Origin of the sequence: Saccharopolyspora mangrovi (genome assembly GCF_035320975.1) — a bacterium.
Taxonomy (GTDB): Bacteria; Actinomycetota; Actinomycetes; order Mycobacteriales; family Pseudonocardiaceae; genus Saccharopolyspora; species Saccharopolyspora mangrovi.
In genome coordinates this window covers 57,224-279,410 of the sequence record NZ_JAWLNX010000002.1, presented here as the reverse complement: position 1 = coordinate 279,410, position 222,187 = coordinate 57,224, and the positions used below count along the sequence as shown (strand labels likewise).

General features: G+C 68.8%; 205 protein-coding genes, 3 pseudogenes and 1 riboswitch (1 of these 209 only partly in view). Of the genes and pseudogenes, 106 read left to right on the top strand and 102 right to left on the bottom strand.

From position 1 onward, the window contains the following. Positions 1–128: 128 nt before the first annotated feature. The 6 genes from R4I43_RS03895 to R4I43_RS03870 form a co-directional block, all read right to left on the bottom strand. Positions 129–1,283 (bottom strand): alkaline phosphatase PhoX, encoded by a 1,155-nt coding sequence (locus R4I43_RS03895; protein WP_324264111.1) that lies wholly within the window; start codon positions 1,281–1,283, stop codon positions 129–131. Between the two features lie 422 nt (positions 1,284–1,705). Next, a complete protein-coding gene (locus R4I43_RS03890; RefSeq protein WP_324264110.1) occupies positions 1,706–2,290 on the bottom strand; it encodes an MFS transporter in 585 nt (194 codons plus the stop codon). Continuing rightward, on the bottom strand, positions 2,257–3,018 hold the full coding sequence (locus R4I43_RS03885; RefSeq protein ID WP_324264109.1) for an MFS transporter: 762 nt from the start codon (positions 3,016–3,018) through the stop codon (positions 2,257–2,259). Before R4I43_RS03885 ends, R4I43_RS03890 begins: the two co-directional genes overlap by 34 nt. 5 nt (positions 3,019–3,023) lie before the next feature. Continuing rightward, positions 3,024–4,172 (bottom strand): galactonate dehydratase, encoded by a 1,149-nt coding sequence (gene dgoD, locus R4I43_RS03880; protein WP_324264108.1) that lies wholly within the window; start codon positions 4,170–4,172, stop codon positions 3,024–3,026. A 42-nt stretch (positions 4,173–4,214) separates the two neighbouring features. Beyond that, a complete protein-coding gene (locus tag R4I43_RS03875) occupies positions 4,215–4,817 on the bottom strand; it encodes a 2-dehydro-3-deoxy-6-phosphogalactonate aldolase (protein ID WP_324264107.1) in 603 nt (200 codons plus the stop codon). Beyond that, positions 4,814–5,776, bottom strand: coding sequence for a 2-dehydro-3-deoxygalactonokinase (locus R4I43_RS03870; RefSeq protein WP_324264106.1), 963 nt, complete (start codon positions 5,774–5,776; stop codon positions 4,814–4,816). The genes R4I43_RS03875 and R4I43_RS03870 overlap by 4 nt, the downstream gene beginning before the upstream one ends. Positions 5,777–5,842: 66 nt before the next feature. On the opposite strand from R4I43_RS03870, the gene R4I43_RS03865 reads away from it, so the two are divergent. Together R4I43_RS03865 and R4I43_RS03860 are read left to right on the top strand one after the other, a co-directional pair. Beyond that, positions 5,843–6,613 carry an IclR family transcriptional regulator gene (locus tag R4I43_RS03865; RefSeq protein WP_324264105.1) on the top strand — a complete coding sequence of 257 codons (771 nt, stop codon included), beginning with the start codon at positions 5,843–5,845 and terminating at the stop codon, positions 6,611–6,613. Positions 6,614–6,849: 236 nt separating this feature from the next. Beyond that, positions 6,850–7,263, top strand: a complete 414-nt coding sequence (locus R4I43_RS03860; protein ID WP_324264104.1) for a pyridoxamine 5'-phosphate oxidase family protein — start codon at positions 6,850–6,852, stop codon at positions 7,261–7,263. Positions 7,264–7,592: 329 nt separating this feature from the next. Here the strand turns inward: R4I43_RS03860 and R4I43_RS03855 are convergent, their stop codons facing one another. Next, positions 7,593–8,000, bottom strand: a complete 408-nt coding sequence (locus tag R4I43_RS03855) for a hypothetical protein (protein WP_324264103.1) — start codon at positions 7,998–8,000, stop codon at positions 7,593–7,595. A 419-nt stretch (positions 8,001–8,419) separates the two neighbouring features. Between R4I43_RS03855 and R4I43_RS03850 the strand changes: the two genes are divergently transcribed. After that, positions 8,420–8,716, top strand: a complete 297-nt coding sequence (locus tag R4I43_RS03850) for a hypothetical protein (protein WP_324264102.1) — start codon at positions 8,420–8,422, stop codon at positions 8,714–8,716. A gap of 128 nt (positions 8,717–8,844) precedes the next feature. Here the strand turns inward: R4I43_RS03850 and R4I43_RS03845 are convergent, their stop codons facing one another. The 6 genes from R4I43_RS03845 to R4I43_RS03820 form a co-directional block, all read right to left on the bottom strand. After that, the gene (locus R4I43_RS03845) at positions 8,845–9,699 is read right to left on the bottom strand and encodes an SAM-dependent methyltransferase (protein ID WP_324264101.1); all 855 of its coding nucleotides are present in this window, start codon (positions 9,697–9,699) and stop codon (positions 8,845–8,847) included. 141 nt (positions 9,700–9,840) lie between these two features. Next, positions 9,841–10,812 carry a lipoyl synthase gene (lipA, locus tag R4I43_RS03840; protein WP_324264100.1) on the bottom strand — a complete coding sequence of 324 codons (972 nt, stop codon included), beginning with the start codon at positions 10,810–10,812 and terminating at the stop codon, positions 9,841–9,843. Positions 10,813–10,876: 64 nt separating this feature from the next. Beyond that, positions 10,877–12,247: a dihydrolipoyl dehydrogenase gene (lpdA, locus tag R4I43_RS03835; protein ID WP_324264099.1), complete on the bottom strand. Its 1,371-nt coding sequence runs from the start codon at positions 12,245–12,247 to the stop codon at positions 10,877–10,879. A 9-nt stretch (positions 12,248–12,256) separates the two neighbouring features. After that, a complete protein-coding gene (locus R4I43_RS03830; RefSeq protein WP_324264098.1) occupies positions 12,257–13,774 on the bottom strand; it encodes a 2-oxo acid dehydrogenase subunit E2 in 1,518 nt (505 codons plus the stop codon). A gap of 2 nt (positions 13,775–13,776) precedes the next feature. Beyond that, on the bottom strand, positions 13,777–14,808 hold the full coding sequence (locus R4I43_RS03825; protein WP_324264097.1) for an alpha-ketoacid dehydrogenase subunit beta: 1,032 nt from the start codon (positions 14,806–14,808) through the stop codon (positions 13,777–13,779). A 13-nt stretch (positions 14,809–14,821) separates the two neighbouring features. Then, complete coding sequence (locus R4I43_RS03820; RefSeq protein WP_324264096.1) at positions 14,822–15,787, bottom strand: thiamine pyrophosphate-dependent dehydrogenase E1 component subunit alpha; 966 nt, start codon at positions 15,785–15,787, stop codon at positions 14,822–14,824. A 343-nt stretch (positions 15,788–16,130) separates the two neighbouring features. Between R4I43_RS03820 and R4I43_RS03815 the strand changes: the two genes are divergently transcribed. The 3 genes from R4I43_RS03815 to R4I43_RS03805 all read left to right on the top strand — a co-directional run bounded on the left by R4I43_RS03815 (position 16,131) and on the right by R4I43_RS03805 (position 18,875). After that, entirely contained in the window at positions 16,131–17,339 is a 1,209-nt protein-coding gene (locus tag R4I43_RS03815) for a helix-turn-helix domain-containing protein (protein WP_324264095.1), read from the top strand. Between the two features lie 58 nt (positions 17,340–17,397). Then, the gene (locus R4I43_RS03810) at positions 17,398–18,459 is read left to right on the top strand and encodes a 2,3-butanediol dehydrogenase (protein ID WP_324264094.1); all 1,062 of its coding nucleotides are present in this window, start codon (positions 17,398–17,400) and stop codon (positions 18,457–18,459) included. Positions 18,460–18,599: 140 nt separating this feature from the next. Then, the gene (locus R4I43_RS03805) at positions 18,600–18,875 is read left to right on the top strand and encodes a YggT family protein (protein ID WP_324264093.1); all 276 of its coding nucleotides are present in this window, start codon (positions 18,600–18,602) and stop codon (positions 18,873–18,875) included. 45 nt (positions 18,876–18,920) lie between these two features. Here R4I43_RS03805 and R4I43_RS03800 read toward each other — a convergent pair whose 3' ends face one another. After that, complete coding sequence (locus R4I43_RS03800; protein ID WP_324264092.1) at positions 18,921–19,709, bottom strand: Fpg/Nei family DNA glycosylase; 789 nt, start codon at positions 19,707–19,709, stop codon at positions 18,921–18,923. Positions 19,710–19,717: 8 nt separating this feature from the next. Further along, on the bottom strand, positions 19,718–20,176 hold the full coding sequence (locus R4I43_RS03795) for a hypothetical protein (protein WP_324264091.1): 459 nt from the start codon (positions 20,174–20,176) through the stop codon (positions 19,718–19,720). A gap of 199 nt (positions 20,177–20,375) precedes the next feature. Between R4I43_RS03795 and R4I43_RS03790 the strand changes: the two genes are divergently transcribed. Then, entirely contained in the window at positions 20,376–21,158 is a 783-nt protein-coding gene (locus R4I43_RS03790; RefSeq protein WP_324264090.1) for an MBL fold metallo-hydrolase, read from the top strand. A gap of 70 nt (positions 21,159–21,228) precedes the next feature. Here R4I43_RS03790 and R4I43_RS03785 read toward each other — a convergent pair whose 3' ends face one another. Together R4I43_RS03785 and R4I43_RS03780 are read right to left on the bottom strand one after the other, a co-directional pair. After that, positions 21,229–22,545, bottom strand: a complete 1,317-nt coding sequence (locus R4I43_RS03785; RefSeq protein ID WP_324264089.1) for an MFS transporter — start codon at positions 22,543–22,545, stop codon at positions 21,229–21,231. A gap of 166 nt (positions 22,546–22,711) precedes the next feature. Then, the gene (locus R4I43_RS03780) at positions 22,712–23,911 is read right to left on the bottom strand and encodes a PucR family transcriptional regulator (protein ID WP_324264088.1); all 1,200 of its coding nucleotides are present in this window, start codon (positions 23,909–23,911) and stop codon (positions 22,712–22,714) included. 271 nt (positions 23,912–24,182) lie between these two features. On the opposite strand from R4I43_RS03780, the gene R4I43_RS03775 reads away from it, so the two are divergent. Further along, the gene (locus R4I43_RS03775) at positions 24,183–24,977 is read left to right on the top strand and encodes an SDR family NAD(P)-dependent oxidoreductase (RefSeq protein ID WP_324264087.1); all 795 of its coding nucleotides are present in this window, start codon (positions 24,183–24,185) and stop codon (positions 24,975–24,977) included. Between the two features lie 93 nt (positions 24,978–25,070). After that, the gene (locus tag R4I43_RS03770; RefSeq protein ID WP_324264086.1) at positions 25,071–26,402 is read left to right on the top strand and encodes an NAD(P)H-dependent oxidoreductase; all 1,332 of its coding nucleotides are present in this window, start codon (positions 25,071–25,073) and stop codon (positions 26,400–26,402) included. Positions 26,403–26,427: 25 nt separating this feature from the next. Here R4I43_RS03770 and R4I43_RS03765 read toward each other — a convergent pair whose 3' ends face one another. Continuing rightward, a complete protein-coding gene (locus R4I43_RS03765; protein ID WP_324264085.1) occupies positions 26,428–26,652 on the bottom strand; it encodes a hypothetical protein in 225 nt (74 codons plus the stop codon). Positions 26,653–26,842: 190 nt separating this feature from the next. Beyond that, a complete protein-coding gene (locus R4I43_RS03760; RefSeq protein ID WP_324264084.1) occupies positions 26,843–27,148 on the bottom strand; it encodes a hypothetical protein in 306 nt (101 codons plus the stop codon). Positions 27,149–28,247: 1,099 nt separating this feature from the next. Here R4I43_RS03760 and R4I43_RS03755 point away from each other — a divergent pair. After that, a complete protein-coding gene (locus tag R4I43_RS03755; protein WP_324264083.1) occupies positions 28,248–28,421 on the top strand; it encodes a DUF2188 domain-containing protein in 174 nt (57 codons plus the stop codon). Between the two features lie 123 nt (positions 28,422–28,544). Here the strand turns inward: R4I43_RS03755 and R4I43_RS03750 are convergent, their stop codons facing one another. The 6 genes from R4I43_RS03750 to R4I43_RS03725 are packed head-to-tail and all read right to left on the bottom strand — an operon-like array spanning position 28,545 to position 34,547. Continuing rightward, on the bottom strand, positions 28,545–30,026 hold the full coding sequence (locus R4I43_RS03750; RefSeq protein WP_324264300.1) for a sugar porter family MFS transporter: 1,482 nt from the start codon (positions 30,024–30,026) through the stop codon (positions 28,545–28,547). A gap of 16 nt (positions 30,027–30,042) precedes the next feature. Beyond that, positions 30,043–30,819, bottom strand: coding sequence for a TIM barrel protein (locus R4I43_RS03745; RefSeq protein ID WP_324264082.1), 777 nt, complete (start codon positions 30,817–30,819; stop codon positions 30,043–30,045). Then, positions 30,816–31,880 (bottom strand): Gfo/Idh/MocA family oxidoreductase, encoded by a 1,065-nt coding sequence (locus R4I43_RS03740; protein WP_324264081.1) that lies wholly within the window; start codon positions 31,878–31,880, stop codon positions 30,816–30,818. The genes R4I43_RS03745 and R4I43_RS03740 overlap by 4 nt, the downstream gene beginning before the upstream one ends. Before the next feature lie 46 nt (positions 31,881–31,926). Continuing rightward, positions 31,927–32,289, bottom strand: a complete 363-nt coding sequence (locus R4I43_RS03735; protein WP_324264080.1) for a VOC family protein — start codon at positions 32,287–32,289, stop codon at positions 31,927–31,929. A 50-nt stretch (positions 32,290–32,339) separates the two neighbouring features. Beyond that, a complete protein-coding gene (locus R4I43_RS03730) occupies positions 32,340–33,338 on the bottom strand; it encodes a sugar phosphate isomerase/epimerase family protein (RefSeq protein ID WP_324264079.1) in 999 nt (332 codons plus the stop codon). 30 nt (positions 33,339–33,368) lie between these two features. Beyond that, positions 33,369–34,547, bottom strand: a complete 1,179-nt coding sequence (locus R4I43_RS03725; RefSeq protein ID WP_324264078.1) for a Gfo/Idh/MocA family protein — start codon at positions 34,545–34,547, stop codon at positions 33,369–33,371. Positions 34,548–34,787: 240 nt separating this feature from the next. Between R4I43_RS03725 and R4I43_RS03720 the strand changes: the two genes are divergently transcribed. Then, positions 34,788–35,807 (top strand): LacI family DNA-binding transcriptional regulator, encoded by a 1,020-nt coding sequence (locus R4I43_RS03720; RefSeq protein ID WP_324264077.1) that lies wholly within the window; start codon positions 34,788–34,790, stop codon positions 35,805–35,807. Positions 35,808–35,893: 86 nt separating this feature from the next. Here the strand turns inward: R4I43_RS03720 and R4I43_RS03715 are convergent, their stop codons facing one another. Continuing rightward, a complete protein-coding gene (locus tag R4I43_RS03715) occupies positions 35,894–36,430 on the bottom strand; it encodes a manganese efflux pump MntP (RefSeq protein ID WP_324264076.1) in 537 nt (178 codons plus the stop codon). Between the two features lie 165 nt (positions 36,431–36,595). Next, a complete protein-coding gene (locus tag R4I43_RS03710; RefSeq protein ID WP_324264075.1) occupies positions 36,596–37,663 on the bottom strand; it encodes an HAD-IIA family hydrolase in 1,068 nt (355 codons plus the stop codon). 549 nt (positions 37,664–38,212) lie between these two features. Here R4I43_RS03710 and R4I43_RS03705 point away from each other — a divergent pair. The 7 genes from R4I43_RS03705 (at position 38,213) to R4I43_RS03675 (ending at position 44,926) form a co-directional block, all read left to right on the top strand. After that, the gene (locus R4I43_RS03705; protein ID WP_324264074.1) at positions 38,213–39,601 is read left to right on the top strand and encodes a DNA-binding protein; all 1,389 of its coding nucleotides are present in this window, start codon (positions 38,213–38,215) and stop codon (positions 39,599–39,601) included. 269 nt (positions 39,602–39,870) lie between these two features. Beyond that, on the top strand, positions 39,871–40,956 hold the full coding sequence (locus R4I43_RS03700) for an S-(hydroxymethyl)mycothiol dehydrogenase (RefSeq protein WP_324264073.1): 1,086 nt from the start codon (positions 39,871–39,873) through the stop codon (positions 40,954–40,956). After that, entirely contained in the window at positions 40,956–41,585 is a 630-nt protein-coding gene (locus tag R4I43_RS03695; RefSeq protein ID WP_324264072.1) for an MBL fold metallo-hydrolase, read from the top strand. The genes R4I43_RS03700 and R4I43_RS03695 overlap by 1 nt, the downstream gene beginning before the upstream one ends. A 280-nt stretch (positions 41,586–41,865) precedes the next feature. Next, entirely contained in the window at positions 41,866–42,168 is a 303-nt protein-coding gene (locus tag R4I43_RS03690; RefSeq protein WP_324264071.1) for a hypothetical protein, read from the top strand. 107 nt (positions 42,169–42,275) lie between these two features. Further along, the gene (locus tag R4I43_RS03685) at positions 42,276–43,082 is read left to right on the top strand and encodes an ABC transporter ATP-binding protein (RefSeq protein ID WP_324264070.1); all 807 of its coding nucleotides are present in this window, start codon (positions 42,276–42,278) and stop codon (positions 43,080–43,082) included. Then, positions 43,075–43,863, top strand: coding sequence for an ABC transporter permease (locus R4I43_RS03680; RefSeq protein WP_324264069.1), 789 nt, complete (start codon positions 43,075–43,077; stop codon positions 43,861–43,863). Before R4I43_RS03685 ends, R4I43_RS03680 begins: the two co-directional genes overlap by 8 nt. A 355-nt stretch (positions 43,864–44,218) precedes the next feature. After that, the gene (locus R4I43_RS03675) at positions 44,219–44,926 is read left to right on the top strand and encodes a GPR1/FUN34/YaaH family transporter (protein ID WP_324264068.1); all 708 of its coding nucleotides are present in this window, start codon (positions 44,219–44,221) and stop codon (positions 44,924–44,926) included. Between the two features lie 6 nt (positions 44,927–44,932). Here R4I43_RS03675 and R4I43_RS03670 read toward each other — a convergent pair whose 3' ends face one another. From R4I43_RS03670 to hxlA, 5 genes are all read right to left on the bottom strand, one after another. Next, positions 44,933–45,403 (bottom strand): ribose-5-phosphate isomerase, encoded by a 471-nt coding sequence (locus tag R4I43_RS03670; RefSeq protein WP_324264067.1) that lies wholly within the window; start codon positions 45,401–45,403, stop codon positions 44,933–44,935. Positions 45,404–45,451: 48 nt separating this feature from the next. Then, positions 45,452–47,575 carry a transketolase gene (tkt, locus tag R4I43_RS03665; protein WP_324264066.1) on the bottom strand — a complete coding sequence of 708 codons (2,124 nt, stop codon included), beginning with the start codon at positions 47,573–47,575 and terminating at the stop codon, positions 45,452–45,454. Between the two features lie 72 nt (positions 47,576–47,647). Beyond that, positions 47,648–47,920, bottom strand: coding sequence for a hypothetical protein (locus tag R4I43_RS03660; protein ID WP_324264065.1), 273 nt, complete (start codon positions 47,918–47,920; stop codon positions 47,648–47,650). Between the two features lie 63 nt (positions 47,921–47,983). Beyond that, positions 47,984–48,727, bottom strand: coding sequence for a ribulose-phosphate 3-epimerase (gene rpe, locus R4I43_RS03655; RefSeq protein WP_324264064.1), 744 nt, complete (start codon positions 48,725–48,727; stop codon positions 47,984–47,986). A 251-nt stretch (positions 48,728–48,978) separates the two neighbouring features. Next, a complete protein-coding gene (gene hxlA / locus R4I43_RS03650) occupies positions 48,979–49,605 on the bottom strand; it encodes a 3-hexulose-6-phosphate synthase (RefSeq protein ID WP_324264063.1) in 627 nt (208 codons plus the stop codon). A gap of 675 nt (positions 49,606–50,280) precedes the next feature. Between hxlA and pqqA the strand changes: the two genes are divergently transcribed. The 13 genes from pqqA (at position 50,281) to R4I43_RS03585 (ending at position 65,358) form a co-directional block, all read left to right on the top strand. Further along, positions 50,281–50,376, top strand: coding sequence for a pyrroloquinoline quinone precursor peptide PqqA (pqqA, locus tag R4I43_RS03645; RefSeq protein WP_324264062.1), 96 nt, complete (start codon positions 50,281–50,283; stop codon positions 50,374–50,376). Between the two features lie 119 nt (positions 50,377–50,495). Further along, positions 50,496–51,407, top strand: a complete 912-nt coding sequence (gene pqqB / locus R4I43_RS03640) for a pyrroloquinoline quinone biosynthesis protein PqqB (protein WP_324264061.1) — start codon at positions 50,496–50,498, stop codon at positions 51,405–51,407. Then, positions 51,391–52,098: a pyrroloquinoline-quinone synthase PqqC gene (gene pqqC, locus R4I43_RS03635; protein ID WP_324264060.1), complete on the top strand. Its 708-nt coding sequence runs from the start codon at positions 51,391–51,393 to the stop codon at positions 52,096–52,098. The genes pqqB and pqqC overlap by 17 nt, the downstream gene beginning before the upstream one ends. Next, positions 52,070–52,378, top strand: coding sequence for a pyrroloquinoline quinone biosynthesis peptide chaperone PqqD (gene pqqD / locus R4I43_RS03630; protein ID WP_324264059.1), 309 nt, complete (start codon positions 52,070–52,072; stop codon positions 52,376–52,378). Before pqqC ends, pqqD begins: the two co-directional genes overlap by 29 nt. A gap of 13 nt (positions 52,379–52,391) precedes the next feature. Then, positions 52,392–53,480 (top strand): pyrroloquinoline quinone biosynthesis protein PqqE, encoded by a 1,089-nt coding sequence (gene pqqE / locus R4I43_RS03625; RefSeq protein ID WP_324264299.1) that lies wholly within the window; start codon positions 52,392–52,394, stop codon positions 53,478–53,480. Positions 53,481–53,941: 461 nt separating this feature from the next. Then, positions 53,942–54,547 (top strand): 6-phospho-3-hexuloisomerase, encoded by a 606-nt coding sequence (gene hxlB, locus R4I43_RS03620; protein ID WP_324264058.1) that lies wholly within the window; start codon positions 53,942–53,944, stop codon positions 54,545–54,547. A gap of 149 nt (positions 54,548–54,696) precedes the next feature. Further along, positions 54,697–55,695 carry a class II fructose-bisphosphatase gene (gene glpX / locus R4I43_RS03615; protein WP_324264057.1) on the top strand — a complete coding sequence of 333 codons (999 nt, stop codon included), beginning with the start codon at positions 54,697–54,699 and terminating at the stop codon, positions 55,693–55,695. A 123-nt stretch (positions 55,696–55,818) separates the two neighbouring features. Continuing rightward, positions 55,819–57,216, top strand: coding sequence for an ATP-dependent 6-phosphofructokinase (locus R4I43_RS03610; RefSeq protein ID WP_324264056.1), 1,398 nt, complete (start codon positions 55,819–55,821; stop codon positions 57,214–57,216). A gap of 821 nt (positions 57,217–58,037) precedes the next feature. After that, complete coding sequence (locus R4I43_RS03605) at positions 58,038–59,438, top strand: DNA-binding protein (protein WP_324264055.1); 1,401 nt, start codon at positions 58,038–58,040, stop codon at positions 59,436–59,438. A 23-nt stretch (positions 59,439–59,461) separates the two neighbouring features. After that, complete coding sequence (gene katG, locus R4I43_RS03600) at positions 59,462–61,696, top strand: catalase/peroxidase HPI (protein ID WP_324264054.1); 2,235 nt, start codon at positions 59,462–59,464, stop codon at positions 61,694–61,696. An 810-nt stretch (positions 61,697–62,506) separates the two neighbouring features. Beyond that, positions 62,507–62,968 carry an MSMEG_3727 family PQQ-associated protein gene (locus R4I43_RS03595; protein ID WP_324264053.1) on the top strand — a complete coding sequence of 154 codons (462 nt, stop codon included), beginning with the start codon at positions 62,507–62,509 and terminating at the stop codon, positions 62,966–62,968. 15 nt (positions 62,969–62,983) lie between these two features. After that, on the top strand, positions 62,984–64,669 hold the full coding sequence (locus R4I43_RS03590) for a PQQ-dependent dehydrogenase, methanol/ethanol family (protein ID WP_324264052.1): 1,686 nt from the start codon (positions 62,984–62,986) through the stop codon (positions 64,667–64,669). Positions 64,670–65,067: 398 nt separating this feature from the next. Further along, positions 65,068–65,358 carry a LytTR family DNA-binding domain-containing protein gene (locus tag R4I43_RS03585; protein WP_324264051.1) on the top strand — a complete coding sequence of 97 codons (291 nt, stop codon included), beginning with the start codon at positions 65,068–65,070 and terminating at the stop codon, positions 65,356–65,358. 137 nt (positions 65,359–65,495) lie between these two features. On the opposite strand, the gene R4I43_RS03580 is transcribed toward R4I43_RS03585, so the two are convergent. Beyond that, a complete protein-coding gene (locus R4I43_RS03580; protein ID WP_324264050.1) occupies positions 65,496–66,080 on the bottom strand; it encodes a TetR/AcrR family transcriptional regulator in 585 nt (194 codons plus the stop codon). A gap of 528 nt (positions 66,081–66,608) precedes the next feature. Here R4I43_RS03580 and R4I43_RS03575 point away from each other — a divergent pair. Beyond that, positions 66,609–67,586, top strand: a complete 978-nt coding sequence (locus R4I43_RS03575) for a class I fructose-bisphosphate aldolase (RefSeq protein WP_324264049.1) — start codon at positions 66,609–66,611, stop codon at positions 67,584–67,586. 201 nt (positions 67,587–67,787) lie between these two features. Here R4I43_RS03575 and R4I43_RS03570 read toward each other — a convergent pair whose 3' ends face one another. Next, positions 67,788–68,564: an IclR family transcriptional regulator gene (locus tag R4I43_RS03570; RefSeq protein WP_324264048.1), complete on the bottom strand. Its 777-nt coding sequence runs from the start codon at positions 68,562–68,564 to the stop codon at positions 67,788–67,790. Positions 68,565–68,710: 146 nt separating this feature from the next. Between R4I43_RS03570 and R4I43_RS03565 the strand changes: the two genes are divergently transcribed. Next, on the top strand, positions 68,711–69,424 hold the full coding sequence (locus R4I43_RS03565; RefSeq protein WP_324264047.1) for a CoA transferase subunit A: 714 nt from the start codon (positions 68,711–68,713) through the stop codon (positions 69,422–69,424). A gap of 9 nt (positions 69,425–69,433) precedes the next feature. Then, entirely contained in the window at positions 69,434–70,081 is a 648-nt protein-coding gene (locus tag R4I43_RS03560) for a CoA transferase subunit B (RefSeq protein WP_324264046.1), read from the top strand. Between the two features lie 1,058 nt (positions 70,082–71,139). Here the strand turns inward: R4I43_RS03560 and R4I43_RS03555 are convergent. Together R4I43_RS03555 and wecB are read right to left on the bottom strand one after the other, a co-directional pair. Further along, positions 71,140–72,243, bottom strand: a complete 1,104-nt coding sequence (locus R4I43_RS03555; RefSeq protein WP_324264045.1) for an LCP family protein — start codon at positions 72,241–72,243, stop codon at positions 71,140–71,142. Positions 72,244–72,829: 586 nt separating this feature from the next. Next, positions 72,830–73,939 (bottom strand): non-hydrolyzing UDP-N-acetylglucosamine 2-epimerase, encoded by a 1,110-nt coding sequence (gene wecB, locus R4I43_RS03550; protein ID WP_324264298.1) that lies wholly within the window; start codon positions 73,937–73,939, stop codon positions 72,830–72,832. 334 nt (positions 73,940–74,273) lie between these two features. Between wecB and R4I43_RS03545 the strand changes: the two genes are divergently transcribed. Further along, entirely contained in the window at positions 74,274–75,515 is a 1,242-nt protein-coding gene (locus R4I43_RS03545) for a glycosyltransferase family 4 protein (RefSeq protein WP_324264044.1), read from the top strand. Between the two features lie 200 nt (positions 75,516–75,715). On the opposite strand, the gene R4I43_RS34255 is transcribed toward R4I43_RS03545, so the two are convergent. Then, positions 75,716–76,321 carry an arsenate reductase/protein-tyrosine-phosphatase family protein gene (locus R4I43_RS34255; RefSeq protein ID WP_407691194.1) on the bottom strand — a complete coding sequence of 202 codons (606 nt, stop codon included), beginning with the start codon at positions 76,319–76,321 and terminating at the stop codon, positions 75,716–75,718. A gap of 119 nt (positions 76,322–76,440) precedes the next feature. Then, entirely contained in the window at positions 76,441–77,919 is a 1,479-nt protein-coding gene (locus R4I43_RS03540) for a polysaccharide biosynthesis tyrosine autokinase (protein WP_324264043.1), read from the bottom strand. Positions 77,920–78,169: 250 nt separating this feature from the next. Here R4I43_RS03540 and R4I43_RS03535 point away from each other — a divergent pair, with 250 nt between their 5' ends. From R4I43_RS03535 to R4I43_RS03485, 11 genes are all read left to right on the top strand, one after another. After that, positions 78,170–79,348: a polysaccharide biosynthesis protein gene (locus R4I43_RS03535; protein ID WP_324264042.1), complete on the top strand. Its 1,179-nt coding sequence runs from the start codon at positions 78,170–78,172 to the stop codon at positions 79,346–79,348. A 13-nt stretch (positions 79,349–79,361) separates the two neighbouring features. Further along, entirely contained in the window at positions 79,362–80,597 is a 1,236-nt protein-coding gene (locus tag R4I43_RS03530) for a DegT/DnrJ/EryC1/StrS family aminotransferase (RefSeq protein ID WP_324264041.1), read from the top strand. An 8-nt stretch (positions 80,598–80,605) separates the two neighbouring features. Beyond that, the gene (locus tag R4I43_RS03525) at positions 80,606–81,346 is read left to right on the top strand and encodes a sugar transferase (RefSeq protein ID WP_324264040.1); all 741 of its coding nucleotides are present in this window, start codon (positions 80,606–80,608) and stop codon (positions 81,344–81,346) included. Positions 81,347–81,507: 161 nt separating this feature from the next. Then, positions 81,508–81,966 (top strand): acyltransferase, encoded by a 459-nt coding sequence (locus tag R4I43_RS03520; RefSeq protein ID WP_324264039.1) that lies wholly within the window; start codon positions 81,508–81,510, stop codon positions 81,964–81,966. Beyond that, positions 81,963–83,078: a DegT/DnrJ/EryC1/StrS family aminotransferase gene (locus tag R4I43_RS03515; protein WP_324264038.1), complete on the top strand. Its 1,116-nt coding sequence runs from the start codon at positions 81,963–81,965 to the stop codon at positions 83,076–83,078. Before R4I43_RS03520 ends, R4I43_RS03515 begins: the two co-directional genes overlap by 4 nt. Positions 83,079–83,080: 2 nt before the next feature. After that, on the top strand, positions 83,081–84,070 hold the full coding sequence (locus R4I43_RS03510; protein WP_324264297.1) for a Gfo/Idh/MocA family protein: 990 nt from the start codon (positions 83,081–83,083) through the stop codon (positions 84,068–84,070). Next, on the top strand, positions 84,067–85,395 hold the full coding sequence (locus R4I43_RS03505; protein WP_324264037.1) for a nucleotide sugar dehydrogenase: 1,329 nt from the start codon (positions 84,067–84,069) through the stop codon (positions 85,393–85,395). Before R4I43_RS03510 ends, R4I43_RS03505 begins: the two co-directional genes overlap by 4 nt. A 135-nt stretch (positions 85,396–85,530) precedes the next feature. Continuing rightward, positions 85,531–86,835, top strand: a complete 1,305-nt coding sequence (locus R4I43_RS03500) for a lipopolysaccharide biosynthesis protein (protein WP_324264036.1) — start codon at positions 85,531–85,533, stop codon at positions 86,833–86,835. 58 nt (positions 86,836–86,893) lie between these two features. Beyond that, positions 86,894–87,529, top strand: a complete 636-nt coding sequence (locus R4I43_RS03495) for a NeuD/PglB/VioB family sugar acetyltransferase (protein WP_324264035.1) — start codon at positions 86,894–86,896, stop codon at positions 87,527–87,529. A 279-nt stretch (positions 87,530–87,808) separates the two neighbouring features. Continuing rightward, positions 87,809–89,059, top strand: coding sequence for an O-antigen ligase family protein (locus R4I43_RS03490; protein WP_324264034.1), 1,251 nt, complete (start codon positions 87,809–87,811; stop codon positions 89,057–89,059). A 798-nt stretch (positions 89,060–89,857) separates the two neighbouring features. Continuing rightward, positions 89,858–90,184, top strand: coding sequence for a hypothetical protein (locus R4I43_RS03485; RefSeq protein WP_324264033.1), 327 nt, complete (start codon positions 89,858–89,860; stop codon positions 90,182–90,184). 164 nt (positions 90,185–90,348) lie between these two features. Here R4I43_RS03485 and phoU read toward each other — a convergent pair whose 3' ends face one another. The 3 genes from phoU to R4I43_RS03470 form a co-directional block, all read right to left on the bottom strand. Further along, entirely contained in the window at positions 90,349–90,993 is a 645-nt protein-coding gene (gene phoU / locus R4I43_RS03480; protein ID WP_324264032.1) for a phosphate signaling complex protein PhoU, read from the bottom strand. Between the two features lie 755 nt (positions 90,994–91,748). After that, positions 91,749–92,540 carry an acetoin reductase gene (locus R4I43_RS03475; RefSeq protein WP_324264031.1) on the bottom strand — a complete coding sequence of 264 codons (792 nt, stop codon included), beginning with the start codon at positions 92,538–92,540 and terminating at the stop codon, positions 91,749–91,751. 247 nt (positions 92,541–92,787) lie between these two features. Continuing rightward, complete coding sequence (locus tag R4I43_RS03470; RefSeq protein ID WP_324264030.1) at positions 92,788–94,062, bottom strand: PAS domain S-box protein; 1,275 nt, start codon at positions 94,060–94,062, stop codon at positions 92,788–92,790. 336 nt (positions 94,063–94,398) lie between these two features. Between R4I43_RS03470 and R4I43_RS03465 the strand changes: the two genes are divergently transcribed. Together R4I43_RS03465 and R4I43_RS03460 are read left to right on the top strand one after the other, a co-directional pair. Then, a complete protein-coding gene (locus R4I43_RS03465) occupies positions 94,399–94,743 on the top strand; it encodes an EthD family reductase (protein ID WP_324264029.1) in 345 nt (114 codons plus the stop codon). A gap of 19 nt (positions 94,744–94,762) precedes the next feature. After that, entirely contained in the window at positions 94,763–95,515 is a 753-nt protein-coding gene (locus R4I43_RS03460) for an SDR family NAD(P)-dependent oxidoreductase (RefSeq protein WP_324264028.1), read from the top strand. Between the two features lie 129 nt (positions 95,516–95,644). Here the strand turns inward: R4I43_RS03460 and R4I43_RS03455 are convergent, their stop codons facing one another. Next, positions 95,645–96,814 carry an NAD(P)/FAD-dependent oxidoreductase gene (locus R4I43_RS03455; RefSeq protein ID WP_324264027.1) on the bottom strand — a complete coding sequence of 390 codons (1,170 nt, stop codon included), beginning with the start codon at positions 96,812–96,814 and terminating at the stop codon, positions 95,645–95,647. Between the two features lie 226 nt (positions 96,815–97,040). Here R4I43_RS03455 and R4I43_RS03450 point away from each other — a divergent pair, with 226 nt between their 5' ends. Both R4I43_RS03450 and R4I43_RS03445 read left to right on the top strand, forming a co-directional pair. Then, complete coding sequence (locus tag R4I43_RS03450) at positions 97,041–97,232, top strand: ferredoxin (RefSeq protein ID WP_132682015.1); 192 nt, start codon at positions 97,041–97,043, stop codon at positions 97,230–97,232. Positions 97,233–97,496: 264 nt separating this feature from the next. Continuing rightward, positions 97,497–98,264, top strand: a complete 768-nt coding sequence (locus R4I43_RS03445; RefSeq protein ID WP_324264026.1) for an enoyl-CoA hydratase/isomerase family protein — start codon at positions 97,497–97,499, stop codon at positions 98,262–98,264. Positions 98,265–98,366: 102 nt separating this feature from the next. Here R4I43_RS03445 and R4I43_RS03440 read toward each other — a convergent pair whose 3' ends face one another. Genes R4I43_RS03440 through R4I43_RS03430 form a run of 3 tightly spaced genes read right to left on the bottom strand, consistent with a single transcriptional unit; the run spans position 98,367 to position 101,146 of the window. After that, positions 98,367–99,164 (bottom strand): crotonase/enoyl-CoA hydratase family protein, encoded by a 798-nt coding sequence (locus R4I43_RS03440; RefSeq protein WP_324264025.1) that lies wholly within the window; start codon positions 99,162–99,164, stop codon positions 98,367–98,369. A gap of 10 nt (positions 99,165–99,174) precedes the next feature. Continuing rightward, positions 99,175–99,933, bottom strand: coding sequence for an SDR family NAD(P)-dependent oxidoreductase (locus R4I43_RS03435; protein WP_324264024.1), 759 nt, complete (start codon positions 99,931–99,933; stop codon positions 99,175–99,177). A gap of 40 nt (positions 99,934–99,973) precedes the next feature. Then, the gene (locus R4I43_RS03430) at positions 99,974–101,146 is read right to left on the bottom strand and encodes a thiolase family protein (RefSeq protein WP_324264023.1); all 1,173 of its coding nucleotides are present in this window, start codon (positions 101,144–101,146) and stop codon (positions 99,974–99,976) included. Positions 101,147–101,281: 135 nt separating this feature from the next. Here R4I43_RS03430 and R4I43_RS03425 point away from each other — a divergent pair, with 135 nt between their 5' ends. From R4I43_RS03425 to R4I43_RS03390, 8 genes are read left to right on the top strand one after another with little or no spacing between them, the layout of a single operon-like run. After that, positions 101,282–102,445, top strand: coding sequence for an acyl-CoA dehydrogenase family protein (locus R4I43_RS03425; protein WP_324264022.1), 1,164 nt, complete (start codon positions 101,282–101,284; stop codon positions 102,443–102,445). Positions 102,446–102,472: 27 nt separating this feature from the next. Beyond that, the gene (locus R4I43_RS03420) at positions 102,473–103,246 is read left to right on the top strand and encodes an SDR family NAD(P)-dependent oxidoreductase (RefSeq protein WP_324264021.1); all 774 of its coding nucleotides are present in this window, start codon (positions 102,473–102,475) and stop codon (positions 103,244–103,246) included. A 22-nt stretch (positions 103,247–103,268) separates the two neighbouring features. Next, positions 103,269–104,921 carry an AMP-binding protein gene (locus tag R4I43_RS03415; RefSeq protein WP_324264020.1) on the top strand — a complete coding sequence of 551 codons (1,653 nt, stop codon included), beginning with the start codon at positions 103,269–103,271 and terminating at the stop codon, positions 104,919–104,921. Beyond that, complete coding sequence (locus R4I43_RS03410) at positions 104,905–106,071, top strand: acyl-CoA dehydrogenase family protein (RefSeq protein ID WP_324264019.1); 1,167 nt, start codon at positions 104,905–104,907, stop codon at positions 106,069–106,071. Before R4I43_RS03415 ends, R4I43_RS03410 begins: the two co-directional genes overlap by 17 nt. Next, complete coding sequence (locus R4I43_RS03405) at positions 106,071–106,958, top strand: HpcH/HpaI aldolase/citrate lyase family protein (protein WP_324264018.1); 888 nt, start codon at positions 106,071–106,073, stop codon at positions 106,956–106,958. The genes R4I43_RS03410 and R4I43_RS03405 overlap by 1 nt, the downstream gene beginning before the upstream one ends. A gap of 1 nt (position 106,959) precedes the next feature. Beyond that, entirely contained in the window at positions 106,960–107,427 is a 468-nt protein-coding gene (locus tag R4I43_RS03400) for a MaoC family dehydratase (RefSeq protein WP_324264017.1), read from the top strand. Beyond that, a complete protein-coding gene (locus tag R4I43_RS03395) occupies positions 107,424–108,893 on the top strand; it encodes an aldehyde dehydrogenase family protein (protein WP_324264016.1) in 1,470 nt (489 codons plus the stop codon). The genes R4I43_RS03400 and R4I43_RS03395 overlap by 4 nt, the downstream gene beginning before the upstream one ends. 27 nt (positions 108,894–108,920) lie before the next feature. Further along, the gene (locus R4I43_RS03390) at positions 108,921–110,147 is read left to right on the top strand and encodes a CaiB/BaiF CoA transferase family protein (protein WP_324264015.1); all 1,227 of its coding nucleotides are present in this window, start codon (positions 108,921–108,923) and stop codon (positions 110,145–110,147) included. A gap of 52 nt (positions 110,148–110,199) precedes the next feature. Here the strand turns inward: R4I43_RS03390 and R4I43_RS03385 are convergent, their stop codons facing one another. Continuing rightward, entirely contained in the window at positions 110,200–110,964 is a 765-nt protein-coding gene (locus R4I43_RS03385) for an SDR family NAD(P)-dependent oxidoreductase (protein ID WP_324264014.1), read from the bottom strand. A gap of 81 nt (positions 110,965–111,045) precedes the next feature. Between R4I43_RS03385 and R4I43_RS03380 the strand changes: the two genes are divergently transcribed. The 4 genes from R4I43_RS03380 (at position 111,046) to R4I43_RS03365 (ending at position 115,888) form a co-directional block, all read left to right on the top strand. After that, a complete protein-coding gene (locus R4I43_RS03380; protein WP_324264013.1) occupies positions 111,046–112,200 on the top strand; it encodes an acyl-CoA dehydrogenase family protein in 1,155 nt (384 codons plus the stop codon). Further along, complete coding sequence (locus R4I43_RS03375; RefSeq protein WP_324264012.1) at positions 112,197–114,083, top strand: 2-oxoacid:acceptor oxidoreductase subunit alpha; 1,887 nt, start codon at positions 112,197–112,199, stop codon at positions 114,081–114,083. Before R4I43_RS03380 ends, R4I43_RS03375 begins: the two co-directional genes overlap by 4 nt. Positions 114,084–114,088: 5 nt before the next feature. Continuing rightward, positions 114,089–115,111 carry a 2-oxoacid:ferredoxin oxidoreductase subunit beta gene (locus R4I43_RS03370; protein ID WP_407691193.1) on the top strand — a complete coding sequence of 341 codons (1,023 nt, stop codon included), beginning with the start codon at positions 114,089–114,091 and terminating at the stop codon, positions 115,109–115,111. Between the two features lie 81 nt (positions 115,112–115,192). Then, positions 115,193–115,888, top strand: a complete 696-nt coding sequence (locus R4I43_RS03365; RefSeq protein ID WP_324264010.1) for a FadR/GntR family transcriptional regulator — start codon at positions 115,193–115,195, stop codon at positions 115,886–115,888. Positions 115,889–115,944: 56 nt separating this feature from the next. Here the strand turns inward: R4I43_RS03365 and R4I43_RS03360 are convergent, their stop codons facing one another. Together R4I43_RS03360 and R4I43_RS03355 are read right to left on the bottom strand one after the other, a co-directional pair. Next, the gene (locus R4I43_RS03360; protein ID WP_324264009.1) at positions 115,945–116,736 is read right to left on the bottom strand and encodes an amidohydrolase family protein; all 792 of its coding nucleotides are present in this window, start codon (positions 116,734–116,736) and stop codon (positions 115,945–115,947) included. Between the two features lie 12 nt (positions 116,737–116,748). Continuing rightward, positions 116,749–117,507, bottom strand: coding sequence for an SDR family NAD(P)-dependent oxidoreductase (locus tag R4I43_RS03355; RefSeq protein ID WP_324264008.1), 759 nt, complete (start codon positions 117,505–117,507; stop codon positions 116,749–116,751). A gap of 310 nt (positions 117,508–117,817) precedes the next feature. Here R4I43_RS03355 and R4I43_RS03350 point away from each other — a divergent pair, with 310 nt between their 5' ends. The 23 genes from R4I43_RS03350 (at position 117,818) to R4I43_RS03240 (ending at position 141,700) form a co-directional block, all read left to right on the top strand. Further along, positions 117,818–118,072: a hypothetical protein gene (locus R4I43_RS03350; RefSeq protein WP_324264007.1), complete on the top strand. Its 255-nt coding sequence runs from the start codon at positions 117,818–117,820 to the stop codon at positions 118,070–118,072. Positions 118,073–118,095: 23 nt separating this feature from the next. Further along, entirely contained in the window at positions 118,096–119,556 is a 1,461-nt protein-coding gene (locus R4I43_RS03345) for an aldehyde dehydrogenase (protein ID WP_324264006.1), read from the top strand. 68 nt (positions 119,557–119,624) lie between these two features. After that, positions 119,625–120,554 carry an alpha/beta hydrolase gene (locus R4I43_RS03340; protein ID WP_324264005.1) on the top strand — a complete coding sequence of 310 codons (930 nt, stop codon included), beginning with the start codon at positions 119,625–119,627 and terminating at the stop codon, positions 120,552–120,554. Positions 120,555–120,681: 127 nt separating this feature from the next. Then, complete coding sequence (locus R4I43_RS03335) at positions 120,682–122,328, top strand: flavin-containing monooxygenase (RefSeq protein ID WP_324264004.1); 1,647 nt, start codon at positions 120,682–120,684, stop codon at positions 122,326–122,328. 70 nt (positions 122,329–122,398) lie between these two features. Further along, positions 122,399–123,517, top strand: a complete 1,119-nt coding sequence (locus R4I43_RS03330; protein ID WP_324264003.1) for an NDMA-dependent alcohol dehydrogenase — start codon at positions 122,399–122,401, stop codon at positions 123,515–123,517. A gap of 27 nt (positions 123,518–123,544) precedes the next feature. Further along, a complete protein-coding gene (locus R4I43_RS03325; protein WP_324264002.1) occupies positions 123,545–123,988 on the top strand; it encodes a nuclear transport factor 2 family protein in 444 nt (147 codons plus the stop codon). Next, positions 123,985–124,845, top strand: a complete 861-nt coding sequence (locus tag R4I43_RS03320) for a nuclear transport factor 2 family protein (protein ID WP_324264001.1) — start codon at positions 123,985–123,987, stop codon at positions 124,843–124,845. Before R4I43_RS03325 ends, R4I43_RS03320 begins: the two co-directional genes overlap by 4 nt. A 31-nt stretch (positions 124,846–124,876) precedes the next feature. Then, positions 124,877–126,430, top strand: coding sequence for an AMP-binding protein (locus tag R4I43_RS03315; protein ID WP_324264000.1), 1,554 nt, complete (start codon positions 124,877–124,879; stop codon positions 126,428–126,430). Next, positions 126,423–126,878 (top strand): hypothetical protein, encoded by a 456-nt coding sequence (locus R4I43_RS03310; protein WP_324263999.1) that lies wholly within the window; start codon positions 126,423–126,425, stop codon positions 126,876–126,878. Before R4I43_RS03315 ends, R4I43_RS03310 begins: the two co-directional genes overlap by 8 nt. Next, positions 126,878–127,306: a MaoC family dehydratase gene (locus R4I43_RS03305; protein ID WP_324263998.1), complete on the top strand. Its 429-nt coding sequence runs from the start codon at positions 126,878–126,880 to the stop codon at positions 127,304–127,306. The genes R4I43_RS03310 and R4I43_RS03305 overlap by 1 nt, the downstream gene beginning before the upstream one ends. Next, complete coding sequence (locus tag R4I43_RS03300; RefSeq protein ID WP_324263997.1) at positions 127,303–127,737, top strand: acyl-CoA thioesterase; 435 nt, start codon at positions 127,303–127,305, stop codon at positions 127,735–127,737. The genes R4I43_RS03305 and R4I43_RS03300 overlap by 4 nt, the downstream gene beginning before the upstream one ends. A 1-nt stretch (position 127,738) precedes the next feature. Then, complete coding sequence (locus R4I43_RS03295; protein WP_324263996.1) at positions 127,739–128,350, top strand: nuclear transport factor 2 family protein; 612 nt, start codon at positions 127,739–127,741, stop codon at positions 128,348–128,350. A gap of 69 nt (positions 128,351–128,419) precedes the next feature. Then, positions 128,420–129,262 (top strand): mycofactocin-coupled SDR family oxidoreductase, encoded by an 843-nt coding sequence (locus R4I43_RS03290; protein WP_324263995.1) that lies wholly within the window; start codon positions 128,420–128,422, stop codon positions 129,260–129,262. 53 nt (positions 129,263–129,315) lie between these two features. Beyond that, entirely contained in the window at positions 129,316–131,007 is a 1,692-nt protein-coding gene (locus R4I43_RS03285) for an FAD-dependent oxidoreductase (RefSeq protein WP_324263994.1), read from the top strand. Next, complete coding sequence (locus tag R4I43_RS03280; protein ID WP_324263993.1) at positions 130,977–131,813, top strand: mycofactocin-coupled SDR family oxidoreductase; 837 nt, start codon at positions 130,977–130,979, stop codon at positions 131,811–131,813. The genes R4I43_RS03285 and R4I43_RS03280 overlap by 31 nt, the downstream gene beginning before the upstream one ends. 89 nt (positions 131,814–131,902) lie before the next feature. Continuing rightward, complete coding sequence (locus R4I43_RS03275) at positions 131,903–133,600, top strand: FAD-dependent oxidoreductase (RefSeq protein ID WP_324263992.1); 1,698 nt, start codon at positions 131,903–131,905, stop codon at positions 133,598–133,600. A gap of 45 nt (positions 133,601–133,645) precedes the next feature. Then, a complete protein-coding gene (locus R4I43_RS03270; RefSeq protein ID WP_324263991.1) occupies positions 133,646–135,256 on the top strand; it encodes an AMP-binding protein in 1,611 nt (536 codons plus the stop codon). Beyond that, entirely contained in the window at positions 135,246–136,028 is a 783-nt protein-coding gene (locus R4I43_RS03265; protein WP_324263990.1) for an enoyl-CoA hydratase/isomerase family protein, read from the top strand. The genes R4I43_RS03270 and R4I43_RS03265 overlap by 11 nt, the downstream gene beginning before the upstream one ends. A gap of 177 nt (positions 136,029–136,205) precedes the next feature. Continuing rightward, a complete protein-coding gene (locus tag R4I43_RS03260; protein WP_324263989.1) occupies positions 136,206–137,249 on the top strand; it encodes an LLM class flavin-dependent oxidoreductase in 1,044 nt (347 codons plus the stop codon). Positions 137,250–137,649: 400 nt separating this feature from the next. Further along, positions 137,650–138,873, top strand: coding sequence for a cytochrome P450 (locus tag R4I43_RS03255; RefSeq protein ID WP_324263988.1), 1,224 nt, complete (start codon positions 137,650–137,652; stop codon positions 138,871–138,873). 455 nt (positions 138,874–139,328) lie between these two features. Beyond that, positions 139,329–139,865, top strand: coding sequence for a nuclear transport factor 2 family protein (locus R4I43_RS03250; RefSeq protein WP_324263987.1), 537 nt, complete (start codon positions 139,329–139,331; stop codon positions 139,863–139,865). 24 nt (positions 139,866–139,889) lie between these two features. Then, positions 139,890–141,203 carry an MFS transporter gene (locus tag R4I43_RS03245; protein WP_324263986.1) on the top strand — a complete coding sequence of 438 codons (1,314 nt, stop codon included), beginning with the start codon at positions 139,890–139,892 and terminating at the stop codon, positions 141,201–141,203. A gap of 5 nt (positions 141,204–141,208) precedes the next feature. Then, positions 141,209–141,700 (top strand): pyridoxamine 5'-phosphate oxidase family protein, encoded by a 492-nt coding sequence (locus tag R4I43_RS03240; RefSeq protein ID WP_324263985.1) that lies wholly within the window; start codon positions 141,209–141,211, stop codon positions 141,698–141,700. Positions 141,701–141,764: 64 nt separating this feature from the next. On the opposite strand, the gene R4I43_RS03235 is transcribed toward R4I43_RS03240, so the two are convergent. From R4I43_RS03235 to R4I43_RS03225, 3 genes are all read right to left on the bottom strand, one after another. Then, positions 141,765–143,852: a phosphocholine-specific phospholipase C gene (locus tag R4I43_RS03235; RefSeq protein WP_324263984.1), complete on the bottom strand. Its 2,088-nt coding sequence runs from the start codon at positions 143,850–143,852 to the stop codon at positions 141,765–141,767. A gap of 176 nt (positions 143,853–144,028) precedes the next feature. After that, the gene (locus tag R4I43_RS03230; protein ID WP_324263983.1) at positions 144,029–145,447 is read right to left on the bottom strand and encodes an alkaline phosphatase PhoX; all 1,419 of its coding nucleotides are present in this window, start codon (positions 145,445–145,447) and stop codon (positions 144,029–144,031) included. Positions 145,448–145,673: 226 nt separating this feature from the next. Next, the gene (locus R4I43_RS03225) at positions 145,674–147,020 is read right to left on the bottom strand and encodes a phytase (protein ID WP_324263982.1); all 1,347 of its coding nucleotides are present in this window, start codon (positions 147,018–147,020) and stop codon (positions 145,674–145,676) included. Positions 147,021–147,559: 539 nt separating this feature from the next. Between R4I43_RS03225 and R4I43_RS03220 the strand changes: the two genes are divergently transcribed. From R4I43_RS03220 to R4I43_RS03205, 4 genes are all read left to right on the top strand, one after another. Then, on the top strand, positions 147,560–149,791 hold the full coding sequence (locus R4I43_RS03220) for a solute carrier family 23 protein (protein ID WP_407691186.1): 2,232 nt from the start codon (positions 147,560–147,562) through the stop codon (positions 149,789–149,791). A 175-nt stretch (positions 149,792–149,966) separates the two neighbouring features. Beyond that, complete coding sequence (locus R4I43_RS03215) at positions 149,967–150,356, top strand: hypothetical protein (RefSeq protein ID WP_324263980.1); 390 nt, start codon at positions 149,967–149,969, stop codon at positions 150,354–150,356. After that, on the top strand, positions 150,349–151,953 hold the full coding sequence (locus tag R4I43_RS03210; RefSeq protein ID WP_324263979.1) for a sensor histidine kinase: 1,605 nt from the start codon (positions 150,349–150,351) through the stop codon (positions 151,951–151,953). Before R4I43_RS03215 ends, R4I43_RS03210 begins: the two co-directional genes overlap by 8 nt. Before the next feature lie 455 nt (positions 151,954–152,408). Further along, on the top strand, positions 152,409–153,092 hold the full coding sequence (locus R4I43_RS03205) for a response regulator transcription factor (RefSeq protein ID WP_324263978.1): 684 nt from the start codon (positions 152,409–152,411) through the stop codon (positions 153,090–153,092). A gap of 140 nt (positions 153,093–153,232) precedes the next feature. Here R4I43_RS03205 and R4I43_RS03200 read toward each other — a convergent pair. After that, positions 153,233–153,735: pseudogene (locus tag R4I43_RS03200) on the bottom strand (MmyB family transcriptional regulator). Positions 153,736–154,023: 288 nt separating this feature from the next. Between R4I43_RS03200 and R4I43_RS03195 the strand changes: the two are divergent. From R4I43_RS03195 to R4I43_RS03185, 4 genes and pseudogenes are all read left to right on the top strand, one after another. Continuing rightward, positions 154,024–155,145 carry a helix-turn-helix domain-containing protein gene (locus tag R4I43_RS03195; RefSeq protein WP_324263977.1) on the top strand — a complete coding sequence of 374 codons (1,122 nt, stop codon included), beginning with the start codon at positions 154,024–154,026 and terminating at the stop codon, positions 155,143–155,145. Positions 155,146–155,332: 187 nt separating this feature from the next. Then, positions 155,333–155,542 (top strand): annotated as a pseudogene (locus R4I43_RS34250) (hypothetical protein); the annotation flags it as partial. Between the two features lie 33 nt (positions 155,543–155,575). Continuing rightward, on the top strand, positions 155,576–156,067 hold the full coding sequence (locus tag R4I43_RS03190; RefSeq protein WP_324263976.1) for a methyltransferase domain-containing protein: 492 nt from the start codon (positions 155,576–155,578) through the stop codon (positions 156,065–156,067). Between the two features lie 438 nt (positions 156,068–156,505). Further along, on the top strand, positions 156,506–157,219 hold the full coding sequence (locus R4I43_RS03185) for a GntR family transcriptional regulator (protein WP_324263975.1): 714 nt from the start codon (positions 156,506–156,508) through the stop codon (positions 157,217–157,219). A 57-nt stretch (positions 157,220–157,276) separates the two neighbouring features. Here the strand turns inward: R4I43_RS03185 and R4I43_RS03180 are convergent, their stop codons facing one another. From R4I43_RS03180 to R4I43_RS03165, 4 genes are all read right to left on the bottom strand, one after another. Next, on the bottom strand, positions 157,277–157,510 hold the full coding sequence (locus tag R4I43_RS03180) for a hypothetical protein (RefSeq protein ID WP_324263974.1): 234 nt from the start codon (positions 157,508–157,510) through the stop codon (positions 157,277–157,279). A gap of 11 nt (positions 157,511–157,521) precedes the next feature. Further along, positions 157,522–158,865, bottom strand: coding sequence for a TRAP transporter large permease subunit (locus R4I43_RS03175; protein ID WP_324263973.1), 1,344 nt, complete (start codon positions 158,863–158,865; stop codon positions 157,522–157,524). Between the two features lie 96 nt (positions 158,866–158,961). Next, complete coding sequence (locus R4I43_RS03170; protein WP_324263972.1) at positions 158,962–161,874, bottom strand: FAD-binding and (Fe-S)-binding domain-containing protein; 2,913 nt, start codon at positions 161,872–161,874, stop codon at positions 158,962–158,964. 663 nt (positions 161,875–162,537) lie between these two features. Next, on the bottom strand, positions 162,538–163,347 hold the full coding sequence (locus tag R4I43_RS03165; RefSeq protein WP_324263971.1) for an IclR family transcriptional regulator: 810 nt from the start codon (positions 163,345–163,347) through the stop codon (positions 162,538–162,540). Between the two features lie 154 nt (positions 163,348–163,501). Between R4I43_RS03165 and R4I43_RS03160 the strand changes: the two genes are divergently transcribed. The 5 genes from R4I43_RS03160 to chrA all read left to right on the top strand — a co-directional run bounded on the left by R4I43_RS03160 (position 163,502) and on the right by chrA (position 168,228). Further along, positions 163,502–164,350 carry an ABC transporter permease gene (locus tag R4I43_RS03160; RefSeq protein WP_324263970.1) on the top strand — a complete coding sequence of 283 codons (849 nt, stop codon included), beginning with the start codon at positions 163,502–163,504 and terminating at the stop codon, positions 164,348–164,350. Between the two features lie 60 nt (positions 164,351–164,410). Then, positions 164,411–165,439: a taurine ABC transporter substrate-binding protein gene (locus R4I43_RS03155; protein ID WP_324263969.1), complete on the top strand. Its 1,029-nt coding sequence runs from the start codon at positions 164,411–164,413 to the stop codon at positions 165,437–165,439. Beyond that, a complete protein-coding gene (locus R4I43_RS03150; protein ID WP_324263968.1) occupies positions 165,429–166,214 on the top strand; it encodes an ABC transporter ATP-binding protein in 786 nt (261 codons plus the stop codon). Before R4I43_RS03155 ends, R4I43_RS03150 begins: the two co-directional genes overlap by 11 nt. Before the next feature lie 127 nt (positions 166,215–166,341). Next, a complete protein-coding gene (locus R4I43_RS03145; protein ID WP_324263967.1) occupies positions 166,342–166,773 on the top strand; it encodes a chromate resistance protein ChrB domain-containing protein in 432 nt (143 codons plus the stop codon). A gap of 36 nt (positions 166,774–166,809) precedes the next feature. Next, the gene (gene chrA / locus R4I43_RS03140; RefSeq protein ID WP_324263966.1) at positions 166,810–168,228 is read left to right on the top strand and encodes a chromate efflux transporter; all 1,419 of its coding nucleotides are present in this window, start codon (positions 166,810–166,812) and stop codon (positions 168,226–168,228) included. 11 nt (positions 168,229–168,239) lie between these two features. On the opposite strand, the gene R4I43_RS03135 is transcribed toward chrA, so the two are convergent. Beyond that, complete coding sequence (locus tag R4I43_RS03135) at positions 168,240–168,926, bottom strand: hypothetical protein (protein ID WP_324263965.1); 687 nt, start codon at positions 168,924–168,926, stop codon at positions 168,240–168,242. Between the two features lie 89 nt (positions 168,927–169,015). Further along, positions 169,016–169,188: riboswitch (cobalamin riboswitch) on the top strand. 27 nt (positions 169,189–169,215) lie between these two features. On the opposite strand from R4I43_RS03135, the gene R4I43_RS03130 reads away from it, so the two are divergent. From R4I43_RS03130 to R4I43_RS03120, 3 genes are all read left to right on the top strand, one after another. Continuing rightward, positions 169,216–169,410 (top strand): CbtB domain-containing protein, encoded by a 195-nt coding sequence (locus R4I43_RS03130; RefSeq protein ID WP_324263964.1) that lies wholly within the window; start codon positions 169,216–169,218, stop codon positions 169,408–169,410. Between the two features lie 11 nt (positions 169,411–169,421). Beyond that, entirely contained in the window at positions 169,422–170,165 is a 744-nt protein-coding gene (locus R4I43_RS03125) for a CbtA family protein (RefSeq protein ID WP_324263963.1), read from the top strand. A 107-nt stretch (positions 170,166–170,272) separates the two neighbouring features. Next, entirely contained in the window at positions 170,273–170,872 is a 600-nt protein-coding gene (locus R4I43_RS03120) for a cadmium resistance transporter (RefSeq protein WP_324263962.1), read from the top strand. Positions 170,873–171,046: 174 nt separating this feature from the next. Here R4I43_RS03120 and R4I43_RS03115 read toward each other — a convergent pair whose 3' ends face one another. From R4I43_RS03115 to R4I43_RS03085, 7 genes are all read right to left on the bottom strand, one after another. After that, positions 171,047–171,433, bottom strand: coding sequence for a hypothetical protein (locus R4I43_RS03115; RefSeq protein WP_324263961.1), 387 nt, complete (start codon positions 171,431–171,433; stop codon positions 171,047–171,049). 134 nt (positions 171,434–171,567) lie between these two features. Continuing rightward, entirely contained in the window at positions 171,568–171,993 is a 426-nt protein-coding gene (locus R4I43_RS03110; RefSeq protein ID WP_324263960.1) for an OsmC family protein, read from the bottom strand. An 89-nt stretch (positions 171,994–172,082) separates the two neighbouring features. Next, positions 172,083–172,487, bottom strand: coding sequence for an MmcQ/YjbR family DNA-binding protein (locus tag R4I43_RS03105; RefSeq protein WP_324263959.1), 405 nt, complete (start codon positions 172,485–172,487; stop codon positions 172,083–172,085). A 149-nt stretch (positions 172,488–172,636) separates the two neighbouring features. After that, positions 172,637–173,461 carry an alpha/beta fold hydrolase gene (locus tag R4I43_RS03100; RefSeq protein WP_324263958.1) on the bottom strand — a complete coding sequence of 275 codons (825 nt, stop codon included), beginning with the start codon at positions 173,459–173,461 and terminating at the stop codon, positions 172,637–172,639. 156 nt (positions 173,462–173,617) lie between these two features. Further along, positions 173,618–174,952 (bottom strand): MFS transporter, encoded by a 1,335-nt coding sequence (locus R4I43_RS03095; protein ID WP_324263957.1) that lies wholly within the window; start codon positions 174,950–174,952, stop codon positions 173,618–173,620. 37 nt (positions 174,953–174,989) lie between these two features. Beyond that, positions 174,990–175,991, bottom strand: a complete 1,002-nt coding sequence (locus R4I43_RS03090; RefSeq protein WP_324263956.1) for a PDR/VanB family oxidoreductase — start codon at positions 175,989–175,991, stop codon at positions 174,990–174,992. Continuing rightward, positions 175,991–177,124 (bottom strand): aromatic ring-hydroxylating dioxygenase subunit alpha, encoded by a 1,134-nt coding sequence (locus R4I43_RS03085; RefSeq protein WP_324263955.1) that lies wholly within the window; start codon positions 177,122–177,124, stop codon positions 175,991–175,993. Before R4I43_RS03085 ends, R4I43_RS03090 begins: the two co-directional genes overlap by 1 nt. Positions 177,125–177,234: 110 nt before the next feature. Between R4I43_RS03085 and R4I43_RS03080 the strand changes: the two genes are divergently transcribed. Continuing rightward, on the top strand, positions 177,235–177,819 hold the full coding sequence (locus R4I43_RS03080) for a PadR family transcriptional regulator (RefSeq protein WP_324263954.1): 585 nt from the start codon (positions 177,235–177,237) through the stop codon (positions 177,817–177,819). A 41-nt stretch (positions 177,820–177,860) separates the two neighbouring features. On the opposite strand, the gene R4I43_RS03075 is transcribed toward R4I43_RS03080, so the two are convergent. Then, positions 177,861–178,025: a hypothetical protein gene (locus R4I43_RS03075; protein ID WP_324263953.1), complete on the bottom strand. Its 165-nt coding sequence runs from the start codon at positions 178,023–178,025 to the stop codon at positions 177,861–177,863. A 30-nt stretch (positions 178,026–178,055) separates the two neighbouring features. Here R4I43_RS03075 and R4I43_RS03070 point away from each other — a divergent pair, with 30 nt between their 5' ends. Beyond that, complete coding sequence (locus R4I43_RS03070; protein WP_324263952.1) at positions 178,056–178,649, top strand: alpha/beta hydrolase; 594 nt, start codon at positions 178,056–178,058, stop codon at positions 178,647–178,649. Between the two features lie 116 nt (positions 178,650–178,765). On the opposite strand, the gene R4I43_RS03065 is transcribed toward R4I43_RS03070, so the two are convergent. From R4I43_RS03065 to R4I43_RS02945, 25 genes and pseudogenes are all read right to left on the bottom strand, one after another. Then, positions 178,766–180,142 (bottom strand): nucleotide pyrophosphatase/phosphodiesterase family protein, encoded by a 1,377-nt coding sequence (locus R4I43_RS03065; protein ID WP_324263951.1) that lies wholly within the window; start codon positions 180,140–180,142, stop codon positions 178,766–178,768. Beyond that, positions 180,139–181,305, bottom strand: a complete 1,167-nt coding sequence (gene eboE / locus R4I43_RS03060; protein ID WP_324263950.1) for a metabolite traffic protein EboE — start codon at positions 181,303–181,305, stop codon at positions 180,139–180,141. The genes R4I43_RS03065 and eboE overlap by 4 nt, the downstream gene beginning before the upstream one ends. Positions 181,306–181,329: 24 nt before the next feature. Next, positions 181,330–182,190 (bottom strand): TatD family hydrolase, encoded by an 861-nt coding sequence (locus R4I43_RS03055; protein WP_324263949.1) that lies wholly within the window; start codon positions 182,188–182,190, stop codon positions 181,330–181,332. Beyond that, positions 182,190–182,846, bottom strand: a complete 657-nt coding sequence (locus tag R4I43_RS03050; RefSeq protein ID WP_324263948.1) for an EboA domain-containing protein — start codon at positions 182,844–182,846, stop codon at positions 182,190–182,192. Before R4I43_RS03050 ends, R4I43_RS03055 begins: the two co-directional genes overlap by 1 nt. Next, the gene (locus R4I43_RS03045; protein WP_324263947.1) at positions 182,843–183,712 is read right to left on the bottom strand and encodes a sugar phosphate isomerase/epimerase family protein; all 870 of its coding nucleotides are present in this window, start codon (positions 183,710–183,712) and stop codon (positions 182,843–182,845) included. The genes R4I43_RS03050 and R4I43_RS03045 overlap by 4 nt, the downstream gene beginning before the upstream one ends. Beyond that, a complete protein-coding gene (locus R4I43_RS03040) occupies positions 183,709–184,596 on the bottom strand; it encodes an SCO3242 family prenyltransferase (RefSeq protein ID WP_407691191.1) in 888 nt (295 codons plus the stop codon). The genes R4I43_RS03045 and R4I43_RS03040 overlap by 4 nt, the downstream gene beginning before the upstream one ends. 44 nt (positions 184,597–184,640) lie before the next feature. After that, positions 184,641–185,720, bottom strand: a pseudogene (locus tag R4I43_RS03035) (inositol-3-phosphate synthase); the annotation flags it as partial. Positions 185,721–185,799: 79 nt separating this feature from the next. Beyond that, a complete protein-coding gene (locus tag R4I43_RS03030) occupies positions 185,800–187,866 on the bottom strand; it encodes a PQQ-dependent sugar dehydrogenase (RefSeq protein ID WP_324263945.1) in 2,067 nt (688 codons plus the stop codon). 149 nt (positions 187,867–188,015) lie between these two features. Further along, complete coding sequence (locus tag R4I43_RS03025; RefSeq protein ID WP_324263944.1) at positions 188,016–188,963, bottom strand: sugar phosphate isomerase/epimerase family protein; 948 nt, start codon at positions 188,961–188,963, stop codon at positions 188,016–188,018. A 19-nt stretch (positions 188,964–188,982) separates the two neighbouring features. Beyond that, the gene (locus R4I43_RS03020; RefSeq protein WP_324263943.1) at positions 188,983–189,993 is read right to left on the bottom strand and encodes a sugar phosphate isomerase/epimerase family protein; all 1,011 of its coding nucleotides are present in this window, start codon (positions 189,991–189,993) and stop codon (positions 188,983–188,985) included. Positions 189,994–190,023: 30 nt separating this feature from the next. Continuing rightward, positions 190,024–190,782, bottom strand: a complete 759-nt coding sequence (locus tag R4I43_RS03015) for a ThuA domain-containing protein (RefSeq protein ID WP_324263942.1) — start codon at positions 190,780–190,782, stop codon at positions 190,024–190,026. Positions 190,783–190,799: 17 nt separating this feature from the next. Beyond that, positions 190,800–191,852 (bottom strand): substrate-binding domain-containing protein, encoded by a 1,053-nt coding sequence (locus tag R4I43_RS03010; protein ID WP_324263941.1) that lies wholly within the window; start codon positions 191,850–191,852, stop codon positions 190,800–190,802. Between the two features lie 32 nt (positions 191,853–191,884). Then, positions 191,885–192,889 carry an ABC transporter permease gene (locus tag R4I43_RS03005; protein WP_407691185.1) on the bottom strand — a complete coding sequence of 335 codons (1,005 nt, stop codon included), beginning with the start codon at positions 192,887–192,889 and terminating at the stop codon, positions 191,885–191,887. Then, the gene (locus R4I43_RS03000) at positions 192,886–194,388 is read right to left on the bottom strand and encodes a sugar ABC transporter ATP-binding protein (RefSeq protein WP_324263940.1); all 1,503 of its coding nucleotides are present in this window, start codon (positions 194,386–194,388) and stop codon (positions 192,886–192,888) included. The genes R4I43_RS03005 and R4I43_RS03000 overlap by 4 nt, the downstream gene beginning before the upstream one ends. Further along, a complete protein-coding gene (locus R4I43_RS02995) occupies positions 194,385–195,536 on the bottom strand; it encodes a Gfo/Idh/MocA family protein (RefSeq protein WP_324263939.1) in 1,152 nt (383 codons plus the stop codon). Before R4I43_RS02995 ends, R4I43_RS03000 begins: the two co-directional genes overlap by 4 nt. Positions 195,537–195,597: 61 nt before the next feature. Next, a complete protein-coding gene (locus R4I43_RS02990) occupies positions 195,598–196,779 on the bottom strand; it encodes an ROK family transcriptional regulator (RefSeq protein WP_324263938.1) in 1,182 nt (393 codons plus the stop codon). A 512-nt stretch (positions 196,780–197,291) separates the two neighbouring features. Next, positions 197,292–198,965 (bottom strand): dihydroxy-acid dehydratase, encoded by a 1,674-nt coding sequence (gene ilvD, locus R4I43_RS02985; protein WP_324263937.1) that lies wholly within the window; start codon positions 198,963–198,965, stop codon positions 197,292–197,294. A gap of 81 nt (positions 198,966–199,046) precedes the next feature. Continuing rightward, positions 199,047–200,405 (bottom strand): cryptochrome/photolyase family protein, encoded by a 1,359-nt coding sequence (locus R4I43_RS02980; RefSeq protein WP_324263936.1) that lies wholly within the window; start codon positions 200,403–200,405, stop codon positions 199,047–199,049. Between the two features lie 116 nt (positions 200,406–200,521). After that, positions 200,522–201,532, bottom strand: coding sequence for a DUF5914 domain-containing protein (locus R4I43_RS02975; RefSeq protein WP_324263935.1), 1,011 nt, complete (start codon positions 201,530–201,532; stop codon positions 200,522–200,524). After that, entirely contained in the window at positions 201,529–203,097 is a 1,569-nt protein-coding gene (locus R4I43_RS02970) for an FAD-dependent oxidoreductase (protein WP_324263934.1), read from the bottom strand. The genes R4I43_RS02975 and R4I43_RS02970 overlap by 4 nt, the downstream gene beginning before the upstream one ends. Continuing rightward, the gene (locus tag R4I43_RS02965; protein WP_324263933.1) at positions 203,087–203,839 is read right to left on the bottom strand and encodes a class I SAM-dependent methyltransferase; all 753 of its coding nucleotides are present in this window, start codon (positions 203,837–203,839) and stop codon (positions 203,087–203,089) included. The genes R4I43_RS02970 and R4I43_RS02965 overlap by 11 nt, the downstream gene beginning before the upstream one ends. After that, complete coding sequence (locus tag R4I43_RS02960; RefSeq protein ID WP_324263932.1) at positions 203,836–204,177, bottom strand: lycopene cyclase domain-containing protein; 342 nt, start codon at positions 204,175–204,177, stop codon at positions 203,836–203,838. Before R4I43_RS02960 ends, R4I43_RS02965 begins: the two co-directional genes overlap by 4 nt. Further along, on the bottom strand, positions 204,174–204,515 hold the full coding sequence (locus tag R4I43_RS02955) for a lycopene cyclase domain-containing protein (RefSeq protein WP_324263931.1): 342 nt from the start codon (positions 204,513–204,515) through the stop codon (positions 204,174–204,176). Before R4I43_RS02955 ends, R4I43_RS02960 begins: the two co-directional genes overlap by 4 nt. Before the next feature lie 40 nt (positions 204,516–204,555). After that, on the bottom strand, positions 204,556–205,527 hold the full coding sequence (locus tag R4I43_RS02950) for a phytoene/squalene synthase family protein (protein ID WP_324263930.1): 972 nt from the start codon (positions 205,525–205,527) through the stop codon (positions 204,556–204,558). A gap of 264 nt (positions 205,528–205,791) precedes the next feature. Next, a complete protein-coding gene (locus tag R4I43_RS02945; protein ID WP_324263929.1) occupies positions 205,792–206,229 on the bottom strand; it encodes a hypothetical protein in 438 nt (145 codons plus the stop codon). A gap of 440 nt (positions 206,230–206,669) precedes the next feature. Between R4I43_RS02945 and R4I43_RS02940 the strand changes: the two genes are divergently transcribed. Continuing rightward, complete coding sequence (locus tag R4I43_RS02940; protein ID WP_324263928.1) at positions 206,670–208,271, top strand: purine-cytosine permease family protein; 1,602 nt, start codon at positions 206,670–206,672, stop codon at positions 208,269–208,271. 245 nt (positions 208,272–208,516) lie between these two features. Continuing rightward, on the top strand, positions 208,517–208,837 hold the full coding sequence (locus R4I43_RS02935; RefSeq protein ID WP_324263927.1) for a chorismate mutase: 321 nt from the start codon (positions 208,517–208,519) through the stop codon (positions 208,835–208,837). 548 nt (positions 208,838–209,385) lie between these two features. On the opposite strand, the gene R4I43_RS02930 is transcribed toward R4I43_RS02935, so the two are convergent. From R4I43_RS02930 to R4I43_RS02885, 10 genes are all read right to left on the bottom strand, one after another. Continuing rightward, positions 209,386–210,699: an MFS transporter gene (locus R4I43_RS02930; protein ID WP_324263926.1), complete on the bottom strand. Its 1,314-nt coding sequence runs from the start codon at positions 210,697–210,699 to the stop codon at positions 209,386–209,388. Between the two features lie 53 nt (positions 210,700–210,752). After that, entirely contained in the window at positions 210,753–212,225 is a 1,473-nt protein-coding gene (locus R4I43_RS02925; RefSeq protein ID WP_324263925.1) for a mannitol dehydrogenase family protein, read from the bottom strand. Positions 212,226–212,249: 24 nt separating this feature from the next. After that, positions 212,250–213,230, bottom strand: coding sequence for a LacI family DNA-binding transcriptional regulator (locus tag R4I43_RS02920; RefSeq protein ID WP_324263924.1), 981 nt, complete (start codon positions 213,228–213,230; stop codon positions 212,250–212,252). A gap of 330 nt (positions 213,231–213,560) precedes the next feature. After that, on the bottom strand, positions 213,561–214,856 hold the full coding sequence (locus R4I43_RS02915; RefSeq protein ID WP_324263923.1) for a hypothetical protein: 1,296 nt from the start codon (positions 214,854–214,856) through the stop codon (positions 213,561–213,563). 77 nt (positions 214,857–214,933) lie between these two features. Beyond that, positions 214,934–215,422: a winged helix-turn-helix domain-containing protein gene (locus R4I43_RS02910; protein ID WP_324263922.1), complete on the bottom strand. Its 489-nt coding sequence runs from the start codon at positions 215,420–215,422 to the stop codon at positions 214,934–214,936. 197 nt (positions 215,423–215,619) lie between these two features. Then, entirely contained in the window at positions 215,620–216,105 is a 486-nt protein-coding gene (locus R4I43_RS02905) for a DnaJ family domain-containing protein (RefSeq protein WP_324263921.1), read from the bottom strand. 39 nt (positions 216,106–216,144) lie between these two features. Next, entirely contained in the window at positions 216,145–216,654 is a 510-nt protein-coding gene (locus R4I43_RS02900; protein WP_324263920.1) for a mycothiol transferase, read from the bottom strand. Positions 216,655–216,752: 98 nt separating this feature from the next. Beyond that, positions 216,753–217,667: a ribonuclease Z gene (locus R4I43_RS02895; RefSeq protein WP_324263919.1), complete on the bottom strand. Its 915-nt coding sequence runs from the start codon at positions 217,665–217,667 to the stop codon at positions 216,753–216,755. A 43-nt stretch (positions 217,668–217,710) separates the two neighbouring features. Continuing rightward, positions 217,711–219,348 (bottom strand): cytochrome bc1 complex cytochrome b subunit, encoded by a 1,638-nt coding sequence (gene qcrB, locus R4I43_RS02890; RefSeq protein WP_324263918.1) that lies wholly within the window; start codon positions 219,346–219,348, stop codon positions 217,711–217,713. Between the two features lie 83 nt (positions 219,349–219,431). Further along, the gene (locus tag R4I43_RS02885) at positions 219,432–219,617 is read right to left on the bottom strand and encodes a hypothetical protein (protein WP_324263917.1); all 186 of its coding nucleotides are present in this window, start codon (positions 219,615–219,617) and stop codon (positions 219,432–219,434) included. A 189-nt stretch (positions 219,618–219,806) separates the two neighbouring features. Here R4I43_RS02885 and R4I43_RS02880 point away from each other — a divergent pair, with 189 nt between their 5' ends. Continuing rightward, positions 219,807–220,910, top strand: a complete 1,104-nt coding sequence (locus tag R4I43_RS02880) for a VIT1/CCC1 transporter family protein (protein ID WP_324263916.1) — start codon at positions 219,807–219,809, stop codon at positions 220,908–220,910. A 53-nt stretch (positions 220,911–220,963) separates the two neighbouring features. Here R4I43_RS02880 and R4I43_RS02875 read toward each other — a convergent pair whose 3' ends face one another. Together R4I43_RS02875 and R4I43_RS02870 are read right to left on the bottom strand one after the other, a co-directional pair. Beyond that, positions 220,964–221,947 (bottom strand): aldo/keto reductase, encoded by a 984-nt coding sequence (locus R4I43_RS02875; protein WP_324263915.1) that lies wholly within the window; start codon positions 221,945–221,947, stop codon positions 220,964–220,966. Between the two features lie 84 nt (positions 221,948–222,031). Continuing rightward, positions 222,032–222,187, bottom strand: partial view of a GNAT family N-acetyltransferase gene (locus tag R4I43_RS02870; protein WP_324263914.1) — the 3' end only. The gene runs 156 nt beyond the window's last position; 156 of the gene's 312 nt are visible here — the last part of the coding sequence; its start codon lies off the right edge, out of view; it ends in the stop codon at positions 222,032–222,034.

The window sequence follows — 222,187 nt, the reverse complement described above, 5'->3', positions numbered from 1 at the left end:
TCTTGGGCGCCCGGGGGGTGTCCCCCTGGGGGGGCCGCGGGGCGCCGCCCGCCGGCCCCCCGCCCCGTGGACCAAAATTGGGTGCTACCAGGCTCTTGCGGTCCGCGGTCGTTGCTGAGCGGGTGTTGTCAGAGCGCGGTGCGGAAGGGGCCGGTGACTTCGTAGGTGATGCCGCCGCTGCTGGAGCCGCTGGTGCCGCGTTGCGAGGAGAAGTACATGCGGTTGCCTGCGGGGTTGAACGCCACGCCGCACAGCTCTGAGGAGGATTGTCCGGTGACGCGCAGGAACGGGGCGATGATGTCGTCCGGGGTGATGATGCAGATTTCCATGTTGCCGCCGTCTTCGGCGACGTAGAGGTCGCCGACGGTGGCGCCGGTGATGTTGTCGACGCCGGTCAGCGGCGGGTTGCTGGTGAGGTTGTCGTCGTAGGCGATGTGCAGTTGGTTGTTGGCGGCGTCGTAGGCCCAGACGCGGTTGTCGCCCTTGGTGGTGAAGTAGCAGGTGCCGTTGCGGTAGAAGGCTCCTTCGCCGCCGTTGAAGATCTTGGCGCCTGCGACCTGGTCGCGGGTGGGGGTGGGGCTTCCGTCGGGGTCGGGAACGGTCACCCAGGACAGGGTGGTGCCGTTCTCGACGAGGACCTGCAGGGTGCCGCCTGCGGACAGGTCTCCCCAGGTGGTGGGGATGAACCGGTAGAAGCAGCCGTCGCTGGTGTCCTCGGTCTGGTAGATCACCTTGCGGTCGGGGTCGCAGGCGGCGGCCTCGTGCTTGAAGCGGCCCATGGCGTTGTGGCGGACCGCGGCCTTGGTGCCCCAGGGGTCGGTTTCCCAGGTGTACCCGAAGTCGGTCTCCTCGCAGGACAGCCAGGTGTTCCACGGGGTCGGTCCACCGGCGCAGTTGCGGGTGGTGCCGCCCAGGATGCGGTAGGCGCTGGTGGGGTTGCCGTTGGCGTCGAAGCGGATGGCACTGACGCCGCCTCCGCCGCTGCTCATCTCGGAGTTGGAGACGTAGATCCAGCCGGTGCCGTCGGCGAAGCAGGCGCCGCCATCGGGGGCGCTGTGCCAGGTGTAGCCGGTGTTGGTCACGGCTTGGGTGGAGCGGGCGATCACGCGGCTGGTGAAGCCCGCGGGCAGCTGGATGCCGTTGGCGTCAGCCGCCTGCAGGGCTCCGTAGGGGCTGAGGCCGGTCTTGGCGGGGTAGGCGATGGATTCGCGGGTGACGCTGAATCCCAGCGTCACCACGGTGCCACCGACCACGGCGGCGCGGAGGAAATCCCGACGGTCCACGGTGTTCTCCTGTTAGGAACCGGAACAGGTTGAGCCGCAGTCGTAAAGCGACAGGGGCTCGGAAAACCTATGGCGTGACCGGTGTCGGACGAGTGCCTGCACCGTGAATTCTTCACGACTGGTGAATGATCGCGGAGAATTCCCGCAAAACCGGATCATTTCATTCCGATGGCGACGATTTCGGTGTGTGGACCAATTTCCCAGCAGCCCTGCGCTGGAGCTCTCGGCCGTGACGGTTCCAAGCATTGCCGGGGTAGCAGTCCTGTTCCTTTCGCTGAAGGGCACCTGGTTTCAATGGGACGTGTCGGTGGTTCACAGCGTCACGATGCGCCGCAAGATCGCGCTGGGCTCGTGGTTCGGGTGCCTGATACGACGATGTCCTGCCGGTGCAGGACCGGCAGGACATCGTCCGCAGCGGAAGATCAGACCGGCTGCCGTTCGGGCACCCGCTCGACCCTGCCGACCAGGAACACGTAAGCGAGGATCCCGGCGACGGTGATCGCAGTCATGTAGGCGAAGGCCGGGGTGAAGCTCTCCTCGGTGACCAGGAAACCGATCACGATCGGAGTGGCGATCGACGACAGGTTGCCGATGAAGTTGAACATCCCGCCGGTCAGCCCGAGCAGCCGCTCCGGTGCCAGCGCGGACACCAGCGTCCAGGTGATCGAGGCGAGCCCGTTGCCGAAGAACGCGATCGACAGGAACGCGACCACCAGTGCCGTAGAGTCGGTGAACGCGGCCCCGGCCATCAGGGTGCTCAGCAGCAGGCCGGCGATGATCGGCGCCTTGCGGGCCATGCCCAGCGAAGCTCCCCGGCGCAGCAGGAAGTCCGAGACCACGCCGGAGGCCAGCACCCCTACCAGTGCCGCGGCGAACGGCAGCGACGCCAGCAGTCCGGACTTGATGTAGTCCATCCCGCGGTAGTCGACCAGGTAGGTGGGGAACCAGGTGAGGAAGAACCACAGCGTCGAGGTCAGGCAGAACTGTCCGATGTAGATTCCCCACAACTTGGTCCGCCCAGCACGGTCGCGACGTCACCGCGGCTGATGCGGGCGCGTTGCGGCCGGTCCTCGGCGAGGTCGACCAGGCCGCCGCCGGAGCGGATCAGGTCGATCTCGGCCTGGTTGGCCCGCGACTCGCGGGGCTCGCGGTAGCCGTAGTACCAGATCGCGCCCCAGATGATCCCGACCAGTCCGGTGAGGATGAAGACCCAGTGCCAGGACAGCGTCGCCTGCAGCCACGACAGCACCGGGGTCAGCAGCGCCAAGCCGATGAACTGGCCGGAGGTGTAGAAGCCGATGGCGGTCGCTCGTTCCCGCTCCGGGAACCACACCGTGGCGACCCGGCTGTTGATCGGGTAGGCCGGGGCCTCGCAGGCGCCGACCAGCAGCCGCAGGAGGACCAGCGCGACGAACCCGCCGACCATGCCCATGAACAGCGTCGCCAGCGACCACAGGACCAGGCACAGCGGGTAGAGCACCCGCGGGGCGACCCGGTCGACCAGCCAACCGCCCGGCAGTTGCATCGCCGCGTAGGTCCAGCCGAACGCCGAGAGCAGGATCCCTTGCTGCGCCTTGGAGAGGTCGAGTTCCCCGGCGATGGCCGGCATCGCGATCGACAGGTTGGAGCGGTCCAGGTAATTGATCACCACGGTGACGAAGAGCAGCACCGCGATGACCACGCGGGCGCGTGAGGCCTGGCGCACCGCGGTCGGCGCGTTTTCGGTACGGGTCATCGCTCTTACCACTCCGCCACGGAACCGTCGCTGTGCCGCCAGACGGGGTTGCGCCAGCGGTGTCCCTCGGCGGCCCGCTCGGCGACGTACTGCTCGTTGATCTCGATGCCCAGCCCCGGCCCGGTCGGGATCGCCACCTGCCCGTCGTCGTAGGTGAACACGGCGGGGTCGGTGAGGTAGTCGAGCAGGTCGTTGGAGGTGTTGTAGTGGATGCCCAGGCTCTGCTCCTGGATCGTGGCGTTGTAGCAGCCGGCGTCGATCTGCAGGCAGGCGGCCAGCGCGATAGGCCCGAGCGGGCAGTGCAGCGCCAGGGCGACGTCGTACGCCTCGGCCATGTGGGCGATCTTGCGGGCCTCGGTGATCCCACCGCAGTGCGATGGGTCGGGCTGGACGATGTCCACGGCGCCTGAGGCCAGCACGGACTTGAAGTCCCACCGCGAGTACAGCCGCTCGCCCAGTGCGATCGGGATCGGCGACTGCCGAAGCACGTCGACGAAACCGTCCACGTTCTCCGACAGCACGGGCTCCTCGACGAACATCAGCCGGTAGGGCTCCAACTCGCGCAGCAGCACCTTGGCCATCGGCTTGTGCACGCGCCCGTGGAAGTCGACGCCGATGCCGATGTTGGGTCCGACGGCATCGCGAACGGCTGCCACGTTGGCCACGCACTGGTCGACCTTGGCCCAGGTGTCGAGGTACTGCAGTTCCTCGGTGCCGTTCATCTTGACCGCGGTGAAGCCGCGGTCCACCACCTCGCGGGCGGCTTGCGCCGTCTCGGCGGGGCGGTCTCCGCCGATCCACGAGTAGACCTTGATCCGATCGCGCACTCGGCCGCCGAGCAGGTCGTGCGCGGGGACGCCGAGCGCCTTGCCCTTGATGTCCCACAGGGCCTGGTCGATGCCGGCGAGGGCGCTCATGTGGATCCCGCCGCCGCGGTAGAAGCCACCGCGGTAGAGCACGGTCCACAGGTCCTCGATCCGGGTGGGGTCCTGGCCGATGAGGTAGTCGGAGAGCTCCTCGACGGTGGCGGCCACGGCCTCGGCGCGCCCCTCCAGGACCGGCTCGCCCCATCCGGTGATGCCCTCGTCGGTCTCGATCTTCAGGAACAGCCAGCGCGGCGGCACCCGATATGTCGTCATTGACACGATTTTCATCTGATTGCTTCCTTCTCGGTGAAACTCGCTGGTGTCTGCGGCTCAGCCGCCTGCCCAGGCCCGTCGCATCGCGCGGGCACGGGCGCCGACCTCCGCGGGGGAGTCCCCGGGCCGGTACAGGGCCGAGCCCAGGCCGGCTCCGCCCGCCCCCGCGGCTGCCCACGCGGCGAGGTTGGTCTCGTCGATCCCGCCGACCGGCAGCAGTTCGACGTCTGGTGGCAAGACCGCTTGCCACGCCTTCATCCCGGCGATGCCGATCGCGTCGGCCGGGAACAGCTTGAGGTGCCGCGACCGGGCCTTGACGGCGGCGAAGGCCTCGGTCGGCGTGGCCACCCCGGGGTAGGGCCGCAGGCCCGCGTCGACGGTCGCGGCGATGACCTCGGTGTCGCAGTTGGGTGCCACGACGATCTGCCCACCGGCGTCGCGTGTGCGTGCGACGTCGGTGGCCGTGAGCACGGTCCCGGCACCGATCACGCAACGGTCGCCCAGGGAGGCGGCCAGCCGCTCGACGGAGGTGAACGGATCGGGCGAGTTCAGCGGTACCTCGATCGCGTCGACACCCGCGTCGACGAGCGCTTCCCCGACGGCGACCACCTCGTCCGGCGTGACGCCGCGCAGGATCGCGATCAGTCCGGTGTTGCTCATGACGCCTCCTGAAGTCCGGTAGCGAACGCGATCTGCCACAGCCCGCGGGCCGTGACGTCCTCGGCCAGCACGGTCGGTTCGACGCCGTGCGCGGCAAACGCCTGGGCGTACCTGCGGGACAGGTCCGCACCGCCGCACAGCACGACCGGTCCCGTCCCGCGCACCAGGTGGGCGACCTCGTCGGCGATCAGCACGCCGGAGACGTAGTCGGCGACCGACGCGGGGTCGAGGAGTCCGTCGAGCACCAGGGGTCGAGCCCCGAACAGTTCGGTCAACAGGCCGTGCCTGGACCGGCCCGCCGCCAGACCCCGTGCGAACGCCTCGTCGTCGCGCGCCGGCTCGGCAGCGGTGCGGGCGAGGATGCCGTCGGCGGTCAGCAGGCCGAACAGCTCGCCCGACATCGCGGTGGCGAAGGACGTCACGGTGCCGTCCTCGATCCGGACCCATTTGCTGTGCGTGCCGGGAAGGATCAGCGTGAGCTGCCCGGCGGGATCACCGAGGGCTTCGAGCGCGCCGACGATCTGGGTTTCCTCACCGCGGAGGACGTTTCCGGGAATGCCGTCCGCACTGGGAATCCGCAGGCCGGGCACGAGGTGCACGACGCCGGCGCGGTGGGCCACCGGCACCAGCGAGCCGGGCCGGTACTTCGGTTGCGCCGGGACGGTCAGGTAGCCGGCGTCCGACCAGCCCTGCGCGCTGCCGACCATGCCGCACGCGATCACCGGTAGGTCCGGGTTCGCGGTCAACCAGTCGCCGCAGGCGGCCCAGAACGCCGACTCGTAGGCGTGGGCGCGTGCTCGGGCGTCGTGCGGGTCGATGTCGGCCGTCATGGCGAGCAGGCCCTGGTCCGGGCGTCGTGCGGCGATGATCTGGCCGACGTGGTCGAGCAGCCAGGCGCGCTGTGCGGTGGTCCCCCAGTCGAGCGCGATCAGGCTCGGGGTTGAACGGGCGTCGGTCACGGGTGGAACTCTGCGAAATCCATCCCTATATTGCCAACACGGTCCCTATATGTAGGATTCACTGTCGTGAGCACCGAGGATCAGCCGCTTCCGCCGGGTACCCAGACACTCGCTCGCGGTCTGGCGGTGGTCCGCGCCGTGGCCGACGGTGCCACCGATCTGCGCACCCTCGTCGAGCGCACCGAGTTGGGCCGCAGCACCGCGCACCGGCTGGTCCAGCTGCTCGTGCGCGAGGGCTACCTGCGGACGGGGCGGGACGGCTACACGCTCGGGCCGACCCTGATCGAGCTGGGGTTCCAGGCGTTGCACGGCAACCCGCTGCCGGTGGTGTCGCGCCCGGTGCTGGAGGAGCTGTCCGAGCAGCTGAAGGACACCGTCCACCTCGCGGTGCGGGACGGCTCCTCGGTGCTCTACCTCGACAAGCTGCCCGGATCGCGGGGAGCCGAGATGCGTTCCCGCATCGGCCACCGGATGCCGCTGACCCGCACCGGAGTCGGGATGGCGCTGCTGCTCGACTCACCGCACGAGTGGGAGTCGCTCTACGAGGCCGAGGCTGCGGTGGATCCCGAGCTAGCGCGGTCCGATGACGTCGACGCCTTCACCGCGCGGATGCGCGAGTACGTCAGCTCCCAGGTGGCGATGGACCTCGAGGACAACGAGCCGGGAATCCGCTGCGTGGCGGCGCCGGTGCGCGACGCGTCCGGGGCCCTCGTCGGAGCGATCAGCGTGTCAGCGACCCGGCCGTACATGCCCGCGGCGCGGATGCGCGGTCTCGCCCAGGTGCTGAGCCGCAGCGCGGGGCGCATTTCCGCCGCGCTCGGCCACAAAGCGCTTTGACGCTGTCCCACCGGTCCAGCTCGAGGCGCGGCGGCGCGGCACCGTCAGTTTCCGGATGGCGTCAGTGGTGTGCCGCATTCGTCGGTGTGACGAGGCCGGCGGCTGGCTGAGGTGCGAAAACCCCGGTGACCGGAGCTGCAGGAATGGGGGAGAATTGTCGCGCTACCGGCTCCACGAGGTGGCGTCCTCTCGCTGGAATGCGATGAACGCGACCACTGCACCATGAAGCGGAACACATGACGATCGATCCAGCTGCGCCTGAGGCGAAGGACGACCACTTCTGGCAGGAACGCCGCATCTGCTTCCTCGCCACCCAGCGTCCCGACGGCAGTCCGCACCTCGTCCCCGTCGGCGCCACCTTCGATCCTGAAACCGGCATCGCGCGCGTCATCTGCAGCGGCGACACCAAGAAGGTGCGCAACGTTCGAACGGCCGGCCCGGACGTGAAGGTCGCGGTCAGCCAGGTCGAAGGGCGACGGTGGAGCACCCTCGAAGGCACTGCGCTGATCAAGGATGATCCGGAATCCGTCGCTGAAGCCGAACGGCGCTACGCCCAGCGCTACCGACCACCTCGCCCCAACCCCGAACGCGTGGTCATCGAGATCACCGTGACCCGCGTGATGGGCAACGTGCGCCCGCCTGGCTGGTGACTGACCCATCGGTGACGCACGTCAGGCAAGGCCGGTGGAAACCGCAGACTGCCGGCAACGCGACTAGGCCCACTCGCGAGCAGAAGGGCAGGTTTGTGGGGCTGCGCTGGACTGGCCAGCTCTACGAGCATTCCGCCGACCCCAAGCCCGCCTACGTCGCTGATCGAAGGCTCGGGGAGGTGCTCTCGGTCCTGGGCGCAGCCTAAGCCAAGCGCATCACCGCACGTCTGACCGGTCTGAGCCCTCCAGCCGGAGTGCCGACCACCGCAAGCGACCACTGCCGACACGTCCTCAATGGACGTTCTGGTGACCCGCGCCGGCTCGGTCGGTCAGTTCGTGGAAGCCCGTCGCCGGTCGGTCAGGGCCTGCAACAGCCGCTTCGGCAGACCTGTCACTGAGGTCGGTGCGGTTTCCAGCCAACGGGCGATGGCGGCGAGGTCGTTCGGGGTGCGGATCGGGCCGACGGTGATGACCGGCCCGATCGGCTGGCGGTCGGTGTCGCAGGGTTGGAGCAGGAGCATCGGGCCGTTGGTGCGCTGTGAGTTCTTCCTGGTGTGGCACCACAGGGGCCCGAGCTGGCACGGGGACCTGACGAGGATGCCGTGCGGGCTTCGGCGGACGCTGTTGCCGAGTGCGTCGAGGATCGGGAGACCGTCGTCGTGGGCGCAGTCGTCGCACAGCACGGCGGTGAATCCGGTTTGAGCCTGTTGCTCGGTATCGCGGCTGTCGTTGTCCATCGGAGCCTCCACCGGGTGTTCAGGGCAGGGTGGCGCCACGCCACAGCCACCAACGCGCCGTCCTTGGGCCAGCATCAAGGTTAACGCAAACGACAATCATTATCGATAGCCCGATGTTGTGTGGTCGCATGGCGCTTTGCGCATGCGGCGTTGTCCTGCACTCCGGTGTTCAGTGAATAGCTAGCAGCGATTGCTAGCTTCCTGTTATCTGTTCACAGGATTCGGCGCGCCTCGCTGACGGCAGCGGCGGTCTGCTTTGACCAGCGGAAGCGGGCGCAACGATTCTCGTGCTGCGGACCTACGACGCGGAGGGCCGTCTGGTCTCTGTCGTTGGCGACCAGAGCGCAACGGCCGATGTCGCGTGCAGCAGCAGTCTCGAGTACCCGCACTTCACGCCGTAGCGCAGAGAGGCTGCGATCATGGAGGTCAACCCCGTCGACGAGCGGGACGTGACGATCGAGGACGACCACCCCGCTTTCCGGGTGCACTTGTGGTCGCAGCCCTACCCCAACGTCCACGTTCCTCCGGAACGAGTTGGTTGGTGGAACCACGCCTACGAACTCACAGGGTGCGACGTCCACGACGCGATTGCGTGGGCGCAAAACAACCTTGCCGAAGGCGGTCAGTACACGTTGTCCGTGTGCTATCGGCGTGACGAGGGCCGCCTGACAGCTGTCCGGATCGCAGGCACGGAGCCGACACGAAGCGATTCGTAGTGCCCTGCCTGAGGACGTGGACCCGCGATGAGGGATGGCCCCGGCCGCAAAGTGGTCGAGGTCAACCGTGTCTCCCCGCACGTGGTGGGGCGGCCCGGTGATGCTGACACGACTTCGGTCCAGGGGCTTCAGGTCTTGATGCCGACGGCTGCCCAGATCTTGGTTCGGTGCGGTTCGGCGAGGGTCTCTTCGGGCTCGGCGCGCCACTCCGAGCAGTAGACGGCTCCCGGTTCGACGATGTCGAATCCGGTGAACAGCTCGGAGGCGCGGGAGCGTGGCCGGTAGGTGACCGGGGTGCTCGTTTCGTCGAAGATCGCTTCGACCTTGCGCATCTGCTCCGGGAGGTCCTCGTCGGTGAGGTGGCTGATCGCGACGGCGCTGCCCGGAACGAGTTCGCGGCGGTAGCGGGCGAGCAGTTCGGTGACGTCATCGCCGACCCAGTGCAGCACCGCGGCCATCATCAGCCCGACCGGCTGCGAGAAGTCGAGCAGCCGCGCCGTCTCCGGGGCGTTGAGCACGGCCTCGGGATCGCGCATGTCCTCTTGGATGATGGCGGTGTTGGGCTGGTCCTGCAGCAGGCGCCGGGTGTGCGCGGCGGCGACCGGTTCGTTGTCCACGTAGACCACGCGGGCGTCGGGGTTCATCTCGTGGGCGGCGTCGTGGACGTTGCCCACGGTCGGAACACCCGACCCGAGGTCGAGGAACTGGGTGATGCCCTGGTCCAGGCAGAAGCGGACGGCGCGGCGGAGGAAGGCGCGGTTGGAGCGGACGACGGTTCGCGCGTCCGGATCGACCTCGAGCAGCTTGTGGAAGGCCTCCCGGTCGGAGGCGAAGTTGTGGTCGCCACCCAGGCCGTAGTCGTAGATGCGTGCCGGGTTCGGCAGCGAGATGTTGACGTCGTTCTTCGAAAACCCGATGGGATCCCGGGATCCGTTCGAATCCGAGGACGTATCGAGGTGCTCGCCGAACTGGCGCTCCGGCATCGTTCCCCCTTCATCGATCATGATCGCGGGCGATGCTACTCAACCACTCGCCCCACCAGGAGTGCTCCATACGGGTGATAGTCGGCTGCCGCGGGCGGAGGCGTCTCCGGTTTGCAGTGCGTCGCGCACGTGCCGGAGCGCTCAGCTGTTCGCGCGTGGCCGGAGTCGGGACGGTGCCAGTTCGGCGGTCGGCTCGGCGGTGGACAGGGCCTGCGAGTAGAGCCGCCCGGCACGGTAGGAGGACCGCACCAGCGGTCCCGCCAGTACCCCTGCGAAGCCGGTGTCGGTGGCGAAGCGGGAGTGCTCGGCGAACTCCTCAGGTGTGACCCAGCGCTCGACGGGGTGGTGCCTGGCGGATGGCCGCAGGTACTGGGTGATCGTGAGGAGGTCGCAGCCCGCCTCGTGCAGGTCGGTGATGGTGGCCTGCACTTCCTCCGGGGTTTCGCCCATGCCGAGGATGAGGTTGGACTTGGTGACCAGGCCGTGCTCCCGCGCGGCGCTGAGCACGTCCAAGGACCGCTGGTAGCGGAACGCGGGGCGAATTCGTCGGAAGATCCGCGGCACGGTCTCGACGTTGTGCGCGAGCACTTCTGGTTGGGAGTCGAAGACCTGCTGCAGGAGTCCGGGATCGCCGTCGAAGTCGGGGATGAGGTTCTCGACGCCGGTGCCGGGGTTGAGCGCGTGGATCTGGCGGACCGTTTCGGCGTAGAGCCAGGCGCCGCCGTCATCGAGGTCGTCGCGGGCGACACCGGTGATGGTGGCGTAGCGCAGGCGCATGGTCCGCACGCTCTCGGCGACCCGGTGCGGTTCGTCGCGGTCCAGTCGGGCAGGTTTGCCGGTGTCGATCTGGCAGAAGTCGCAGCGGCGGGTGCACTGGTCTCCGCCGATGAGGAAGGTGGCCTCGCGGTCCTCCCAGCACTCGAAGATGTTCGGGCAGCCTGCTTCTTCGCAGACGGTGTGCAGTCCTTCGCATCGGACGAGGTCTTTGAGCTCGGTGTACTGCGGGCCGGTCCGGGCGCGGGTGCGGATCCAGTCCGGCTTCGGTTCGATCGGTGTTCGCGCGTTGCGGGCCTCGATGCGCAGCAGCCGGCGTCCCTCGGGGGCGACCGTCATGTTCTACTTCCTCGCTGGAATCCGGGTCCGCGGGGCGGGTCAGGCCCCGCGGACCCGGAGGTCGTCAGGTGTTGAGCGGGCGGCCGAGCGCGGCGAGCACCGACTCGTGCATGGCCTCCGACAGGGTCGGGTGGGCGAAGACGACCTCGGCGAGGTCATCGGCTGTGGCCTCCAGGGAGCGGGCGATGCCGAAGCCCTGGATCTGTTCGGTGACCTCGGCGCCGACCATGTGCGCTCCCAGCAGTTCGCCGCTGGTGGCGTCGAAGATCGTCTTGACGAAGCCCTCGGGTTCGCCGAGGGCCAGCGCCTTGCCCGATGCGGTCAGGTCGAAGCGCCCGACGCGCAGCTCCCGGCCGGTGGCCGCGGCCTGCGCTTCGGTCAGTCCGAGGCTGGCGACCTGTGGGCGGGCGTAGGTGCAGCCGGGCACGTAGTGGTGGTCGAGCGGTGCGACGTGCCCGACACCGGCGAGCTTTTCCACGCACAGCACCCCTTCGTGGCTGGCCTTGTGCGCCAGGCACGGGGCACCTGCGACGTCTCCGATCGCGTACAGACCGAAGACGTTGGTGCGGCACCACTGGTCGGTCCGCACGAAACCGCCGTCCAGCTCGACGCCGAGTTCCTCCAGGCCGAGCCCTTCGACGTTGCCCTGCACACCGGCCGCCACCAGCACCCGGTCGACGGTGATCGCATCGCCGTCCAGAGTCGCGGTCACCGCGTCCGGGCCGACGTCGATGTCGGAGACCGAGGTCGAGGTGCGCACGCGCATCCCGCGCTTCTCGAACCGCGTGCGCACGTGGTCGGCGACCTCGACGTCCTCGGCGGGCATGATCTGCGGCGCCAGCTCGACGAGGGTGACCTCGCTTCCCAGATCGGCGTAGAGGCTCGCGAACTCGACACCGATCGCCCCGGAGCCGACGACCAGCAGGGACTTCGGCAGTTCCGCGGGCACCAGCGCTTCGAAGTAGGTCCACACCCGGTCGCCGTCGGGAATCACGCCCGGCACCGGCCGCGGGCGCGCACCGGTGGCCAGGATGACGTGATCGGCGCGGTACTCCGCACCGTCGACGTCGACGACGCCCTTGCCCGTCAACCGGGCGGAACCCGTGATGACATCGACGCCGTTCTTGCGCATCAGGTAGCCGACACCGCCGGAGAGCCGCTCGGACACCGAGCGGCTGAACTCCACCAGTGCCGCCACGTCGAAATCCACCCCGGTCGCGGTGAAACCCAGCGGCTTGAGGTTGGCCAGGGTGTGGGCGACGTCGGCGCCGTGCAGCAGCGCCTTGGTGGGGATGCAGCCCCAGTTCAGGCAGATCCCGCCGAGCCGGTCGCGCTCGACGACCGCGGTGCGCAGGCCGAGCTGCGCGGCGCGGATCGCTGCCACGTAACCTCCGGGCCCGGCACCGATGACGAGCACGTCGTACTTCTCGCTCATGGGCTCTCCTCAGACCAGCATCAGGGCCGGTGACTCGACGAAACGCTTCAACTCGGCCAGGAAACTGGCTCCCAGCGCGCCGTCGATCACCCGGTGGTCGCAGGACAGCGTGACTGTCAGGATCGTGCGCGGGATGACCTCGCCGTTCACGACGACCGGTCGCTGGGCTCCCGCACCGACCGCGAGGATCGCCGCCTGCGGCGGGTTGATGATCGCGTCGAACTCGCGGACGCCGTACATGCCGAGGTTGGACACCGTGAACGTGCCGCCCTGGAACTCCTCGGGTGCGAGGGTGCCGCTCTTGGCCTTGGTGACCAGCGAGTGCACCTCCTCGGAAACCGAGGCCAGGGAACGGGTGTCGGTGTTGCGGACGATCGGCGTGATCAGGCCCGAGGGCAGGGCGACCGCCACGGAGACGTCGGCGTATGTGTAGCGGCGCACCGACTGGGTCTGCTCGTCGAACTGCACGTTGACCTCCGGCACCCGGAGCAACGCCGCGCCGCACGCCTTGACGATGAAGTCGTTCACCGACAGCTTCACCGACGGCACCATGGCGTTGATCTGCTTGCGCAACGCGAGCAGAGCGTCGATCTCGAGATCAGCGGTGAGCCGGAAGTGCGGAGCATCGCGCTTCGACGCCTGCAGTCGTTTCCCGATCGCCTTGCGCATCGAGTCGAACGCCACGGTTTCGAACTCCACCGGGGACTCGGCGTCGCTCGCGGGCTCGGGGCTCGTCGTGACCAAGCCGAACTTCCGCTCTGCCTCGCGGACGTCGGCCTCGCAGACCCGCCCGCGCGAACCCGTCGCCCGGCAGTCGTGCAGGTTGATGCCGAGGTTGCCGGCCAGCCTGCGGGCGACCGGGGTCGCATCGACCTCGCTGTCGTCCTTCAGCGTGCGGCCAGGCAGAACGGAACGGGCCGGGGGAGGGGGCGTGGCGACTGATCCCCCAGCTGCGCGGATGGCGTTGTGCACGTCCTGCATCGACACCCGACCGGCACGGCCGCTGCCGGTGACCTTGTCCAGGTCGAGGCTGAGCTTCGCCGCCAGTTTGAGCGCGTGTGGGGTCGCGAAGACCTCACCACTGGTCTGGCCCTGCAGGGACTCCGGCACGAGGGTGGAGCCCGACGACGCCGCCGGCTTCGGGACGGCAGGCGCCGTCGGGGTAGGGGCCGCCGTCGGAGCGGGAGCCGCTGCCGGGGCCGTCTCCTGGGTGGGGGCTGCGGCCGGTGCTGGGTGCGCCCCGCGGGACGACAGGAACTCCTCGATCTCGGCTTCGGACACGGTTTCGGACGCCGACACCGCAAGAACCCCGCCCACCGGCAGCGTTTCGCCGGGCTGGGCGACGATTCGCCGCAGCAGCCCGTCGAACGGCGCCTCCAGTTCGTTGGTGATCTTGCTGGTCTCGACCTCGCAGAGCAGGTCGCCCTTGCGGAAGCTGGTCCCCTCCGACACGCGCCACACGGTGACGGTGCCCTCCTCCATCGACAGTCCCCACTTGGGGACCTCGATCGCGTTGATCTCGCTCATGATCAGGCCGTCACCACCCTGCGCACCGCGTCCTCGATCCGCGCGGCGTCGGGCAACCAGGCGTTCTCGAGCTTCGGCGAGAACGGAACCGGTGTGTGCGGCGGCGTGACCAGTTCGATCGGAGCGCGCAGCGAGCCGAACGCCTTGGTGGCGATCAGCGCAGCGACGTCGTGACCGAACCCGCACCGCGCGGCCGACTCGTCGACGATCACGACCCGGCCGGTGGCGGCCACCGACTCCAGCACGCCCTCCTCGTCCAGCGGCGAGACCGTGCGCGGGTCGACCACCTCCACGGAGATCCCCTCGGCGGCGAGCTTGTCGGCCGCGTCATTGGCGGCGTTGACCATCGCCGACAACGCGATCACCGTGACGTCCGTGCCCTGGCGGGTGTAGCGGGCGACGCCGAACGGGATCGTGAACGGCTCGTCGGGAACCTCGCCCTTGGTGTCGTAGAGCGTCTTGTGCTCGCAGAACACCACCGGGTCGTCGTCGCGGACCGCCTGGATCAGCAACCCCTTGGCATCGTGCGGGTTCGAAGGCGCGACGACCTTGAGGCCGGGCACCGCGGCGAAGACGTTGTAGGGGGACTGCGAGTGCTGGGCTGCGGCGTTGAACCCGGCGCCGATCATCCCGCGCACCACCAGGGGCGTGCGCGCCTTGCCTCCGAACATGTACCGGAACTTGGCCGCCTGGTTGTACAGGGCGTCGTAGCAGACGCCGAAGAAGTCCATGAACATCAGCTCGGCGACCGGCCGCAGACCGGTCAGCGCCGCGCCGGCCGCCATCCCGATGATCGCCGACTCGGTGATCGGGGTGTCGATGACCCGCTTCGAACCGAACTCGCCCCACAGGCCCTTGGTGACGCCGAGAACGCCACCGAAGGCCTCGATCTTCTTCGTTTCCAGCTCCGGATTGGTTCCGGCGTGGCCCCCACGCAGATCTTCCCCGATCTGCACCACGGTGGCGTCGCGCTGCATCTCCTGGGCCAGCGCGTCCTTGACCGCTTCGCGGTAGGTCTTCTTCGACGAAGTCATGATTTCCGTTCCCTCAGTACGACACGTAGACGTCGGTCAGCAGGCTTTCGGCCTCCGGGTATGCGGCCGCGCGGGCCTTGGCCACGGCGTCGTCCACCCGGAGCCGGGCTTGCTCTTCGATCGAGTCGAGTTCCTTCGCACTGGCCTTCCTGGAATCGACCTTGGCGCGGAAGTTCAACAGCGGGTCCTGGGTGCGGCGCAGTTCCGCGACCTGCTCGGGCGTGCGGTAGAGCTGCGCGTCGCCCTCGAAGTGGCCGAACCAACGGTGCGCCCTGGCCTCGATGGCGGTCGGGCCGCCGCCGTCGCGGGCGCGGTCGACCGCCTGCCGGGCCGCCTCGTGGACCTCGAAGAAGTCGGTTCCGTCGACCGACACGCCGGGCATGCCGAAGGAGGCGGCGCGGGCGGCGATGTCGGGGGCGCCGACCGCGTAGTCGGTACCGGTGGCCTCGCCGAACCCGTTGTTCTCGATGACGAACACGATCGGCAGTTGCAGCACGACCGCCATGTTCATCGCCTCGAAGACGGTGCCCTGGTTCGAGCCGCCGTCACCGGTGAACGACGCCGCCACACCGCCGGTGCCCAGCGTCTTCGAACTCAGAGCAGCACCGATGGCCAACGACGGTGCGCCACCGACGATCGCGTTGGCGCCCAGCATGCCCACCGACAGGTCGGCGATGTGCATCGACCCGCCCTTGCCGCGGCAGAGCCCGTCCTCCTTGCCGAAGATCTCGGCCATCATCCCGTGGATGTCACAGCCCTTGGCGATGCAGTGCCCGTGCCCGCGGTGGGTGGAACCGATGTGGTCGGTGTCGCGGAGGTTCTCGCACACCCCGACCGCGATCGCTTCCTGGCCCGAATAGAGGTGGATGAACCCGGGAATGTCGCCGGTCGCGTTCTCCTCGTGAAGGCGGTCCTCGAACGCTCGGATCTCGGCCATCTTTCGGTACGCACCGAGCAGTGCCTGCTTGTTCAGCGCCATGTTGCTCCTCTTCGCCGCCGTTGGGACGCCAAAGGTATGGAGCGTTCGCGAGCGCTCACCAGCGTTGCAGCAGGTTGCATGGACGCCGCAACCGTCGCTTCGAATGGGGGAGGCGAGCTGACATGCAACCCGTTGCAACCCTTGCCGAGGAGCCGGCGCGAAAAGTCTGCTGTGGGGTGTGGCCTCCCCGGCACGTCGCGGCGACCTGCTCGGGAATTCCGCCGAGGGATGCGGGGAGGCCGGCGCCAGCAGTGCTGATCGGCGTGAGGACATCGCGGTCCTCCGACTGCCGGGTTCGGTGGGTCCGCGAGCGACGGGCGAGACCGACCGACAGGAGTCGCCGATGAAGACCGACCGTCTCGAAACCGCCGTGCCCGCCGGGGTGGACCTGCACCAGTACACCCGCTCGTTGGTCCGGGTGCACGAGGCGGTGCTGTCCGGGCAGCAGCCGCCCGTGCCACCGCGGCCGCTGATCCGCCAGTCGTGGGGACGAGCCCGCACCCAAGGCGTCGACCCGGACCGAGGCGGCGACTGCCGGCAGGCTTCCGCAGGCGAGGTCGAGCGGCGTCGCGCTGCCTGCGGTCTCACGGACGAGGCGCTGCTCGCGCTGCGCACCGGGCTGGTGCCTGCGGCTCAGAGCGCGGGTCATATCGTGGTCATCGTCGACGCCGACGGCCGCGTTCTGTGGCGCGATGGCCACGCCGGGGTGTTCCGGCTCGCCGACCGGCTGGGCTTCGTCGAGGGAGCGAGCTGGGCGGAACACGCGGTCGGCACCAATGCGATCGGCACCGCACTGGTCGAGGACCGGCCCGTGCAGATCCACTCGGCTGAGCACTTCGTCCGCGCCCACCACACCTGGACCTGCTCCGCAGCACCCATCCACGACGCCGCTGACGGACGGTTGCTCGGCGCTGTCGACATCAGCGGACCCGCCGAGACGGTGCACCCCAGCACGCTCGCGCTGGTGCACGCCGTTGCCGGGCTCGCCGAAGCCCGCCTCCGCGAGGCTCACCGCACCCGCCTCGACCGGCTGCGCGCGATCGCGGCGCCGCTCCTGGCCAAGGTCGACGGGCAGGCGTTGGTGACCGACCGACACGGTTGGGTCGCCGTCTCCACCGGACTGCCGCCGATCGACCGCGTCGCGCTGCCGGAACGCGCTGACGCCGAGCAGGTGTGGCTGCCCGCGTTCGGGACCTGCTCGCTCGAGCCGCTCCCCGAGGGAGTGCTGCTGCGTCCACGAGGGGAGCGGTCGGTGGCCGGAACCCGGCTGGTGCTCGACGTCGGCTCCGCTCGGCCCACGCTGACCGTGCACCGGGAGAGCGGAACCTGGACCTATCCGCTCAGCGGCAGGCACGCCGACATCCTGGTCCACCTGGCCGCGAACCGGTCGGGCCACAGCGCCGCCGAGCTCGCTGAGCACCTGTTCGCCGACCGCACCAGGACCATCACCGTGCGCGCGGAGATGTCCCGCCTGCGCAAGCGGTTCTCCGACCTGCTCGACCACCGACCGTACCGGTTCTTGCGCGATCTGGACATCACCGTCGCTGCGTGAGCTACCAGGCCGGCTGGGGCGATCGCTGGAACCGCTGACGACACGAGAGGAATTCGACATGACGGACACCATGCAGGCAGCGGTCTACCGAGGACGGCGCGGTCTGAGCGTCGAGGAGGTGCCGGTTCCGGCTCCCCGGTACGGCGAGGTCCTCGTGGAAGTCGGGTTCAACGGGATCTGCGGGACGGACCTGCACGAGTTCTTCGCGGGACCGATCTTCGTGCCCGACGGCGCCCCGCACCCCTTGACCGACAAGGCGTTGCCACTGGTCATGGGGCATGAGTTCTCCGGAACGATCCGCGAAGTCGGCGCCGGTGTGACGGGCTGGTCAGCAGGGGGCCGGGTGGCCGTCGAGCCGGTCTACCGGTGCGGTGAGTGCGCTGCGTGCGGGGCGGGCCACTACAACATCTGCCAGAAGATCGGCTTTCACGGGCTGATGTCCGACGGGGGCATGGCCCGGTACACGACGGTGCCGGACTACATGCTGCACCGGTTGCCCGACTCGGTGTCGCTGGAGCTGGGCGCGCTGGTCGAGCCGATGTCGGTCGCCTACCACGCGACGACGCTGGCCGAGCTGAACCCCGGGGACACCGCATTGGTGTTCGGTGCCGGCCCGATCGGCATCGGTGTCTTCCAAGCCCTGCGGGGGCAGGGAATCGAGAACACGCTGGTGGTCGAGCCTTCGGCGACGCGGCGCGCGGCGATCGAGCGGCTCGGTGCCCGCACCGCCGATCCCGCGGAGGTGGACGTGGCCGCGCTGGTCGCCGATGAGACGCGAGGGGCGATGGCGGACGCGGCTTTCGATGCGGCCGGGGTCGCGGCTGCGGTGGGCTCCGCGCTCGGGGCGATCGGCGCCCGACGTCCCCTGGTGGCTGTCGCCATCTACGAAAGGCCGCTCGAAACCTCGCTGCTGGAGCTGGTCATGCACGAATCCCGCATCCAGGGGTCGCTGTGCTACACGGGCTCGGATTTCGAAGCGGTCATCGCCTTGATGGCCGAGGGCAAGTACGACACCACGGGTTGGGTGGAGTCCATCGCGATCGGCGACGTCGTCGCGGAAGGCTTCGAAGCGCTCCACCGGGGCGAGAAGATGAAGGTGCTCGTCGACCCGTCCCGGTGACCGTCTGGGTCGCGACGCGGTTGGTGCGGGAGGTTGTGGGTCAGATGAACGTGCCGCCGGTCGGGGCGTCGGCACTTCCTGCGCGGGTGATTCGTTGATACTGCAGCAAGCCGGATCGACGAGCATCGGAGGAGTTCGCCATGAGCCTCATCGGCACCGTGCTGGGGTACGTCCTGACGGCGTACCTGCTGCTGCTCATCGCTCGGATGGTGCTGGATTGGGCTCGGGCAGCGACCGAGGGGCCGCCCTGGGTGAGGCGTGCTCGCGCGCTGACCCACGCCGGGACCGAGCCGGTGATCGCGCCGGTGCGGCGGGTGTTGCGGCCGGTGCGCGTCGGCGAGATCTCGATCGACCTGGCCTTCACCGCCGTGTTCGTGGTCGTGCTGATCCTGCGTTCGGTCGCCTTCAGCCTGTAGCGGTTGCTCGCTCGTCCTGACTCCCGGTTCCGAGAGTTCAGCGCGTCAGGACGGCTGGCAACGGGGGCACCAGACGGTGCTGCGCCCTCCGATCTTGCTCCGGGTCAGAGGTGTCGAACACCGCGGGCACCGGGCGTCGTGCTCGTCGCGGTGTCCGGTCAGCCAGGACGGGCGGTCGGGAACGTGCCCGACGCGCGACGAGCTGCGCAGCACCGAGCCCAGTCGAGCGTGCAGTCTCGCCCAGTGCGCCGCGTCGAGGTCAGTGGTGCTCAGCGTCGGAGCCAGCCGCGAGCGCCACAGGATCTCGTCCACGCACAGGTTGCCCAGGCCTGCCACGACCGTCTGGTCCATCAGCGCGGGTTTGATCCGGCGTGCCGTGCGCGTGAGCCTCGCGCGCAGGTCGCGGCGGCTCACACCGGCGGCGTCGGGGCCCAGGTCCCCGAGCAGTTCCTCGACCTCGGAGGGCTCGGTCGCCAACCGAAGTCCGGTGAGCTTGCGCATGTCCCGGTAGCGCAACGCACCGTCGCGGAACTCGAAGACGACGCGGTCGTGCCGGTGATCGGCTTGCTCGCCCGGGGTCCACACGAAGGCGCCGGTCATGCCGAAATGGGCCAGCAGCTGCGGGTAACCGGACCGGTTGCGGGTCGGAACGCGAAGCCACTTGCCGCACCTGCTCGGCTCGGCGATCACCCGGCCCTGCAGGTTACGTGCGAACTCCTCCGGCGAGGTGCGCACGACGCCCGCGTCGAGCACGCGCACCGAGGCAACTTTCGAGCCCACGACGTGGTCGGCGACCACGCGGCGAAACCCCTCGACGTCGGGCAGTTCCGGCATGGCCTCACCTACGGGTGGTCGTCGCCTGGGTTGTGCGGATCGCTTCCCTGCCCGAAGGTCGCCAAGCGCTCGACGAGGGCGGCGTCATCGGGATCCAGGGGCATCGGCTGCTCGACGTGGCCGGTGCGGTCTCCGGTGGCGAGCACGCCCAACCACCCCGCGGCCTCGTCCGGATCGGGGAGCAGCGAAGCGGCGTCGGCTTCCTGCCCGACGCGGTAGTAGTGGCGGCCTCCCTCGGTGAAGCTCCAACCGAGGTACGGCGTCCACTCCACCCTCATCTCCGGAGCGCCGCTGACCACGATCTCGACGGTCATCCGCCGCCGGTCCAGGCGGGCTGTGTCCAGTTCGATCTCCATCGCCCGCGCGGCCGTGCGCACGTCGTCGAGGTAGCCGGCCATCGCGTCCACCGTGCCGAGCCGCCCCGCGGTGCGGTCGCGCACGTGCCTGTCCAACGGGTCACCGTTCATCGCCGCGTTCCACCAACCTTCACAGGCGGGGGTCAGCACCCACCGACTCATTTGGGTGTTCCCGCCACCCGCTGGTCACGAAACCCGATCTGGTCGCGGCCTCCGCTAGGTGTCTCATGGTACGAGTTGCCTCAATCCGTGAGAATGGGCTAGCGTGGTGTCACGGATAAACCAACCAGGAAACGTGAGGTGCCGGTCCGTGTCTGCTGCCCCCAGGTCCACCGATCAGATCCCCGTGCGCGCTGTCGGGGGCCCGACCGCCCTGTTCGAGTACGGCGGTCTGCGGTGGTTGACCGACCCGACCTTCGACGGTCCCGGCGACTACCCCCGTCCCGACGGCAGGTTCCTGACCAAGACCACTCCCTCCGCCGGCGCCCCCGCCGACCTCGGTCCCATCGACGTGGTGCTGCTCTCCCACGACGAGCACGACGACAACCTCGACCACTCCGGCCGCGCTCTGCTCGACGACGTGCCCCTCACCCTGACCACGCCCGGCGGCGGCGAGCGCCTGGGGGACAAGGCCCGGGGACTGGCCGATTGGGAGTCCGTCGAGCTGGAGCGGCCCGGCGGGGGCACGATCACGGTGACCGGCGTGCCCGCCATCCACGGCCCCGGCAACCGCGAAGACGTCGAGCCGATCACCGGCCAAGTCGTTGGTTTCGTGCTGACCGGAGACGGCCTTCCCACGGTCTACGTCAGCGGCGACAACGCCTCGCTCGACGCGGTCGAGCGGATCGCCGCGCAATTCGCCCCGATCGACACCGCGGTCCTGTTCGCAGGCGCTCCCCGCTTCTCCGCCCTCTTCGACGGCCAGCCGATCGTCCTGGACAGCGCCCAGACCGCCGAGGCGGCCGCGATTCTCCGCGCTCGCCGGGTGGTTCCGGTCCACTTCGAGGGCTGGGCCCACTTCACCGAGGGTCGCGACCACCTGGTGGCCGCCTTCGCCGCTGCGGGACTGTCCGACCGCCTGCAGTGGGCCTGACCGGGCCGCTGGCCTGCCGCCCGCGGCGGGTGCCCGGCGGCGGCCCGCCTTCGGTGCGACCGGCGGGTCGTTACGCCCGGCTGTCGGCGGGGTCGCTGGTCAGGTCGGCGGTGTGGGTTTCGCGCATGAACCACACGCACACGGCGCAGATCAGGGCGATCAGCACGAGGTAGGCCGAGATCGGGACGGACGAACCGGTCGAGGCGATCATCTGGGTGGCCAGGATGGGGCTCAGGCCGCCGCCGACGATGCTGCTGGCGTTGTAGGCGACCGAGGACCCGGTGTACCGGTACCGCGTGGCGAACAGTTCCGGCAGGAAGGCGCCCATCGGTGCGAACAGCGCGGCGAACGCGATCATGCCGACCGACATGCCGAGGGCGATGAGCAGCGGGTTGCCGGTGTTGATCAGTGCGAACAGCGGGAACGCCCACGCGATGGCGAGAACTGCCGCGCCCAGGCACACCCGGCGGCGGCCCGTCCGGTCGGACAGGGCGGCGAAGAGCGGGGTGGCGACGCCCATCACCGCTGCGGCGATCATGGCGCAGACGATCAGCATGTTCTTGTCGAGGTCGAGCACCTCGGTGCCGTAGGAGAGCGAGAACGTGGTGATCGTGTAGAACAGCGTGTGCGCGAGGATGAACGAGCAGGTGGCCAGCATCAGGGTGCGCGGCTGGCGCCGGATCACCTCGACGATCGGGGCCTTGGACTTGTCGTGCTCGCGCATGGCCTTCTCGAACACCGGCGTCTCGGCGATCTTCATCCGGACGTAGTAGCCGACGACGAGCAGCAGCGCGCTGGCCAGGAACGGCACCCGCCAGCCCCAGGATTCGAACGCCGCATCCGAGAGCGTGCCGCCCAGCAGCAGGAATGCCGTTCCTGCGACGACGAACCCGACCGCCGGCCCGACCTGCGGGAAGCTGGACCACAGCCCGCGGCGGTTCTCCGGGGCGTACTCGGTGGCCAGCAGGACCGCACCACCCCATTCGCCGCCGAGACCGAAACCCTGCAAGAACCGGCACAGCACCAGCAGCACCGGGGCGGCGATCCCGATCGTTTCGTAGGTGGGCAGCAAGCCGATCGCGACGGTGCCGGTGCCCATCGTCAGCAGGGAGACGATCAGCATCGTCTTGCGCCCGATCCGGTCGCCGAAGTGGCCGAACACCACCGCACCCACGGGTCGAGCCACGAACCCGACGCCGAACGTGGCGAACGCGGCCAACGTCCCGGCCAGCGCCGAGAACGTGGGGAAGAACAGCTTCCCGAGAACGAGCGCGGCAGCGGTGCCGTAGATGTAGAAGTCGTAGAACTCGATGGCGGTGCCGATGAAGGTAGCGGCCGCGATTCGCGATCTCGGCACCGAGGCCGACGGGGCGGCGGTGGTGGACATGGCTACTCCTTCGTGGCCGGTCGAACCGCGGCTGGGCAGAGCGTGCTCCGCCCTCGGCCCAGGTGTGCAGGGAGTATGTTCCGGCGTCGTGCGCGTCACGACCTCCTGGTGTCGAAGTCTCGCCCGATGCCTTCCTCCCGTTGTAGGAAATCGCAGGTCGCAGCACTCAGCTCGGGTCGTCGAGCAAGGCCATCATCCGCACGCCGAGATGCAGGGCCAGGCGGTTGCCACCGTCGCTGAGGCTGAGCCCGGTGATCTGCTCGATCTGGTTCAGCCGGTAGTACAGCGAGGTCCGGTGGATGTGCAGTGCCGCGGCCGCATCCGGCCCGGAACCGGCGTTGTCCAGGTAGACCGCGAGGGTGTTGACCAGCCGTCCGTGCGGATCGTTCGCGATGAGCCGGGTGAGCGCTGCCGGGAGCAGCAGGGGAGTGAGCCGTTCCTCCGGGATCTCCAGCAGCGTCGCGTACACCCCGAGCTCCTCCCAGAGCACGACGTCGGCTGAACCGGGCAACGTTCGCGCGCTGCGCGAGGCCGTGGAGGCTTGTTCCCGCGAGATCCACGCGTCGGCCAGGCCGTCAGCAGTGGTCCCGATCCCGACGACGCACCGTGCCGACTCGCCGAGGATCTCGCGGACCTGCTTGGCGACCACCGCGCCTTGCTCCCGCAGGTGTTCCTTCGGCGCCGGTGCGCTCTGCAGCAGGAAACCGTGGTTTCCCTCGACGGCGAAGACGATTTCGTCGAATCGGTTGCGCGCGACGGCCTCGAGCGCGACCCGAAGGGCCACCTCGATCTGCGCGTTGTCCTTCTCCGGCGCGACGACGTCCGCGACGGTGACGGTCGCGTGGTGTCCGCTGCGGAGCCGTTCCTGCCTGCTCAGCGCCTGCTGTGCGGCCGTTCGTTGCTCCGCCGTGCCGCAGAGCAGTTCCAGCACAGCTGTTTCCGCCGCGACGCGCTGGGCGTCTTCGGTGACGAAGTCCCGGTACAGCAGCGCCCCGATCGCAGCGGCGGAATCCTCGATGGTTCGGAGGTCGGCTTCGGTGAGCGTGTCCGGGTCGATCACCATCAGCAGGCCGAGAAGCTCGCTGCGGCACCGGATCGGCTTGCACAGGCGAGCGCGCATGTGCAGGTCTGGCCGGGCCGGGATGACGCCGGGCCTGGTCCACCCGGTGATGCCTTGCGCGAGCAGGTGCCCGATGACCGCGCTGCCGCCGTCGCGCTGCAGCACCGCGTGGACGCGCACCCCGTCCTCGTCGCCGTAGTGCCTGCTCGCGCACATCAGGTGAACCGAAGGATCGTTGATCGCGACCGACCGGCCGATCTTCTCGGCCAAGGCGTCGACCATCCGTTGCAGATCACTACCGCTCATGTCCCGTGCGTGCGGGCTCGTGGTCCGCACTGCTCCTCTCCGATGTGGTGATCGCCGTCGTTCGGGGCGGTCGCGCTCCGGCATCCGTGTTATGGCGTTGATGAGGGATTTTCTACAGCGGGAGGAAGATTCGCGGCAAGGTCTCGACGAGGCGTGGTGTCGGCGACGCGGTGGGGGTGCGAATACTCGGTTCCGCGGCGCTGGACGCTGGCGAACCTGATGACCGTCACCTCCGGACCGTTGAGCGCGGAAGAGCACGAGGATGTGGATCATGGGCAACCGGTTGGCCGGGAAGGTCGCGCTCGTCTTCGGTGCTGGTTCCAGCGGCGCGGGGATGAGCAACGGAAAAGCCGCAGCGCTGACCTTCGCACGTGAAGGAGCCGGTGTTGCCGCGATCGACGTCAACCCGGAGGAAGCCGAGCGCACCGCCAGCGCGATCCGCGACGAAGGCGGTGTCGCTGTCGCGATCGAGGCCGACATCACCTCCGAAGACCAGGTCGTCGCAGCGGTCGCCGACGCCGAACGACAACTCGGCACGCCCTCGGTGCTGCACAACAACGTGGGCCTCGCGCGCACCGGCGACCTCGCCGAGCTCGACGTGCGGACCTGGCAGGAAGTCTTCTCGGTCAACGTGACCGGTGCGTTCCTGACCTGCAAGCACGTCCTGCCCCGCATGGTCGAGGCAGGCCGGGGTGCGGTCGTCAACATCTCGTCGATCGCGGCCATCCGCGACACGGGATACCCCTACCCGAGCTACAGCGCGGCCAAAGCCGCGGTCAACCAGCTCACCGTCGCACTGGCCCTGCGGCACGCAGCCGACGGGATCCGCGTCAACGCGGTGGTCCCGGGTCTGATCGACACGCCTCTGGTCGCCCAGCAGGTGATTTCCGGAAGCGCCGATGCGCGAGCCGCGCTCGACGACCGGAATGCCGCCAGCCCGACCGGCCGGATGGGGACGCCGTGGGACGTCGCCTCGGCTGCACTGTTCCTCGCGTCCGACGAATCCGCCTACATCAACGGGGTTTGCTTGCCCGTCGACGGAGGGCTTTCGATGAGATGCACCTGAGAAGGCCCCACCCGACGGCCGGTCCAACGCGTTGGGTTTCGCGCTGTCACGTCGCTAGATTCGCTTGATCGCCGTATTCGCAGGGGAGCGCAGGTGAACCTCCACCGTCTGCTGGTCGAGCGGCACCGGGAGTCGGGGCCGATCAGAGTTGGCGTCATCGGGGCCGGGAAGTTCTCCTCGATGTTCCTCACCCAGGCACTGCACGTCCCGGGTCTGCACGTGGTGGGCGTCGCGGATCTCAGCCCTGACCGCGCCCGCGCTGCGCTCGCGCGGACCGGCTGGCCGCCTGAGCGGTACGCCGCGTCGTCCTTCGGCGAGGCGCTGCGCACCGGCGGCACGCACGTGTCCGACAGCGCGGACGAGCTCATCGACGTCCCCGGTCTCGAGGTGGTCCTCGAGATCACCGGCGATCCGATCGTCGGCAGCTACCACGCCGTCCGCGCCATCGACGCCGGGCGGCACGTCGTCATGGTCAACGTCGAGGCGGACTGCCTGGTCGGGCCGTTGCTGGCCGAACGCGCCCGCCGGGCCGGAGTCGTCTACACGATGGCCTACGGCGACCAGCCCGCGTTGATCTGCGAGCTCGTCGACTGGTGCCGCACGGTCGGATTCGACGTGGTCGCGGCCGGCAAGGGCACCAAGCACCTGCCGGAGTACAGCAGCTCGACCCCGGACACGGTCTGGGACCACTACGGCTTCACCGCCGAGCAGCTGGCCAGCGGCGACTACAACCCCAAGATGTTCAACTCGTTCCTCGACGGAACCAAGTCGGCCATCGAGATGGCCGCCGTGGCCAACGGCACGGGCCTCCAGCCGCAGGACGAGGGCCTGCTCTTCCCGCCGGTCGATGTCGAGGATCTGGCCACCGCGCTGCGGCCGAGGGAGCTGGGCGGTTCGCTGACCCAGCGCGGCACGGTCGAAGTGATCTCCAGCCTGAACCGCGATGGGACGGAGGTCGACCGCGACCTGCGGTGGGGCGTCTACGTCACCTTCGAGGCGCGCACCGACTACGCCGTCCAGTGCTTCGCCGAGTACGGGGTGCGCACCGATCCCACCGGCCGCTACGGGGCGCTGTACCGCCCGTACCACATGATCGGTCTCGAACTGGGTGTCTCCATCGCCTCCGCGGTGCTGCGCGGTGAACCCACCGGTGCGCCCGAGGCTTTCCGCGGTGACGTCGTGGCCGTGGCCAAGCGCGACTTGCGGGCCGGTGAGGTGCTCGACGGCGAGGGCGGCTTCATGGTCTACGGCAAGCTCGCTCCTGCCCGCGCTTCGCTGGCCGCTGAAGCCCTGCCGATCGGCCTGGCGCACGGCTGCAGGTTGGTGAACGACGTGCCCGCGGGCGCGGTCCTGGGCTGGGCGGACGCCGCTCTCGACGACTCCGTGCTCGCGGTGAAGCTGCGCCGCGAACTCCAGGAGAGCTGACCGGACTCGCGCGCTCGCAGCTCGGTCAGCGACTCCAGCGGACAACGGTGCCGAGCTCGAAGGCAAGGTCGCCTTCATCACCGGAGCCGGGCGAGGGCACCGAGATGTCGTCCGGGTTGAGTGGGAAGAGTTCCATCTGTCCGGCCGTCGCGGCCTTGTTGGTTTCGCCGAGGCCGCGACGGTGCTCGTTGGTGATCCACGGATCCACCAGTCGTTGCCACTCTGCGGGCTCGGCCTCGTCGGATTCCAAGTCTGCGACCGTGCGCGGGGTTAGTTGCGAAGGACCAGGTCCCGCGGGTTGAGGTTGCCGCCGGGTCTCCGACAGCGTGTTGACGGGTCGCGACAGTTGATATCACCGCGGCTGGAGATCGGCCGTTTCCTGCTCCTGGTGCCCTCTTGATGAGGGCTTGGCGCGCGGCCGGGACCCGGTCTTGGCGGCGTCACTGGAAGTTCTTCAACGCCTCTTGGGCTCGTTGGACTCCGGTCTGCATGTCGTTGAAGTCCATGGCCGGCGCGAGTTCGATGTGGGCTCCGACGGTTTCGAAGAATGGTTCGGCGATCGCGGGGAGTCGGGAGGCGTCCTGCATGTCGAAGACGAAGTGTGCGGTGCGTTTGCCGTTTGACGGGCTGAAGAACGCAGCTTCCGGTTTCAACTCGTCTCGGGCCCACTGCATGAGTTTCTGCAGCGTGCCGTCGCGGAATGCCTGGTTGCCCTTCTCCGTGTCGATCGAGACCGTCAAGAGCATTCGCATGCTTGCCTCCATCGCCGTACCGGTCCGATGCGCGGCGCACCGATTCCGTACCGGGCGGCGCTGCCTCCACGGTGTCGAACGGGGTGCTTGCTGGCCAGTCGATCAGGGCATCGCCTGCGGCGGCGCGACCGCGACCGGCCTCTGCTGTTGGTGACGAAGCCACTCGGGTGATCAGCGCGATCTGTTCAGCAAGCCTCTGGCATCACGATGGTGGGTAACGCAACTGTGTGTCTTTTGCCCACCAGGTCTAAATTCCTCCGTGCGAGGATTCCCAGTGACGTTCCATCCTCGTATGGCAGGGCCTGGTGGGGGTGGGCCCTGTGGTTGTTCCGATCCGTGCCCGCGCGTGGGTCGGGGGCGGTAGAACAACGCAGCGAGGCGCTCCGCGTCGCCGTGCCTGGTCGAGCGGAGCGCCTCGCCGCGAAAAAGACCCGCGCGCTGAGAGACGGGACATCATGAATTCATCATGACGGATGACCAAAGCGTCTTCGAGGAGTTCTTGTTCAGGCTCAGCGATGAGCAAGTGCGAACCTCACCTGAAGGTTAGGTCGAGATTCGATCCTGGCGAGATGTCGATCTCGATGCCCCGCTCCGGCTTCAGGTGAGTCCAGGGTGGCGCAACGTCTGCGGAAGATGGAGCGCGACGGGGAGCTTGCATTTCCGGATGAGCAGCCGATGGTTGCGGCACTTCAACTCTTCTTGGTGCACCTCGATGAAGCGATCCGCACCAGGCGCTCCGCTGAAACGGAACTCGTTCCCTCTCGTGCGGGGAGTCACGTCGTTTGTGCCCGGCTAGCTGCCGGTGTGCTCCTGACCTGCGTAAGCAGCGGCGCGGGAGCGCTGAGATCAAGAGATCGTGGGTCGAATCCACCGTCTCGGCGGGCAAGAGCGTTTCCACCAGTAGGAGCCCGTGGAAAGCCTCTCCTTTGTGTTCGTGCTCAAGCGACAACGCCACGGTGAGTGCCATCTCACGCGCTGTCAGGAGTTTGCGGCGGGCTGCGGCCGGGAATGACGGCGGTGGAAGCGGACCCGACGAGGGGGAGCGAGATTCGTGTCTACCGGCGGTCAGCACGAAGCGGGGGAATGTCACGTCGTGCCGGTTCAGCGTGGGGGTGGCTGGAAGGTCACCGGTGCCGGTGCGGAGTTCCACGTGTCGCGGCAATGCGACGCGATCGACGAAGCGTGTTCCCAGCTCCGCCACGGCGGTGGTGGCGCAGTGGTCATCCACGGCATCACCGGGAAGGTGCAGGACCGGCGCACGGTCTGAGGGGGCGGCGCGGGCCCGCGGCCAGCCGGGTCCGCCGGTGCGAGCCGTGAGCCCGGTGGCGCGGCTGTTCGCGAAGGCGCCGGTCCGGCGGAGGCGCCTTCGCGAACGGTCAGCCGTGGCAGGTCAGGCGTAGCGGGCGCGGAAGTCGCTCTCGAGTTCTTCGAGGGAGCGGTCCTTGGTTTCCGGCACGCACGTGGCGATGAAGGTGATCGCCAGCGCGCCGAAGACGGCGAACGCGAAGAAGGCGTTGGAGATGCCGACGGCCTCCACGATCGGCGGGAAGCCGAGGGCGACCAGGGCGTTGGCGATCCAGAGCACGAAGATGCTGATGCCGATGGCAAGGCTTCGGATCTTCAGCGGGAACATCTCCGAGAGGATGAGCCAGACCAGCGGGCCGATGGTCGACTGCATGGAGAAGACGAACAGCACGACGAAGGCGAGGACGAACCACGCCTTGGCGTCTCCTTCCGGCATGAGCAGGGCGGACAGGCCGACGAGCAGGTGGAACGTGGTGGTCAGCGCGAATCCGCCGAGCAGCATGGTGCGTCGCTTGATCTTGTTCATCACGGACAGCCCCACCGCTACGCCGATGACGCTGAAGGCACCGTTGAGCGTGTTCGCGATGATGGCCGAGTTGGCGGAGAAGCCGGCATCGCCGAGCAGCTGCGTGCCGTAGTACATGACGGAGTTGATGCCGGTGAACTGCTGGCAGATTCCGAGACCGGCTCCGATGAGGATCAGCACCCGCACCCAGCGCACGCCGAGGTCCACGGTGCCAGCGGTCTTGGCGTTGCGCTCCTCTTCGGCGAGGCGGTGCACTTCGGCCATTTCGGCGTGCGCGCGTTCGGGGCTGCGAACCTGCAGCAGCACGGCCAGTGCTTCGTCCTCGCGTCCTCGGGCCACCAGCCAGCGCGGGCTCTCCGGCAGCCGGAGCATGCCGAAGAACAGCACGATCGCCGGCAACACCGCTACGAGGAGCATGACGCGCCAGATTCCGGCGACGTCGTTCCACGCGCTGAAGATGATCGCGTTGACGACGAAGGCGGAGAACTGGCCCACCACGATCATCAACTCGTTGCGGGTGACGATGCCGCCGCGGCGTTCGACCGGTGCGACCTCGGCGAGGTAGACCGGGACCGTCGCCGAGGCGCCCCCGACGGCGAGCCCGAGGATGAACCGGAACAGGGCGAGGACCTGCCAGCTCGGGGCCAGCACGCACCCGAGCGTGCCGACCATGAACACCAGCGAGAGGAGCAGGATGTTGTGGCGGCGGCCGTAGCGATCCGACAGCACCCCGCCGACCACGGCGCCGAAGGCGGCGCCGAACACGAGGTTGCTGACGACGATCCCCTCGGTGAAGGGCGTGAGCCCCAGGTCTGCGGTGAGCGGGTCGAGGGCACCGTTGACGACGCCGGTGTCGTAGCCGAACAGCAGGCCCCCGAAGGTGACGATCACGGCGATCAGGCCGAGCCGCCGGGAGGGGGCGCTTCGTGCGTCGGGTGGGAGTGCGATCGGTGGGGAGTCGGTGGTTCGTCTCGTCATGACGACTGCTCCTCGTTGAGCGATCGGGATCGGACGGTCGTGGTCGGTCGAGGACGTGGGCAGGAGGTCTGGTCGGCAGTCAGCCCGCGAACGCGGCGACGAAGGAATCGAGCGCCTGGTCCGGGTCGTGCTTCGCCCATCCCTCCAGGGCGACGACGCCGCTGTAGTTCAGGTCGCGCAGCGCTCGCGCGATGGCGGGGTAGTTGATCTCGCCGGTGCCGGGTTCACATCGGCCGGGGACGTCGGCGACCTGGATCTCGCCGACGTGGGGGAGCGCCTCGTGCACCAGCTGGATGAGGTTTCCCTCCCCGATCTGGGCGTGGTAGAGGTCGAGGTTCATCCGCAGGTGCCGGCTGTCGACCGCGCGCACCAGGGCCAAGGTGTCCTCGGCGCGGGCGAACGGCGTGCCGGGGTGGTCGACGGCGAGGTTGAGGTTCTCGAGGGTGAACACGCGGTCGGCTTGTTTGCCCAGTTCAGCGAGCTCGTTCAAGGTCTCGGCCGCGGTGAGCCACATCGCCGGGGTGACGACCTCCACCGGGCGCACGGGACGACCTCCCTCGCCGAGCCCGGTTCCGTGCAGGTTCAGGCGCGGGCACGCGAGCGTGTCGGCGACGTCCAGGGACTTGGCCGCGCTGTCGAGCAGCGCGGTGATGCCGTCGCGTTCGGTGAGGTTTCCGGTGATGTATCCGGTCATCGAGGAGAAGGTGGCGCCGGTGGCGGCGAGTTCGTCGATGTCCTTGTCGACCCAGTTCCAGATCTCGACCTGCATTCCGCGGTCGGCGATCTTGCGGACTCGGTCGGTCAGCGGGAGGTCGGTGTGGAGCATCTCCGCGCAGGCGGCGAGGGTGTAGGTCATGAGGCTGCTCCGTCGAGGGCGGGGGAGACGTCAGAGATCGCGATCGGTGCGCCGGTCTCGATGCTGCGGATGGCGGCCGCAGCGATCGACAACGCGGTGCGCGCCTCGGCACCGGTGGGGCCGATGGGGTCGCCGTGTCGGATCGCGTCGGCGAAGGCCTGCAGTTCGGCGAGGTACGCGTCGCGCAGGAGGTCGGTGTCGCGCCGGGAGGTTTCGGCGTGGATGCCCGCGGCGTCGTGGAGCGTCATGTCGGTGGCGCGGCAACTGCCGGTGGTGACCATTCCCGCCGAGCCGAAGGCTTCAGCGCGCACGTCGTAGCCGTACGCGGCGGAGAAGTTCGCATCGGCGGTGGCGATGGCGCCGTTGTCGAATCGGATGCTCACCACCGCGGTGTCCAGGTGGCCGGCGGCTTTCGCTTCGGGGGAGACCAGCGCGTCGGCGAAGGCGTGCACCTGCAGGGGTGCGGAACCCGGGTTCAGCCAGCACAGGGCGTCGAAGTCGTGGATCAGGGTTTCCAGGAAGATGGTCCACTGCGGGATCCGCGTCGGGTCCCCGAGGAACGGGCCGGGATCGCGCGTGAGCGAGCGCAGGATCTGCGGGGTCCCGACCTTGCCGCGGACGACGGTGTCGCGGGCGGCCGCGAAACCGGGGGCGAAGCGGCGGTTGAAGCCGACCTGCAAGATCACCCCGGCGTCCTCGGTGGCCCTGATCGCGCGATCGGCATCGGGTAGCGAAACCGCCATCGGCTTCTCGCAGAACACGTGCTTTCCCGCGGCCGCGGCGGCGACGACGAGCTCGGTGTGGGCGCGCGCAGGAGCGGTGATCAGGACCCCGTCGATGCCGGGGTTCTGGAGCACCTCCTCGGTGGTCATCGCTTCGGCGTCGAGCTGGGCGGCGAGTCGTTGGGCCGCCTCCGGGACGGGATCGGCCACGGCCGCGAGGCGTGCGCCGGGAATCCGGCGTGCCACCAGTTCCGCGTGGTTGGCGCCGATGCGTCCCGCTCCGATGGTGGCCAGCCGCAGCTCGTCGGCACGGCGCGGGTGTTGGGTGGGGCTGGTCATCTCGCTCCTCGGGTGAAACCGGGCTGTGCGGGGTGCTGAGTGCTGTTCAACGTGCGGATTCGTGCAGTTCGACGTGGTTGCCGGAGGGGTCCTGCAAGAACGACTGCCGGGCACGCCCCACCGGGACGGGTTCGGAGACCTCCACGCCGAGACCGACGAGTCGCTCCCGCAGCGGGTCGAGCTCGGCGACGTGCAGCGCGAAGTGCTGTCCGAGGGCCGGTGGCGGCTGGCCTTCGATGAGGTGCAGCTGGTGGTCGCGCAGGTCCAGCCACGCGCCGCGCACCTCGGTGTCGGGTCGATCGGTGCGCTGCCGCAGGCCGAGCGCGCCGACGTAGAAGTCGAGCGCCTCGTCCAGGTTTCGGACCACGAGCGAGACGTGGTGGAGTGCTGGGGGAGTCAACTCATTCACCGTCCACAGTGTTCTCATGAGTGCTGGTGGTGCTCAGCGAGGGCGGTGGATCAGAGGTCCACCGCGGCCGCGTGGAGGTTCTTGGCCGCCAGGGCCAGACCTTCGAGTTGGGAGTACGAGGCGTCTTCGTGCTCGATGTTCACGGGCATGTCCGGGTCGACCTCGGCGAGCGCGGCCAGGAACTCGGTCCAGTAGGCGATCCCGTGGCCGAGGCCGACGGCGACGAACTTCCAGGCCGGGTCATCGGGCCAGGTGTTGCACCAGGTGCCGATGCCGGTGGGGACCTTGGCGGGCGCGTCCGCTGGTACGCGGGAGAAGGAGGTGTCGAGCACCCCTCGGACGCCGATGCCGGGGCACAGCGTCGCGTCCTTGGCCGCGGCGTGCAAGACCAGCGGGCCGAGGTGGCGGATGCAGGCCACCACGTCCATGCCCTGCCACATCAGGTGGGAGGGGTCCATTTCGGCGCCGAGGTTGCTCGCGCCGGTCCGCTCGACGAGCTGCTCGAGCGTGATCGGGGAGAACACGAGGTTGTGCGGGTGCATCTCGATGGCCACGCGAACGTCGTGGGCGCGGGCGAGAGCGTCGATCTCGCTCCAGAACTCGGTGGCCACGCCCCACTGGTAGTCCAGCACGTCCATCTGGACGCCGTCCCACGGGTTGACCACCCAGGACGGGTACTTCGCGTGGGGGTCCGATCCCGGAGTGCCGGACATCGTCACGACGGTGCGAATGCCGAGCAGGCCTGCGAGTTCGATGGTGCGCCGGAGGTCGTCGGCGTGCTTCGCACCGGTGCCGGGCAGCGGGCTGAGCGGGTTGCCGTTGCAGTTGAGCCCGGTGAGCTCCACGCCCCGCTCGGCGAAGGCGGCCAGGTAGTCGGCCCTGGCCCGCTCGGAGGACAGCAGCAGGTCGACCGGGCAGTGCGGTGCGGGCAGGAAGCCACCGGTGTTGACCTCGGCCGAGGTGAGTCCGTGGGCGCGGAGCACGTCGAGGGCCTCGGCGAGTGGCCGGTCGTGCAGGCAGGCGGTGTAGGCGCCGAGTTTCAGCGGCACGGTGGGAGTCCTCCTGTCTCGAGTTGCAGGTCAGGCCACGTCGATCGACGTACCGGTCCGGTCGCTGGCGACGATGGCTTCGATGACGCGCATGGTGTGCAGGGCGTCGGCGAAGCTCGCGCAGGCGGGCAGCGGTTCGGGCGTGCCGACGATCTGGTCGAGGAACGCTCGGCACTGGTAGATGAAGGTCTCGGCGTTGCCGCCGCCGTTGCCCGGAGCCTGCGTCGGGTATCCGCCTGCGAAGTAGGGCAGCTGCGGGCCTGCGATGACCTGGCGCGCGCCCCGCGTGCGGGACTCCGGCTGGGTGTCGTCGAAGAAGTACTCGGCCGGGCGGTGCCAGTCGAAGGAGGCGCGGCCGGAGAGCCCGTGGGCGTCGAAGGCGAGTCCGTTGGGCATGCCGAACGCGGTGCGCGACACCGAGAACGAGCCCGTGAGCCCGGAGGAGAACCGCGCGGTGAACACGGCGGTGTCCTCGTTCTCGACCTCGCCGACCTCGTCGCCGACCGGGGCCGGGGCGTGCCCGACGACGGGGCCGAGTGGAACCGGGCGCTTCGGGACCTGGGTCGACAGGGCAGCGCCCGCGATCGACTCGATCGGTCCGCAGATGTGCTCGGCGAGGTCGATGAGGTGCGCACCGATGTCGCCGAGCGCGCCGGTGCCGGGACCTCCCTTGTAGCGCCAGGCGAGCGGAGTGCGGGGATCGGCGGCGTAGTCCGCCCAGTACCGGCCGTTGAACAGCGTCATCTCGCCGAGCTCGCCGGTCTGGACGTGGTCGCGGATGGCGGCGATGGCCGGCGTGCGGCGATAGCTGTAGCCGACGGCGGTCACGACGTCGGTGGTCTCCTCGGCGGCGACCATCGCCTCGGCATCGGCGATCGTGCTGGCCAGCGGCTTCTCGCAGAGCACGTGCTTGCCCGCGTTGATCAGCGCTTCGGCGACCTGCCGGTGCAGGGCGTTGTCGACGACGATGCTCACCGCGTCGATCGCGGGGTCGTCGACGATCTCCTCCCAGCTGGAGACGGCTTTATCGTAGCCGTAGCGGCGCGCGGCGTCTTCGGCGAGGTCGGTGTTGGCGTCGGCGATCGCGGCCAGCCGGACCGGCGGAAGCCCTTCGCCGAAGACGGTGTTGACCTGGCGGTATCCGGCGGCGTGGCTGCGTCCGGCCAGCCCGGCTCCGATGACGGCGACTGACAGTGGCTGCTTCGACATGGAGTGCGTGCCCTTCTTCGCTCGGGGAGCTCGGAGGCTCGTGGGCGCTGAGGAGAGCTGTCCGGCGCGAGCTCTCGTGCGCTCGCACCGGATGTGGCCCGCTGAGCCGAAACGTTTCGGTTCGCTGTGATGGCTGACACTAAGGAGTGGGTGGTCTTTATGTCAAGACATGATTCGGTGGCTGTTGCGATAGGTTGAGGCGCGGAGGGAACGCCGGGCTCGAGTCGGAAGGCGGGTGTGATGCCCGAGAGGAACGGGAAGACCACGATCGTCGACGTGGCCAGAGCTGCGGGCACGTCGGTCTCGTCCGCTTCCGTCGCTCTGGGCGGGCAACCCGGCGTGTCGGAGAAGACCCGGGCGCACATCGTCGAAACCGCGAAGCGCCTCGGGTACCAGCCGGACCAACGGGCCAGCCGGCTGCGTCGGCGCCGGTCCCGGCTCCTGGGCGTGACCTTCGCGGCCCACCAGCACTTCCACGCGGAAGTGATCGAGAACCTCTACCGCTCGGCCGAGCACAGGGGCTACGACCTGCTGCTCAGCGCCACCACCCAGAGCCGCTCGGCTCGCAAGGCCGTCGAGTCCTTGCTCAGCGACAGGTGCGAGACCCTCGTCCTCATCAGCCCTGACATCGACGAGTCCGAGCTGGAACAGCTGGCCGAGCGCGCCTCGGTGGTGACCATCGGCTCGCACCTGCGGGTGCCGGGCGTGGACTCGCTGCACGCCGACGACAACCAGGGCGTCGCGGACGTCGTCGATCACCTGGTGGGACTGGGGCACAGCGACATCGCCTACGTCGACGGCGGCGGTACGGGGGAGGCCGCAGCGCGTCGGGAAGCCTATGTCGCCTCGATGCGCGCGCGGGGACTGGACCGGCACGTCCGCGTGCTCGACGGGAACCCGACCGAGGAGTCCGGGGCGGAGGCCGCCACGCGCCTCCTCGAGTCTCGAAAAGCCCTGCCGAGCGCGGTTTTCGCGCACAACGACATGATCGCGTTCGGTCTGCTGCTCACCCTGCGCTCCCGAGGCGTGGCGGTCCCCGATGAGGTGTCGGTGGTCGGCTACGACAACACCCGGCTGGCCGCGCTGACCACGGTGCAGATGACCACGGTCAGCCAGGACGCCGCGCAGCTCGCAACAGCCGCGGTGGACCGCGCGATCGAGCGAACGGACAACGCGCCACCGGCCAGGGAGATCGTCAGCCCGGCACGCCTCGTCCTCCGGGCTACGACCGGACCACCGCGCCCGCTACGCGATCGATGACCGCGTAGCGGGCCCCGGGGTGCACCGTCCTGTGTGGAACCGCCGCACCTCCGACGAAGTTGCTAGATCCACACAGGTCCCGTGTGTCAGGTGGACACGAGCGGCAGGACGATTGCTGCGGTGACGAGCGAGATTCCGCTCAGCAGGTCGGTGCGGACGGGGATCACGTGCGTGACGAATCGGCCGATGCACAGCCCGGCCAGCGACATCACGGCGGTGATGGCTCCGAACACCACGGCGGAGACCAGCGGAGCGAATCCGAGAATCCCCAGTCCCGTTCCGGCGAGCAGGTTGTCCACGCTCAACGTGAGGGGCATGCCGAACAGGGTCACCCAGGGCTGGTCGATCTCTTCCGGCGCGGGCTTGCGAATCGCTCCGATCAGCAGGTACAGGCCGTACAGGCCCAGCAGTGCAGGCCCGGCGTACTCGGCGACCTCGCCCAGGTTCGCGCCGATGAAGTGGCCGAGCACGCCTCCGATCAGCGGTGCCACGGTGTCCCAGATGCCGAACACGACGGCTATTTGCAGGGCCCGGCGGAATTTGAATGGGATCGTCCCGATCGCAATAGACGACCTGAAGTTGTCCAAGCTCAGGAAGAATCCGAGGGCAATCGTCTCGAGCATCGAAACACCGTTCAGCTAAGTGACTTTGCAGTCATCCGGCAAACGCGAGGTGAACATTACAGAGGAATTCCTCGATCGGCAAGGATTGCCTTTAATTGCTGAATGAATGCCATTCGTCAATGTGGGGATGCCGTTCGTGCGGAACCCATTGATGTTGGTGCCGGTTCAGGTTATTTTCCGCGGCTCGAGCTGGGGGACCAGCCCGAGTTTGCGTTCGATCTCGCCCCACAGGTCGGGGTCGTCGGAGATCGCGCGACCGTTGTCGAGCGCGGCCCACGCTGTGGCGACCACGGTCTGCAGCAGTTCCCCGTAGTCGGCGGTGCTGTCCGCGCGAAGGGCGGCGTCGAGCGCGCTGTCGGTGTGATCGCCGGACGCGGTGGAGCTCAGGGGCAGACCGGGCGTGAGCAGTCCGGCCAGGTCGGCGGCGATGTACGTCGGCCGCTGGGACCGCGCGGCGAAGACCAGGTCTCGGAGTCGCGACGCTCCGCTGAGGACGAACAGCGAGTCGAGCCCGGCCGCGTGGGCGCCTTCGATGTCGGTGTCCAACCTGTCCCCGCACACGAGCGTCTCGGGTCGGCTCGTGCCCAGCCGGGAGCGGGCCAGGTCCAGCAGGGCTGCCCGCGGTTTGCCGACCACGTGCGGCGAGGTGCCTGCCGCCGCCTGCACCGCCGCGACCAGCACGCCGTTGCCGGGAGCGTTGCCGTGCGGGGTGGGCAAGGTGGGGTCGAGGTTGGTGGCAACCCAGGTCGCTCCGGCTTGGACGAGGTATCCGACCGCCGCCAGCTCGCGCCAGGTGACGTCGAATCCCAGCCCCTGGACGACCGCCTCGACTTGGTCGTCACCCAGCTCTGCGACGCTCACCGGGGTCAGCCCGGCTTCGGTGAGCGCGCGAGCGATCCCCGGCCCGCCCACCGCGCACACGCGAGTTCCCCGGTCCAGGTGGTGCGCGAGGTGGGCCGCGGCGGCCTGGGAGCTGGTGACCACCGACCAGCCCTGGCTGGCGATTCCGAGCCCGCGGAGGTGATCGCCCACGTCCTCCGGGGAGCGGGAGGCGTTGTTGGTCGCGAACACGACCGGTACGCCGTCGGCCGTCAGCCGGTTCAAGGTCTCGACCGCGTCCGGAACGGCCGCGGCGCCGCGGTAGACCACGCCGTCGAGATCGCAGATCAGTCCCCGGTAGCGCGTGATGAGGGGCTCGTGCCCGACGGGCGTTGCGGTGGTCTGACCGATCATGCGTGCTCCTGCAGCTCGTGGGCGCTGAGTCGGGGCAGTGCCGGACTGCGGTGCGCCGGCGGTTCGTGAGGCGCGCTCGCCGATGATCTCCCATTCGATTCCGGAACGGGCGGACTGCCGGAACAACTCCGCCGTTGCCCGCGGAGAGCGGAAATCAACAGTGATCGGGAAGGGGAGCGCTGAGGATTCGAATCGATTGGCATTGATCGCCCGAATTCCTGCCGACGATCAACCCTACGTCTGCCGACCCCTTTCCGGAAGTGTGAACCGCTGCCCCGGGTTGCTCATGCCGTTCACCCGGTGACGCCTACCGTTCAGCGCCGATGAACAACCGAATTCGCCATTGCGGCACCGCTGCCCGGTTCGCCCGCTGCGGCGAGCGCGGAAAGCAGGCACTTGAAGTGCCGCATCTCGGAAGCTATGTTGTGGCCTCCGTCACTTCGCGGCAGTTCGGGGATGCCCGTGTGCCCGAGCGACTAGGAGGTCGGGGTGACCGTGAGTTTGCCGCCTCTGGCGATCGCATCGAGCGCGTCCAGGGGACAAGATCGCGTGGGGAACGCGTTGGGACCCACGTCGACAGCCAGCAGTGTTGCGCGTGCGAGGGAGAGCTTCGCCGCCGGTGAGGACGTCGTCAAGGGCGTGCGGCCGGAAATCCTGGCGTCGTGGTACCGGTGCCGGGACCGGTACGAAGTGGACCGCACGCTGGACGTCGCGCCGGGGGCGACGGGCGAGAACGACTCCCGTCTCGACAACCGCGTGTTCTTCACGGCTCTGGGCGGCCTCGGCGCGCTGGCCGGCCGGGAAGTGGAACGTGACAGCGGCGTCGTCACGGTCACCGACGGCGGCGGGCGGGTCCTCGGGGTGTGGGGCGATCCCTCCGCGCGGCGGCAAGCCGACCTGAACAACCTCGCACCCTGGTCGTCGTGGTCGGAGCGGTGCACCGGCACGAACGGGATGGGAACCGCACTCGAGGTGCCCGGACCGGTGACGGTGATCGGCCCGGAGCACTGGTGCGAGAGCTTCAACCAGTGGTCGTGCGCGGGCATTTCCGTGCGGGACGTGGTGACCGGGGCGCCGGTCGCCTCGATCAACATCTCGCGGCTGAACGCGCCGCTGTCCCCGCACGTGTCGTCCTGGCTGACCGCCGCCGCCGCGTGCGTGGAGCACGGGATCTACCGGCGCGCCCTCGCCGAGGCCGAGAAGGTGCTGGCCGAGTTCAACCGCACGAGCTCCCGGGAAACCGGCCCGCTCATGGCGATGGACCGCGGCGGCAACGTGATCTCGGCCAACGACGCAGCGGTCTCGCTGCTCAAGCTGTCCGACGACAACCCCGTCGCCTCCGGCGCGATCGAGCCGAAAGATCGGTGGAACCCCAACATTCCCGGTCTCCTCGAAGCGGCTCGGTGGGCGATGGACCGGGCGTTGGAATCCGCGCGGTGGAGCGGCTACGCGACCCTGCCGGCCTGCCCGGGAGAAGCTGCGATTCCGATGACCATGCGGCCCATCGTCGAATCGAACCACGTGGTGGGCGTTCTGTGCGCGCTCGGGGTGCAGGAGGGTGAGCCGTACCAGGGCGAATCGAAACAGCCGGTCAACCCGGTGCCCCCGCGCGTCATCGGCGTCCGCGACGATCGGCTGGTGCTGCTGTCCCCGGCGGAGATCCGCTACGCCGAGGCCGACCGGAGCACCGTGTGGTTGAGCACGGACCGCGGGCGGATCCAGGCCGCCACGCGCGGCCTGGACAACGTGGAGGCGGCGCTGACGAACTTCGGTTTTCACCGGGTGCATCGGCGCTTCCTGGTCAACCTCCGACGGGTGGTCGAGTTGGAGCGAGGTTTCAAGGGCGAGCTCGTCCTGATCACGGACCCGCGTTCGCCCGAGCACGTTCCCGTGTCGCGGCGCCACGCCCCGGAACTCCGGCGACTCCTGGGAGTGTGAGACCCCTTCCGCCGTTCCCCAGTAGGGAGCCCGCGCGATGAGGTGAGGCTGCCGTTCGTACCGCGCGGGAGACCACCCGTGCCGAGTTGAACTCCACTGGTTCCCCAGATCTTGTCCGCTCGAGGAGTGGGCGGACAAGCTGTTCGCGGCTCGCCGGCGCTGTGATGCCCGTGCCCGGCCGCGGTGCGGAAGCGGACCTTCCGCTCCGGCCGAACCCGGTGCGGGCGCGGGAAGCGCCGTCGTGCGAGAAGCGTTCGTCGAAGGGACTCTTGGTGATCAAATCGCGTGCGGTGGTGGCAGCCGGCCGTGGGCAGCCGGTCGAGGTGGTCTCGATCGAGGTTCCGGAGCCAGGGCCGGGTGAGGTCCTGGTGCGAGTGCAGGCCTGCGGGGTGTGCCACACGGATCTGCACTACCGCGAGGGCGGGATCGGCGACGACTTCCCCTTCCTGCTCGGGCACGAGGCCGCAGGCGTCGTCGAGGCCACGGGGCCGGGCGTGACCGAGGTGGTTGAGGACGACTTCGTCGTGCTGAACTGGCGCGCCGTGTGCGGCACCTGCCGCGCCTGCTCGCGAGGGCGTCCCTGGTACTGCTTCGACACCGGCAAGGCCGAGCAGCCGATGGTGATGGGTGACGGTACCGTCCTGTCCCCGGCGCTGGGCATCGGTGCTTTCAGCGAGCGCACGCTCGTCCACGCCGGTCAGTGCACGAAGGTGGACCCGGCGGCTCGGCCGGCCGTGGTCGCCCTGCTGGGGTGCGGCGTCATGGCCGGAGCCGGTGCTGCGATCAACACCGCGCAGGTCTCCCGCGGGGACTCGGTGGCGGTGATCGGCTGCGGTGGCGTCGGCGACGGTTCGATCATGGGTGCTCGACTGGCCGGGGCTTCGCGGATCATCGCGGTCGACACGGATCCGACCAAGTTGAAGTGGGCCGAGGAGTTCGGCGCGACGCACACCGTCAACGCCCGGGAGGTCGATGCCGTCTCCGGGATCAAGTCGCTGACCGGGGGATACGGTGCGGACGTCGTGATCGACGCGGTGGGGCGCCCGGAGACCTTCCAGCAGGCGTTCTACGCCCGCGACCTCGCCGGCACCGCGGTCCTGGTCGGCGTTCCGACGCCGGAGTGGGAGCTGCAGCTGCCGTTGATCGACGTGTTCGCGCGCGGTGGCGCCATCAAGTCCTCGTGGTACGGCGACTGCCTGCCGAGCCGCGACTTCCCCGTGCTGGCGGACCTGTACCTGCAGGGCCGGTTGCCGCTGGAGAAGTTCGTCACCGAGGAGATCGCGCTCGACCAGGTCGAGGAGGCGTTCGCGAGGATGGAGCGCGGCGAGGTGCTGCGATCGGTGGTGGTGTTCTGATGGACGCCCGCATCGATCGCACGACCACCTCCGGGACCTTCTCGCTGGACGGTCAGACCTTCGAGGTGGACAACAACGTGTGGGTGCTCGGTGATGACGACGAGTGCGTGGTCATCGACGCTCCTCATGACGCAGCAGCGATCCGGAGGGTGATCGCCGGTCGCCGCCTGGTCGCGATCCTGGCCACCCACGCCCACGACGACCACGTCCGGGTCGCCCCGGCTCTCGCCGAGGCCACGGGTGCGCCCGTGCTGCTGCACGCCGACGATCTCGTGCTGTGGCGTCAGGTTCACGGGAGCCGGGAGCCGGCGGGCCACCTGGTGGACGGCCAGGAGATCGAGGTCGCCGGCATCGTCGTGCGCGTCGTGCACACCCCTGGGCACGCGCCGGGCGCGGTGTGCTTCGACGTGCCGGCCCTGGACGCGGTCTTCACCGGCGACACCCTCTTCGCCGGGGGCCCGGGTGCGACCGGACGGTCCTATTCGGACTTCCACCTCATCATCCGCTCGATCCGGGACAAGCTCTTCCACTTGCCCGACTCCCGGTCCGTCCTGCCCGGACACGGCGCGACCACGACCATCGGTGCTGAACGACCGCACCTCGACGAGTGGATCAGCCGGGGCTACTGACCGATGGGCGCTGGGTGGTCCACAGGAGACCAACGGGGTTCCTCTCGTTGGGCCTTGCGCACCGCTCAGCGCCGATTCCGGGCCGTCGGTTGAACACGCGTTGCTGGGTGTTCGACGAGCCGAATACGCTCCTCGGCGCGCGCGAATTGCACTGGCGCTGACCGCCGATCCTCCGTGGTGGCGGTGTTCGGTCGTCCACCTACTGCTCGGGCGCGATCAACGCGAGGAGGAATGCCTCATGCCGGAAACTCCCAGCGCCCGCACCACAGGTGAGCGAGCGATGTCCGATGCCACGTCCACACCCCTCCGGCTGGCCGCCTTGGATGCCGTGAGCCGGGGGAACATCTGCTTCCACAACGGGTTCCTCGATCCCGAAGTGGGATACTCGTGGGTTCCCGGCGTTGTCAGTCCGATGACTGATGAGTTGCGCCGGGCGCTGCACGATCTGTGGGTTGCGGACCTGATCGACATCGAGACGCGGGATCTGTTCGCGCCGCGAGGTCACCGCGTGGTGATCACCCGGCGGGGGAACCGAGCGCTTCGCTACTGGTCGCTTTCCGATCACGGTGGTTTCGCCGCATGATGCGGGTGACCGTCGAACCGGTGCCGGCGACGCTGCGCGGGCCGCAAACCCGCTGGTGATCCGGAGAGCCCGCGCTCGATGTGTCCGGGTGGCCGGCAGGAGGAACGATGACGAGCGAACCCGCCGTGCGCTGCACCGGTCTGCGCTACCGCTTCGGGCGCACCGCGGCGGTCGACGGCGTGGAGCTGAGCATCGAACCGGGCACTGTCTTCGGCCTGCTGGGCCCCAACGGAGCCGGGAAGACGACCACGATCCGCATGATCTCGACCCTGCTGCCGGTACCGACCGGAGCGGTCGAGGTCTTCGGAGTGGACGTCAACCTGCGCAAGCTCGCCGTCCGCAGGTTGATCGGTTACGTCCCGCAGCAGCTCTCCGCGGATTCGGCGCTGAGCGGCTGGGAGAACGTCGCGCTGTTCGCGCGGCTGTTCGACGTGCCCCGGGCGCAGCGGCGGTCCGCGGTGGAGGCGGCACTGCGCGCGGTCGGCCTGGAGGAGGTCGCGGGGCGGACCGCGAGCACGTACTCCGGCGGCTTGATCCGACGCCTCGAGTTGGCGCAGGCGCTGGTCAGCGCGCCGCGCCTGCTGGTGCTGGACGAGCCGACGGTCGGGCTCGACCCCGTCGCGCGGGCGGGCGTGTGGGAGCACATCGAGCGCATGCGCGCCGCAACGGGGATGACGGTGCTGATCACCACGCACTACATGGAGGAGGCCGACAGGCGGTGCGATCGGGTGGCTTTCATGCACCGCGGGCGGGTACGGAGCGAAGGGCCACCGCGGGACCTCTGCGCGGCCGTGGGGCCGGAGGCGACGCTGGAGGACGCCTTCCGCGCGGTGACCGGCGGCACGCTCGCCGGTGATGCGGGGGAGGGGATGCGCCAGGTCCGCGCTGCGCGACGGGACGCACGTCATGGTTGACCACGTGCGGTGCGGCCCGGTCCGCTTGATGTGCTCGCGGATCATGACGATGTGCCTGGTGGAGCTGCAGAAGCTGCGCCACGACCGCACCGAGCTGCTGACGCGGGCGGTGCAACCGGCGCTGTGGCTGATCGTCTTCGGCACGACGTTCAGCCGGACACCGGCGTTCCAGACCGGGGGAGTGCGGTACCTGGACTACCTCGCACCGGGCATCGTCGCCCAGTCCGCGCTGTTCATCGCGATCTTCTTCGGCATCCAGATCATCTGGGAGCGCGATGCCGGGATCTTGGCCAAACTGCTGGTCACACCCACGCCGCGGATCGCGATCGTGAGCGGCAAGGCGTGCGCGGCCGGCGTGCGCGCCCTGATCCAGGCCCTGGCGGTGCTCGTGCTCGCCGTCGTGCTGGGAGTTGAGATCACGGCGAATCCCGTGCGGTTGCTGGCCATGTGCGCGGTGGTGGTGCTCGCCTCGGTGTTCTTCTGCTGCTTGTCGATCACCATCGCGGGCCTGGTGCTGTCCCGGGATCGGTTGCTGGGGCTCGGGCAGGCGATCACGATGCCGTTGTTCTTCGGTTCCAGCGCGCTCTACCCGGTGGATCTGATGCCGCAGTGGCTGAGGGTGGTCAACGCCGTCAACCCGCTGAGCTACGAGGTGGACGCTCTGCGCGGCCTGCTCATCGGCACGCCCGCGAACCTGGGGCTGGACTTCGCGGTTCTGGTGGTCGCCGCAGCCGCGATGGCCGGGGTGGCGTCGGCGCTGCTGGGCAGGCTGGTTCGCTGAGCTGCCGACCTGATCTCGACAATCGCGTCAGCCGAAATCGGGCGGGCATATCCGCGATGGCAGTGCGAAAAGGGACGGAATTCTTCGCCGCGCAAAATGCGGAGGCCGACCGATCGCCGTTCGGGTGCTGCAGGAATCCCTTCGTGCTGATCCGGGTTCCACTCGTTCCCAACGCATTGTCCGAAACCACCGGGACGTGGCATGTTTCACACGGGACCATTCCCATCTGGAGAATCTCGGTGATTCCCGAGAACGTCCCGTCAGCGGCCGTCGTCCACGCGAATCAGGCACTGTTGAATCCGGCTCTGGGCGGCGCCGCGCAATCGCGCACCCGAATACCGCAAAGGAGCGGATCGTGACCGCATCGGAAGCAGCGACAACACACCGCGAAACGCCCGTGCCCCAGGAGCCCGAGCCGACACCGGGTCCCCTGACCGGTGATCCCGCACTGATCGGCGTTCCCACCTTCATCGTCGGCTCGATCGCCCTCGGAATGACCCTCGTCGGCTTCGTGCCCGCCGCAGCGGTGGGAGCACCGGTGGCGATCATCCTCGCCGCCACCGGAATAGGACAACTCCTCGCCGCGGTGTGGGCGGCCGGCATCGGCCAGAGCGCGGTGGCGTCCATCTTCGGAATCTTCTCCGGGTTCTGGCTCAGCTACGGATTCCTCGTTCTCGGATTGACCCACGACTGGTTCGGGGTGCCGTCTGAGAGCGCAACCGCCACCCAAGGTCTTTTCCTGAGCTCGTGGTTCGTCACCGTGGCGTTGCTGACCCTGGCGACGCTGCGCCTGCCGGTCGCGTACACCTTGCTCTTCGGGTTGATCGCCGCTGCCCTGATGATCGTCCTGGTCGCGACGGTGCAGGATTCGACGGAGCTGAAGGCCGTCGGCGGGTACGTGGTCTTCACCTTCGCCGCTCTGGGTTGCTACCTGTTCTTCCACGTCATGTCGGTGGCGACAGGAGGACGGGGACTGCCGCTCGGCCATCCGGTTGGGGCCGGGCCACCGCCGCCCCGCGGGGCGGGGGCCCCCCCCCCCCCGCGCTTCGCCTCGTCCTGCTGACCGCGGTCAGCTCGTCGGCAGCGCGGGCGGCTGGCCGGAGCACTCGTAGTGCGCGAGCTGGTCGATCCTGCGCTGGTGGCGGCCGCCTTCGAACTCCGTGGTGAGGAACGCGTGGACGATGCGTTCGGCCTCGGTGAGCGTGTGCATCCGGGAACCGACGGCGGCCAGCAGCGCGTTGTTGTGCTGGCGGGCGAGCCGGGCGATGTGGACGTTCCAGATCAGCGCGGCGCGGGCGCCGGGGACCTTGTTCGCGGCGATCTGCTCCCCGTTGCCGGACCCGCCGATGACGATGCCGAGACTGCCCTCGTCGGCCACGACGCGACGAGCCGCGTCGATGCAGAACGGTGGGTAGTCGTCCTCGGCGTCGTAGGTGGCGGGACCGACATCGGTCACCTCGTGGCCGATGTCGGAGAGCTTCTTGGCGAGGTAGGTCTTGAGCTCGAGACCGGCGTGATCGGAGCCTACGTAGATGCGCACGGCACAATCCTTCGCGGTGAATGGGACGATGGTCGCGGCGCGAGGGCGTCAGCCCGCCCGCACTGCGCGCACGGAGCGGCGCGCGGCCTCGGTGACCGCCTCGGTGGTGATGCCGAACTCGGCGTAGAGCCTCTTGTAGTCGGCCGAGGCACCGAAGTGCTCCAGGGAGATGATCTCGCCGGCGTCGCCGACGAAGCGGTGCCACGACTGGGCCACACCCGCCTCCACCGCGACCCGGGCGCGCACCGACGGGGGCAGCACCTGCCGGCGGTAGGCGACGTCCTGCGCCTCGAACCACTCCACGCACGGCATGGACACCACGCGAGCGGCGATGCCCTCGGCCTCCAAGGCATTCCGGGCGGCCACGGCCAGCTGCACCTCGGAGCCGGTCGCGATCAGCACCACCTCGGGGGCGCCGGAGGAGGCCTCGGCGAGCACGTAGCCGCCGCGAGCGACGCCCTGCGGGTCCGTGCCGTCGAGGACCGGCACTTCCTGGCGGGTCAGCGCCAGGCCTGCGGGCCCGTCGGTGTTCTCCAGGATCGCCTTCCACCCGAAGGCGGTCTCGTTGGCATCGGCCGGGCGCACGATCGCCAGGTCCGGGATGGCTCGCAGGCTGGACAGGTGCTCGACCGGCTGGTGCGTCGGCCCGTCTTCGCCCAGACCGATCGAGTCGTGGGTCCAGACGTAGATGACCGGCTGGTGCATCAGCGCCGCCAGTCGCACGGCCGGGCGCATGTAGTCGCTGAAGACCATGAACGTGCCGCCGTAGGGGCGGGTGCCGCCGTGCAGGGCGATGCCGTTGAGGATCGCGCCCATCGCGTGCTCGCGGATCCCGAAGTGCAGCGTGCGCCCGTAGGGCTGGGCGTTCCAGGTGCCGGTGGAGATGGCCTGGGGACCGAAGGAGTCCGCGCCCTTCATGGTGGTGTTGTTGCTCTCTGCCAGGTCGGCCGAACCGCCCCACAGCTCCGGCAGCACGTCGGCCAGCGACGCCAGGACTTCTGCGGAGGCCTTGCGGGTGGCGATGCCCTTCTCGTCGGGCTCCCAGCTCGGCAGTTCGTCGGCCCACCCGGTCGGCAGCTCGCGGGCCTGCATCCGGTCCAGCAGCGCCTTGCGCTGCGGGTTGTCGGCCGCCCACGAGTCGAAGGCGATCTGCCACTTCTCCCGGGCGGCTCTGCCTCGTTCGGCGGCGGCGCGGGTGTGCTCCAGCACCGCGTCGTCGACCTGGAAGGACTGCTCCGGGTCGAAGCCCAGCAGCTTCTTGACCTCGCCGAGCTCGTCGGCGCCCAGCGCGGCGCCGTGGGCCTTGCCGGTGTTCATCTTCGTCGGCGCCGGGTAGCCGATGACCGTGCGCAGCACGATCAGGGTCGGGCGCTCGGTCTCGGCGCGGGAGGCCTTGAGCGCATCGAGGATGCCGGTGATGCACTCGCCGCCGTCGACGGTGACCACGTGCCAGCCGTAGGCCTCGTAGCGCTTGGCGGTGTCCTCGGACAGCGCGATCTTCGTGTCGTCCTCGATGGAGATGTCGTTGGCGTCGTAGATGACCGTGAGGTTGCCCAGCTGCTGCGTGCCGGCCAGCGAGGAGGCCTCGGAGGTCACGCCTTCCTCGATGTCGCCGTCGGAGGCGATCACGTAGATGTGGTGGTCGAAAACGCTGTCGCCAGGAGCGGTTTCGGGGTCCAGCAGTCCGCGCTCGCGGCGTGCGGCCATCGCCATGCCCACCGCGTTGGCCAACCCTTGCCCCAGCGGGCCGGTGGTGGTCTCCACGCCCTTGGTGTGCCCGTACTCCGGGTGGCCCGGGGTCAGCGAGCCCCACTTGCGCAGCTGCTTGAGGTCCTCGACCTCCAGGCCGTAGCCGGAGAGGAACAGCTGCACGTACAGCGTCAGGCTCGAGTGACCCGCTGAGAGCACGAAGCGGTCGCGACCGAGCCACTGCGGATCGTTCGGGTCGTGCCGCATGACGTGGTGGAACAGCGTGTAGGCGGCGGGCGCGAGGCTCATCGCGGTGCCCGGGTGGCCGCTTCCGCAGTTCTCCACCGCGTCGGCGGCCAGCACGCGCGCGGTGTCGATCGCCCGCCGGTCCAGTTCGGTCCAGTCGTCGGGAACGTGTGCCTTGGTCAAGCGGTCGAGCTCGTCGCTCACGCGGTACTGGGAGGTGGTTTCGTTCGCGATCATGGACGCGCACTCCTGGTGGTCTGGTTGCTCGCGGTGCTTCGGGAGGGGGTTCGGCGTGGGGACGTGGCCGCTTCAGGCGGGCCACATCCGCGAGTGCTCGGGGTGGTCGTCGTCGACCAAGCGATGCGCCAAGGCGATCGCTTCGTTCCGGTCGGCCTTGTCGAGCGCGGGCTCGGCCCGGGCGATGCCCTCGAAGACGGTGGCCAGGCGCTCTGCTGTGGTCGGGGACATGCTGTGGTCGAGGCCGATGCCGCGCCCGTAGCGCCGCCGCATCACCGCCGCGGCGTCGAGCAGCAGGGAGCGTTGAGCCTCGTGCAAATCCCGCTGGCTGTTGAAGGTCTCCATCTGACTTCCCCTTTCACTCACGGCGCGTTCGCGGTGCACTCCGCGGCGGAGCAGATCGGTCGATCAGGACGCGGACGCCGACCGGGTCATGGCGGCGTGCAGCTCGGCCACGGCCGTTCGCTTCCCGTGCGGGTGGGACAGCACGGCCGAACCGGCGACGAGGAGTTCTGCTCCCGCGTACCAGGCGTTCCGCGCGGTGGTGGTCGAAATCCCGCCGTCCACCTCGATCTTCACCGGGCTGCCGGACGAGTCGACCAGCGCGCGCATCTCCGCGACCTTGTCCTCCATCGCGGCGATGTACTTCTGCCCGCCGAAGCCGGGGTTGACCGTCATGATCACGATCTGGTCGATCCGGTCGAGCACGTGGCGGACGAAGTCGAGCGGGGTCGACGGGTTGACGGCGACCCCGGCTTTCGCATCGAGGTCGCGGATCGTGGACAGCGTGCGGTGCAGGTGCGCGCAGGTCTCGGCGTGCACGATGACGGTCTCGCAGCCGGCGGCGACGAACTCGGAGATCACCGGGTCCGGGTCCTGCACCATGAGGTGGGCCTCGAACGGCAGGGAGCTGTAGTCGCGGCACGCGGCCACGACGTCCGGGCCGAAGGTCATGTTGGGGACGAAGCGCCTGTCCATGACGTCCCACTGGATGCGGCCCACGCCCGCGTCGGTGAGGTCGGCGACCTCATCACCGAGGCGCGCGTAGTCCGCGCCGAGGACCGAACCGACGATCACCGGCTTCGTCAACGACCAACTCGGTGCGGAATGCCGTGGTTCTGCGCGCAGCGTCCTGTTCGGCTCGTCCACCATCAAGCGCTCCTCCCGATCATGTGTCCGGAATTGCTGTTCCCGATTCCCGGCGGAGAGGGACAACTCCGGACAACGCGTCCAGCCGGGCAACAGCCGTGATGGCATGTCTTTCGTGATCGCGAAATGATTGGTTTCCGGCAGACCCGAATTCGGGCCGTTTCCGCTGAAGCGGACCGGAACGGGTGTCAGGGGGCCGCGGAGAAATGCCCCGGCCCCCTGACACCTCGTGCTCGAAACCGGTTCCGGGTCGGTCAGCGAATGAGGCTCTTGAGGGCCTTCGCCGCCGCCGCGGGGTCCTCGGCGCTGCGGATCGCCCCGCCGGCCACCGCCACGGTCGCCCCGGAATCCTGCACCGCCTTGATGGAGGCGGCGGTGATGCCGCCGGCGATCGAGAACGGGACGCCGGCCTGCTTGCCGTCATCGAGCAGCGAATCGATCGTGTAGCCGGGCTTGGCCTGCTCGTCGAGCCCGGCGTGGATCTCCACGAAGGAAACGCCCAGCTTGGACACCTCGCGAATGCGGGCGACCCGGTCGTCGACGATGGTGATCATGTCGGCGACGACGTCCTTGCCGTGCTTGCGACCGGCGGCCACGGCACCTCGCACGGTGTCGTCGTCGGCCGCACCCATCACGGTGACCAGGTCCGCTCCCGCCGTGAAGGCGAGGTCGGCCTCCAGCTCACCGGCGTCGGCGGTCTTCATGTCGGCGAAGACCAGCTTGTCGGGGTGGGCGGCCTTGATCGCGGTGATCGCGTCAAGTCCTTCGGCCTTGATCAGCGGCGTGCCCAGCTCGAGGATGTCCACGTACTCGGCGGTCTGACGGGCCAGGGTCAGCGCCTGGTCGAGTTTGGCGACGTCCAGTGCTACCTGCAGCTTCACGGTATTTCTCCTCATCGGTGATGATCGGTGGATTCCGGTGGTGGGGCACGGATGACCTGCGTCGAGATCCACAACGCGGCGAGCATCGAAAACCGGCCGGAGTCGGCTTCCTGTTTCCGGATTCCGGACAGAATGGTTAGCAGATCACAACGTCGCTCGACGGGTACCGTTCATTGATTCCTTCGGCCGCCCTTCCTGGGCTCCGCATTTCTGTCGGAACCGGAACGGGCAACGGCCTGTGACACTGCACGGATCTGTACGTCTAGTCAACCAGCGCGGAACGAACGGATGCCATTGCGGCACAGACGGTCGGGAGAAAGTCCCAGGTGGCAATTCGATGAAGTGCGAAGAATGGTGTTGCGATCCGCGTGGACGCCAACGTATGATCCTTCCGGCGCTCACCGCGAAATAGTCGGGTGGCCGGGCTGCGATTCCGGTGGAGCTGCTGATTGTGCGTCCGTTGAAAGCGCACGAGGCGCTGTGAACTTCTGATCTCCTGAAGAGACGTGTCTCCACAGCTCTTCTCGCACGGCCCCGATCACTGGGAAGCAGCGGAGTGCTGCGGCTTTCGGCATCGTCTCCGGGCGTTGCCAGTTCGGCCTGAGCGCTGGCCGTGGTGAACCACCTGGGGGTCAGCGAGAACCTTGCCGTCGAATCTCGAGAGGAGGTGTGGCAATGGAGTCCGGAATCCCGCAGTGGGAATCGCCCCGGTTCGAGGAAATCGGGTGCGCGGCTGAGGTGACGATGTACGTCGCCCAGGTCGAGGAGTGAGCCCGCCCGCCGGTGGGCGGGTCCGAACGTGATCGCGGTGACCGTGGGCACCGGGCATCCGGTGTCCACGGCGCCCCCGCAGCGGTCGCGGTGGTCCCTTCAGAGGAGCAGGAGTTGGCGTGCTGGTGCGTGTGCTGGGTTCGGCGGCAGGGGGCGGTTTCCCGCAGTGGAACTGCGGGTGCCCGGGTTGCCGTGCCGTCCGGGACGGTTCCCGCCCCTGCTCGCCGCGCACGCAGTCCTCGTTGGCGGTCAGCGCCGATGGCGAGCAGTGGGTCCTGATCAACGCCTCGCCGGACGTGCGCGCCCAGATCGAGGCGACGCCGGCCCTGCGCCCGGATGGAGCCAGGGCTACACCGTTGCGGGCGGTGCTGCTCACCGACGCCGAGCTGGACCACTCGTTGGGCCTGCTGTTGCTGCGCGAGGCCCGGTCTTGGCAACTGCACACCACCGCATCGGTCCACGACACCTTGCGCGAGGGCAACTCGGTGTTGCCGACGGTGCGCGCGTACTGCCCGGTGCAGTGGCGCGAGGTCGTGCCGGGTGCGGACGTGCCGCTCGGAAACGGGTTGACGTACCGGGCTTTCGACGTGCCCACCACCAAGCGATCCCGGTTCGGCACCGAACGCGGACCGGGCAGGGTGGTGGGGTACCGCATCACCGACGTCGGCTCCGGGCGGGCGGTGGCGTTGCTGCCCGGGGTGCAGGAGATCACCGACGAGGTGCTCGCGCAGCTGCAGGACTGCTCCTGCGTGTTCGTCGACGGGACGTGTTGGCGCGACGACGAGATGCCGCGCCTGGGCCTGGCGAGCAAGACCTCGCGGGAGATGGGGCACGTGCCGATGAGCGGCCCCGGCGGAAGCTTGGAACGGCTCGCCGACCTGCGCGCGGAGCGGAAGATCTACGTGCACCTGAACAACACCAACCCGGTGCTGCTGGAGGACTCGCCCGAGCGGCGCGAGGTCGAGCGGCGCGGGTTCGAGGTCGCAACCGACGGGATGGAGGTGCGGTTCCACCATGACAGCACTCGATGAGACACAGGCGCCTGCGGGCACCGAGGAGTTCGTGGCAGCGCTGCGGGCCAACGCGCGGCGCTACCACCACCAGCACCCCTTCCACCTGCGGATGAACCGGGGCGAGCTCAGCCGCGAGCAGATCCGCGGCTGGGTGGCCAACCGGTTCCACTACCAGCAGTGCATTCCGCTCAAGGACGCGGCGATCCTGTCGAACTGCCCGGACCCGGAGTTCCGGCGCCGCTGGATCGGCCGCATCCTCGACCACGACGGCACCGCTTCGGACCCCGGCGGAATCGAGGCGTGGCTGCGGCTGGCCGAAGCAGTGGGGCTCAGCCGCGCGGAAGTGCGCGACGAGCGGCACGTGGTACCCGGGGTGCGGTTCGCGGTGGACGCCTACGTGACATTCACCCGCACGCGGCCGTGCGCCGAAGCCGTGGCCTCCTCGCTGACCGAGTTGTTCGCGCCGGACCTGATGAGCGAGCGGCTCGCCGCGTTCGAGCGGTACTACACCTGGGTCGAGGGCGAGGGGCTGACCTACTTCCGCAACCGGCTGCACCAGGCCCCGCGCGACTCCGAGCACGCGCTGCAGCTGGTGACCGAGTGGTGCCGCTCGGACGATCAGCGCGAGCGCGCGGTCGCGGCCCTGTCGTTCAAGTGCGACGTCCTCTGGAGCATGCTCGATGCCATCGACCAAGCCTACCCAGGCTGAACCGGCCCGGATGCCGGACTCGGCGCGCCCCCGCTTGGCGGCCGCTCTGCGGCTGACCTTCGACGAGGTGCGCGGGCAGCACGTGCTGCTGGGCCCCGAGTCCGTGCGGGTGCTGAACCCGACCGGCGCGGCGATCCTGCAGCTCTGCGACGGACGGCGGGACCTCGGCGGGATCGTCGCGCAGCTGCAGGAGCGCTTCGCCGGCGCTGAACCCGGTGAGGTGCGGGCGTTCCTCGGTCACCTCGCCGCCAAGCGATGCGTGGAGATCGATGATGACTGACACTCCGAGCACGATGCCCAGTCCGTTCGGCCTGCTGGCGGAGCTGACCTACGCGTGCCCGCTGCACTGCGCGTACTGCTCGAACCCGCTCAACCTCGCCGACTACCGCGACGAGCTGTCCACGGAGGACTGGAAGCGGGTGATCGGCGAAGCGCGCGCGCTGGGCGTGCTGCAGCTGCACCTGTCCGGCGGGGAACCGCTGCAGCGTCGCGACGTGGTCGAGATCGTGCGCTTCGGCACCGATCTCGGGATGTACACGAACCTGATCACCAGCGCGCTCGGTCTGTCGCGCCGTCGCGCCGAAGACCTCCGCGCGGCCGGGTTGGACCACGTGCAGATCAGCGTGCAGGCCGATGAACCGGCCAGTTCCGACCGCATCGCGGGCACGGCGTCGTTCGCGCGCAAGGCCGAGGCGGCGCGGCTGGTCAAGGAACTGGGCTGGCCGCTGACGTTGAACGTGGTGCTGCACCGCCAGAACATCGATCGGATCGGCGAGATCCTCGAACTGGCGGAGCAGCTCGACGCCGACCGGGTCGAGCTGGCCAACACCCAGTACTACGGCTGGGCGTGGCGCAATCGTGATGCCCTGCTGCCCAGCCGCGCGCAGCTGGAACGATCCGAGCGGATCGTGCGCGAACAGCGCGAACGGCTGCAGGGCATGGAGATCATCCACGTGCTGCCGGACTACTACAGCGATTACCCGAAGGCGTGCATGGGCGGGTGGGCGCAGCGGCAGCTGACGGTGGCGCCGAACGGGGATGCGTTGCCGTGCCCGACCGCGCAGTCGTTGCCGCTGCCGCGCGCGAGCGTGCGCGAGCACTCGCTGGCCTGGATCTGGCGGGAATCACCGCTGTTCAACGCGTTCCGCGGTGTCGACTGGATGCCGGAGCTGTGCCGCAGTTGCGTGCGCCGGGACGAGGACTTCGGCGGCTGCCGCTGCCAGGCCTTCCAGATGACCGGTGACGCCTCGCGCACCGACCCGATCTGCCACCTCTCGCCGGATCGCGGGCTCGTCGACGAGGCCATCCGCGCGGTCAACGAGGACGAGCGTGTCGTGGTCGGCGAGCTCATCCCCAGGCCGCACCCGCGCGACCAGCGGTAGGGCCGCAGGCACAGCACCCCCTCCGCACCTGAGGTGCGGTACAAGACGGCGGCGACCCCGGGCCGGGCATTCCCCTCAAGCCGGCCCGGGGCCGCCGCTTTCCACGTCCGGGACGTCGTCGCCGTCCAGTCGTAGATCAGCATCGCGTTCTCGCGGATGGGAATCATGTTCGCGCACCGACATTCCTCAGACCCGTTTGAGCGGGTTTCAAAACCGTTCGTGCGACCCGGGTATCTGTTCGTGACCGCGACGTTGACGTAGACGTACAGATCCGTGCAGTCTCATGAACCAGAATTCGTTCGTGCTGCGGCGCAAAAAGCCGCGGATCCGAGGAACGAGCGGCTCGCACCGCCGATCTCCTCGGTGACCATCGAGCAATTGATCTCTGCCATGTGCGGCCGCGACTCCGTGGTCGCGCTGAACTGATGAACAGATCCGACCGACGAGTGGAGGGTGTCGCGATGACCGACACGGGTACTGCTGATCGGAATATGGGCGAGAAGCTCAATCCGCCCCTTTTCAACTACGCGACGCTGGCCATCAGCACCGAGGTGGAACGGGTCTGCAGGGCCATCCAACCGGCGGCGTGGGCGCGGGCCGGAGCGATGTTGCTCAAGGCGCCGGCGGTGTTCACCGTCGGCACCGGGCGCAGCGGTCTCGCCCTGCAGATGGCCGCGATGCGGTTCATGCACCTCGGGCTGTCCGCGCACGTCGTGGGCGCGACGACGGCCCCTGCGATCGGTTCGGGCGACGTGTTGGTGGCGGCATCGGGGTCGGGCTCCACGTCCCGAGTGGTGCGGGCTGCCGAGACCGCGCGCAAGCAAGGTGCGAACGTGGTGGCGCTGACCACCGCCGCTGATTCCCCGTTGGCCAAGGCCGCGACCGAGGTGCTGGTGATCCCGGCTGCGGACAAGCAGGATTTCGACGGGACGGCCTCCAACCAGTACGCGGGCAGCCTGTTCGAGCAGTCCGTTCTGCTGCTCACCGACGCCCTGTTCCACGCGTTGTGGAGGTCCAGCGGAATTCAGGCCCGCGACTTGTGGCGCCTCCACGCGAATCTCGAGTGAGCAGCGCCCGGGGAATCGCGAGGAATTCATCGATTCGATTCGACATCGCGCGTGGTCGTGCGCGGGCGATCCTGTGCTGATCGCAGGGCCGGTCAACTCCGTGATCCTTCTGCCGCAATTGAGGCAACAGACAATTCGAGGAGCCTGAGATGCAGGGTCGAACTGAGCTCGCGCCGCGAACTCGCACCGATGTCCACACGCTGGAATCGGTCGCGCTGGCGGCCACGCACAAGGCTGCGCTGGCCAGCCAGGCCTGGGTCGGCAGGCACGACAAGAAGGCTGCCGACGGCGTGGCCACCGAGGCCATGCGCGAGGTGTTGGCCGGCGCTCCGGGGCGAGGCACGGTCGTCATCGGGGAAGGGGAGAAGGACGAGGCCCCGATGCTGTACAACGGGGAATCCGTGGGCAACGGTCTCGGTCCGGACTTCGACATCGCAGTGGACCCCCTCGAGGGCACCTCGTTCTGCGCGAAGAACCTCCCCGGTGCGATGGCCACGATCGCCTTCGCCGAATCCGGGACCCTGTGGTCGCCCGGCCCCGGGTTCTACATGGACAAGATCGTGGTACCGCCCCCGGCGAAGGGCGTGGTCGACCTCGCCGACTCCCCTGAGCGCACGCTGGCCAACGTCGCGGGCGCTCTCGGCAAGAAGGTGGGCGAGCTGCGCGTGGTCATCATGGACAAACCGCGGCATCAGGACCTGATCGCGCGGGTGCTGCGCGCGGGCGCGGCGGTGCACACGCCCGCCGAAGGTGATGTCGGGGGAAGTCTCGAGGTGCTCCTGCCGACCGGCGACGCCGACCTCCTCCTCGGGGTCGGTGGCACGCCCGAGGGGGTGATGACCGCCGCAGCGGTTCGCGGGCTCGGAGGTGACATGCTCGGTCGTCTCGCGCCGCAACGCGCTGAGGAGGCCGAGGCGATCCGCGCGGCGGGCATGGACCTCGACCGCATCTACACCTGCGACGAACTCGTCAGCGGCGATGCCCTCTTCGCCGCGACCGGCGTCACCAGCGGATCGCTGCTGAGCCGGCCCCGGGAAACCGACGGAGCGGTTGTCGCGGAGTCCCTCCTGATCTCCAGGGGGCAGGTGCGCCGCGTCGCGCACACCACCTTCGGGTCCTGTCCGGGGACGATCAGCGTTCCCAGCTGATCGCACGCCCCGCGGTGGGCCGGCCGCGTCCTGCGGATGGCGGCCTCGTGGGCGGTTTTCGACCGTCCACAGCACTCATTTTGCCGGCCACGCCATTACGGCCATCACGTTTGAGGAGATCCGGTGACATTGCACCTGGACGACCTGCGCGTTCGCCACCTCGGTGAGTGTCACTACGACTCACCGTTCTCCGAGATGCTCGCCGCCAAGAAGACCTCTCCGCACTACGTCGCGGAAGGCGACCGGGTTCTGCTCGAAGACACCGTGTCCATGCTCGCCGAGCACGGCCTCCCGCCCGACCGGCTTCCGAGCTTCGAAGCCGCCGGGCCGCGCCGGAAGATCTACTTCGATCCGGCTCACGTCACGGCGGGCATCGTCACCGCCGGTGGGCTGTGCCCGGGCCTCAACGACGTGATCCGGGGCCTGGTCCAAGAACTGACCGTGCACTACGAGGTCAAGCGCATCTTGGGCTTCCGCAACGGTTTTCGCGGGATGACGGCCGAACGCTGCAACGACACCATCGAGCTCACGCCCGATCGCGTCCGCGACATCCACAACGCGGGTGGCACCATCCTGGGCAGTTCGCGCGGTGCGCAGGACGCCGACGAGATGGTCGACAGCCTCGTGCTGCGGGGCATCAACGTCCTGTTCGTCATCGGTGGTGACGGGGGCATGCGCGCCGCGACGCGCCTGGCCGCGGCGATCAGGGCGCGCGGTCTCGACATCGCGGTCATCGGGGTCCCGAAGACGATCGACAACGACCTGCCCTACACCGACCAGTCCTTCGGGTTCCAGAGCGCGTTCGCCCAGGCGGCCAACTTCATCTCCTCGGTGTCGGTCGAGGCCGCGGCCAGTCCGGACGGCATCGGCATCGTGAAGCTGATGGGACGGCATTCCGGGTTCATCGCCTGCTACGCCTCGTTGGCTCGCAACGCCGCGGACATCGTGCTGATCCCGGAGGTGCCGTTCGTCCTCGAGGGGCCGGACGGCCTGTTGGCCCGCGTCGAGCGGCACGTGCGCGCCAAGGGCTTCGTGGTGATCGTGGCCGCCGAGGGGGCGGGCCAGGACCTCCTCGAGCAGCGCGGCCTGCTCGAGGACGCCACGGATGCCTCCGGCAACGCCAAGCTGGGTGACATCGGGGCGCTGCTGCGGGAGAGCATCACCGCTCACCTCACCGAGGTCGGTCTGGCTCCCACGATCCGCTACATCGATCCGAGCTACGCCATCCGCAGCGTCACCGCGAACGCCTACGACAGCGTCTACTGCCTGCGCTTGGCCCATGCAGCGGTGCACGCGGCGATGGCCGGTCGCACGGAAACGGCGGTCGTGCGCTGGCGGCGGCGCTTCGTGCACGTGCCGATGCCGTTGATCATCAGCCATCGCAACCAGGTCGATCCGGACGGCGATCTGTGGATGTCGGTGCTCGAAGCGACCGGGCAGCTCGTTCAGCCCCGAACCTGCGACCCGCTCGACATCGATCTCGGCGGTCGAGGCGTGTGCCGGTCGACCGCGGTCCGGTAGGGCGGCGGTGGCGAGCCGGCGGTTCTTCCGGGCGTCGGCTCAGCGACGGGATTCGGTCGTGGGCGAGTTCTCATTTCGTGCTGGAGAAATGCTCCGCGCATGTGCGAGAATCCGGCGATCTTCAATTCCGTTCCTGCCGACCTTGTCCGCAGGATCGGATGCGGCGCTTTTCCCGGGGCCGGTACTCGTTCGGGATCCCCTGGAATGCGCATCAGCGGTATCGGAGTGCCGTTTTTCGGCGTCACCAGAGCGACGTCGGCACTGGCCCCCGGCGGTCGCGTGGCCGTCGGCTGCGGAGCGGTCGGCCCTCGGGCAGCCCCTCGAGGGGCTCGGACGGCGGCTGAGCAGCATGAACGGGTCGTGGCTGGGGCAGCACCTCTCGGTCGGTGGTCGCCTGGTGGGACCGTGGCGGTTCAGACCAATCCCGGTCGGCGGTCTCCGGCGCTGCAGGGTGACCCAGACCACCGCTGGTTGTCGTGTGGCTGCCGTTCGTGCGCCGTTCGCCAGCGGTCGTTGCGCTTTCCTTGCACGGCAAATCTGAAGCCACGTAACTTTCGCCACGATGTCATGAAAACTGAAGCGCGGAATGCCGTGGATTTCGCGTTCGGTTCGCCGCACGCCGCGTGGGCGGTCACGTGTCGTGCGACGAACCGCGGCAATTCGCACTTGGCTTGCCGCTCAGTTCTCGTGGCGCGTCCGAGTGGGCCAGCGGTCCGTGTTCGAAACCCGAGCAGCGATTCGGGGCCCGTGCGCACTACGACATGAGCGTTTCCCACACCGGCATTCGTGCCGGTGTGGCAGGGGACCAAAGGCGGTCTTACATGGCAGACATTCACCGGCTCGAGTCGCCGACCCGCAACGCGGGCAAGGCGACGGTGTACGGGGCGTGGGAGCGCTTCGTGCAGGGCGAGGACGACATCCGAGGCGTGCGGCCCGAGGTAGCGCTGTCCTGGCACCGCTGCCGGGACCAGTACCGCGTCGACCCGTACCTGACCGAAGCGCCGGAGGCCGCGACGGATGTCGACCACACGCTCGAGCACGGCGTCGTGTTCGCCGAACTGGGCTTCCGCGCGGCCTCCGTGGTGGACGACGTGAGCAAGATCGGTGGCGTCGTGACCGTCGCCGATGCCAGTGGTCGGGTCTTGGCCGAGTGGGGCGACAAGGCCACGCGCTCCTTCGCCGCCAAGGCCAACCTGGCGCCGTGGTTCTGCTGGTCGGAGGGCGCGACCGGCACCAACGGCATGGGTACTGCGCTGGAGGCGCACACGCCGGTGGTGATCCGGGGTGCGGAGCACTGGTGCCAGGCGTTCCACGACTGGACCTGCGCGGGTGTGGCCGTGCGGGACGTGGTGACCAAGGAACCGGTCGCGGTGCTCAACATCTCCTGCTGGCGCAGCGATCTGCCTGCTCCCGTGGGTGCGTGGCTGAGCAACGCCGCCAGCAGGACGCAGTTCATGCTGCGACGTCGCGCTCGCGACGCCGGCGCCGAGCTGGTCGCGGCCTACAACCACGCCAGGTCGCGGTCGAGCGGAGGGCTGGCCGCGGTGGATCCCGCAGGTCGTGTGGTGATCGCCGATGATGCGGCCAGCGTGCTGCTCGGCGTCCCGAGCTCGACCCCGGCACCCGATCCCGCGATGAGGTGGAACCCGGGACTGCCGGGGCTGACCCGCGCCACCCGCTATGCCGCCAAGCAGGCCGCGTGCAACCCCGCTTGGGTCGGCTCGACGCAGATCTTCACCCATCTCGCCGATGAGCCGACGCCGATCACCATCCGGCCCGTCTTCCTGTCCGGTCACCTGGTCGGCAACCTGATCTCGTTCGGGGTGCACGAGGGCGAGCAGCTGCCGCGGACCGAAGGTGGCGGTGGTGCTCACGACCAGGACCAGGCGTCGCGGATCGTGGCGATGCGGGAGAACCGGATGGTGCTGCTGCGGCCGCCGGAGGTCGCTTTCGCCGAGTCCGACGGCAACGACGTGTGGCTGTCCACCGACCAAGGTCGCTTGCGGGCGAACCGGCCTGCGCTCGACAAGCTCGAAAGGGAGCTGGGCGGAACCGGTTTCCTCCGGGTGCACCGCCAGTTCGTGGTGAACCTCAGCCGCATCCGGGAGGTCGAGCGCGGTTTCAAGGGTGAATTGGCCCTGGTGATGGACAACGAGGCGAGCACGATGGTGCCGGTCTCCCGGCGCAACGCTCCAGCGGTGCGCCGGGCGCTGGGCATCTGAGGGAGACATCGGGAGGAGCTTCCATGCCGGAGAACCCGGATGCCGTGGCGATCATCAGGAACTACGACCAGAGCGTGCAGCGGGAGGCGGTGCGCGGTCGCAACCACCCGGTCGCGGGCGGGGACAGCCGTGACTGGTGGCCGCACAGGCTCAACCTGGAGATCCTGGCCAAGCACCATCCCGCGGCCAACCCGTTGGGCGCGGATTTCGACTACGCCGTCGAGTTCGGCAAGCTCGATCTGGATGCGCTGGCGCGTGATGTGGATCGGGTGCTGACGACCTCGCAGGAGTGGTGGCCCGCGGACTTCGGCCACTACGGTCCGCTGGTGCTGCGGATGGCGTGGCACTGCGCCGGGACCTACCGCGTCGGCGACGGCCGGGGTGGTGCGGCGTCGGGGATGCAGCGGTTCGCGCCGACCAACAGCTGGCCGGACAACCGCAACCTGGACAAGGCGCGGCGGTTGCTGTGGCCGGTCAAGCAGAAGTACGGCCGCAGCATCTCGTGGGCGGACCTGATGGTCTTCGCCGGCAACCGGGCGCTGGAGTCGATGGGGTTTCGCACCCTGGGCTTCGGCGGCGGCCGAGCCGACGTGTGGGAGCCGGACGCCGACGTCTACTGGGGTCCCGAACGCACCTGGCTCGGCGACGAGCGGCACACCGGCGTGCGCGACCTGGAAGAACCACTGGCTGCCGACGAGATGGGGTTGATCTACGTCGACCCGCAGGGCCCGGCCACGCTGCCCGACCCGATCACCTCGGCCCGCGACATCCGGGCCACGTTCGGGCGCATGGGGATGAACGACGAGGAGACCGTCGCGCTGATCGTCGGCGGTCACACCTTCGGCAAGACTCATGGGGCCGCTGACGTCACCCGCAGCCTCGGTGCTGATCCTGAGAGCGCACCGCTGGAGGACCAGGGCCTGGGTTGGCGGAACGCCCACGGCACGGGCAAGGGCGCCGATGCGATCTCCAGCGGGCTGGAGGGGACCTGGACGCCGAATCCGACGCAGTGGGACAACGGGTTCCTGGAGACCCTGTTCGCCTACGAGTGGGATGTGGAGCTCAGCCCCGCTGGGCTGTGGCAGTGGGTTCCGCGTGAGGGACAAGGGCACGGCACGATTCCCGACGCGCACGACCCGGACAAGACCCACGCCCCGACGATGCTCACCACCGACCTCGCGCTGCAGGAGGACCCGGTCTACGAGCGGATCGCCCGCCGGTTCCTGGCTCGCCCGGACGAGCTGGCCGATGCTTTCGCGCACGCGTGGTTCAAGCTCACCCACATCGACATGGGCCCGATCCAGCGCTACCTCGGGCCGCAAGTGCCCACCGAACGACTGATCTGGCAGGACCCGGTCCCCGAGGTCGACCACGAGCTCGTCGACGACGCCGACATCGCCGACCTCAAGCAGCGCATCCTCAGCTCGGGCGTGACGGTGTCACAGCTCGTGTTCACCGCGTGGGCCTCGGCGTCGACCTACCGCGACAGCGACAAGCGCGGCGGCGCCAACGGCGCCCGCCTGCGGCTCCACCCCCAATGCGATTGGGACGTCAACGATCCCGACATGACCGCTCCGGTGATCGCCGAGCTGGAAGGCATCCAGGAGCGGTTCAACACCGACCAGGCCGGGGTGAAGCGGGTGTCACTGGCCGATCTCATCGTCCTCGGCGGTTGCGCCGCGGTGGAGCGCGCCGCGGCGCTGGCCGGCCACGACATTCAGGTTCCGTTCACGCCGGGGCGCACGGACGCCGCCCAGGAGTGGACCGACGTGGAGTCGTTCTGCGCGCTCGAGCCCCGCGCGGACGGCTTCCGCAACCACCTCGGAGCGGGCGCCCGGTTGCCCGCCGAGTACCTGCTGGTCGACCGGGCGAACCAGCTGAGGCTGAGCGCCCCGGAGATGACCGCGCTCGTCGGAGGGCTGCGCGTGCTGGGCGCCAACCACCGGGGCTCGCAGATGGGCGTGCTGACCATCCGGCCGGGAACGCTGAGCAACGACTTCTTCGTCAACCTGCTCGACATGCGCACCGAATGGGTCGCCACGTCGCCGAAGCACGCCTTTCCCCACCGCTTCGAGGGGCGCGATCGCGAGACCGGCGAACCCAGGTGGACCGCGAGCCGGGTCGACCTCGTCTTCGGCTCGCACTCCGAGTTGCGGGCGCTGGCCGAGCACTACGCGGCCGAGCAGGAGGACTTCGTGCATCGATTCGTGGCCGCGTGGGACAAGGTCATGAACCTGGACCGGTTCGACATCCGCTGAGGAGTTGCGATCAACCGGACCGAGTTCCGGGAAGCACGAAAACGTCTATCAACCCATTCCGAAACGACGTCGGCGGGAACACCTCGCCGCGCATCGACTGCCGCGATGTGCCATTTGGCGTTCGGGCGGTGTTGAACGCCGCGTGGACGGGATCAGGGAGGTTCAAAGGTGCGGACCGCGACTGGATTCCGGCACCGAGGTGCAGCGATTACCCGCGCAGCGGGGAAATCGCATCAACTCGGCGGGGGCCCGCCGTTGCCCGAGGTGCGAGCGCGCGGTCTGGGCAGGTTGAGGACCGCTGGACCGACGGGGTTTCGGGTGCTTTTCGCTTGCTCGGCGGTCGAGGCGGGACGCGATACCCCGGTATCGGAGAGGGTGATGCGGTTGGGCGGTAGCTGATTCAGTGCGAGCGGTGCAGCTGGCCGAGTTAGCGGTAAACCCTTCCGGTGCGGTGCACGTCACCGTAAAATTCCGGAGTATCACAGGTTAATCGGTCGGTACTCGGAACCGGCGGACGAAGAATCGAAATGTCGTTGCCGAGCCAGCAAGTGCCTGTGGGAGGGAACAGCGCATCAGCGCGCAGTTTCGATCAGTGCAGCTGATCTCGTCCCTTTCTGTGAGATGGCCGAGGGAAGTCCCGGTGAAACCGGCGTGTTCGCACGCCTGCCGTTGCTGTCCTCGGTGAAAAGCAGCGTCTGCGGTGGTGTTGAGCGATGGGAACTCTTCGTCTGCGGCTGAGGCGGACCCATTCGCGAGCGACCCAGACCTGAGCGATCCGGACGTGGATTCGAAATGAGGAGGTGAGGTCCGATGACGACGATTCAGGAGCGCGAAGACCTGCTGAGCGAGCTCGGCTTGGACGCACAGAACACCGCAGCCATCGGTCGTGTGCTCGGAACCGGCAGCATCGAGCGGGCCACCGAGCGGGCGGACGGCACGATGGAGGCGACCATTCGGATCAAGGAGGACGAGATCGCTTGGGATCCCGCGATCCTGGTCCTTCCCCACGGTGGTGATCTGGAACTGACGATCATCAACGACGACAAGAACACCCACGCCTGCTTGCTGCCGAGCAACGGCGACAAGAAGTTCATCTGGCTGCTGAACCACTCCAAGGGCCGGGCGAAGATCAACCTCGATGGTCCCGGCTACTACTGGTACAGCTCGCCGGGCGGTAACGACGAGGGGCGGGGTCTGACCGCCGCCATCGTCGTCCTGGGGGAAGTGCCGCCGGAAGCCCGCCTCGACCGCCCCGACCAGCCGCGCCGGTAGGAAAGGAACCAACTGATGACGATCGAATACGTGGACGCCGGTGAGGCGATCGACCACGGAGCGCTGAGCGCCGTCTCCGGCACCGCACCCGCGGTCGCCGACAACATCAACTACGAGCGCATCCTCAACGCGCGCTCGGAATCGCACAACTGGATCACCTACTACGGCGACTACGACGGCAAGCGGTACAGCCTCCTGGACCAGATCCACACGGAGAACGTCAAGCGCCTCGGGCCGGCCTGGATCTTCCAGGCGGGGACCTCGGGTCAGATCGCCGGTGCTTCGACCTACGCGTTCGAGACCTGTCCGCTGGTCGTGGACGGCGTCATGTACGTCACCGGCTGGGACGGCTGGTTCTGGGCCCTGGACGCCAAGACCGGCGAGCAGCTCTGGCGCTACAAGCACGCGGTTCCCTTCGACGTCTCGCTGTGCTGCGGCAACGTCAACCGCGGGTCCGCGGTGGCCAACGGCAAGGTCTACTTCGTGACCCCGAACGCCCACCTGCTGGCGCTGGACGCGGCCACCGGCAAAAAGGTCTGGGAGAAGACCATCGGTGACGTCCGCGCGGGCGAGAGCGCTTCACTGGCTCCGCTGGTCGTCAAGGACACGCTCATCACCGGCAGCGCCGGCGGCGAGTTCGGCGTGCGCGGTCACATCGACTGCTGGGACCTGGAGACCGGTGAGCAGCGCTGGCGCTGCTACACCGTGCCGAAGCCGGGTGAGCCGGGATCGGAGACCTGGCCGGCCGACGGTGAGAGCTGGGCGCGCGGCGGTGCGAACCACTGGGTCACCGGTACGTACGACCCGGAGACGAACCTGTACTACGCGGGTACCGGCAACCCGGCGCCCGACTTCGACGGCGCGGTCCGCGAGGGCGACAACCTCTACACCGACAGCGTGGTCGCGGTCGACGTGGACTCCGGCGAGATCAAGTGGCACTACCAGTTCACCCCGCACGACCTCTGGGACTACGACTCCACGATGGAGATGACCCTGTTCGAGCGGGACGGGAAGAAGCTCCTCGGCCACTTCGACAAGAACGGGTACTTCTTCGTCCTGGACCGCACCAACGGCGAGCTGCAGCACGTGACGCCGTTCGTGGACCGCATCGACTGGGGCACCATCACCCGCGACGGCAAGGTGACTCCCCGGAAGTACCCGGACAAGGAGGGCGAGCCCGTCCACTTCTACCCCGGCCCGGCTGGGGCGAAGGAGTGGACGCACGCGGCCTACAGCCCGCGAACCGACCTGTTCTACGTGCCGGTCGCCGACGTGGGCGCCACGGCCACCCGCCGTCGTCGTGAGTTCAAGGAGGGCATGCCCTACTGGGGTGCCGCCGTGCAGGTGGACATCGACGACATGGCCGGGTCGGTCAGCGCGTTCGACTCCCACGGCGTGGAGCAGTGGCGCTGGCGCAACCCGCACCCGATGGCCTCGTCGGTGCTGGTCACCGCGGGGGATGTCGTGTTCACCGGCACCCCGACGGGCGAGTTCCTGGCGCTGAACGCCCGCACCGGCGAGGAGCTGTGGAAGTTCCAGTGCGGTAGCGGTCACCACGGCAGCCCGATGACCTACTCGGTCGACGGCAAGCAGTACGTCGCGGTGCCGGTCGGTTGGGGTGGATGGCTCGAGGGCATCATCCCGGGCATGCTCGGCGCGGGCCACGGCAGCGCGCTGATCGTGTTCGCGCTGCCGGACTGATCGGGGTCCAGCGCCGTTCAACGGTGTGAAGCCGGGAGACCTCCGGTCGGGTGCGAGCGCATGGCGCAGCACCACCCGCCCGGAGGTCTCCGTCCTAGCCATGACTCCTGTCTCGCGGGCCTCGCGGCTGCTTGATGGCGAAGGCGTTAATCACCCGGTTGCAGCGCCTGGTTCATCGGGCGAGGCCCGCGGTGGCCGGCCGGGACCGCTGCGCGCGGTCCTGGTGCGACCACCGAAATCCGAGGAACACCAACGGAAACACCGTTGAAGGGACGGCTGCGGGCATCACCGCCCGGACGGGGCCGGACGAGCGAGTGGCTTCCGAAACAATGCTACGGGAGGATGCATTGGGGTCGACGCGACGTGTTGTCGGGATCAAAGGGGACCGGCAGGTCCTGTTGGACATCGCCGAGGTGATCGTGGCCGAGGCCGTCGGAAGGGCCGTGTGGCTGAGGACGGACCTCGGGCGGTTCCGGTGCGCGACGGACGGAATAGACAACATCGACGACAAGTACTCGGAATGCGGCTTCGTGCGCGTTCACCGCAGCTACTTGGTGAACTTGAGCCGTGTCCGGGAGGTGTCGCGCAAGGACGGAGGGGAGCTCGAGCTGACCGTCGAGAACTACGGCGGGATCGTGCCGGTGTCTCGTCGACGGGCGAAGTTCGTCACCGAAGCGCTGGGCCTGTGAGATCGTCGATGCGCGCACTTGCGGCCGGACTCGTCCGGCCCGCCACGCGAGTGCGCGCAACCCTTCGCGCTCGGACCGTTTGTCGATCTCCGGCCGCCTTCGGGGGCTCTCTGGGAGCGGCTCGACGAGAAGGCTTCTCAGCGCGTCGTGGCCTCTTTGGCCTTCTCCAGGACCTGCAGAGCCGTGGCTTGTGCGATGTCGGCGACGGCGGGGTCGCGCTCGAGCAGGGCGGTCGTGGTCGCCCCCTCCATCAGCTGAGCGATTTGGCCTGCGACGAAGTGCGCGTTGGGTAACTCGCATTCCTCCACGAGTTTGACCACCCACGCCCGCATGGCGTTCTTGTGCTCGCGCACCGCGTTTCGCACCTGCGGTGAGGTGTCCGCGAGTTCGACCGTCGCGTTGACGAAGGCGCAGCCTCGGAACGAGGGCGAGGCGAACCACTCGCGGAGCGAGTCGAAGACCGAGAGCAAGCGCTCCTTGGGTGATGATGACCAGTCGACGTCTCCGCTCAAGCGCGCCCGGTGGCAATCGTCCAGATGGTGCAGGCACGCGACGATGAGGTCGGTCTTGGTCGGGAAATGCTTGTACAGCGTCATCTTGGCGACGCCGATCTCGCTGACGAGCGTGTCCACCCCCAGTCCGGTGCCGCGCTCGTACATCATCCGCGAGGCTTCCTTGATGATGAGTTCTCGTTTGTTCTCAGCGTGCTCCGTTGGTGACACAGACGCACTCCTGGTCGGAGTAAGGAATTGTTGAATCTGATGATCTAGGCCAGACTAACCGCGTGGTCGGGATTGTGCAATGGGCTCGCGCGCAATGGGTTCGGTTGTTCGTCCCAGCCTTGTGCAGGATCGGCGCCTCCCACATCTGCGACTGGTGTTGGGGTGCGATGGCGGAATGGATCCACCCGGGCGAATGTGGGGACCGTTCGTGCCACCAGGCTGGCGTTTCGTGCCGATTGCGTTGACTGGACGTACAGATCCGTGCAGCCTGATTACTCGGTATGCGTCCTAGATGTGGATGAGAACCGCAGGGCTGAGGAAGGGCGGCGCGGAGCTGGCGAGTTGTCCAGGATGGATTCGAATCTCCCGCGTTCGGCCTGGCCCCGAAGACAGCCACCGCTTGGACCTCGAGGTGATGGCCGACTGCAGGAGTCGGCTCGCTTGGACCTTTGCTTGAGCATTGGGTGGTCAGCAATTCTGAACCGGCCGCCCGGTTTGAAATACCGCGCGCTAGGAGGCGTAAAGAAAATGTCGACCTTGACTGAAATCGCCAACACGCTTGTTTCGAATAGGCGCGGCGTGCTCGCGGCCGATGAGAGCATCGGAACGATGTCTTCGCGCTTGGAAGGCGTCGGGGTGAAGGCCACTGACGAGAACCGGCGCGTTTATCGGGAATTGATCGTCACCACTCCTGACCTGGCCGAGTCGATCAGTGGAATCATCCTGGCCGACGACACCATGCGTCAGAAGCTCTCGGACGGCCGGAGCTTTCCCGATGCGCTCGCGGACATGGGGATTCTCGCCGGGATCAAGGTCGACACGGGGGCAAAGCCGCTGGCCGGGGCTCCGGGCGAGAAGGTCACCGAAGGCCTCGACGGCTTGCGCGAACGCGTCGCCGAGTACGTCAGCCTCGGGGCGACCTTCGCCAAGTGGCGCGCGGTGATCACGATCAGCAAGGGGCAGCCCACCGAGCGGGCGGTGCGCGCGAACGTGCACGCGCTGGCGCGGTACGCCGGTCTGTGCCAAGAAGGGGGACTGGTGCCCATCGTGGAGCCCGAGGTGCTGATGGACGGCGACCACTCGCTGGCGCAGTGCCAGCAGGTGACCAGGGCGGTGCTGCGGACCTTGTTCGACGAGCTCGACCTGATGCAGGTGAAGCTCGACGGCATCGTCCTCAAGCCCAACATGGTGGTGGCGGGCAAGGACTGCCCGGAGCAGCCGGGAGTGGAGGAGGTCGCGCAGACCACGGTGGACACCCTGCGCGACACGGTGCCGTCGTCGGTGCCGGGCATCGCCTTCCTCTCCGGTGGTCAGAGCCCGGAAACGGCGACCCGCCACCTCGGGGCGATGCAGAACTGCGGCGAGCTGCCGTGGGAGCTGACCTATTCCTTCGGGCGAGCGCTGGTCGGGCCGGCCCTGGAGACGTGGCGGGGCGAGGAGGGCAAGTGGAAGGACGCCCAGCGGGCGCTTTCCGTGCGTGCCGTCGCCAACGCCGCGGCGCGCTGAGAGCAGGGGCCGCGCGCGGGCGCGGCAGCAACTGGCCAGGGGGTGCGGGACTCCCGTGGCGAGTTGAAGGCTCCCAGCGAGCCACACCGGGTGGCGTGAGACCCGGACGAGCCGATCGGACCGGCGCAACGTGCCGGTCCGATCGGCTCGTTTGCATGCTTCATCACCTCTATTGCTTCAGTGTCGAATGAAATCAATGGATTAGCGAGTTCGCGCGGTGGTGGTGAGCTGGCGGGTGAGGGCGTGGGCTTCGTGGAGGAGGAGGGCGCCGAGTTCGGGTTGGCGGGTGGGCTTGAAGCGGGATTCGATGCCGGTGAGGGTGAGTGCCCAGGCGGGTTTTCCGGTGTGGTCGAACACGGCGGCGGCCATGCCCCAGCTGCCTTCGACCACGAGGCCGGGGTTGAGCGCGTAGCCGCGGTGGCGGGTGCGGGCGATGCGGTCGCGGATCGCCTCGGGTGAGTGGTCCGGGCCCCAGAGCGCGGTGAGGTCGGTGCGGTCGAGGTAGGCGTCGATGTCGGTGTCGTCGTGGAAGGCGAGCAGGACCAGGCCTGCGGAGACGACTCCGAGGGGGAAGCGGGCTCCTTCGTAGAGCACGAAGGAGCGGATGGGGAAGTCGCCGTCCTCGCGCAGCAGGCACACCGTTTCCTCGCCGCGCAGGGCGGAGAAGAACGCGCTCTCACCGGTTTTGGCGGCCAGCCGGTGCACGCTGTCGCGTGCGTGGTGGGTGACGTCGTAGCGGGTTCCGGCGGTCTGGCCGAGCAGGTAGAGCTCGGGGCCGAGGAACCAGTTGCCGGTGCGGGGGTCGCGGTCGACGAAGCCCTCCTCGGCCAGCGAGCTGAGCAGCCGGTGCGCGGTCGGGCGCGGGAGTCCGGTGTCGCGGGCGAGGTCGGTCGTGGTCGCGCCGGCCGCGTTCTTCGCCGACAGCGCGCGCAGCACAGCGCCGATCTTGCTGACCAGTGCGTTGGGGCCGTCGCTCATGGCGGTCATCGTAGCGTCCACTGAGTGAACGCAAGCGCCTCCTGTCGGTCGGTGAGCGAGCGGATCAGGCCCGAATCTTGCGGTGGACGAAGCTCGATGCTTTTACTGCTCGGCGTCCGCGAGTTGGACGTGGGAGAGGTGATGAGGTGTCGAAGCTGCGTGGCAGCGCGCCGGAGGCGCTGGCGGGTGTCCTCGCCGACGGGATGACGCTCGCCGTGGGCGGGTTCGGCCTGTGCGGCGTTCCGAACGATCTGATCGAGGTCGTGCGCGACAGCGGCGTCCGGGATCTGACGGTCGTGTCGAACAACATGGGCGTGGACGGCAAGGGCCTGGGCCTGCTGCTGGAGAACCAGCAGGCGTCCAAGGTGATCGCCTCCTACGTGGGCGAGAACAAGCTGTTCGCCCAGCAGTACCTGGACGGCACGCTGGAGGTGGAGTTCGCACCCCAGGGGACGTTGTCGGAGCGGCTGCGGGCCGGTGGCGCGGGCATCGCGGCGTTCTACACCCGCGCGGGAGTCGGCACCCCGGTCGCCGAGGGCAAGCCGGTGGCCGAGTTCGACGGGGTGAGCTACGTCCAGGAGCGGGCGATCGTCGCCGACGTCGCGCTGGTGCACGCCCACACCGCTGACCCGGCGGGCAACCTCGTCTACCGGGCCAGCGCGCGCAACTTCAACCCGGTAGTGGCCGGCTGCGCGCGGGTGGCGGTGGTGGAGGTCGAGCACCTCAGCGAGGAGCACCTGGATCCCGAGCGGATCGTGACCCCAGGCATCTACGTGGACCGCCTGGTGGCGGCCAGGCCACGGGTCAAGGACATCGAGAAGCGCACCGTGCGCAACCCGGCCACCGCCTCGACGAACTAGGAGCAGCAGATGAGCTGGACTCGTGACGAGATGGCGGCCATCGCCGCCGCCGAGCTCCGCGACGGCGACTACGTCAACCTCGGGATCGGGATCCCGACCCTGGTCGCCAACCACGTTCCGGAGGGCGTGCAGGTGACCCTGCAGAGCGAGAACGGCATCCTCGGCGTGGGCCCGTTCCCGTGGGAGGGAGAGGAGGACGCCGACCTGATCAACGCGGGCAAGCAGACCGTCACGGTCAACGCCGGTGCCAGCTTCTTCGACTCGGCCACCTCGTTCGGCATGATGCGCGGTGGGCACATCGACATCGCCGTGCTGGGTGCGCTGCAGGTCAGCAGCACCGGCGATCTGGCGAACTGGATGATTCCAGGCTCCCTGGTCAAGGGCATGGGCGGAGCGATGGACCTGGTCGTGGGTGCGCGCCGCATCGTCGTGCTCACCGACCACGTCGCCAAGGACGGCAGCCCGAAACTCGTCGAGCGCTGCACGCTGCCGCTCACCGGAGCAGGAGTGGTCAACCGGATCATCACCGACCTGGCCGTGCTCGACGTGACCCCCGACGGCCTGCACCTGGTCTCACCGGCTCCCGGCGTCACCGAGGCCGAGGTGCGGGCCAAGACCGCAGCCCCGATCCGGCAGCCACTCAAGAGGTGTAGCTGACGGCAGGTAACCAACGCCCTGGCCTTGCCGGTGAGCCCGACGGAGGAGGCGCGGCACGACATTACTGTGAAAAGGTTGACACGCCCCGTTGCAAGCTCGGGTACGAACTCGAAGGCCGCTTGCTGATGGAGTCGGCCGCGCTGACCGCGCAGGTCAGCGGGATAGCTCCACGTTGAGACTTGCCTGCCGTAGAGACACGATCGGCAGGACGATTGCTGCAGCAACGAGCGAGAGTCTGCTCGGTAGGTGGAGGGGTGGGGATCCAACGCGTGGCGCATCGGTCCGATACACATTCCGGCCAGTGACATCCCGGGGGTTAGCTCCGAACATCACGGCGACGCTCAACGGAACTCATCCGAAAAATGACCAGCTCCGTACCGAGGAGCAGGTTATCCACGCTCAAGGTTAGGGACGAGCCGAGGAGCGCGACCCCACAGCTCATCGATCTCTTCCGGTGAGGGCTTCGGGATCGCTCCGATCAGGAGGTGCAAGCCGTACACGTCCAGCAGTGCAGGCCCCGTAGTCTGCGACTTCGCCCATGATCGAGCGGGGGAGTGACTGGTTCAATCCGCCAACTGCCATGTGGCGGTGCTCCATAAGGCTTCCGGGGCAGCGTGGAGCGCAGCGAAACGGGCGCTCTCGTACGTTGTTGATCTAGCCGCGGTCAGAGTGGCCCCGAACCGGAAGATCGCGTTCCTGAACTTCAGGATGAGGACCGGATCGTCACCATGGGGTGCCGTGGAGGGAAGCGAGTTGTTGACCTTCCACCGGTGTAGCTCGTCGCGGGTCCGCGTGGCGCCGACCAGCTCGCCCTAGCGTGCTGCGCAACGCGGGCGAGACCTGGAAGAAGGCATCGTCTGGAATGTGCCGCGGGGTGGGCTCGGCTTCGAACGCCCGGTGTCCCACTTCCCCGCCACCAGCGGCATGGAGGCTTGTGGAGCGATGTTGTGCCAGGCGCGTTCGAACGGTGCGAATACGTCGGACAGCGAAGGGACATCCGCGGTGGTCGTCCTTCAGCCTGCCGGCGTGCAACGCACCCGAAGTTGATGTTCTTCCACTCATCGCGGTGTCTTCGGCGGTGTATCCGTAGGATGGGCCTTGAGGTAGTGGTCGACGGAGCCCGTTTTGAAAGCTCGCCAGAACTCGGCGCCGCGCGTGGTGTCGAGCCGGACCACTGAAAGCCCTTCCTCCTCACCGACGCCGGCGATCGGGGCGGTGAGCAAAGTGAGTGCGTCGGTGTCCATTGAACGCACTCCCAACATGAGGGAGCGGAGCTCATCATTGGTGAGCGTCGCGTCCACGCGCACCATGCGAGTTAGGGATTGGAGCAGTTCATACGCTCGCTGTGGGTCGGTGTAGATGTCGTTGGAGGCGACTTTCCTCGTCAACGCGCGGACAAGGTTTTGCTGCCGCTCGACCCGATCCAGATCGCCACGGGGCAACTCGTGTCGTTGGCGCACGTATGCCAGAGCGGCGTGCCCGTCGAGGTGGTTGATGCCCTTCGTGAAGTTGACAGGTCCTCGAAATGTGACGGTCGAGGTGGCGTCAGATACAGGGACATCCACGCCGCCCAGCGCGTCGATCACGCCTTGGAAGCCGGCGAAGTCCACGTTTGCATAGTGATCCACCCGAACTCCGGTGAACTGTTCCAACGTGCGCACCAGCAGGCTCGGCCCGCCAAGGGCGAAGGCGCTGTTGAGCTTTCCCTTGCCGTGCCCGGGAATGTCGACCCAGCTGTCTCGCGGGATGGATGCGACCAGGGCGCTGCGCCGATCTGCGGACAGCCGAGCAACCATGATCACATCGCTACGCTGATTGCCGGTCGACGCCGACGTGTTCGGCGCACTTCCGGACGTGTGTTCCGCGGTCCCGTTGTCGGCTCCGACGAGGAGGAAGGTGATGCTTCTGTCGGCCGGGTGCTCTTGGACTGGTCGGCCAGATGCGGGGACGTCGTTGAAGACATCAGGAACGCGCTGCACGCGTTGCGCAAGGTGCTCGCTGATCCCGAACAAGGCACTGACCGCGAGGACTGCGAGCAGAAGCAGTGCCGTCAGTGAGGCGATGACTGCCTGTCGTGCGCGCCGCCTCTGTAGTCTCGGCGAAGCCGTATCATCGTGCGGCAAGTTGAGCATCTCGTTGCCGGATTTGCGAGTGAGTTTCACGGTTTGCGCACCGTTCCAGCCGTTGATTATCCCGGTTTTCGCTTCTTGTTGTCGCTGGGAAGCGAGCTGACCACGTGAATGACCGTCACCATCGATCGGTGCCGATCATTCGAAGTTTCCACCACTTCTGCCGAAGGGGGGAATGATTGCGCAAATTACAGAACCCAGGAAGGAAGCGCGCGACGGATGGTCGTCGCGCTGTACTGCGTTTGGGTGCGGCGATGGGAAGTTCCTGCTTCCTGGTGACTCGTCACCGTGCCGGTTAGGTCGGGCGGCTATCGCGATCGCGGCAACTTTGGGCAGCCGTACTCCGCTCGCCAAGCGGCAGCGGCATCCGGCGGTACCGACACATCGGGTTGTTGGCCAACGCGGTAAGCGTCTCAGGACGTCGCTGACGATCGGATCTCTGCGCCGATCGAAGCTTCACGGGTCCTCGACCCGGGCCCCACCGATCGGAGCCAATGGTTGGTTGGAGAATGTTCACCCCAAACAGTGAACTCCGTCGCCTCGAGTGGGACTCGACTGCACCAGGCCCTGTTCAAAGTGGGGTTATCTCCCACCGAAGGGCTGGGCAGGTTGGTCATCTTCACCGACTGGTGGCGTCGCATCCAGTTGAACCGCGTGAACCGGCCTGTGGCGCCGCTTGGTCCGAGATCAGCACGTCCGCAACACGCTTGCTCGCACGGCCATCCCATAGCGCGGGTCGAAGAGGAGGCGGAGGGTGCTTGATCAGCTCACGTGCAGAGGAGAGGATCTGACCCGGATCACACCCGACTAGCTGGTTCGTTCCCTCCGCGACGGTGCTGGGCCATTCTGTGTTGTTGCGAAGTGTCAGACAGGGTGTCCCTAGCGCTGTTGTCTCTGCTTGCACTCCGCCAGAATCGGTGAGGACCAGAGCAGCGCCGTCTTCGAGGGACACGAAATCCAGGTACCCTTGCGGCTCGATCGTCAAGACGCCAGGTGGAAGGTGCTGTTTCAACCGATCGCGGGTCCGTGGGTGCATCGGGAAAACCAGCGGCAGTTCTTGGCCAATCTCCGCGAGTGCTTTCAGCAACCCGTGAAGCACATGCTCGTCATCGACGTTCGCTGGCCGATGAAGTGTTACCAGTCCGAAGGCGCCCCTAGAGATTCCCAGATTCTCGAGGACCGGACGCTTGCGCGCGCTATCCACGTTCGCGAGCAGCGTGTCGATCATGACATTACCGACGAGGTGCACCCGTTCGTCCCTGTAGCCCTCGACCCGGAGGTTCGCTACCGCGTCTTCACACGGAGCGAGCAAGTAGTCGCTGACTCGGTCCACAGTGACCCTGTTGACCTCCTCTGGCATGCTCCAATCGCCACTGCGAGGGCCCGCCTCCACATGCGCAACGGCCACGCCCATCTTGGCGGCGACCAACGCGCAGGCCAGCGTGCTGTTGACATCACCGAAAACAACAACAAGGTCGGGCCGCAGTTCCGTGACCAGGGGCTCGAATGCGAGCATCGTCAGACCTGTTTGCTGGGCGTGGGTGCCCGACCCCACGCCCAGGAAGTGATCAGGACTCCGAAGGTCAAGTTCCTTGAAGAAGATCTCGTTCATTGCGCGGTCGTAGTGTTGACCTGTATGTACCAAGAAGCACTCGGCCCCGCGAGCCTCAAGCTCGTCCATGACCGGTTTGACCTTCATGAAGTTGGGACGCGCACCTGCGACGCACACTATTCGAATCACGTACGGAGTATCCCTAGGGCCAGTGCACTCGTATCAAGGACGACACGCCTAGGAGCCAAAGGACCTCCGATCGGGCGATACATCCGAGCGTTCCCGAAAAAATCGCGAGTCCCTTTCACCGCACAATCTGGTGGACTTAGCTTCTAATGCCCGGCAAGGAGTGCCAGCAGTCGCGTTGGGGATTAGCATTCCGTGTTGTCCGGCGAATCGGATCCGTATGCGGTGCGACTTCGGATCTCGATGGCGTCTCCGCGCCTCCGTCGGTCGCGGAAATTCCCCTCTCGGGGCGTCCTGAATTATGTAGATCTTTTTCTCCGGTTCGGTGATCGAGGTGTTGATGAAGCAGCTGAATCCCAGCGTCTTGGTGCTCAACCAGTTTGCAAAGCCACGCAGCGAGACGGGGGGGACGCGTCACATTGAGCTGTTCGATCGGCTGCGCGGTTGGCGCTTCCGGATCATCGCTGGTGATCGGGATCTATACACTTGCCGGAGCTTTTCCACCGACGAAGCTGGGTTCACCACCGTTCGCGTGAGTCATTACGAAAGGAATGACCGCCGGCGCATCCTCAACTGGGTAAGCTATTGCGCCGGCGCCGTTTGGGTCGGCCTCCGGTGCCAACGGCCAAATGTCATCTATGCCTCGTCCCCACACATGCTGACGCCCCTTGCTGGTTGGATGCTTAGTCGGCTGCGGCGATCCCGATTCGTCTTGGAAGTCCGCGACCTCTGGCGGCAGTCTCTGGTGGCGACCGGGCATCTGCGTGAAGGCTCGGTCGCTCACCGGTTGCTTTCGCTCCTAGAGCGCTGGGTCTACCGACGAGCTGACCACATCGTGATCGTGAGCGACGGCTGGCGTCCCTTGCTCGAGCGGGACGGCGTCGACCCTCGCCGCGTAACAACGATCAGCAACGGGGCTGAACCGGATGATTTCAGGCCGGATCAAAGGTACGTCCCCCTGCGTGAGCGGGTGCCAGTACATGGTCGACTAGTCGTGTACGCAGGGGCGCACGGTGCGGCGAATAACGTCCAGGCAGTGCTGGACGCAGCCGCCGAACTTCCTGAACACACCTTCGTGCTAATCGGCGACGGCATGGAAAAGGCCCGACTCGTCCAAGAGGCGCGCAGCAGAGGACTGTCCAACCTGCATTTTCTCGACATGTTGCCGAAATCCGAACTGGCGGGAATCCTCAACGGCGCGGACATCGGCCTACATGTTCTTGCGGATTTGGCGGTGTTCCGCGCAGGCGGCAGCCCCAACAAGCTTTACGATTACCTGGCCGCAGGAGTGCCGGTGGTGACCAATGTCGTCGGTGAACCAAGTTCGGTCGCCCGCATGTCCGGGGCTGGTATCGGCGTCTCCCCTGATTCCCTTGCCGACGGCATCCGCGAGTTGGCGGGACTAAACGAGTCTCAAATCGCGAGTATGCGCAAGAACGCAGTGGAGTACATGCGCACACATAAATCGCGAACAGTTCAGGCTCGACGCCTGCAATCAGTCCTCGACCAGCAGCTTAGGTCGAATCAAACTGATGCTCATCCCGTGATCTTCGCTTTGCGGCGGTAGCGCACGTGTGAAGGTGCTCGGAATTCGCTCACCGCACGAGGGACAAGGCCAGGCCGTTCCGGCCTTTCCTTCGAGCGCCATGTCCCCCTTGTTCGGGATCTACCTGCCCTCGACTGGGAACACCACGCGATACAGGTACCTAACGCCTCGCCGCACTCGCACCGACCAACATGCAAGTACGTTGCGGTAGGCGGAACCGCCTAGCAAAGGCGAGAAATCGTAGACCGAACGGCATCGGTAATCAGGCCCAGCGCAACGCGATGAGTTTCCGGGTCCTTGCCGAACGGGTCAGGGATCTCACGCTGAGGCGCGGGAGGTACGGTGCCCCGTCGGCTCCGTCCGATACGTACGAGTTCGCGTGCTCGCTGGACGGGATCAGTCGGCAACCGTAGGTTTGATAGATCTGTCGACGTGAGAAGATGCGCGAACTCCAGCAGACTGAATGTTGTGCGGAGTGCGGGCGGGTATTGCTCAACGACAGCGGCACGATGCGATAGTTCGGCGGTGAGAACGAGATCGGCTTCCCGTAGTTGCGAGTCGTCCAGCTGCTTGGCCGTAAAGCCCTCTCCGGTCAGGCCCATTGTTTGAAGATCCGCTTCAACATGCGGGTCCATAGCGGCACCTTGGATCGCATGTGTACCGGAGCTCGTGGTGGTGATCTTCCGGCAATCCTCTGGCCCGAGGCGTTCGGCGACGAGTGCCCGGGCGAGGTGCTCGGCGAACGGGGACCGGCAAATGTTCCCAGTGCACACGAACAGCAGCGAAAAGCACTTCGGACCCGGTTCGTGAGTCTTCGCAGGAGCCATCATGGGTGAATCCCGTTCGTGGATGCGGTGAATTTGCTGAGGATCACGTTTCATGCTGGAGATTTCGGGGTGGCGTGGGTGCGCTGAGATCAGCGCACCCAAGCCTCCGCGCACTCGGGTCATTTGTACGTGCTAGAGCTGCTGATGAGGTTGATCACTTCTTGGTCGGTTCTGTCGGAATCCGATGTGTGAGCTGGGATCGGCGAGCCGGCCCGCACCGGCTGGTCGCTTCGGCTCGCCCCGGCCCGGGGAGTCTGTTGTGTCACCGTCCCGTAGTACTGGTAACGGTTGGTATTGGGAGCGGGAGCCATGTTCAAGATCGTTCCGAACACCCTGGCACCAACCCCGGCGAGCATGTCCATTGAGGACTTGACGAGGTCGCGGCTGGTCTTCCCGTACCGGACGACCAGCAGAGCGCCGTCGCAGTGCGCGGCCAGTGCCGCGGCGTCGGTGACCGGAAGGAGTGGCGGAGCGTCAACGAGTACCAGGTCGAACTGGTCCCGCAACGAGTTCAGGAGGGTCTTCATCTGGTTTGACGCCACGAGCTCACTGGGGTTGGGAGGAACCGGCCCGCTGGCAAGCACGCTGAACATCTCACCCCACGGCTGCAGAGCATCCTCGAGCGAAACCCGTCCCACGAGAACGCTGGTCAGCCCGACCGCACCTTCGAGACCGAGGTAGTCTGCCGCGCGCGGTCGGCGCAGGTCGGCCTCGATCACGGCGACCCGGTTTCCCGCTTGGGCGGCTGCGATCGCCAGGTTGCACAGCGTTGTGCTCTTTCCCTCCTCCGGCACCGAGCTCGTCACCAGCATGACCGACGCGGGTTGGTCGATGTCGACGTACTGCAGGTTCGTCCGGATCTGTCGGAACGATTCCGCGCGCGGGGCCTGTGGGTCCTCGTGCACGACCAGCGGCATGCTGGAGACCGACGACGCATACGCCACGGTGCCCAGGTTGGGCAGTTCGGTCAGCGAAGTCAGCTGTGCGGCCGACTTGATCGAGTTGTCAAGCGCGTTGCGGGCGAAGGCGCCGGCCAATCCACAGATCATTCCGAGCAGCACACCGAATGCGCAGTAGCGCAGTGGAGTGGGGGCCACGGGCTCGTTGGGCAGCGTCGCTGGTTGGACGATCTTCGCGATCACGGTCGGGGCGCTGCCATCTGCAGGCCGTTCCAGCTCGGTGACCAGTTTGGTGAACTGTTCTCCGACTGCTCCCGCGAGGTGCTGCGCTTGCTGTGGGGAGGGGTCGAAGACGGATGCCGTGATGAGCACTGTGTCGGGCTCGGCGACAGCGGTGATCCGTTCAGAGAGTTCTTCGGGTTTCATATGCGTCTGGGTGCGTTCAATTACTTCCCCGCTCAGTCGTTCACTGCTGAGCAGGGCCACATAGGACTGCACCTTCTGAGCTGACAGAAGACTTCCCTGGTATGCATCAGCCGTGTCGGTGGCCCGCGCGGAGATGAAAAGCGTGACATGCGACGTGTAGCGAGGCTGCATTCCGAAGCTGACGGCCATCGCCACGAGCAGCCCCAGAAGTGACCCGGCAACGATAAGACGCCAGCGCTCTCTCACGATTTGCAGGTACCTGCTGAAAGACACGTGAATTCTCCTCATATCTCAGTGATCGTCTCCGACGAAGTTAACTCCATTCAGGAGCCCGGCACCACGCGAGATCGCCATCCGATGGAATGATCGTCGGGCATCTGGCCGCGCACGATCCACCTGCGGCTGCTAGATCTTTGCGCGGGTCTTCTCGCTGCCGAGGCGGCGATCTGGGCATGGCGTGGTCTTCCTCCATGCGGTCTGCAGAGAGGTATTCGAAATGAGAAGAACAAGTGACCACCCGTGGGTGTGGCAGCGCAGCGATGGCAATGAATCGAGCGGGGTCGCAGAGCCCACTGTTCACGAAACCCTCACGCTTTCCGGTCTTCTTGATCGGTGGGAGGTTCGTGCGGATCAGCCGCCGCCCGAGCAGGATTCGTCAGCGGTTGGTTCCGACATGGAGTTCGTCGATCTGCTGGGCCGCAGCCCGGTGCGCATCGACATGGCCGAGGTCCTTCACACACTGGTGGGGAAGCGAGTTCTGGTCACGGGTGCCGGTGGCTCGATCGGATCGGAGCTATGCCGGCACATTTCCCGACTCGGTCCGGGGGAATTGATGATGTTGGACCGGGACGAGTCGGCTCTGCACACCGTTCAACTCGCTTTGCACGGACGGGCGTTGCTGGATTCGCCAGAAATAATCTTGGCCGACATCCGTGATCAACAGTACCTCATGAAGATCTTCGCGGAACGTCGTCCTCAAGTGGTGTTTCACGCCGCAGCACTGAAACACCTTCCGATACTGCAGCGGTATCCGGGAGAGGCCTGGAAGTCCAATGTGATCGGTACGCAGAACGTTCTCCGTGCAGCAGAGAACACTGGTGTTGAGAGGTTCGTCAACATCTCCACCGACAAAGCCGCGAACCCGACCAGCGCCCTCGGTTACTCCAAGCGTATCGCCGAGCGGCTCACAGCCGAGGTCGCACAACGGGTGGACGGGACGTACGTGTCAGTGCGGTTCGGCAACGTGCTCGGCAGCAGAGGTTCGGTCTTGGGCGCGTTTCTCGACCAGATATCCAGCGGCGGCCCCGTCACAGTGACGCACCCCGACGTCACCCGGTTCTTCATGACCGTGTCGGAGGCAGTGCAACTCGTGATCTACGCGGCGGCCATCGGCGGTCCCGGTGAAGCACTCGTGCTGGACATGGGCCAACCGGTGCGCATCGACGACCTCGCGCGACGTCTGATCCGACGGAGTGGCCGCCCGATCGAGGTCGTCTACACCGGACTCCGGCCCGGGGAGAAACTCCACGAAGCACTCTTCGACGGCAGCGAGCGCGATTTTCGGCCGCTGCAGCCGTCGATCGCACACGTGACCATGCCCGGACTGGAGTTGGCTGATCCCCGAGAGGCCGACGTTCGTTCACCAGACGAGCTGATGAATCTGCTATCCGAGCTGGCAACGTGCGTAACACAGCCGATGTGAGGGGAGGACGGTCGTGAACCTCAAAACCAAGGGGGACATGCTGGCCTTGGATGGCGGCACCCCGGTGCGCCGTGAGCCGCTTCCGGCCTGGCCCGCATTCGACGGCGAGGATCGTGCGGCCGTTGACCACGTCTTGAAATCCGGTCGTGTCAATTACTGGACGGGGGAACAGGGCCGTCATTTCGAAGGGGAGTTCGCGCAGTGGGCGTGCGTTCCGCACGCGGTGGCTGTGGCCAACGGCACGGTCGCCCTGGAGATCGCGCTGCGAGCCTGGGGGGTTTGTGCCGGCGACGAGGTCATCGTTCCGGCGGCGACGTTCATCGGCACTGCCAGCGCGGTGGTTGCCTGCGGCGCAGTACCCGTGGTGGTCGACGTGGACCGAGAGTCGCAGTGCCTGACACCGGAGACCGTGGAAGCCGCCTTGACCGAACGCACGTCCGCGGTAGTGGTCGTGCACCTGGCAGGTTTTCCGGCGAATGTTCACGAGCTGCTGACATTGGTTCGATCCCGTGGCCTCGGGCTCATTGAGGATTGTGCGCAGGCGCACGGTGCCCAGGTCAAGGGACGTCGGGTTGGCACGTTCGGTGACCTAGCCGTGTGGTCCTTCTGTCAGGACAAGATCATGACCACAGGGGGCGAGGGAGGTGCGATCACCACCAACCAAGAGCGCCTGTACCAGCGGTGCTGGGAGTTGAAAGACCACGGAAAGAGCTATGAAGCGGTCCATTCCCGCAGGCACGCTCCTGGTTTTCGCTGGCTACACGAGAGTTTCGGGACCAATGCCCGCATGACCGAGATGCAGGCGGCCATTGGACGCAGCCAGCTGCGCAAGATCGACGCATGGGTCGACGCCCGGCGCACGCATGCCGGGCAGTTGCGGGACGCGCTAGACGGGCTGGAGGTGATCCGCCTGCCGACGGTGCCGGCGGGCACCGCGCATGCCTACTACAAGTTCTACGCCCATGTCGAACCTGCTCACTTCGGTGAAGGGTGGTCCCGAGACAGGGTCGTCGCGGCGATCAACGCGGAAGGAATTCCGTGCTGGCACGGTGGTTGTGCCGAAATCCACCGGGAGAAGGCCTTCTCAGCGACCGGGCGTCCGTCGGGCGAGCTGCCGATCGCTGCCGAACTGGGGGCTACGTCCTTGATGTTCCCGGTGCATCCGACGCTCTCGGCGGGGGACGTCGCTGACATCGCGGAGGCGGCGTCTCGCGTCCTGCGCGCTTCAACGACACGGGCGGAGGCGTGATGAGGCGAATGCTCGACGTCTTGGCCGTCCTGGTCGCAGGACTCGTGATCGTCCCGTTGTGCCTGGTGATCGCCTTGGTGATCCTGTGCACGATGGGTGGGCCCGTGATGTTTCGCCAGACTCGTTCCGGCAAGTACGGCGACTCGTTCGAGATTCTCAAGTTCCGCACGATGCACGTGTGCACGGACGGGGGTCAGTCAGACGCGCAGCGGCAGACGGCGGTCGGGCGGTTCTTGCGGCAGTTCAGCTTGGACGAGTGGCCGCAGCTGTGGAATGTGCTCCGTGGCGACATGTCACTGATCGGCCCACGGCCGACGTTGCCGGAACAGGTTGAGCGCTACTCGATCAGGCAGCGGGGGAGGCTTGACGTGCTGCCCGGCCTCACCGGTTGGGCTCAGGTGCAGGGCCGCAACTCGTTGAGCTGGGCACAGCGCATCGAGCTCGATCTCTGGTACATCGAGAACCGCTCGGTGCGTTTGGACCTGTGGATCGTGGCTCTGACGATCGCCCAGCTCGTGCGCCCACGTGGTGTTGTCGGCCACAGCGCGGGCAACAGCGGGTCCCCGCAGGCCGATGAGCTCTCCCAGCAGGCGGGGAACTCGCAACCGGAAGTAGTCAAGATGACCGAGGAAGGGCTGACGTTGTCGTCTCCAGATAAAGATCGCTCATCGACCCAAAGTGGCAGCGAAATGCGGATCGCGAGGACGAACACACCGACCGAGCGACTTCGAACGGGGGCGTCGAAATGACGAACTTGGTGAGCGACGAGGTGGACGGTCCAGCGGTGTCCACCTCGGCTGACGTGGCGACAAGCGCGGTCATCGGGGCTGGTACTCACGTGTGGGACCTGGCGCAGGTACGCGAGAACGCCGAAATCGGCCGTCGGTGTGTGCTCGGCCGAGGAGCCTGCGTGGACACCGGCGTGCGTATCGGTGACCACGTCAAGATCCAAAACTATGCCCTTGTCTATAGCCAGGCAGAGCTCGGCAACGGCGTTTTTGTCGGTCCTTCCGCGGTTCTCACCAATGACACCTATCCGCGTGCTGTCGATGTGGGCGGAAGGCCCCTGGAGCAGGGTGACTGGGTTCCCGTCGGGGTGACGGTGCGCGAGGGCGCCTCGCTGGGGGCCCAGTCGGTCTGCGTCGCACCGGTGGTCGTCGGCCGCTGGGCCCTGATCGGTGCCGGTGCTGTTGTGGTGAACGACGTTCCTGATTTCGGCCTGGTCGTGGGCAACCCCGCGCGTCGCATCGGGTGGGTGGGTCCAGCCGGAATTCGCCTGGAGTCTGCCGGCAGGGGGCGCTGGCGCTGTCCCCGGACCGGCGCGTGCTTTGTCGAAGTCGACGGGACTCTGAGGGAGGAGGAAAGGTGACCGGAACGATCACTCGAGTTCCACTCGCCAGACCGATCATCGGAGCCGAAGAACGGTCTGAAGTGGATCGGGTACTCGCGAGCGGCATGTTGGCGCAGGGCGCCGAAGTGGCCTCTTTCGAGGCGGAGTTCTCGGAGTACGTGAGCGGGAGGCCGTGCGTAGCCGTGAACTCAGGAACGAGCGCGTTGCTGTTGGCCTTGATGGCGATGGGAATTGGCAGGGGCGACGAGGTGATCCTTCCCGGTTTCACCTTCGCAGGCACTGCGAACGCAGTGGTGCTGGCGGGTGCCACCCCGGTGTTCGTGGACATCGACCCGAAGCACTTCTGCCTAGACCCGCGAGCTGTGGAGGCCGCGATCACCCCGTGCACTGCCGCCGTGATCCCGGTGCACCTCTACGGTCATCCGGCGGACATGGATCAGCTGATGGCGGTAGCCGCCCGCCACGGGCTGGCCGTGTTGGAGGACGCCGCGCAGGCACATCTGGCCGCGTGGCGGTCACGTCCGGTCGGTACCTTCGGCGAAGCTGCGGCGTTCAGCTTCTATCCGACCAAGAACATGACCACTGGAGAAGGTGGCCTGGTCGTGTGCGCGGACACGGCAACCGCTCGGCGGGTAAAAGTGCTTCGCAATCAAGGAATGATGGGACGCTACGATCACGAGTTCGTCGGTTACAACGCGAGAATGACCGACATCGGCGCCGCCATCGGTCGCGTGCAGTTGCGCCGATTGCCGAGGTGGACGTCGATTCGTCGAGAGAACGCGTCCCGGCTGTCGATGGAGCTCGCGGCCGCCCGCATCGATTCTGCGGTCTCACTGCCGCAGGTTGCAGACGGTGCGGACCCGGTGTGGCACCAGTACACGGTGCGTGTTCGGGGCCGGGACGAGGTCGCGGCCAAGCTCGACGAGGCCGGCGTGGGCTCAGCGGTGCACTACCCGAACGCGCTGCACCAACTGGCGCTGTACCGACGCTTTTGCAGAGGTCGGGCGCCCGGGCTGCCGATGGCGGAGCGGGCCTCGCGCGACGTGCTTTCACTTCCGGTGCATCCATTGTTGTCTGAAACGGACCTTTCCGCGGTTGTCGCGGCGGTGTGCAGGGCGGTGCCGAATTGACAGTGTTGCGTGCCAGTTTGATCGGGCTTGGCATGATGGGTCGCAACCACATGCGGGTTCTGCGCGCCCTCCCAGATGTTGATCTCATCGCAGTGGTGGACACCGACGACCGCGCTTGCCACGCGGTCGACGGTGTCGAGTGCCTCGCAGATGTTGACGCGTTGCTTGAGCGCAAGCCGGATCTGTGCGTGCTGGCGACCCCCACAGCGACGCACGAGGCACTCGGGACGCGGCTCGCAGAGGCCGGGGTCCCGACGTTGATCGAGAAACCGCTAGCGCACGACGAGCGGTCGGCGGCCGCGTTGGTGGAGACGTTTGAGCGTAACGACGTGCTCGGCTGCGTTGGGCACATCGAGCGGTTCAATCCCGCGCTGCAGAATTTGCGGCAGCGGCTGGCGGACGAGGCGTTGGGTGAGATCTACCAGGTGTTCACTCGAAGACAAGGGCCGTTCCCGGCGCGAGTCTCTGACGTTGGTGTGATCTTCGACCTCGCTACGCACGACATCGACCTGACTGCGTGGGTATTGGGCGCGGACTACGGCTCGGTGTCGGCAAGGGTTGCCTATAAGAGCGGCCGGACCAGCGAGGACTTGGTCAGCGTCGTCGCTGAGCTGGTCGATGGGACCGTCGTGACCCACTTGGTGAACTGGCTATCGCCGCTCAAGGAACGGGTCGTGGTGGTTGCGGGGGAACACGGGTGCCTTGTTGCCGACACCCTCACCGCCGATCTCACTTTTTACGAGAACGGTTCGCAACCCGCTGAGTGGGGAGCTTTGGCGGCGTTCCGGGGCGTCGCGGAAGGGAACATGACGCGGTTTGCGATTCCGAAACCCGAACCACTGCACACCGAGCTCGCTGCATTCGCAGCGGCTGTTCGCGGTGAGGACGGTCGAGTCGTGACGTTGCAGGACGGACTTGCCACCGTTTCAGTGGCAGAAGCGATGCGGCTGTCGGCTCAGTCCGGCGCGACGGTCAAGGTGGGGGAAAAATGAACATCACCATCATCGGCCTGGGCAAGATCGGGTTGCCACTGGCCGTGCAGTTCGCCGGACGAGGGCACGCGGTGCACGGCGTGGACATCGCGCCTGCCGTGGTGGACGCTGTTGCCGCGGGTCGGCCTCCGTTTCCCGGTGAGGACCAGCTGGCCGACCGGCTCAGTCGGGTGGTCTCATCCGGTGCGCTGCAGCCTTCCACCGACACCGCCGGCGCTGTCGCCGCGAGCGAGTTCGTCGTCGTGGTCGTGCCGTTGTACGTCGACGACCAGGGCGCTCCGGACTTCACCGCCCTGGATGCCGCCACTGGCGAGCTGGCGCGCGGGCTTCGTCCCGGAACACTCGTCAGCTACGAGACCACGCTTCCGGTGGGCTGTACCAGGCGACGGATCGCGCCACGGCTGCGATCAGGCAGCGGCCTGGAGCCCGGTGTGGATTTCTCCCTGGCGTTCAGCCCGGAGCGCGTCTACTCGGGGCGGGTCTTCAGGGATCTGGCGCGCTACCCCAAGCTCGTCGGCGGAATCGACGAGCCCAGTGGACGGCATGCGGTCGAGTGCTACTCAGAGTTGCTGTCCTTCGACGAACGGCCGGACCTGGACAGGCCGAACGGCGTGTGGGACCTCGGTTCGGCGGAGGCAGCGGAGTTCGCCAAGCTCGCGGAGACCACCTACCGGGATGTCAACATCGGCCTGGTCAACCAGTTCGCCCTGCACGCTCAGCGAATCGGAGTCGATCTTGCGCGCGTGATCGAGGCGTGCAATTCGCAGCCCTTCAGCCACCTGCACCGTCCGGGCATCGCCGTCGGTGGACATTGCATTCCAGTCTACCCGCAATTTTACCTGTACGGTGATCCGCACGCGACCGTCGTGCGCGCGGCGAGGGACGCCAACAGCGCCATGCCCGCGCGCGCCCTCGAACTACTGGCTCAGGCTGGCAACGGACTCGCCGGGCGCCGCGTGGCGGTTCTCGGGGCGGCGTATCGGGGCGGGGTCCGGGAGACCACCTTCTCGGGGGCCTTCGATGCCGTGGCCTCGCTGCGCGCTCACGGTGCAGAAGCCCTGGTGCACGATCCGCTATACACGCCTGACGAGCTCGCGGAACTGGGGTTCGCCTCCTACCGTCCAGGAGACACGGTCGACTTCGCTGTGGTTCAGGCAGACCACGACGAGTACCGGACCTGGTCGGCCGCTGATCTGCCTGGTGTGCGGATCGTGCTGGATGGACGCGGGGTACTAGATCCGTCGCGGTGGCCTGGGGTTGATCTGCTGGTGCTCGGCCGGGCGAATTCGGCGCGGAGCGCCGGGCATGCAGAGGTTGGTGTGTGACGATGCCTCGGAAACGCGGATCTAGAGGACCATCCACTGTGGTGTCGTTCCCATTGGAAGATGACGTAGTTCTGCAGAGTCTCTGGCTGCGGCTGTACCTCGGCGGCGTGTGTTCGCAGATCATGAGGGAAATCTGTGGTTGAAGAGATGCTGAAACCGAAGCAGCGTCGTGTCACGGCAGGGCTGGCGAAGGTCTTGGGCGGCAGTATCTTGGGGCAGGGTGTCGGTGTGCTCTGCGCACCGCTGCTGACCAGGCTCTTCAGTCCGTCTGATTTCGGTGCGCTCGCTGTTTTCACCGCCGTGGTCACGATGTGCGGAGCGGTGTGCACGCTGAGGCTGGAGGCTGCGATCCCGCTGCCACGCAGTGATGTGCGCGCGGCCGCGGTCGCGTGGACGGCTCTCGGCATCGCGGCGGCGTGGACTGTGCTGCTGATGGTGGTGGGAATGGTCGCGGGCGACTTCATCTCGATGGCACTTGCTGCGCCTGCGCTCGCACCCTTGTGGTGGTTGGTGGCGCCCACGGTGTTCGCCGTCGGAGCAGGACAGGTCATGGCAGCGTGGATGGTGCGGGCACAGCGCTACGGGCAGTTGGGACGCCGCAACGTTACCCTCGGCGTCGGTCAAGTCGCAGTCCAGCTCGTTTGCGGAGTTGTCGAATGGCGGCCGATCGGACTACTGCTAGGACTCCTGGCCGGGCGGGCCGCTGCGTTCGGCGGTCTCGGTTTCGGCGCAGGCGGTTTGCTTTGGCAGCGCCGCCCGAGGGCCAAGCAGGTCACAGGCGTGTTCGTGCAGTATCGGCGATTCCCGCTCGTCTCGTCCTGGTCGGCACTGCTGAACACGGCGGGCTCCCAGGCTCCGCTGCTGGTGATCAGCATGTGCTACGGTCAGGCGGCAGTCGGTTTGATCGCGCTGACCGTGCGGGTCCTGGCAACGCCGGCCGCCATCATCGGCCAACCGGTCGCGCAGGTATACCTTGGCGAGGTCAGCGCCGCCAACAGGGAACGTTCGGCGCAGCTAGGTCGTGCCGTCCAGGACACGGTGCGCCGACTGCTGATCGTCGGCCTCCTGCCAGCGGGCGTGCTCGCGGTGTTCGCGCCGTCGCTCTTCGCGGCCATCTTCGGCCACGGATGGTCTGAGGCCGGACATTACGCTCAGCTGCTCAGCATCGGGTATCTCGTCGAGTTCGCGGTCGCGCCGGTCTCGCAGACGTTGCTCCTGCTGGAACGTCAGGTCGTGCAACTGGGGTGGGACTTCAGCCGACTCGTCCTCACTACCGGAGGCCCGGCTGTCTGCTTCCTTCTCGGTACACCTGTGCTGACGGCGATTACCGTGCTGTCAGCGAGTTACGTCGTCAGCTACGGAATGCTCTACGTCTACTGCCTGCGTGCGGCTAGAGACGCGGACCGCGCGAGTTCTCGCGACGGTGTGGCGACGGCATGAGAACTCATCGGACCTCCGGAAAATCGGCCGGATCCACAAGAAAGAGAAGGCTACTGCCATGAACACTCCGAGCGCAGTCAGCGCAGGCCTCATTCACATCGTCGGTGCTGGCGGGCTCGGCAGAGAAACGCTCGACGCGTTGTTCGCCTCGGGCCGCAAGCCTGACGATCTGGTGTTGGTCGATGACCACCTCCGCGACGCCGAGCTCCACGGCGTGCGGGTTCTGCGGCCTGACGTGGTGACCTGGGGACAGTACGTGGTCGCGGTCGGGGACCCGGCCGTGCGTCACACACTCGGGGAACGCATGCAACAACGCGGGCTGACGGCGACTTCGGTCGTGCATCCCCGAGCCACCCTGGCTCACGATGTTGTCATCGGCAGCGGGTGCATCGTGCTGGCCAACGCGTTCGTTTCGACCGGTACCCGGCTGGGACCGCACAGCCAAGTGCAGTACAACGCGACGGTCGGTCATGACACCGCGCTGCAGGAGTACGTGACCGTCCTGCCCGGGGCGAACATCGCCGGAAACGTTTCGCTGCAACGAGACGTGACTGTCGGCAGCAATGCGTGCGTGCTGCCGGGACTCGTGGTCGGGGCGGGAACATTCGTAGGCGCCGGAGCTGTGGTAACCAAGAATCAACCGGCCGATCGAGTGTTGGTGGGAATTCCTGCCCGACCTACTACGACCCGGTGAAATGAATGGCCGGTGGTCCTTGCCTACCGGTCCTTAGCTCTGCCCAGCCGTATCTTCCCCCATGGGATAGCGCGTCCCCGCAGAATGCTAGGGCCTTTCCCACAGGGCCTGACTCGGTGATCGAAGCTCATCACAACACTGTCAAACCCGTTCCTGGCTGGCCTCGGCCTGAGGCTTGGAGACCTGTTGACCATGCACATCGCTACCAGACCCTCGGAGACCGCGCGACCGGTTGACCACCTGGGGTCGGATAAACGAAGTCCTTGGCTGGCTGATGGGTTGAGCACTGGACTGATCGTCCTGTTCCTCAACAGCAAAGCCCTGAAGCACCTGCCCATCTCCGGCTCGCTGCTCGACGATGCCCCTGTCCTGCTCGGATTCGTGGTCGGCGCGATGGCCTTGGTGACGATCTGCAGTCGCATGCGGTGGCTGGGCGGCCTCGCTGAGGTGGTGGTTCTGTTCGCGTTCTTTACGCCAGCGGTGCTGCTGTCGTCGTTCAACGAGTATGGCCAGGCGAAGGTGCCTGCCATGTTCTGCGTCACTGGTTTGGCCGCGGTCGCAGCGGTGACCGTCATCCGCACGCGCGCCCGAATTCTGTGGTTGTTGTGGTGGTTCGCGCTGGTGGGGCTTGCGGAGGTCACGCTCGCTCGGTTGCAGAGCGCCGGTTCCGGCGGGGTGCGGCTGGCGTTGGATGAATCCAACACCATCCACCTCGGCCGGGCGGCAGGCGCTGCGGCCCTGGCCATCCTCGTCCTCGTTCTGCACCTGTACCGGCGCCGCCCGAGAGGGTGGGTGTGGGCCGTCGTCGCCTGTGGCATGGCGGTGGTGTACCTCGCCGCATCGACGGTCGCCTCCGGATCACGGGGCCCGCTGGTCGCTCTGGTTGCGACGGTCTGCCTCGTTGCCCTCATGATGCCGGCGAAGTTCGTGGTTCGTAGCACGCGCCTGGCGCTGACCGTGGCGGTCTTCGTGGGTTTCACGCTCTGGGCGCTCTCCCAGGCGCCGGAAGCATCGGCGAACCGGATCACAGACCTCCTCGGCGGGCAGCAAGATTCCTCCACACTCGCTCGAACCCACCTCTACGCAGCCACATTGCCGATCGTCGCGATGAACCCGTTCGGCATCGGGTGGGGCGATCTTTCGGAGAAGCTTCCCTCCTGGGCTTGGCTGGACAGCGGTGTCCACCAGTACCCGCACAACCTCTTCGTCGAGGTAGCGGCTGAGGGCGGATGGATCGCGGCCGCCGCGCTGATCGTTGTTGTGGCGGTGGCTTTCGGGAGAGCGCGGGCTCAGCTCCCTCGTCTAGAAGGCGTTGGCATCACGGCCCTACTGTGCTTCTTCCTGCTCAACGTCTCCGTTTCGGGTGACCTGGTCGCCAACCAAGCGTTCTTCGTCCTGCTGGGTGTAGCCCTCGCGTTTCCTGCAGTCCGGCGAGACAGGAGCCTAGGTCGGCCGGAAAGCAGCGCTCCGACCAGCATGCCTGGCACTACGTACGCGGGCGGTGGTTGTGGGGGCCGAGCACCGTGGTGAGGTGCACTCGGACCCGGAACGGATCGCAACCGCGGGTATCTATGTGGATCGCTTGGTGGTGGCCAGACCTCGGGTCAAGGACATCGAGAAGCGCACCGTGCGCGCTCCGGCCACCGTCTCGACGAACTAGGAGGAGCAGATGAGCTGGGCTCGTGAGGAGATGGCGGCCATCGCGTCGCCGAGCTTAGCGACGGCGATTGCGTCAACCTCGGGATCCGGCCGTTGAGCCAGCGTCGCGGGGATCATTTTCTTCACGCTGGCGATTGCCGCCGTGCACGGAGTCACCAAGAACACTTCGGTGATTCCCTGAGCATCTCCTTCTTCCTCGGCATCGCGATCGGCCCCTGGTGGCGGATCTGCTCAGAGCGAGCTCGCGGTCCGGGTGACAGGACATGGAACGCAGCGGTGCCCGGAAGTTCTGGCTCGCGCCCGAATCCAAGACGGGCCAGACCTTCTTCCCAACCCGCTGCGCGTGCTCACCAAGCAGCAGGTCGGCTACACGGCAGGCGCTGCGGTGGTCAGCTCGGCGACCTTCGTGTTCAGCCCGGTGGCCACCACGGTGATCGCGGGTGAAGCCGTTGGTTCGCGGCTGAAGCACCCGTATCAGACGCCTGAGCTCCCTGATGGCGGTCAAGAACGGCACGACGGAGTCGACCTACCTCGCCGAAACCATCATCCCGCTGGTGGCCTTCGGACTCCCGCTGAGCCCTGTCGCGGCCGGGCCCGCTGCGGCCTTGTTCAACGCTCCACCGGTGTACTCGGTGCAGGGCGGCAGCGGGGCCGCAGAACCTGCACACGATGATGTCGTCCTGGCAGTGCCTGGTCTACGGCCTGCTCGGTGTCCTCATCGCCGCACTCGTCGCGTACCCCTTCGCGATGAAGGACGCCCGCGCGGCCAGCGCCTGGGTCATCACGCACGTCAGTCACGAAGCGCTGATCGGCGCCTTCGCGGGCCTGATCGTGGTGGTCTCCTGGTACGAGGGTGGCGTTCTCGGACTGGTGACCGCGCTGTCCGTCGGAATGCTCGGCGGGCTGTGCAACCGCGCGTTCGGGATGAACGCAGGAGTGCAGTTCATGTCCTACTACACCGCGACGATGTTCGTCCCGATCCTCCTGGCGATGTGACACGAGCAGCGGTGCTGCGAAGCACCATGAGGACTGCAGAGGCGGGGAGCTGTCATACTCCTCCCTCTGCGATCGTGAGCGCAGCCGAAGCTGCGGACACATGATCGCGAGAGGCCCCGCAGTTTCAGGGATTTCGTCGTGACGGGCCGGGGCCGGCTCCTGCGTCAGTGGGGAAGTGTTCCGGTGGTGGCGAATTCGAGGCGGCGGATCACGGACACGGCCTGGTCGGCGAAGCGTTCGTAGTAGCGGGTCAGCAGCGCGATGTTGATCGCGGCGGTCACGCCGTGCGGCCAGTCCTCGCTTCGCACTGCCTCTCCCAGGCGGGTGCACAGTGCGTCGACGGTGTCGTCGGAGTTGTCCATCGCCGAGAAGCTCGCGGGGTCCGCGCCGCGGATCACGTCGTGGAGGCGGTCGGCCATGCTCACCGTCAGCTCACCCAGGGAGCGCACGGTGTCGGTGAACTCGTCCGGGACGACCGGCTCCGGGTGGCGGTGGCGGACCAGGTTCGCGACGTGGGCGGCGAGATCTCCCATGCGTTCGATCTTCACCCCGCAGTAGAGAACCGCGAGGATGGTGCGCAGGTCGCCTGCGACGGGTGATTGCAACGCCAACAGCCGTTGGGCGTGGTCCTCGCACTCGTTGCGCGCGGCATCGAGTTCGGAGTCGGCGGTGATGACCTGCTCGGCCAGTCCCGTGTCGCTGGTGGTCACTGCCTGTGTGGCCAGCCGCATGGCCTCGGACGCCCGCCCGGACAGGGCGGCCAGTTGCTCGCCGAGTTCTGTCAGCTCGCCGTGGAACGCCTCTCGCATCAGATCAACCCTAACCGCCCGAACCGGACGTTGCGTACCGGGAGGGGCAGTCGTATCACCAGAGTCTCCCGGACCTGCGACGAGCGGGTCAGCGCATCGTCGGCAATGACCAAGGCGTGTGTGTTCGAGCGAAGTCTGGCACCCTGGAGATCGGGCGCCGGGCTCGAACGGGGGGGCGAGGCACCCGCCGCCCGGCCACGCACCGGTGTGGCTGCGGCCGAGACCCCGCTGCAGGATTCCGCACCGGCGCGTGGGAGGACGTACAAGGGGCAGGCGCCGATGAGGCGATTCGATTGACGACCCTGGACTCCCCGCAACACATCGACCTGGATGACACCACGTGGTGCCCGCCTGCGGCAGGCTGCGAAGCCTGTGACGCGCAGAGCTCCCTCACGTGCTTGGTGGTCGAGTCCCCACCTGGGGTGCTGTGCGTGACGTTGTGCCCGCAGTGCCGGGCCTCGCGTCGCATGCCCGCCTGGAGCGGCCCTGACTGCTCCACGCGGGTCGGTGAGCATTGCGCCCACCTGGGCATCACCCGCGTCGAAATGACACTGGTGCGCGTTCGCGCGGGCTTCTCCGACTTGCCCTATTGGCTACCGGACTGACGGAGAGCTCACATGGCTGGGTCCTGAGGTGGAGTGCGACTCCGCGGAACCGGCCAGGAGCCAAAGTTGCTGGGCTGAGCTCCGCTCGACGGAGGGACTGTCCCATCGGGCCGGAGACGGTCCGATGGGACCAAGTCCTGCACGTCTCGGTCAGGAGAACTGGATCCCGCCGTCGATCATCACCGATTGGCCGGTCATGTAGTCCGAATCGCTGGAGGCGAGGTAGGACACGAACGCGGCCACGTCTTCAGGAACGGAGACGCGGCCGAGGTGGATCAGTTCCGAGTACTTCTCGATGGCCGCGCCCTTGCGGAGCCCCTCGTGCTCGGCGAGCTTCTCGTCGATGTGGTCCCACATGGCGGTGCCGACGATGCCGGGGCAGTAGGCGTTGACGGTGATGCCGTACTGCGCCCACTCCATCGCGGCGGCCTGGGTGAGCCCGCGCACCGCCCACTTGGAAGCGGAGTAGTGCGCCAGCAGCGGGAACGGGCGGTGAGCGACGATCGAGGCAGCTCCGATGATCTTGCCGCCATCGCCCTGCTTGATCATCTGCTTGGCCGCGGCGTTGTAGCAGAGGTGGACGCCGCGCAGGTTGATCGACATCAGCTCGTCGAACTCCTCCGGCGTGACCTCCAGGAGCGGCTTGACCTGGGCGACGCCGGCGTTGGCGATCATCACGTCGAGTCGACCGAGTTCAGAGGCCACGGTGTCGACCATGTGCTGCACGGCCTCGGGGTCGGAGACGTCGGCGACCGCGACGGCCGAACGCCTGCCCAGTCCGATGATCTCGTCGGCGACGGCCTTGAGCTGGTCGCTGTTGGCATCGATGTCGTTGACGGCGACGTCGTGGCCGTCGGCGGCGAGCCGCAGCGCGATCCCCTTGCCGATGCCCCGGGCTGCGCCGGTGACGAGCACGACGCGGGACTTGGTGTGAGCAGGCATGGACTTCTCCACTTCCTCGTGGCATGAGACTTGCCGGGACCGATGCTGTGGCTCGCGAGACCGCGAGCCCGTCGTGTGGTCCCGTTCACATCACCAGTGAGGCTAGGTAGGAAGGCCGCATGGCGCAGACCTCGGTTGTCTCAGTTTGAGACGACCGAAGCGAAGCGGATTTCACCTTTCCGCTCCAGGCCTTCGTTGCGCCCCGCCTTCTCCGGATGGTTCGGGCGGGTTCGGTGCGTGGACTCGCTCAGTTGCCGCCGGAGTGCTGTTCGGGTGGGTGCTGGTGGCGGGGGCTGGTGGCTTTGTGGGTGTACATGTCGAGGTCGGCGGCGTGGAGCAGGTCGGATGCTGGCGTGGTGGCGTTGGTGGTGGCAGCGAGTCCGATGCTGGCGGTGAGCGTGATCTCGTGGCCGGAGACAGTGATGTCGGTGTTCAGGCATCGCGATACTTCGTCGCGGAATGCCTTGGCTGCGTTGATGTCCGGCTTGTTGGAGACGACCACGAACTCGTCGCCGCCGAGGCGGGCGACGGTGTCTCCTGGTTGGACGGCGTTGAGCAGTTCGTCGGCGGTGGTGGTGAGGAGGTTGTCGCCGGCGGCGTGGCCGTAGCGGTCGTTGACGGGTTTGAGGCCGTCGAGGTCGGCCAACAGGACGGTGAGGACGCCGCCGTGCTGGTGGAGTGCGGCGAGTTCGTGGTTGAGCCGGTCCATGAGCAGGGCGCGGTTGGCCAGGCCGGTGAGCGGGTCGTGCAGGGCCATGTGCGCGATGTGGCTGTCGCGCATCTCTTCGTCGCCGATGGTTTCGTACTGGGACACGAGGTAGGCGGGTTGGTCGTCGGCTCCTCGGACGAGGTTGACGCGGATGAGCGCCCAGATGGGGTATCCGGCTTTGTGCCGGTAGCGCTTTTCGGTGCTGGCGGTGTCGATGCGGCCTGCGGCCAGGTCGGCGAGGAGGTCCAGTCCGGCGGTGTCGTGGGGGTAGGTCAGGTCGGTGAAGCGCATGGTCAGCATTTCGTCGCGGGTGTAGCCGACCATGTCGCAGAGCTTGTCGTTGACTTCGAGCCAGCGGCCGGTGAGGTCGAGCATGGCCATGCCGATGGGGGCGTTGGCGAAGGTGTGGCGCCAGCGCCGCTCGGCCGTGCGGCGTTCGGTGATGTCCTGGTACTGGGCGAGGACGAACTGCGGCACGCCGTCGGCGTCGCGGATGAGGGCGAAGTCGACCAGGACCCAGAGGGCCGTGCCGTCGGACCGAATGCCACGCCGCTCCTGGGTCAACTTCTCCGCGTCGCCGGTGACCAGGCTGCTGATCATGTCGTGGTCGACCGGTGGGTCATCGGGATGCGTGAAGTCGTGCGCCGGGCGGTTGAGCACGGCTGCGGGGTCGTAGCCGAGGAGATCGCAGGCAGCGGGGTTGGCGTAGATGATCCGGGCCTGCAGATCGAGCGCCGCGACCGGGGCCGCGGCTTGCTCCAAGATCAGCTGCCATGTCACGTTGTCGGGCATGGCCGACCCAGGCGTAGCCACTGAGCAAGCGTAACGGCGCCGCTTGCTTAGCACGCACGAGCGTCACCCATCAGGATGAAGATCGTTCACTTCCGCTGTCCCTCACCGCGTTGATCAGCTGGTGCTCGACTTGAACGATCTCGCTTGCCGGGGCGAGAGCGGTTCCGGAAGGCCGGGGAGGCGGCATCGGAAGCAATCGGTGACTATGAATATCAGAGATATCTTGACTCTTGCCTCGGCGGGGGTGATCCTGGTTGCAGGTCACGTCCTGCGGCTCTCCCAACTGGTGTCGCGTTCATCCAGTGTGGACTGATGTGCTCGGCGCTGCGGTTTCTCGAGGCGCCGCGAGGTGGTCGCGTGCGCAACTCCCCCAGGCAGAAAGGCGAATCGATGTATCGGCTCACGGCGATTTACGATCACCCTTCGGATCCCGAGCGGTTCTTGACGCACTACCGCGAAGTGCACGCGGTTCTCGCAACCAAGCTGCCGAAGCTGAGGAACTACGAATGGGGCGTGACCGAGCTTCCGGACGGATCGAAGCCGGCGCACTTCCTGGTCGCGGTCCTCGACTTCGACAGCAAGGAAGACGCGCTGGCGGCCCTGCAGTCGTCGGAGGGTGAAGCTGCGTCGGCCGACATCGCGAACTTCACCACGCCAGACGCTTTCCAGATGTCCTTCTCCCAGGTCGTCAAGGCGGCCTAGGCCTCTCGAGGAGTCCGTCATGGACAGATTGCAGGGCAGGGTCGCTCTCGTCACCGGTGCCGCCAGCGGCATCGGCAGGGCGACGGCGGAGCGTTTCGCGGAGGAAGGCGCGGCGGTGCTCGTCACCGACATCCAGGACGCCGCCGGTGAGGAAGTCGCGAACGGGCTCAGGGATTCCGGAGCCCGGGCCGCTTTCCTGCACCACGACGTGGCCTCCGAGGAGTCGTGGCAGGCGGCGATCGACCACGTCGTCGCCGAGTTCGGTGGGCTCGACATCCTGGTGAACAACGCCGGGATCGGGGATGCCGCCCCGCTCGAGGAGACGACGAAGGAGCAGTACGAGCGAACGATCGCCGTCACGCAGACCAGTGTGTTCCTGGGCATGAAGGCGGCTGCGGAGCAGTTGAAGGCGTCCCGGTGCGGCTCCGTGGTCAACGTCAGTTCGATCTACGGCGTGGGCGGCGGGTTCGGCACCTCGCCCGGTTACCACGCGGCCAAGGGGGCGGTTCGGCTGCTCACCAAGAACACCGCCATGCGCTGGGTCGGCGACGGCGTGCGGGTGAACTCGGTGCATCCGGGGTTCGTGGACACCCCCATCCTCGAGAACGTGAAGGGCACCGAGATCGAGGTGGGCATGGTCTCGGTGATGCCGATGGGCCGGCTGGCTCGACCGTCCGAGATCGCCGCGGTCATCGCCTTCCTCGCCAGTGACGACGCCTCGTTCATGACCGGTTCGGAATTGCACGTCGATGGCGGGTACCTGGCTCGCTGACGTTGCCGCCATCGATTCCACGCGGGGTCCTCGAGAGTGCTCTCGAGGACCCCGCGTGCTGTGCTGCTGCGTCATGAGCCGGATCCCGAACCACCCGCGCAACAGCAAAGCCAGTTCGCGAGGGCGTTCTCAGAGCGCGGCGTCCGGGTCGGCCAGCGATCCCGGGTCCGGTTTCGCGCCGGCATCGATCGCCGCTCTGGCGTGGATCATCTGCTTGGGCTGATCAATGCTGAGGTGAGCGTTGAGCGTGCCGTCGGGTGCGAGCCAGGCCGCTCCCCACTTCGCCGAACCCCTGCCGCGGATGACGACCGCGTCCTCGGCGCCGTGCTGGCCGACGTACTGGATCTTGTGCCCGAACTGGTCGCTCCAGAAGTAGGGGACCGGGTCGTGCACCGGTAGCGGCTCCGGGCCGGCGTCGCCGCCCAGGATCACCGCCGCGGCGACGTCGGGACCGGTTCGCGCGTCGTCCCAGTGCTCAACGCGCAGGCGCCTGTTCCACCGCACCGACCACCGGGCGGCGACATCGCCCACCGCGTAGGCGCCCGGCCTGGTGGTGCGCAGGTGCTCGTCGACCACCACCCCGCGGTCGACCTCGACCCCGGAGCCGCTCAGCCAGTCGGTCTGCGGGCGCACTCCGATACCTGCCACCACGACATCCGCAGTGAGGTGCGACCCGTCGCCGAGTCGCACGCCGGTGGCGGTCACCTCGGTGACGCCCACCTCGAGGCGCAGGTCCACGTCGGACCACCAGGGCAGGAACAGCGCGCCGACCTCGTCGCCGAGCGCGGTGGCCAGCGGTGCCGGGCCCGGTTCCACGCAGGTCACGCGGCATCCCAGCCGGAGTGCCGCCGTGGCGACCTCTCCACCGATCCAGCTGGCTCCGGCGAGCACGACGTGGGCTCCCGGGCGCAGTCCGGCGCGGAGGTGCGCCGCGTCCTGGGCGGTGCGGACGACGTGCTGCGGGCCCGATCCGGGGAGCGGGACGGGTGCTGAGCCCGTCGCGATGACCAGGGTGCTGAACGGGATCTCGCCCTCCGCCGTCTGCACCACGTCCCGATCCGGGGCGAGGCCGGTCGCAGCGACGCCCAGCCGGAGATCGGCTTCGAGCAGCTCGAAATCGGTGCGCAGGGTCGTGTCGCGCTCCTCCAGGAGCGCGGCCTTGGTCAGCGGTGGCCGGTCGTAGGGCGGGTGGGGTTCGGCGCAGAGCACCAGCAGCTCGCCGTCGTGCCCCTTCGCGCGGAGCTGTTCGCACACCCGGGCCGCTGCCAGGCCGCCGCCCGCGACGACGATCCGGTTCATGAACCGCTCTCCGTCGCCAGCACGCGCTGTTGAGCGCGGGTGGAGTTCTGCAAGCCCATCTCGACTCCTTCTGCGGGCGTCGGCGCGGTCCCATTCGGTGATGGCTTTCGGAGAAGCCGTCGACCTGCCATGCTTTCGCGTCGCAGCCCTTCGCTTTGGCCTGATAATGGTTATACTAGATGGGTCGGCTGTCAACGATGCAGGCCGAGTTGGTCGAGGAGGATCCATGCGAGTTCAGGTCGACGCCAACCAATGCCAGGGGCACGGGCTGTGCCAGATGACCTCGCCCGATGTGTTCGCGCTGCGCGACGAGGACGGGCACGCCTACCCGATCGCGGAGGAGGTCGACGGCGCCCTGGTCGACGCGGCTCGCGATGGCGCGGACGCGTGCCCGGAGCGGGCGATCAGCCTGAAGTGACGCCGAGCGGGCTGCGCGTCCCGCGGGATCCTCCGCCTGGCGGTTCGGGCGCGCTCGCTCGGCCTGCGGGGGAGGGGGCTCGGGTGCGGTCCGGCGGGTCGCCCGGCCGCTCCCGCTGCCTCGCGAATATTCGGTCGCACGGCGGAAGTTCTGCCGCGAAGCGCCGCCAACTCTCACCGGAGTCCTCTCCGATGGTCCTTGGGGGTCGACGATACAAGGACTATCATTATAATAGAATACCCCGGTGAGGAGTGGAGGAGACCGATGACCGACGTCCTCGTGGAGCGCGGCGCTGGTGAGGCCTTGTGGATCCGGTTGAGCCGGCCCGAGCGGCGCAACGCGTTCGACCCCGCGATGTCCGCCGCGATCGTGGAGGCGCTGGAGGACGCCGCGTCCGCGCGCGCGGTGGTCATCACGGGGTCCGGCGGGAGCTTCTGCGCAGGTGGTTCGCTGCAGCAGCTGAGCACGCCGACGGTGGGGGAGATGCGGCAGCTCTACCAGTCGACCCTGCGGATGTTGGACGCCGTGCGCCAATGCCCCAGGCCGGTCATCGCCGCGGTGAACGGAGCCGCGGCCGGCGGGGGCAACGAGCTGGTCGTCGCGTGCGATGTGGCCATCGCCGCCCGTTCGGCGACCTTCGGGCAGACCGGGCCGCGAGTCGGCAGTTCGCCGGTGACCGGGGCCACCAACGTGATGGGTCTGCAGATCGGCGAGAAGCGCGCGAAGGAGCTGTCGCTGTTCTGCCGCCGCTACACCGCCGAGCAGGCCGAGCGGATGGGCTTGGTGAACGCCGTGGTCGAGGACGACCTGCTGGAGCAGACGGTCACCGAGTGGTGCGGTGAGCTGGCCACGCTGAGCCCCCGCTACCTGGAGATCACCAAGGTCAGCTCGAACGTCTGGTGGAACGCCGCTCGCGATTCGTTCAGCGCGGGCCTGGGCATGCTCGTCCAGGCGGTGGGCAGTCCTGACATGGCCGAAGGAGCGGCGGCCTTCCTGGAGAAGCGCAAGCCGAACTTCCCCCCACCGGAGTGAACGAGGCGATGCTCGGTGGCGCAGGATGTGCGGGCCACCGGAACGGGCACGGGAACCGGCGCGGCGCGCGCTCGGTTCCCGTGCCCGCCGATCCTCCGCCGGTCAGCGCCCCTTCCAGGCCGGTGCCCGCTTTTCCTTGAACGCCAGGGCGCCTTCGCGGGCGTCCTCGGAGCTGCGCACCGGTTCGCTGATCGCCTGCTGGCGCTCGAAGGCCTCGTCCGAGGGCCAGTCGCGGGCGGCGTTGATGATCTCCTTGGTGGCCCGGACCGCGAGCGGGCCGTTGCCCGCGATCGTCCGTGCCAGCTCCAACGCTTCTGAGCGGGCCTGGCCGGGCGGGGTGAGCCGGTTGACCAGGGACACCTCGTGCGCGGCTCTCGCCGAGACGAGTTCGCCGGTGAGCGCCCACTCGACCGCCACGTGGTAGGGCACGCGTTCGGGCAGTCTGAGCAGCCCGCCGCCCGCCGCCACGAGGCCGCGCTTGACCTCGGGCAGCCCGAACTTCGCCTCTTCGGAGGCCACGATGAGATCGCAGGCCAGGACGATTTCGAAGCCGCCCGCGATGGCGTGTCCCTCGACGGCCGCCACCAGCGGCTTGGCGGGCGGCTGCTGCACGATCCCGGCGAATCCGCGGCCCGGCAGCGACGGCCGTTCCCCGGCGAGGAACGCCTTGAGATCCATGCCCGCGCAGAAGCTCCGCCCCGCGCCGGTGATCACGCCGGCGACCAGGTCGTCCCTGCTGTCCAACTCGTCCATCGCGGCCGCGATCGCCGTGGCGGTCGCGGTGTTGATGGCGTTGCGGGCCTCGGGCCGGTTGATCGTGACGACCTGCACGCCGTCGACGTTCTCGGTCAGGACGACGGGCTCGGTCTCGTCCGGTGTGGCACCACTGGGTTCGGTCACGTTGCTCTCCTCATTTCGGTGGCATCCGGATCGCACCGTCGAGGCGCACCGTCTCGCCGTTGAGCATCGGGTTGTCGATGATGTGGTGGGCGAGCGCGGCGAACTCGTCCGGGTCTCCCAGCCGTTGCGGGTGCGGCGTCTGCTGCGCCAGACCGTCGCGGATCTCGTCGGAGAACCGGGAAAGGATGGGGGTGTCGAAGGTGCCGGGGGCGATGGAGCACACGCGGACCAGCTTGCGCGCGAGGTCGCGGGCCGCGACGAGAGTCATGCCCACCACCCCCGACTTCGCCGAGGCGTAGGGGATCTGCCCGATCTGGCCCTCCCACGCCGCGACCGAGGCGGTGAGCACGCAGGCTCCGCGCTCGCCGTCGAGCGGCTCGTTGGTCACCATCCGGGCCGCGGTCAGCCGGAGCACGTTGAACGAGCCGATCAGGTTCGTGCGCACGATCGACTCGTAGGACTCCAGCGATCCCGGTTGGCCGTCCCGTTCCACGACGCGCACCGTTCCGCCGCGGCCGGCGCAGTGCACCAGCGCCCGGATCGGGCCCTCGGCCAGGTCGAGCGCCCGGTTCACGGCGTCGGCGTCAGCGACGTCGGCGGGACCGAAGCGGGCCGAATCCCCCAGCTCCTTCGCTACTCGTTCGCCGTCGGAGGTGGGCAGGTCGATGATCACCGTGGGCACGCCTCGTTCGACGAACCGGCGCGCGGTGGCCAGGCCGAGGCCGGAGGCGCCCCCGGTGACGACGGCTGTCGCGTTGGTCAGCTTCATCTCTCTCCCGTTCTCGCTCGTCGTTCCCGCTTCCAGCCCGCTACGCGGACAGGTTCTCCACGATCGCGGCGTTGGCCATGCCACCGGCTTCGCACATGGTCTGCAGGCCGTACCGGCCGCCGGTGCGCTCCAGGTGGTTGATCAGGGTGGTCATCAGGCGGCAGCCGGACGCGCCGAGCGGGTGCCCGAGCGCGATCGCGCCGCCGCAGGGGTTGAGCCGTTCGTCTTGAACCCCGAACTCCCGCTGCCAGGCGAGCGGAACCGACGCGAAGGCCTCGTTCACCTCGAACGCGGCGATCTCGCCCGGTGACAGACCGGCGCGCGCGTGCACGGCGTGCGTGGCGGGGATCGGGCCCGTGAGCATCAGCGTCGGGTCGTCACCGACCACGGCCGAGGCCACGAGCGCTGCCCGGGGCCGCAGGCCCAGTGCGGCAGCGCGCTCCTCGGACATCACGAGCAGCGCGCTGGCGCCGTCGGTGATCTGCGAGGAGTTGCCGGCTGTGATCATCCAGTCCAGGTCGGGGAACTGATCCAGGTGGGGCTGGCGGGCGAAGGCCGGCGCCAGCTGGCCGAGCCGTTCCGGTGTGGTGCCTTCGCGGATGGTTTCGTCGGCGGTGACCGCGGCGCCGTCGGGGGTCGTGACCGGCACGATCTCGCCGTCGAAGGACGTGGCAGCGGCGCGCTCGTGCGAGCGGGCGGCGTACTCGTCGAGTTCGGAGCGGCTGAGCTTCCACTTCGCGGCCACGAGTTCGGCCGAGACGCCCTGGGGCACGAGCCCGGGGAATCGAGCGCGCACGTCCGGTCCGTGCGGATCGGCGTCGCCGCGCGCGGATCCCATCGGCACCCGGCTCATCGACTCCACGCCCGCGGCGATGGCGATGTCGTACGCGCCGGCTCGGACGCCCTGGACCGCGAAATCGATCGCCTGCTGCCCCGAGCCGCACTTGCGCTCGATCGTCGCGGAGGGGACGTGGGTGGGGAATCCCGCCGCCAGCACCGCCTGGCGACCGGGGGTGGCGGACTGCTCGCCAACCTGGCCTACGCAGCCGACGAGCACGTCGTCGACCAGCCCGGGGTCGAGGTCGTTGCGGGCCACGAGCCGGCTGAGCACCTGCGCGAGCAGGTCCACCGGGTGCAGCCCGGCCAGCGCGCCGGTGGCCTTGCCGCGCCCCATCGGGGAGCGGACCGCGTCGACGATCACTGCACGGCCCATTGCCGCCTCCCTAAACTATGATGATGATAATTAGGGACAACTGCATCTTGCACGGGGTTGATCGGAGGAGCAAGCTTGACCGCGCTACCGGTAAGACTATTATGATGATTATGATAAAATGAGGGTGGTGAGCCAGTGGCATCCGCAATCGACGCCGACGAACAGCGCGCCCTGAAGGACGTCGCGGCCAAACTCGCCGCGGAGCGCTACGCACCGCGCGCGGAGGAATGGGACCGCGAGCGGACGGCCTTCCCCCACGAGGAGCGGCGCTACCTGGGAGAGCTGGGACTGCTCGGCATCGCGCTCCCGGAACGGCACGGTGGCGGGGGTGCACCGCTGCAACACGCGCTGACCGTCATCGAGGAGCTGGCCAAGGAATGCCGTCCCGCGGCCTTCCAGGTCTTCGAGTCCAACACCGGGCCGGCGCAGGTCGTCGCGAGGCTCGGCAGCGAGGAGCAGCGCGAGCGCTTCCTGCCGCCGATCATCAGCGGAGAGGCGACGCTGGCCGTGGCGATCTCGGAGCCGGACGCGGGCTCGGCCGCCACCGACATGAAGACCAAGGCCGTCGTCGAGGGCGACAAGGTCGTGGTCAACGGGTCCAAGCGGTGGATCTCCAACGGTGGCGAAGCCGACCACTACCTCGTCTACGCGCGCATGAACGACGAACCCGGCTCGAAGGCCATCGGTGCGGTGATCGTCGAAGCCGACCGGCCCGGCGTGAGCTTCGGTGAGCGCGAACGGCTGATGGGCTTCCGCGGCATCCCGTCGGCCGACATCCGCTTCGACGACGTCGAGGTTCCCGCGGAGAACCTGGTGCTGGGGCCGGGGCGCTTCCGCGAGCTCTTCGGCGCGTTCTCCATCGAACGCCTGGGGAACGCCACGATGAGCCTGGCGCTGGGACAGGCGGCGCTCGATCGGACCAAGCGCTACGTGCAGGAACGCGACCAGTTCGGCAAGCCGCTCGTGGAGTTCCAGAACGTCCAGATGACGCTGGCCGACATGCTGCTGCAGGTCGAAGCCGCCCGGCTGCTCATCCAGCGCGCGGCAGCCGGTGTCGGCGAGCACCTGCCGAACTCGCTCGAGGTGTCGCTGGCCAAGTGCACCGCGAACGAAATGGCCAAGCGGGTCACCGATCTGGCCATGCAGCTGCACGGCGGCAACGGCTACACCGAGGAGTTCGGCCTCGAACGGCTGCACCGCGACTCGCACGGGTGGGCGCTGGCCGGGGGCACGCCGGCGATGCAACGCATCCGAATCGTCTCCGAAATGCTCGGCCGCTCCTTCGACCAGCGCCGCTGACCAGTCCGACGGGAAAGGGACACACTCATGACACGTCGCTTCGAGAACCGCACCGCCGCCGTCGTCGGCGGTGGATCCGGCATGGGCCGGTCCATCGCGCTGCGCCTGGCCGACGAAGGCGCTCACGTGTACGTCGCCGACCTCGGTGCCGACGCCGCCGAGGCGGTGGCCAAGGAGATCGTGGCGGCAGGCGGCAGCGCGGTCGCCCAGCAGGTCGACGCCACCGACAACGACAGCTTGCGCGCCCTGTTCGACCGCGTTCGCGACGAGCGCGGCGTGCTGCACGCGCTGCACGCGCAGGTCGGCATGCCAGGCCCCGCCGGGCTCGAGGTCTCCGACGAGCAGTGGGCGACCAATGTGGACGTCAACGTCAAGAGCGCCTACTACACCTGCACTCTCGGCTTCGACCTGCTCAAAGCCGCTGGCGGCACCGGCTCGGTCACGATGACCTCGTCGACCTCGGCGCTGGTGGGCTCGCCGTTCAGCCCGATCTACTCGCTGACCAAGGGCGCGCTCGTGCCCTTCGCGCGGGCGTTGGCGCTCAACGGCGCGCCGGACGGGGTGCGCGTCAACGTGGTGTGCCCGGGCACCGTGCACACGCCGATGCTGGCCCAGTTCTTCGGCCGCGAGCCCGGAGCCGACGTCTCCGAGCTGACCAAGGACTTCGTCGGCGGGATCCCGCTCGGACGGGGCGCGGAACCCGAGGAGGTCGCTGCGGTGATCGCCTTCCTGCTCAGCGACGACGCGAGCTACGTCACCGGCGTCACCATCCCGGTCGACGGCGGGTTGACGGCGAAGTAGCGACTGACTGTGGAGGCCGAGCATGACCCGGGTTTACCGCGATCTCGTTCCCACGTTCGCCGACCCAGCGGACTGGACGCTCAGCACCGTCTTGCGGCACCACGCCCAGGAGCGGCCGGACGCGACCTTCTTGATGACGCCGGAGGAAGGGCTGCGCTGGACCTACGCCGAGATGTTGTCCTCAGCGCAACGGATCTCCGGCTCGCTGATCAAGACCGGCGCGGAGGCCGGCGATCGGCTGATCATCATGGCCGCCAACTCCTCGCAGCTGGTGCGGAGCTGGTTCGCCGCCGCCGTGGGCGGGCTGGTCGAAGTACCGATCAACACCAACTACGAAGGTGAGTTCCTGCGCCACCAGGTGGTGACCGTGGGGGCGCCGTGGGCGGTCATCGACGACGCCTTCGCCGAGAGGTTCGTCGCGATCGCCGAGCACGCCCGCGGCATCGAGCACTTCTGGGTCATCGACACCGGCCGCGGGCAGGAAGCCGTGGACCTGCTGCGGCGCGGGGGCTGGAGCGCAGACCTGTGGGACGAGCTGGAAGACGGGCCTGCGCTGGACCTCCCGGCGCCCCGGCCGCAGGACCTCGGCGCGATCTTCTTCACCTCCGGCACCACGGGTCCGTCCAAGGGCGTGGCGATGCCGCACTCGCAGCTGTACTTCTTCGCGCAGATCGTGGTGTCTCTGACCCGGCTCACCTCGGAGGACACCTACCTCACCACCACGCCGCTGTTCCACGGCAACGCCCAGTTCATGGCCGTGTACCCGGCGCTCGTGGCGGGCGCCGCTGCCGTGGTGCGGCCGAAGTTCAGCGCCAGCCGGTGGATCGACCAGGTGCGCGAGTCCGGCGTGACGGTGACCAATTTCGTCGGCGTCATGATGGACTTCGCGTGGAAGCAGCCGCCCCGACCGGACGATCGGGACAACCAGCTGCGGTGCGTCTACGCCGCTCCCACGGCGAGTTCGATCGTGGCGGACTTCCAGGAGCGCTACGGCATCGAGGCGTTCGTCGACGCGTTCGGGCTCACCGAGACCTGCGCACCGATCATGTCGCCCTACGGCGTCGAGCGCCCGCCCGGCGCGGCCGGCCTGCAAGCAGCGGACTGGTTCGACATCCGGCTGGTCGACCCGGAGACCGACCACGAGGTGCCGGTCGGCGAGATCGGTGAGCTCGTGGTGCGTCCGAAGCACCCGTGGACGTGCAGCATGGGCTACTACGGGATGCCCGAGAAGACCGTCGAGGCGTGGCGAAACCTGTGGTTCCACACGGGTGATGCGTTGCGGAAGGACGCCGACGGCTGGTTCTACTTCGTCGACCGCTACAAGGACGCGCTGCGCCGGCGCGGCGAGAACATCAGCTCCTACGAGGTGGAGCAGGCGATCCTGGGGCACCCGGCGGTGGCCGAGTGCGCGGTGATCGGCGTCCCGGCCGAGGTCGAAGCCGGTGAGGACGAGGTCCTCGCCGCCATCGTCGCCACCGAACCCGTCGAGCCCGAGGCGGTCATCGACTGGTGCGAGGGCCGCATCCCCGAGTTCGCCACCCCGCGCTTCGTCCGGTTCGTCGACGCGCTGCCGAAAACGCCTTCGGAGAAGGTGCGCAAGGCGGTGTTGCGCGAAGAGGGGATCGCGCCGGACACCTTCGATCGCCAGGAGAAGGCACATGGACTTCAGCGTTGACACGACGCATTCGGACATCAGGGAGGCCGTGCGCGCGCTGTGCGCCGGGTTCCCCGACGAGTACTGGGCCCAGCACGACCGGGACGAAGAGTTCCCCTGGGACTTCTACAAGGCGGTGGTGGACGGCGGCTGGCTCGGTCTGACCGTGCCCGCCGAGTACGGGGGTGGGGGACTGGGCGTCACCGAGGCCGCGATCGTCGAGCAGGAGATCGCGGCCTCGGGGGCGGGGATGAACGGGTGCAGCGCTGTCCACATCGGAATCTTCGGGTTCGAGTCGATCATCAAGCACGGCAGCGCGGACCTGAAGGAGAGGTTCCTGCCCAGGCTCGTCGAGGGGGATCTGCACGTCTCGTTCGCGGTCACCGAACCGGACGCCGGCACCGACACCTCCACCATCTCGACGTTCGCGAAGAAGGTCGAAGGAGGCTGGTCGATCTCGGGGAAGAAGGTCTGGATCACCAAGGCCCAGGAGGCCGAACGGCTGATCATCCTGTGCCGGACGTCCCCGCGGGAGGACAGCGCGAAGCGGACCGACGGGATGACGCTGTTCTTCGCATCGATGGACCGCGATCGGGTGACGGTGCGCAAGATCCCGAAGCTGGGGCGCAACGCCGTGGACACCAACGAGCTGTTCATCGACGAGCTGTTCGTCCCCGAATCGGACGTGATCGGCGAGGTCGGCAACGGCTTCCGCGCGATCCTCGCCGGGCTCAACGCCGAACGCGTCATCTCGGCCAACGCCTCGATCGGCATCGGACGGGCGGCGCTGCGCCGCGCGACCACCTACGCCAAGGACCGCACGGTGTTCGGCCGTCCCATCGGGCAGAACCAGGCCATCTCGCACCCGCTCGCGCGTGCGCTGGTTCAGCTGGACGCCGCGGACCTGGTGTGCCAGCGCGCGGCGTGGCTGATCGACAACGACCAGCCCAGCGGCAAGGACGCGAACGAGGCGAAGTTCCTCGCGGCGGAGGCCGGTTTCTTCGCCGCCGACGCGGCCCTGAGCGCGCACGGCGGGTACGGCTATTCGAAGGAGTACCACATCGAGCGGTATTTCCGGGAAGCGCGGCTGATGCGCATCGCGCCGATCAGCCAGGAGATGGTGCTCAACTACGTGGCCGAGCACGTGCTCGGCCTGCCGAGGAGCTACTGATGCGGCCTTACCGTTCCGTGCTGTTCCTGCCCGGCCACCGCACGACGTGGGTCGACAAGGCCTTGCGCGCCAACGCCGACGCGATCGTGCTCGACCTGGAGGATTCCGTGCCCTCGGGGGAGAAGGTCGCTGCGCGGGACGCGGTCGCCGGTTCCATCCGGCGGGTCCGGGAAGCCGGCAGCGACGTGGGCCTGTTCGTGCGGGTCAACCCGCTGGAAACCCGGCTCACCGGTGGTGACCTCGAGAAGGTCGTCGTTCCGGGCCTGACCGGTGTGTTCGCTCCGAAGATCGAGCGGAGCACCGACGTGCTGCGCTACGACGCGCTGCTCGACCACTTCGAGGAGCGCAACGGGGTTTCCGGTCTGGAGTACATCGTGCCGGTCGAAACGGTCCGGGCGATCCACGACTGCCTGGAGATCGCGACGGCGTCGCCGAGGGTTGGCGCCATGATCGGCCCGACCGCTGAGCACGCGGACATCGCCAAGGCCGTCGGTTACGAGTGGACACCCGAGGGAACCGAGACGCTGTACCACCGCAGCCGGATCCTCCTGGCGTGCCGGGAAGCCGGGATCCACGCGCTGACCGGGTTGTGGGAGGACCTCGCGAACCTGGAGGGCCTGCGGGAGTTCGCCGCGCGCGGCAGGCAACTCGGCTTCCGCGGCATGATCGCGATCCACCCGAGCCACGTGGCCGCGATCAACGAGGTGTTCTCGCTGTCCCCCGCGGACATCGAGTTCTACCGGGGCCTGGTCGAGGCCTACGAGAAGGCCCGCGCCGAGGGCACGGGGGCGCTGCGCTACCGCGGCCTGCACATCGACAAAGCCCACTACGACAAGGCGGTGGACTGGCTGGCGCGGGCCGAAGCCATCGCGGGAATCGGGGAGTGACATGCGCGGTCTGTACTTCGAGGAGTTCGAGATCGGGGCGGAGTACAAGCATCCGTTCACCCGCACGGTCACCGAGATGGACAACGTCATGTTCACCTCGCTGACGATGAACCTGCAGCCGCTGCACCTCGACGAGGAGTTCGCCAAGAAGAGCGTGCACGGCGCGAGGGTGGTCAACAGCCTGTTCACGGTGGCGCTGATCGGGGCGTTCCACGTGCCGGAGCTGACGATGGGAACCACCCTCGGCAACCTCGGCTACGACAAGATCCAGTTCCCGCACCCGGTGTTCCACGGGGACACCTTGCGCGCGGAGACGACGATCCTGGACAAGCGGGAGTCCACCAGCCGCGACGACTCCGGGATCGTGTGGTTCGAGCATCGCGGTTTCAACCAGGACGACACGCTCGTCTGCCTGCTGCACCGAGTCGGCTTGATGGCGAAGAAACAGGAAGAAGAGGGCGCCCGATGACCAAGACACCCGAGTCGCTGCGCGACTACGTGCCCGGCGTGCGCACGCTGACCATCGCCAACAAGCCGGTGCAGCCGGCCGGAGGGCGCTGGGACGTGGTCAACCCGGCCACGGAGGAGGTCCTGGCCGAAGTCGGCGGTGCCTCCGCCGAGCAGGTCGACCAGGCGGTCCGCGCGGCGCGGGAGGCCTTCGGGGGCTGGGCCGCCCTCCGGCCGGACGAGCGTTCGGCGGCCATCCACCGGCTGGCCGACGTGCTGGAGGCCCGCGTCGACGAACTGCTCGCCTCGATCGTCAACGAGGTCGGCACACCGGTGTCGCTGGCCGAAGGGCTCCAGGTCAAGATGGGGCTGGGGCACCTGCGCTGGCAGGCCGAGGCGGCCAAGAAGGACCGCACCGTGCACCTCGGGGGCTACGACCAGCCGGTGCCGACCATCAGCGAGGTCTCCCACTACCCGGTGGGCGTCGTCGCGGCCATCACCGGTTACAACTACCCGCTCAACCTGGCCATCTTCAAGTTCGGCGCCGCGCTGGCCGCGGGCTGCACGGTGGTGCTTCTGCCGTCGCCGCGCACGCCGCTGACCACCCTGCTGCTGGGCGAGCTCAGCCGCGAGGCGGACCTGCCGGACGGCGTGTTCAACGTGATCGTCGGCGACGCCGAGGTGGGGCGGCGGCTGTCCTCGCACCCGGGGGTGGACAAGGTCTCCTTCACCGGTTCCGACGCGGTCGGCGCGAAGATCATGGAGCAGGCGGCCGCGAACCTCAGCGGCGTGACGCTCGAACTCGGCGGGAAGTCGGCGAGCATCGTGCTGCCCGGCTGCGAGGTCGAGTCGTTCGCCGAGGAGATGCACCTGCGCTGGTCGCGCAACGGCGGCCAGGGGTGCGCGGCGCTGGCCCGGTTGCTGGTGCACGACGAGCTGTACGACCGCTTCCTGGCCGCGAGCGCGGGGGCGTTCGACCAGATGCACGTCGGGGACCCGTGGGATCCGAAGACCAACATCGGGCCGATGATCCGGCCCGACCACCGCGACCGGGTGCAGAGCTTCGTCGACGGCTCGCTGGAGGAGGGCGGCCGGGTCCTGCTGTCGGTCGACCGGCCGCTGCCCGGCAAGGGCTACTTCATCAACCCCGCGCTGCTGGGCGGCTTGCCGCACACCGCGCGCGCTGTGCAGCAGGAGATCTTCGGCCCGGTGGCGGTCGTGCTGCCGTTCCGGGACGCCGAGGAGGCCGTCGCGCTGGCCAACGACACCGCCTACGGGCTGGCGGCCAACGTCTGGGCGCCGGACCTCGAGGAGGGCAAGCGCGTCTCGGAGCGGTTGCGGGCCGGAACCGTGTGGATCAACGGCGGTGGTGCGATGCGGCCGGATGCGCCGTTCGGCGGTTCGGGGCGTTCGGGCGTGGGCCGGGAGATCGGTGAGTGGGGCATCCACGAGTACCTGGAGCCCCGGCACGTCCAGTGGCGCGTGTAGAGCGCGGGCGATCGAAAGGGAGGGGTCATGGCAGAAGCCGGTGACGCGCCGCTGGCCGGTGTGCGCGTGCTCGAACTGGGTGCGGGCTACGCCGCACCGACCGCCGGGAGGATGCTGCGTGATTTCGGCGCCGAGGTCATCAAAGCGGAAGATCCGGTCAACGGTGATTACGCGCGCCAGTGGGTGCCGCAGAAGGACGGCCTTTCGCTCGGGTTCGGCAGGCTCAACAGCGGCAAGCGGTCCGTGGGCATCGACCTCCGCCAGCCGGGCGGCCGAGGCCTGGTGCGCCGCTTGGCCGCCGAGGTCGACGTCGTCGTCGAGTCGTTCCGCCCGGGGCGGCTGGAAGGCTGGGGGCTCGGGTACGAGGTGCTCAGCGAGCAGAACCCGAGCCTGGTCCTGACCAGGATCTCGGGCTTCGGGCAGACCGGGCCGTACCGGAACCGGCCGGGATTCGGCACGGTGGCGGAGACGGCCAGCGGGTTCGCCCACATCAACGGCTGGCCCGAGCACCCCCCGACCTCGCCTCCGTTCGGGTTCGCCGACTCCATCGCGGGGATCTCGGCGGCGATGGGCACGGCGATGTCGTTGTTCCGCAGGGAGCGCACCGGGCGGGGCGAGGTCGTGGATGTGGCGCTGTACGAGCCGCTGCTGTTCATCGTCGGCGACATGGTGCTGAAGTACACGGGGCTCGGTGAGGTGCAGGGTCGCATCGGCAACGCCACCGGTGCCGCATCGCCTCGCGGCATCTACCAGGCGGCGGACGGGAAGTTCCTGTCGATCGCGGCGTCGAACCAGGTGATCGCCACCAGGCTGTTCACCGCGATGGGCCAGCCGGACATGATCGAGGACCCGAGGTTCGCCACCGGGCCGGCCCGACTGGAGCACAACGACCTGCTGCAGAAGTACGTCAGCGACTGGGTCGAGTCGTTGCCCAGGGATGCGGCTCTCGCCGTGCTCGAGGAGCACGAAGTGGTGTGCGCGCCAGTCAACGACGCCTCCGACATCGTCGCAGATCCGCACTTCCTGGAGCGCACGCTCGTGGGCATCACCGGTCCGGGCGGCTGGGATTCGGTCCTGACGCCCGGTCCGGTGCTGCACCTGTCCGGTTACGAGGGGCCTTCCTACGACGGTGTGCCCGGAGTCGGCGAGCACACTCACGAGGTGCTGGGGGCGGGGCTCGGGCTCTCCGGCGATGAGCTCGGGGCGCTGGTCGCTGGGGGTGTGATCACCGGTCGCGGTGATGCTCCGGGGTGATCCGGTTCTGAGATGACCGGCCGGGCCCTGGGAACGGGCCCGGCCGGTGAGCCTACGGCTGTCCGCCGTCGACGGCGAGCACCGCGCCGGTCGTGTAGCTGGACGCCTCGGACGCCAGGTACACCGCCATGCCCACGATTTCGTCCGGCCGGCCGCCCCGTTGCAGCGCGAAGCGCTGGGCTCGGGCGGCGAACTCGGCGGGGTCCCAGGACGCGCTGACGTCGGTGTGGAAGGTTCCGGCCATGATGGCGTTGCAGCGCACCGACGGGCCGAAGGTGTGCGCGAAGCCCGTGGTGATCGCGTTCAGCCCTGCCTTGGCGGCGGCGTAGGGGAGCACCGAGGGCCGCGGGCGGGTGGCGGCCGCGCTGCTGATGTTGATGATCGATCCGCCTCCGCTCTCGGCCATCCGGCTGCCCACCAAGGCGGAAAGCCGGAACGGTCCTTTGAGGTTGACCGCGATCACCTTGTCGAACAGCTCCTCGGTGATGCCTTCGACGCTGTCGTAGAGCGGTGACATGCCGGCGTTGTTGACCAGCACGTCGACCCGCCCGACCCGCTGGTAGACGTCGTCGACGAGCCCGTCCAGCCGGTCCCACCGGCCGACGTGCGCGCTGATCGGGTGCGCCCTGCGGCCCGTCTCGCGCTCCACCTCGGCGGCGGCTTCCTCGCAGGCTTCCTGCTTGCGGCTGGAGATGATGACGTCGGCACCGGCTCGGGCCAGCCCCAAGGCGATGGCCTTGCCCAGCCCACGGCTGCCGCCGGTCACCATCGCCACGCGGCCGCTGAGGTCGAACGCACTGGTCGGATCGAAGGTCATGAGGTCACCTCGGCGTTGGTTGACGCGGGAAAATTCATTGTTATGGTAATCATAAATATGCCAGAAGTTGAAGGAGCTGCGGTGGCTGACGCGGAGGATGGACGGCTGTTCGAGCTGTCGGAGGAGTACCTTGCGCTGCAACGGGAAGCCCGGGAGTTCGCGGCATCCGTGCGCGACATCGCCGAGCGCGCCGACGAAGCCGGCGACATCGACCCGGAAATGCGCAAGCGCCTCGCCGCCAGCGGCATCGGCTCGATCATGGTCCCGGAGGAGTTCGGGGGCCGCTACGAACGGGTCGATTCGCTCGCCGTCACCTTGGCGCGGGAGGCGTTCGCAGCCGAGAGCGCGCACCTCGACTCCCTGCTGGGCATGCAGGGAATCGGTAGCTACGCGATCAGCGCAGGTGGCAGCGACGCGGTGCGCGACGAGTGGCTCCCCGCGGTCGGCCGGCTGGAGGCGATCGCCGCGCTGGCCCTCACCGAGCCCGACGTGGGATCGGACCTGAAGGCGTTGTCGACGACGTTGGTCCGGCGCGACGGCCATCTCGTCCTCAACGGGCGCAAGTCGTTCATCACCAACGCCGGGGACGCGGACTTCTACTGCGTGCTGGCGTGCGAGGGCGAGAGCTACTCGCTGGTGCTGGTGCCCGCCACCACCAGCGGCGTTTCGGTGACCAAGCCGCACCAGATCATCGCGCCGCACGTGCTCGGCGACGTCGTGCTCGACGAGGTCCGGGTCCCGGAGAACCACCGGCTCGGGGCACCGGGGGAGGGGTTCACCCTGGTGCTCTCGACGCTGGCGACCTTCCGGGTGTCGGTCGCGGGCGCAGCGGTCGGACTCGCCACCGCCGCGCTGGAGGAAGCCGTCCGGCACGCCGCGGGGCGTGAGCAGTTCGGCGTGAACCTGGCCCGCTTGGGCTCCGTGCCCGGCAGCCTGGCGACCTCGTGGACCGAGATCGAGATGGCCCGCGCGCTGACCTACCGCGCGGCTGAAGCAGCGGCGCGCGACCCGCTGGCGAACCTGCACCTGTCGTCCATGGCGAAGGTGGGTGCGACCGAGATCGCCGGACGCGTGGTCGACCGGTCAGTCCAGACGATGGGCAGGTTCGGCCTCGTCCAGGGCAGTAAGATCGAGCGGCTGTACCGGGAGGCGCGTCCGATGCGGATCTACGAGGGCACCACCGAGGTCATCCTCGACTCGCTGGCCAAGCAGCTGGTGAAGGGCGTGACACGGTGACCGCGCCGAACCGGGCCGTCGTCCGGTTCGCCGGTGATTCCGGGGATGGGATGCAACTGGCCGGTGACCGCTTCACCGCCGAGGCCGCGGCCTTCGGCAACGACCTGGCGACCCAGCCGAACTTCCCGGCCGAGATCCGGGCCCCGCAGGGAACGCTGCCCGGTGTCTCGAGCTTCCAGATCCACTTCGCCGACTACGACATCCTCACGCCGGGAGACTGTCCGGACGTGCTCGTGGTGATGAACCCGGCCGCGCTGAAGGCCAACGTCGGTGACCTCCGCGCCGGGGGCGTGCTGCTGGTCAACACCGACGAGTTCACCAAGCGGAACCTGACCAAGGCCGGTTACGAGGGCGATCCGCTGGCCGAGCTCACCGGCTTGGTGGTGCACGAGGTGCCCATGTCGACGCTCACCCGGGGTGCGGTCGAGCCGGCCGGGGTGGGCAAGCGCGACGCTGCCCGGGCGAAGAACATGTTCGCGCTCGGGCTGCTGTGCTGGATGTACCAGCGCCCGACGGAGGGCACCGAGCGGTTCCTGCGCGAGAAGTTCGCCCGCACACCGGAGGTCGGCGAGGCCAACGTGCTGGCCTTCCGCGCGGGTTGGAACTACGGCGAGACCACCGAGGCCTTCGCCTCGACCATCGAGATCGCACCCGCGCGACTGCCTGCGGGTACCTACCGGCAGGTGACCGGGAACGTGGCCCTGTCGCAGGGCCTGGTGGCGGCGGGCCGGCGCGCCGGGCTGCCGGTGTTCCTCGGCAGCTACCCGATCACACCGGCAAGCGACATCCTGCACGAGCTGAGCAGGCTCACGCGGTTCGGGGTGACGACGTTCCAGGCCGAGGACGAGATCGCCGGAATCGGCGCTGCCCTGGGCGCGGCCTTCGGCGGGGCGTTGGGCGTGACGACCACCTCCGGGCCGGGGCTGGCGCTCAAGAGCGAGACGATCGGGCTGGCGGTGATGACCGAACTGCCCTTGCTCGTCGTCGACGTGCAGCGAGGCGGGCCGTCCACCGGGCTGCCGACCAAGACCGAGCAGGCAGACCTGTTCCAGGCCCTGCACGGCCGCAACGGCGAATCGCCGGTTCCGGTGGTCGCGCCGAGATCACCCGCGGACTGCTTCGACGCGGCCGTGGAAGCCGCGCGGATCGCCGTGACCTACCGGACGCCGGTGCTGCTGCTCTCCGACGGTGCGATCGCCAACGGCTCGGAGCCCTGGCGGATCCCGGATCTCGACGACCTCCCCCGCATCGACCCCGCCTTCGCCGAGGCCGATGCGGAAGCGTTCGCTCCGTACCGGCGCGACCCGGACACGCTCGCGCGTCCGTGGGCGGTGCCGGGCACCGCAGGGCTGGAGCACCGCATCGGCGGGCTGGAGAAGTCCCACTGGGACGGCGCGATCTCCTACGACCCGGACAACCACGACCTGATGGTCCGGGTGCGGCAGGCCAAGGTCGACGGCGTCGACGTGCCGGAGGTGGTCGTGGACGACCCGTCCGGACGTGCCCGGACGCTCGTCGTGGGCTGGGGGAGTTCGTACGGGCCGATCGGCGCGGCGTGCCGCCGGGTGCGGGACCGGGGCGTGCCGATCGCGCAGGCGCATCTGCGCCACCTGAACCCGCTGCCTTCCAATCTCGGTGAGGTGCTGCGCAGCTACGAGCGCGTCGTCGTGCCGGAGATGAACCTCGGGCAGCTCTCGATGCTGTTGCGCGCTCGCTACCTCGTCGACGCGCAGCCGGTGACCAAGGTCGCCGGGCGAGCGTTCCTCGCCGAGGAGTTGGAAGAAGTCCTGCTCGAGGTCGAGGCCGGCACGATGGCCGCCACCGAGCGGAACAAGATGGCCGCGGCGGTCGCTGTGGCGCGAGGAGAGGAAATCGCGACGTGACCACTGTGGCCGGTGTTGACCTGGGACTCACCGCGAAGGACTTCACCTCCTCATCGGAGGTGCGGTGGTGTCCCGGCTGCGGCGACTACCCGATCCTCGCCACGGTTCGCGGCCTGCTGCCGGAACTCGGACTGCGGCGCGAGAACATCGTTTTCGTGTCCGGGATCGGGTGTTCGTCCCGGTTCCCGTACTACCTCGACACCTACGGGATGCACTCGATCCACGGCCGTGCTCCGGCGATCGCGACCGGGTTGTCGGTCTCGCGGCCCGATCTGTCCGTGTGGGTGGTGACCGGTGACGGCGATGCGTTGTCGATCGGCGGCAACCACTTGATCCACGCGCTGCGCCGCAACGTGAACCTGAAGATCCTGCTGTTCAACAACCGGATCTACGGGCTGACCAAGGGCCAGTACTCGCCGACCTCGGAGACCGGCAAGATCACCAAGAGCACGCCGGAGGGCTCCCTCGACTCCCCGCTGAGCCCCCTGTCGCTGGCGCTGGGTGCCGAGGCGTCCTTCGTGGCCCGGGCGCTGGACTCGGACCGCAGAGGGCTGGCCGACGTGCTGCGCCAGGCGGCCGCGCACCGGGGCACGGCGCTGGTGGAGGTCCTGCAGGATTGTCCGATCTTCAACGACGGTTCGTTCGACCTGCTGCGCGCGAAGGGCGAGGCGTCGAACCGGCTGATCCCGCTCGTCCACGGCGAGCCGATCGTCTTCGGTGCCGACGGTGAGCAGTGCGTGGTCCGCGACGGCTTCGGGCTGCGCGTGCTGCCCACGGACGAGGTCGAGCCGCACGAACTCCTCGTGCACGATGCGGTCAGCGATGATCCGGAATACGCTTATGCGCTCAGCCGCGTGTCGAGCCAGGACCTGCAACACGTCGTGACCGGCGTGTTGCGCAGCGTGTCCCGCCCGGTCTACGACGACCTCGTGCGCGAACGCCTGCGAAGTGCCCAGAGCGGCGAGGCGGGCGGCGACGCCGAGTTCCGGGCTCACATGAGCGGAGCGGACACGTGGACGGTGACGTGAACTCCTCGCCCTCCGGCCGGTATGCTGCGAACCATTATGAGTGAATCGGTCAGCGTAGCGTGGGAGCGCCGTGGCGAGAAGGTGTCTTCCATCATCGCGCGTGAAATCGTGCGGGACATCGCGCAGCGCAAGCTCTCGCCAGGCGACATGCTGGAGTCCGAGAGCGTGATGCTCCAGCGCTTCCAGGTGGCGCGGGCGTCTCTGCGGGAGGCGTTGCGCGTGCTGGAGGTGCACGGGCTCATCCGCATGAAGCCGGGGCCTGGTGGCGGACCCGTGGTGTCGGAAGTGGACAGCCGCGAGTTCGGCCGGATGGCCACTCTCTTCTTCCAGGTGCAGGGCATCGAGTTCAGCGAGCTGGTCGAGGCCAGGCTGATCCTCGAACCGCTCGTCGCCCGGCTCGCCGCGGAGCGGCACGATCCCTCCGACGACGAGGAGCTGCGCGAGATCGTCGAGCGGGGATTCGCCGCGAAGACCGACGACGAGTGGCTCACGGCGAGCAACGCTTTTCACGCGAAGGTGTTGTCGATGGCCGGCAACGGCCTGCTGAGCCTGTTCGCGCGGGCGCTGAAAGACCTCTTCACCGAGCGGGCGTCCGGTGTGTACGTCGCACGCCGCCGCGACCCGGTGCGTCGGGTCCACGCCGACATCGCCGATGCGATCATCTCCGGTGAGCCGGAGGTGGCCGAACAGCTCATGCGCGAGCACATGAGCGAGTACGCCAAGACCATCGCCAAGCGCGAGCCGCAGCTCATGAACGAGGTCGTCGACTGGCGCTAGGCGCGAGCCGCTCGCGGACGAACCGATCGCGACGAGCTCTCGATCGGGGCCGGCGTCTACACGTCGAGCCGGAGGACGCGGGCGAGGTTGCCGCCCAGCACGGCGGACTCCGCGTCGTCGCCGAGGTTGAGCGCGCGGATGGCCGCGATCTCCTTCGCCGGGTCGGTCATGGGCCAGTCCGAGCCGAACACGATCCGCTCGACGCCGTGCCGGGTGATCAGCCGTCGCACGGTCGCGGGGTCGACCTCGCTGAGAGCGGGCGGCCACGAGGTCTCGAGCACGACGTCCAGCCCGCGCAGTTCCTGCTCGGCTTCGGCCAGCATGTGGTAGCCGCCGAAGTGGCACGCCACCAGCCGCAGCTGCGGGAAGGCGCGCACGATCTCGCGCAGCATGCGCGGCGTGCTCAGCTCGTTCACCGCTCCGCTGCCTCCCGCGCCGACGTGCACGATCACGCCGATCTCGTCCCCGAAGGCCTCGAACAGCTCCCACAGCCGCTCGTGCATGAGCCCGTAGTTCTGGAACAGGGGATGGACCTTCACGCCGCGAAGGCCGTGGCGGCGCAGGCTCGCCAGGTTCTCCTCGACGGGGAGGTCGACGTGCACGGTGCCGAACGGGGTGAAGGTCTCGCCGTTGAGCGAGGCGATGAACTCGTTGGTGCGGTCCACGTTCTTCGCCGCCCCGGCGACCCCGAGCGCGAGGCTGTGGTCGACGCCCTTGGCCTCCATCTCGGCCGCCAGCGAGCTCGCTTTGCCGTTGCCGACCGCCTGCAACCCCGGCAAGCGGTTGGCGGTCAGCGCCCGTTCAGCGATCGCGTCGGGCCAGACGTGCGTGTGCGCGTCGATGATCATGGCTCTGCCCTTTCACTGGATGAGGTAGCCGCCATCGGCCACCAGCGCTTGACCTGTGACCAGGGATGACGCGGACGAGCACAGCCACAGGCTGGCCTGCGCGACCTCGTCGGGAGTCCCGAGGCGCCCGAGCGTGCCCAGGTGTGCCGCCACCGCGCCCTCGGCACGGGTGGATCGGGACTGCCGAAGCATCGGGGTGTCGATGGCCCCGGGGCAGACCGCGTTGACACGCACCCCGGTCCCGGAGCACTCCAGGGCGGCGGTGCGGGTCAGCCCGATGATCGCGTGCTTCGCGGCGGTGTAGGCCGGGGATCCGGCGCCGGCTCGGAAGGAGCGGATCGACCCGATGTTGACGATCGATCCCGGTCCGCCTCGGCCGAGCATCTGTGCGAGCTCGTACTTCAGGCACACCAGCACCGAGGTCAGGTTGATCTCCACGACCTCGCGGAAGGATTCGACGTCGGCGTCGACGATGCGCTCGCGGTCGGGCGGGCACGCCGCGTTGTTCACCGCGCAGTCGAGCCGCCCGTAGCGGTCGGTCGCGGCGGCGACCATGTTCTCCACCTCGTCCGACTTGGTGACGTCGGCACGCACGAAGTGCGCCTCGAGGCCTCGTGAGGTGATCTCGTCCGCCGCTTCGCCGCCGGCGTCGGCGTTGATGTCGGCCAGCACGACCCGGTAGCCGGCGGACGCGAACGCCCACGCCGTGGCGCGGCCCATTCCGGAGGCGGCTCCGGTCACCAGGGCCGCCGGTCTAGACGCTGTCTCCATCCACGCTCCCTGAATTCTTGAGATCATTATATTGAATTAGCCGGGCTGTCAAGGCCGTCGAGGAGGCGCCGTGCTCGCCTGATCTTCGAGGTGGCGCCGTCTTGAGGGGGCGCCCGGCGGTGCGTGAGCGGAACGCGCGCGTCCTCAAAAACAATTACTATGAATATAATGAACGGTATTGACTTCGGACATATCGCGGGCCAAGGTGGCTGTGTTGGCCGTCACGCCGAGGTGAGTCGCACCCGGCTCGCGCATCCGGTCATCGCCCGTGTGCCAGCTGTTTTCAACGTGGAGAACAGGAGTGAGGCAGATGTCGGACACAGTGGCTGACGACGTCGAGCCCCGCGCCGCGGGCACCTGCAGCTCCTGCCGTGCCGACGCCCCCGCGGTCGTCGTGGACCAGCACCCGAACGCGAGCGGAGCCGAGAACCCGCCGATCGTCGACGTGCCGGTGCTGATGCCCGCGACCACCGCGTTAACGAGCCTGACCGCCTTCACGGTCGGTGAACGACCGGCCGACCGGCTCACCGCGACAGCAGGAACCGTCGCGGTCGGAGTCCGTTGAGCGAGACCACCAGGAGAGAACACATGTCCACAACCGTGGCCGCCCCTACTCCGCTCAAGAGCTACTCGAAGCTGTTCATCGGCGGGCGTTGGGTGAAACCGTCCAGCGACCGCCTCATCGAAGTCGTCTCGCCCAGCACCGAAGAGGTCATCGCGACCGTCCCCGAGGCGCGCGAGGCGGACGTCGACGCGGCCGTGGCCGCCGCGCGGAAGGCGTTCGACGAGGGACCCTGGCCGCGCATGACCCCGGCCGAGCGCGGTGAGGTCCTCGCTCGCGTGGGCGAAGAGGTCGAGAAGCGGTTCGCCGACATGGCCGGGGCCTTCACCGCGGAGATCGGAGCTCCGGCCGCGGTGAGCGAAGCGTTCCACCAGAACGCCCTGAAGATGTGGGGCGACGTGTCCACTCTGCACGAGCGCGCTGTGTTCGAGGAGGAGCGCGAGTGGGCCGAGGGACGTGGCAGGCTCGTCCGGGAACCGGTCGGTGTCGTCGCCACGATCATCCCGTGGAACGGGCCGGTGGCCACCGCGTCGCTGAAGATCGGCCCGGCCCTGGCGGCCGGGTGCGCGGTGGTGCTCAAACCCGCGCCCGAAGGGCCGGTCAGCGTCATGATGCTCGCCGAGGCCCTGGAGGCCGCGGGCCTGCCCGAGGGGGTCATCAGCGTGCTGCCCGCCGGTCGGGAGGTCGGCGAGCACCTCGTGAGCCATCCCGACGTGGACAAGGTCGCCTTCACCGGCAGCACCGCCGCGGGCAAGCGGATCATGAGCCTGTGCGGCCAACGGGTCGCCCGGGTGACGCTGGAACTGGGTGGGAAGTCGGCCGGCATCATCGCTGACGACATCCCGCTGGACGAGGTGCTGCCCACCCTCGTCCCGGCCGGGATCGGGCACTCCGGCCAGGTCTGCGCCGCGCTCACCCGGATTCTGGTGCCGCGCGAACGGCAGCAGGAACTGCTCGACGCGATGGTGCCGATGCTGGAAGGCCTTCCGGTCGGCGCCCCCGAGGCCGAGGGCACGGTGCTGGGTCCCCTCGCCGCTGAGCGCCAGCGGGACCGGGTGGAGAACTACATCCGCATCGGCGTCGAAGAAGGGGCGAGGTTGGTCACCGGCGGTGGCCGTCCCGCAGGGCTCGACCGCGGCTACTACGTCCAGCCGACCGTCTTCGCCGATGTCCGCAACGACATGCGCATCGCACGCGAGGAGATCTTCGGCCCGGTCATCTGCGTCATCCCGTTCGACAGCGTCGACGAAGCCGTCGCCATCGCCAACGACTCCGACTACGGGCTCTCCGGGGCGGTGTACGCCTCGGACACCGCCTTGGCGGAGCAGGTCGCGCGCCGCGTGCGGACGGGGCAGATCTCGGTCAACACGTGGGGCATGTGCGTGGTGCAGCCCTTCGGTGGCTACAAGCAATCCGGACTCGGGCGCGAGGGCAACGTCGAAGGCCTTTCCGCTTACCTCGAAACGAAGTTGATCCAGTACAGCTGACTTCGTCGGAGATCCGACGTCGCGAGCACTCGCAGAATTCCCCTTCTTGCACGCAAAAGAGGTCCGACATGGCTCTTGATGAAGCAACATCCGGATTCCTCGCCCAGATGGCCGAGACGGGACTGCCTCCGCTGCACGAGATGGAACCGGAGCAGGCGCGCGGTATGACGGCCATGCTCAAGGACATGTTCGGCGAGGGCCCTGAAGTCGCCCGGAGCGAACTGATCCAGGTTCCCGCTGAGGGCCGCGACATCCCGGTGCGGATCCTGGTGCCCCACGACGAGCCCCGCGGAACGATCGTGTACTACCACGGCGGCGGTTGGGTGATCGGCGCGATCGACGAGTTCGAAACGCTGGGCAGGCAGCTCGCCGTCCGCACGGGCTGCGCCGTGGCGCTGGTCGACTACCGGCTGGCACCGGAACACCCGTACCCGGCCGCCGTCGAGGACGCCTGGGACGCGCTGGTCTGGGTCGACCGCAACGTCGAGGAGATCTGCGGAGAACGGGTTCCGCTGATCGTGGCGGGAGACAGCGCCGGCGGGAACCTGGCGGCCATCATGAGCCGGAAGGCGCGCGACAACGAGCTCCCGCTCGCCCAGCAGGTGCTGGTGTACCCGGTGACGGACTGCGATTTCGACACCGCGTCCTACACCGACCCGGAGAACCAGCTCATGCTCAGCCGGGACAGCATGATCTGGTTCTGGAACCACTACGCCTCCGCGGAAGCGCGGGAGCACCCGGACGCCTCCCCGGCGCGTGCCGTCGATCTGACCGGGCTTGCGCCCGCGGTGGTCCTGACCGCCGAGCACGACGTGCTGCGCGACGAGGGCCAGGCCTACGCGAAGGCGCTCGAGAGCGCCGGCGTTCGCGTGTCCCTCCAGCAATTCGCGGGCCAGATGCACGGCTTCTTCACCATGGTGAACCTGCTGCCCGGCAGCGAACGAGGAATCAGCTACGTGGTGGAGGAGATCGACGAGCGCCTCCGCGCGATCAGCTGACCACCTGAGAAGCGCAGCAGAGAACTTCGCAGCGTCCATCCGCGCGGGTGGAGCGCTCACCCGGTTGCGCCCGAATGACGGCCCCGACAAATCCCAACGGATGATCCGACTGCGAGGACGGGTTCTTATGAACGACACGAGGAACATTCCCGCGCAACTCGACGCTGTGGTGGTCGGTGCCGGTTTCTCCGGCCTGTACATGCTCTACAAGCTCCGCCGGCTCGGGATGAGCGCCAAGGTCGTCGAGGCCGGTGCCGACGTGGGCGGGACTTGGTACTGGAACAAGTACCCGGGGGCCCGCTGCGACGTCGAGAGCATGCACTACTCGTACTCCTTCGACCGGGAGCTCGAGCAGGAGTGGGAGTGGACCGAGAAGTACCCCAGCCAGCCCGAGATCCACGCCTACATCAGCCACGTCGCCGATCGGCACGATCTGCGCAGGGACATCGTGCTGAACACCAAGGTCACCGAGGCCCGCTTCGACGAGGAGTCGTCCCGCTGGACCGTGCGCACCGACGAGGGCGATGAGGTCTCCGCGCGGTACTGCATCATGGCGGTGGGGTGCCTGTCCAAGCCGAAGTTGCCCGAGATCCCCGGGATCGAGAACTACACCGGAAACTGGTACCACACCTCGCACTGGCCGGAGGAGCGCGTGGACTTCAGCGGTCAGCGGGTCGCGGTGATCGGCACCGGATCGTCGGGAATTCAAGCCATCCCGATCCTGGCCGAGCGCGCCGATCACCTCACCGTGTTCCAGCGCACCGCCAACTTCAGCCTCCCGACCTTCAACGGCCCCATCGACCAGGACCTGGTCGCCGGGATCAAGGCCGAGTACCCGCGGATCCGGGAAGAGGCGCGGATGTCGGGCTTCGGCATCGCGGTGGAAGAGCCCACCCAGTCGGCCCTCGAGGTCGATGACGAGGAACGCCGGTCCAAGTACACCGAGCGGTGGAACCGGGGCAACCTCACCGGTGTTCTGCAGGCGTACACGGACCTGCTGGTCGACGAGCGGGCGAACGAGACCGCCGCCGAGTTTGTGCGCGGCAAGGTCCGGGAAGTGGTGCGCGATCCGGAGAAGGCGGAGATCCTCTGCCCCCGGGGCTACGCGTTCGGCACGAAGCGGCCGTGCTTGGACACCGGCTACTACGAGACCTTCAACCGCGAGGACGTCGACCTGGTCGACCTGCGGGCGACCCCGCTGGTGGAGATCACCGAGAACGGGGTGCGCACCACCGAGCGGGAGCACGAGTTCGACAGCATCGTCTTCGCGACCGGATTCGACGCCATGACCGGCGCGCTGCTGTCCATCGATATCGTCGGCAGGGACGGGGTTTCCCTGCAGGAGAAGTGGGCCGAGGGGCCCACCACGTACCTCGGGCTGACCACGACCGGATTCCCCAACCTGTTCACCATCACCGGACCGGGCAGCCCTTCGGTGCTGAGCAACATGATCGTGTCGATCGAGCAGCACGTCGACTGGATCAGCGATCTGCTGTCGCACATGTCCCAGCAGGAGCTCGCCGTGGTGGAACCGACCGAATCCGCGGAGAAGCAGTGGTCGGACCACGTGCAGGAGTGCGGTGAGGCGACGCTGTTCACCAAGACCGACTCCTGGTACATGGGTGCCAACGTCCCCGGCAAGCCACGCGTGTTCATGCCCTACATCGGCGGTGTGGGGCCCTACCGGCAGAAGTGCGACGAGGTCGCCGCCAACGGGTACGAAGGTTTCGCGCTGCAGAAGGCGGACGACACCGCGCTCGACCCGATCAGCTGAACCCGGTTCTTTCCGCTGGTGCCCGCAGGGGGCCGGCGTTGCTCATCCCTTCGGCACGAGGAGACACGACATGAAGACGCAAGGCGCGCTGCTGTGGGAGCCGGGAACCGGCTCGGGCTGGTCGGTGGAGGAGATCGAACTCGACCCGCCGAAGGTGCGGGAGGCCACGGTCAAGCTGGCCGCCTCCGGCATCTGCCACAGCGACGACCACCTGGACACCGGCGACATCCCGCTGCCCTGGGCGCCGATCCTCGGCGGGCACGAGGGGGCCGGTGTGGTGACCGAGGTCGGCCCCGGCGCGGAAGGGCTCGAGGTGGGTGACCACGTGGTGTGCTCGTTCCTCCCGTCGTGCGGGCGGTGCACCATGTGCGTCAGCGGACGCTCGAACATGTGCGCCCTCGGCGCGGGCGTGCTGGGCGGCACCTCACCCGACGGCACCCACCGCATCCACGCCAGGGGCAAGGGCGTCGGGGCGATGTCCTACCTGGGGACGTTCGCGCCGTACGTGACCGTCCCGGTGGACGCCCTGGTGAAGATCGACAAGGACATCCCGCTGGACAAGGCGGCGCTCATCGGGTGCGGCGTGCCGACCGGCTGGGGCTCGTCGGCCTACGCCGCCGACATGCAGCTCGGGGACACCGTGGTGATCTTCGGAGTCGGTGGGGTCGGCATGAACGCCGTGCAGGGTGCTCGTCATCGGGGTGCCAAGAACATCATCGCCGTGGATCCCGTGGCCTACAAGCGCCAACGGGCCCCCGAGTTCGGTGCGACGCACACGGCGGAAAACGCCGAGCAGGCCGCGGAGCTGGTCTCGGAGATGACCAACGGGCAGGGCGCCGACCGGGTCCTGCTCACGGTGGGCGTCGCGCACGGATCGCTCCTCGAGCCCGCGCAGGCGATGACCCGGCGCGGCGGCACGGTCGTCCTGACCGCGGCGGCGCCGGTGACCCAGCGGAACGTGGAGATCGACCTGTTCACCTTCGCCATGTCCGGCAAGCGTCTCCAGGGGACGCTGTACGGGAGCACCAACTCGCGCAACGACATCCCGCTCATCGCCGACCTCTACCGCAGGGGTGAGCTCAAGCTGGACGAGCTCGTGACGCGCACCTACTCCCTGGAGGACATCAACACCGCGTTCCAGGACCTCCGCGAGGGGAAGAACATCCGCGGCGTGATCGTCTACGACTGAGGGGCGCATGCCCGGAAACGAGATGAGATGACCAGCACGCAGATTTCGGCCACGGCGGCCGCCGAACTGCAGATCGTCCAGGCGACGCATCGCTACGCGCGCGGTCTGGACAGGTTCGATCCGGAGGAGGCCCTGTCGGCGTTCACCGAGGACGCCGTCTGGGACGCCACCGCCGTCGGTCTGGAGCGCTTCGAGGGCCACGAGCAGATCCGTGCGTTCTTCGAGCGCGACGCCGAAGCGATCGCCAGCCAGTTCCACATCATCACCAACCACGTGATCGAGTTCGACTCGACTGATCGCGCGCACGGGACCAACTACGTGTTCTCCGAGGGGCAGACGAACAGCGGAGCCACGTTCAAAGCCGTGGCTCTCAACGAGGACGACTACGTCGCGACGCCGGACGGCTGGCGCATCGCATCGCGGGTGATCTCTGCCCTGATCCCGCCCGAACTGGACGGATTCGACGCATGAGCAACTCGGACCGAGGCAAAGAACTCATCAAGTCCTATTTGGATGCTGTGGGTGCGCTCGCCGTCGACGACATCGCACCGCTGTTCCACGTCGACGGCAGGCTGGACATCCCGTACGCCCCGGACGGCATCCCGCGCACGATCGAGGGCCGGGCCGCGATCGACGACTTCTACCAGGCGCTCCCGCAGATGGCGACGCCGCTGAACTTCTCCGACTACCGGATCTGGGCGCTGGAGGAGGACGGGGAGTACGTCGCCGAGTACCGGTCGGACTCGTCGTTCAAGGCGACTGGTGCGGCCTACCGCAACAACTACGTCGCTCGGGTGACCGTTCGGGGTGACGGGATCGTGCGGTTCGCCGAGTACTTCGACCCGATCCCGCTGGTCGAGGCGCTCGGCGGGACGGTGGAGCCGGCTCCCATGTCGGCCGGTGCGGTGGCCGGCGGCGGTTCCCCGGACCGCGGCGCGATCGAGGACGTGCTCAACAAGTACGCGATCGCCTACGACGAGAACGACATGAGCACGATGGCGGACTGCTTCACGCAGGACGCCGTGATGAGCCTCCGCGTCCAAGACGGCGATCTCGTCGGACCTTTCGAAGGCCGGGACGCGATCGTGAAGCTCATGCGGGATTCCCTGGCCTCGCAGACCGACCAGCGGCGTCACATCGTCACCAACGCGGTGATCCGCTCGGCCGAGCCGGCCGCGGTGTCGGTCGAGTCCTACCTGACGCTGATCTCCGTCGAAGGCGCGAAGCTGACCGTGCTGTCGACCGCGCGGTACGAGGACCGGCTCGTGCACGACGGCAGTGCGTGGCGGTTCAGCAAGCGCCACGTCCAGCTCGATCTCCCGTACTGAGGTGGTTGCCGATGCGACGAGGAGCGGAAGCGTGAACCAGGGACTCATACCTGCCAAGTGGGCCGCGTTGTGCCCCGGTCAGCACGCCCTGTTCGACGTCCCCAACGACCGCCGGCTCACCTGGTGGGAGCTGGATTCGATGGTGCGGCGGTTGGCCAACGGTCTGGTCGACCTGGGGCTGAAGCCGGGTGATCGGGTCGCGGTGCTCTCGCGGAACTGCGCCGAGTACCAGGCGCTGTACTTCGCCGCGGGCCGGGCAGGACTGGTGCTGCAACCGCTGAACTGGCGGCTGGCGAGCCCGGAGCTGGTTGCCATCGTCGGGGACGCGCGTCCCAGCGCGGTCATCAGCTCGCCCGAGTGGGCGGGCGCGGTCGCCGAGCTGCAGCGGCACGTCGACATCCCGCACTGGCTGGAGTTCGGCGCCGACGGCGATGGCAGCCTGGAACGGCTGGTGGACGCCGCTTCGGACGACGAACCCGAGTGGTCGTCGCAGGTGGGCGAGGACGATCCGTTCTTCATCCTCTACACCGGGGGGACCACCGGGCAGTCCAAGGGCGCCTTGCACTCCCACCGCAGTGCCGCGGCCGGGATGCTCAACCAGACCGTCGCCGAGCGGATCGTGCCCACCGACGTGTACATGCTGACCGGGCAGATGTACCACATCCCGGTCGTGCTGGCGATGAACTACCTCAAGCACGGATGCCCGTTGGTGCTGGTGAACTTCGAACCGAAGCAGGCGCTCGAGGTCATCGAGGCCGAACGGGTGTCGGCGTTCCTGGGCATCACCACGATGCTGAACTGGATGATGGCCGTCGAGGGCTTCGACGGGTACGACCTGTCGAGCCTGCGCAACATCCAGTACGGCGGCGGTCCGATGCCGTCGAGCATCGTCCGCCAGTCACTGGACTCGTTCCCCTGCACCCTGATCCAGGGCTACGGGCAGACCGAGGGCTCGACGATGTGCTTCCTCTCCCAGGAGGACCACGTGAACGCCCTCGCGGGAGTTCGGCCGGAGCGCCTGCGGTCCTGCGGACGCGAGGGGTTCGGCACCTCGGTGCGCGTCGTCGACGACGAGGGACGCGACGTCGCGCAGGACGGGCGGACGCCCGGCGAGATCATCGTGCGGTCCGAGGCGAACATGCTCGGCTACTGGAACCGGCCCGAGCTCACCGCGCAGACGCTGCGCAACGGGTGGATGTGGACCGGGGACGTCGCCACCTGGGACGAGGACCGCTACGTGTTCATCGTCGACCGCGCGAAAGACATGATCATCTCCGGCGGCGAGAACATCTTCAGCGTCCAGGTCGAGGAGGCAGTCGCCCAGCACCCCGCGGTGCTCGAGTGCGCCGTCATCGGAGTGCCGGACGACGAGTGGGGCGAGTCGGTCAAGGCGGTCGTGGTGGCCAAGCCCGGTAGCGATGTCACCGAAGGGGACATCATCGAGCAGGCTCGCCGGCACCTGGCCGGTTACCAGAAGCCGCGTTCGGTGGACTTCGTCGACGAGTTGCCGAAGGCCCCGACCGGCAAGATCCTCAAGCGCGCGCTGCGGGAACCCTATTGGGCCGGGCGGGGGCGCCATGTCTGACCGGTCGACCGCGCTGTCGGCGGAGGACGTGCGCGGGCAGGTGGGGCGCCGCTTCCCGGGCGGGGAGTTCGTCATCGAGCCGTGGCGCGCGTGGCTGGTCGCGGATGTCGCGTTGGACGAGCCTGGCGGGATGGTGGCGCACCCCCTGTTCGTCTGGATGGCCGCCACCGGCGCGATGGGCGTGAGCTGGGACGAGCTGTTCGCGTGGTTCGGCTCGACGGCCGCGGACGGCCCCATGTTCGGCGAGCACGAGACCTCGATCCACCGGCCGCTGGTGGTCGGGGCGACCTATGAGGTCAGCGGCGGGATCACCTCCGCGGCCCGCAAGTCCGGCCGGACCGCCGGTGCGTTCGACCTCGTCGGGTACGAGCTCGAACTGCGCGACAAGGCCGACGGGGTGCACGTCGCGACCTGCTGGAACTCGATCGTCTTCCCGCGGAGGGGCTGATGGAGGTCGTCGTCGGTGCGCGGTTGCCCGAGTGGCGGGTGCCCGCGGTCAGCGCCGAGAAGATGAAGACCACGGCGGCCTTGCTGGCCGACCCCAATCCGATCCACTGGGACGTCGAGGTCGTCCGGGCCCTGGGAATGGGTGAGCGCCCGATCAACCAGGGCCCGCTGAACATGGCCTACGTGCTCAACATGCTGGCCGCCTGGAGCGGCGGGCACGACCGCTTGCGGCGATTCCGGGTGCGCCTTCGCGGCAACGTCTTCGCCGGGGACGAGCTCAGCGCAGGCGGTGTGGTCACCGGTGTGCGCGCAGAGGCAGGAACCACCCTGGCGGACTGCGACGTCTCGCTCGACGTGGTGGGCGGGGCAACGGTGCTCAGCGGAACCGCCACCGTCGCCGTCGGGCAGGCGAACGAGGAGATGACGTGACACGGCACGACGAGCTGGAGTTCCAGCTGACCTACGGCGACTGCGACACGGTGGGGATCGCGTTCTTCGCGATCTACTACCGGTGGATGGAGCGGGCCTACACCTCGTGGATGTCCTCGCACGGCCTGCGGAGCGGGGAGTTGTCCGATCAGCTGGGCATCATCACGGTGGGCGTCAGTTCCGGTGCGACCTACCTGCGGCCGGCGAAGGTGCTGGACCGGCTCGTCTGCCGGCTGGTCCTCGATCACATCGGTACCAGCTCGTACTCCGTGGGCTACGAGTTCACCAGGGACGGGGAGCTGATCACCCGGGGCCGCATGGCCTACGTGTGCCGAGGCCCGGACTGGTCCAAGACCCAGGTCCCCGACGCGCTGCGGCGAGTCCTGGAATCCCTTCCGAGCCCGCACTTCTCCGTCCCCTCAGGAGGCTGACGTGGTGCGAGAACGTCCGACGAGCGATCTCGCGGCGATGGTGCGCGCGCAGACCGCGGTCGACCACCCGGGGCCCGACGACGTCGAGGCGCACCTCGCGATGCTGCGGGACATGCGGGATCGGGAGGCCATCCGGGATCTCGCGGTGCTGTACACCCGCGCGGTCGACGACTACGACCTGGAAGTGCTCCTCGACATGTTCACCGCGGACGGTGTGTTCGAGCGGCGCGGCAAGGCGGCCGTCGGTCGCGACGCGCTCCGCAAGGCCTACACCGAGGCGATGCGGGCCAACCGGTCGATGGTGCACACCCCGGACTCCCACGTGGTCCAGCTGCTGCCCGGTCGGCGGGCGGTCGGGTGGGCGGCGGGCCACGCCGAGCTCGTGATGGAGTCCAGCACGGTGCTGGCCGCGTTCCGGTACGAGGACGAATACCGCTGCGCGGACGGCCGGTGGCTCTTCGCGCGTCGGTCGCTGACCTTCAAGTACGCCCTGCCCGCGGACCAGCTCGTCGACGGCCTCGGCCGGGCGGAGCGGATGCGGTGGCCCGGTGGTCGTGCCACCACTGCGGACTACCCGGAAAACCTGCCGACCTGGGCCGAGTTCCACGGCTGACGCGGCACTCCGAGCGGACCCCGAGACGCGGCACCGCGCTGAGCGCGGCGATCCTGAGAGGAGCATCTCGTGCAAGGACGGATGACAGGCAAGGTCGCTTTCATCACCGGCGCAGCGCGGGGGCAGGGGCGCAGCCACGCCGTGCGCCTGGCCTCGGAGGGTGCTGACATCATCGCCGTCGACATCTGCGAGGACATCCGCACGGTCACGCCCTTCTACTCGCTGGCCACGGAAGACGACTTCGCCGAAACGGCCAAGGAGGTCAAGGCGCTCGGCCGCCGGGTGGTCGCGACCAAGGCCGACGTTCGAGACCTCGGCGCGCTCCAGAAGGCCTTCGACCACGGCGTCGCCGAGCTCGGGCCGGTGCACACCGTCGTGGCCAACGCCGGGATCGCGACGGCGTTCCGCAAGACCTGGGAGCTGACCGCCGAGGAATGGCGGGACATGATCGACGTCAACCTGACCGGTGTCCACCACACGGCGACCGCGGCGATCCCGAGCATGATCGAAGCGGGAAACGGCGGATCGATCGTGTTCACCAGCTCCATCGGTGGGTTCAAGGGAGTCCAGAACGTGGGGCACTACGTGGCGGCCAAGCACGGCATCGTGGGGCTGATGCGCACGCTCGCCAACGAGCTGGCGCCGCACCACATCCGCGTGAACACCGTGCACCCGACCAACGTCAACACGACGATGATCCAGAACCCGGGCGTCTATGGGCTTTTCGCATCGGAGGACCCCGAACCGAGCCAGCAGAAGGCGATTCCCGGGTTCACGGCGATGAACTCCATGCCCGTGCCGTGGGTGGAGCCGGAGGACATCAGCAACGCCGTGCTGTACCTGGCTTCCGACGAGGCGCGCTACGTCACCGGCGCGACGCTTCCCGTGGACGCGGGGGCCTACGTCAAGTGAGGGCGCGGCATGGTTCACCGCCCACGGCGGGAGATGATCGGGGAGTCCGGCACATGAGCGACCAGCACGCAGGTTCCTACGACGTGGTCGTGCTCGGCACCGGGGCTGCGGGATTGGTCGCCGCCCTGGTGGCGGCGCAGTCCGGTGCTCGCGTGGGGCTGTTCGAGAAGGGCGACCTCGTGGGCGGCACGACCGCGTTGTCCAGCGGCGTGGCGTGGATCCCGGCGAATCCGCGCGCGGCGGAGGCCGGTGTCGAGGACTCGGAGGAGCAGGGACTCGGATACCTGGATTCCCTGTCGCACGGCAAGATCCTTCCTGAGCTCGCCGAAGCGTTCGTGCGGACCGGGCCGGAACTGGTGGAGTGGCTGGACTCGTCGACCCCGCTGAAGCTGCGCCTCGTACCCGGGTTCCCGGACTACCACCCGGAGAACCCGGGCGGGAAGCCGGGAGGGGGCCGGTCGCTGGAGCCCGAGCTGTTCTCCTTCGACCGCCTTCCTGGCTGGGACGTTCGCCTCGTCGGCGTCACACGGCCGATGCTGGTGGCGGAGACGCCGATCGGCGGCGGCACCGGCGTGCTGGATCCGGAGGTGGCGCGGCAGCGGCAGGAGCGGAAGCTCGAAGGTCTTGGCCGCGCGATGGTCGGGGCGTTGCTCCGGGGGTGTCTCGACCACGGGGTCTCGCCGGTGGTCGGGGCGCGAGCGCGGGAGCTGGTGTTCGAGCGCGGGCGGGTCAGCGGGGTCCGGTTCGAGGGGCCGGTGGGCCTGGCGGAGGTGCGCGCTGGATCGGTGGTCATCGCCACCGGTGGCTTCGAATCCGATCCGGCGCTGGTGCGGGACTTCCTGCGCGGCCCGATGAGCATGCCGCCCGGGGTGCTGACCAACACCGGCGACGGTCTGCGCATGGCCATGCAGGCCGGCGCGATGTTGGGCAACATGAGCGAGGCGTGGTGGGTTCCGGTCGTCGAGTTGCCGGACAGGCATCCCGACGGGCGACCAGTGGTGAGCCTCGTGCTGCGCGAGCGCACGCTTCCCCGCTCGATCATGGTCAATTCCAGGGGCCTGCGCTTCACCAACGAGGCTGCGAACTACAACGCGCTCGGTGGTGCGTTCCACCAGTTCGACCCGACGCGTTTCGACTACGTCAACCAGCCGTGCTGGCTGGTGTTCGACCACGAGCACGTCCGCTGCTACGGCGGGTTCGGCGCGGCGCCGGGCGGCCCCGCACCGGACTGGATCGTGCGAGCGCCGAGCTTGACCGAACTGGCCGAGCGGGTCGGCATCGATGCGGAGGGTCTCGCGGGGACGGTTCGGCGCTGGAACCGCCTGGCCGCTTCGGGGAGGGACGTCGACTTCGGCCGGGGTGAGAGCGCGTACGACGGGTGGTGCGGCGACCGCGCCGCGTACCCGGGGCGTTCGGCGACGCTGGGCCCGCTGGACACCGCGCCCTATTACGCCGTGCCGATCGTGGCCAGCGCGCTGGGCACCAAGGGAGGTCCGCGCACCACTGTGGACGGTGAGGTTCTCGACGTGCGCGGTTCGGTGGTTCCTGGCCTGTTCGCGGCGGGCAACGCGATGGCCGGACCGACGGGGATGGTCTACGGCGGCGCGGGCGGGACGCTCGGGCCCGCGCTGGTGTTCGGTTATCGCGCGGGTCGGCGGGCCGCTGACGAGGCCGGTCGAGGACCGGTGGGCAGGCATGAATCCGGGGAGGGAACATGGGAAAGTTCGACGGCAAAGTCGCTGTGATCACCGGTGCGGCCAGGGGCCAGGGGCGTTCGCACGCGCTGGCCTTCGCTCGCGAGGGCGCTGACGTCGCCATCTGCGACATCGCGGCGCAACTGGACAGCGTGCCCTACCCGATGTCGACGCGAAGCGACTTGGACGAGACCGCGCGGCTGGTCACCGGCCTGGGCAGGCGTTGCCGGGCCGCGACCGTCGACGTGCGCGATCCCGAGCAGGTCACCACGTTCGTCGAGCAGGCGCGCGCAGACCTGGGCCGGATCGACTTCTGCCTGGCCAACGCGGGGATCTTCACGTTCTCCACGATCGCGGACATGGACGATCGGACGTGGTCGGAGATGGTGGGCACGAACCTCACCGGAGCCTTCCACACGTTGCGCGCCGTCCTGCCGGTGATGATCGAGCAGGGGGCCGGGTGCATCGTGGCCACCTCGTCGATGGCGGGCAAGATGGGCTACCCGAACGTCGGTCACTACTCCGCGACCAAGTGGGGGCTGATCGGCTTGGTCAAGTCGCTGGCCCAGGAGGTCGCGTCGCTGGGCATCACGGTCAACGCGGTCTGCCCCACCGGGGTCGACACCACGATGATCCAGAACGAGGCGGCGTACAAGCTGTTCATGCCCGATGCCGAGCACCCCACGCGAGAAGAGGTCGCCCCCTTGTTCCAGGGCGTCAACGCGATGCCGGTGCCGTGGGTCGAGTCGGCTGACGTGTCGGCCGCGATGGTCTTCCTGTGCTCGGACGAGGCGCGTTACATCACCGGCGAAACGATCGCGGTTGCCGCAGGCGCGAACGCCGCCAACGCGGGCTGAGCAGGTTCGGCCGGGATCGCCCGCGGAACCTGGACGACGAGATTCACCGATGATGATTGCTTTCAACTCTTTCGACGGAGGGTGCGGTTATGGGAGTGGGCCCGGGAGCACGTTCGGCGGAGCCGGTGATCGTCGTGGGCGCGGGCCTGTCGGGCTTGGCGACGGCGCTGGGGGCCGCCCTCCACGGACGGCAGGTGGTGATCTTCGAAGCAGCCGACCTCGTCGGCGGGGCGGCTGCCTACTCCGGCGGTCAGGTCTGGTGCGGGGCAAACCCCGTCGCCGAGCGGGAGGGCATCGAGGATTCGCTGGAACTCACCGAACGCTACGTGCGCGCGATCGCGCACGCTGCGCCCGAGGTCCTGGACGAGCGGGCGATGCTGCGCTGGATCACCACGGCGCCGGAGGCGATCCAGCACTGGGAGGACGTCGGGGCGATCCGCTGGAAGGTGATTCCCGAGCTCGCCGACTACCACGACGAAGCCGACGGAGCCCTGCCCGTGGGGCGGTACCTCACGAACGAACTGGTCGACGGCAGCGCGCTGGGCGAGTGGCGGCAGCACCTCCGGGTCAGCCCGTACTTCCCGGTGGGCACGACCTACGACGACATGCTGATCAAGGGCCGGCGGGCGGCGTACGTCGACGATTCCGGCGACGACGATGAGATCGCCACGCACGCCGGCGTTCCGGCGTTCGGGGTCGCCGACGGCGTGCGGAAGACGGGCCGGCACCGCGGCGACGACCCGCTGACCTTCGGCACCGGCGTCGTGGCGAGCTTCCTGGCGAGGTTGCTGGAGGAGCAGCACGTCGACATCCGCACCTCCCATCCGGTGACCGCACTGCTCCACGAGGGCGGCCGAGTGGCCGGGGTCCGCGCGGACGGCCCCGCCGGGCCGGTGGAGGTGCGCGGTCCAGTCGTGCTGGCGACCAGCACCTACGACTGGGATCCGGACCTGGTGCGCGAGATGGTGGGGATCGAGCCCGAGGACTTCGGCAGCGTCGCGCCGGAGAGCCTGCGCGGCGACGGCATCAAGCTCGCCCGGTCGGTCGGCGGAGCGGTCGCCAAGATCCCCGCGACGAGCGTGCCGATGCTGCCCGGCTGGCGCTCGCAGGTCGGGACCGGCTACGGGTACGGCCCCGAGTACGCGATGCCGCACTCGATGATCGTCGACGCGCGAGGTCAGCGGTTCTGCAACGACTCCTACTGGGTCGACATCGTCGCGAAGACGTTGGACCCCGACGACCGGCACCTGCCCTTCTTCCTGGTCTGGGACGACCAGCACCGGCAGAAGTACGGTCTGGCCGCGACCCCGCCGGGCGGCACGTACCCGGAGGGGTGGGTCACCTCGCGGCCGACGCTCCACGAGCTGGGGCAGGCGCTGGGCATCGACCCCGAGCAGTTCGAGTCGACCGTGGCGCGCTTCAACGAGAACGCGGCGCGCGGCGAGGACCCGGACTTCGGCAGGGGAACGGTCACCTACGTGAACCGCTTCGCCGGAGATCCCGGCAACAAGCCGAGCCCGGTGCTCGGCGAGCTGGTCAAGCCGCCGTTACACGGGCTGCGGCTGAAGTTCGTCGGGACCGGCATCGGATCGAGCGGAGTGCACATCGACGGGGACGGCCACGTCCTCGACGCCGGCGGCGAGGTGATCGACGGTCTCTTCGCCGTGGGTTCGTGCGCGGCGCTGACCACCACTGGTTCCGGCTACAACAGCGGATTCGCGCTCGGTCGCGGGGTCACCCTCGCCTACCTCGTGTCGAACGAACTCGGCGGCGCGCCGACGCCGTAGGCCGTGCGCGGTCGAGCAGCCGAAACGGGGCCGGGGAGGAACGAGATGACGGGACCGCGGGCGCGCGAGGGGGCGCGGACGATAGGCGAGTGGCTGGGCGAATCCGCCCAGCGCGCTCCCTCGGCTTCGGCTCTGGTGGCCGAGCAGCGGATCGCCTACCAGGAGCTCGACGAGATCAGCGGTCGTGTGGCGGGAGGTTTGGCCGCACTCGGGCTCCGCCGAGGCGATCGCGTGTGCGTGCTGATGCGCAGCAGCGTCGCGTGCCTGCAGGTGTGGTTCGGTCTCGCGAAATCCGGTCTCGTCGAGGTCCCGCTCAACGTCGCCAGCGGCTCCTACCTGCTGCGATACTTCCTCGAACACGCCGGCGCGAAGGCGATCGTCTGCGACGCGGAGTTCGAATCGCAGGTGCGGGAGTGCGCGACCGGAGTCGAGTCCCTGGTGCATCTGATCGTCCACCGCGAGGACGGGGACGAGCACCGCGGTGGGGACGGCGAGCCGGAGCCCACCGGCCTCGTCCGGCACCGATTGGCCGGACTCGCCGAGCACCCCCCGGGTGATCTGGGGCCGGTCGATCCCGCGGACACCGCGGTGATCCTCTACACCTCGGGCACGACCGGTCCGCCGAAAGGCGCGCTGCTCAGCCACCGGGCCAACGTCAACCTGGCTCGCCACACGGTCGACCTGCTCGGGTACACCGAGGAAGACCGGCTCTACAGCGTGTTCCCGTTGTTCCACAGCAACGCCCGGTACTGCAGCGTCATGGCCGCGATCGAAGCGGGAGCTGATCTCGTCCTGGACCGGACGTTCTCCGCGAGCCGGTTCTGGGACCGCTGCTGGGAGCACGGCGTGACGGCCTTCAACTACCAGGGCGCGATGATGAGCATCCTCCACAAGCAGCCGCCGCGCGCCGACGACGCCGACAACCCGGTGCGGCTCGGTTTCGGTGCGCCCTGCCCGCCGGAGATCTTCACCTCGTTCGAGCGCCGATTCGACGTGCGGCTCACGGAGATCTACGGCAGCACCGAGGTCTCCATCGTCACGGACATGCCGCCGCACCGGCGCAAGATCGGTACGGCGGGTTCGGCCTCGGCGAACTACGAGGTGGCGGTCGTCGACGAACGCGATGAACCGCTGCCGCCCGGTGCGGCCGGTGAGATCGTCGCGCGCCCGGTGAGACCGGGGTGGATGTTCGACGGCTACCACGCGATGCCGGAGGCGACCGCGCGGAGCTGGCGGAACCTGTGGTTCCACACCGGCGATCGCGGTCTGCTCGACGAGGACGGGTACTTGACCTTCCTGGACCGGATCAAGGACACCGTTCGGCGTCGCGGCGAGAACATCTCCTCGTGGGAGGTCGAGCGGGTCGTGTCCGACCACCCGGCGGTGGCCCAGGCCGCGGCGTACGGCGTCCCGTCGGAGGTCTCCGAGGAGGACGTGATGGTGGCGGTGGTGCTCGCGCCGGGGCGGTCCCTGACCCCGGCCGAGTTGATCGCGCACTGCTCGGGTTCGCTGACCTCCTTCGCGCTCCCGCGGTACGTGCGGGTGCTGCCGGAGCTGCCGATGACGCCGAGCCAGCGGGTCGAGAAGTACAAGCTGCAGGCCGAAGGCGTCACCGCGGACACCTGGGACCGGGAGGCGGATCTCGATGACTGCTGAGCTGACCCGCTTCACGCGATCCGAGCCGCACCCCGGTGTGCTGCAGCTGACCATGTCCCGGCCGGAGAAGCTCAACGCGATGGACCAGGCGTGGTTTCGCGAGCTCCGCGAGGTGATGGACGGGCTCGGGGAAGAAGGCGATGGGGGAGGAGCGGTGCGCGCCGTGATCATCACGGGCGCCGGCCGCGCGTTCTCCGCAGGTGGGGACATCGACATGTTCGCCGGGCTGGACGGTGATGTGCACCGGACCCGTCCGCACCTGCGGCGGGTGTACGAGGCGTTCCACGCGGTGGAGCGCTGCGCTGTCCCGGTCATCGCCGCGGTCAACGGGTTGGCTTACGGCGGCGGCACCGAACTGGCCCTGGCCTGCGACGTGGTGCTGGCGGGGCAGTCCGCCAGGTTCGCGTTCAAGGAACCCGCGGTCGGGCTCATGCCGGGCTTCGGCGTGGTGCGGGGGCCTGCGGTGATGGGTCGGCACTGGACGCGTTACCTGGCCCTCAGCGGCCGGGACATCGACGCCGAGCGGGCGGAGCGAGCGGGTGTTGTCCAGGAGGTGCACCCGGACGAGTCGTTGCTGTCCGAAGCGGTGTCGCTGGCCGCGGAGATCGCCTCCCGGCCGAGCCTGGCCGTGCGGTGCGCGAAGGCGTTCATCAACCGGGACACCGATGGGGGCTTCAACGAATCGGTGGAGGCCACCGCGCTGCTGTTCGGCACCGATGAGCACCGGGACGCGGTCAAGGCCTTCCGCGAGTCCAGGGCGAGCGGGGGTTGACGGCCGGATCCTCGGTGGACTCGGTCGGAGGGTTCCCCCACCGCCGCAAAACTAGTATAATAGTAAGCATAATTAATCCGGTGGCGCCCCACGTCGTCGGGCATTGGGCGCCCGCTGAGATCGCGGGAGCCGCCGACCTGGCGAAGCGTGACCCCACGACGCGGTGAGGAGCTTGCGTTGGAGTTCGGAATCTTGATGGGGGACCAGCCGGTCGGTTCCTCGCCAGCGGAACACCTCGATCTGATGCTGCGCAAGGTCGAGGCGGCTCAGCGCGCGGGGTTCACCTACCTGACCATCGGTCAGCACTTCCTCTACGACGGATATCGCTGGTTCCAGCCGATCCCGCTGCTCGCGCGGCTGGCGGCCGAGCTGGACGAGCACGTCAAGATCGGCACGACCGTCCTCGTCGGTCCCGTCCACCACCCGGTGATCCTGGCGGAGGAGCTGGCGACCCTCGACGTCGTCACCCGAGGTCGTCTCGTCGTCGGGCTCGGGACCGGTTACCTCCCCGCTGAGTACGAGGTCATGGGGGTGCCCTTCCAGCAGCGCTACCGGTTGCTGGAAGAGCTGATCGAGGTGATGTCGAAGCTGTGGTCCCAGGACCGCGTCACCCATCGCGGACGGTTCTGGACCATCGAAGACGCGCCGACGCACGTCCACCCGCTCCAGCAGCCGCGTCCACCCATCTGGCTCGGCGCGATGAAGGAGACGGGCGTGCGGCGCGCCGCCCGGCACGGCGATGTCTGGACGATCACTCCTCAGCAGACGGTGGACCAGGTCAAATCCCTGATCGAGCTCTACGCCGCGGAGCGGATGAGCCGGGGGCTGGAGCTGTTCCCGCTTCCGCTGCGACGGGAGCTCATGATCGGTTCGGACTTCGACGACGCCGTCACCCGGTTCGCCGCGGTGGCGCGGGACAAGTACGAGGCCTACGCCGGCCGCGGCATGACCTTGCTGGACGAGGGCGCGGTTCGGGACGAGTTCGCCTCCACGGTGCAGGACCACGTCATCCTCGGTGATCCCGAGCAGTGCCGCGCGCAGATCGCGCGCATCGCCGAGGAACTGCCCATCGGTCCGCTGCTCATCCGTCCGCACTGGCCGGGGATGGATGCCGAGCAGACGGCGGCCTACCTCGAGGAGGTGGGCCGGGAGATCGTCGCTCCGCTGCGCGACCTGCGGCCCCGCAGCTTCGCGGACTTCCTCGATTCGACGCCGGTGTGAGGGCTCGTGTTCGCGGGCGGATCGGGAAGGTCTCGGGATGCGAGATTCGCGAGGTGCTCGGCAATGGAACCAGAAATGCGTTCGTATTGGCGTGCGGCAACAGCTGGATCGAGACTCGCCGGAGATCGACTCGATTTCGCGGAAGTGTCACGACCGGCTTCCGAATCCGGGCGACGGTTCGGCCTTGGTGCAGACCTTTCCGGAGTCCAGGTGCCGGCCCACCTGGAACTTCATGGCGAGCGGATTCCTTTCTGCATTCAGATCCTTGGGGTCGAAAACCGGGTCACGGGAGTCATCGGTTGGGGTGAGAGCAAGCCCTTGACGCCGGTTTGCCGATAACTATTATCAGGGAAGTTTCCGAGGAGTGATGTTTGTGACCGAGCAACCTCGTTGTCCGATCGTGCATTTCGATCACCACTCTGCTGAGCACGCCGCCGATCACGTGGGTGCGTACCGCGAACTCCGCGAGGAGTGCCCGGTCGCCTGGACCGAAGCGCACGGCGGGTTCTGGGTGCTTTCGGACTACCCGAGCGTGTTCGAGGCCTCCCGCGACGACGACCTGTTCTCATCGGCCAGGTCCGAGCACGGCGGGGAGGGGCTCGCCATCATCATCCCGAAGGCTCCGACCGCCTTCCACATCCCGATCGAACTCGACCCGCCGAAGTTCCGGAGCTACCGCAAGGCGGTCAACGCCGTCACCTCACCGGCCGCGGTGCGTCAGCTCGCCGACGTGATCGACAAGTTCGTCACCGGGTTCATCGACGAGATCATCGAGGCCGGTGAGGCCGACCTCGCGTTCGTGGCCGGGGTTCCCGCCGCGGTGACCGTGGACTGGCTGGGCCTCGACGCCTCGGAGTACAAGCGCTACGTGGACGCGATGCACACGCTCGTCTCCGCACCGCCGGACTCGGCCGAGTACGCGCACGCGAGGGATGTCGCGGTCCCTTGGGTGGAGAAGACCGTCCGCGCCCACATCGCCGCCCGGCGGGAGCAGCCCACCGACGACGCCACGAGCGCCTTCCTCGCCTCCGAGGTCGACGGCAGGAAGATGACGGACGACGAGATCTACTCGATCCTCGAACTGCTCATCTCGGGTGGGGTCGGCACCACGGCCTCGCTGGTGACCCAAGCTCTGGTCTGGCTCTACGAGAACCCCGGCGAGCGGCAACGGCTCATCGACGACCCGAGCATGATCGATGTCGCGGTCGAGGAGTTCCTCCGGGTCTTCTCCCCGACGCAGGCGCTCGCTCGCACGGTCACCAGGGACGCGGAGTTCCAGGGGGTGCACCTGCGCGCGGGTGACCGCGCGCTGATGAGCTGGGCGTCGGCGAACCGCGACCCGCGGCAGTTCGACGATCCCGACCAGGTCGACATCACCCGGTGGCCGAACAAGCACATGGCGTTCGGTCTTGGCATCCACCGGTGCGCGGGATCGCACCTCGGGCGTGCGATGGCTCGCACCATGATCGGCCAGGTGCTGGAGCGGATGCCGGACTACGTGGTGGACATCGACGGCATCGTCCGGTATCCGGACCAAGGCACCAACGCGGGCTACCACTCCATCCCGTGCAGCTTCACGCCCGGGAAGCGCCGCCTGGCGTCCCCGCTGTTCCCCAACGCGTAGCCGCGACGCCTCGCACGTCGGCGGCAGGTGTCCGCGGCGTGGCTACTCCGCGGGCGAGGGGTGGTGTCGAGCGCCGACATACGCTTCAGCGCTCAGTGCACGCCGACTTCACAGCGCGGGGCCGAAATCCAGGAAACCGCACCGGTTTCCTGGGTTGATGACGCCTGCGCCTGCGTTGCCGATGCGTGGTCGCGGGATGGGTGGCCGCCACGAGCGCCGCTGGTCCGTGCTGGTCGGTGAACGGAAGCCTGCTCATCGACATCGACCAGCGGGATCCTCGCGGACCGGCTCGAGCACGCGCTGACGGAGCTGTCCCTTCAGGGCTGCGTGCTCGCTCGTCCTCCTTGGCAACGCGAAACAGCTGTCCGTGCGCCGTGCGCTCTGCCGGGAAGGCTTGACAGCGCTTATTGAGTATAACGATGATAAGGAAAACCGGTGGGCGTGAGGAGGCGTGGATGTCCGCGGGTCTTGAGCAACGACTGCGCCGGGTCGAAGACGAGCTGGAGCTGCACCGCCTCGTCGCCCGCTACGCGGTGGCGGTGGACGACCGGGACGCGGCGACGCTGTCCGAGCTCTACGCCAGCGACGCCGAGTTCGACGGCCGCGACCGTGTCGTGCGCGGCCGCAACGCGGTGGTGAATTACCTGTGCGAGCAGACCGCGTCCTACGGGCCGAGCATCCACGTCCCCCAATCGTTGCTGATCACGTGGGTCGACGACGACCACGCGAGCGGCCTCGCCACGGGCGCTGCGGAGCTGTCGCTGCGCGGTACGAGGCTGCTGTGCGCATTCCGCTACTACGACGACTACGTGCGCGAAGACGCGCGATGGCGGTTCCACCGCCGTGACATCCAGTTCATCTACGCGGCACCGACCGAGGAGCTGGCCGAGATCTACGCGGGAGAACTCCGCAAGCGCTGGCCGGGTGCGGACCCGGCGCCGGCGGACATCCCGGAGACACTCTCGACTTGGCGTGACTCCCAGGGTCTTTAGCGCATGACGAATCAGGAGGGCTCAATGGCGAGCGTGCAATCCGAGGCTCAACGCCGCAGAGGGCTGTGGGTGGTTGCCATCTGCTTCACCGCCGTGGTGTTCGACGGCTACGACCTCATCGTCTACGGCGCGACCCTGCCCAGCATCCTGGCCTACGAGGAATGGCACATGACTCCGGTGCTCGCCGGGGTGATCGGCAGCTACGCCTTGGCCGGAATGCTCGTGGGCACGCTCCTGTGCGGCCTGGTCACCGATCTGATAGGGCGTCGCCGCATGATGCTGGCCAGCATCGTGTGGTTCTCGCTGTTCATGGGCGCGTGCGCGGTCGCGCCGAACGCGCAGGTCTTCGGGCTCTTCCGGCTGCTCGCCGGGATCGGGCTCGGCGGCGTGCTGCCCACGGCGGTGGCGCTGACCGTCGAGTTCGCGCCGAAGGACCGCCGCAACTTCTTCAACGCCATGACCTGCTCCGGCTACTCCATCGGCGCGATCCTCGCTTCGCTGCTGGCGATCGCGCTGGTCCAGGACTACGGCTTCCGCGTCATGTACGCGATCGGCACGTTGCCGCTGGTGCTCCTGGTACCGCTGGCGTGGAAGGTCTTGCCGGAATCGGTGGAATACCTGGCGGCCAAGGGAAAGACGGCTGAGGCGCACAAGGTGGCCGAGCGGTTCGGGCTGCCGGTGTCCGAGTCGGCTACCGACCCGGACACCCGGACCACCGCCAAGGGCGTGCTTCGCCTGTTCCGCCCGCCCTACGTGGCGCTGCTGATGGTCTTCGCGGTCGCATGCCTGATCGGCCAGCTGCTCACCTACGGGCTGAACACGTGGCTTCCGCAGATCATGCGCACCGCGGGCTATCCGCTCGGGCCGGCGCTTCAGTTCCTGGTGGCGCTGTCGCTCGGTGCCATCGTGGGCGCGCTGGTGCTCTCGGCTCTGGCAGACCGGGTCGGTGGCCGGATCGTGCTGATCGGCGGCTTCGCCATCGCGGTGGTCTCGCTGCTGCTCATGAGCATGAATCCGCCGACCGCGGCGCTGTACCTCGCGGTCGCGCTGGCCGGTGTGGGGGCCAACGGCACGATGGTCGTGCTGAACGGTTACGCCGCCACCCAGTTCGCTGCGGATGTCCGCGCGTCCGCGCTCGGCGTGATGATGGGCATCGGCAAGCTGGGCGCGGTGCTCGGCCCGCTCGTCGGCGGCTGGGTGATGGCCGCCAACGTGGGCGTGGAGTGGAGCTTCTACGCGTTCCTCCTGCCTGCCGCCGTGGGCGTGGTGACCATGTTCTTCGACAGGGGCGCGCCGAGGACGTCGGAAGCGGTGCGCGAGCCGGTGGTCGAGAAGTGAGCCGGGTGGGCATCGACGATCTGGAGAACCTCCAGTCGGTCCGCGGCAGTTCCAGCGGCATCGACGAGCTGATCCAGGCGCAGACCGAAGCCGTGGTGAGCTTCACCAGCGACACCGGGTGGGCCAGCGGCGTCGTGATGAGCTACGTGCGCCACGACGGCGCGTTCTGGGTGACGGCCGTATCGGATCGAGCGCACGCCAAGGCGTTCCGACGCGACCCGAGGATCTCCCTGGTGATCTCGGCGACAGGAACTCCTCTTGCGGGACGCCGGATGGTCTCGGTGCGGTGCCTCGCGCATGCGCACGTCGACGAGGCGACTCGGCACTGGTTCTACCGCGCGCTCGGTGACCGGCTCTCGGTGGACGACCCGGACGCGTTCTTCTCGTTGCTCGACAGCGAGAACCGCGTCGTGTTCGAGTTGCGGCCGGTGCGCGTGGCGGTGAGTCACGACTCGCGAAAGCTGCCTGGTGACGGTCGCGGCGGGAGCGCTCCGTGATGGGCCTCGCGCTGGTCGTGCGGGGGTGGCGCCGCGCTGGGACGGCCGGCGCGGCGCCACCGGGTTAGCCCGTGACGCCGGGGGCGCCGTTCTCGACGCGGCCGGTCACGCGGCGGCGGAACGAGGCGTCCTGGGTGGTGGTCACCTCGACGTCGTACCAGCCCTGGTCCGTCGGCCAGGCGAGGCCGGTGACGCCACCGGCGGGAACCCGGATCTCCTGGCGCGCATCGGGGGCGTACCCGAGCGCTCGCGCCTGGAGCACGACGTCCTCGGTTCCGGCGTTGCGGAACTCCAGGCGCAGCTCGCCGGTGCGTGCGTCCGGCAGGCTGCGCACGTCCACGCCTGCTGCGCGTCCCTTGCGGGAACCGGCGAGTTCGAACCAGAAGCGGTTCGGTCCCTGAACGGCGAGCTGGTAGGTGTCTCCGGCCTTCACCGTCGCCACGTGCTCGTCGCGCACGTCGACGTGCAGCGGCTCCTTGAACTCACCGGCGTACGGGTACACCGCGAAGTGCGCGGAGGCGGTGCCCCGGTTGGCCAGCCGCAGCGTCAGATCCCCTTGCCGGGTGAGGGTCGCCGAGACCTCCGGCTGGTACGGCAAGGCCCGGGCGGGACGCCGTCCCTGTTCCTGCAAGGGCAGCTGCTGGTCCTGCGGTGCTTCCGGGCGCCAGCGCTCGATCGGGGCGGGCACCGGGCCCGGTTGGGTCGGCGTCGGCGGTTTTCCGGCCTGCTGGAAGTCGAACACCGAGGTCAGATCGCCGCAGACGGTCCGGCGCCACTGGCTGATGTTCGGCTCGGCGACGCCGGTCCAGCGTTCCAGCAGCCGCAGCACCGAGGTGTGGTCGAAGGTCTCCGAGTTGATGTGACCACCGACCGTCCACGGCGAGATGACCGTCATCGGCACCCGCGGACCGAGACCGATGGGCTGACCGTCGAACCAGTCGTCGCTGTCACCAGTATCCGGCTCCGGAGGTACCGGCGGGGCGACGTGGTCGAAGAACCCGTCGTTCTCGTCGAAGTTCAGCAGCAGCACCGTGCGCGACCAGACCTCGGGGTCCGAGGCGATCGCGTCCAGCACGTCGTAGATCAGGTTCGCGCTTCCCACCGGGGTGGAGCTGCCCGGGTGCTCGGAGTCCACGGCGGACGGGACGAGCCAGGACACCTTCGGCAGCCGCCCGGCCGAGATGTCCGCGCGCAGCCGGTTGACGAGGCTCTCCGGTTCGCTGCGGTACATCGCGCGGTCGAACAGGTTCCGCTCCGCGTTGCTGAGCGAGGCACGCCCGGCCTCCAGCTGCTCGAGCAGCCGCTGCCGTTCCTGGTCGGGTTTGCCGAACAGCGCGGTGTAGAACTCCTCGGTGGTCCGCCACTGCCCGTCCACTGCGGACAGGACCTTGGTGCCGATCGCCTTGAACGGCTTGAAGTACTCGACCGCGTTGTCGGTGAAGTTGTCCCACTCCTGGTAGATCTGCCAGGAAACGCCCGCGGACTCCAGGCGCTCCGGGTAGGTCGTCCAGTCGTAGCCGACGTGGGCGTAGTCGTAGGCGGCGTTGGTGACGGCGCGGTCCTTCGTCCCCGGCTCGTAACCGGTCGTGCCGGTCCACAGGTAGTTGCGGTTGGGGTTGGTGGAGCCGAACACCGAGCAGTGGTACGCGTCGCACAGGGTGAAGGTGTCGGCCAGTTCGTACTGCAGCGGGATGTCGGGCCGCTCGTAGTAGGTCATCGTCGCCGGGGTCTTGGCGGCGATCCAGTCGTCGTTCCAGCCGCGCGCCCAGGCCCGGCCCGACCCGTCCCAGCTGTGGTCGAGATCTCCGAGGTACTGGATGTCGGAGGCGGGCCGGTCCTGCTGCTCGGCGGCCTGCCGCAGCGAGAACGGCAGCACGGTGCCGCCGGGGGCGGGCTGCTCGAACACCGACGTGCCGCCGGGCAGTCGCAGCGGCTGGCGGTCGCCGAAACCGCGAACACCGCGCAGCGAGCCGAAGTAGTGGTCGAAGGACCGGTTCTCCTGCATCAGCACGATCACGTGCTCGACGGCGTCGAGACCACCGGCGGGCGCGGGATTGGCCAGGGCGCGGTGCAGCGACGGGGGAAGAAGGGAGGCGGCAGCCGCGCCACCGAGGGCGCCGGCCAGCACGCGGCGTCGGGAAACTTCAGGCATGGCAGGGGACGATAAGCGCGCTGGCCCACGCGTGGAGGTTGCGTTCGTGGCACTCAGGTGAACTGGCGGCACCGAGCTGGTATCGGGACACGATCACCGCTTCCTCGGTGGAGCTGGCGATGCCCCGGCCAGGTGCTGGTCGGGGCATCGCCGCTGGTGGGGCTCGTGCGGCCGGTTCAGGCGCCGCGGAGGCGGTCCCAGGGGCCGGTGATGGCGTAGAGCACGCCCGGGGTCTGGACGCTGGCGAACAGGGTGTTGCCGTCCGGGGAGTAGACGGGACCGCAGAACTCGCTGAACTCGGGTTCGGCGTCGGTACCGGTGTTGATCTCGTTGCGGGCCAGCGGGTAGGTCTGGCCTTCGAAGGTCGCGCCGAACAGGTGCTGCTGCCCGTCGCCGTCCTCGGCGAGGATCAGGCCGTTGCCGCGGGAGGAGACGGTGATGTTGTCCGGACCGTCGAAGCCGGCGGCATCGTCCTGGTCGTACTCGAAGCGCAGCTTCAGCTCGATGGTCTGGTTGCGCGGGTTGTAGAACCAGATCTGGCCGTCGTGCGGGGTGCCGGGGCTGTCCTCGAGGCGGGCGTAGCTGCAGACGAAGTAGGCGCCGCCGTCGCCCCACCAGGCGCCTTCGAGCTTGCGGCCCCGGGTGATCTGGTCGTCGGCGAACTGCTTGCGGATCGAGGTGGTGGCCGCGGCGCGGTCCGCGACGGGCACCCAGGTCACGCCGTAGGTGGTACCGACCTCGGTCGCGCGGGACAGGTCGTCGATGTGCTGACCGGACTTGTCGGCGGCCTTCATCGCTTCGAAGGTGCCGTCGTCGTCGCCGAGGGCGCGGAGCTTGCCGGGGCCCAGCGGCAGCGCCGATGCCGGCGGGGTGAAGCGGTAGAACAGGCCGTTCGGGCCGGAGGCGTCCTCGGTTTGGTAGATGTGGCCGGTGTTCGGGTCGACGACGGTTGCCTCGTGGGAGAACCGGCCGAGCGCCTTGATCGGCTTCGGGTCCAGGTTCGCCTCGCGGTTGTAGGGGTCGACCTCGAAGGTGTAGCCGTGGTCGAACTGCTGGCCGTCCTTGCCCGCCTTGTCCTCGGTCTCCTCGCAGCTCAACCAGGTGTTCCACGGGGTGCGCCCGCCCGCGCAGTTGGTGGAGGTGCCGGCTAGCGCGACGTACTCGGTGACGCGGTTGCCCTCGGCGTCGACCTCGACGACGGTGCAGCCGCCGGGGGAGACCGGGTCGTAGGTGAGTCCGTCGAGTCGCGGCACCGGGAACTCGGCGTTGTGGCTGACCTTGATCTCGTGGTTGTAGACGATCACGCTGCCGCCGTCGGGACGGAGGAAGGCGGCCATGCCGTCGTGCTTCTGCGGGGTGGCCTCGCCGGATTCGAGCTTCGTCTTGCCCGCCTCGGTGACGATCTTGTAGCTGAACCCGGCGGGAAGCGACAGCAGTCCGGCGGGGTCGGGGACGAGCGGACCGTAGCCCGCGGGCTGGCCGTTCTCGGCGGAGGCTGGTGCGGCGGCGGTCACCGCTCCGACGTTGCCGACCAGGGCGATGCCGATGCCGCCCAGCAGCGAGCGGTTGACGAACTGCCTGCGAGAGAGGTCCATGTGCGACTCCAGGAGAGCGAGAGGATGTCGCGCCAGCTTTGCCAGTCCAGAAGTACGGTCGATGAACTCGGCGAAGCGAGGAGGCGTCTCAACCCGGAATTGGTGCTGGGGTGGTGATGACGGAGTTCTCATCCTGCGGCCGGCGGCGATCTGCTGATCTTCTGCCGCGGCGCGGGGAAGCGGGCGGCTTGCTCGGCCGCCCGCCTCCGCGTTCGGTCGTGATCGCTCAGCCGTCGCTCGAGCCCGCGTCGGCGAACCGGTCCCACCTGAGCAGCTTGAAGTTGGTGTCGTCGCGGGGCTCGCCGTCGCCACCCGGGGTCTCCGGCGTGTTCGCGCCGTCCTGGACGACGAGCAGGCCGTTCGGGAAGTCGGGGCCAAACGGTTCGTTGACCACCGCGGCCCCGTCGCTTTCCTGCACCCCGTCGATCGCCGCGGAGTCGACGATCGCGGCTGCTGCCTCGTAGCGCGGGGTGCCGCTGGTGATCGCGTAGCGGGCGAAGGTGTCGTCCCCCTGGCTGGAGGCCACCAGCGTACGGCGGGACCCGTCGTAGGCGATGGTCAAGCCTTCGACGTCGGCGCTGATGTGCTGGCCCGCCTCCGGGGAGGCCGGGCCGGTGGCGATGCATTCCTCGGTCGCCGGGTCGTACTCCGCGGGCTGGCCGTACTCGCGGACGCGCTCCACCAGCTCGGGGTCGCCGAAACCGGTTTGCTGCAGGGGGATTCGCCAGATGCCGACGTCTTCCTGCCCGGCGTAGAGCACGTTGGTGGCTCGATCGACGACCATTCCCTCCACCTGCGGGCGCTCGTCCGGCTCCTCGCACGGCGACCACTGGGTGCCGCCGACGTCGAAGGAGCTCGGCAGGTCGGAGGTGGCGACGCGGTCGTAGGTGATCTTCCCGGCGCTGTCGGTGGACAGGCGGAACAGCCCGACGGTGGTCTCGCTGCGGCGGCTGACCGCCACCCACGGAGCACCGCCTGCCGGGTCGGCCCACAAGGTCATCCCGTAGCCGGTGTGCTGCTGGTCGACCTCGGCCTCGCTGCCGGAGAACAGCAGCGGCGCCGCCTCGGTGGTGATGTCGGCCAAGACCTGGGCGCCGGCGCGCGCACCGCGCGGGTCGATGCTGTAGATGCGCAGCCGGTCACGTCCGCGGTCGGTCGTGACGGCGATGTCGGTAACCTGGTTGCCGATGCGCACGCCCTGGAGGATGTCGACGTTGATGAACCGGCCGGGTTTGGTGCCGGGTGCAGGTGCGGCGGGAGCGGCGATGCGCTGCAGTTCACGGCCGTGGAGGTCGAAGACCGTCAATCCGCCTTCCTTGAGCGTGCCGACGACGATGCTGTCGGCCTGCGCGGTGGGGTGACGCCAGATCGCCGGGTCGTCGGCGTCGGCGTTCCCGTCGGCGTCGTCACCGAAGTAGGACGGGGTCTCGAAGCTGGCCTGGACGTGGCCGAGCCCGCCTTCGTCGTCGGCGGAGGCGCTGGGAAGGCCCGTCATGACCAGTGCGAGCACCCCTGCGGCGACGGGAGCGAGCTTCGCCGACAGTAGCAGACCCGGCGTGTGGGAAGGCGTCATGCCTCCTCCTTCATGTGCTTGAGCTAATCCGTTGCGGAAACCGGCCGGAGTTGCGGTGTGGAGGCCGAGCGCGACACCGAAATGCCTCGGGAATGCGCGCTCACCGGAGTGCTCGCGCGAAAAGGTTCACACCTTCTCCCATTCGCGTGAGTGGGACGGAAAAGAACCTTCCCTTCGCGCTTGTCGCTGCTGCGTCCGCTCGGGGCCGCGCGCGTGGCGGGAGGGCGACGGGAAGACCAACACGGCGTGGGAAGCTTCTCATTCGGCTCTGAAGCGGGAAATGCGTGGAGTTCTCGGTGAGAGGTCACTCATCAGATCTTCCGGTTCCGCACGCCGGAGCGCCCATGTCGCCGACAGATCTCCGTTACGCACTGTTCATCCCCGATGGGTTAAATCCGCCGCATCGCCCGAAATGCGCATGTGAAGCGATTTCGACGGTACGCCGCCGATGACGTCGTGCTGGCTGTCGGATCAGACCATTCCCCGTGAAGCGATGCTGCCTTCTGGCGCGCGCTTCGAACGCGTCTGTGGAGTCCACAATGAACAGATCAGGAAGACAACACGCACGAAACGGCCCCTGGTGGGAAAATCTGCGATATGACCTGCCCGCGTCGATCGTCGTGTTCCTCGTGGCGATCCCGTTGTCGCTGGGCATCGCGCTCGCCTCGGGCGCACCCATCATGGCCGGCCTGGTCGCCGCCGTGGTGGGCGGCATCGTGGCCGGTGCTGCGGGCGGCTCGGTGCTGCAGGTCAGCGGTCCGGCCGCCGGTTTGACCGTCGTCGTTGCCGGTCTCGTGCACGAGTACGGCTGGGCGGTGACCTGCGCCATCACCGTGGGAGCGGGGGTGCTGCAGATCCTGCTGGGCCTGTCGCGGGTGGCTCGCGCAGCGCTGGCGATCTCGCCTGCGATCGTGCACGGCATGCTGGCCGGAATCGGCATCGTCATCGCGCTCGCGCAGATCCACGTGGTGCTCGGCGGCAAACCGCACACGTCGGCGAACGAGAGCCTGATGCTGCTCCCGGAGCAGCTGAGCCGCCTCAACCTCGCGGCCGTCGGCCTGGGCGTTCTCACGATCGCGATCCTGCTCGTCTGGCCGCGGCTGCCCCGCCAGGTCCGCGTGGTTCCGGCGCAGCTGGTCGCCGTGGTGCTCGCGACCGCGGTGGCGTGGATCGGCGGGCTGGACGTCGCCCGGGTCGAGGTTCCTGCGGACCTGCTCGGTACGCACATCTTCCCGGCGCTGCCGGACGGGGGATGGGGCGGCATCGCGCTGGCCGTGGTGACGATGGCGCTGATCGCCAGCATCGAGTCGCTGCTGTCCGCGGTCGCCGTGGACCGGATGCATGACGGCCCTCGCGCCAACCTCAACCGGGAGATGGTCGGTCAGGGGATGGCGAACATGGTCTCCGGTGCTCTCGGCGGTCTTCCGGTCACCGGTGTGATCGTTCGGAGTTCGACCAACGCGGCGGCCGGTGCCCGCAGCCGGGTCTCGGCCGTGCTGCACGGTGTGTGGGTGATCGTGTTCGTCGGCTTGGCCGCCGGGTTGCTCAAGCAGATCCCCACCTCGGTGCTCGGGGCCATGCTGGTGATGATCGGCATCAAGCTGGTCAATTTCAAGGAGATCCGCCAGCTGCTCAAGCACCGCGAGCTACCGCTGTACGTGATCACCGCGCTGGGCGTGGTGGAGCTGAACCTGATGGAGGGCGTGCTGCTGGGCATCGGTGTGGCCGTGCTTTTCGCGCTGTACCGGCTGACCCGCAGCAAGATGCGGGTGGAGCACCGCGGCAACCGGTGGCACGTGGTCATCGAGGGCTCGCTGACCTTCGTGGCTGTTCCGAAGCTGTCGCGTACGTTGGCCGAGATCCCGGCTGGTGCTGCCGTGGACGTTGACCTCGCGGTGGACTTCCTCGACCACGCGGCGTTCGAAGCGCTGCACAACTGGCGCACCACGCACGAGAGGCTCGGCGGTGAGGTCGACATCGACGAGATCCACGAGGCCTGGTATCACAACGCGGCCACGTCGGGTGGCGCCGGCCGGAAGTCGGCACCGTCCAGGCCCACCTATCTGCCGTGGCAGGAAGGGCGCGTCGCGGCCGCTCCGGCTCAGCAGGTGCTCGGTGGTGTGCGGGAGTTCCAGCAGGACGCGGCGGCGAAGGTGCGTCCGTACTTCGAGCAGCTCGCCGAGGGGCAGTCGCCTTCGCAGCTGTTCCTGACCTGCTCGGATTCGCGGGTGGTGCCGCACCTGATCACCTCGAGCGGACCCGGTGATCTGTTCGTCGTGCGCAACATCGGCAACATCGTCCCGCAATACCGGGAGGACGTGGCCTCCGGAGCGGGTGACCACTCGGTGGCGGCTGCGATCGAGTACGCGACCGAGGTGCTCGGGGTCAAGAGCATCACGGTGTGCGGGCACTCCTGCTGCGGGGCGATGAAGGCCCTGCTGGACGGACGCGGCGAGGGCGCTCCGAGCTGCGGGCTGGACGCCTGGCTCGGCCACGGGTCCCACAGCCTGGCCCGGTTCCGGGTCGACGCCTCGGACCGCGGTGAGGACGTGGCCGCGCACGATGAGCTGTGCCAGGTCAACGTCGCCCAGCAGCTCGACAACCTCATGACCTACCCCGGTGTGCAGGAGCGAGTTGCCCGCGGCGATCTCCACCTGATCGGGATGTTCTTCGACATCGCCACCGCCGAGGTCCACTTCCTCGACGAGGGCAGCGAGCAGTTCGTCCCGGTGAGCCAGATGAAGATGAACGACGAACTGGCTGCGGTGTGACGAAAACATCGTGACGGCGCGATGACCGGTTCCGTACGGCGAGATCAACTGTTGCCGAACGGGACCGGTTTCGCGCGGGGGCACCGTTAACCTCGGGGACACCGACGCGGAGTGCCCGTTGCTCCTGTGCTCGTTCCCGCCTTCCGGTGAACAGGGAGCCGAAGAGGAATTCGAAGTGAAGTTCCGCTACCTGCCCCACGTCCTGGTTCCGGTGACCGCTGTGGTGTTCGGGGTCGCGCTGGTGATCCTGGCCGAGCAGGAGCAACCACCAGTCCTCGGCGATGCCGTCGTGTTCGACCGCCCCGCCCCGCCTGCGCCCCCGCTGCCGACGGCAGCACCCTCGACCGGTTCCAGCCCTAGGCCGAAAGTGGAAGCGACGACATCCAGGTCTGAGCCGATGTCGCCGAAGACGGCCGCCGCAGAACCCAGCCCGACGCCTTCGTTCCCCACCCGGTCGCAACCCCGCGTCCTGAACCAGGCCCCGGTGAGCCCCGGTTCGACACCGAGCTCCTCCCCGCCGAGCGGCGAATCCGATGACGACGGTGACGACGGCTCCGATGGTTGAAGTCCGCCCCGGGCGCGGAGAACGGCTGCGCACCACCGTCCAGAACATGATGGGTTCGGCCCGGGTGCGCATCCTGGCTTGGATGCTGCTGCTGGTCGCGATCACCCTGACGGTCACCTCCAGCGCGATGGCCGTCGTGTTGACCAAGCAGACCGAGGAGCGCGTCAACGAGCGCCTCTTCGAGGAAGTGGCGGAGTTCCGGAGGTACGTGGAGACCTACCGGGAACCGCCAGGGCATCCCACCACGGACGTCCGGGAGCTGCTCGAATCGGCCCTGAACACGATCCTCCCGGACGAGCACCAGGTGTTCCTCGCGCTCGTCGACGGCGCAGTGCTGGGCCCGCCGCGATCGGATCCGGCCCTCGTGCTGGCCGGTGATCCGGTCCTGGTGGCGCGTTTCGCAGCGACCGACAGGCCCGCTTACGGTGAGGCGATCACCGGAGTCGGACGCATCCGGTATGCCGCGGTGCCGGTGGTGGTCGAGTCCCAGGGCGCGCGGGGAACTTTCGTCGTGGCCGCTTTCGTCGAGGGAGAACGCGCTGAGATCCTCGAAGCGATCCGGGCCGACCTGCTGATCGGCCTCGGCGCGATACTGGTCGCGGCGGCGCTCGGGTGGTTGTTCGCCGGCCGATTGCTCGCACCGTTGCGCTTGTTGCGCATCACCGCTGCCTCGATCAACGAAACGGACCTGTCCCAGCGGATTCCGGTGAGCGGCGACCACGAGATCGCGCGGCTTGCCGTGATCTTCAACGGCATGCTCGATCGACTCGCTGACGCCTTCGCCGCGCAACGCCAGTTCATCGACGACGCCAGTCACGAGATGCGCACCCCGATCACGATCATCCGGGCCAACATCGAGCTGCTCGAGGACGATCCCGCTCAACGCCCGGAGCGGATCGCGCAGGTGATCGACGAGCTCGACCGGATGAACCGGATGGTGGAGGACCTGCTCGTGCTGGCCAAGACCCGCCGCCCGGACTTCCTGCGCCTGGAGGCCGTGGAGTTCGCCGAGATCGTCGAGGACGCCTTCGTCAAGTCCTCGGCGCTGGCGCACCGGCGTTGGTTGTTGGAGCAGGACGACGAGGGTGAGACCGCGGTGTTGCGCGCCGATCGGCAGCGCCTGATCCAGGCCCTGGTCCAGCTCGCGCAGAACGCGGTGCAGCACACCGGAGAAGGCAGTGCGATCACCGTCGGTTCCAGCGTCGAAGAGGGTATCGGGCGGATTTGGGTCACCGATACCGGGCTCGGAGTGGAGCCGGAGCAGGAGAGGCAGATCTTCGACCGGTTCCACCGGGCCTCGCCGGGCCGCCAAGCCACCGGCGCGGGGCTGGGCCTGGCCATCGTCAACGCCATCGCCGAGGCGCACGGCGGCAGCGTCGAGCTGGACAACCGTCCCGGTGACGGGGCGACCTTCACCCTCGTGCTCCCGGTGGAGGAGAGGGTGGATGCGGTGCCCGCCGGTGGCCCCCGCAGCGGCGGGGGCCGTGTTCCGGATCAGAAGAGGGCGGAGAGCAACTGGTTCGCTAAGGCGTCGAGCGGGCGGCGCCGAACTGGTGTGGACGAATCGGGGCGGTCTTCCGGGGTCGGTGGACTCTGATCGGCAGGAAGGCTCGGTGTCGGCCTGTTACCTCGATAGGCCTCGGCATGAACCAGCGCGCGGACGAGGGCGTACTGATCGACGGGCATTGCGTGTCTCCTACTGTGGGAGGGGTGCCGGTGCTGATCGAGTGCGTTGCTCAGTGAATTCCTGGCGGGTGAACCGGTCTGGCAGTCGACCGAATCTGCACCGGGCCAAATGCCGTCGATCACTTGAATATTCGATGGGCCCGTTCTCATCGACCGTCGGCGTGTTCGATGGGAGTGCTCTCATGCGGTCCGGTTCGCGCTGGCCACAGCTCGAAGAACGAGAACGCCGCTGCTGAAGCGGAATCCGAGTGATCACCATTTCCCGCGCATGACGGGAGAATTTCATGCGCGCGTGCTCAAGCTGCGGGGCGCTCTCGGGTAAGGATGCTGCGTCGACCGAGGTAGCCGGCTGGAAGAGGACTTGGATTGAAGCACATTCTGATCGCCGAGGACGAGAAGCGGATTGCGGTGCTGCTGCAGCAGAGCCTGCGTGCTGATGGCTTCGGCACGACCATCGTCAGCGACGGTGAACAGGCCCGGAGTTACGCGCTGTCCGGTGCCTACGACCTGCTCGTGCTCGACATCGGCCTGCCGACGACGGACGGGTTCACCGTACTGGCCCAACTGCGCGAGGCGGGCAGTCAACTACCGGTCGTCGTCCTGACCGCCCGCAGCGGTGTTGCGGACACGGTCGCCGGCCTCGAGAACGGGGCCGACGACTACGTCGGCAAACCGTTCCGCATGCAGGAGCTCCTGGCCCGCATCAGGCTGCGCCTGCGAGATGACGCGAACTCCCACCTGCTCCGCCGCGGCCACCTCGCCCTCGACCTGCGCGCCCACCAGCTCCACGTCGAAGGACGCGTCGTCGACCTCACCGCGCGCGAATTCGCCTTGGCCGAGACGTTCCTGCGCAACCCGGGCAAGGTGCTGACCCGTGACCAGCTCATCGCCGCCGCCTGGAGCGATGACATCCGACCGACGTCCAACATCGTCGACGTCTACGTGCGCTACCTCCGCCGCAAGACGGGTGCCCACTGGATCAGCACGGTCCGGGGCAAGGGCTACCGGCTCGAGGACAGCAGCCGGCCTCCGTCCGACCCTCTCAACTAGCCCTCCACCACTCAGGCGAAACGCTCCCGTGATCGCGAAGGTCAAGGGCGATTGGCGGGCGGGCCGAGTTGCTCACCCAGGCCAGGCGGGCCGGTCAGCAGAACAGGCGTCTCCCGGCTCAGGCCCGCATTGGCCGCGGGTCAGGTGTCGGCGTGGCGTGGTGTGGTGTGGAGGCTGCTCAGCAGGGCGAGGGCCTGGGCGCTGGGTGTGGCGGGTTCGGCGTGGTAGATGATCAACTGCTGGCCGGGGGCGCTGCGCACGTCGAACGCCTGGTAGGTGAGGGTGAGCGGGCCGACGTCGGGGTGGACGAGGTGCTTGGGTTCGCGGGTCTTGCCGCGCACCTGGTGGGTGTCCCACAAGGTGCGGAAGTGCGGGTTGCCTTCGTAGAGCTCGGCCACGAGGCTCCGCAGGCCAGGATCATGCGGGTCGAAGCCCGTGGCGAGCCTCAGGTTCGCTACGGTGACCTGCGCGGTCCAGTCCCAGCGCGCGTAGAACTGTCGTCCTGCGGAGTCGAGGAAGGTCATGCGGGCGAGGTGTCCGCCGCGCGGAACGGTGAGAACAGCGCGTCGGCGAGGGTGTTGGTGGCCAGGACGTCCAGGATGCGGTTGAGCACGAAGGCAGGGGTGTGCGGGTAGCCGTCCATGAGTTGCCGCAGTTCGGGGCTCACGGTCTGGGGGGACTGTCGCCGGTGCGTCCTCCGGCGTGCTGCCGGCCAGCCGGTAGAGGTGCTCGCGGGCGTCGGGGCCGAGGTCCAGCGCGCGGGAGAGGGCGTCGAGCACTTGCGGTGAGCCCGCTTGACGGTCCGGTCATTCGCTGGTCATCGGTGAGCTGGAGAAGAGCGGCCAGGCGGTAGCCTGGTCCTTCGTCCCTGGCGGCCCGAGTGGCTCCTGGGGACGTCGGCGGGCCAGTTCTCCGGCGGGGAGGCACACCCATGACCAGTGAGTCGTTCGGGCAGGTGTTGAAGCGGTACCGGGTTGCGGCCGGCCTTTCCCAGCCTCAACTTGCCCGGAAGGTCCACGCCGACCAGAGTGCGATGTCGCGGTGGGAGAACGACCGCACGACCCCCGGTCGGGAGACCGTGGAGCGCCTGGACGAACTCCTCGATGCCGAGGGAGGTCTCACGTCCGCGGCGTTCCCGGCCCCGCCCGCACCGCTGCAGCCAGCAGATCAGCCGGTGACCTGCGGTGACGTTGAGGCGCTCCGGGACACCATCGCGCACCTGGTGGCCCTCGACGGGCAGCACGGCGGTGCTGAGCTGCTTCCGTTGGCCTCACGCACTTTCAGGACGGCGTCGGCGCGGCTGGCCTCCGGCAACTACCCGGCCAGTCTCGAAGCGGACTTCACCGCCACCGTGGCCGAACTCGGTGAAGTCGCTGGGTGGCTCGCGTTCGACGCCATGCAGCACGATAAGGCGCGCGGCCTCAACCTGGAGGCCCTGCGCCTCGCCCGGCTGGCCGGGGACGTCCACATGGAGATGTTCCTGCTGGGCAACATGGCGTTGTTGGCGCAGGAAACCGGGCAGGCCCGCGAGGCGCTGCGCACCGTCGAGCTGATGGAGCGATTTCCGTTGTCTCCGAGGTTGCGGGTCATGGCTGCGCTCAGGCGCGCACGGGCTGCCGCCGACCTCGGTGATGAACGCGCTCTGATCCTCATCCAGCACGCGCAATCGCAGGTGGACGAGTCGGTCACCGACACCGATCCCGAGTGGTCGTGGTGGGTTGATCGCCGCGAGCTCGTCATGCATGAAGGAAGCATGTGGCGCGCGGTCGGCAGGCTGGACAAGGCGGTGGACCGCTACGCCGAAGCGCTCGAAGCAGTGCCCGCCGCCTACCGGTGGTCGGCCTACATCGGCGGCTCGTGGCTGGTCGCCGCGCTGGTTGAGGCGCGGTCGTGGTCCGAGGCTGAAACGGCGGCCAACGAGCTCGCCACGCTCGCGCCCGAGGTCTCGTCCCGTCGTGCGACCCAGCGACTTCGTGAGGCGGCCACGACCGCGAAGGACCTCCGCGCCTCGTCGAGCCTTGAGGGGCTCCTCTCCGCGCTGGCCAGCAGCTAGCGGACCGCATGCGTCCTATGCGCGCCCCATGCGCATAGGACGATCTACCTGCACTCTGTGCACCTGATTGACGACGGTGTGTGCATGACCAAGGAGGAAATCTCCGCCTTTCGCGCAGTGGGGTGGGCCCAGGGCAGGGCCCGGACGGAACTGCCCACATCCGCAGCGCTGGGACCGGCGCCACGTTCTGCGGTATCGAGGTCGAGGTTGCAACCCCCGCCCGGTCGGAGCCTGCAAGGCGTGTATCGCCGGCCTGCAACCCACTCTCGCCACCCGAGATGGCCGCGGCGGATTCCCCGAAGCCGCCCCGTTCGTCCGGATCGTCGCCACCTGCGCTGTCTCGTCAATTCCGCTCACATGGCTAGAGCAGCTGAATCCGGACGGGGCAATCCTCACGGACCTCAAGACCGGTCGGTGCGCCGGAAACCTGGTGCTCCTGCACAAGCTCGAGCCGGACCGTGCCGAGGGCAGGTTCGTCTCCGGCTGGGCTGACTTCATGCAGATGCGCACCGGCACCTCCGACGTTCCCGCCACCGGCCGAGCCGACGAACACCGCCAACCCCACCACAGCACGACGCGAATCACTGGACGTCCTTGGGCGCACACAGTGCCGTGGTTCCTCGCGAGCTTCCACCTACCGACCGGAATCGGGTTCGGTATGCGCATCCGCGACGGTCAAACCTGGTGGACCATCACCAGCCCCGATGGCTCCCGCGCCGAGGTCTGCGACACTGGCACGGGCAACGAGCGAGATGTCCTCCCACATCGCCTGTGGGAGGACATCGAGACCGCTTTCTCGGAGTGGGAGAAGGCAGGCCAACCGGGCTGGGATCGGTTCGGCCTCACCGTCGAACCAGGTGAACAGGTCGTGTGGTGCATGGACACCGACCAGACGTGGAAGATCGAGTTCGGCACCTGCTGACGTGCCAAATCCAATCTCGGTCTCTTTCGTTGGCGTGCCGCAGCAGCGCCCTATGCCGACGGCGGACTCACCGCTCACTGATGGCTAGCCCGATGCCCCGCAGGGGCAAGGGAGGGGTGTGCAGCCGGCGGGCCGGGATGGTGGACATCTGGTCGGTGGGAATGCTGGCAGCTTTGCCGTGTAGCCGGTCTGGCCTTCGTGGTAAGTCCACTTCGGATGGAGTGGAGTACGACGGGTCGTCCTCAGGCGCCGTTCGCGGCGGCGTCAGGTGTGACCCTGGAACCCGGTTCCGTGGCGTCCAGGTGCCTGGGGAGGGAACCCACTCCTGCCCTGACCACGGGCGATGCGGCGGTAGGATGGCTCGGTAGTCACAGAATCGAGAGCTGCCGGCCCGTGATTGCTGCTCCGCATCCGGCGCCGAGGCCGGACGGGAAGATCATGAGCGCGGATACAGGGCCGAGCCTCACCGAGGCCGTCATGGAGCACGTGCGCTCCGCTGTTGTCGAAGGCACGATGCGTCCGCAGGAGTGGTACAGCGTCTACCAGCTCTCCGATGAGCTCGGCGTCTCGCGTTCGCCGGTCCGCGAGGGCCTCCTGCGGTTGGAGGAAGCCGGCCTGATCCGCTTCGTGCGCAACCGCGGCTTCCAGATCATCCCCACGACGGCCGAGGACGTCGCGGAGATCTTCTCGATCCGTCTGGCTCTCGAAGTCCCGGCGGCTCATCGCGCCGCCCTGCACGCCGACGAGTCCTTCGCCGCCAAGGCCGCGGAGCTGCGCCGCCAGATGTGCGAGGCCGCTGAGCAGGAGGAGGAGACCCGCTTCTTCGCCGTCGACCAGCAGCTGCACGGGATCGTGCTCACGGCCGGTGGCATGCGGCGCGGTTACCGGATCGTCGATCAGCTGCGGGTGTCGACCCGGCTGCTCGGGCCTTCGACGGCCGGCCGGAGCCGGGACTACTCCGACATCATCGCTGAGCACGATCCGATCGTCGCGGCGATCCTCGCCGGTGATGGCCACGGCGCGGCCCGGGCGATGCGGGAGCACCTCGAAGAGACCGCCGTGCTGTTGGTCGGTCAAGCGCTGCGCTACGCGGAGCGGTCGGAGGACCCCCAGGAGCTCTGGACCCGGTTGAGGACGGGTTTCGACTCCTGATCCGGTCGACCTGGGGTGTCCGGACCACGCCGATCCGGACACCTCCAGCGAAGGGACCTACTGATCAGCACCTTTCTCGTCGGTCCCCGGGATGTACTGCAGGGCGAAGGCAGCCAGGGCGCATGCTGTCGCGGAGCTGAACGCCGACCAGTTGAGCGCGGAGGCGGCACCCTCGACCACCCCGGGGCTGAGCAGGACGACGCCGAGCAGTTGGCCGAGCACGATGAGCGTGCCGAGTGCGAGGAAGGCGACGAGCGCGATCCAGAAGATGAGTTCGAGCGGCTTCTTCACAGTGGATCCTCTCAGCTCGGAATCGGCAGCCAGCCCATGGCGATGAGCCACGCGATGGCGATGACGGGGAGGACGAACCAGATGATGAGGGGGACGAACGTCTTCTGGGGGTTGACCTCGGCCATGCCGGAGGCCAGGTAGATGGGTGCTCCCACGGGCGGGGACGCGCCCTCGGTGGAGGTGCACACCAGCAGCGCGCAGATGGCCACCACGGACGGGACGTCGACGGTGCCCAGAGCGATGACCGCTGGAGCGGCGATGGCCGCGGCTGTCGCCGTCGAGGACAGGGGCGTGGCGACCAGAACCGCGGTGATGCAGACGACGAGGACGAGCAGCGGTTTGGGCAGTTGCATCTGGGCCAGCGTCTCGGACAGCTGCGGTCCGACCCCGAGTTCGCTCATGATGTTGGAGGCGGCCAAGGCGGCGAAGAGCGAAATGCCCACGGTGGCGAACTGCGGTGACTCCGCTCGAATCGCCCGGCGGAGGTGACCCCAGTTGCCGCGCAGCCGCTTTCGGCCCTCGATGAGCGCGATCAGCGAGATGAGGATGGGCACCCAGACGATGATGGAGATCTCGCCCATCGCCGCTTCGCCGATGCGGGCTTCGGATTCCAGCCAGTTGAACAGCGGTCCGAAGGTGAGCAGCACCGGGATGAGGATGCCGGCGAAGATCGTCGTCGACGTCCACCCGCTCGACAGCGCTTGGCGGAAGGTGGCGAGGTGGCGCGAGTCGGTGCGCTCGATGCCGTCGCGTCGGGTCCAGATGAACACCACGAGCATGCGGTAGAGCACGCAGTAGGCACCGGCGACGAACAGCGAGACGTAGACGTCACCGGCGCTGACGCCGACGGCGGCCGGCGTCGCCAGGATGATGAACATCGTCGAGTTCGGTGGCAGCGCGACGCCGAGCCCGGAGTTGCCGGCCACGAGGGTCGCGGCTCGCGCGCCTGACCAGCCGTTCTGCTTCATCCACGGGACTGTCACCGAGCCGACGGTGGCAGCGTTGCCCGCAGTCGATCCGGCGACGAGCCCGATGGCGGCGGATCCTGCTGTGGAGACGTAGGCCGCTCCTCCGCGCAGGCGCCCGAAGACGGAGTTGAAGATCTGGATGAGCCGTTCGATGAGGCCCGTGGCCGAGACGATCACGCCCATGAAGACGAAAGCCATGCCGGCGAAGGTCACGTCGTTGTCGAGCGCGTCCCAGACACCGGTCCACAGCAGCGATAACGCGTCCTTGCCGCCGACGAGCGCGGTGGCGAGGAGGGCGACGAGCAGGGACTCGGAGATCGGTCTTCTGAGCGGGACGTTCATCACGACGGTGACTGCGATGAAGATCAGCAGCGCGAGGATGCCCATCGTGTTTCACCTGTTTCTGCGGTTCAGCCGCTCAGCGTTGAGCGGGGTGCCGGGTGGGGCTTGTGGTTTGACGGGCCGGTGCGCGGGAGGCTTTGCTCAGGAGGTGCCGAGCGCGCGACGAAGCAGTTGGGCGAGGTGGAGTCCCCGCTTCGGGGCGTGCTCGCTTCTGTCGTCGGCCAGGCCCTCGCGGATCTGGGTGCGGCAGGAGTAGCCGTCGGCGAGCACGACGGCCTCCTGGTCGAGTTCGCGGATGCGCGGGAGCAGTTCGCGCTCCGCGAGACCGCGGGAGAGGTCGGCATGGCCGGGCTCGAATCCCCAGTTGCCGGCCAGCCCGCAGCACCCGGTCTCGATCTCGGCCTCCGCGACGCCGAGCCGGGCCAAGGTCGTTGCGGTGCCTCCGTGGCCCCGGCGGGAGCGCTCGTGGCAGTGGACTTGGGACAGGGCCGGGACCGGCAGCTCGCCGAAGGGCCAGTCCGGGTCGTCCACGTGGTCGGCGACGATGTCGCCGAGCGTGACGACCTGTTCGGCCAGCCGGTGCGAGAGCGGGTTGGTGGCGAGGAGTTCGGGTGCTTCTTCGGTGAGCATCGACGCGCACGACGGTTCGAGGACGACGATGGGAGTGCGGCCGTCGATCCACGACTCGAGCGAGGTCAGCGTGCGGGTGAGGACCTGCTGAGTCCGGGTGAGTTGGCCGGTGGAGTGCCAGGTCAGTCCACAGCAGAGGAATCCGCGCGGAACGACCACGTCGTAGCCGAGCGCGGTGAGCACGACGTGGGCGTCGCTGGCGACGTCGGTGTCGAGGTGGTTGGTGAAGCTGTCCGGCCAGAGCACCACCGTCCCGCGCTCGCCTGCTCGCTGGCTGGTCGATGCCGAACCTGACCGCTCGGCGCGGAAGCGCCGCGACTTCGCCAGGGACTGGAAGCTGCGCGGGGAGAAGCGGATCATCGAGCGGGTGGCGTCGACGCCGCCGAGCCGCATGGCGGCCTTCTCCAGCGGGCGGGTGGACAGCAGGGCGTTGACCGCTCTCGCTGCGCCGGGGATGAGGTGCAGCACCCTGCTGGTCAGCGGCAGCCACCCCATCGAGTAGTGGGACATGGGCCGGCGCCGGTCCGCGTAGTGCTGGTGGAGGAACTCCGACTTGTAGGTGGCCATGTCGACGTTGACGGGGCATTCGGAAGCGCACGCCCGGCATGACAGGCACAGGTCGAGCGCGTCCTTGACGTCCTCGGAGCGGGTGCCTTCCGGGTGGAGGTCGCCGCGGAACATCTCGGAGAGGAGGCGGGCTCGGCCGCGAGTGCTGTGCACCTCGTCGCGGGTGATCTGGAAGGAGGGGCACATCGCCCCCTCGTCGGAGCGGCAGGCCCCGACGCCCACGCAGCGGTTGACGGCGTTGACCAGTGAGCCCCGGTCGCGGCTGAGCGCGTGCACGGGGATGAACTCGTTGCTGCGCTGCCCTGGTGCCGGGCGGATCCCGGTGTCGACGGCATCGGGGTCGACGAGCACGCCGGGGTTGAGCGCGCCGTCGGGGTCGAAAGCCGTTTTGAACGTGGCGAAGGCCGCGAGCGCCTCCGGTGGGTACACCTGCGACAGCAGTGCAGACCTGGCTCGACCGTCGCCGTGCTCGCCGGAGAGCGAGCCGCCGTGGGACGCGACGGTGGCGGCGGCGTCGGACATGAAGGCCCGGAAGACGTCGAGACCGTCCTCGGTGCCGAGGTCGAAGGAGATCCGGATGTGGACGCACCCTTCGCCGAAGTGTCCGAAGGGGATGCCCCGCAGTCCGTGCTGGTCGAGCAGGGCGTAGAGATCGCGGAGGTAGTCGGCGAGCTGTTCGGGCGGCACGGCGGAGTCTTCCCAGTTCGGCCAGGCCTCGCCGCCGTCGGGCAGGCGGGTGACCAGACCTGCTGCGGATTCGCGGATTCGCCAGAGCTTGCGCATCTCGGCTCGATCGGCGACGACGACGGCGTCCACGGTGCGATGCTGGGAGTGGGAGTCGAATTCGGCCACGAGCTCTTCGGCTCGCATCCGGGCCTCGTCGGCGGTCTCTCCGGTCGTCTCGCAGTAGAGCCAGCCACCAGCAGGGCGCGGATCGCCCGCGCCGCCCGGGAGGATGTCACCGGCATCGCGGCCCTGGCTGATCCGCAGGACGTCGAGGAGGTCTCCGCCCATGCCCTCGGAGGTCACCACTCCGGGGCGCCGGGTCTGTGGTGCGGCTGCGGCGGCGTCGAACACGGTGGGGAACGCCAGGACGGCCAGGGCGGTGGATGTCGGTGTGGGAACGAGTTGGACGAGGGCCTCGACGATGATGCCCAAGGTTCCTTCGGAGCCCGCGAAGGCCTTGGCCGTGTCGAATCCGTTCTCCGGGAGCAGGTGGTGCAGCCCGTATCCGGAGACCTGCCGGGGAAATCTGCCCAGGGTGGTGCGCAGCAGCGCGAGGTTCTCGTCCCGCAGGTGCATCAGGGCTCGGTCGAGTTCGGGATCGCTCGTCCCGCCTCGCTTCAACGTGACCAGCTCGCCGTCGGCGCGCATGACGGTGAGCTCGACGACGTTGTCCGCGGCGGTGCCCCAGGCCAGGGAGTGGGAGCCGCAGGCGTTGTTGGCGATCATGCCGCCGACGGTGCACCGGCTGTGCGTCGAGGGGTCCGGCCCGTAGGTCAGGCCGTAGGGGGCTGCCGCCTCGCGCAGGGCGTCGCAGACGACGCCGGGTTCGATCCGGGCGGTGCGCGCTTCCGGGTCGATGTCGAGGATGCGGTTGAAGTGCCGGGAGGTGTCGATGATCAGGCCCTCGCCGATCCCGTTCCCGGCCACCGAGGTCCCGCCGCCGCGGACGGTGATCGGCCAGCCCTCCTCCTGCGCGATGAGCACCCCGGCCCGGATCTCGGCCAGGGTCCGGGGTTCGAGGACGGCTCGGGGGACGCGGCGGAAGATCGAGGCATCGGAAACGTAGGCGCCCAGCGCAGCGCGGTCGGTGCGCAGACGCGCGCGGGTGTCCTCGGTGGACGCGGTCGTCACCGTGCTTTCTCCCTTCGAGGTGATCGGCGGTGACGACCTGCCGCAGGCGGACCTGTGCGGGTTGTGCCCGAGTTGAATCGTGGGGCAAGTCACCGGCGGCCGTACAGTAACATGTTACTCGGAGGGGTTGGCAACCACGCGTTTCCAGCTCCGCCTGATCCCGCAGGCCCGAATGGCGCTGACCTGCGCGATGTTGGCCCTCTTCGGTGGCGAGTGGAGACCTCGGGGAGCCTGCGCGTCCGCTTGCGCGGGGTGGTCGGAAGGAGTGCCCGCCTGCTGGAGCGATTCGGTGTGGTCCGAAGTGGACCGAGGTTTCCCGCTCAGTCGTCCTGTGTGTCTGCGGTCCTCGACGTACCTGGACGCGAGCACTGGTTACTCACGACGTCCCGAAGGGGATCCGCCGCTCCGCGGCCTGAGTTGCCCGCCAGTGCAGGAGGGCATGCCGGGTCGCTGCGCAGATCAGGCCGTCGTGGTCACCGGCACTGGGCAGGGACTCGGCCGAGCGATGTCGTCGTGGGTCTCGCCAGGCGCGAGCGGTTGAGAGCCAGCAAGATCGGGCACCGCACGGTCACCGGTACCTGGTCCTGCTTTCCGGCCTCGAGGCGCGCGTGGACCCCGTCGTGCCAGCAGTTCGCCAGCACGGTGGCCCGGACCGGCCAACCGCTACGCCGGGTCGGAGCCGGACACGGTCTGATCGATGACCTTGCGGCCGAGCCCGGGGGCCACGGTCTGGGCCGTGCTGCGCAGCTGGGCGGCGATGTCGTCGAGGCGGTCCTCGGTGAGCCGGATCGTGGGGCCCTGGACCGCGATCGCGGCCACGGCGGTTCCGTCGCGCAGCACCGGCACGGCGATGGCGCGGACTCCGGGGTTGCGCTCCTCGTCGTTGAGGGCCCAGCCGCGTTCCCGCACCAGCTCGAGCTCGGCCTTGAGCTTGTTGCGCTGGGTGATCGAGCGGTCGGTGACGCGCGGGAGGCTGCCCAGGCCGTTGACCTGGTCCTCGATCTCGCCGACGTGGGCGAGCAGGCACTTTCCCATCGCCGACACGTGCAGCGGCACCGTAGTGCCGGCGGGCTGGTCGAACCGCAGTGGTTGCGGTGACGGCACGTGCAGCGCGACGTGGACGTCATCTCCGGTGCGGATGCCCAGGTTGATGGATTCGCCGGTGGCTGCGGACAGCTCGCGGAGCATCGGCAGCACCTGGTCGTAGCCGAGGCGCTGGGCGGCCTTCTCACCGAGGACGACCAGGGTCGGGCCGAGCTGGTAGCGCTCGGTGATCGGGTCCTGGGCCAGGAGCCCGCTGTCGGTCAGCGTCCTCGCCAGGCGGTGGGCCGTGCTGAGGGTGAGCTCGGTTTGCCGGGCCAGTTCGGTGACGCCGAGGGGCTCTTCGCTGTCTTCCAGGGCGCGCAGCACGGTCAGGGCGCGCTCGACGGCCTGCGCACCGGTTCTGCTCGGGCTCGACATCGACTCGCTCACGCCTGGCATGGTCCCACACGCGTCTGGGCGAGGCCTCGCAGTCCTGCCCGAGTCGGTCGCCCCGGCAGCAGGCCACCGGCCGCCCCAGAGGGCGCCTCTCCCGGATTGCGGGATGCGTTGCCACGATGTGCGAGACGCCCATAGGTTCCGCGCTGTGCTCAAGGAGTTGGAGAAGCCCCGGCAGGTGCTCAGCGGTGTTCGCGGGTCGCCGCAGGCGTGGAAAGCGTTGAGCGGGCCGCTGCTCGGTCTGGGCGCGGTGGTGCTGCTGGTCCTGCTGTGGCAGCTCGTGGCCGTGCTGCGGATCTGGCCCGAGCAGATCGTGCCCGCGCCCGCGCAGGTGTGGGCGCAGCTGCTGTCCACCAGCGACCCGGCGAACGGGCAGGACGGCTACGCCGGCCACACCCTGCTCGAGCGGCTGGCGGTGAGCCTGCGACGGCTCGCCTACGGCGTCGGCTACGGCGTGCTGATCGGCGTCGTGCTCGGCCTGGTGATGGGCCTGACGCCTGCGGTGCGCGTGGTGCTGGAGCCGCTGGTCACCTTCGTGCGGGCGCTGCCGCCGCTGGCGTACCTGAGCCTGCTGGTCATCTGGTTCGGCATCGACGAGGAGCCCAAGGTCTACCTGCTGATGGTGGCGGCCTGCCCACCGGTGGCCGTCGCCACGGCTGCGGCGGTCGCCGGGGTCAGCAGGCAGTACGTGGAGGCGGCCCAAGCGCTCGGCGCGAACCGCTGGCAGGTGTACGCCTCGGTCTTCCTGCCGGCCTCGGTGCCCGAGATCCTCACCGGGATCCGGATCGCCGTCGGCATCGCCTACGGATCGGTCGTGGCTGCCGAAACCGTCAACGGTGCGGACGGAATCGGCGGCATGGTGCTCAACGCCCAGCGCTACAACCAAACGGCCGTGGTGATCCTCGGCCTGTTCGTTATCGGCATCACGGGGCTGATCATCGACCTGCTCATCGTCGCGGCACGCCAGTCGCTGTCGCCGTGGCGCAGCCGGACCTGACCGCCTCGTCGTCCTTCCTGAGAGGAAATACCGTTGTCCCTGAACTTTTCCCGCAGAACGATGAGGCGGCGCGACGTCCTGGGTCTGTTCGGCGTCGCCGCGGCCGCTCCCGTCCTCGCCGCCTGCGGAGTCGGTGGCGAGTCGGCCGAGGAGAAGGCCAAGACCATCCGGATCGCCTACCAGAACTTCGCCGACAGCACGCTGCTGGTCAAGGATCAGCGCACGCTGGAGAACCAGTTCCCGGACTTCAAGTTCGAGTGGACCGCGTTCGACTCGGGCGCGAGCATCAACACCGCCTTCCTCAGCGGTGCGCTGGACCTGGCGGTGATCGGGAGCAGCCCGGTGGCGCAGGCGATCAGCCCGCCGCTGGCCGTGCCGTACCAGGTGATCGAACTGCTCAACGTCATCGGCACCAGCGAGGCGTTGGTCGTGCGCCCGGATCGCGGCATCGGTTCGATCCGGGACCTGCCCGGCCGCAAGATCGCGGCACCGTTCAGCTCCACCGCGCACTACAGCCTGCTGGCCAGCCTGCAGCGCAACGGGGTCGATCCCGGTGCGCTCACGCTCGTGGACCTGGAGCCGCAGAACATCCTGGCGGCGTGGGAACGCGGGGACATCGACGGCGCCTACGTGTGGACGCCGACGCTGACCAGCCTGCAGAAGACCGGGACCACGCTCGTCGACAGCGCGCAGCTGGCGGCTTCCGGCACGCCGACGCTGACCTTCGCCGTGGCGGGACGGGATTTCCTCGCGCGGCAACCGCAGGTCGCCTCGGCCTGGTTGAAGGCGACCAACGCGGCGATCAAGCAGATCAGCACCGATCCGGCGGTGGTCGCGCAGGCCGTGAGCAAGCAGATCGGCAGCAGCGTCGACGACGCGCTCGCGCAGCTCAAGCAGAACATCTACCTCGACCTGGCCGCGCAGCGCAGCCCGGAGTACTTCGGCACCCCGCGAGCCCCGGGAGCGCTGGCCGAGCGGCTGCGCGACACCGCGGAATTCCTGCTGCGGCAGAAGAAGATCGACGCGGTGCCCGACCTGAGCGCGTTCCAGAACGCCCTCCGCATCCCGGAGCCCGCCGATGCCGCCTGAACAACCACTCGTCGAGATCAACGAAGCGGTGCGCAGCTACGGGCGCGGCGCGGGCGCCATCACCGCGCTGGGGTCGCTGGACCTGCGCCTGCACCGAGGCGAGTTCGTCGTGATCGTCGGCCCGTCGGGTTCCGGCAAGAGCACGTTGTTGCGGCTCGTCTCCGGTTTCGAGCACACCACCAGCGGCACCGTGGCGCTCGACGGCCGACCGCCGGTGCCGGGGCGAGATGTGGGCGTGGTGTTCCAGCAACCGCGCCTGTTCCCGTGGCGCACGGTGAACGGCAACCTCGACGCGGCGCTGCGCTGGGCGGGAGTGCGCAGGCAGGACCGCCCCGCCCGGCGCGCGGAGCTGCTGGAGCGGGTCGGCCTGGCTGAGGTCGGTGACCGCCACGTCTGGGAGATCTCCGGTGGCCAGCAGCAGCGTGTCGCCATCGCGCGGGCACTGGCCGGGCGACCGAGCCTGCTGCTGCTCGACGAGCCCTTCGCCGCCCTGGACGCCCTGACCAGGGAACGGCTCCAGGAAGACCTCCGCTCGCTGACCGACGGAGCCGAGCAGGGCGCGGTGTTCGTCACCCACAGCGTGGACGAGGCGGTGTTCCTGGCCACCAGGGTCATCGTGCTCAGCGACCGTCCCGGCCAAGTCACCCTGGACCTGCCGGTGCCGTTGCCGCGCACCGGATGCTCCGCCGACGAGCTGCGCGGCTCCGCCGAATTCGCGCGGCTGCGCGGCGAAGTGTCCACAGCCGTCCGCGACACCCTGAACATCCCTGTGTGACAACCGCTCGCGATCCAGGTTCGGGGGCTCGATCTATACCCCCGCGGAGAGCTGTCGGTGCGCGGTTCGGACTTCCGCGAGCGGTGGGCCGACAGCAACTGGCCAACCGGCGCATCGGCACGGCGCGATGAAGTGGGCCACGCGAGCGAACATCCACATCGACCGGGCGGCGTGCGCCTGGTTGATCCGGCGCGCTGTCGATGCCGAAGCGCAGTTCGTGTTCGTCGCCGACCCGGCCGAGTTGCCCGAGGATGCGACGCCGTTCGACATGCGCGGGGTTGAACTGTCGCACCACCAGGGCGATTGCAGCTTCGAGACCATCCTGCGCCGTTACGAGATCAGCGATCCAGTGCTGTGGCGCATCGCCGAGATCATCCACGAAGCCGACATCGACGACGAGCGCTACGACGCTCCCGAAGCGCCTGGGTTCGACGTGGCGCTGCGGGCTTTGTCGATGGTCTGCGACGACGAAGAGGTGCTGGTCCACACCGGCCCGATCTTCGACGGGCTCTACGAGTACTTCCGCCGCGCGACCCTTCTCGGTCGCGAACCCGCCTGATCAAGTCGCGCCGCCCCACTGGAGGAATGACCGTCGATGACGCACGATTCGGCCCGTGGCCGCAACGCGCACCCCGATGCGACCGAGGAAGCGCCGCAGCCCGACACCGACCTGGTGCCGTTCCGGCAGGCGGTGCGCACGTGGTTCGGGATCTCGTTGCAGACCTTCGGTGGTCCTGCTGGGCAGATCGCGGTGATGCAGCGGACCTTGGTGGAGCAGAAGCGCTGGATCGGTCAGCGGCGGTTCCTGCACGCGCTGAACTACTGCATGTTGTTGCCTGGGCCGGAGGCTCAGCAGCTGGCGATCTACATCGGATGGTTGCTCAACGGTCTGCGCGGTGGCCTGGTCGCCGGGGTCCTGTTCGTGCTTCCCGGTGTGGTCGCGTTGCTCGGGTTGTCGGCGATCTACGTGGCCTTCGGTGACACGACCGCGGTCACCGCGATCTTCGCCGGTCTGGCGCCGGCGGTGGTGGCCATCGTCGCCCAGGCCGTGGTCCGGGTGGGACGGCGAGCGCTGGGCCATCCCGCGCTCGTCGCGCTGGCCGGCGGAGCGTTCGTGGCCATCGCCGTGCTCGGCATCGCCTTCCCGATCGTCATCGCCGTCGCCGGCCTGATCGGCTGGCTCTTGGCCCGGTTCGCTCCGCACATCATGAACCGCGCCGAGAGCAACGGCGCCGATGACGGTGCGGCACCGTTGATGTCCGACGACGCCCTGCACCACGAGACCCCTTCGCTGCGCCGCGGGCTGCAGATCCTGGCTGTCGGCCTGATTGCCTGGGCGCTGCCGGTCGCAGCGGTCGCCCTGTTCACCGGTGCGGGCAGCGTGTTCACCACGCAAGGGGTGTTCTTCTCCGGCACGGCCCTGGTCACCTTCGGTGGCGCCTACGCCGTGCTGGCCTTCGTCGCGCAGCGCGCCGTGGAGGTCTACGGCTGGCTGTCGGCGTCGGACATGGTGCGGGGCCTGGCGTTGGCCGAGACGACGCCGGGACCGCTGATCATGGTGGTGCAGTTCGTCGCCTTCCTCGGCGCCTACAACAACCCGGGGACGCTCAACCCGTGGGTCGCCGCCGTGCTGGGCGCGCTGCTGACGACGTGGGTGACGTTCGTGCCGTGCTTCCTGTTCATCCTGCTGGGCGCCCCGCACGTCGAACGCCTCCGCCACAACCACGCGCTGTCGGCTGCGCTGACCGGCATCACCGCTGCTGTGGTCGGTGTGATCGCCAACCTCGCCCTGTACTTCGCAGGCCACACCCTGTTCGCCGGTACGCATCTCCAGCGAGTCGGGCCCCTGGCGCTGAACCTGCCCGATCTGGCCAGCGTGCGACCCGTCGCAGCCGCCATCACCGCGATCGCTCTCGTGCTCGTGTTCGCCCTGCGCTGGCCGATGCTGCGGGTGTTGGGGATCTGCGCCGGACTCGGCGCCGCAGCAGCCCTCGTCGGGCTACCGGTGTCCTGATCGGTTGAGGCTCACCCGCGTTGGTTCCGCCTGGATCGGGGTGCGTTGTGGAGCACGCACTCGGTGCAATACCCGGCGTTGGCGCGCCACAGCTGGCAGCAAGTCCGGCGCCGGGAGTGCAGACCCCGTGGTGTGGCGCTGAGGTCGAGCAGGTCCTCGCGTCCGGTGGCGCCGCGCAGCTCGACGGCGGTGTCGAAGACGTTCCCGCCGGCTCCGTCGATGGCCATGCGCCGGAGCACTTCACCGATCAAGCCGACCGCGTTTCCCCAGTACTGGTCGCTGCCGGGTGGCGGGCCGTCCAGGGAGGCCAGCCCTTCGGTGAGGGGTGAGAGGAATTCGGAAACGGTGGCCCACCAGGCGTGTTGAGTGCTCCGGGAATCGAGGGCGAGTCCTAGCAACATTCCCCGATCGTCGAGCGCGGCGTGTGCGGTGGTCAGCGAGGGGATGGGCAGACCCAGGTGGTGTTCGGGAACCGTCGCGCACAACGCGAGCCAGGACGCGCGGAAGGCGACGAGAACGGTTGCCGCCCGGTGGTGGTGAAAACCGCCCAGCCGCTGCCATTCCCGCACGTTGCAGGACAGCAGGCCCGAAAGCGGACGGCAGAACTCCGGCCACGGCACGAGTTTCGCAGGCTGCTCGGGTGCCCGAGCGAGCGATCGGGTGCAGCGGGCGAGCAGGCGAGCGGTCGAATCGTCCACGAGGCCATTGCACCTGAACGCCGGCGTGCGCGAGCCGCGCGGTGACGTTCGTCGCTGGATCGGCTGTTGTGCCCGCCCCGATCTCCCTCTACCGTTCCGGATGCCGCAGTGCACGGGAAGCCGGTGGAAATCCGGCGTGGTCCTCGCCACTGTGACCGGGAAGCGACCCCGACAACGCCACTGGACGCCGGCAGGTGACTGGGAAGGCCAGGGGAAGCGTCGATCCGGAAGCCAGGAGACCGGCTGCGGCACGCACCGAGTTCCACGAGAGATGGAAAGAGGATTCGACATGACCGCTCCTGCGCTGTCCGCTGCCGCACCGCGGATCCACGTTCCGGCCTGGGCTTGGGCGCTCGCCGCGTTCGCCCTGGTGGGCTTGTACGTCGTGTTGCAGGACAACGGCCTCCTGCTCGCGCAGGCCGCCGATGTCGTGCACGAGTTCACCCACGACGGCAGGCACGCCCTCGGCGTTCCGTGCCACTGAGCGGGGGTGTGATGAGCTCGCCGTTCAACGCGGTCCTCCGGCGCGGTCTGCTCGCGGGTGCGTTCGCCGGTCTGACCGCAGCGCTGATGTCAATGCTGCTGGTGCAAGCCCCGCTCCAGGCATCGCTGGGGATCGAGGAAGCGCGCTCGCACGCCTCGGGCGAGCACGCGCACGAGGAGATGTTCTCCCGGCCTGTCCAGGTGGTCGGCGGCATGGTCGCCGCCGTGCTGGTGGGCGTGGCCATCGGTGTGATCTTCGCGGTGGTGTTCGCCAGCGTCCGGCATCGGATGACCGCGCGCACCGACTTCGGGCGCAGCCTGCAGCTGACCGCGGTGGGATTCTTCGCGGTGTCGCTGCTGCCCGCGGTGAAGTACCCGGCGAACCCGCCCGGTGTCGGTGAGACCGAGTCGGTGTCGGGCCGCACGCTGGCGTACTTCTCGTTCATCGCCGCAGGGATCGTGATCGTGCTCGCAGCCCATCACCTGCGCGGCTACTTGGCCGCGCGCGGGTGGAGTCCGAGCTCGTCGGTCACCGCCACCGCGGCAGCGACGGTAGTCCTCACCGGCGTTGCGCTGTGGGCCTGGCCTGCCAACCCCGATCCGATACCGGCCGACGTTCCCGCCGCGTTGTTGTGGCAGTTCCGGCTCGCGTCACTCGCGGAACTCGCCGGCATGTGGGCGGCGCTCGGCTTCTCCTTCGGCCTGCTCAACGAACCCAACCGCACCGAAGCACCGACGGAGGCGTTGGCGACCTAGCACCGACGTCACGAGACGGATGCTGAGGGAAGCAGAGCGGTGGTTCGCGCAGGCGCCATCGACCACGTGGGATCGCCGCGGCAGAGGGATGCGGTGGGAAGGTTGCGGTGGAGCTGACGCTGGTCGGGCAGGCCGTGGGCATGTTCGCGGTGACCAACATCGATGACGTCGTGATCCTGGCGCTGTTCTTCGGCCAAGCCGCTGGTCACCCTGCGGGTGCTGTGCGGGTGGTGGCCGGGCAGTATCTGGGCTTCGGCGCGATTCTGGCCGCGGCGGTCGTCGGTGCGCTCGGCGCCGGTCTGCTGCCCGAGGCGGCTCTCCCGTACCTCGGGTTGCTTCCGCTGCTGTTGGGTATCCGCGCCGGGTGGTCGGTGTGGCGCGAGCACCAGAACGGGGATGAGGGAGAGATCCCGAGCGCGGGCGAGGGCCCGAAGATGTGGGCGGTCGCCGCGGTGACGTTGGCCAACGGCGGAGACAACATCGGGGTCTACGTCCCGGTTTTCGCCACCGTCGGCTCAGGCGGGCTGGCCGTGTTCGCGGTCGTGTTCCTGCTTCTGGTAGCCGTGTGGTGTGCCGCAGGACGGTACTTCGCCACCCGTCCCGTGATCGCTCGCTCCCTGTCGCGCTGGGGTCACATCGTGCTGCCCGTGGTCCTGATCGGCATCGGCCTGGTGATCCTGATCGAAGATGGAGCGTTCGGGCTGTGAGACGTGGGGGCCGGTTATGCCACAACCAGTCCTCGCTGCTGATGCCCGGCGACCATTCCCCACGGCCATACGTTCGGCAGAAGTGCCCCGGAGGAAACCTTCGGGGCACTTCGACTCGTCCCGCGCGCGTCGTTTCTTGAACTGCTTGAACGATTGAGTCCCCGGGGGCTCGTGCTAGCTTTCTTGCGCGTATTCGCAGGCGAACGTGGCGTCGTTCGGTTTGACGCCCAGGATCTGGAGATCGCGTGGGCATTGCATGGATGCGTAGTACCAGTCCTGCGCGGCGTTTTCGCACACTCCTGTGACCTTCGGGCCGATTTCGTAGTTCCGGTCCCGCAGAACTTCCAAGCATTGATACGTGGTGGCCTGCGCCGGCGCGGAAACCAGCAGTGGGAGGCCAATGGCTGCGGTCACGACGCTGGCGCCGACGGTCGCTGCTCGGAATATGTTTCTCATCAACGTGATCCCCTCAGCGTGTCTTCCGGTATGCCGCGCCTGAAGGCGCGGCACGACCAAGCTAAGGGCACGGCTACGACCGGCGAATCCGCAGATCGCATACATCGCACGATTCTTTCGTAGCGTGCACGCAATACTTTGGTTGCGTCGACTTGTCTTGAAACTGGTCGGGAGTCGGATGCTGCGCAGAGTTCGTGCCCCACACGTGATTTCGTGTGAGGCACGAACTGCGCAGGGGGTCAGGTCAGTGAGGCTGTGAGGGAGATCGTCGTGCCTGCGAGGGCTTGGCTGACCGGGCAGTTGGCCTTGGCGTCCTCGGCTGCTTTGGTGAAGGCCTCCGCGTCAATGCCGGGTACCTCGGCCTGGACCGTGAGGTGGATGCCGGTGATGCCCGCGCCCGGTTTGAAGGTGACCTCTGCTTTGGTGTTGAGCCTGGTGGGTGGCGTGCCGGCTTGGGTGAGGCCGTTGGACAGCGCCATCGAGTAGCAGCTGGAGTGGGCGGCGGCGATGAGCTCCTCGGGGCTGGTCTTGCCGTTGGGCTCCTCGGCGCGGGACGGCCAGGACACCGGGTACTGCCCGATCTGGGAGGAGTCCAGGGACACCGTGCCAGTGCCCTCCAGCAGGGTGCCTTCCCAGGTGGTGTGTGCGGTGCGCGTGGTGCTCATTGCGGTCCTTCCTGGTCGACCGGGTGGGTTGCTGTGACCGTCCCCCAGGATCCGGCCAAACCCGACGGCTCGCACGTCGCCCTTCCCGTTCATCCGGCGTCGAGGTCGGTGGGGCGTTGGGAGCGGGGGAGGGTTTCGAGGACGAGGCGGTAGGAGTCGGTCACGAGTTCGTCGACCAGCTCGTCGGTGATGGCATCTCCCGGCCCGAGGGTGATCCAGTGCTTCTTGTTCATGTGGTAGCCGGGGGTGATCTCCACGTGGGCCTCGCGGAGGCCCACCGCGTCGTCGGGGTCGGCCTTGACGATGACGACGGGTTGGCCTGCTACCGCTCGTGCGTCGCGTGCGCGGGGGTGCTGGGGAACTGTGGTCATCAGCATGAACCACTTCGTGCGCACCCGGGCGGCCTGCCACCCCTCTTCGAAGGTGTAGAGGTCGGTGCCCGGCAGGTTCTGGGCGCACTTCCGGGCCGCTTCCTGCAAGGCCTCGCCGTCCATCGCCGCGCTCCTCCTCGACACCGGCACAGCCCCAGCTCCGGGCTGGAGTCAGCTGCCACGTTAACGCGACTGGACGGGACTCCACTGGAGCAGGGGCTGAGCGGGTCGTCACCTCCGGAGGTGGGTGCCTGAGGACGCTGCCGTCCGGCCTAGTCGGACAGGAACGTCAGCAGTTCGGAGTTGATCGTCTCGGCGTGCGTGGTGGGCATGCCGTGCGGGAGGTCGTGGTAGGTCTTCAACGTCGCGTGCTGCAGCAGTTTCGCCGACAAGGGCCCCGCGTTCTGGTACGGGACGATCTGGTCGTCTTCGCTGTGCATCACCAGGACCGGCACGGTGATCTTGTTGAGGTCGTCGGTGAAGTCGGTTTGTGAGAACGCGACGACGCCGTCGTAGTGAGCCTTGGCGCCGCCCATCATCCCCTGGCGCCACCAGTTCTGGATGAGGGCTTCTCGCGGTTCCACACCGGGCCGGTTGAATCCGTAGAAGGGGCCTGCGGGAATGTCGCGGTAGTACTGCGAGCGATTGGCGGCCAGATCTGCCTGGAACCCGTCGAAGACCTCCTGGGGAAGGCCCTCCGGATTGGCACCGGTTTTGACCATCAAGGGCGGGACCGCGTTGATGAGGGCGGCCTTGGACACCCGCGCCTCGCCGTGCCTGGCCAGGTAGCGGACCACTTCGCCGCCGCCGGTCGAGTGACCGATGTGAATGGCGTCGGTGAGATCGAGGTGAGCGGTCAGCGCAGCGAGGTCGTCGGCGTAGTGGTCCATGTCGTGACCATCGCCCGGCTGGCTGGAGCGCCCGTGCCCGCGGCGATCGTGGGCGATCACCCGGTAGCCGCGCTGCACGAAGAACAACATCTGGGCGTCCCAGTCATCGGCCGACAGCGGCCAGCCATGGCTGAACACGATCGGCGTGCCCGAACCCCAGTCCTTGTAGTAGATCTCCGTGCCGTCAGCGGTGGTGATGGTGCTCATGTGGTTCCTTCCTCGGATTTCAGTCAACGCCGCCAACGCTCCCCATCGTCTGACGTGCTGCCCAAGGGATTAAGTCACCACAGCCTGCTCTCGAACGGGTGAAACACCAGGGGAACCCTGGCCCGCCGTGGCTGCGGCGGGCCAGGGCCAGATGCCTCAGGCCGCGGCCGGTTCCGCGGCCGCCGGGGTGGAGTCCGGGTCGTGCTTGCGCACGGCGACCAAGGCGAGCGCGCAGAGCGCGACGACGGCGGCGGCGCCGATGTAGAGCTGGGTCGCCGAGGCGCCGGCGTCCTTGAGCAGCCCCGCGATGGTCGGGGACAGGATCGCGCCGATCCGGCCCATGCCGAGCGCCCAGCCCATGCCGACGCTGCGGAGGTGGGAGGGGTACAGCGGCGGGCCGACGGTGTAGGCGCCGGCGATGCAGCCGTTGATCAGCGCGCCGACGAGGACGCCGATGCCGAACCCGAGCCACAGGATCGAGGTGCTCAGGATGAACACGACCATCATCGCGGCCGACAGCAGCGAGAACCCGATCAGCACGACCCGCGGCGGGCGGAGCCGGGCGGCCAGGCCGTAGAGCACGGAGCCGACGGTGCCGCCGATCGAGATCGCCATCCCGGCGGTGACCGCAGCGGTCTTCGAGAGCCCTTCCTCGGCGAGGAGGGTGGGGGTCCAGCTGTTGACGAAGTAGAAGCCGAACATGATCGTGATGAAGATGATCCAGAGCAGGACGGTGGGGGCGAGCAGCTGCTTGAGCCAGCCCGAACCGGCCTGCCCGGCGTCCTTCCGGGCGGAACTGGCCTGGTCGAGGTCGGGGGTGCTGATGGGGTCCATCCCCATGCGCGCCAGGGTCCGGTTGATGCGCTCCAGGGCACCGCTGGGACGGCGCTGCTCGAGGAACGCGACGGACTCGGGCAGCAGCACGGCGATGACGATGAGGGCGAGCAGCGTTCCGAAACCGCCGGCGTAGAAGACGATCCGCCAGTCACCGCCCACCGTGGACTTCGCGACGACGCTCGCGAGGGTCGCGCCGATGCCGTACCCGGCGGTGTAGATGCCGATGGCGAGCCCGCGGTTCTTGGTGTTGGAGAACTCGCTGGCGATCACGTTGGTGCTGGCCAGGATGCCGCCCACGCCGATGCCGGTCACGAGCCGGAACAGGCCCATCACCAGCACCGAGGGGGCCATCGCGGCGCCGAACATGCCGATCGTGCCCAGCACGAGGCTGATCAGGATCAGCGGGCGGCGCCCGATCAGGTCGGCGAAGGGTGCCAGCAGCATCGATCCCAGCGCCATGCCGATCAGGCCGACCGAGACCAGCAGTCCGAACTGGGAACCGTTGAGGCCGAACTCCTCGGTGACCGAGGGGCCGGTGAACGCGACTGCCATGACGTCGAACCCGTCGAGGCAGTTCATGAAGGTGCAGAGCGCGACGATCAGCCATTGGTAGCCGGACATGGGCGCCGCGCCGATGCGTGCCGTGAGGGTCATGGAAGTGTCCAGGGGTGAGGGATCCGTTGTGCCCGGATCAGGTGAGGTGGAGGGTGACGGATGCGTGGTCGCCGGTGTAGCCGGCCACCGCGCGGGAGACGCAGAGGCACAGGTTGGTGCAGCGCTGCTTCTGCGCGTCGCTGAGGAAGACGTCGCGGTGGTCGATGGTGCCCTCGACCTCGACGACCTTGGCCAGGCAGAGTCCGCACTCGCCCTTGCGGCAGTCCGAGAGGGTCTCGACCCCGGCAGCGTTGAGGGCGTCCAGGATCGAGGTGTCGGCTGCGACGGCGACCTCGCGGTCGAGCTGGGGGAGACGGACCAGGAACTCCTCGGCGTCGAAACGGCCGCTGGAGCCGAAGGTTTCGAACCGCAGGTTGGTCTGCGGAAGCGCGTGCTCGGTCCAGCTGGACCTGATCGCGTCCATCAGGCCGATCGGGCCGCACATGTAGAGCTCGGTGGTGGCGGCGTTGGGTGCCGCGGCGATCTCGCCGACCAGGCCGGGCACCGACAGCGGCGTTGCTTCGTCGTCGACATGCACCCGGAGCCGATCGCCGTGCTCGGCGCTGAGCTCGTCGAGGTAGGCCATGACCCGACGGCTGCGGCCGACGAGCACGAGCTCGTAGTCGGCGCCGCGGCGGCGCAGCGCCGAGGCCATCGCGACCAGCGCGGTGATGCCGATACCGCCGGCGACCAGGACGTAACGACCGGCGCCGACCGCGAGCGGGAAGCTCTGCACCGGTCCGGTGGTGGTGAGCTCGTCGCCGACGGCCAGTGCGTGCACGGCCTGCGAACCACCTCGGGAGGTGGGGGAGAGCTGCACGCTGAGGGTGAGCCGGCGGCCCCCGTCCTCGGAGCGCACGACGGAGTAGGAGCGGATCAGCTGCCGGTCCTGGGCGGGCAGGGCGACGTCGACGTGCGTGCCGGGTGCGGCGTGTTCGGGATGTTCGACCTCCAGCACGATCCGGCGGACGCCGTCGGCCACGAGCTCGGCGTCGACGACCTGCGCCCGCTGCCAGCGGGACTGCGACTGGGCGGCCATCAGGCGCCCCTGCCTGCGGCGGGAGCCGCCGACGGCCGCCCTTCGGCGGCCAGCATCCGCTCCAGGATCTGGCGGACCCACATCCCGCCCGCGTCGATGTTGAGGCTGTAGAACTCGTGCTGCGGGTTGGCGTCGATGGCGCGTTGCTGGGCGCGCAGCATGTCCTCGTCCTCGCCGAAGACGCCGTGCACGCCTTGGCGCAGCTGGGTGGTGATGGTCTGGCTGTCCAGGCAGTAGTTGCGCATGAACGCCCAGAAGTAGTGGCAGGTGCGGTCGGTTTCGGGGGTGATGGTGTTCATGACGTAGCCGTTGACGCCCTGGCTGCGGTCTCCCTCAGGCGCGCCGGTGCCGGCCTTGGCGACACCGACGTCGATGCAGATCGTGGCCGGGGCCTGGAACGTGATGATCTGCCAGCGGTCGACCTTGCCCTCGAACCCGGGGAACTTGTCGCGCATGTTCTTCAACCAGAACGGCGGCGCGTCGATGTCGCGCATCCAGCGGGTGACGGTGACCGTGTCGCCTTCGTGGGTCACGTCGAACTCGGACTCGGAGAGCTCCTCCTGGCCGATGCTCGAGGAGTGCACGAACTCCTCGTGGGTGAGGTCCATGAGGTTGTCGAGGACGAGCTGGTAGTTGCATTCGGCGTGGATGGTCTCGCCGTCACCGGCCCAGGACGGGTCGTCCATCTGGTGCATGTCGGGCACGGTGGCCGGGTCGGCGAGGTCGGGGTCGCCGACCCACACCCAGACGTAGCGGTAGCGCTCGACGACGGGGTAGGAGGGCACGACCGCGCTTGGGTTGATCGTCTCCTGCGCGGGCATGGCGGTGCAGCGGCCGGTCGAGTTGTAGCGCAGGCCGTGGTAGGGGCACTGCAGCTCGTTGCCGAGGATCGTGCCCTGCGACAGCGGTGCGAGCCGGTGCCAGCAGGCGTCGGCCAGTGCGACGGCGCGCCCCTCGGCGTTGCGCCACAGCGCGAGCGGAACCCCGGCGACGGTGCGCGCCAGCGGCTGCTTGCCGGTGACCTCGTGGTCCCAGGCCGCCACGTACCAGGCGTTGCGGGGGTGGTTGAAGATCTTCGCCGTGGCCGTGGTCGGAGCTGCGGCGTCCACCGGGGCGGGGGTTGTCAGCGTCATTGGCCAACTCCCTATGGAGAGAGGTATCTGTTGCGTGAGCCACAAGCTATCTATGGATATAGTGAGTTGGCAAGGGTGGATAGCGTGGCCGCTCCGGGAGGGAGGTCATCTTGTCGCTGCGATATGCGCTGATCGCGCTGCTGACCGGTCGCCCGATGACCGGGTACGACATCTCGAAGAGCTTCAGCCGCTCGGTCGCGCACGTCTGGCACGCCCCGGACTCGCAGATCTACCCCGCGCTCAACCGGATGGAGCGCGACGGGCTGCTGACCTCGGTCGAGGTTCCCTGGGGCAAGAAGGCGACCAAGAAGGAGTACCACGTCACCGACGCGGGCCTGGCCGAGTTCCGGGAGTGGATGGAATCGCCGCAGGTGCCGCAGTGGCAGCGCGACCCCGCTTACCTGAAGGCCGCGTACTTCGACTTCGCCGACCCCGAAGCGGTGCGCGAGCAGCTGCGGCAGCAGCAGGCGTACTGGGAGGAGCACCTGGCGATGCTCGAGGACACCCGGGCGACCCTGGCCGACCGCACCCACCCCACTCTGGCGGCGCGGATCGCCAAGCTGGGCGAGCGCGAGGCCGAGCTGACCGTCCGCTACAAGATCTACGCCTACGACGGCCTGATCGCGCGCGCCCGCACCGAACTGGCGTGGATCCAGGACGGCTTCGCCCTCCTCGACGAACTGCACGGCACCTGAAGATCGGTCGGGCGGCGCTCAGCGGTGTTCCGGGGTTGTCGTCAGGTGAACTCGGGCGCGTGGTCGATGGCCCACCTCGCGAAGGTGCCGGCCGGGTGGCCAGCGAGGCGCTCAACGTGATCGGTGACGAGAGGGGACTCCGGTCGCCGCACCGAGGCGGCGATCAGCGCCTCCACGAGTGGTTCGGGACGACCGTCGGCGAGCATCCGTGATCGCGCGAGATCAGCGGGAAGCGATTGGAATCGCAGTTCGCGCCGAAGTGCGGCACCGAGCTGAACGACCTGACCAGCGCGGCCAAGATCGACCCGCGCATCAAGTCCGTCGCGACGGTCAGCATGTACGACATGGGCGGCGCCAATCGCAACGGACTGGGGCACTCGGTGACCCCGGAGCAGCGGCAGGACACCCTCCGGCAGGCCGCGGAGCAGCGCGACGTGGAGTTCCGGGGAGGACCGACCGAGTACACCTCGGGCACTCCCGAGCAGCTGAACGACCAGTCGACGCCGGTCGAGCGCGAGTTCTTCGACTTCTACCGGACCTCCCGGGGCTTCAGCCCGGACACCACGACGCATCCGACGCTGACCAGCAACAGCAAGTTCATGAACTTCTACCCGTTGGAGGACATCGAGACGATCTCGCCCCGGCCGATGTTGTTCGTCGCCGGCGAGAACGCGCACTCGCGGGAGTTCAGCGAGGAGGCCTTCCAGCGTGCCGGCAGCGCCAAGGAGCTGGTGATCGTGCCCGGCGCGGGACACGTCGACCTCTACGACCGGGTCAACCTCATCCCCTTCGACAAGCTGACCTCGTTCTTCAGCACGACCCTGCGGTGACGCGACCGCTGCCGCACCCGGGCCCGCCGGGTGCGGCACCAGAGGGTCGGTTGACCTGCGGAAATCGCTGCCCTCGTCGCCGGTGAGCGTGCACCCGAGAGCCGTTGCGGGAGGACTCACCGGGTCGATTGCGGGACTTCTGCCAGGTCGAGGACGAGGTCGCGAACTGCGGAGGCGCTCATCCGGTCTCGTCTTGAGGCGGGGTCGCTGCACAGCAGGACGGGGCCGTCTAGCGGGTCGTCGGGGAGGCGGCCGTGGGTGCCCTTGACCCAGTGCCCGCTGGTCGGCACGACGTTCATGGCGTAGCGCAGTCCGAGCTTCTTGCGGACCAAGCCGAGCGCGGCGCGCAGCTTCACCGTGCGGTCGGCGGGGTCGAGGAACAGCTCGGCCGGGTCGTAGCCGGGCTTGCGGTGGATGTCGACGCCGCGTGCGAAGTCCGGGGCCCGTGCGTCGTCGAGCCAGTAGTAGTAGGTGAACCAGGCGCGCGGTTCGGCGACCAGCACCAGCTCGCCGGCGCGGTGGTGGTCGATGCCGAAGTCGCGTTGCCCTGCCCGGTCCAGCGCCAGGTCGACCCCGGGCAGGGCCTGGCAGAGCTCGCGCACCGGTGCCAGATCGGCGGCGTTGCGGACGTAGACGTGCGCGACCTGGTGGTCGGCGACCGCGAAGGCGCGCGAGGTCCACGGGTCCAGGTATTCCATGCCGTGCTGGGTGTAGACCTCCAGCAGGCCCGCTTCGCGCAGCGCGCGGTTGACGTCGACGGGTCGTGCGGCGGTGGTGATGCCGTATTCGCTGACCACCACGACCGTCGCGCCCTGCTCCTGCGCGTCGTCGAGCAGCGGTGCCACGGCGCGGTCGACGTCGCGCACGGCCGCGAGCGCCTGGGGACTGTCCGGTCCGTGTCGTTGCAGGTCGTAGTCGAGGTGCGGGACGTAGGCGAGGGTCAGGTCGGCTTCGGGCAGCAACCGCCGGGTCGCCGCGACGATCCACTCGGTGGAGAGCAACGACGCGGTCGGGCCCCAGTAGTGGAACAGCGGGAACGGGCCCAGCGCCTGGGTCAGGTCGTCGTGCAGTTGCGGTGGCCAGGTGTAGCAGTCCGGGGACTTGCGCCCGTCGGCGTGGTAGACGGGCCTCGGGGTGATCGTCCAGTCGGTGCTCATGCCCATCGCGTACCACCAGCAGACGTTGGCCGCGCGATAACCGAGGCGGGTGCGTCGGGCCGTCTCCCACACCTTCTCGCCGGTGACGAGCCCGTTGTGCTGGCGCCACAGGTAGATCTCACCGAGAGCCCGGAAGTACCAGCCGTTGCCGACGGCGCCGTGGTCGCGCGGCGGCAGTCCGGTGAGCATGGTGGATTGCACCGAGCACGTGACAGCGGGCAGCACAGTCTCCAGCGGTGCGTGCCATCCCTGTTCGGCGAGTTGGCGCAGCCGAGGTGCGTGGCGGAGCAGGCGCGGTGTCAGCCCCACCACGTCGAGCAGCAGGATCTTGGTCATGAGGGCTCCAATCCGGCGCGTCGCATCGCCTGGGCGACCCAGCGCAGTTCGCCTGCCAGGCCCGCGGTCAGTTCGGCGTCGTCTCGCGGCCGCTGGTGCTGCGGCAGCACCGACCAGGTGTAGGTCTCCATCTCGACGTGGTCGGTGAGCGCGGTGGGCCCGGCGAGCAGGGCGCGCAGAGTGGCGTCGAGGTCGTCTTGGGTGGAGGCCAGCGGGGGTTCCGGCTGCTGGTGGATCGGCACGTGGAAGTGGACCCGCCACGGCCCGTCGCCGCGCAAGGAGCGCTCGCCGTGCAGCGCCTCCGGCAGGTCGTCGAGCGCGGTGATCCCGGCGGGCCCCCGCTGCCGGATCTGGTGCAGGAAGCGGTCTTCGGCGTAGCAGGCCAGCGCGTGCCGGGAGGTTTCCTCGGCGGGGGAGCAGGCGTGCAATGCCGTCGAGGCTTGCGTTTTCACGATCGGGATCCCGGCTTCGGTGAGGCGCCGCACCGAGTCGGCGGGGTCTTCGAATCCCACGGCGAGGTGGCAGGCGTCCAGGCACAGTCCCACGTGGTCGGGGTTGACGTCGCTGAGCAGGTCGATGGCCTCGCCGGTGGTTTCGACGACGCACCCCGGTTCGGGTTCGAGCCCGACGCGGAGGTGCTTGCCGGTGTCCTCGGTCAGTGCGGCGAGCCCGTCGTTGAGCTGCCGCAGCGAGTCGGTGGCGCGTCGTCGCTGGTGGGCAGACCAGGGTTCGCGCCAGGCGAGGGGCAGCGTGGAGATGCTGCCGCGTGCGACGTCGCCGGGCAGCAGTCGTGCCAGCACTCGTGCGCAGTTCAGCGTGTAGTCCAGGCGGCGCTGATCGGTCCAATCCGGTTGGTAGACGGCGTGCTTGACCGAGTCCGCGTGGAAGCTCTGGTAGGGGAACGCGTTGAGCGTGACGACCTCGAGACCGCAGGTCGCCAGCGCGTCCCGCAACCGGTCGAGGTCGGGGTGGTCGACCAGGTGCGCGGCCAGCGGGGCAGGCAGCCACAGCCCGACGCCGAGCCGGTCGACACCGAGTTCGGCGCGGACGCCGCCGCCGAAGACGCGCAGCTGGCGCAGCAGTCCGTCCAGGTCTTCGGCGGGGTGGACGTTGGTGCAGTAGGCGAGGTGGATCCTCGTGCCGTCGCGGTGGGTGAAGCGCATGTGCAGGTCCCCCTTGTGGCGCGGTCACCGCGGGCGTTGACCGCGCAGCACCGAATTTCCTTCGAAGGCCGCCGTCGGGTCCGCCTCGACCGGGTCGAGCAGCAGCCGCCCGCTCTGGCCGTAGAACTCGACCGGGTTGCGCCACAGGACGCGGTCGACGTCGTCCTCGCTGAAGCCGGCCTCGAACATCGCTCGGCCGGTCTTGGCGGTCTTGAGCGGGTCGCTGTGCCCCCAGTCGGCCGCGGAGTTGACGATCATCCGGTCCAGCCCGTGCTCTGCGAAGATCCGCACCATGCGGTGTTCGTCCATCTTGGTGTCGGGGTAGATGGAAAAGCCCAGCCAGCAGCCGGTGTCGGCCACGAGGTCGACGGTGACCTCGTTGAGGTGGTCGATGAGCACCCGCTCGGGGGGCAGGCCGGAGGCGGTGACCAGATCCAGGCTTCGCCGAGTTCCCTCCGCCTTGTCGCGATGCGGGGTGTGCACCAGCACCGGCAGCTCGTGCTCGGCTGCCAGTTCGAGCTGGCGGGCGAAGACCTTCTCCTCCTCCGAGGTCATCGAGTCGAACCCGACTTCGCCGACGGCGACCACGCCGTCCTTGGCGAGGTAGCGGGGGAGCGCGTCGAGCACCTCGCGGCAGCGCGGATCGTTGGCTTCCTTGGGGTTGAGCGCGATCGTGCAGTGGTGGCGGATGCCGAACTGCGCCGCGCGGAAGCGCTCCCAGCCGACGAGGGAGTCGAAGTAGTCGCAGAAGGTCGCGGCGCTGGTGCGGGGCTGCCCGCCCCAGAACGCCGGTTCGGTGACGGCGCGCACGCCGGCGGCGTGCATGGCTTCGTAGTCGTCGGTGGTGCGCGAGCTCATGTGGATGTGCGGATCGAAGATGCGCATCAGTCCTCCTGGTCCTGTTCTCCTGCTGTTGGGTCCGGGGTGCACAGCTGCAGCACGCGGTGCGCGTCCTGCGGGACGGGTCGCCCGGCCGCGCGTCGCTCGGCGACGTAGGTGCGCACCATGCGCGCCAGCTCGGCGTCGCCCCGCTCGGCGATGCCGGCGATCGCGTCGAGCGGCACCCCGGTGAACAAGCACTTGAGCACGCCGTGGCGCCAGGCGTGGTCGTCGAGGTGCCGGGCCGCGTAGGTTCCCAGGGCTGCGGCGATCAGCCGGAGGTCGTTGCTGCGCAACGCGTCGTGGACCAGCGGTAGGAGCGCGTCGCCGAGATCGAGGTGATCGAGCGCGCGCAGCACCGCGCGCTTCTCCTCGGCGTCGCCGTGCCGGTAGAGCGCGGTGAGGTCGGCGGTGAGCTCGGAGGTGTCCCACCGGCGCGCTGCGGCCCGCAGCAGGGCGATGCGGACCTCGTCCTCGACGCGGGGCGTGATCAGCCCGTCGGGGTCGGCCGGGTCGACGGGGCCTCGGGCGATCGCCCTGGCCGCGGCGGGGAAGAGCACCGCGATCCGGGTCGGGTTTGCCGCCACCTCGTCGATCAGCTCGGCCCAGCGCGTTCGGGCGGCCGGTTCGAGCACGTCGGTCACGTTCTGGGTTGATCTCATCCGGCGACCTCCGTCGCGCGGGCCTGTTCGGCGGTGGTCGCCGCGGTGCGCAGCGCCTGCAGCGAGCGCGCGGCGACCGCGGGCGCGGCGTGGGAGTGGCGCGGCAGCTCGACGCTGACCAGTCCCTGGTGGTCGACGTCGAGGAGCGCGCCGAGGGTGGCCGCGAGGTCGACCTCGCCGTCGCCGAACTCGAGGTGCTCGTGGACGCCGGGGCGCATGTCGTCGGCCTGGACGTTGCCGAGGAGGTGGCCCACCTGGCGCACGCAGTCCTGAGGCGGTGCCGGTTCGTTGCACACGCAGTGTCCGATGTCGACGGTCACCGCGAGGCGTGACGGGTCGCCGAGCCTGCGGCGCAGTTCGGTGACCCCGGCGAGGGTGTCGACGAACATGCCGGGTTCGGGTTCGAACGCGCACCGCACGTCGCGTCGTTCCGCCTCGTCCAGGAGCTCGGCGACACCGCTGGTGAGCCGGTCCCACCCCTGCTGCGGTGACGTGCCCTCCGGCAGCGTGCCGGACCAGAACGACACCGCCTCCGCGCCGAGCTCCTCGGCGACTCGGACCGCGCGCCGGAGGTAGTCGACGCGCCTGGCCCGGTCGGTGTCGGAGACCAACGTCGGTTCGTGCTTGTGCCAGGGGTTCATGACGTAGCGGGCGCCGGTTTCGACCACCACGGCCAGCCCCCGCGACTCGAGGCGTCGGCGGACGGCGTCGGTGCGCGCGGCGAGATCGGGTGCGAACGGGTCCAGGTGAGGTTGGTCGAGGGTGAGCGCGACCCCGTCGTAACCGAGATCGGCCAGCACCGCCACGGCGTCGTCGAAGCGGTGCCCGGCGAATCCGTTGGTGCCGTAGCCGAAGCGGAGGCTCATGTCGGCGACACCACCTTCGACGCCACGCGAGCCAGCGGCCCCGCGCTGAGCAGCGCTGCGGCGACGCCGAACGCGCCGGTGCTGGCCACGAGCGCGGCTTGCAGTCCGATGACGCCACGCACTCCCACGCCCGTGGCGGTGCGGACGGTACCCGCGTCCGGGTGCTGCGCGGCGCGGGCCTGCGCCCCGCCGACGGTCGCGGCGTACCCGGCCGCGCAGGCGATGCCGGCGGCGCTCGCGCGGCGGGAGGAGCGGGGCAGCAGCGCGGCCGAGGTCGCGGCAGCGGCGGTGGTGGCCAGCGCCGCCCAGCCCGCTCGTGGCGAACCGCCGTGGACCTCTCCCCGGCTCAGCCAGGTCACTCCCAGGGTGTGCGCGGCGACCGCGCAGGCCGGGAGGACCGCCTGGCGTCGCCCTCCTGCTCCGAGCAGGACGTCGAACCCCCGGGCCAGCGCCATGACCGCGGGCCCGGCGTTGGTCTGCTTGGCCGCGAGGTCGTAGGTCCAGGCCGCTGCGGCCACCGGCACGGCGACCCGAAGCGCGCTGCGGCCACCGGCGGCACCGGCGATGCCCAAGCCCGCTGCGGTCAGCCCGGTGGCCAGGGCCAGCGCCGTGCGAGGGCGGACGCGGCCGGAGGGGATGGGTCGTTCGGGGCGTTCCCGCGCGTCCAGTTCCCGGTCGGCGTAGTCGTTGAGCGCCATGCCTGCCAGGTAGAAGCAGCTGGAGGCCGCCGGCATGGCCCAGCTGCGCCTGCCGTTCGGCCATCCGGCGGCCGCGGCACCGGCGAGGCTGTCGCCGGGTGCGGTGAGCACGGCGGGCAAGCGCACCAGCTCGGCGAGGTCCCGCCCCGTCCGCCGCGCTCCCGGGGGGGGCGGCGCGCGCCCCAGCCCCCCCCCCCACGCCATTGCCCGGCCAGGTCGTGCGGGGCGTCACCGGCGGGGTCTTTGAAGAAGAATCCGAGCGCCTCGACCGCGCCGACGGCACCTGCTCGATGAGCGCGCGCCACGAGCCTGGCGAGGTCGAGCACCAGCGGGGCGGCGAGCGCCGAGTCGCACCCCTGCCAGGTGAACTGCATCGACATCTTGGTGCCCAGGAATCCTTCGAAGGATACGTGGTCCCAGGCCGTCTTCCAGTCGCCGAGGTCGGGGAGGTAGTCGATGTGCATCGGCCCGTCGACCGGATGCCCGAGGATGGATCCCAAACCCTTGTTCTTGGAACGGGTCTTGCTCTCCGCGGTGACCGGGTCGGCGAGGGACTGGCCGTCGCCACCGCCGAGCAGGTTGTACGAGGCCCAGGAGCGCACCCGCAGCGCGCGGGTGGCGAACATCGGCGCCAGCGCCGACTTGATCAGCGTCTCGCCCGTCTTGCCGTCCGATCCGGCCCACGGCAGCTGCGTGCGCCGCGCGAGCTGGTCGATCGCGGGCAGCCGGGGCCCCGGGCTGGGGGTGAACGCGACGAACGGGCATCCGGCGCGCAGTGCCGCGTAGGCGTAGACACCGCTGGCGGGCAGCGGTGACTCGCCCGCGGCCAGGGCTCGATCCAGTTCGTCCAGGTCCTGGTGCTGTGCTGTGAGTTCCAGCGGTGGTTCCGTGGTGGACACGTCGATCACGACGACCCGGTCGAGACCGTGGGCGGCGCGGAATCCGGCCAGATCACGGCTGACCTGCTCGATCGCGTCGCGCTGGGATCCTGCGTGGGAGGTGATGCCCGGGCGGATCCGGCCGTCGACCTCCACCAGTCCGCTGTGCACAGCCCGGGCCAGGTCGTGACCGAACACCCCGCCGGCGGCGAGCGCCTCGGCACGCTTGGGCAGTGCGTCGCCGACGACGTCGTGCCCGCCGATGAGGAGATCGTCCACGCCCGGCGGCGCCGCCACCGCCACCTCGGGGAGGTCGGCGACGCATCCCGTGCGCGAGGTCAGCCCCGCTGTCTGGGCGAGTGCGCCCACGGTGGCGGTGGTGGCCACCGAGCCGCGAGCGCCGATGAACCACAGTCCGGTCCTAGGTGCCATCTTTCCCGGGCCTCCCTCGGGGGTGCGGGCCTCGGGTGCGGCCGCCGGACCGGCGACCGCACCCGGATCTTGGTGGTGGTCAGCTGGTCGGCTGCAGCACGACCTCGGCCTCACCGGTCAGCGGCGGCAGTCCGTCGACGCCCGGGTCGGTGTAGGTCGCCTGGAACACGCCGCGCAGGTTGTCGGTGGCGGGGTCGTGGCCTTCCGGCACCGTGGTCTGGATCGACCCGGAACAACCGGAGGCGGTCGTCTGCGGGTGGCCGTGATCGTCGTGCCCGAGGATGTAGGTCACCTCGACCTTCGAGCAGTCGACGGACTGCTCATCGGTCACCGCCACCTCGTAGTTGATGACGTCGCCGAAGGCGAACTGCTGCCCGTCGACCGGCGTGACGAACTGGACCGTCGGTGCGACGTTACCGACCACGACGTTGACCTCGGCCAGGCCCGTCTTGCCGGTGTTCGGCCCGCCGGTGTCGGTCACCCGCAGCATCGCGGTGTAGACGCCGTTGTCGGTGTAGGTGTGGGTCGGGTTCGGTTCCCGGGAGTCGACCGTGCCGTTGGAGTCGAAGTCCCACTCGTAGAGCAGCCGGTCGCCGTCGGCGTCACCGGTGCCCTCGCTGGAGAACGACACCGTCAGTGGCGCTTGCCCGTTGGTGGCGCTGCCCGAGGCCTTCGCTTCGGGGCTGTGGTTGCCGCCGGGACCGATGTAGTCGATCCGCGACAGCGCCGCCTCCGGGTTCTCGCCGAAGTAGCCCTTGCCGTAGTCGAGCACGTACAGCGCCCCGTCGGGACCGAATTCCATGTCGATCGGACCGGACAGCGGGATCGAGGGCAGCACGTCCTCGATGCCGGTGAGCGCACCGGTGCCGTCCAGGCGGAAGCCCTTCATGTAGTCGCGGGTCCACTCGTAGAACAGCGGCATGCCGTCGTAGTGCTGCGGCCAGGCGACCGGCGCGCGGCCTTGAGCTTCGTCGTAGTGGTAGACGGGTCCGGCCATCGGGCCGATGCCACCGGCTCCCAGCTGCGGGAACTGCTCGGACTGGCCGTAGCCGTACCACACCTGGGGTTGTTCGACCGGGGGCAGTTGGGTGAGGCCGGTGTTGTTCGGCGACTCGTTGACCGGGGCCGCGCAGTGGAACGGCTCGCCGGAGGTGCCGGTGGCGAAGTCGTAGTCGACGTAGGGGAGTTCGGCTGTCGCGCAGTAGGGCCAGCCGTAGTTGCCGGCGTCGCGGGCGACGAACCACTTGCCGGTGCCGGCCGGGCCGCGGTGGTGGTCGGCGTTTTCGGCGTCGGGCGAGTAGTCGGCCACGTAGAGCTCGTTGGTCTCGCGGTTGACCTCGATGCGGAACGGGTTGCGCAGACCCATCAGGTAGATCTCCGGGCGCGTGCTCGGGGTGCCCGGCGCGAAGAGGTTGCCCTCCGGGATGGTGTAGGAGCCGTCGTCCTCGACCTTGATCCGCAGCACCTTGCCCCGCAGGTCGTTGGTGTTGGCCGAGGAGCGCTGCGCGTCGAAGGCGGGGTTGCGCGCCTCGCGCTCGTCGATCGGGGCGTAGCCGGCGGAGGCGAACGGGTTGGTGTCGTCGCCGGTGGACAGGTAGAGGTTGCCGCCGCCGTCGAAGACGATGTCGCCGCCGACGTGGCAGCACAGGCCCCGGTCGACACCGACGTCGAGGATCTTCTGCTCGGTGGACAGGTCGAGCTGGTCGCCGTTGAGCTGGAAGCGGGACAGCTGCAGCGCGCCCTTGAAGGGCTGGAACTGCTCGGGGGTGCCCGACTCCGGTGCGTCGCCTTCGTTGACGTCCGGTGTGGAGGGATCGTCGGTCGGTGTGTCCAGCGGGGGCGAGTAGTACAGGTAGACCCACCGGTTCGTGGTGCCGTTGAAGCCGGGGTCGACCGCGACGCTCTGCAGCCCTTCCTCGTCGTGCTGGTAGACGTCGACCGTGGCCGCGACGGTGTTGCGGCCGGTGTCCGGGTGGTGCATCCGGACCTCGCCCTGTCGGGTGGTGTGCAGGACCCTGCCGTCGGGCAGGACCGCGAGGTCGATCGGTTCGCCGGGGTGGTCGTTGAGGACCACCTTCTGGAACTCCTCGTCCGGCGGTGGGGCTTCGGCGGCCACCGCGGGTGCGCTCATCAAGGCGGTGGTCACGGCGGCCACCGCCGCCAGTAACGGGACACGTCGCATGGCAACCTCTCATCGGTTGGCTGATCGTGCGGGTCGGAACGCGGGCGTGCTGGTCCCACCGCCGAATCGAATTCGTCGGCGGGATGGCTGTTTTCCGAAAGAACGGGGGAGTGTTAGATGGTCAGCTCGCGCAGGTACCGGTAGCCGATGTCGGCGGTCTGCTGCGGGGTGACGTCGGGGGTGTCGTTCTCCACGACGTACTCCAGCACCGCGTGCGCCCGGAAGATCCGGGCGAAGTCGATGTGCCCGGTGCCCAGGTCGGCCATGTCGCCGTCTTCGGGATGGCGGTCCTTGACGTGGTACTGCAGCACCGCCTGCGGCGCGGACCGGATGACGTCGATGGCGAAGCCCTCCGGGTCGTTCGCGCCCTGGCCGCTTTCGATGCCCCCGCGCACGGCCCAGTAGAGGTCGACTTCGAGGTGCACCAGCGCCGGGTCCAGTTCGGAGGTCAGCACCTGCCACGGCGTCACGCCGCCCAGGTCGGTGGTGAACTCGTGGGCGTGGTTGTGGTAGCCGTAGCGCAGGCCCGCCGACCTGGCGGCCTCGGCCTCGTGGTTCATCTGCTCGGCCCACCGCTTCCAGTCGTCGCGGTGGGGGGAGTCCAGGTAGGGCACGACGAGGAACGACTGGCCGAGGGTGCGAGCGTTGTCGATCTTGGTCTGCAGCGCCCGCTCGCCGTCGGAGATCCCGTCGTGGCTCGAGGTCGCCGAGATGCCGATGCTGTCGTAGAAGGCTCGCAACTCGGCGGCCGTGCGGCCGAAGTAGCCGAGCGCCTGCTCGACCTTGGGGTAGCCGATGTCGGCGAGGCTGCGCAGGGTTTCGTCGAAACCGGGCTCACCGACGAGCGCTGCGCGCATGGTCCACAGCTGGATGCTGATCTGCCCAGGCGGCACCAGGGGCGCGCCCGCCGGTCGTGGTGCCGCGTGGGCGGTTGGTGCCGCAGTTGCCGCGAGCAGGCCGGCGCCGAGCGCGCCGGCGGTGCGCAGCGCGCTGCGCCGGGAGAGTCGCGCGGCACCCAGGGACTGGGTCAGCGCCGCTTCACCGTTGAAACCGAAACACATCGTCTTGCACTCCTTCGTCCTACGTCTGCGGAGAACTGAAGGCCGCGTCGAATGCCGCGTCCGGTGGGTCGAAGAGCTGATCGCGCACGAAGCTGAGCGCTTCCGGGGCGCCGCGCAGGCGGTCCATGCCCGCGTCCTCCCACTCGATGGAGATGGGGCCCTCGTAACCGATCGAGTTGAGCACCCGGAAGCACGCTTCCCAGGGCACGTCGCCGCGCCCGGTGGACACGAAGTCCCACCCGCGTCGGGGGTCGGCCCAGGGCAGGTGCGATCCCAGCCTGCCGTTGCGGCCGTTGCCGAGGTTGAGCTTGGTGTCCTTGCAGTCGACGTGGAAGATCCGGTCGGCGAAGTCGACGAGGAAGCCCACCGGGTCGATGTCCTGCCAGACCATGTGGCTGGGGTCCCAGTTCAGCCCGAAACCCTCCCGGTGGCCGATGGCTTCGAGGGTGCGCACCGTGGACCAGTAGTCGTAGGCGATCTCCGAGGGGTGCACCTCGAGGGCGAAGCGCACGCCTTCGGCGTCGAAGACGTCCATGATCGGGTTCCACCGGTCGGCGAAGTCCTGGTAGCCGGCCTCGACCAGCTCGGCGGGCACCGGCGGGAACATCGCGACGTACTTCCAGATCGCCGAGCCGGTGAAGCCGACGACCGTGTTCACCCCGAGCTTGGCGGCGACCCGCGCGGTGTGCTTCATCTCCTCGGCGGCGCGCTGCCGCACGCCTTCCGGATCGCCGTCACCCCACACCCGGTCGGACAGGATCGCGCGGTGGCGCGCGTCGATCGGGTCGTCGCAGACCGCCTGCCCTTTGAGGTGGTTGGAGATCGCCCACACGCCGAGTCCGTACCGCTCGAGGACGTCGACGCGGGACTGGAGGTAGGCCTTGTCCTCCACGGCGCGCCACACGTCGAGGTGATCACCCCAGCAGGCGATCTCCAGGCCGTCGTAGCCCCACTCCGAGGCGAGTCGGGCGACCTCCTCGAACGGCAGGTCCGCCCATTGCCCGGTGAAGAGCGTGACCGAACGTCCCATCCTTGCTCACTCCTCGTCGTCGGGGGATCTTCAGCACGACGCGCGCCCGAGGGCGACGCGGATGCCGCCGAGCACGTGGCGCACGAAATCGGGTTCGGAGTACGACTCGTCGGTGTGACCACCGCCGGTGTAGAAGGCGCGACCGGCGTCGACCTCGTGGCACCAGGCGATGGGGTGGTCGCCGCCCATCGCGGTGTCGCCTGGGTCGTAGGAGCGCTCGTCCAGCGCGGCCAGGACGTGCACGTCGGGACGGGGGCTGGCGCGGTAGTTGTACCACTCGTCGGTGCGCTCCCAGCGGTTCGGCAGGTGCGCGGTGGAGTCGTTGCGGTGGTCCTCGACGCGGACCGCGGCGGGCTGGATGTGCGGGTGGCCGGCGAAGTAGGCGCCGACGAGTTCGCCGTAGAACGGCCAGTCGTACTCGGTGTCGGCGGCGGCGTGGACCCCGACGAAGCCGCCGCCGGTGCGGATGTAGCGTTCGAAGGCGTCCTGCTGGGGCTGGTCGAGCACGTCGCCGGTGGTGGACAGCCACACGACCGCGTCGTAGCGGGCCAGCTCCTGGTCGGTGAACCGCGCGGAGTCCTCGGTGGACTCGACGCGGAACCCGTTCTGCCGCCCCAGTTCCTGGATCGAGGCGATCCCGGGATCGATGGAGGCGTGCCGGTAGCCCGCGGTCTTGGAGAAGACCAGCACGGTGGGCTCGTCGACCGGTTCCGGGGCCGCCGCCCAGGCGGGCGCGGTCATCGTGCCGGCCAGCAGCATCCCCAGAACGGCGAGTTTCGTGGTTCGCATGTGGAGCTCCTTCCAGATCAGGAGGCGAACCCGACGTCGAGGTACTGGTCGACGTTGTCGCGGGTCACCACGGCCGAATAGGTCGTGACCGAACGCGGGACCTCGTGCTCGGCCAGGTCGGACACGCCGCGCGCTTGCGCGAGCAGCCGCGCCAGCGAGATCGCCGAGGAGCACATCGACGGGCTGTAGAGCACGGTCGCGCGCATCACGCCGTTGCCCGCCTTGATTCGGTCCATCATCTGCCGCGAGCCCGCGCCGCCGACCATGAAGAACTCGTTGCGCCCGGCGGCCTCGATCGCCGAGAGCACGCCGATGCCCTGGTCGTCGTCGTGGTTCCACACGGCGTCCAGGCGCGACGCGGCCTGCAGCAGGTTGGTGGCCTGCCGCTCACCGGTCTCGGCGGTGAACTCGGCGGCCACCCGGCGCGTGACCTTCAGACCGTGCCGGGCGAGCCCGTCGCGGAAGCCGGCGCTGCGCTCCTGGGTCAGCGGCAGCGAATCGGTGCCGGCGATCTCGGCGATGACCGGGTTGGCCACGGTGGCCTTCCGCAGCTCGGCGGCGATGTAGTCGGCGGCGTTGACGCCCATGCCGTAGTTGTCGCCGCCGATCCACACCCGGTAGGCGTCCGGTGAGTCGAAGACGCGGTCCACGTTGACCACCGGGATCCCGGCTCGCGTGGCGCGCAGGGCCACGTCGGTCATCGCCTTGCCGTCGGCGGGCAGCACCACGAGCACGTCGACCTTGGCGTTGATCAGCGTCTCGACCTGCGCAATCTGCTGGTTGACGTCGGAGCCGCCCTCGGTGGGGCGGAAGGTGACGTCGGGCAGCTTCTCGGCCTGGGCGCGGGCGTAGGTGGTCATGGCGGCCATCCAGCCGTGGTCGGCGGCCGGTGCCGAGAACCCGATGGTGACGTGCTTTCCGGGAGCGGCGTTGTCACCGCCGGCGGCCACGGCGGCCGGGTTCTCCTGCTGCGGTGGGGTGTTGGCCAGGCAGCCGCTCAACACCGCGGTGGCGCCGAGGGCCGTTGAGCCGAACAGGAGTCTTCGACGGGACGTTTCGGGAACGGACATGGTTCCTCCACGACGTTGTGGTGGGTGGGTTGTCAGGGCGAGTCGGCTCGCCGCCGCGATCGTGCTTGGACCAGCACGGCCAGCACGATGATCACGCCCTTGGCGATGTTCTGGATGTCGGTTTCCAGGTTGTTGAGCGTGAAGACGTTGCTGAGCGTGGTGAAGATCAGCACGCCCAGCAGGGTTCCGCCCATGCTGCCGCGGCCGCCGGAGAGCAGGGTTCCGCCGATGACCACGGCGGCGATCGCGTCGAGCTCGTAGAACAGACCGTTGGTCGAGGCACCGGAGGTGGTGCGGGCCACCACCATGATCGCGGCGATGCCGCAGCACAGGCCGGCGAGCGCGAACACCAGGGCGGTGTGCCGGCGGACGTTGATCCCGGCCAGCCGGGCCGCCTCGGCGTTGCCGCCGACGGCGAGCGTGCGGCGGCCGAACGTGGTGCGGTTGAGCAGGACCCATCCCGCGACGAACACGATCGCGAAGATCCAGACCAGCACGGGCACGCCCAGCAGGTGCCCCTTGAGCAGCGCCCCGAAGCCCGGGGCGTCGACGACCTGGGTCTGGCGTCCGCTGATGCGTTCGGCCAGGCCGCGCGCGGAGGCCATCATCGCCAGGGTGGCGATGAACGGCACCACCCGCCCGTAGGCGACCAGCAGCCCGTTGACCAGTCCGCACCCGGCGCCGACCAGCAACGCGCACAGCACCATCACGCCCGCGCCGTAGGATTGGGTCGCCCAGGTCGTCATCCACACGCTCGACAGGGCCACGATCGATCCGACCGACAGGTCGATGCCGCCGGCCGAGATCACGAACGTCATGCCCACGCTGACCACGCCGATCGCAGCTGCCAGCCGCAGGACCGTGGAGATGTTGCCTTCGGTGAGGAAGGCGTCGGGCCTGGTCGCGTAGCCGACCGCGCACAGCGCGATGAGCACGAAGAACAGCGCGGTCAACCGGATGTCGGCGCGCGACCACCACCGGCCGAGCTTGGACGCGGCGGTCGTGGGCGGTGCGGTGAGGGTGTGTTCGTTCGTCACGACGGTGCCTCCATGACCATGTCGAGCACGCTGGACTCGGTGATCTCGTCGGCCGCGGCGGTGTGCACCACGGCGCCGTCGCGCAGCACCAGCACCCGGTCGGCCAGCGCCAGCACTTCCGGGATGTCGCTGGAGACGACCACGATCGCCAGTCCGTCGGCGGCGAGTTGCCGGATGAGCGCGTAGATCTCGGCCCTGGCGCCGACGTCGACGCCCCGGGTGGGTTCGTCGAGCAGCAGGACTCGGCATCCGCGCAGGACCCATCGGCCGATCACGGCTTTCTGCTGGTTGCCGCCGGAGAACGTGGAGATCGGTCGGGCGGGGTCGGCCGGGCGGAGCTGGAGCCGCGTGGCCACGTCGGTGGTGCCGGCGTGCTCGGCGCGTCGGCGGGTGAAGCCCCACTTGCTGTGCCGGGCCAACGACGCCAGCGTCACGTTCTCGGCCAGCGCCATCTGCGGGAGCAGCGCTTGGCTCTTGCGCTCCTCCGGGGTCAGCCCGATCCCCGCGGACACCGCAGCGGCGATGCTGCCGGTGCGCACCGAGCGGCCGTCGACCTGGACAGCACCGGAGTCGGGTGCGCGGGCGCCGAAGATCGTCTCCAGCACTTCGCTGCGACCGCAGCCGACCAGCCCGGCCAGGCCGACGATCTCGCCGGCGTGGGCGGTGAAGCTCATCTCGTCGAACTCGCCGCGTCGCCGCAACCCGCGCACTTCCAGCACCGGCTGATCGGTAGCGCTGCTGCCCGCGGCCTCAAGCTCGGGTGGTTCTCCTCCCGTCATCAGCGCCACCAGCTCGCTGGTGGAGGTCTCGGCGACGGGCAGACCCACCGAGACGGTGCGCCCGTCCTTGAGGACGGTGACCCGGTCGGCGACGCGCCGGATCTCCTCCATGCGGTGGGAGATGTAGACGACGGCAACACCGTCGGCGGTCAGCTCTGAGATGATCCGGAACAGGTTGTCGACCTCGCCCGCGGACAGCGCCGCGGTGGGCTCGTCCATGATGATCAGCTTCGCCTCGTGCCCCAGAGCGCGGGCCATCGACACCAGCTGCCGCGCGGCCGCTGACAGCTCGCCGACGAGCGTGCCGGGGTCGATCTCCGGATGTCCGAGCCGGGCCATCAGCTCCGCGGCCGTGCGCCGGGACGTGCCGCGCTGGCTGAAGCCCGCGGTCGCGGGTTCGTGTCCGAGGAAGATGTTCTCCGCCACGCTCAGGCCGGGCACGAGGTCGAGTTCCTGGTACATCGCGGCGATTCCGCGCCGCAGCGCCGCGGCCGGCGAGCCCAGGGCGACGGCCTCGCCGCGCCACTCGATCGAGCCGCCGTCGGGAGCGTGAGCTCCGGAGAGCACCTTGATCAGGGTGGATTTGCCCGCTCCGTTCTGCCCGAGCAGGCAGTGCACCTCGCCTGATCGGACCCGCAGGTCGACGCCGTCGAGCGCGCGCACACCGGGGAAGTCCTTGACGATGCCGGACATCACCAGCAGGTCGGCGTTGTCGGTCATCTGTCCTCCCGGAGGACGGGGGTCCACCGGCTGTGCTGGGCGGCGCTGCGCTGCACGGCGTCGAGCACGCGTTGCACGTGCAGGCCGGCGGCGAAGTCCGGGCTGGGTGCCGAGCGGTCGGAGACCGCGGTGATGAAGTCGCGCAGTTCGTGGACGAAGGTGTGCTCGTAGCCGAGCACGTGTCCCGGCGGGTACCACGCCTCCAGGTAGGGGTGCTGGGGTTCGGTGGCCAGGACGCGCCGGAAACCGGCGACGTCGGCGGGGTCGGTGCCGTCGTAGAAGGCCAGTTCGTTCATGGACTCGAAGTCGAAGGCGAGACTGCCCTCGCTGCCGTTGACCTCGATGCGCAGGCCGTTCTTGTTGCCGGTGGCGTACCGGGTGGCTTCGAAGGTGCCCAGCGCGCCGTCGCGGAACCGGGCGGTGAACAACGCGGCGTCGTCGACGGTGACCCGTCCCGTGCGGGCGGGGTCGTCTGGCAGCGGCCGCTCGCCGACGAAGGTCTCCACCGAACCCGACACGGCGACGATCTCGTCGCCGACGAGGTGCTGGGCGAGGTCGACGATGTGCGCGCCCAGGTCGCCCAGGGCGCCGGAACCGGCGCGTTCGGCGCGCAACCGCCAGCTCAGCGGTGCCTGCGGATCGACCAGCCAGTCCTGCAGGTACTGCGCGCGGACCTGCCGGATCTCGCCGAGCCGCCCCTGCTGCACCAGCGATCGCGCCAGGGCGAGCGCGGGGACCCGCCGGTAGTTGAACCCGACCATGCTCAGGATCCCGTTGCGCCGGGCGCGGTCGGCCGCCTCGGCCATCGCCTCGGCCTCGGCGACCGAGTTGGCCAGTGGTTTCTCGCACAGCACGTGCTTTCCGGCTTCCAACGCGCCGACGGCGATCTCGGCGTGGCTGTCGCCCGGGGTGCAGATGTCGACGATGTGCACGTCGTCGCGCATCAGCACGGATTTCCAGTCGTCGCTGCACTCCCGCCATCCCAGCCGTGCCGCCGCCGACGCGGCGGCGTCTTTGCGGCGCCCGCAGAGCACGACTCGGTCCGGTCGTGCGGGCAGGTCGAAGACCCGTCCCACGGTGCGCCAGGCATGGGAGTGGACCGCGCCCATGAACGCGTGGCCCACCAGTGCGACTCCAAGTGTGTTCATCCGTCCTCCTGGGTCTCGCGGAGCCGCTACGCGGACCTCCGCCGAGCGAAAAGGGGTGGGATTACTCCGGAGAAACGCCGAGAACGTGATCACTGATCATCGCGGCGGCGCCGAGGATTCCGGCGTTGTCGCCGAGTTCGGACAGCACGATCGGAAGGCTGCTGGTGGCCAGCGGGGTCGAGCGCCGGTACAGCTCGCTGCGCACTTCGGCCAGCAGCACGTGGCCGAGCTTGGACACGCCCCCGCCGACGACGATCATCGCGGGGTTGCAGAAGTTCACCAGCCCGGACAGGACCCGTCCGAGGCGGCGTCCGCCGTCGCGGACGAGCCCGAGGGCCTGCGGGTCACCGGCCCGCATGGCGACGCCGACGTCCTCGGCGGTGAGCACGTGGCGATCGACGAGCAGGTCGCGCAGCCCGGGTGATTCCCCGCCCCGCGCGAGCGCCGTGGCGTCGCGCGAGAGCGCTGCACCGCTGAAACAGGCTTCGAGGCAGCCGGTTCGGCCGCATCGGCACACGGGTCCGGTGTCGTGCAGGGCGATGTGCCCGATGTCGCCGGCGCTGCCGTTGCTGCCGCGCAGCACGCGATGTCCGGCGATGATGCCGCAGCCGATTCCGGTGCCGATCTTGACGAAGAGGAAGTCCGCCACGGACTGGGCGAGGCCGCTGTACATCTCGCCCACGGCCATGAGGTTGACGTCGTTGTCGACCAGGACCGGGCAGTCGAACTGCTGCATGACGTGCTCGCGCACCGGGAAGCGGTCCCAGCCGGGCATGATCGGTGGGGAGACGGTGAACCCGTCGCGGAAGCTGACCGGTCCCGGCACGCCGACGCCGATGCCGTTGAGCGTGGGCAGGTGCCCTGCGGCGCGCAGCTTCCCGATCATCTCCACGGCGCGGCCCAGGATCGGCTCCGGTCCGGCTTCGATGTCGATGACTTCGCTGGTGTGGGCGACGATGTCGAGCCGGCCGTCGATCACGCCGACGTCGAGCGAGGTGGCGCCGATGTCGACTCCGACGAAGCGGAGCTGACCGGAGAGCTGGATCAGCCCGGAGCGGCGACCGCCGCGTGACTCGGCCTTGCCGGCCCGTTCGACGAACCCCATCTCCTCCAAGCGGGCCAGTTCCTGCCCGATCTTGGAGCGAGACAGCGAGAGTTGAGCCGCCAACTCGACGGCCGCTTGCGGCCCGTTGCGCCGCAACGATGTCAGAACCCTGGCTTGGTGAGCGTTTTCCGGTTGCACCGGCTACTCCACTTCTTGCACAGAGCGAATGAAGTGCGTCACAGAGTAGGTCGAATGCGGCATTTGCGGTCAAGGGAGAAGCAACCTTGTCACCCCAACGGCCGCATCGCGTTCTCCACGTCTCCCGAAGCGCCGAATAGCCCGTTGTGGCAAGGAAATTCGGGACACGGCCGAAACTGTTTCGGTCGCGGGGAAGTTGGTGCAACCTGGAAAAACGCCCAAAATGACCGTTGCGCAGAGGTGGGCAGCGGGCCCGCGAGGCTCACTCGGTTGGCCCAGTCACATCAATGCGGTGCTGGGCTGGACGGCTCGCAACGCCTGCTCTGTTCGCGCACGAACGGAATGAGTACGTCCGGATGTGCGGCTGGTGCGACCTGAGCGGTCTGCGGCGCGAATTCGACGCCGGAGCGCGTGCGAGTTTCGCGCAGGCGGGGTCGCGACCGAACTGCGGCGATGCCAGCTTCGCTTCGCCGGAGCCTGCGTATGCCGAACGTCCGCTGTGGACGCGCGCTTCAGGAGCAGACTGCTCCGGTGGCCGCGGAGCCGACCAGCTTCGAGTACTTCGCCAGCACGCCCGTGCGGCGGGCCGGGGTGGGCGGGGTCCAGGCCTGGCGCCGCTGGTCGAGCTCTTCCTGCGGGATGTCGAGGTCGAGGGTCTTGGTGGCCATGTTGAGCACGATCGGGTCGCCGTCCTGCACCAGCGCGATGGTGCCGCCGTCGGTGGCTTCCGGCGCGACGTGTCCGATGCACAGGCCGGTGGTGGCTCCGGAGAAGCGGCCGTCGGTGACCAGCAGCACCTCTTTGCCGAGTCCGGCTCCCTTGATCATCCCGGTCACGGCGAGCATCTCCCGCATCCCAGGTCCTCCGCGCGGGCCTTCGTACCGGATCACCACGACGTCGCCGGCGACGACGGTGCCGTTGGAGACGGCGTCGAGGGCGCCTTGCTCGCCGTCGAAGACCCGGGCGCGGCCGCGGAATTCGGCGGCGTCGAAGCCCGCGGACTTGACCACGGCACCTTCCGGGGCCAGCGAGCCGCGCAGGATGGTGATTCCGCCGGTCGGGTGGATGGGATCGTTCATCGCGTGGATCACGGTCCCGTCGAGGTCTGGCGGGTCGATCTCGGCGAGGTTGTCCGCGACGGTGCGGCCTGTGCAGGTGAGGGCGTCGCCGTGCAGGAGGTCGGCGTCGAGCAGGGCCTTCATCACCACCGGCACCCCGCCGACCTGGTCGACGGTGCTCATCACGTGCGCGCCGAAGGGCTTGACGTCGGCCAGGTGCGGGACGCGGTCGCCGATGCGGTTGAAGTCGTCGAGGCTCAGCGGCACCTGCGCCTCGTTGGCGATCGCGAGCAGGTGCAGCACGGCGTTGGTCGAGCCGCCGAAGGCCAGGACGACGGCGATGGCGTTCTCGAACGCCTCGCGGGTGAGGATGTTCCGGGCGGTGATGCCCTTCTCCAGCATCCCGATGACCGCCTCGCCGGAGGCGCGGGCGATGCCGTCGCGCCTCCGGTCGACGGCGGGTGGGCTGGCCGAGCCCGGCAGGGCCATGCCCAGCGCCTCGGCCGCGCTGGCCATCGTGTTCGCCGTGTACATGCCGGCGCAGGCGCCTTCGCCCGGGCAGATGGCGCGCTCGATCTCGGTGAGCTCCTCGCGGGTGATCAGCCCGCGGGCGCAGGCCCCGACGGCCTCGAACGCATCGGCGATGTTGACCTCGCGGCCGTCGACGTGCCCGGGCAGGATCGTCCCGGCGTAGACGAAGGCGGCTGCCAGGTCGAGCCGGGCGGCGGCCATCAGCATGCCGGGCAGGGACTTGTCGCAGCCGGCGAGCAGGACGGTGCCGTCGAGCCGCTCGGCCTCGACGACCGTCTCCACGGAGTCGGCGATGACTTCGCGGCTGACCAGCGAGTAGTGCATGCCGACGTGGCCCATCGAGATGCCGTCGGAGACCGAAATCGTGCCGAATTCCATCGGGAAGCCGCCTGCGTGGTGCACGCCTTCCTTGGCCGCCTGCGCCAGGCGCTGCAGGGACAGGTTGCAGGGGGTGATCTCGTTCCAGCTCGACGCGATGCCGATCTGCGGCTTGACCAGGTCGGCATCGCGCATCCCGACGGCGCGGAGCATGCCGCGCGCGGCCGTGCGCTCGATGCCGTCGGTGACCTGGCGGGAGCGAAGCTCGAGCTCGGACATCATGCCTCCTCAGCGGGCGCAGTACGAGAGGACAAGGATGGCAGTTCCCGGGCGCGCGGGCACGCCTCCCGTGCCGGTGTTTCAGCGGCTGACCTGGCGGTGCTGCTGGAAGCGCTCGCGCGCGGCCTCGAGGTCGACGATCGGGGTCGCGTAGCCGATCTCGCGCAGCGCCGTCGGCCCGAGTCGCCAGGGCTGGTGCGCCTCGCGCGGGTTGTCGAGGTCGGCGAGTTCCGGAACCCAGCGGCGCACGTAGTCGCCGGTGGGGTCGTAGCGTTCGGCCTGCCGCAGCGGGTTGAGGACGCGGTTCGGGCGCGTGTCGGTGCCGGTGCCCGCGACCCACTGCCAGTTCATCTGGTTGTTGGCGATGTCGCCGTCGAGCAGGTGTTGCTGGAAGTGCGCCGCATCAGCGCGCCAGTCGAGGTAGAGCGTCTTGGTGAGGAAGCTGGCCGTGATCAGCCGGGCGCGGTTGTGCATCCAGCCCTCGGCGGCCAGCTGCCGCATCCCGGCGTCGACGATCGGGATCCCGGTTTGGCCCTCCTGCCAGGATTGGAGTGCGTCTGGATCGTCGCGCCACGCGTCGGCGCGCGAGCGGTAGTCCTCGTGGGACGAGTTCGGGCGGGCCGCCAGCACCTGGAAGTGGAAGTCGCGCCAGGCCAGTTGGCGGACGAAGGCATCGGCGCCTTCGGTGTGGCGGGCACCGGCCTCGGCGGCGAGCTCGAGCGCGGACAGGCACCCGAAGTGCAGGTAGGGAGAGAGCCGGGAGGTCCCGCGTTCGGCGGCGAGATCGTCGTGGCGGTCGTGGTAGCGGTCGGCGTCGTCGCTGAGCCACCGGTGTGCCCGGCGGCGAGCTTCGGTCTCCCCGCCGGGCACACCGGAGCTGGTTCCCGCCGTCCCGGACTCCGGGGCGGACACGCCCGGGGGCAACCGCATGCGGTGAGGAGCGGTTGCGATGCTCCGGCGTGCCGCGTCCGCCCAGCGGCGGTGGTACGGGGTGAACACCGCGAAGTGGTCGTTGCCCTGCGGCGTGATCGCTCCGGCTGCCAGCACGGTGTGCACCGCGTCGTGGACCGTGAGCTCGTACCGCTGGGCGGTCAGCGCCTCGGCCAACCGCTGCTGTCGCCGGACGGCGAAAGCCGACGCGTCGGCGGCGATGTGCACCGCGGTGGCATCGACCTCGTGGGCGAGCCGGGCCACTTCGGCGACCAGGTCGCCCTCGCGCCGGACGAGCGCCGCACCGCGCTCGCGCAACTGCGCGTCGAGGTCGGCGAGGCACTCGGCGAGGAAGCGGCTGCGGGGGCCGGTGGCGAACCCGGTCGCCGCGAGCTTCTCGTCGTGCACGAACAGCGGCACGACGTGGTCGGCACCGGCGGCCGCGGCGAGCACCGGGTTGTCGTGCACGCGCAGGTCACGGGTGAACACGACGATCGCGGTGGTGGACATCGGCGGGATGCTCCGGTGGGGGAGGAGTGGCGGCGCCCGGATCGGGTCGCTGAGTGCCGGTTGTCAGATGGACGGGGCTCCTTCGCGGTGGGACCGGCGGGAAGGCGGTGGTGGTCTCATCGGTTCCGCAGCGCGTAACGCCGCTCAGCGTAGGCCAAGTCGTCGCGCCACAGCCGTTTCGCCGTGCGCCTCATGAGCGGACGGAGCGCGGACGCGGCGCGTCGGGCGACCGCGAAGCCGGGACGGGGTGAATCGGCCACGACCGCCTCGATGACCGCCGACCTGAACCGGCCGTCGGCTGCCCGTCCGAGCGGTGTTGCGTGCGTTTCCACCACGCTTCCAGTCCCTTCGCCCTCGACGATGCGCATGACCACGGTCCTCGGCTCCGGGCAGGTGAACTCCGCGCGCACCGGCACGCCGAACCGGCCTGCGACGCGGAAGGTCACCTCCACCAGGAACCGGTCCTCGACCTGGTCGTCGAGGACCGGCGGTGGGGCGCTGAGCACCTTCAGCCGGGCGAACGAGTAGGGGTGGAACCAGGAACCGTGCCAGGGATCCAGCCGGTTGGCGATGATGTCCGACGGTTCGCACACCCCCACCACGGAGGTCACGGCCGCGATGCGGGTGGACTCGGGAGGCCGCTCGGCCAGGACCGGTCCGGCCAACGGCTCCTCACCGCCGACGGGGTCGAGGCGCACCCACGCGAGAACACCGTCATCGTGGCACGGCAACGGTTTCCAGCCCCGCCCGGCGCCCGGACCCACGCGGAGCCCGTGCCATCGGCACACCAGCGCGTCGCAGTCCACCGCGGCTTCGCTCAGCGGTGCGCCGAGATGAGGACAGCTGCCGGGTCCCACGTGCAGCGTCCCCTGCGAGTCGCGCCAGGCGACCAGTTCGGTCCCGGCGACCCGGAATCCGCGGGGACGTTCGGCACTGACGTGCCCGCTGGGGGCGAAGACGTACCAGTTCCCGGACGGTCTCGCCTCGGCCCTCTTGAGCGCTGCGTCGATGATCGCCGGCTCGGCGTCCCGGTAGGTCGGCTCCTGGTCGGTCCAGCCGCTCTCCAGGACCGGTTGCAGGGGCCAACGCCGGGGCCAGTGCCGATCCAGCGCGTGCCAAGCCCTCATGAACCACCCTCCGTCACGCGTGCGGCGAGCCAGCGGAGCACGGCCGATCGTCCTGCCGTCGGCACCGAGAACAGGTCGTGGCCTGGCAGGCCCCATCGTTCGAGCAGGCGGTTCGCGGCGTGCCAACCGGTGGTGGCCGCGCGCTCCATCAGCGCCACCGGCAGGTCGATCCGGATCCCGTCGCCGGCCAGCACCAGGCCCGGATGCGGGGTGGCCACGCCCGGCCGCCGAGCGAAGTCCCCCAACCCGAACATCGGGCAGTCCTCCCGCCAGAGGAAGGATTCGGCGAGCACGCCGGCTCTGGCCGTCTCCGGGTAGATCTCGTGCAAGCGGCGCACCAGGTCCCTGCGCAGCCGATCGGTGGCCTTCCGGTCGGGGCCGCGATCTGCGGGTATCGCGTAGGCGTGCAGCTCGACGACCGAACCCCCGTGGCGGGTCGCCCAGTCTTGTGCGTCGCGGTCGTAGCGGTCAAGGACGCTGATGTTGTCCAACGGCGCGCGCCCGGCCGTGCCCAGGAACGCGGGGCGGTGTGGCGCCACCGGGGCGTCGAGCCACAGGCGGTGGACGAAGAACGGCGGCGCCGTTCGTATGCTGCGCACCGATTCGGTCCAGTGCGGTGCGTGCAGCGTCGGGGAGGCGTCGACGATCTCGCGGAGACCGGCCACGTCGGCGGCCAGGACCACGCCGTCGGCGTGCTCAGTGCGCCCCGCGTCGTCGTGCACCTCGAACGCCCGTCGGCCTTCGACGAGATCGATCCGCTGGACGGCGGTGCCCGTGAGGAACTTGGTGCCGCGGTCGGTCAGGTACTTCTGCAGCGGTGTCCACAGGCTCCGGTCGAACCCGGCGTTGGGGACGTCGAAGAGGATTCCCTCGGTGGAGCCGAGGAAGTAGATGTGGAACATCGCGGCGAGTTCCGCGGCCGACATCTGCGATGGGGGTGCGAAGAAGCTGCGGGAGAAGACCTCGAACGCCAGGTGCCGGGCTTCCGGTGGGAAGTTGATGGACCGCAGGAAGCTCTCGGCGTCGACGTGGTCCAGCTGGTGGTAGGTCCCCGGCACGGTGACGTTGCCCAGCGGTGCCGCAGCGCGGGGATCCAGGTGAAGCAGGTCCCGCTTGCGGAAGGTGGGGCTGCGGAGGGCGAAAGCGACCGCGTTCCAAGGCGGGGTGCGGGGGAGTCCTCGGAAGCTGTCCAGCCGGCCGGACGAGTCCAGCAGCGGGTAGTCCTCCAGCGCGGTCAACCTCTCCAGCCTGGGATCGGTGCGTTGCAGCAGCTGTCGGAGGTTGTAGTACTGCCGGAAGAACGCGTGGAACCCGCGGCTCATGGCGATCTCCTCGCCGCCGTCGAGCCCTTCGGTCCAGCCACCGGCCCTGCCGCCGAGATGGGGTTCGCGCTCGATGAGCCGCACGTCCACCCCGCGCTCGGCGAGTCCGGTCGCCGCGCTCAATCCCGCGATCCCGCCACCGACGACGACCACCCGCCGACGGCCGGTGGTTCTCGCCGCCTGCGGCGCGCGGTGCGGCCGGTGGCGGACGATCTTGCGATCGGTCCCGATCTCAACGCCCATCGTGACCTCGATCCGTTTCCGCCGGGCGTCGTGCGACGAACGTGTGGACCACGTTGCGCTGCCAGCCCGTCATCGTCGCGGAGCGCACCGCGGTGAAGCCCGCCTCACCGAGCCTGCGGCAGAACCGGTTCACCCCGTCGAACTCCGCGACGCTGCGCCGGAGGTAGCGGAACAACGCGGCGTCTCCGGTGGTGGCGAAACCGGCGGGGATGATCACAGCGCAGCACACCGCGTTCCACGTGGCGCGCGCCGGTAGCGAGTCGCGCACGGAGTACTCGTGGACACCCAACGAACCGCCCGGGCGGAGCAGGCCTCGCAACGCCCGCAGCTGCGCGTCCGGGTCGGGCAAGTTGCGGATCAGGTAAGCAGCGAAGATCCCGTCGAACGGGTAGTGCTCCACGGCGGTGCCCGGCGATTCGATCGGCGCGTGCAGGAACCGCACCGATTCCGGCCAGTCCTTGCGGCGCGCGCGATCCAGCATCGCCGCCGAGGCGTCCACCGCCACGATCTCCGCGTGCGGGTACACCTCCGCCAGCGCCGCGGTCGACGCTCCCGTCCCGCACCCGGCGTCGAGCAGCCGCAACCCGGAACCCGCCCCCGGCAAACCCATGCGGCGGGCCGAGCAGCGCAGGTGCCGGTGGTAGCCGGGGTTGGCCGCGACGAGCCGGTCGTAGGCGTTGGCCGCACCATCGAATGCCGCAACCACCGCGGGGCCGCCCGCACGCGCCTCATCCGCTCTCACCGCGCATCCCCTTCCTCGGGCACCGAGGCTTCCGCGCGGCGCCGGTGTTCCCAGAGCAGCAGCACGGAGGTCACCAGCGAGAATCCGAACAGGAAGTCCTCGACCGGGATGTCCCACGGGAACCGAACGCCGCTGACGTGCTCCGCGGCGTACACGACGACCGGCTCGTCGAGCCGGGTGAGCAGGCCGTCGACCGGGATCTGGAATCCGAGCACGATGATCATCGTCACCCAGTAGCTCGGCTTGGCGAACAATCCCGTGCGCAGCAACGTCCACTCCCACAGCAGCACGGCTGGTACCGACAGCAGGGCGGGCAGGGTGTAGCCGATCCCGATCACGGCGCGCGTTCCTTCCGGGCACGTGGGCGCCCCGTTCGACGGGATGCGGTCAGCAGCGCCTCGACGCTGCCGAAGGTCAGCAGAGCGCAGAGCGGAATCACGAAGAAGAACAGCACTTCCTCGATCGGGAGGCCGAGCGCTTCCACCCCGGAGACGCGACGCGGGTCGAGCGCCCACACACCGCTGGTGATGGCCACCGCGTCCCAGACCAGGAACACCGCTGCGACCGGCAGCACGGTCTTGATCGTGCGCACCGGCTTGCGGTAGACCCTGCCCCCGAGGAATTCCAGCGGTGCGGTGATGACCACGCACAGGGCGAGGACGAGCAGGTATCGCATCGGATCGGCTGTCATCGCGGGCCCACTGGCGCCTGGTCGCTCATGCGACCTCCCTTCGCTGCTGGCCGGTTCGCCGTGCGCGGCTGGTCCGCCTGGCCAGGGTTGACCGGATCAGCCCCGATGTCGCGACGCGGGTTCGGTGCCAGCGTCCGACCGTCGCGCGGATCTGGAAGACGGCGAAGTCCTCGTCCTCGATGCGGTTGAGGATCCGGGCGTAGAGGGTGCACGCCGTCTCGACGCAGGGACGTGAAACCGGTTCGAGCAAGGCGATTCCCGCTCGCGCGAATCGGTAGATCTCCCCGGTCTTGGCGTGCTGCTCGGCCAGAGCGCGGCGAACCCGGGGGTCGGTGCGCCGGTGCTGCTTGCACCAGTGGAGCAGCTCTCGGTCCACGCCGTGCACGGCCAGCTCGTCCGCTGGCAGGTAGACCCTGTCGCGGTCCAGGTCCTCGGCGACGTCGCGCAGGAAGTTGGTCAACTGGAACGCCTTTCCCAGCGCTGCGGCGTGCGGTGCCGCGCGCTCGGGCGGGCTCACGGTACCCAGCACCGGGAGCAGTTGCAGCCCGATGGCTTCCGCGGACCCGCGCATGTACCGGTTCAGGGCCGCGCGGTCCGGGTAGTCGCGCACCGACAGGTCCATGCGCATCGATGCCAGGAAGTCCTCGAACAGCGTGCGGTCCAGTCCGTGCTGTCCGGCGGTGTGCACCACCGCAGCGAGCAGGTCGTCGCGACTTTCGCCCTGGTCGAGACCTGTCAGCAGCTCGTTGCGCAGCTCTGCCAGCGCGCGGCTGCGATCGACTCGGGTGTCCGGGGGCACAGGCTCGTCAACGATGTCGTCGGCACGACGCGCGAACCCGTACAGCGCGTGCACCGCCGGTCGCCGTGGCCTGGGGAGCAACCGGGTGGCCAGGAAGTAGGTCCGCCCGTGCTGGGCGTTCAGGCTGCGGCACCGCTGGTACGCCTGGCGGAGTCGGGGATCGGTGATCCCGGCGGCGTCGAGTTCTGAATCGCTCACGGGTGCTTCCCCACAGCTCGCATCGGGCCGCGCTCGCTCGACGAGCGCGGCAGTCCCACTCCTGCAACGCGGTCCGCGGCCAGGCGTCTCCGGAACCTGAGCCCGGCTCATCTCGAATCGGGGCGCGAATGCGATCGGGACGATGGTAGGAACGTGGCACGAGCGATGCGACTCGATCTCGTCGCCGTTCACCGTGCGACCTGCGCGCTGAGCTGATCACCGGGCTGTTCGCCCACACCCGGCTTGGAACGACTGGTCCAAGCGTCAGTGCGGTGTCACCGTGCCATTGCTGATGTGGGTGACCGCGCCACGGATGTCGTGCCAGCTCAGTCCGGTGTCTGCGAGCGGAATGATCAGGTCACCGGCCAGGCCGGAGCCACCGATCGGGCCGCCCCAGTGCGGCACCCGCACCGAGAGCCATCGGCCCCGCCGCAGGCGAACTCGCTTGACCGCAGACCAGGGGGCTGTGAACGTACCCGCATCCGAAATGTAGGTCACCCCGCCGGGGGCGAAGACCAGCTGGAGACCACGCATCGCGGCGTGCACCCGGTACACGCGCAGGTGGTGGCCGAGAAGAAGAGCAAAGAGCAGAGCGAGGGGGAAGTACACGAACCCAGCGATGCTTCCCAGTGCGGTGAGGGCGGCCCCTGCCGCCAACTCGATGACGACCACCACGGCCTGGGCGATGATCGGGAGCCGCATGCGCCGGAGTTCGCGCTGGTACGCGTGCGGAGTGCGGGTGATGACGAAGGTGGTCGCGGCAGGAGGTGGAACGGGGTGCACCAGGACAGTGTTCCACTGTCCACCCGGGCACAGCGGCGTTCCGATGAGGTTCCCCGGACCGATCGACGTCACCGCGCCGACGAGCACAGCCTTGTGGCGCGCCCGTAGCAGCGGTAACCGCGGACGGAGCCGTTGACCTCGGCCGCGTCGAGGTCAACGGCGTCGTGATCACGCGGGCATGGATGGCAGGTCGGGCTCGCCTTGGGCGGCTCGTGCGGCCTGAACGCACCGCCGTCAACAGAGGCGAACTGCCTGGGCAACACGTGCGCTGCGGGGTTGTGGTTTTCGCTGATGGTGGCGGGTGTTGTTGGAGGTTCTGCCAATGCCGGCGTCTGTGTTGCGTACCTCATCATGTCGACATGACGGAACAGCCGAAATCGCCCGTGCCGCCGCCTTCCGTCATGGAAGTCGAGCAGCACGGGGTCGAGCGCATTCCCGACGCCGAGCGAACGGCGCGGCCGCTGGATCTGTTCCGGCTGAGCTTCGGTGGCGCGAACACGTTCGCCACGGCTGTGCTGGGTGCTTTTCCGATCCTGTTCGGGTTGTCGTTCTGGCACGGTCTGGCCGCCACCCTGCTCGGGCTCGTGGTCGGAGCGCTGGTGCTGTGCCCGATGGCGGTGTTCGGGCCGGTGAACGGGACCAACAACGCTGTTTCGTCCTCTGCGCATCTCGGAGTGCATGGCCGGATCGTCGGCTCGTTCTTGGCTCTGCTGACGGCCATCACGTTCTTCTCGATCTCGGTCTGGAGCTCCGGCGATGCTCTCGTCGGTGCTGCGTCCCGGCTGTTCGGCGTGGCGCAGTCCACCTCCGGCTTGGTGATCGCCTACGGGTTGTTCGCGGTGCTCGTGCTGGTAGTGTGCGTGTTCGGGTTCCGGTTGATGCTGCTGGTCAACAAGATCGCGGTCGTGGCGACGACAGCTCTGTTCGTGGTCGGCGCGTTCGCCTTCGGCGGTGATTTCGACCCGTCGTACGCGGGAACGCTGACGGATGCGGCACCTTCGGTGTTCTGGCCGTCGTTCCTCGGTGCCGCTCTGATCGTGATGGCCAACCCGATGTCGTTCGGGGCGTTCCTCGGGGACTGGTCGCGCTACATCCCCGCGCGCACACCCGGACGCCAGGTCATCGCCGCCGCTTTCCTGGCCCAGGTCGCCACGGTCGTGCCGTTCGTCTTCGGTCTGGGCACCGCCACGGTGATCGCGCAGCAGGCGCCCGAGTACCTCGAGGCCGCGGCCCCTAACTACGTCGGTGGGCTGCTCGCCATCTCGCCGACCTGGTACTTCGCGCCGCTGTGCCTGATCGCTCTGATCGGGGGCATGTCGACCGGCACGACCGCGCTTTACGGGACCGGCCTGGACTTCTCCAGCGTGTTCCCGCGGTTCACGCGGGTGCAGGCCACGGTGCTGATCGGCGTCGTGTCCATCGCGCTGATCTTCATCGGCCGGTTCGGCTTCGACCTAGTGCAGAGCATCTCCACCTTCGCGGTGCTCATCGTGACCTGCGGGGCGCCGTGGATGGTGGTGATGATCCTCGGGTTCCTCACCCGACGCGGCTGGTACGACCCGGAGGCCCTGCAGGTCTTCAACCGGCGCCAGCGCGGCGGCCGGTACTGGTTCCACCACGGCTGGAACTGGCGCGGCATGACCGCCTGGCTGCTGTCAGCGGCGGCCGGACTGGCCTTCGTCAACGTGCCCGACCAGTTCGTCGGCCCGCTCGGCGACCTCGCGGGCGGCGTGGACATCAGCCTTCCGCTGTCGATGGCACTGGCCGGCACCAGCTACCTCGCGCTGCTGTGGCTGCACCCCGAACCGCGCGCCGTCTTCGGCCCGCGAGGACCGCGCTGGACTCGAACGAGAGACGCCGACACCCCACCGATCACGGACAGGGGTCAACCGGTCAGCGCTCCGGTGCACAACCTCGCCAGCGCAACCGGTGATCGTGACACCTCGGTACCGGGAACCTGATCGAGGCCCGCCGCAGAAGGTGCGGGAGGCGCTCGATCGTCTAGGCATGAGCGCCTCTACCGCATGGACATCGCTGACGCCCGGGCCTTTGGCAGGCTAGTTGAGACCTGTGCGTTTCACTGGGTTGCGCAAGGCAAAAATAGGTCTCATCAGAGATCAACTCGGTGCGAGCATGCGAACCGGGTCAGGTCGACGAGGTCGTTCCTGTGCGGCCGGCCCGAATGGGATGCCCGACGGAGGAGATCATGACCGGCACCAATGACCACGCATCCGACAGTCTCGAGCAGGTCAGGGCTGACATCGACGAAGTCGACCGCAAACTCGTCGACCTGCTCGCAGCCCGAGGTAGGTGTGTCCAGCGCGCCGCCACGTTCAAGCGGAATGAAGCTGAAGTCCGAGGACCGCAGCCACGCATCGACCACATCATCACGCGCGCACGTGCGGCCGCAGTCGAGACTGGTGCCAACCCTGACGTCGTGGAAGCAACCTTTCGCGCCATGATCAAAGCCTTCATCGATGCCGAGCTCGCCATCCACGCCACGCTCGACAATGACGAGCTTCGGTAGCTCAAGACAGGTTCAGCCAGTTGCCGAACTGCGCTGATCACGGGATTCGCTCGGTGGCCGCAACCTACGAGTCAACGTCATCGACTCCGGCACTGTTGACGCAGACTGGATGACGGTGCGTCCCTACGCATTCGTGGTGCGGTGCAGGATGGGGCGCGAGGAAGGTGTCGCAGATCAGCACGTTCAGAACGCCGCTGCGCAGTGCCCGAGGACGCCGCGTGCTTGTCGGTTCCTGCGGAGCCCCGACGGTCAAGCTCATCCGCGCGACCGACGGCCCCGTCGTCGGCCTGCACATGGTCGGCGACCGCGTCGGTGAGCTCATCGGCGAGGTGCAGCTGATCTACAACCACAGCAGGAGGAGCACGCCGCACGCGGTGAGCACGTGCCGGGCGGGGCGGGGGAGCGGGTTGGTCTCGGCGGGCACCTCGGTTCGCACGCGGCGAGGCTATGACATGCGAACTCGAGGCCACCTCGGCCGGACGGCCCGAGGTGCGCGAAACGGGCACCGGCCTGGTGGCCGATGCCCGCTTCGCGCTGTGGGTGTCGGATCAGGCCGCGTCCTGGGCGATGTTGAGGTCGCGGTCCTTGGTCTCCGGGGCGACCAGCGAAGCGGCGAAGCTGATCGCCATGATCACCATCATGTAGATCGCCACCGGGATCCACGAACCGCCGAAGGCGGCCATCAAGCCGGCGCAGATCAGCGGCGCGACACCGCCGCCCACCACCGAGGAGAACTCGCGGCTCAGCGCCACGCCGGCGTAGCGGTAGCGGTTGCCGAACAGCTCCGGGAAGTAGCTCATCTGCACGCCCACCGAGCCGTGGCAGGCCAGGATGAAGCCGAGCACGATCGCCACCGTGATCGCCACCGGCGAACCGGTGTTGAGCGCGATGAACGTCGGCACCGGCAGCAGCACCAGGGCACCCATGATCGTGGAGTAGACGCTCTTGCGGCCGACCACGTCCGACAGCGAGCCGAACCCGAACGCCGCGATGCCACCGCAGATCGCGCCCAGCAGCAGCACCTTCGGCACGAACGCCTTGTCCACGCCCACCGAGGAGACCAGGTAGGACGCCATGAACACCTGGTAGGTGTAGGACTGGGCGTTGGAACCGACGTTGAGGAAGAACGCCAGCAGCAGCGGCTTGCGGCCCTTGCGGAAGGTCTCGGCGACCGGCGCCTTGGTCTCGCCGACCTGCTCCTTGAGCTCCTGGAACACCGGGCTCTCGTGGAGCTTGCGCCGGATGACCAGAGCCGCGATCGTCACGAGCAGGCTGCTGCCGAACACCAGCCGCCAGCCCCAGCTCATCAGCGCTTCCTCGGGCAGCGACTGCGCGAGGATCCAGGCCACCGCACCGAGCGCGGTGCCCAGCGCGGCACCGGTCATCACCAGCGAGGCCAGCGAGCCCCGCTTGCCCCTGCCCGCGGTCTCGGTCAGCAGCGTCGCGCCACCGGCCTGCTCGGCACCGGCACCCATGCCCTGGAAGAACCGGCACGCCACCAGCAGCACCGGCGCCAGCAGCCCGACCTGCGAATAGGTCGGCAGCAGGCCGATGGCCAGGGTGGATCCGCCCATCAGCAGCAGCGTGGCCACCAGCACCCACTTGCGGCCCAACCTGTCGCCGAAGCGGGAGAAGATCAGCCCGCCCAGGGGCCGCGCGGCGAACCCCACCGCGTAGGCGCTGAACGACGCCAGTATGCCGGCGACCGGCGAGATGTTCGGGAAGAACAGCTTGCTGAAGATCAGAGCCGAAGCGGTGCCGTAGATGACGAAGTCGTACTGCTCCAGCGTCGTGCCGATCAGTCCGGCCCACGCCGCCCTCCGCACGGCCTTGCGGTCCGACGGGGCCTCAGTGGTGTCCACAGTGGAACTTCTATGTTCGCTCATCGGGTCCACGCAATCTGGTCGTGCTGCGGTTATCTCTGGGCTTGCAGGGCTTCTCGGGTCGCCGCGGCGACCCCGTGGGCGGCGAGCACGTCGACGAGCTCGGCCACCCGCGTCTGGAACTCCTGGTGCGCGGCGAGTTCGTCGCCGAGCAGTTCGCCGCGCAGCGCGGCGGCGACGAACTCGCGCGTGCCCGCGGCCTCGGCGTGCGCGGCGCGCAGCCGCTCGGCGGCCGGGTCGACCATCGCCGCGGTGTGCGCGCTGGTCTCCGGGGCGGTGGTGGCGCGCAGGTAGGCGGCCACGCACAGCGCGAGGTGCTGCGGCACCCGGCCGGCCTTGAGGTGCAGCGCCGCCGGTTCCGGGACGCGCTGGGCGAGCTTGGTCGACCCGTCCGAACCGACCTGCCGGGTGCGGTGGCCCAGCGCGGTGTTGCTCCAGCGCGTGAACAGCTGCGCGGAGTAGTCCTCGAAGTCGATGCCTGCGGGCATCGTCAGGGTCGGCAGGTAATCGGCGCGCATCAGCTCACGCGCGGCCTCGGCGATGTGCGGGCGGGCGGTGGCCTCGGCGATGAGGTCGCAGCCGTCCAGCGCGCCCAGGTAGGCGATCAGCGAGTGGGTGCCGTTGAGCAGCCGCAGCTTCATCAGCTCGTAGGGCTCGACGTCGTCGGTGAAGGTGACCCCGCCGTGCTCCCACGCGGGCCGCCCTGCCGTGAAGCGGTCCTCCAGCACCCACATGCTGAACGGCTCGGCCGGGACCGGGACCTCGTCGCGCAGGCCGAGCCGCTCGGCCACGGCCTCGCGGTAGGCGTCGGTGGTCGCGGGCACGATCCGGTCCACCATGCCGTTCGGGAAGCTCACCGAGGAGCGCAGGTAGGCCAGCAGGTCCTCGCGCTCGGGGGCGGGCAGCGCCTCGGCGAACTCGCGCACCAGGCGGCCGGTGAGCTCGCCGTTGCCGGTGAGGTTGTCGCAGCTGAGGATCGCCACCGGGGAGGCGTGGGTGGCGGCGCGGCGCTGCAGCGCCCGGGCCAGCCGGCCGATCGTGGTGCGCGGCGCTCCTCCGGCCAGGTCGGCGCGCACGTCGGCGTTGTCGAGGTCGAGGCTCAGGGTGCGCGGCGAGTAGCTGTACCCCTTCTCCGTGATCGTGAGCGTGACGATGCGCGTCTCCTGCGCCGCCAGCGCGGCCAGCACCGCGTCGGGTTGCTGCGCGGCCACCAGCACGTCGCTGTGCACGGCCGGCACGCCGACCTCGGTGCGCTCCGGGGAGATCTCCACGACCCCGTAGCGCATGTCCTGGGCGCGCATCGCCTCGGCGACGGTGGCCGAGGAGTTGGCCACGCCGACGATCGCCCACGGCCCCTCGGTGTGCTCCAGCGCGCGGGCGGTGTGCACGGCCTGGTGGGCGCGGTGGAAGTTGCCGAGTCCGAGGTGGACGATGCCGGGCGCGCCCAGCGACCGGTGGTGCTGCAGGGCTGGTACCGGCGTGGTGGAGGCGTTGAGTCGTTGCATGGCGAACCAATCGGTGGGCAGGGGTCAGCGGGAAGCGGGAGCGGTGGAGTCGCGCACCACGAGCTGCGCGGGGAGCAGGTGCTTGCGCGGCGGCGGGCGGTGGCCGCCCAGGATGGGGCCGAGCAGTTCCACGCTGAGCGAGCCGGCCTTCGACCACGGGATGGAGATGCTGGTCAGCGACGGGCGGGAGACCTCGGTGAGCGCCACGTCGTCGATGCCGATGACGCTGAGCCCGTCGGGCACCTCGACGCCGAGCGCGCGGGCGCCCTTGATGACCCCGAAGGCCACCAGGTCGTTGTGGGTGATCACCGCGGAGGCGCCGGTGGCCAGCACGCTGGCGGCGACCGCGGTTCCGGCGGCGACCGTTTCGGCCTGCCAGTCCAGCACGTTCAGCTCGATCCCCGCCTCGGCGGAGAGCTGCTGCACGAGCTGCACGCGGCGGGGGCTGGACCAGGAGTGGGTGGATCCGGAGACGAACGCGAGGCGCTTGTGGCCGAGTGCGGCGAGGTACTCGACGGCCTGGCGCAGTCCCTCGGCGGCGTCGGCGAGCACGCAGTCGACGCCGTCGTGCTCCTGGTTGATCAGCACGGACGGCGTCGATCCGCACAGCTCGACGAGCTCGTCGGCGGGCAGCCGCGACGAGCACAGCACGATGGCCGCGACCTGGCTGCGCAGGTGGGCGATGGCCTCGCGCTCCCGCTCGGGGTCGCGGTCGGTGTCGTGCAGCACGAGGGTCTGCCTGCGCCGCCGTCCCTCGCCCTGGGCGGCCTTGACCAGCGTGCCGTAGACGGGGTTGGCGATGTCGGGCACGACCATCGCGACGGTGGAACCGGCGACCTGCGCCTCACCGGCCTTGGCGGCGGCCTGGTAGCCGAGTTCCTGCGCGGCGGAGAGGACCTTGCGCAAGGTGTCCGGGCCGAGTCGCTGCGGGTCGCTGAACGCGCGCGACGCGGTGGACAGCGCGACGTCGGCTCGTTTGGCCACGTCGGTCAAGGTCGGCGCCATCGCCCCTCCGCTCTCGTGCACCCCGGTCGTGCACCGGGCAGAGCAGATATTGACCAACCTTGCGCAAACTTGTCAACTCTCTTGCCGAGCCACCCTCCAGCGCGCGGCGCAACGCCTGACCGATCTCGGCGTCATCGTGGCGACCACAGTGGACCCGGATCGGTTGTCGCCGGACGTGCGATCACCCGCCTGGCCAGCGATCCCCGAGGACATGGCCACCCTCGGGGCCTAGGTCGCGGCGCCGTGCCGCCGAACTGCTCCACTGCACCACAGCGGCGTCGCCCGCAGGCCGGACTCGTTCGCGCCACCCTCGTCCTGGCCGCGTGGCGGCTAGTCGAGAGCGGACTGCGACCGGCCCAGGGCGTCACCGAGCCGGAGCCGGTACAACCGCGTGGGGCGGCCGCGCCGGGTGGGCTGGGCGCTGCCCTCGGCGGTGACCAGCTCGGCGGTGCCCAGCTTGCGGATCAGCCGCCTGCCGCTGGGATCGGTGATGCCCAGCAGCGTCGCCAGTTCGCTGGGCGAGACGGCCCGGCCGTGCAACTCGCGCTCCAGCGACACCAGCCGGGACAGCGTCGCCGGGCTCAGGCCCACGTCGCGGGCCATCCGCTCCAGCTCGGCGCTGTGGTCGCGGTAGGCGAACTCCGCGCGCCGCCCCGAGCCGCCGATCGGGCCGATGATCACGCCGCTGTCCTGGATCACGAACCCGCACGAGTGCGGTTCGGCCTCGGCCCGCACCGCGGCTCGATCGGCCAGTGAAATCCCCGCCCGCACCGAGGAACCCAGCCCGAACCCGGCGGCGATGCGCACGTCCATGCGGTGTTCGGCCTGCTGCAGCGCCGGAACCACCTGCCAGTCGGAGGTGGCGCGCTCCAGCAGCGCCTTGTGCGCGAACAGCAGCAGCCCGCGCTTGCCCCGGTTCTCCACCCAGGACCCGGCCAGGTTCGGGTCCTGCAGCAGCAGTTCGCGCAACTGCGCCCGCGCACCCTCCACGTCGGAACCATCGCAGATCTGGAAAACACCTGCGGCGAAACGGCGATCCTCGGCTCGGGCGGCCCGCAGCCGCAGCAGGAGGTCCTGCAGCTGCTCGCGCACCGAGGCCGCCAGCAGCTCGGAGTCGACCACCGGGGCCTCCGCGCGCAGCGCCTCGGCGACCTCCCGGCGCGGGGTGATCACCACGCCACCGTTGCGCAACGCCTCCCGGTGGTGGGCCACGACTTCCTCGAGGGGCTGTCCGGGCGCGTAGGGCAGCGCGGAGTGCCGCACCCCGAGAGTGGTGGCGAGCTCCTGGATCACGTGGTGGTCGAAGGTGTCGACGCTGGCCCGGCGGTGCTCGGGGAAGTCGGCGCGCATCCGCGCCACCGCCAGCGCCAGCTCCAGCGCGCCCGGCCGCGCTACGGCCACCGGGAGCTCCTCCGGCAACTGCCCGCGCACGGCCTCGTGGGCGCGCGGACCCACGAGCATCCCGTCCACGCCGGGCGAGGCGAGCAGCTCCAGCAGCCGATCACCCGCCTGCTCGGCGTCGTCGTAGACGGCCCAGCGCAGGGTGGCGCCGGTGATGGTGCTCGCGGCCTGGCGGAAGACCTCTTGGCGACGCGCGTGCACCAGCACGCCGATCACCACGCTCATGTCGCCACCCGGATTCGGTTCGCCGACGAAACTTCACCAGGATTGCGCGATCGGTGCACGCGGTCAACGCGATCGAGCTAGTCGGTGACTATTCGGATGCGGTCGGCGTGATCGAGACGATATCCCACGCCCCTGACGGTGGTGATCAGGTCCAGCTCGGGGCCGAGCTTGGTGCGGATCCGCCGGACGTGGACATCCACCGTTCGGGTGCGCGGTTCGCTGGCGAAGTCCCAGACCGCGGCCAGCAGCGTGTTGCGGTGGTGCACGCGGCCGGGGTTGCGGGCGAGGAACAGCAGCAGGTCGAACTCGAGGCGGGTGAAGCGGACGTGCGTGCCGTCCGGGCGGATGATCTGCCTGGCCGCCACCAGGATTCGCAGCTTCGGCGAGGGCACCGGGGCGGCGTCCACCGTGGACTGCGCTGGGATCGTCTCGCGCAGTTGGGCGTTGCGGGTCAGGATTCGTTCCAGCAGGCCCAGGTCCTCGCGGGTGACCACGAATCGGGCGGTGACCTCGACCAGGCCGGCGTCTTCCGGCGCGAAGTCCGCTGCTGTCGGTTCCAGCGTCATGGCAGGTTTCTCCATCGCTGCGGGGTGTGAACGGGCGGGAGCGGCAGAGCTCATCCGCGCGGACACGCAGCGGAGGCGACCCACAGCAGGTCGATGTGCGCACGCTGCACCAGCAGCGGTCCCGAGGCCATGCCACAAGATGGAAGCAGCTCCCACTGATCTGGTCAAAGCGCTCCCGCACGGTGGGAACGCACAGCTCAGCGGCGGAACCAGCGGCGTCTGCGGGGCTTGTCGGGCTGCGGAGCGGTCGTAAAATCCGGCTCGGATGAATCTGACCGCTGGGAACGCTGGGAACGCCACTGCTCGACCAGCGCGTCGACCTCGACCGGTGCCACCGCCACGCGCGGGCCCTCCGGGAACCGCAGGTGGTCCACGATGCGCCGGTTGAGCTCCCCGGCGACCTCGCGCACCGCCTGCTCGGTGGTCAGCTCCGCCACGGTCTCCGGCAGCCGCTCGATCTCGCGGCGCAGCCGCAGGGGAGTGGGCAGCAGCGCATCGCCGGAAATGCCTTCGCGCTGGATCTGCTGCTTGATCCACCACTGCTCGTCCAGCGGTGCACCGGCGCCCGGCAGCGGCTTGCCCGCGCCGGGCAGGTCGTCGAAATCACCGCGTTCCTGCGCGGTTCGGATCTGCCGCTCCACCCACGACTCGAACGTGACCCCAGGAGGCTTGCGTTCGCCCATGCCGCGATTGTCCTGCATCACCGGCGCGGACCGCCACCATCACGCGCTGCGGCGCAGGAAACCGTTGAGCAGCGCCGCCTGCCCGGCGTGCTGCAGGTCGTCGGCGATCACGCTCACCAGCCGCACCCCCAGGGTGACCGGCGGCGACCAGGTGGCGTCGATGACCTCGTCCAGATCGGCGTCGCTGAGGCCGGTGATGAACCGCAGCGTCTGCTCGTGCACGGCGTTGTAGTAGCCGGTCAGCAGCTCGCCGGAGGCGCGCACCGACTCGACCTGCTCGGCGTCGTGCCCGTAGCCGGTGTCCTCCTCGTCCAGCGGCAGCTCGAAGCGCGCCGCCCAGTTCTGCACCAGCCACACCTGCTCGGTCTCGGCGACGTCGGAGATGTGGTCGTCCTGCACCCGCGCGAGGTGCCACACCAACCACGCGATCGAGTTGGCCTCGGGGTCGATTTGGTGCGCCAGCTGCTCCTCGTCGAGGCCGGAGACCGCCTCGTGCACCGCTTCCTGAACCCGGCTGAACGCATCGACAAGCACATCGGCGCTGGTCATCCGGCCCTGCTCCTCACATCCGGTGGCAACCGCTTGCGCGCACACGGTACGGCGCACCACCGGCCGCGGCATCGGACCCGCCACGGCGTGTTCGGGTTTCAGCGGCGCGGCGGCACCGGGATGCGGTCGAGGTCGGCGGCCACCACGACCTGCCCGCCGAACACCTCCGCCGCCTCCTCGCGGAAGCGGCGCGGATCGGGGTAGCGCTGCGAGAAGTGCGTCAGCACCAGGCACCGCACCCCGCAGTCGGCGGCCACCCGCCCGGCCTGGGCGGCGGTCAGGTGCCGGTAGCGCTCGGCGAGATCGGCGTCCTGCTGCAGGAACGTCGACTCGATGACCAGCATGTCCGCGCCCGCGGCCAGCTCGAACACCCCGTCGCAGAGCCGGGTGTCCATCACGAACGCGAACCGCTGACCGGCCCGCACCTCGCTGACCTCCGACAGCTCCACCCGCCGATCGCCGACCGGCACCGAACCCTCGCGCTGCAACCGCCCGATGTCGGGTCCGCGGACGCCCAGCCGCGACAGCTCCTCGGGCAGCATGCGGCGCCCGTCGGGCTCCTCGAGCCGGTAGCCGAAGGCCTCGATCCGGTGCTCCAGGCGCACCGCCCGCACCGTCCCGAACCGGCCCCGCGCGATCGTGCCGTCGCGGGTGATCGGGTGCTCGTCCAGCTGCACCGAATCGTCGTAGGCCGACGCGTAGCGCAGGTGCTGGAAGAACTTCGCGCCCGAGGCCGGGTAGTGCGCGTGCACCGCAGCGCGCACCCGGTCGGTCGACATCCGGTGGATCACCCCGGGCACGCCCAGGCAGTGGTCGCCGTGGAAGTGCGTGATGCACAGGTGGTCGACGTCGTTGGCGCTGACCCCGGCGAAGGTCATCTGCCGCTGCGTGCCCTCACCCGGGTCGAACAGCAACCCCATCCCGTCCCAGCGCAGCAGGTAGCCGTTGTGGTTGCGGGTGCGGGTCGGCGCCTGGCTGGCCGTGCCGAGCACGACGAGTTCCCGGTTGGACACGCCGGCAACCCTATGCGCCCGGCCCGCCGGCGCGGAGCGGACCTCACGACTCGGGTGGGCCTGGTCGACCGGATTTCACCTCGGATTCCTCCTCGTGTTCCTGCGCGGCCTCCAGCGCGGAAGTCTCCTCCGGCGGATCGGGGCGCAGCAGGCTGCCGGGCACCGAACGTCCCGCGGCACCGAGCTTGTTCATCTTCTTCGGCACCGGAGCGCCCTGGTAGGCCAGTGGCACCGGGTGCCCGTGCTCGTCGACCGGACCCAGCGGCTGGTGCACCTCGATGAACTCGCCGTGCGGCAGCCGCTTGACGATGCCGGTCTCCACGCCGTGCTCGAGGACTTCGCGGTCGCCTCGCTGCAGACCGAGGCAGATCCGGTAGGTGAGGTAGTAGGCCAGCGGTGGCAGCAGCAGCACGCCGATGCGACCGGCCCAGGTCATCATGTTCAGCGACAGCCCGAACACGAAGGCGACGATGTCGTTCATCCCGGAGATCAGCACCACGACGAAGAACGCGATCGCCATCGCACCCAGCGAGGTCCGCACCGGGTTGTCGCGCGGGCGCTGCAGCAGGTTGTGGTGGGCGTCGTCGCCGCTGAGCTTGCGCTCCAGCATCGGGTACATCGCGGCGATGGTGAACACCAGGCCCATGCCCAGGATCAGCGGGAAGAACGGGGCGCCGATGGTGAACGGCCCGAGGTAGAGCTCCCACGGCGGCCACAACCGGCCCATCCCGTCGGTCCACATCATGTACCAGTCGGGCTGGGAGGCGGACGAGACCTGCGAGGCCACGTAGGGACCGAAGTTCCAGATCGAGTTGATCTGGAAGATGCCGCTCATGATCGCCAGCACGCCGGTGACGACCAGGAAGAACCCGCTGGACTTCACCGCGAACACCGGCATGATCCGCACGCCCACCACGTTGGACTCGGTGCGCTTGGGACCCGGGTACTGGGTGTGCTTCTGGTACCACACGATCGCCAGGTGAGCGGCCACCAGCGCCAGGATGATGCCGGGCAGCAGGAACACGTGGAACAGGTAGAAGCGCGGGATGATCTCGGTGCCCGGGAACTCCGAGCCGAACAGCAGCCAGTGCAGCCAGGTGCCGATGACCGGGATCGACAGCAGGATGCCGGAGGCGATGCGGAGGCCGGTGCCGGAGAGCAGGTCGTCGGGCAGCGAGTAGCCGATGAAGCCCTCGAACATGCCCAGCACGAACAGGCTGACGCCGATGAGCCAGTTCGTCTCCCTCGGGCGCCGGAACGCACCGGTGAAGAAGATCCGGAACATGTGCGCCACGATCCCGGCCATGAAGATCAACGCGGCCCAGTGGTGCAGCTGGCGGGCGAACAACCCGCCCCGGACCTCGAAGGAGATGTCGAGCGTGCTTTCGAACGCCCGCGACATCTCCACGCCGCGCAGGTTGGTGAACTTCCCGTCGTAGGTCACCTCGGCCATCGACGGGTCGAAGAAGTAGGCCAGGTAGGTGCCGGTCAGCAGCAGCACGATGAAGCTGTACAGGGCGATCTCGCCGAGCAGGAAACCCCAGTTGGTGGGGAAGACCTTGTTCAGCTGCCGCCTGATGCCCGGTGCCGCGCGGAAGCGCTTGTCCAGCTCGTCGGCGCCTTCGGCCGCTGACCGGGACAGCTTGCTCTCTGGCTTCGTCGGCTGCGTCAGCTTGCTCATGTCGACTCCAGGCATCGCCGGAATTCACGACATTGCCGACCCAGATTACTGCGTTCCGCGCTGCCGAGCAGCCGAAATTCGTGCTAGTTGCCCTGGAACAGGGTCTGGAAGAAGGTCGTCAGCGAGCTCACCACCGTGGTCAGCGCGGCCACGATCGTGGTGAAGGCGTTGCGCACCGCCTCGGCGGCCGAGACGGGGTCGCGCACCAGCAGTGAGCCGCAGACCAGCACCACCAGAATCACGATCACGGTCACGGCTTTGGGGTTCATGCGATCAGCCTCCGTCGGTCCGCCCGGCGCGCCGCAGGAACCCTACCTCCCACACCCGCCCCAACCGTCACGCGTCGGGGTCACGCGTGTCACGACTGGGACGTGCGTGCCAACGGCGGTGCCGGGGAACCGGGATGCCCTGCGGTGGGTCGAGTGGTGACGGCGTGTCGGCGCTGGGAGGCTGCACGCGTGCAGGACAAGATCACCGATGGTCGTTCGGTCCGCCGCTGGCGGCGCCGGCTCGCCGACGAGCGCGAGGAAGCCCGCGTCTACCGGAGCCTGGCCGCGCGCCGCACCGGCGAGGAACGCGAGATCCTCCTGGGCCTTGCCGAAGCCGAGGAACGTCACGCCCGCTACTGGGAGGACCTGCTCGGCGACGAGATCGGCCCGCACCGGCGCGGCCAGTTCCGGATGCGCATCCTGGTGGCGCTGGCCCGCCGCTTCGGCTCGGTGTTCGTGCTGGCGTTGGCCCAGCGCGCTGAGAGCCGCTCGCCCTACCGCTACGACCAGGACGTCCCGGCCTCGATGGCCGCCGACGAACGCATCCACGAGGAGGTCGTGCGCGCGCTGGCGGCCCGCGGCCGCGCCCGCGTGTCGGGTTCGTTCCGCGCGGCGGTCTTCGGCGCCAACGACGGCCTGGTCAGCAACCTGGCGCTGGTGCTGGGCGTGATCGGCGGCAACCTGCCCGCCGACGTGGTGCTGCTGACCGGCCTGGCGGGGCTGCTGGCCGGTGCGCTGTCGATGGGGGCGGGCGAGTACATCTCGGTCCGCTCGCAGCGCGAACTGCTCGCCGCGGCGACCCCGGACCCGCAGGCGCGCGCCGTCGTGCCCTACCTCGACGTGGACGCCAACGAGCTCGCCCTGGTCTACCGGGCCAGGGGCATGGACGAGGACGAGGCCCAGCGCCGCGCCGACGCCCTGCTGCGGGAGTTCCAGCTCAAGCTGCCCGCCGAAGCCGAACCGCAGGAGGGGAGCGCCGAGGCACCAGCCGAGTCCGCCGACGGCCACGACGTGGTGGGCACGGCCATGAAGGCTGCGGTGTCGAGCTTCGTGTTCTTCGCTTCAGGAGCCCTGGTCCCGGTGCTGCCCTTCGCGGTCGGTTTCACCGGTCTCATGGCGGTCGTGCTGGCCGTCGTCCTGGTCGGTTTGGCCCTGATGCTCACCGGTGCCACGGTCGGCGTCCTCTCCGGCGCTTCGCCGCTGCCCCGCGCTCTGCGCCAGCTCGCCATCGGCTTGGGAGCAGCAGCGGTCACCTACCTGCTCGGAGTCCTCTTCGGCGCCACCGTCGGTTGACCAGGCCGCGGTCGTGGTCGACGGGGTGGGCCCGTTGACCACGACCGGGTAGGTCAGCGGTCCAGCCTGGACATTCCGTCCGGGTGGTAGCGCTCGCCTGCGGCGGTGCCGGGCGGGAACTGCTCGGACAGCTCCGCCACCAGCTCGGGGGTGAGGGTCACGCCGGCTGCCTGGATGTTGGCCTGGACGCGTTCGATGCGGCGGCTGCCCGGGATCGGCAGGACGTCCTCGCCCTGGGCCAGCAGCCACGCCAGCGCCAGCTGCGCCGGGGTGATGTCGAGCTTCTCGGCGTGCTCGCGCAACGGCCGGGTCAGCTCGATGTTGCGCCGCAGGCTCTCCTCCTCGAAGCGGGGGTAGCGCTGCTTGCGGACCTCCAGGTTCTCCACGTCGGAGACGCTGGAGAACGCGCCGGTGAGCACGCCGCGCCCCAGCGGCGAGTAGGCCACCAGGCTCACGCCCAGTTCGCGGGTCGCCGGCAGCAGCTCGGCTTCGGGGTCGCGGGTGAACAGCGAGTACTCCTGCTGCACCGCGGTGATCGGGTGCACCTGGTGAGCGCGGCGCAGCGTCGCGGCGCTGATCTCCGAGAGCCCGATGTGGCCGATCTTGCCCTCGGCGACCAGCTCGGCCATCGCCCCCACGGGGTCCTCGATCGGCGTGGTGCGGTCGAGCCGGTGCAGGTAGTAGAGGTCGATGTGGTCGGTGCCCAGCCGCGACAGGCTCGCGTCCACGGCCTGCCGGACGTACTCGGGCCTGCCGCCACCGGTCTCCTTGTTCGCACCGAACTTGGTGGCCAGCACGACCTCATCGCGCCGCTTGGCCAGCAGCCCGCTGATGAGCTGCTCGTTGTGCCCGTCGCCGTAGACGTCGGCGGTGTCGAGGAAGCTCACCCCGAGATCGAGCAGCTCGTCCAGCAGTCGCGCGGATTCGGCGTCGTCGGCGGCCCCGTAGACGCCGGACAAGCCCATCGCGCCGTAACCGATGGCGCTGACCTCGGGGCCGTTGCGGCCGAGCCTGCGGCGTGGGGGAGTGGCAGACACGAAATCGACTCCTGATCGCGTTGGTGTTGGTGGTGACCAGCCTAGTCCCGGTAGTTAGCAGAGCTCACCATTCGGGACGCGGGCTCAGAGCTCGAAGCCGGCGCGGCGCTCGACAGGCACCAGGTCCACGTAGTCGGGGTGCTTGGCGATCCAGCCGCGGATGAACGGGCAGAACGGCAGCACCCCCAGCCCGCGCTCCCGCGCCTGGTCCAGCGCGGCGCGCGCCAGCTTGCCCGCCAG

Excerpts from the sequence above, each read along its gene's own strand:
- R4I43_RS03885 (WP_324264109.1), bottom strand. The coding sequence starts at position 3,018 with ATGACCCGTACCGAAAACGCGCCGACCGCGGTGCGCCAGGCCTCACGC.
- dgoD (WP_324264108.1), bottom strand. The coding sequence starts at position 4,172 with ATGAAAATCGTGTCAATGACGACATATCGGGTGCCGCCGCGCTGGCTG.
- R4I43_RS03875 (WP_324264107.1), bottom strand. The coding sequence starts at position 4,817 with ATGAGCAACACCGGACTGATCGCGATCCTGCGCGGCGTCACGCCGGAC.
- R4I43_RS03860 (WP_324264104.1), top strand. The coding sequence starts at position 6,850 with ATGACGATCGATCCAGCTGCGCCTGAGGCGAAGGACGACCACTTCTGG.
- R4I43_RS03855 (WP_324264103.1), bottom strand. The coding sequence starts at position 8,000 with ATGGACAACGACAGCCGCGATACCGAGCAACAGGCTCAAACCGGATTC.
- R4I43_RS03850 (WP_324264102.1), top strand. The coding sequence starts at position 8,420 with ATGGAGGTCAACCCCGTCGACGAGCGGGACGTGACGATCGAGGACGAC.
- R4I43_RS03845 (WP_324264101.1), bottom strand. The coding sequence starts at position 9,699 with ATGCCGGAGCGCCAGTTCGGCGAGCACCTCGATACGTCCTCGGATTCG.
- lipA (WP_324264100.1), bottom strand. The coding sequence starts at position 10,812 with ATGACGGTCGCCCCCGAGGGACGCCGGCTGCTGCGCATCGAGGCCCGC.
- lpdA (WP_324264099.1), bottom strand. The coding sequence starts at position 12,247 with ATGAGCGAGAAGTACGACGTGCTCGTCATCGGTGCCGGGCCCGGAGGT.
- R4I43_RS03830 (WP_324264098.1), bottom strand. The coding sequence starts at position 13,774 with ATGAGCGAGATCAACGCGATCGAGGTCCCCAAGTGGGGACTGTCGATG.
- R4I43_RS03825 (WP_324264097.1), bottom strand. The coding sequence starts at position 14,808 with ATGACTTCGTCGAAGAAGACCTACCGCGAAGCGGTCAAGGACGCGCTG.
- R4I43_RS03820 (WP_324264096.1), bottom strand. The coding sequence starts at position 15,787 with ATGGCGCTGAACAAGCAGGCACTGCTCGGTGCGTACCGAAAGATGGCC.
- R4I43_RS03815 (WP_324264095.1), top strand. The coding sequence starts at position 16,131 with ATGAAGACCGACCGTCTCGAAACCGCCGTGCCCGCCGGGGTGGACCTG.
- R4I43_RS03810 (WP_324264094.1), top strand. The coding sequence starts at position 17,398 with ATGACGGACACCATGCAGGCAGCGGTCTACCGAGGACGGCGCGGTCTG.
- R4I43_RS03805 (WP_324264093.1), top strand. The coding sequence starts at position 18,600 with ATGAGCCTCATCGGCACCGTGCTGGGGTACGTCCTGACGGCGTACCTG.
- R4I43_RS03800 (WP_324264092.1), bottom strand. The coding sequence starts at position 19,709 with ATGCCGGAACTGCCCGACGTCGAGGGGTTTCGCCGCGTGGTCGCCGAC.
- R4I43_RS03795 (WP_324264091.1), bottom strand. The coding sequence starts at position 20,176 with ATGAACGGTGACCCGTTGGACAGGCACGTGCGCGACCGCACCGCGGGG.
- R4I43_RS03785 (WP_324264089.1), bottom strand. The coding sequence starts at position 22,545 with ATGTCCACCACCGCCGCCCCGTCGGCCTCGGTGCCGAGATCGCGAATC.
- R4I43_RS03780 (WP_324264088.1), bottom strand. The coding sequence starts at position 23,911 with ATGAGCGGTAGTGATCTGCAACGGATGGTCGACGCCTTGGCCGAGAAG.
- R4I43_RS03775 (WP_324264087.1), top strand. The coding sequence starts at position 24,183 with ATGGGCAACCGGTTGGCCGGGAAGGTCGCGCTCGTCTTCGGTGCTGGT.
- R4I43_RS03760 (WP_324264084.1), bottom strand. The coding sequence starts at position 27,148 with ATGCTCTTGACGGTCTCGATCGACACGGAGAAGGGCAACCAGGCATTC.
- R4I43_RS03745 (WP_324264082.1), bottom strand. The coding sequence starts at position 30,819 with ATGACCTACACCCTCGCCGCCTGCGCGGAGATGCTCCACACCGACCTC.
- R4I43_RS03740 (WP_324264081.1), bottom strand. The coding sequence starts at position 31,880 with ATGACCAGCCCCACCCAACACCCGCGCCGTGCCGACGAGCTGCGGCTG.
- R4I43_RS03725 (WP_324264078.1), bottom strand. The coding sequence starts at position 34,547 with ATGTCGAAGCAGCCACTGTCAGTCGCCGTCATCGGAGCCGGGCTGGCC.
- R4I43_RS03720 (WP_324264077.1), top strand. The coding sequence starts at position 34,788 with ATGCCCGAGAGGAACGGGAAGACCACGATCGTCGACGTGGCCAGAGCT.
- R4I43_RS03715 (WP_324264076.1), bottom strand. The coding sequence starts at position 36,430 with ATGCTCGAGACGATTGCCCTCGGATTCTTCCTGAGCTTGGACAACTTC.
- R4I43_RS03710 (WP_324264075.1), bottom strand. The coding sequence starts at position 37,663 with ATGATCGGTCAGACCACCGCAACGCCCGTCGGGCACGAGCCCCTCATC.
- R4I43_RS03695 (WP_324264072.1), top strand. The coding sequence starts at position 40,956 with ATGGACGCCCGCATCGATCGCACGACCACCTCCGGGACCTTCTCGCTG.
- R4I43_RS03690 (WP_324264071.1), top strand. The coding sequence starts at position 41,866 with ATGTCCGATGCCACGTCCACACCCCTCCGGCTGGCCGCCTTGGATGCC.
- R4I43_RS03685 (WP_324264070.1), top strand. The coding sequence starts at position 42,276 with ATGACGAGCGAACCCGCCGTGCGCTGCACCGGTCTGCGCTACCGCTTC.
- R4I43_RS03680 (WP_324264069.1), top strand. The coding sequence starts at position 43,075 with ATGGTTGACCACGTGCGGTGCGGCCCGGTCCGCTTGATGTGCTCGCGG.
- tkt (WP_324264066.1), bottom strand. The coding sequence starts at position 47,575 with ATGATCGCGAACGAAACCACCTCCCAGTACCGCGTGAGCGACGAGCTC.
- R4I43_RS03660 (WP_324264065.1), bottom strand. The coding sequence starts at position 47,920 with ATGGAGACCTTCAACAGCCAGCGGGATTTGCACGAGGCTCAACGCTCC.
- rpe (WP_324264064.1), bottom strand. The coding sequence starts at position 48,727 with ATGGTGGACGAGCCGAACAGGACGCTGCGCGCAGAACCACGGCATTCC.
- pqqA (WP_324264062.1), top strand. The coding sequence starts at position 50,281 with ATGGAGTCCGGAATCCCGCAGTGGGAATCGCCCCGGTTCGAGGAAATC.
- pqqC (WP_324264060.1), top strand. The coding sequence starts at position 51,391 with ATGACAGCACTCGATGAGACACAGGCGCCTGCGGGCACCGAGGAGTTC.
- pqqD (WP_324264059.1), top strand. The coding sequence starts at position 52,070 with ATGCCATCGACCAAGCCTACCCAGGCTGAACCGGCCCGGATGCCGGAC.
- pqqE (WP_324264299.1), top strand. The coding sequence starts at position 52,392 with ATGCCCAGTCCGTTCGGCCTGCTGGCGGAGCTGACCTACGCGTGCCCG.
- hxlB (WP_324264058.1), top strand. The coding sequence starts at position 53,942 with ATGACCGACACGGGTACTGCTGATCGGAATATGGGCGAGAAGCTCAAT.
- glpX (WP_324264057.1), top strand. The coding sequence starts at position 54,697 with ATGCAGGGTCGAACTGAGCTCGCGCCGCGAACTCGCACCGATGTCCAC.
- R4I43_RS03605 (WP_324264055.1), top strand. The coding sequence starts at position 58,038 with ATGGCAGACATTCACCGGCTCGAGTCGCCGACCCGCAACGCGGGCAAG.
- katG (WP_324264054.1), top strand. The coding sequence starts at position 59,462 with ATGCCGGAGAACCCGGATGCCGTGGCGATCATCAGGAACTACGACCAG.
- R4I43_RS03595 (WP_324264053.1), top strand. The coding sequence starts at position 62,507 with ATGACGACGATTCAGGAGCGCGAAGACCTGCTGAGCGAGCTCGGCTTG.
- R4I43_RS03590 (WP_324264052.1), top strand. The coding sequence starts at position 62,984 with ATGACGATCGAATACGTGGACGCCGGTGAGGCGATCGACCACGGAGCG.
- R4I43_RS03575 (WP_324264049.1), top strand. The coding sequence starts at position 66,609 with ATGTCGACCTTGACTGAAATCGCCAACACGCTTGTTTCGAATAGGCGC.
- R4I43_RS03570 (WP_324264048.1), bottom strand. The coding sequence starts at position 68,564 with ATGAGCGACGGCCCCAACGCACTGGTCAGCAAGATCGGCGCTGTGCTG.
- R4I43_RS03560 (WP_324264046.1), top strand. The coding sequence starts at position 69,434 with ATGAGCTGGACTCGTGACGAGATGGCGGCCATCGCCGCCGCCGAGCTC.
- R4I43_RS34255 (WP_407691194.1), bottom strand. The coding sequence starts at position 76,321 with ATGGCTCCTGCGAAGACTCACGAACCGGGTCCGAAGTGCTTTTCGCTG.
- R4I43_RS03525 (WP_324264040.1), top strand. The coding sequence starts at position 80,606 with ATGCTCGACGTCTTGGCCGTCCTGGTCGCAGGACTCGTGATCGTCCCG.
- R4I43_RS03505 (WP_324264037.1), top strand. The coding sequence starts at position 84,067 with ATGAACATCACCATCATCGGCCTGGGCAAGATCGGGTTGCCACTGGCC.
- R4I43_RS03495 (WP_324264035.1), top strand. The coding sequence starts at position 86,894 with ATGAACACTCCGAGCGCAGTCAGCGCAGGCCTCATTCACATCGTCGGT.
- R4I43_RS03485 (WP_324264033.1), top strand. The coding sequence starts at position 89,858 with ATGATGTCGTCCTGGCAGTGCCTGGTCTACGGCCTGCTCGGTGTCCTC.
- phoU (WP_324264032.1), bottom strand. The coding sequence starts at position 90,993 with ATGCGAGAGGCGTTCCACGGCGAGCTGACAGAACTCGGCGAGCAACTG.
- R4I43_RS03475 (WP_324264031.1), bottom strand. The coding sequence starts at position 92,540 with ATGCCTGCTCACACCAAGTCCCGCGTCGTGCTCGTCACCGGCGCAGCC.
- R4I43_RS03460 (WP_324264028.1), top strand. The coding sequence starts at position 94,763 with ATGGACAGATTGCAGGGCAGGGTCGCTCTCGTCACCGGTGCCGCCAGC.
- R4I43_RS03455 (WP_324264027.1), bottom strand. The coding sequence starts at position 96,814 with ATGAACCGGATCGTCGTCGCGGGCGGCGGCCTGGCAGCGGCCCGGGTG.
- R4I43_RS03450 (WP_132682015.1), top strand. The coding sequence starts at position 97,041 with ATGCGAGTTCAGGTCGACGCCAACCAATGCCAGGGGCACGGGCTGTGC.
- R4I43_RS03445 (WP_324264026.1), top strand. The coding sequence starts at position 97,497 with ATGACCGACGTCCTCGTGGAGCGCGGCGCTGGTGAGGCCTTGTGGATC.
- R4I43_RS03435 (WP_324264024.1), bottom strand. The coding sequence starts at position 99,933 with ATGAAGCTGACCAACGCGACAGCCGTCGTCACCGGGGGCGCCTCCGGC.
- R4I43_RS03430 (WP_324264023.1), bottom strand. The coding sequence starts at position 101,146 with ATGGGCCGTGCAGTGATCGTCGACGCGGTCCGCTCCCCGATGGGGCGC.
- R4I43_RS03420 (WP_324264021.1), top strand. The coding sequence starts at position 102,473 with ATGACACGTCGCTTCGAGAACCGCACCGCCGCCGTCGTCGGCGGTGGA.
- R4I43_RS03415 (WP_324264020.1), top strand. The coding sequence starts at position 103,269 with ATGACCCGGGTTTACCGCGATCTCGTTCCCACGTTCGCCGACCCAGCG.
- R4I43_RS03410 (WP_324264019.1), top strand. The coding sequence starts at position 104,905 with ATGGACTTCAGCGTTGACACGACGCATTCGGACATCAGGGAGGCCGTG.
- R4I43_RS03405 (WP_324264018.1), top strand. The coding sequence starts at position 106,071 with ATGCGGCCTTACCGTTCCGTGCTGTTCCTGCCCGGCCACCGCACGACG.
- R4I43_RS03400 (WP_324264017.1), top strand. The coding sequence starts at position 106,960 with ATGCGCGGTCTGTACTTCGAGGAGTTCGAGATCGGGGCGGAGTACAAG.
- R4I43_RS03395 (WP_324264016.1), top strand. The coding sequence starts at position 107,424 with ATGACCAAGACACCCGAGTCGCTGCGCGACTACGTGCCCGGCGTGCGC.
- R4I43_RS03390 (WP_324264015.1), top strand. The coding sequence starts at position 108,921 with ATGGCAGAAGCCGGTGACGCGCCGCTGGCCGGTGTGCGCGTGCTCGAA.
- R4I43_RS03385 (WP_324264014.1), bottom strand. The coding sequence starts at position 110,964 with ATGACCTTCGATCCGACCAGTGCGTTCGACCTCAGCGGCCGCGTGGCG.
- R4I43_RS03360 (WP_324264009.1), bottom strand. The coding sequence starts at position 116,736 with ATGATCATCGACGCGCACACGCACGTCTGGCCCGACGCGATCGCTGAA.
- R4I43_RS03355 (WP_324264008.1), bottom strand. The coding sequence starts at position 117,507 with ATGGAGACAGCGTCTAGACCGGCGGCCCTGGTGACCGGAGCCGCCTCC.
- R4I43_RS03350 (WP_324264007.1), top strand. The coding sequence starts at position 117,818 with ATGTCGGACACAGTGGCTGACGACGTCGAGCCCCGCGCCGCGGGCACC.
- R4I43_RS03345 (WP_324264006.1), top strand. The coding sequence starts at position 118,096 with ATGTCCACAACCGTGGCCGCCCCTACTCCGCTCAAGAGCTACTCGAAG.
- R4I43_RS03340 (WP_324264005.1), top strand. The coding sequence starts at position 119,625 with ATGGCTCTTGATGAAGCAACATCCGGATTCCTCGCCCAGATGGCCGAG.
- R4I43_RS03335 (WP_324264004.1), top strand. The coding sequence starts at position 120,682 with ATGAACGACACGAGGAACATTCCCGCGCAACTCGACGCTGTGGTGGTC.
- R4I43_RS03330 (WP_324264003.1), top strand. The coding sequence starts at position 122,399 with ATGAAGACGCAAGGCGCGCTGCTGTGGGAGCCGGGAACCGGCTCGGGC.
- R4I43_RS03325 (WP_324264002.1), top strand. The coding sequence starts at position 123,545 with ATGACCAGCACGCAGATTTCGGCCACGGCGGCCGCCGAACTGCAGATC.
- R4I43_RS03320 (WP_324264001.1), top strand. The coding sequence starts at position 123,985 with ATGAGCAACTCGGACCGAGGCAAAGAACTCATCAAGTCCTATTTGGAT.
- R4I43_RS03310 (WP_324263999.1), top strand. The coding sequence starts at position 126,423 with ATGTCTGACCGGTCGACCGCGCTGTCGGCGGAGGACGTGCGCGGGCAG.
- R4I43_RS03305 (WP_324263998.1), top strand. The coding sequence starts at position 126,878 with ATGGAGGTCGTCGTCGGTGCGCGGTTGCCCGAGTGGCGGGTGCCCGCG.
- R4I43_RS03285 (WP_324263994.1), top strand. The coding sequence starts at position 129,316 with ATGAGCGACCAGCACGCAGGTTCCTACGACGTGGTCGTGCTCGGCACC.
- R4I43_RS03280 (WP_324263993.1), top strand. The coding sequence starts at position 130,977 with ATGGGAAAGTTCGACGGCAAAGTCGCTGTGATCACCGGTGCGGCCAGG.
- R4I43_RS03275 (WP_324263992.1), top strand. The coding sequence starts at position 131,903 with ATGGGAGTGGGCCCGGGAGCACGTTCGGCGGAGCCGGTGATCGTCGTG.
- R4I43_RS03270 (WP_324263991.1), top strand. The coding sequence starts at position 133,646 with ATGACGGGACCGCGGGCGCGCGAGGGGGCGCGGACGATAGGCGAGTGG.
- R4I43_RS03265 (WP_324263990.1), top strand. The coding sequence starts at position 135,246 with ATGACTGCTGAGCTGACCCGCTTCACGCGATCCGAGCCGCACCCCGGT.
- R4I43_RS03250 (WP_324263987.1), top strand. The coding sequence starts at position 139,329 with ATGTCCGCGGGTCTTGAGCAACGACTGCGCCGGGTCGAAGACGAGCTG.
- R4I43_RS03245 (WP_324263986.1), top strand. The coding sequence starts at position 139,890 with ATGGCGAGCGTGCAATCCGAGGCTCAACGCCGCAGAGGGCTGTGGGTG.
- R4I43_RS03235 (WP_324263984.1), bottom strand. The coding sequence starts at position 143,852 with ATGCCTGAAGTTTCCCGACGCCGCGTGCTGGCCGGCGCCCTCGGTGGC.
- R4I43_RS03230 (WP_324263983.1), bottom strand. The coding sequence starts at position 145,447 with ATGGACCTCTCTCGCAGGCAGTTCGTCAACCGCTCGCTGCTGGGCGGC.
- R4I43_RS03225 (WP_324263982.1), bottom strand. The coding sequence starts at position 147,020 with ATGACGCCTTCCCACACGCCGGGTCTGCTACTGTCGGCGAAGCTCGCT.
- R4I43_RS03220 (WP_407691186.1), top strand. The coding sequence starts at position 147,560 with ATGAACAGATCAGGAAGACAACACGCACGAAACGGCCCCTGGTGGGAA.
- R4I43_RS03210 (WP_324263979.1), top strand. The coding sequence starts at position 150,349 with ATGGTTGAAGTCCGCCCCGGGCGCGGAGAACGGCTGCGCACCACCGTC.
- R4I43_RS03195 (WP_324263977.1), top strand. The coding sequence starts at position 154,024 with ATGACCAGTGAGTCGTTCGGGCAGGTGTTGAAGCGGTACCGGGTTGCG.
- R4I43_RS03185 (WP_324263975.1), top strand. The coding sequence starts at position 156,506 with ATGAGCGCGGATACAGGGCCGAGCCTCACCGAGGCCGTCATGGAGCAC.
- R4I43_RS03175 (WP_324263973.1), bottom strand. The coding sequence starts at position 158,865 with ATGGGCATCCTCGCGCTGCTGATCTTCATCGCAGTCACCGTCGTGATG.
- R4I43_RS03155 (WP_324263969.1), top strand. The coding sequence starts at position 164,411 with ATGAGGCGGCGCGACGTCCTGGGTCTGTTCGGCGTCGCCGCGGCCGCT.
- R4I43_RS03150 (WP_324263968.1), top strand. The coding sequence starts at position 165,429 with ATGCCGCCTGAACAACCACTCGTCGAGATCAACGAAGCGGTGCGCAGC.
- R4I43_RS03145 (WP_324263967.1), top strand. The coding sequence starts at position 166,342 with ATGAAGTGGGCCACGCGAGCGAACATCCACATCGACCGGGCGGCGTGC.
- chrA (WP_324263966.1), top strand. The coding sequence starts at position 166,810 with ATGACGCACGATTCGGCCCGTGGCCGCAACGCGCACCCCGATGCGACC.
- R4I43_RS03130 (WP_324263964.1), top strand. The coding sequence starts at position 169,216 with ATGACCGCTCCTGCGCTGTCCGCTGCCGCACCGCGGATCCACGTTCCG.
- R4I43_RS03125 (WP_324263963.1), top strand. The coding sequence starts at position 169,422 with ATGAGCTCGCCGTTCAACGCGGTCCTCCGGCGCGGTCTGCTCGCGGGT.
- R4I43_RS03115 (WP_324263961.1), bottom strand. The coding sequence starts at position 171,433 with ATGTATGCGATCTGCGGATTCGCCGGTCGTAGCCGTGCCCTTAGCTTG.
- R4I43_RS03110 (WP_324263960.1), bottom strand. The coding sequence starts at position 171,993 with ATGAGCACCACGCGCACCGCACACACCACCTGGGAAGGCACCCTGCTG.
- R4I43_RS03105 (WP_324263959.1), bottom strand. The coding sequence starts at position 172,487 with ATGGACGGCGAGGCCTTGCAGGAAGCGGCCCGGAAGTGCGCCCAGAAC.
- R4I43_RS03100 (WP_324263958.1), bottom strand. The coding sequence starts at position 173,461 with ATGAGCACCATCACCACCGCTGACGGCACGGAGATCTACTACAAGGAC.
- R4I43_RS03095 (WP_324263957.1), bottom strand. The coding sequence starts at position 174,952 with ATGACCCTCACGGCACGCATCGGCGCGGCGCCCATGTCCGGCTACCAA.
- R4I43_RS03090 (WP_324263956.1), bottom strand. The coding sequence starts at position 175,991 with ATGGCCGCCCAGTCGCAGTCCCGCTGGCAGCGGGCGCAGGTCGTCGAC.
- R4I43_RS03085 (WP_324263955.1), bottom strand. The coding sequence starts at position 177,124 with ATGACGCTGACAACCCCCGCCCCGGTGGACGCCGCAGCTCCGACCACG.
- R4I43_RS03075 (WP_324263953.1), bottom strand. The coding sequence starts at position 178,025 with ATGCTCGCCGACGGTCGTCCCGAACCACTCGTGGAGGCGCTGATCGCC.
- R4I43_RS03065 (WP_324263951.1), bottom strand. The coding sequence starts at position 180,142 with ATGACCAAGATCCTGCTGCTCGACGTGGTGGGGCTGACACCGCGCCTG.
- eboE (WP_324263950.1), bottom strand. The coding sequence starts at position 181,305 with ATGCGCTTCACCCACCGCGACGGCACGAGGATCCACCTCGCCTACTGC.
- R4I43_RS03055 (WP_324263949.1), bottom strand. The coding sequence starts at position 182,190 with ATGCGCATCTTCGATCCGCACATCCACATGAGCTCGCGCACCACCGAC.
- R4I43_RS03050 (WP_324263948.1), bottom strand. The coding sequence starts at position 182,846 with ATGAGATCAACCCAGAACGTGACCGACGTGCTCGAACCGGCCGCCCGA.
- R4I43_RS03045 (WP_324263947.1), bottom strand. The coding sequence starts at position 183,712 with ATGAGCCTCCGCTTCGGCTACGGCACCAACGGATTCGCCGGGCACCGC.
- R4I43_RS03025 (WP_324263944.1), bottom strand. The coding sequence starts at position 188,963 with ATGTGTTTCGGTTTCAACGGTGAAGCGGCGCTGACCCAGTCCCTGGGT.
- R4I43_RS03020 (WP_324263943.1), bottom strand. The coding sequence starts at position 189,993 with ATGGGACGTTCGGTCACGCTCTTCACCGGGCAATGGGCGGACCTGCCG.
- R4I43_RS03015 (WP_324263942.1), bottom strand. The coding sequence starts at position 190,782 with ATGCGAACCACGAAACTCGCCGTTCTGGGGATGCTGCTGGCCGGCACG.
- R4I43_RS03010 (WP_324263941.1), bottom strand. The coding sequence starts at position 191,852 with ATGTCCGTTCCCGAAACGTCCCGTCGAAGACTCCTGTTCGGCTCAACG.
- R4I43_RS03000 (WP_324263940.1), bottom strand. The coding sequence starts at position 194,388 with ATGACCGACAACGCCGACCTGCTGGTGATGTCCGGCATCGTCAAGGAC.
- R4I43_RS02995 (WP_324263939.1), bottom strand. The coding sequence starts at position 195,536 with ATGAACACACTTGGAGTCGCACTGGTGGGCCACGCGTTCATGGGCGCG.
- ilvD (WP_324263937.1), bottom strand. The coding sequence starts at position 198,965 with ATGTCCGAGCTCGAGCTTCGCTCCCGCCAGGTCACCGACGGCATCGAG.
- R4I43_RS02980 (WP_324263936.1), bottom strand. The coding sequence starts at position 200,405 with ATGTCCACCACCGCGATCGTCGTGTTCACCCGTGACCTGCGCGTGCAC.
- R4I43_RS02975 (WP_324263935.1), bottom strand. The coding sequence starts at position 201,532 with ATGAGGGCTTGGCACGCGCTGGATCGGCACTGGCCCCGGCGTTGGCCC.
- R4I43_RS02970 (WP_324263934.1), bottom strand. The coding sequence starts at position 203,097 with ATGGGCGTTGAGATCGGGACCGATCGCAAGATCGTCCGCCACCGGCCG.
- R4I43_RS02955 (WP_324263931.1), bottom strand. The coding sequence starts at position 204,515 with ATGCGATACCTGCTCGTCCTCGCCCTGTGCGTGGTCATCACCGCACCG.
- R4I43_RS02945 (WP_324263929.1), bottom strand. The coding sequence starts at position 206,229 with ATGCGGCTCCCGATCATCGCCCAGGCCGTGGTGGTCGTCATCGAGTTG.
- R4I43_RS02940 (WP_324263928.1), top strand. The coding sequence starts at position 206,670 with ATGACGGAACAGCCGAAATCGCCCGTGCCGCCGCCTTCCGTCATGGAA.
- R4I43_RS02935 (WP_324263927.1), top strand. The coding sequence starts at position 208,517 with ATGACCGGCACCAATGACCACGCATCCGACAGTCTCGAGCAGGTCAGG.
- R4I43_RS02925 (WP_324263925.1), bottom strand. The coding sequence starts at position 212,225 with ATGCAACGACTCAACGCCTCCACCACGCCGGTACCAGCCCTGCAGCAC.
- R4I43_RS02920 (WP_324263924.1), bottom strand. The coding sequence starts at position 213,230 with ATGGCGCCGACCTTGACCGACGTGGCCAAACGAGCCGACGTCGCGCTG.
- R4I43_RS02915 (WP_324263923.1), bottom strand. The coding sequence starts at position 214,856 with ATGAGCGTGGTGATCGGCGTGCTGGTGCACGCGCGTCGCCAAGAGGTC.
- R4I43_RS02910 (WP_324263922.1), bottom strand. The coding sequence starts at position 215,422 with ATGACGCTGGAACCGACAGCAGCGGACTTCGCGCCGGAAGACGCCGGC.
- R4I43_RS02905 (WP_324263921.1), bottom strand. The coding sequence starts at position 216,105 with ATGGGCGAACGCAAGCCTCCTGGGGTCACGTTCGAGTCGTGGGTGGAG.
- R4I43_RS02900 (WP_324263920.1), bottom strand. The coding sequence starts at position 216,654 with ATGACCAGCGCCGATGTGCTTGTCGATGCGTTCAGCCGGGTTCAGGAA.
- qcrB (WP_324263918.1), bottom strand. The coding sequence starts at position 219,348 with ATGAGCAAGCTGACGCAGCCGACGAAGCCAGAGAGCAAGCTGTCCCGG.
- R4I43_RS02885 (WP_324263917.1), bottom strand. The coding sequence starts at position 219,617 with ATGAACCCCAAAGCCGTGACCGTGATCGTGATTCTGGTGGTGCTGGTC.